We start from the raw sequence: 230686 nt of genomic DNA, 5'->3' as shown, positions 1-230686 counted from the left end.
GCTGAAGGACAGGCACGCAGGCTTGCGTACCGAATACTGTCTTCGTATTTTAATGCCTACGTTCATGAACATCAGGTCAATCAACCTGAAGATGGTCGGAAGTATCGCCAGCGCACGCTGGATTTACTGGAGCAATGGAAGCAACTCGGACATAACTAATTCGCAGGGGGAATGAAGGATGAAGGAGTATCATCAATACCCGATGTGGGATGCGTCACTTTCACTTGAGGAAAGGTTGGATGACCTGATTGCACGATTGACAACGGAGGAGAAGATCCGACTAATTCCTACACGCGAAGCAGCTGTGCCAAGACTGGGCATTCCAGCCTACAACGTTGGGGGCGAAGCTGCCCACGGGGTTGCATGGAAAGGTGAGGCAACGGTATTTCCGCAACCTCTCGGTCTATCAAGTACCTGGAATACAAGGCTCATGCGGGAGATTGGTTCCGTCATTGGCGATGAAGCGAGGGCATATCATCACCGTGATCCTGAGGTTCATGGGTTAACATTGTGGGCACCAACGGTTGACCTGGAACGTGACCCACGCTGGGGCAGAACGGAAGAGGGGTATGGCGAGGACCCAGTCCTCACGGGAGAAATGTCGGCAGCTCTCGTCAAAGGAATGCAGGGAAGTGATCCTTTTTATCTGAAAATGGTCGCTACATTGAAACACTTTTTTGCCAATAATAATGAGAAAGATCGGCTGAATTGTTCATCCAGCATCGATCCGCGCAATCTGCGGGAATATTATTTAAAAGCATTTGAGACACCATTTGTGGAAGGCGGAGCATTGTCCATGATGACAGCTTACAATTCCATCAATGGTACACCTGCCATTGAAAGTCCATATGTGAATGATGTGGTTAAGGGTGAGTGGGCGATGCCAGGTTTCATTGTATGTGATGGTGGAGACCTGTCACAGACTGTGAATTATCATGGTTATCATACCAGCCATGCCGAGTCAGCAGCAGGCGCGTTGAAGGCAGGAGTGGATTGTCTTACAGATGAAGTTGATCTTGTAATATCTGCTCTGGAGGATGCTCTTGATCAGGATCTGTTGGAGATCGCTGATTTGGACCGAGCGATTCGTAACATCTTTGGTGTGCGGATGCGACTTGGACAACTAGATCAGTCTGGGCTCAATCCATATGCGTCTATACCTGAATCTGTATTATGTGCACCAGAGCACGCTAAACTCAGTTATCGTGCAGCTGCCGAATCCATTGTTTTACTCCAAAATGATGGATTGCTTCCTTTGAAGCCAGAAGCGTTGCAAAAAATCAGTGTGATTGGGCCCCTTGCGGATGTTGTCTATACCGATTGGTACAGTGGCACACTGCCTTATCGTGTATCCGTCCTCGATGGATTGCGTAATCGACTCCCTCAATCAGACATAACGTATTCAGATGGGAATGACCGTATTCAGCTGAAGACAGCAGACGGTCAGGTTATAACCTTGGGTGCGGAAGGTACACTCGTCGCTGTGCCGGAAGCCAGTGCACCTACAGCCGCCGAATTTGTACATCAGGATTGGGGTTGGGGAAGTCATACGCTAAGAAGTGTGAACAATAATCGATACGTTAGTTTAACCGAGCAAGGCATCTATCAGGCAAACGCCCCAGAGATTGGTGGCTGGTTTGTGAAGGAAGTTGTTCGAATAGATCCTCTAACGGACGGAAGTAACACCTTGCGGACGTGGAACGGTATTCCTGTTGGACTGAGCGAATATCAGGGACATTCTGCTGTATCACCACTCCGGCCACAAGGAGAACAAACTACAGCTACAGGTACAAATCCGAATGATGTTGGTGACTCTGGACACGCAAGTCAATCACCAGGCAATACACAGATAACTTCTGCATTCAATATTGATATTGTGACAAGCGGAATAAAACAAGCCGTAGAAGCTGCACGTGGCAGTCAGGTATCTGTCGTTGTTGTTGGCAACAGCCCTTATATCAACGGCAAAGAAGAAATTGACCGCCCAAGTCTGCTGCTTCCGCCGAGTCAGGTCGAGCTTGTCAAAGCTGTATGTGAAGCCAATCCCAATACGGTGGTTGTGATTATGGGCAGTTATCCATTTGCTTTGCAGGAGTTGAAAGGTATTGCCCGCGCAATCGTTTATATGACACATGCAGGTCAGGAATTGGGGAATGCGCTTGCAGATGTGCTGTTAGGTTATTATGCCCCGGCAGGCAGATTGAATATGACATGGTATGAAGACGAATCACAGCTGCCTGACATAATGGATTATGACATCATTCAGAATGGCATGACCTATATGTATCATGAAGGACCGGTTCAATATGCTTTTGGTCATGGCCTGACGTATTCCGAATTCGAATACGAAGCAATTCGTGTAAGTCGAAGTGCTTCGCCGGAATCCACTACCACAGATCAATTGAAGATTGAGGTGGAGGTACACAATACAGGTGAACGTGACAGTAATGAAGTCGTTCAGATCTATGGATCTTCATATACCTCCCGAGTGAAACGTGCTCAGAAGCAGCTGCTTGCTTTCCGTCGTGTTCATGTCAAAGCAGGGACGCGTGTTACGATAAGTTTCGAGGTTCCTGTTCAGAAGCTGGCGCTATGGGATGTTACCCGAGATCAATACTGCCTGGAGACAGCGACCTGGGCCATCCTGGCAGGGCGTTCTTCCGCAGATATACGTCAGTCGGCTGATATTGAAATTGAAGGTGAGACGATTCCGGATCGTCCACTGCACTTGCTTACCTTTGCCGAGAATTACGATGCTTGTGCAGGTGTTCTTCTGGATGAATGTCTGGAAGGGCGTTCGGCAGTTCGGGCAATCACTCCGGAAGAACCCTTATATCGAGAGGAGCAATCGTCCTGGATCGCTTTCAACCATAATGCTGTTCAGGAAGTACAAGGATTTGAAGCCAGAGTGGCAGCTTTTGGGGAAGAGGGCAGACTGGAGATTCGTTCCGGAGGACTGGAGGGCGAACTGCTCGGTGTGTGTGAAGTTTCTGGACCCGGTGGCAGTGTGAACGGAAAAGATATCAAGTGGACAACAGTCCAATGTTCGCTTGAGGCGCCACGTAAGGTGAATGAGCTGTATATTATTTTTAAAGGTGGAGCAGCGTTACGGCACTTTAGATTGTTGTAGTTGTAGCATGTCCTGAATAATCAACCTCCGAAACAAGCACAATAATGCTGTTGTGTGTAGAATCTGTAAAGGTGGTTGTGGTATGAACGATAAAAAGTGGGACCTCGTCGCACTTGCTTCCATCCCTTTAATTATGACCTTGGGTAATTCCATGCTAATACCGATCCTGCCACAGATTGAACGTGAGTTGAAGGTATCTGCATTTAAGGTCAGTATGCTCATTACAGTCTACGCTGTAGTTGCGATCCTGCTTATTCCTCTTGCAGGGTACTTGTCGGATCGTTTTGGCAGAAAAGCAGTTATCATTCCCAGCCTCGTTATTGCAGCCGTCGGAGGTGCTGTCGCTGGTGTGGCAGCATGGATGCTGAACGGAAACATAGCCTACTGGACCATTCTGGGTGGCAGGTTATTGCAGGGAATAGGTGCTGCCGGCGCATTTCCTATTGTTATCCCTTTGGTTGGGGACATGTTTAATGATGAGAACGAAGTAAGCAAAAGCCTGGGTATCATTGAGACCTCGAATACGTTTGGTAAAGTCATAAGTCCGATTCTGGGTGCAGCGCTGGCGGTCTGGTTGTGGTATGCGCCATTCATGGCTATTCCTATCCTTTGTGTACTTTCGCTGGTTCTTGTTATTTTCCTGGTGAAGACTCCACGGAAAAAAGAAAAGCCTCCCACCTTTGTAGAATTTGTGGCATCCATTCGTGACGTATTAAAAGAAAAGGGACGCTGGTTGTATGCGTTGTTTGCAATCGGTGGTATTTGCATGTTTGTCATCTTTGGTGTGTTATATTATCTATCCGAGACGCTGGAGAGCGAATTTGCCCTGAAAGGTGTACTTAAAGGACTTGTCCTTGCGATCCCGCTGGCAGCGTTATGTCTGTCTTCTTTCCTGGCAGGGAAGTGGATTGGAAAGAACAAAACGCGAATGAAGTGGCTTGGCTTCACAGGACTTGCGCTTCTGACGGTATCCCTTGGCGTTATAGGTTTATTCGATAATATCTATGTTGTAGTAGGTCTTTTCACATTGGGAAGTGCCGGAATAGGTGCAACGTTACCATGTCTGGATGCCTTGATTACAGAAGGCGTGGACAAAAAACAGCGGGGCACAATCACGGCTCTGTTCAGCAGCATGCGATTCATTGGAGTATCTCTCGGTCCACCTGTCGTTTCTTTGCTGATCGGTTCTCATCATTTCCTGCTTTTTGGTGTGCTCGCTGCGTCTGGCGCAGTGGGCGGATTGCTCACCTTATTCGCAGTTAAACCGGATAAGGGAGACCAACCTACTTCAGGAAGCAAGCAGAAACAGGATGAAACATCTAATGATGTGATCCAGACAAGTAGAGGGTATGCTCCCATAGGTCGCAAGAAAAGTCCATTTTAGATAGACGGTTCTGTATGCTGTGTTCATTTCCATGCTGTCTTAAGTTTAACATTCAGATCTGTTCTAATAAAAAACGCGTTTACGCCTAAGAAAGCGGATGAATTTGCTTTCTCGGTGTAAACGCGTTTTTATGTTCAGAATGACCTTAATCAATCATTCGTGTTTACTTTTATTCGACTGGCTAGTTTCGGTGTTGCCGGCTCCAGATTCTGAATTCTTGGTTTGATCTGGAGGTGGTTCCGTTGCAGTGATATGAGTATGAGCGAGCAGAGCATGAGGTTCAATGGAGAAGCTGCCGCTTCGTTTTCCCTGAATCAGATATATAAGCAAGAACAGAATCATAAACATCACGGAATATCGATACATATCAGTATAACTGGTTATGGCCGCAATGGCGCCAAGTAGAAGGGCACCGGTCGCAATACCCAGATCCAGCGAGTTCAAAAACATACCGTTAGCCATACCCCGTTGAGTAGGAGATACAACTTGAATCATCCAGGTCTGCAGAGACGACTGCATGGAACCATAACCGATTCCGTAGATAAAGGCAGCGATGAACAGTACGGACATGGAGGTGGCATACGAGAGCAGAATGAGGCCGACAGCAACGAATATTGCCCCTGGAATGAGCAGTGCTTTTGGACCTTTATTGTCATAGATCCGCCCTGCAAATGGTCTAACCAATAACACGGCGAGTGCATTAAACAAAAAGAACAGCGCAGGATTGGCCAGATTGGCTTCCTTGCCATACAAAACGATGAATCCGACAAGCCCACCATAGGTGATGGATAATAGGCAATTCAGCACACTGGGCAGAATCAGCTTCCGGTTGAAAGGTGTCTTCTGTTTTGGGTTGGACCCTGAAGCACTTGTTGTGGCTTGTGGCATGATGGTTGTACTGTTATCGGTTCTGACTGCTTTTTTGCGTGTCAGTGAATAACTCAGTGGATAGATCACAGCGAGGACACCCGCAGTACATAACATCAGAGTTACAAATCCAGCACCCTGGAGCAGAGTAACCCCAATGATTGGCCCCATAGACATAGCCAAGCTAGTCGATAGACCAAAGTAACCCATACCTTCACCCATTCGTTTGACGGGCACAATGTCCGAGGCCATCGTTGGAAAAGCGGTACTGCTCATACCAAACCCGATACCAAACAACATTCTCAGCAACAAGAGCACAGCTATACCAGCAGCAAAATAATAGCCGAGCGTTGCCAGCAGGGCAACGGACAGGCCTATATAGATCATGGCGTTACGAAGGCCCTTCTCCAGCGCTTTCGCGGAATAGAGACGGGCTGCAATGGCACTTAGTGCAAACAGACAGGTGAATAAACTTACTTCAAATGCGTTGGCGTGAAATCGCTCCTGAACGTAGGACGGAAGCGGAGAGACGATCATGTGCAGTTGCAAGAACAACAAGAAGTTGCACAGCATCAGCAGTATAAAATCGGTGGTCCATAGTCTAACTTGTTGTGTAGATTGTTCTTTCATGATGTTGTATTCCCCCTGAGTTGTGATTCATTACAAGTTGCGGTTAATGAGGGAAAGAGTATGTTTAAATGCTTCCATCTGGTCTTCGGATATACCTTCAGCAAGTTCTTTATTCATTTCTCTTTCAATCGGAACGAGGATATCAATTAACGCTTTGCCTTCCGTGGTGAGATATAACAGATAGGCTCTGCGATCCTGTTCGCTGGTCCGGCGTTCTACCCAGCCTTTTTTCTCAAGCAGATCAATAATCCGCGCAGTGGTGGGTTGGTCTTTGAAGACACGTGCAGCGAGCTCCTTCTGATTAACACCTTCACCGCGGTCAACATTAAAGAGAACAGAAAATTGCTCTGTCGTAATATCATAAGGTTTGAATCGTGTCGCAAGTAAAGCTACAGCTTTACGATGTGTGAAACCCAGCATGAATCCAACAGATTGTTCCAGTGTATAGTCCATGTGATTGCTAGACCTCGCTTCCATAATAAAATGTCCCAATTAATTAGTTGTTATAACAACTATATGTCAAACAAGTATTTTTGTCAAAATGAAATATTCTCTTATCGAACGTACGTGTGCGCTGTGCAATCATCCAAAAATACTGTTAGAATAGTGATGAAACCGCTTTTATGGAATCGATATCAAGGTGCTTGAAGAATGGAGAAAACCAATTTGCTCTAACTAATGTTGGAGATGACCAAGGAGAGCTGTATATGCTAAAGAATATACCCGCAATAATACCTCCAGAGTTACTCAAAATCATGTCCGAAATGGGCCATGGAGACGAGTTGGTTCTGGCGGATGGCAATTTCCCCGCAGCCAGTCATGCCAAGCGACTGGTACGCTGTGACGCACTGGGAGTCGTTGAACTGCTGGATGCCATCCTGCAATTATATCCACTGGATACCTATGCTGAGCGTCCCGCTGCTGTCATGCAGGTTGTGAAAGGGGATCAGGTGATCCCGATCATATGGGAAGACTATCGCCGGTTGATTGAAGAATACGAAGGCATTACGGATGCTTTTGATCATGAAGAGCGATTTGATTTTTATAAACGCGCTTCGAATGCCTATGTGATTGTTGCAACTGGTGAGCGCGCCCAATATGCCAATCTGATTTTGAAGAAAGGCGTCATTTTCCCCGATGCTGATCCTGGTCAGGAACAGCAGAATGCTGAATCGAACTGAATAATTACGGCGACGGAGCAGTGGATGCTTTGGTCGCCTTTTTATTTTTGCCAATACGAAGTAAATATAACAAAACGTACAGAATTGGTATGGACTAGATAAGCAAGATGCAATCTGGAAGCGCGCATGAACGAATGTCAGCTCACTGCTCAAGATACTACAAACTTTGATGCAGATGATGAATGGGGAAAAGGAAAGGAATGTTTTACAATTGAGAAATACAAACGATGAGACGATGGTCTCCATCCCAGAGGAGTTGAGTGAAATGCAGCACCGAATCAGACAAGCGGGTCTTCCTGATAGTAACGAAGTGGGTCGATTGTTCAATGAGTACAGGATGTTCTACAACCAAAATGCTGACATTGAGGCAGCACGTCAGTATATTAGAGAACGAATGGAAGGCCATGAATCGGTGATTTTGGTAGCAGAAACAGATGCGGAAAGTGAACATGGGACAGATGAAAGTAACGGTATGTCACTCTCGAATGGCTTAATCTGTACTGGATTCGTTCAGCTATATCCCAGTTTCAGTTCGGTATCAATGGGGCCTGTCTGGGTGCTTAATGATCTATATGTGTACCCGGATTATCGTCAGCAAGGCATTGCCAGGAAGCTCTTGCAAGCAGCCAAGCAATTGGCATCTGAGCGAGGAGTTCTTCGTATATCACTCTCAACTGAGTTAAGTAACAAACAAGCACAAGCTTTATATGAATCCGAAGGATATGCACAGGATACCAAATTCATGTATTATGAACTTAATGTATAAGAGGTTGATCAAAAAGACGCATTATATAAATGAATGGCAGACTCGTGTCGTCGGGAAAGAGGGAGGGGAGTCGCAACCATGATGCAGTGGATTGCCATGATCACGATGTTAATTGATCATATAGGAGCTGTCTTTTTTCCACATATTATAGAGTTGAGGATCATAGGTCGTATCGCTTTTCCAATCTATGCTTTTGCAGTGTATATCGGTTATAAACATACACGAGACGTACAAAAATACATATGGCGGCTGTTCTGGATCGCGATCATATCACAGGTGCCGTTCATGGCTGCGTTTAATCATTACTCTCTGAACGTGGTATGGACATTGTGGTCAGCCCTGTTGGTATTATTCGTTATCGATAAATTGCCATCCAAACTACTGGGGATTCCGATTGTAATTGGAGCAGGTTGGTTCATGGAAATTAGCCATATGGATTACGGGATGTACGGGTTGTTATTGGTTCTGTTATTCCGTTATTTCCGGGGTCCTGTACTTGTCGTGGCACATGTCGTGTTAAATGCACTATATCTTCTCCTGCATAACAGCTCTGTGCAAATGTATAGTGTGCTCGCAACCGCCGGCATTGCTATTGCTCAGTATTACCAAGCGGGATTCCGCATGAAGGGGCCACGTTGGGTCTGGCGTTATTTCTATCCAGCGCATCTTGCCATCATTGCAATTATCCGATGGGTCTAAAAAAATGATCCAAAAAGCTAAAACGTCTGAAAAATGCGAAGTAAAGAAGCCACCTTCTCGTCAGTGAATGACGATGAGGTGGCTTCTGCGTATTCATATTAGTTAAAGTTGAACTTCACGGAACTTACTCCATTGCTGTAGAAGTGCCGTTATGGCGCCGGATTGCAGACGGGAAATATCCAATCTGAACGGCGTAGTCTAACATGGCGGAGATGAATCGATCATCTGTTTTTGCACATGAGATTCCGGCAGGTTCCACATAAGCCGTTGTGACAGGGCAAGCATAGACATAAGCTGAATCCTTCGCACCGTCGCCTTCAAGCTGTGCAATAGCCAACTGAAGAGCTTCCGGCTCCTTGCTGATGCTGGCATCGAACAACCAACGGGTGTAATCCGCGAAAGGAAGTGTCTCGACATTGTAACCAGCCCGATTTACAGAACGGATCAGCTCATCATAGCGGATTGGCTCCGGATTACAGATGTGGAATACACGACCGGCGGTATCCTGACGTAAGGCCAGGTGAACGATAGCCTCACTTGCATAGTTGATCGGTGTAAAATCAACCATCCAGTCAGCCGCAGGAGCCTTGCCAAGCAATAACATCGCTTTGATCATGCGATAGAAGGCATTGCTATCAATATTGGACTGGAAGCGTCCAGTTTCGGAGTGGCAAGTCAGATTACCTGCACGATAGATGCTGACAGGTACACCTTGCTCGGCGGCAATCATGAGCACTTTCTCGGCTTCAAGTTTGCTGTCCGAATACAGGTTGTCCACATGCAGGTCAGCCGGGAACCGATCATATTGCAGGGAAGATTCCCATTGTCCGCTGAGTGCCAGATCTTCCGGAATACCCATCGTGGATACATGGTGGAAGGAAGCACCTGGTTTGCTGCGAATCAAGTCAAGCAATGCGACCGTTCCTTCCACGTTTGTTTTGGCGAACTGATCGGCATCGCCAAAATGACGTACGTCTGCAGCGCAGTGGATGACACGGTCAATTCGATCCTGAACATAAGCCGTTTGTTCAGCCGACAGACCGAGATTAGGTTGTTCGAGATCCCCTTCAATAATCTCCACACGAGTGGAGAGATGGTCAGTCAGTTGTTTGCCGAAATAACCTTCCAACACGTTAGTCAAACGTTCCATTGCAGTTATTCCATTGGATGGTCGACGAACAAGGGTGTAGATTCGTGTGCTGGAATTCAGAATTAACTGTTGCAGCACATGAGAGCCCAGATAACCAGTTGCTCCAGTCAGCAACACATGCTCAGGTTCACGAATGAGCGGGTACCCCAACTGGGATGTTAGCTCCACAGGGTGTTCGGATAATTGTGTAATCATACCATCGGTCACCACTGAATCCGTAACTTCTGCAGCACTGAGAGACAATACTTCCACACGACGAGCGAGAGCACGGACTGTTTTCTCGGCAAAGAAATCGGCAATTTTCAGCTGTGGATAATGTGGCTTCAGAATAACAAGTACATGAATGACCCGGAGTGAATCACCACCGATATTGAAGAAGCTGTCTTCGACACCGAAGTCATCGTGCTGAAGGATTTCTTTCCATGCGTCCAGGATAATGGATTCCGTCTCCGTCTCAGGCATGACCCGGTCAGGGCGATCTTCATGTCGTTCCACATGAGGCAGGAATACCATCGCTTTGCGATTGATTTTTCCAGTCGGTGCAATCGGCATTTCATCCAGCTGACAGATCCACTTCGGTACAAAATAAGAAGGAAGTTTCTCCGTCAGTTCTGCCTTGATGTCCGAAACGGAGAGGGTACTGCCATCTTTCGATGTAAAGTAACCAACCAGCATATTTTGTCCATCGGATTCTTTCTTCGGAATGACGGCAACGTTCTGGATCTGATCAAGCCGTGCAAAGTGATCTTCAATCTCACCAATCTCAATCCGGTGACCACGAATTTTTAGCTGAGAGTCACTGCGACCAACATATTCGAGCAACCCGGTATCCAGTAATTTGGCAATATCGCCAGACTTGTAGATTTTCTCACCTATCGCAAACGGGTTCTCAATGAATGCTTGCTCAGTACGTTCTGGCTGATTGAGATAACCTTTGGCCAGTGCAGGGGTAGCAATATATACCTCACCAGGTACACCTGCCGGACAGAGCTGTTGTTCTTCATTTACAATGTATACTTTGTAGTTATGAATTGGTTTACCGATAGGGATGTTCACCACATGTTCGGGAACCTGCTCACTGATGCGGTGAGTAGTTGTGGCTACTGTACATTCGGTAGGTCCGTACACATTAACAATATCAATCTGGTTTCCAAATTTGCGCTGGAAGGCACGAACCTGTTCACCATAGAGCGCTTCTCCGGCTACAGTAATGATTCTGACTTTGGCCAGCTTGTGGAAACCTTCATCGGATAAGTAGGAAGCAAGCTGATTGAAGAAAATCGTGGGCAGTATCGTAATGATGTTTGTTCCTGTCCGTTCAATTGCACTTGCGAATTCTTCAACGGATACACGTTCTTCCGCAGACAACAGATATAATTCTGCTCCATAGAACAAGGCGCCAATGGTATCCCACACGGATGCATCAAAGCTGTATGTAGCAAACTGGGTTAATACATCACCTGGTTGAATGTCACAATCACGCTGAACCACACTGCCAAGATTGGTTACACCCCGGTGGGCAATCAGTGCACCTTTGGGTTTACCGGTCGACCCTGACGTGTAGATAATATACGCAAGATCATCTGGCTGAATATCCAGATTGGGGTTACTTGCTGCAAATCCAGCTAAACGACCATCCACAGCGAGAATCTGACGGACCGTAGCTATACTGGAGAACAAGCTGGAAGCTTGGGCATAAGAAGCCTCCGTTGTCAGCACGAATGAGGACGCCGTATCTTCCACAATATAACTGTTACGTTCTTGTGGATGCTCAGGGTCGATCGGAACATATGCACCACCTGCTTTCAGAATTCCAAGCAGGGAGATGATGGTCTCCAGACTTCGATCCATAAAGATACTGACGAATTCACCTTTCTGCAATCCATTGGATAACAGAACACGTGCAACCTGATTAGCTCGTTCATTCAATTCCCTGTACGTATAACTTTTGGATGGCGATGTTATCGCCGGTGAATCCGGATATGCCGCTGCCGTTGCTTCGAACCAGCCATGAACCGTCTGATTCTCTGGTTCGAGAACAGAAGTATCATTCATTTCACGGTAAAGCAATCGGTCTGAGGCAGAAAGAATATCTACCGTACCGATTGCTTTCTCACCGTCACGCACAAGGGCGAGTAGAAGAGTCTGATAATATTCTGCATATCTCAGCACGGTAGACTCTTTTAACAGTGAACTATCATAGAACAGATCGAGGATGAGCATGTTCTGATCATCTCGAACGTTCCAGTTTAATATTTGAGGAGCTTGAGGCAACTGTACACTATTCAGCATAAAAAACGATTCAGGGTATCCACCGTTTTGCAACGTGTATTCAATCTTGAGCTGCTCTGAAACCTGATGACATAGTTGGCTGAAGGTCAATTTCCCCTGAATCTGTAAAGAAAGATAGGAAGCTGCCTGATCGGGGGAAAGTATACCTATGGCAAGTTCCTGTTCAGCTGACAATCGGAATAACAAGGCTGCATAAGCTGAGAGGAGTACCGGGTACACCATCTGTTCTCCATACTTCTGTTTAAGTTCACGGCTCAGAGAAGCATGTAATGTGATTTGAGCAGACTGATAAGAGAATGATTGTTGACGTCGCCCAAAATCCAGTGGAATCTGCAGAACTGGCAAGCTAGATTCCATGGAATGGGAAGAAGATGGTTGGTTTTCAATCACTTCAGTTATTCCTCCTTGGTTCAAACCGAATGTTTGTGGATTTGAATTATTGTTTGCTTACATTGAAATGAGAGATCAATTCTTGGAGTTCCTCAGACATGCTGTTAAGACGTGTGGAGGAGTCTACCAGTGTAATCAAAGATGCTTTTTGCTCATCAACAGATGAGGAAATTTGTTCACTGCTGTTTGCTGTCTTACTTACGCTTGAAGACAAGTCGTCTGCTGTAGCGGTCATTTCCTCCGTACCCGCAGAGATTTCTTCCGTCGCGCTTGAGACTTCCTGAATCTGATTAGATACTTTTTTCGCTGCTTCTAAAATATCTTCGAACAGTTGTCCTGTTTGATCGGCTACGCTGAGCCCTGTATCTACTTCTGATGTACCTTGTTCCATAGCACGTACAGCTTGTTTAATTCCGGCTTGAATCTCTTGGATCAATACGCCAACCTGGCTGGTTGCTTGTTCAGACTGCTCAGCAAGTTTGCGTACTTCACCTGCAACAACTGCAAATCCTCTTCCTTCTTCACCAACACGAGCTGCTTCAATGGATGCATTAAGAGCAAGCAAGTTAGTCTGGCTGGAGATTCCCGAGATGATATTGAGAATATCGCCGATTTCCTGTGAACGACTCTCCAGAACCTCAATGGCAGAAGCGGTATTCTTAACCGATTCCGTAATCAGATTCATCTGTTCAGATACCTGACGGACAACACTGTTACCTTGTTGCGAACGACGTTCCATCTCATAGGCTTCATCCGCTACACTTGCCGAGCTGCTGGCAATCGTCTGGATTACGGTAGCCATCTCGGACATGGCACGTGCACTATCCCGGGTTGCCTGTTCCTGTGAACGAATGTTGGAAGTGATTTGAGTCACATTATTATTAATAGAATCTGCATTCTCACTGTTGCGCTCGGATACTTCATATAGTTCTTTGGCAGACTGATTTACTTCTTGTGATGTGATTTGCACTTTAACGATAGTATCGTTGATTTTGCGAACCATGGTGTTGAACTTCTCGTTAACGAGTCCCAGATCGTCTTTGCCTGTCGGAATGTTGACATTCAAATTACCCCGACTTACGTCATCAATTCCTTTGATCAAGTGACGGATAGGGGAAAGTGTGTTTTTAACTACAAGGTATTGGATAATCAGGAATAACAGCAAGAAGGCGACAAGGATGATAATTCCGTTTTTAAGCAAGGAGTTCAGTCCTGCGGGTACGGCTGATGCATCTGCATCAATGGCAAAATATGAGAAAATCTTTCCGTTGCTGTCTTTGATTGGATATGCAATGGTTGTCCATGTTCCGAAATCATCGGAATAAAATGTTGTGAATGTTGGGCGATCCGTATTAAGCATTTCTTTCAGTGCATTGGCTACAACGACCGGCTGCTCATACATGTCACCAATATTTACGTTCTCACTTTGAAAAGCCTCTCTTAGGTTGGTCGGCATCGCTACAAGGGAAGTTAATCTCTTGTTATCGCCACCGAGCTCGACACCGAAGATGTAGGCTTGTGCAATGTTAGGATAATATTCTTGCATTTCATCGAAATACGCTCGTAATTTCGTTTGTGTTGCTCCATCATAGCTACCTTCCGCAATAGCAGCTTGTACCTCGGCAGGATTGATATCTTCAGCCCACTTTTTGGTAATTTGTTCCACCTGTCCATGCAGTTGATCAACAAGAACTGTTTTTTGGAAATAGTAACTGCTTGCGATAAGTGCTACCCCGATGATAATGATATTGGTAAATGAGAGTAACAGATTTTTTGAGAAAAACGACATGCTTTTCCAACTTAATGATTTCACTTAATTCCACTCCTGATCTTCTTTAAATTAAGAAACTTTAGGGTTGCATTCGTACAGTGAACTAGATCATTCCGTGATCCCCTCCAAAGGAAATTTATGCGACCATGGTCTTGGTTTATCAGTCGCTTTCGTAGAGACTTATGTACCGTATGAACCATAGGTGTCTAATTATTAAAACACATCTATAATTAATATGTCGTATAAAATGTCGTTAAATTGAATAGTATCGTTAAATTTTTTTTAATATTTTACGTATTTATGGACATATCAGATGTATTATAGGTATTTAGAACTGTTTATTTTAAAATTTCCCATTTTTTAGCTTCATTCTGTATTCTATAACATGGTGGGTAAAAATACATCCTTCAACAAAACAAAAATATGATGGCAAAGATGCAACAGAAGGCACGGATATACATCGGAAGCGGTTTTATCTATAATAACTACATATGCATTTCTCAAATTATGAGCAGCGGGGGTTTATAGATGAATCTTAAACAGATAGCAGCAGAGCGTGCGGCAGAATATGTTGAGGATGGAATGAAGGTTGGTTTGGGTACAGGTTCAACAGCTTATTATGCCATCTGCCGGATCGGTGAGCGGGTACGTGATGGATTGAACATTCAAGCAGTTGCCACTTCAGAGGCTTCGGACAAGCTTGCCCGTGAATGGGGGATTCCCATCGTCCCATTTGACCAGATTGGACGTCTGGATCTGACCATTGATGGCGCTGATGAAGTAGATCCCGAATTTAACCTGATTAAAGGGGGGGGCGGGGCTCTTTTGCGTGAGAAAATCGTGGCAGCCAATAGTGACAAATTGATTATTGTAGCGGATGGCAGCAAAGCCGTGCAAAAGTTGGGGAAATTCCCGCTTCCAGTTGAGGTGGTTCCATTTGCTTCTGAGTGGACCTTACAGGCGCTCGAAAAATTGGGGTGTCAGCCACAGTGGCGGATGGATGGACAGCAACGTTATCTGACAGACAACGGAAACCTGATAGCAGATTGCCACTTGGAGGCGATTGATCACGCTGCGGACCTTAATGTTCAGTTGAACATGCTGCCAGGTGTTGTTGATAACGGACTATTTGTGGATATGGCTAGTACAGTCATTCTTGCCAATGCGGACGGAAGTATCGAAGAGCTTCATCGTTCTTAATATGGAAGAGGGTGCTTTTCATCGTATGAAAGAACTGCCTATCGTTGATGGTGAACTTGTACTCAGGTGTGTGGAGAAACAGGATCTGAAAGAGCTCTATGAATTGATCTACAGTGATGACGTACCTGAATGGAAGCAATGGGATGCACCCTATTACCCACTTAAACACGAAAGTTATGAAAGTTTTGAACAAGGTATGCTCAAACGTATGGACGTAGATCCAGGCGATTCCAAACCCGTGTCAATCCGTATTATTGAATCCGACAGACAAATTGTGGGTACAATCAGCTATTACATAGAAGATGAGTTATCCATGTGGCTGGAAATGGGGATTGTAATATACAGATCTGTCCAGTGGGGACGCGGGGTTGGCACACGTTCACTTACCATGTGGTCAAGTCATTTGTTCGAACAGATGCCTTTGGTTCGGGTTGGATTGACTACTTGGTCTGGTAATGAACGTATGATGCGTGCGGCTGTGAGAGCCGGATTACAGGTGGAGGGGCGAATGCGGAAGTGTCGTATGGTTCGCGGGCAGTACTATGATTCAATTCGTATGGGGATGCTCCGTGAGGAGTGGGAGCAGAAGCGGGCCTCTCATACGAGCCGAAATGTAAACAACTGATGGAGGATTATTGAAATGCTGAACACGGAGGACAACCGGGAACTGTCTTTACAATTATTCGTGGTTCTTGTTCGGGCCTACAATTCTGTGACCTCACGTTCCAATCGGGACATCCAGAGTCACGGACTGAATACGACAGAATTTGGTGTGCTTGATTTGTTATATCATAAGGGACCGCAGGCATTGCAAAAGATTGGTGAAAAGGTGTTAATGTCCAGTGGTAATATTACGTACGTTGTAGATAAGTTGCAAAATAAAAATCTGCTGTTTCGTCGACCATCCAAAGAAGATCGGCGTGTCATTTACGCTGAGTTAACCGAGGAAGGAAGAGAATTGTTCACACAGATATTTCCTCAACACCATCAGGTCATCATTGATGCTTTGGAAGGACTTGACCCTTCAGAGAAAGTGGATGCGATTAAGATGTTGAAGAAGCTGGGATTGGCGGCAGAAGGGAAAACTGACTTGCGTTCATAACGCAGGTCAGTTTTTTTGTGGATCTCGAAAAGTACAGGCATATACTGGCTGACTGGCTTGCAAGGCCCTCCATAATATAGGAAGATTGTTCTATACATTCATCGTGTGTAAAACATGATCATCGAAAGTTCATGTATAATGGAACAGAACGATTAAGAGCGGTATGGATGGATTGGATCAAGTAGAAGAACCTATCCCGATTGCAAGTTAGCTAACATCGATCTCATTCTGGATTAGTCACGAATGATGATGGAGATGTGATGCGGGTAGAGGAGAGGTGCATCTATGAGTCATCAAGAAGCAGGAGAACGTTTGCTCCAAGAATCTGCGAAATTAGCTGATAAAATAACGGAGAAACAGTATCTCAGACAGCCCGATTTACTTGAGCGATTTGGCGAGAATGGAAAAATGCGAACCAAACAGGATTCGGAGTATAGCTTGAACTATTTGGCAGAAAGTGCGCTCGTACAGAGTCCAGGTCTGTTTACTCATTATATTGCCTGGCTGAAAGTTCTACTTGAGGGTTATAAGGTATCACCAGAAGACCTGGCAATTAATCTCAATCTGATCAAAGAGACATTGGAAGAAGAATTTGACCATCCGTCAAAGGCATTTTTGCTCGAGTATCTGGAGATGGGAATATATAGAACAACACACATGGAGTCACAGGCGGGTTACATCAACGAATCCATGCCATATGGAGATGCCGCGCAATCGTACTTGCAGTGTTTGCTTGAGAATAAACGGAAAGAAGCCTTCGAGATCATTGAAGCCCAGTTAGAAGCTGGGGTGACGATTCGTGATATTTATCGATATATCTTTCAGCCCACCCAATATGAAATTGGACGATTGTGGCAATGCCATCGTATCAGTGTGGGACAAGAACACTTTTGTACGGCAGCGACTCAGTCATTCATATCACGTCTTTATTCTCGCTGGTTGATTCATACAGGTCAGGATAAAAAACTAGTGGCTACCTGTGTAGGTAGTGAACAACATGAGATCGGACTGCGTATGCTCACAGATGTGTTCGAGATGGAAGGTTGGGATACGCACTATCTGGGAGCCAATGTTCCCAATGGAAGTGTAATAGAGGCTATAGAGCGGCATCAGGGCGATGTTGTTGCGATATCGGTTACGATGACATATCACCTTCATCTGGCCAAAGATTTGATTCATCTGATCCGTCATCATCCGGCAACGGCACATGTGAAGATTATGGTTGGGGGATATCCCTTTAATATTGATCAGGAGTTGTGGAAAACGATAGGAGCTGACGGTTATGCTCCAGGAGCCGATGAAGCGGTAGCGGTTGCAGAACAATTACTGGCTCAGCCAGCTACATGTAATCAGCTTGATATGGTTAGGGATTAAGAGAGGGATGATGTGATGTCTAATGAGAGCGGAGAGATACAGAGGCTACGCAGAACGATTGAGCAGTTATCGGATCAGATGATTCGGAGTAAAGAGCAAGAGGAACGAACACTTGCAGAATTCTCGGATATGAATAATGAACTGGTGACACTCCAGCGTCTGCTTGCAAAGAACAATAACAGTCTTGAAGCTGCACGTCAGCAAGCAGTAGATGCAGGTGATTCAAAAATCGCATTTATTGCAGGTATCAGTCATGATTTTCGTACACCATTAAATGGCATATTGGGGATGGCTGAGATGCTTAAGTTATCTCCCTTGTCTGAAGAACAGGAGAATTCGGTTTCCGTTATACAGGATGCTGCCAAACTGCTGCTTAAGCTGATTCAGGATCTTCTGGATCTGTCCAAACTTGAGGCGGGTCAGATGCGACTAGAACTGGGAGAAGTGGATCTGCAAGAGACGATAAACTATATTGTTCGTTTGCTCGAACCCCAAGTCAGAAAGAACGGAAATCAGTTATCGATAGACTGTGACCCCAGAATCTCTACTCTTCTTGAAGGGGATCCAACGAGGATTACACAGATACTGATCAATCTAATTCAGAATGCGAACAAATTCACATCAGAAGGTACGGTGCGGATACGAGTTACCCTTATGGAAGATGATGAGATTACACAAATGATCCGATTTGAAGTCGAAGACACGGGGATTGGTATCTCGGAAGAAGATCAGAACCAGTTATTTCAACCCTACATGCAGACTGAACGAGGACGCTCAAGTGAGTATGGAGGAACGGGCCTTGGATTATCGATCTGCAGGTCGCTCGTTACACTGATGGAAGGTCGGATTGGAGTAGACAGTCAGGAGGGTGAAGGATCAACATTCTGGTTCGAACTTACACTTGGTAAGAAAGACGGTAACCAATCCGCTAATCAGTCTGTTGCTTCCGCTCAAGAGCATCAGGGGCAGGATATGGATGATGAAGCTCCTTCTGTATCTGTATTGCTGGCCGATGATAATGTCATCAACCGACAGCTTGTTATGTTACAGCTCAAGAAACTGGGAATAACCCAAGTGGACGCTGTAGTGAATGGGGAAGAGGCAATAGCTGCTTTTCTCAGCAAAAAATACAGTTTGATTCTCATGGACTATATGATGCCATTGATGGACGGTTTGGAGGCAACACGCAAAATCCGCTCGATAGAAATGGATGAAATGCGCCATTCCACACCCATTATTGCAATGACAGGTAATGTCATGCAGGGAGAGAAAGACAAGTGTATGGAAGCCGGGATGAATGACTTTATTGGCAAACCCTTCACGCTGGAAATTCTGAGTAAGATGATCGAGAAGTGGCAGCAATCCTCCGAACCGACAGAGGTACTAAATATGAGCATCGTACATGAGATTGCGGAATTAAACACCGATGGCGATCGTACACTCCTTGGTATGTTGTTGGACATGTATCGTACCGAAACACCTGGCAAGATTGAGGTGCTGCGCAGACATATTGTGTCCGGCGACCATGTTGCTGCAACCGAGGTAGCCCATGATCTGAAATCAGGGAGTCTGAGTCTGGGGATTCGTTATCTATCAACTTTGTTTGCCCGGATAGAGCAGTTCGCGAAGGAAGGTCAATCACGGAAAGCAGAACCTTTGCTGGATGCTTTGTTACCCGCCTATCAAGCAGCATGTGCGTCACTGCAACGAGTAAGTAAAGATTGAACATTCTAATAAGGAAAGAGGGTAGGACTCGTTCATGTTATTTTACGTACTTGCAGCACTGGTACTGATCGTTCTTGCTCTTCTGTGGACAGGTGGGCTTTATTTTTTCAAAACTGCCATTCGCCGTACGCCAAAAACATTTTTGGTGGATAATCCGAATCTGATGCCTGAACCGGACAATGAAATCATTAGCAGTGCTTCTGACCTGAAGTGGCTGGATGCTCAGCCTACAGAAGAGATATCTCTTCAATCACATGATGGATTAAAACTGTATGGTACATGGCTCGGTTCCAATAAAGGGGCGGATCAGACGGTTATTCTGGCACATGGTTATTCGGGGAGAGGCAGAGAAATGGCTGGTTTTGCCCGGTTTTATGCGGAAAAGCACGGTTATAACATACTCATGCCAGATGATCGAGGTCATGGACAGAGTGAAGGTGATATCATCGGTTTTGGCTGGTTAGATCGGAAGGATTATGTCCAGTGGACCAACTGGGTGCTTGAAAAAGTGGGTACACAAGGGGAAATCATATTGCACGGCATATCCATGGGAGGAGCAACCGTACTGATGACAGGTGGTGAAGCCCTGCCGACTCAGGTCAAAGCGATTGTGTCTGATTGTGCGTATACATCCGTGGAAGAAGAACTGACGTTCCAGTTAAAGCAATTATACAAGCTACCTGCATTTCCTTTTATACCTGTCACAAGTCTAATTTCCCGGTGGAAAGCAGGGTATTCCTTTAGAGAGGCTTCGGCACTCAAGCAGCTTGCCAAAGTTAACGTTCCCGTGCTGTTCATCCACGGTGAGGCTGATACATTTGTACCAACGGAAATGGTGTACAGGTTGTATGAAGCTTGCCCAACCGAAAAGGAATTGCTGACCGTCCCCCGTGCGGGTCATGGCACAGCGTTTCAAGTTGATCGCACCGGATATGAAGCGGCACTGGAATCCTTTATGAAGAAGAATCTGTCCCATCCAGAATTCGTAATCAATTGATTCCCATATTGTATTGTGGGTATTCATTGATAGGACAGATATGGAAGGAGGCGGAAGATGGCGCGCACGCAAAGGAAATGTTCTTATTGCCATGAAGGAATGGCAGAAGATGAGTTTAAGTGCAAATCTTGCGGGAATCTGGTTGCTACAAAAACGGCATTGCCTGAACAACCTTATATGAACGAATATGAAGAATCGGTATTGGATCGTTATTCCATCACTTTGCTTGTACTGATTACACTTTTTCTCGCTCCTGTGGCTATTTCCATTGGTGGAGTCATGTTATTTAACGATAGTTCATACAAGAGGGAAACGGGTAAATTGCTTGTAACGGCTGGATTTGTCATCATGATCATTTGTTCAATCATTCTATTCGCCGGTACTGGGACATTGACGTTTAACTTCTAAACTATGGGGGTGTCTTGATGGGAAACGAACAATTTGAGGCTGCGCGAAAAGCAGAGGCAGGTTATCATTCCAATTTCTATCAGAATAATGAATTATTCGCCTCCGGTACCTGGATGTCGAGGCCCATGCCTATGGTGATGGATATGCTGGAACGTCTCCTTGTTCACAAGGAGGAATTGCGTGTCCTCGATCTGGGATGCGGAGTGGGAAGGCATACGATACCGATTGCACAGCGCCTTGCAAAAACGAACAGTGAAGTCATCGGTGTGGATTTGCTGGATGAGGCAGTAGACGGACTACGCAAGTATGCAAAAGAATATCAGGTTGATCATATCGTACAGGCAGTGAAAGCAGATGTTGAACATTATGCTGTGGAGCCAAACTATTTTGATTATATCGCTGCTTGTTCTTGTCTGGAACATGTCTCAAATAAGCAAGCCTTCATGGAAGCGATATACCGATTACAGGCCGGAACTCGTACAGGGGGCATTCATTGTATTACGATGAGTACCAATGTGGAGGAAAAAGAAATCAATACAGGCAAGGAGATTAAACCATTAATTGAGCTGAACCTGCCCACAGCCGAGGCGATTGCTATACTGGAGGATGCCTACAAAGGCTGGAATATTCTGCTTCAGGAGCATGTTACACAGACGATTGAAGAGGAAAAGTATGATGAACCGACACAATTTCGTTGTGAACTGCTTCGTTTCGCTGTGCAAAAACAATAAATTCTCTGCCGGGACCTGATAAAGCCCCGGCACTCTTATTGTTCGCTTGGGAGGGGAGAGTCAAGGATGAATACATACGTGATTGGGATGGATGGAGGAGGTAGTCACACTCGTGTGGCTGTCGCCGATCAGAACGGAAAGCTTTTGTCATATGTGCAAAAGGGAGGTTGCAATCGTTATCACGATACCAATGCTGAGCAAAATGTGCTGGAGGGTGTTGCTGAAGCCATAACTCAGGCTGGAGTCCAATCAGATCAGATCGCTGCCATTCAGGCAGGAATGGCGGGTCTAAATCGGCCTGAAGATACAGTTTGGGCGGAGGCATTGCTCGCTCTTACGGGGATTACAGGCAGGATCAGTGCGGTAAACGATACGCACATCGCCCATACAGCGGCCTTCGACGGTGAGCCAGGTATTGTCGCTATTGGAGGAACAGGATCTCTGATCCTTGGCAGAACCGAACAGGGAGCTTGGCTCCGCAATGATCAGTTCGGTCATTATGCGCCGACAGCAGCACGTTTCTTGGCTTACGACACGGTGCATTCCATCCTCGCGGAACGTTATGAGTTGCAGGATGAAGAATGGATTGAGCAGGTGTTGAAATATTGGAATGTTGCCTCAATTCGAGAGCTCGCTGCGCTGGGGATAGCCGGTTTTGCCGAAAATAAACAGGTGACCAATCGGAAATTTGGTCAGATGGCGTCTATGGTGACTGAAGCTGCTGCCCGGAATATTCCCCTCGCGGTTAGGGTATGTGACTCGGCTGCCGATACGGCTGTTGTGGGAATCCTCATGCTGGCATCCTGTTTTGAACATCCAGCAGTGTCCATGACGCTTACCGGAAGTTGTCTGAGTTCACCATATATGGTGAAGGCTGTTCAGAAAGGGCTGGATGCTGCCTATATGCGCGAAGGGAAAAAAATTCAATACATAACCAGTAACTTGCCGGCAGTTGGGGGCGCACTGCTGGATGCCTATCATTTGGCGCAGATCAACGTATCGGATAACATCTCAACTGTGCTTCAATCGGAGCTGAATCGGCACACGACTTGAACTTTTAGAGGCTAACGACTACAATACGATAACGGAAACAAGCAAGGTATAGGAGGAATAAGGGTGTTAATTAATTTGAAATCACGCATAGAAGAGCCGGTAGTACAGGAGCTGTTATCTTACTCGGTCTTTCCTGATCCGGATCATCTGAAACGTGCGTTAAAACAATATGTAGAGAATGACGAACTGTATCTGGCCGGATACGAAGCAGAGGAGCAATTGATCGGTCTGATCGGTTATGAGCATACTGGCTCAAGCGAGATCACCATCCACCATATAGCCATTCTGCCGGAGAACCGCTTCAAAAATTATGGTCGGGGCATGATTTCACAATTGCTGGAGAAATACAATCCTGATACTTTGATTGCAGAGACGGATCTGGAGGCCGTGGAGTTTTATCGGAATACGGGATTCGTCGTATATAGTTTGGGCGAACTGTATCCAGGTGTGGAGCGATTCCGTTGTGTGCTTGAAAAAGAGGAAGATACGGACGAAGAGTAGCACAGAGGTATTTTATTACTTCAAGAAATATATGGATTATAATCATTACAGGATGTTGGATTTGGCAATGAGCTGAGTCGGACGTCCTGTTTTTTTGTCGTTTTCATCAAAAAAGCAGGAAAAAAGTATTGCTTTAAGAGATTGTTTCATTATAGAATGGTTTCACAGAAGAATAGTTCGTTAAGTGAACTATATAGATTCGGGAAAGGAGAATGAAGAATGAATACACCGGATGCTAAAAGTTTGGTGAACCGCTATTTGGATGCTTCCTTTCTGGTCAATAAGCGGTTTGATACGCGGATACGTGAACAAGTGGGGCAGACCATAACGACCGATCAGTTCTGCGCACTTCGTCTGATTGAAGAGAAACCTTCCTGCACGCCCTCTGATCTGGCAGAGCTTCTGTGCATAGGCAAGAGCAGCATTACCGCTTTGGTCAACAAGCTGGTAGATCGCGATCTGGTCCATCGTGCCGGAGATGAACGTGATCGCCGCGTTGTATATCTGACACTGACGGATACCGGACGACATGTATATAGGGAAACAGAACAGGAAATACAGCAGATTCTGGAGCCATATCTGGTTCATTTTAAACCGGAAGAAGTCCGAATTTTCATTGAATCTTTTGAGAAGCTTGCAGCTTTGTTAACGCATGAAGGAGGACAGGAGAACGAATGAGAGCGATACTAAAAGCAAGATGGTGGTTAATGGGGCTATGGGTTGTTGTAGCTGCCGTGTTGATGTTTACTGCCCCTAACATGAGTGAACTGATTCGGGAAAAGGGACAGTTTTCGGTTCCGGAAGGGTACTCTTCCACCCAGGCAGCAGCAATTTTGAATGAAGCTGCAGCACAAAAAGGAGAGCAGCAAGGCAGCCAGATCGCTCTCGTATTTTATAATCCGGAAGGTCTGGGTACCACGGGAAAACAAGAGGCAGAGAAGGCCGTTAAAAACTTGGAGGCCGACAAGGAGAAGTTGGGCATTCTGTCCATTCTGGAACCTTTCTCTCAGCCCGAATTGTCAGAGAAGATGATCTCGGCTGATGGCAAAACGATTCTAACATCGCTATCCATTGATCAGGGAGATCGTACGGTCAAGGAAATGCGGGAAGACCTGAATGAAGCATTGAAGTCCGTCAATGTGGAGCACTACATAACCGGTAAAGGTCTGATTGATGAGGACACCATTGAAAGTTCACAAGAGGGGCTTAAGAAATCGGAATATATTACCGTTGTCTTTATTTTACTTATTCTGTTCCTGGTCTTCCGTTCGTTTGTAGCTCCGTTTGTCCCGCTGCTGACGGTGGGGATCAGTTACATTGTATCGCAACAGATTGTTGCATTCCTGGTGGATGGGCTCGACTTCCCGATATCCACGTTTACACAGATCTTTATGGTCGCCGTCATGTTTGGGATTGGTACGGATTACTGCATCCTGCTGATCAGTCGGTTCAAGGAAGAACTGGCTCATCATGAAAATACGTGGGATGCCATCATTGCGACCTATCGTACTGCCGGTAAAACGGTACTCTTCTCAGCACTTGCCGTGCTGGTTGGATTCATTGCGATTGGCTTTGCCCAGTTTATGTTGTACCGCTCTGCGGTTGCTGTAGCTGTAGGTATTGCTGTGATGATGCTCGCCTTGGTGACCATCGTACCATTCTTCATGGCGGTGCTGGGCAAGAAGTTATTCTGGCCGTCGAAGGGTTCACTTGAACATGCGGAGAGCAAGATCTATGGTGCAGCTGGTCGCTTTTCACTTAAACGTCCATGGGCTGCGTTACTCATCGTTGCAGCTGTCTGTGTGCCTCTTCTGGCAACTTACGATGGCAAACTTTCGTTCAATAGTCTCGATGAGATTGGTGAGAAATATGATTCCGTAAAAGCATTCAACATTATCTCTGACAGCTTTGGTCCGGGTGAATCGCTGCCGGGTCAGATCGTCATCCAGAACGATGAAGCGATGGATAATGCGAAGTATATGGCCGTTGCCGAGAAAATTAGCCGGGAAGTAGAGAAAGTAGTCGGAGTCTCTGGTGTCCGCAGTATGACACGACCTACGGGTGATGAGATTAAAGATTTTGAAGTTACACAGCAAGTCGGAACATTATCGGATGGACTGGGTGAAGGCAAGACGGGTCTGGACAAAATCCGTGATGGCCTGAGTGAAGCCAGCAGTCAGCTAAGTAAAAATGAACCACAATTAAAAGAAGCTGCTGATGGAGCAGGTGAACTTACCAAAGGGACCGCCCAGCTGCAATCGGGTATCACGCAACTCAGTCAGGGACTTGGGCAGATTGAAAAAGGTATTCGAGATGGTTCCGCAGGTGCGGGTGATCTGAAAGCCGGACTTCAGCAAGCCAAAACGAGCGCAGATCAACTTGCGCAGGCGAACAATCAGTTGCTTGAAGCCTATCGTCAGGCGGGAGCAGGGGTCGCTGCATTGGGGGATGGAACCCGCGAACTGGAACAACAGCTGAACGGGGTTTCAACAGCTCTAACGAGTCTGTCCCAATCCTTCACAGCACTTGAAGAGCGTTATCCTGAATTACAGCAAGATGCTGATTACCAGCGTATCAAAGGTACAATTGGTGAAACAGGTTCTGGCACAGCGCAGCTTGCTCAAGGTTTGGGTCAGATTAAGACCAAACTTGGGGAAGCCGCTGCTGGAATTAATCAGGCCAATGAAGGGTTTGCCTCCGCAGCAGCCGGACAAAAGGCGCTTGCCGATGGCCTGGGTCAAATTGTAACAGGAATCGGTCAGTTGCAATCTGGTCTCAAACAGGCTGCGGATGGTCAGGGCAAAGTGATTAGCGAAATTCCTTCCATTCAGGATGGACTTGGCCAGCTTCAGGGTGGTCAGGAGAAAATTCAGCAAGGCTTCTCGGATCTGAGTGGTCAACTGACACAACTGACAGATGGCTTGAATCAAAGTGTCGATGGTATTAAACAGGTTTCCGGGGGACTGGATTCAGCGCAGGGCTACCTGACGCAATTGCAAAATTCACCAGATTCCGATTTGGCAGGCTGGTACGTTCCTGAAGAAGCACTGAACAGCAAAGACTTCACACAAGTATTTGATACGTATCTGTCTCAAGATCGGAAAACGATGACGATTGATGTTATTTTCGCCGAAAATCCATACGGAACAGAAGCCATTGATCGTGTTCCTGACATTGAGGCGGCTGTACATCGTGCGGTACAAGGCAGTACGCTTGAAAAAGCAGACATCGCCATAGGTGGCGTTACAAGTACATTTGCAGATCTGCAGGAGATCTCGAATAACGACTATACACGTACTGTAATGCTGATGCTGGCGGGTACATTCATTATTCTGGTCGTGCTGCTTCGCTCGGTCATTATGCCATTGTATCTGATCGTTTCCTTATTACTGGCTTATTTCACATCGATGGCGTTAACCGAAGTGATCTTTGTTAATATCCTCGGATTTGCAGGCATCAGCTGGGTTACTCCGTTCTTCGGATTTGTCATGCTGATTGCACTTGGTGTGGATTATAGCATCTTCCTGATGGACCGTTTCAATGAGAACAAAGGTATGAAAGTACAGGATGCCATGTTATACGCGATGAAGAACATGGGAACCGTCATTTTATCTGCAGCGGTCATTCTGAGCGGTACATTTGCTGCCATGTATCCATCCGGTGTTCTCTCGATGATGCAGATTGCCACAGTAGTCCTTAGCGGACTGATCTTGTACTCTCTGCTGTTCCTGCCATTCTTCGTCCCAGTGATGGTGAAGATGTTTGGCCGGGCCAACTGGTGGCCGTTCCCGAACAAGGAACAATCAGATTCCGTTGATTCGGATCGGACCATAGGCATGTAATGCATTGCAATGGAATAGGCTCTGCCGCGTTATGCGGCAGGGCTTTTTCTTTTTTTACCTCTACAGGAAAACTACAATCTTATGCAAAAGAAAGGTGCATGCCTAAGGACACCATCCCGCGCCTTGTCTCGCCACTCATCATAAGATATAGAGCAGTTCATTATGGTTCAGAGAAATCACAGCAGAGAGGGGCGACGGGATGGTATATCGATACGTGGCTATAGGCGATTCATTAACGGTAGGTACAGGAGCGTTGCTGGGCACCGGCTTTGTTCCTTTATATCGACGAATGGCAGAAATGAATGTTCGTACGTTTGTATCCATGGAAAATATGGGCGTAAATGGACTGACGTCGGGGGAAATGTTGCAGATGATCTCTTCGCATCCCCGAGTACGGCAATCGCTGCGTGAAGCGGATATCATTACCATATCCATTGGCGGGAATGATCTGATTCGTACGTTCAAAGCAAGTAATGGCATTCCAAATGCCAGTAAAATGACACAGGTACTCGGAGAAACCCGCAGTAATGTATCCCAGATCATGCGGCACATTCGGCAGTTAAAGCGCAACAATGAGTATATGGTCCGATCCATCGGATTGTACAACCCGTACCCACAAGCGACGGAAGCTGCGTACTGGGTTCGCCAATATAATTCGTTTCTGAATGGAGCCGGATCAGGAAACTATGCGTGTGCTCAGGTATATGACAGGTTTGAAGGTCGTGAACGTGAACTGTTGTTCTGGGACAGAGTACATCCCAATGCAAGAGGATATCGTGTCATTGCAGAGCAGCTTAATCGGACTGGATACTATCCATTCTCTTGATAGATCCGGAACTGAACTAGACCGAGCGATGGACTTCCTTTAAGATAAATAGAAGACAGTTCCATTTTGTGAGATAAAGGGGTTAATTTTTGGTGCAAAACATCGATTCCGGTTCCCTCCATCCTTCAGAGCAGCAGCGTATATCCGAAGTGTTGGCCTTATATGGTTTCACATCGGACTGGAAAGGAGAGCGTGGAAAGGGTGGGATGAATAATTCTACTTACATGCTCCATGTAGACGGGACTAATTACGTCATGAGACAATATGAAACACATAATGATCCGATGAAAATCGCCTTTGAACACGAGGTGCTGGCAGCCCTCCAACGTTCGAACTTTAAGCTTGATACACCTTCACCTGTAAGGCGGTTATCTGGTGAGGGAGGTACATTCCTTCCAGTAAAAGAACCCCTCACAGGTCATACCAAAATCGTGACTCTGTTTCATTATCGGGAAGGCGTCAATCCCATCTGGCTTACACCAGATCAATTGATAGGGCTCGGTAAAGCGGCGGGGGCCCTGTCTTCTGTTATGGCTACGTTGGATATACCACTTGAACCTGTATACCCACCGTACTATCGAATTCAGGATGCGTATCCGCTCTGTTCACCAGAACGATTATTACAGCTATGCACATCGCCGCCGGAGCAATTGGCCGCATGTGCGAATGAGCTGAAGCAACTGAGAGATGAGCTGCCAGATCTGTTTGAAGCCCTTCGGGGAATGGAACATCTGCCGCATCAATTGGTTCATGGGGACGTGAATGCCTCGAATGTATTGGTAGATCAGCAGGATGGTGAAATCTGTGCCATTTTGGATTTTGAATTTGCGACATGGGATTTGCGGGTAATGGAGCTGGCTGTTCCGATGTCTGACCTCCTTACCATGGACAAGAGTGAGGATTGGATGTGGCAGGCTCAGGAGGGACTGATCAAGGGATTTCGGGAACAGGTCAGCCTGGAACCAGAAGAGTTGCTGGCCATACCTCGATTGATTTTGCTGCGTAGTCTGGATGTGGTCATGCATTTCATCAATCGGATGTTCGAGGGTACAGATGAGCCGGAAGTGGCTGTGGATCAGATTGTGAAGCTCAAACAGCGGATTGACTGGATGCGTCTTCATGAAGAACGACTGCGTGAAATATTGGTATATTAATATCGCTGTTATGAATAAAGTGCACTGTTTCTGCTCATACGAGGGCAGAGATCAGTGCACTTTTATTGGTTATAAAAGTGATATATGAAGATTACAGTATATAGCGGATGACATTACGACATTACAAGCCACGTTTGCGGAACCAACTGCGGACAGCCCAGCGGCGCTCCTGACGTTTTTTGTATTTGGGTAACGAACGATAAACGTTCAACGATTGCTCGTATGCCTGCTTCGCGTCTGCATTACGTCCGAGGGAACGGTGAACCGAGCCGAGCAGATAATAAGCTTCACTGGAAGAGGAATGAATCTCCTGAAACTGATGCACATAATCCAGCGCTTTGTCCTCATGCTTATCTTTGAAGGCTCCAGCAAGGGTTAGGTACGGGCGTCCGTACTTGACTCTGGGGTTGATCTCGAGGGCTTGCAAAATATGACGTTCGCCTTTTTCGATGTTGCCCAAATGAAGCTCAGTCGTCCCTAATGCCTCCCAGTACTCAGCCGATTGTTCGTATGGGCGCTCCAGTTCAAGCAATAACGCATGTGCCTCATTGTAACGCTTGCGCTCAATTAACAGGCGAGCCAGTTCCAGCTTGGAAGAAACTTCATTGGGACTCATGGCAAGCAGCTGCCGAAGCCGGGAGATGTTACGCATACGCTTCAGAGGTTTCGTGAAGCTTGGGAATACGCCAACGTAACGACGATCCAGGAAATACAGTATAACGAGTAAAATAAGGATGGCAATGAACGGATTACCTACAATCCGCCATAGAAGCCCAAAGATAAGAAATTTTATAAGCACAGGTTCAACTCCATTTATGATGTAATCGCGTTTCGTACACTTAAAATATATTTCGACTGATCCAGCGGGTTAACTCCTCTGCGTTTGCGAGCATGATTCACATCCGCAGGACAATCTTGGTATCCGGCAAACGAAGTCGTAAGCACCCCGCGGCCGCTTGTCTCGGAACGCAGTTTCACCGGATAATCCATTGAGGTGGCAAGAGGCATAACTCCTTCAATAATACAACGTCCGCTACCAATGACGGGGGCTTCGAAGGTTGCCCGCATATGTACCAGATCGCTAAGGGCCTTACCGCCATATTCTTCCGGGACCGTCAGCCGGAACTGAAGAAGGGGTTCCAGCAAAGTGGTACCTGTTCTCGACAATCCATCCATGATTCCCATAGGCGTGGCTATGACAAAATCCATTGGATGCGTATGCCAGACATGATGTTCCCCTTCCACCAGCGTGATGCGCAGATCGGTTACTTCCCAACCGAGCATACCTTGAGACAAGGCTTCCGGAATTCGTCGTTCAACTTCATTCTGATAACGTAACAGCAGATCATCTGTCCTTACGGTTGAGGAATAGATCAGACCGCTTCCGCGAGGCAAAGGTTCAATCTTGAAGCGGAGGATGGCCCAGCAGGGCTTAGGCATCGTATAGGCGATGTAACCTTCTCCGGCTGTACGGGGTGTCTCCTTATAGATGACGGATGGCGGATCAAACACGACATCCAATCCGAAACGACTCAGCAACAGGCTGGATAAAATCTCAAGCTGAATGGTTCCCATGACCTTGAGATGCAGTTCTCGTTCCTCCGGCAACCATTGCAGGTCGAGTAAGGGGTCTTCATCCGTCAACTCTTGCAATGCTGCAACAAGATCGGGGTAACGTGCCGAGTCCTTACCGTGCACTTGTACGGTCAGCAAAGGTACAGCCATCTGTGGCAGAGGAGGCACACCCTCAGGATTGCCGATAATGTCACCCACATGTGTGTCACTCAGTCCGTACAGCATAGCAATCTGCCCCGCGTGAACGGCACCGGTATCCGCCCATTTCGACCCATCCATGCGGCGAATCTGCGTCACCTTCTCTTCAAGCTCCCGCGTCGAATTATGGATGGTATCCCGATTGTGTAAGCTGCCACCATACATACGGACGTAAGCCGTACGTCCCATCGTGCGATCACGTTCAATTTTGAACACAACACCGGATACGGGAGAGTCCACTGGTTGTGCAGGTGCAGGCAGCAATGCAAGGACTGTGTCCAGCAATGCCGTGACGCCAATTCCTTTACCGGAAGCACCATAACACACAGGGAACATCTCACCCTGATGCACATACCGCAGGAACGCTTCATTCAGATCCCTTTGCGATAACGGAGTTTCCTGAATGTAGGCTTCCATGACCTCTTCGTCCAGCTCGGCAAGTATCTCGACCAGACCTGGAATGGTAGGGGTGCCATCTGACAGAGAATCTTGATTTGGGTTCCATAGGGAGTCGATGCCATGAAATGAATCTTCATGGAGCTGATACGTTTGGATTTCGCATGCGAAAGGGGACAGGGTAGAACGAATCTGCTCCATTACCGCTGGGGCAGATGCGCCAATCCGATCCATTTTATTAATATAGATGATGGTTGGGATGCGAAGTGAACGAAGGGCATGCCAGATGGATTCACTCTGGGACTGAATGCCTTCCACTGCCGACAGAATGAGAATAGCGCCATCCATTACCCGTAGCGTTCGCTCTACTTCGGAGCTGAAATCAATATGACCAGGTGTATCAATGAGGTCAATGATGGTGTTCTTCCAGATCAGAGAGGTCATGGCTGCCTGTACGGATATGCCACGTTCTTTCTCAATGTCCAGGGAGTCTGTGGCTGTTGTTCCGTCATCTACACGTCCCGGACTGCGGACGACACCACTCTCAAATAACATATGCTCGGTGGTAGTTGTTTTCCCCGCATCCACATGGGCGAAGATGCCAATATTCCTGCGATTCAATTCGTTTAACATGGAATGCTAAGCTCCTCTGACAACGGAATGCAATGTTTCCGACAAGTAATAATCCAGATTATCATACCACATCTTCCATATGGAAGAATATGTGGATATATATGATTGGGGCGTTTCTATTTTAACGAGAACTGTTCATGGTTCTGCGGTAAGCTGCGGGCGTTGTGCCGGTTAATTTTTTGAATTGACGGTAAAAGTGGGGCAGGCTGTCGAACCCGCAAGCATCGGCAACGGCTGCCATTGTCTCCTCACCTTGTACCAGATGCTCTTTCGCCATAATGACCCTTCGCGCTAATGCGTAATCCGTTAGAGTCATTCCCGTGTATCGTTTGAAGGCACGACTGAAATGGGCAGGGGATACAGAGGCGTACTGCGCCAGTTCGGGGAGGGACAGGCCACTCCGAAGGTTATCGTCAATATGAGAGATCGTAGAAGAGAGCCATGAGGGACCCGGAGCGGATTTACCCGGATTCGCAGGTCCTGCAGCTTCCAGACGTTCCAGAAAAATGAGTAACAGTTGTAGCCTTAACAGGGCCGCATGTGCGCTTAGATGATGACCTAGCTGGAATTCGGCCTGAATATCATCAATAAGGGCGGCCACCTGTGATTGCTCCTCTGTGTTTAGATGCCTCTTATACACGCGTTGTTTACGACAACGTTCAAACAGGCTTAGCAAGGAAGAAGCAGCACCTCCGGCGGTGGATGCCAGCAATCCCGGGCTGAAGAACAATGCGGAAGATGTGACAGGATTGCCTGCATCCGGCAAGGCTCGGTGAACCGTGCTGCCTGGTATAATGAACAGATCTCCTTCTTGCATATTCTCAAGTCCCGTATCAATAAAGATGCTTCCCTGTCCACGATATACATAGATAATTTCATGCCAGTCGTGAAGGTGATCTGGCAATTCGTTCTGAGGGGATTTGGTGTCGCTGTACACCAGGCGGAACGGAATACCGGATTCTGCTTGAATAGTCGTACGAACAGGTGAACGTTCCATAAAGACTCCTTTCCAGACGATCGTCTTCAACGAGATGTTATACCTGGTCATGAGAGAGTATATTTACCGCAATATAAGCAATTTAATTTCCTTTTATTGATGATACAATGAATTTAAAGCGTTTACAATAAAAGGGTGCAGAGCCTTTGAACTGCATTCCCACAGTACAAATAATCGATGAGGTGAGTGTCCATGTCGGCAAGCACAAAACGGCCAAGATTGAAGCTGAATTTACTGGGGAGCGATGGTCAGCGCAAGTGCAAGGAGATTATGGAGCGTCCCGTGAAGGTTTTGCAGATTGGAGAAGGTAATTTCTTGCGGGGATTTGCAGACTGGATGCTTCATGAGAGTGCCAGACAAGGCAAATTCCATGGAAGTGTAGCTGTTACCCAACCACGACCGGGAGGCAAGGCCAAGCTGGAGCAGATTCGCGATCAGGATGGGTTATATACAATGATTACGCGTGGTCTGTCTCAAGGAAAGCCAGTTGAGCGGACAGAATTGATCTCCATTTTCTCACAGTGTATCAATCCGTATGAGGAATGGGATGCCTTTCTGAACTTGGCGGAACTGCCTTCACTTGAGTTCGTTATTTCCAATACAACCGAATCAGGATTGAAATATACGTATGCGGACTATATCGAGGGTGAACCCGTTCAATCATTTCCGGGGAAATTAACGGTTTTTCTGCATCAGCGATATTTGAAATTTGATGGTGATCCATCCAGAGGTTTGATTCATCTGCCATGTGAGCTGCTTGAAGGCAATGGGGATGTGCTGCGCAGTTGTGTCCTCCGTCATAGTGAGGATTATGGGTATTCGGATGGCTTCCGTTCATGGATCGAGAAACATAATCACTTCTTGAACAATCTGGTAGACCGAATTGTCACAGGTGCGCCGACCCAGGAGGAAGCCGATTCCCTGACGAATCGTTGGGGTTATGAGGACCAGTTGATTAATACGGCAGAGCCATATCATTTCTGGGCCATTCAGGGTGATGAATCATTGGACAAAAAACTTCCTCTCAAGCAGGCAGGTCTTAATGTACATTGGGTGAAAGATCTGAAGCCTTTTCAGGTACGCAAGGTTCGTATTTTGAATGGGGCGCATACCTTAATGTCATCCCTCGGCATTCTTCAAGGCAAGCAGCATGTGAGAGAAACAATGGAAGATCCACATTTTGGCTCATGGATCAGGGAAGCTGTGCATCAGGAGATCGTCCCTGCTCTGGATATGCCCGATCATCAGCTGGACCAGTATGCAGAAGAAGTGTTCGAACGGTTCCTTAACCCGTATATTAATCACAAATTGCAAGATATTGCTTTGAATACGATCGGGAAATTCAAGGTTCGTGTGCTGCCTACACTTTTGTCTTATGAGCAAAATCAGGGAAGTTGGCCAGAACGTTTAATTCAAGGGTTTGCTGGATTATTGTGTCTCTATCGTCCGGTAAATACGCCAGAAGGTTACAAGGCACAACGACTGAATGGAGAGGACATTTTGCTGCGGGATGACCCGGATGTCCTGGCTGCTTTGGCTGCACACTGGGACGGTTATGACACGCTTAACAGGGATCAGAACCAACTGGATAACCGGGTAGCGGCTGTGTTGTCAGATACCCTGATCTGGGGCGAAAATCTGGATGCAAGAGAAGGGCTGCGTACAGCACTTGTTCGTGAAATCGGTATGTTGGAAGGTGAAGGGAAATGAACACCACAAGTACAATCAATAACTGGATTGCCATTCAACCACAGGATGATGTCATTATAGCGCTTCGGGATTATGCCAAAGGAGAACGTATTACATTGCCAGACGGTGTTTCCTTTACATTGCTCGATGACGTGCCGAAGGGGCATAAGATTGCTGTGCATACGCTGGCACCAGGTGATGATGTAATGAAGTATGGTTTCTCCATCGGGATTGCCCAAGAGCAGATCGAGCAGGGAAGCTGGATTCATAGTCACAACCTGAAGACAGGGCTGCACGGATTGCTTGAATATGAGTACCAACCAGGAGCCAAGGTTCAGACAGACATGCCTCCGGAACATCTGCGCTCATTCGATGGATATTTGCGCCCCAATGGTGAAGCAGGAATTCGTAATGAGATCTGGATTGTGAATACGGTTGGATGTATCAATAAAGTGTGTGAAGCATTGGCACGTATGGGTCAGTCCCAATTTGGAAGCCGGGTAGATGGTGTATTTCACTTTCCGCATCCATTCGGGTGTTCACAGCTTGGCGATGATCTGAAGTATACACAACAGTTGCTGGCTTCCTTAGTGGAGCATCCGAACGCAGGAGGCGTGCTTGTCATCGGTCTGGGCTGTGAGAACAATCAGGTCGATGAATTCCGTGAGTGTATTGCTCCGGAATACCGCGGCAAAGTACGGTTTCTCAAAGCACAGGAAACGGATGACGAGCTTGAGGAAGGGCTTCGACTGATGGAAGAACTTGTGGAGATCGCTGAACATGAACAACGGCAGCCGCTTCCGCTCAGCAAACTCAAAATTGGTTTGAAGTGTGGCGGTTCCGATGGTTTATCTGGCATTACAGCCAATCCGCTGGTCGGTGCAGTTGCTGATATGCTGGTTGCTGCCGGGGGTACGGCTATTCTGACGGAAGTTCCGGAGATGTTTGGTGCGGAGACAATCTTAATGAACCGGGCTGCCAATGAGCAGGTATTTCATGATTTGGTGGACCTCGTGAACGGCTTCAAGCAATATTTTGTGAACCATGGCCAGAACATCTATGAGAATCCTTCACCTGGTAATAAGGCTGGTGGCATCACAACGCTGGAGGAAAAGTCACTTGGATGTACGCAAAAGGGAGGACGTTCTTCCGTAGTTGACGTTCTACGCTATGGCAAACGTGTAACTCAAACCGGTCTGAACATTGTAGAAGCACCGGGTAATGACCTGGTATCTGTAACGGCACTGTCTGCGGCGGGTGCACATATTGTGCTCTTCACAACAGGGCGGGGGACTCCCTTCGGAGGTCCGGTACCTACCGTCAAGATTGCGACCCAATCCGATCTGGCTAATCGCAAAAAACACTGGATTGATTTCAACGCAGGCCAGCTGTTGGAGGGGCAGACGATGGATGAGGTCAAAATACAGCTGTTCGGCCAGCTGATTGATATTGCTTCAGGACGGTCACATACACTCAGTGAGCAACATGGATTCCGGGAGATCGCCATATTCAAGGATGGCGTGATTCTCTAAATTCATTGTCGATGGGGGCTGTTAATCGTCTAGGTTGCATTATAGGGTGAACCACAGCCAATTCCGGTTGAAATTTGCACTACAACCGGGATTGGCTTTATTTAGATTGCACGGATGCCAAGTGCTTTGAAGATGCTTGATAATGCGGCGGGTGAAGCATGTTGCTGTAGTTGCGCAGTCAACAGTTCACGCGCCTCTTCTACGCTGCCTTCAAATTGCTTAATGCCATGACGCTGCATCCAGTGATCTGCGGTCTCATATGCGGAGCTGTTCCATGCGACTTTGCCTTCTGCGAGTCCCTCTTTTTCTTTGGTTCCACTGATCACAATGGCTGCACAGCCCTGAAGGTCCAGAAGTCCACGGTCAAATGTTTTTTTGTCCTCTTTTGCCCCGAAACCGGCTTGTGCTCGCAAGGCACGTCCATCTATGCCTTCCTGTTCTGCAACTAACGCATGGAGTTTGAACGCCTCACGGGAGAGTAGACCCGCTTCATACTGTTCCTTGATGGTTCTGGAATCGGCCAGCAGTCGGTGTACCCAAGGGAAGTATTCAGATGAGACAAGAAGCGCTTTCTTTTTGACAAATTTTCCATATGCAGCAATGCCCTCTTCAGCCAGGCGTGAACGCCATAACCAGGGATCGAGTTCATCATCCTTGTGCCAATGTTCTTTGGGGGTTAGCGATGACAGCGAAGGATAATCGGCAAATAGTGGTGCCAGAGGCAGCAGCCCTATAGACTGGATACGCTGTACTGCTTGTTCGTACGTTATAACGGCTTCATATGTCATGATATCAGTAGGCTCCTTTTTGTGTGTAGTCAGGCTACGACTTGGTTGAAGCGAGGTATCTTTGGCTCACTTCCTCGGCATGCTGACGAATCTCACTGCGAAGTTGGAGGGGTTCAATCACTTCAGCTTCACGTCCCAATCGGTAAAAGAATCGGACGGCCCAGTCCCATTCCCCTGGTGGACAAAGGAATGATAATTCCCAGAGATCCGGGGCAATTTCAATCATCTTTTCACCAATATGCTCGTCCTGTTCAGCTTCAATCATTCCCCGGTAACTCAGTCGTGCCTTAACTAGTGTTGGCGGCTGTTCTGGAGGGATCGGCTTGCTCTGCTGTTGCTCCGCCTGTTCGTTAAGCACCAGTGCATCCTGTGGTTCGATTGCCTTGACATCGATAATTCGGTCAACCCGGAACAGACGCTGTTCACCATGTTCGAGGGAATATGCCTCACAGTACCAGAAGCCGGAGGAAGCATATACCCGTGTGGGACAGATATGCAACCATCGCTGACGTGATACGGAGCGATACAGCACTCTAAGCCACTCTTGTTCGGGTATGCATGCCAGCAGTGCGTCCAGATGAGGAAGAATGTAATTGCGGTCTGGAATATGATGATGCAGCTGTTGGAGCATGGGATCAATTCGCGACATAATATCATCCGGAATGATGGCTTTAACTTTGTTCATCAGGGTCCAGCGTTTCTCATGAAAGGGTGTGTCGGCGTAGCGACTTAGACCTTCAAGAGCGAATATGAGCGTCGCTGCTTCTACCGGGTCCAGCTGTAATGGGGGTAATACGTAACCCTCCATAAGTCTGAAACCGCCTCCCGGACCGGAAATGGCAATAATGGGCACATTCATCTCGGAGAGGGACTGAATATCCCGAAGAATCGTGCGACGGGAAACTTCAAATTTCTCGCCTAATGAGTGTGCCGTTTCGTGACCATGCTGTAATGCCATTACGATGGCAGCAAGCCGATTTGTTCTGTTCATGTCAGCCACTCCGTTTCGATCTGCGCCGCCGGAAAGTGATGTCGTAGTTATATTCCTATTGTAACAACGAATAAGTGACATCATGAGTGTCACCAATATTTCAACTGTTCATTATTTTATAATGGATCAACATCAGGATTCACAAGCATGTTCCGGCAGGCTTTGTTAAAATGTGTTTCTCGTCCAATTCGCTTTGCATACTGATATTTCCTTCTATCAAAAAGACCACAGATCATGCCAAAAACCCGTATCCGGTGTAGACGGATACGGGAAGTAGCAGCTTTTGGCTTACAGAAGACGATAAAGGTCTGAAATCTATACCAATATCCTTGCTGAAGACAATAACAAGTATAAAAGGAATGAATATGTGACACTTTGTATCACGGGTATTTCTATCACATTTTTTCATTCCGAATAATTCCAATTAAGCGAAATCGCTTATTTCATTTCGAGCAATTGCACTCCACGGGCTTCAATCTCAACACTTCCCGAAAGCTCACGATTGGTGAGCAGATCATGTGCCTTAGCTGTTCCTAGATCATAGGATTGCGTGGTTGCGTTATGGTTCATGACAAACAGGTAGGGCTTGCCGTCTTTGGTTCGTGCGCTTACTTCAACACCTTCTGGTGTCTCAAGCAAGGACTCTACGTTCTTGGCTGCTGCAAGCTGTCCCAGCAAACCATCCAGGAAGCGCTCATCCGGGTCGGATGCAACGTACCATGCTTCACCTTGACCAAAGGTATTACGTGTCACAACAGGCATGCCTTTATAAAAGTCGTCTCCATACTCCGCGATGACCTCAGCTCCCTCACTGTGCAGCAGGTCACATAGCATACCGCAGCCATACTCTCCTTGAAGATCACCGTAGGTTTCTTTGAGGACAATGCGGTTCTTTTGCTCAGGCAGCAGGGCATCAATCTCTTCCACCCAGATTCCGAGCAGTTTACGAAGTTCTCCCGGATATCCACCTGTGGTCACGAGATCGTTCTCGTTGACAATGCCACTGAAGAAGGTTGTCAGGAATGTTCCACCTGCTTCAACAAACTTCTCCAGTTTGACGGCAAATCCTGGTTTAACCATGTAAAGGACAGGGGCAAGGACAATGTCGTATTTGCTCATATCCGTATCCACACTGATGATATCTACTTGTATGTTGCGGCGGAAGAAGGCTTCGTAGTATTTATGGATCTGATCCACATAGTTCAGGGCAACCGTAGGTCCGCTTGATTTTTCGATGGCCCACCAGTTATCCCAGTCGAACACAATCGCTACTTTGGATTCAACAGATGCATCTAGCGTGGTATCTCCAAGGATCTGCAATTCCTTACCCAGCTCAGCGACTTCGCGGAATACACGTGTATTCTCATGCCCAGCATGCTCAATAACTGCACCATGATACTTCTCACAAGCACCGATGGAGCGGCGAAGCTGGAAGAACATAATGGTATCGGCCCCGTGCGCAACAGATTGATAACTCCACAGACGCATGACACCTGGACGTTTCAGGGAGTTATATGGCTGCCAGTTCTGCTGACTTGGTGTTTGCTCCATCAGCATAAACGGTTGACCATCTTTCAGTCCGCGCATAAGGTCATGAGCCATTGCCGTGAAGCTGACGGGTGTTGCGAGACCGGGATAGCTGTCCCAGGAGACAATATCCATATATTTTGCCCATTTGAAATAGTCCAATTGTTTAAAGAATCCCATCAGATTGGTAGTCACAACGGAGTCCGGAATATGTTTTTTGATCGCATCGTATTCCAACAGATAACAATCCAGCATGCTGTCGGAGTTGAAGCGAGAATAGTCCAGCGAGATTCCCTGGAACGTTGAATTATTGTTACCCCAATGTTCGCTCAGGTTGCTTGGTAATACGATCTCGTCCCAATCGTAGAAGGTATGCCCCCAGAAATTCGTGTTCCATGCTTTGTTGACCTGTTCCAGAGTCTGATAGCGTTCTTTCAGATACACGCGGAACGCTTTCTCACAGTTGTCACAGTAGCACTCACCGCCATATTCGTTCGAGATGTGCCATACGAGAACCGCGGGGTGATCCTTGTATCGTTCGGCCAGTTTATCCGCAATCTTCTCAGCGTATTTGCGATAGGTCGGGCTGTTGGGACAGGAATTATGGCGCCCACCGAATTTGCGTTTGCGTCCATCGGCATCTACACGAAGCACGTCTGGATATTTCTTTGCCATCCAAGCCGGATGGGCAGCAGTGCTTGTTGCAAGGCATATATAGACACCATTTTCATATAAACGATTAATTAGTTGGTCGAGTTCTTCAAAACGGTAAGTAACTTCATCAGGCTGAATCAGTGCCCATGAAAATACGTTGATTGTGGCAATATCAATGCCTGCCAATTGGAACATGCGCAGGTCTTCAAGGTGGGTTTCGTGATCCCACTGTTCCGGGTTATAATCGCCCCCGTAGAACATTTTGGGCAGTTTGCTGCTAATCAATGTTTTCACCTCTTGTATAAGAATAATCCTATACTATATGATACATATGACTTTTAAAATATAATAAAAGTAATGACTCATATAAGAATACGGAAGTGTATTTCAGCTTATACCCAAGGAGGCATCCCATGTTTATCTCCCCCCGACATCAACGATATTTCATGACATCACGTGATCAGCCGCTACCCCTTTATATTGAGAGCCTGGGTTATAACGGCAATCAGGAGAAGGTGTCCAGACCTGTGGGGTATCCCTGTTACCACTGGCTTCAGACCGTGAAGGGAGCCGGAGAATTCAAGTTTGCCGGGTCCACGGTCATACTGGGGGAAGCATCAGGTATTTTGCTGCCGCCGAATGAACCGCATGAATATGTGCGCGCCCAAGGAGAGTGGGAGACTCTTTACATTACATTTGGCGGTTCCCAGTGTCCGGCAATCTTGGAGTCGCTTAGTCTGGGTGAAGCGGCGTTCCATCAGTGGGAGCAGAGCAGTCCGTTCAACGATTACGGCCAGGAAGTGCTGGATTCAATCAGAAGTGATCAGGATTTATCGGGACTCGAAGCGTCAGCGGATATATACCGATTTCTGATTTTGCTCAAAAAACATGGCATGACGGGCAATCGTTCTTCCATCTCACATGCCGTGGAGAGACTCGCTCCGCTCATTGCATTCATGGAACAGCATTATGCGAATCCCGAGATTGGGCTCGAACATATGGCTGACCTCACGGGGATCTCATCCAGACATCTGAATACCTTGTTCAAGCAGTCCTTTGGCATGACAGCCTACAGTTATTTTATTTTGCTGCGCATTCGCAAAGCCAAGGAAATCATGACCGCAGAACATAGACCCACGATTAGGGAAACTGCAGTTAGGGTAGGGTTTCGAGATGCAAGCCATTTTGTTGCAACCTTTCGCAGGATTGAGGGGGTGACTCCTGAACAGTTCCGTAATTTGTACTAACATGTACCCAAATGATCAAAAAGTGATGCCAGGAAGGTATTGATGCCTTAGGGGCATTACCGTTATGATGGTATCGATTCCTGAGATTCGAAAACGTTTAAACGGACCCATGGTTCCGTTCTATTTGGAGAGGATGATTGAAGATGACAACAACGATACCTTTATGGGATCATGCTGCACCTTATGCAGCCCAGGGCCATGAAGACGAAATGCCACATTTGATTCCATTTATTCAGCCCGGTTCCGAGAGCGCTGTCATTGTGTGTCCAGGGGGCGGCTATGGATTTTTGGCTGATCACGAAGGTGCTCCAATAGCCGAATTGTTGAACCGTGCAGGCATTAGTGCGTTTGTCCTGAAATATCGGGTGGCGCCTCACCAGCATCCTGCACCGATAACAGATGGTCAGCGTGCCATACGTTATGTTCGTGCTCATGCTGAGCGGTATGGCATCAACCCTGCCAAGATTGCAGTACTTGGTTTCTCCGCAGGCGGACATCTTACTGCAACACTGGGAACGCTGTATGACGAGGGACAACCGGATCATGAGGATCCGATTGAACGTCAAAGTTCACGCCCGGACCGAGTCATTCTCTGTTATCCGGTCATTACGATGGAGTCCTATGGACATGCCGGTTCCCGTGAGAATTTGCTTGGATCTGACGCGACTGCCGAGCAGATTAAGGCTTTTAGCGCGGAGCAGCAGGTGAGAGCGGATGCTCCCGAAGCGTTCATCTGGCACACCAGCGCTGACCAGGCAGTGCCCGTAGAGAATAGCTTGCGTTACGCACTTGCATTGGGCGAGCATGGCATTCCCTATGATTTGCACGTTTTTGAGAAAGGTTCACATGGTCTTGGATTGGCTGAGGACAACCATGCGATTCGGGTATGGTCGGATCTGTGTCTCACATGGCTCAAGAATCAAGGCTGGTAATCACTGAATGATAACAAGTTAACGGTCCTGACTAATCAATTATTCTTATATTAGCGCTTTAGAGCGAAGGAGAAAATGAAGATGAAATTGCAGAAAAATGACAAGCTTCTGTTTATCGGCGATTCGATTACGGATTGTGGTCGGCAGCATCCTGTAGGCGAAGGCAGTTCAGGTCTGGGCCATGGTTACGTAGCGCAAGTCTATGCGCTCTTGCGCTCCATCTATCCGGAATTGATGTTGCGTGTCCAGAATGTGGGTAATGGTGGAAATACGATTCGTGATCTGAAACAGCGCTGGGATCGTGATGTGCTGGACCTTAAACCGGACTGGCTGACGATCATGATCGGTATTAACGATGTATGGCGTCAGTTCGACAACCCATTATCAACAGAATCACATGTGTTTCTTGAAGAATACGAATCGACATTGCGTGAACTGGTGGCTTCGGTTCGTCCCAACCTGAAAGGTCTGGTACTGATGACTCCTTATTATCTTGAGGCCAATCCGGAAGACCCGATGCGGGCAACGATGGATATCTACGGAGAAGCGGTACGCAGGGTAGCCAGTGAGTATGATGCGGTGTATGTGGATACACAGGCTGCATTTGCTCCATTTTGGGATCATTTCTATACGTCTGTGTTGACTTATGACCGGGTACATCCGGATGCAACGGGCCATATGGTACTGTCCAAAGCATTCTTGGATGCCATCGGATTCGAATGGTCAGGCGGCGTCAAATCTGAATAAGGACGTGATGGCATGAGCGACGTAACTGTAGCAGTACAAACCCCGGCATTATTGGGGGAAGGTCCAAGCTGGGATGCGGAGAACAATCGATTATTGTGGGTAGATATTGAAAGTTTTAAGGTGCATGTGTATGATCCGGCTACAGGGCAGGATCAGGCTTATGATGTCGGTGAACATGTCGGGGCTGTTGTTCCCTATCGTGGTGACGAAGTTTTGGTTGCTTTACGCAGTGGATTCCATACGTATCACTTGCATACGGGTGAGCTGCAAGCCATTGAGAACCCCGAACAAGATAAGGATACCAATCGTTTTAATGATGGAAAATGTGATGCGAAGGGCCGCTTCTGGGCAGGCACGATGAGCATGAATAATGAAAGCAAAGCCGGATCGTTGTATTGTTTGGAGCAAGGGCAGCCCGTTCGCACAATGGTACAAGGTGTGTCTACATCCAATGGCCTGGGCTGGAGTCCGGATCGGCAGAACATGTATTACATTGATACCCCGACACGTTCTATTGACCGGTTTGATTTTGATCTGACGGCAGGTACGATACAGAATCGGACAAGTATCATTCACATACCGGAGGAATTCGGTTTTCCGGATGGGATGACGGTTGATGGTGAGGGCATGCTGTGGGTTGCGCACTGGGGCGGAGGAAGAGTCACTCGCTGGAATCCTGATACATCAGAACTGTTGCAACAGATCGAGGTGCCGGCAGATCAGGTAACATCCTGCTGTTTTGGGGGACCGGATCTCGAAGAGTTATACATTACAACAGCACGTATAGGGATTAAGGAAGAACGTCTGAAAGAGACACCGGATGCGGGCTCACTTTTTGTCATCAGACCGGGGGTTAAAGGGCAGGAGACTCACGCTTATGGTAGCCAGCAATAAACAGGTGCCAGTCATGCAGTGAACCTTAGTGAACCTCTGCCTGGTTTGCCAGGTAAGAAACGATTTCATTTTTTACTCTTATATAAAATGTCAAAAGGTGCTGTTCTAACAGCATCTTTTTTTGTTGATTTAGATTATCGTCTGTATAGAACAAAAATAAAACGACTTTTCATTGAAGTAACGGACCGAACACTTCCATTTTGTGGTATTATTTGGATTGAAGATAAAGCTCTACGGAGGACGCATTAAATATGTAGGAAAGGGTGTAATTATGAAATTAAATCATCTGAACCTAACAGTTACTGATGTTCCAGCTGCTCGCGAGTTTTTAGAGACTTATTTTGGTATGAAATGTGAAGGTACGAGAGGAAACGCATTTGCAGTTATGTTTGATGATGAAGGCTTTATTCTCACTCTAATGAAGGGTAAAAACGTACTCTATCCAGTGACTTTTCATATCGGATTTCCCCAACCGACCGAACAAGAGGTTGACAGAATATATAGTCTTTTGAAAGACAATGGCTTTGAAGTAGACGCACCTAAACATGCACACGGTTATACTTTTTATGTTGAAGCCCCTGGTGGATTTACTGTTGAAGTCTTGTGTTAATCTATATCCCATTGAAGTCGCTATTTTAGCGGCTTTTTTTGTTGTATAAACAAGTTTAAACACTGAAAATATTTTACAAAAATCGGAATTTCGACAGAGGGGTTTGGAGATTGCCAGCGAATGTTATTTATTGAAAGTATTATCCAGATAACCACGAATCAAGAACAATTATGTAAGCGCTTAACAATGTGGCTGAAAGGGGGTGAGGCTTCTTGTATCAAGGGATGCATTGATTCGTCTGGCACGCCATCATCAGCACGATGAGACAGCGGGGATAGACCGAAATGCAGTAACGAAGTAGAAGAGGAGGATAAGTTGATATGAGAACGTTTATGGGTAAATTGCGAATGATGAGCCTGACGGTTGCCGTAGTAACCGCTTCGCTGGGAGGACTTGCTGGAACGACACTGGCGGCACCAAGTGAAGCCTATGAGTGGAAAAATGTGGTGACGGGTGCAGGAGGCGGGTTTGTACCGGGCATTATTTTCAACGAGTCGGAAAAGGATCTGATCTATGCCCGTACGGATATCGGGGGAGCCTATCGCTGGAATGCGGCTGACGAGAGGTGGATACCCTTAACAGATTTTGTTGGCTGGGATGACTGGAACAAGAATGGTGTGGATGCACTGGCTACGGACCCGGTTGATCCCGATCGGGTGTATATGGCAGTTGGGACGTATACGAATTCGTGGGACCAAAATAATGGCTCCATCTTGCGCTCTACGGACCGGGGAGATACATGGCAAACCACAACACTTCCATTCAAAGTGGGTGGCAACATGCCGGGACGTTCAATGGGAGAACGCCTGACCGTGGACCCAAATGATAACAGTATCCTGTATTTCGGTGCACGAAGTGGTCATGGGTTATGGAAAAGTACAGATTACGGTGTGACCTGGACCGAAGTCACAAGCTTCCCGAATCCGGGAAATTATGTGCAAGATCCTTCGAATGAATATACCAGTGACATCGTAGGTCTGGCATGGATTACGTTTGACAAAACAACAGGTTCGGCAGGGCAAGCAACCCAGACAATCTATGTGGGTGTTGCGGATAAAGCTCAAAGCGTGTATCGCAGCACAAATGGCGGCCTGACCTGGTCAGCAGTTGCTGGTCAACCTACAGGTTATATTCCGCATCATGGTGTGTTTGATTCAGACGGAAGCCTCTATATTACGTACAGCGATGGTGTTGGACCGTATGATGGGGAAAAAGGTGACGTGTGGAAACTGAATACATCGACAGGTGTCTGGAGCAACATCAGCCCTGTTCCAAGCAGCAGCACGGATAATTATTTTGGATATGGCGGATTGGCTGTTGATGCACAGAATCCCGGTACATTGATGGTCGCTACATTGAATTCCTGGTGGCCGGATGCCACCTTGTTCCGCAGTACAGATGGCGGAGCAACGTGGACACGCATATGGGAATTTGAAGGATATCCGAACCGGAAGTTGCGTTATACACAGGATATTTCGGCAGCGCCATGGCTCACATTTGGCACCAATCCTGCCCCACCCGAAACAACCCCAAAATTGGGCTGGATGATCGGTGATCTGGAGATTGATCCGTTTGATTCGGATCGCATGATGTATGGAACAGGTGCTACGATCTATGGAACGAAGAACCTGACAGACTGGGATGATGACGAAAAAATCAATATTTCAGTGATGGCGAAAGGGGTTGAGGAGATTGCCGTACTGGATCTGATCAGCCCGCCAAGTGGTGCACATTTGATAAGCGGAGTGGGGGATGTCTCCGGATTCCGTCATAACAATCTGGACCAGGCGCCAGCTACCATATTTACGAGCCCGAACTATTCTTCCACAGAAAGTCTGGATTTTGCAGAGTTAAGTCCAAATACGATGGTTCGCGTAGGTAAAGCAGATTATGCTGCTGATCCAAATGCAAAATCCATTGGTTTGTCCAGTGACGGAGGTACTACGTGGTATAAGGCCAATGCAGAACCTGCTGGCACAACCGGAGGAGGGACCGTAGCCATCTCTGCGAATGGTAACCGACTCGTATGGAACACATCAGATAAAGGTGTACATTATTCGACTGGCGGCAATTCATGGACGGCAAGCACGGGGATACCTGCACAGGCAAAAGTGATTTCGGATCGTGTCAATCCAAACAAATTTTATGGATTTGCAGCCGGTAAAATCTATGTGAGTGTGAATGGTGGTGCTACTTTCACGGCCTCACCTGCGACCGGACTTCCGATGGAAGGAAATGCCGATCTGGATGCCGTTCCAGGCGTTGAAGGCGAACTCTGGTTTGCTGGTGGTAGTGAGGAAGAAGGTCCTTACGGATTATGGCATTCCACGGATTCAGGAGCGACATTCACGAAGCTTGCCAATGTAGAGGAAGCAGACAGTATCGGATTTGGTAAAGCGGCCCCTGGGCAAAACGTTGTTGCGTTATACACGGTTGCACAGATCGATGGAACACGTGGATTCTTCCGCTCCGATGACGGTGGGGCTAATTGGGTTCGTATCAATGATGATCAGCATCAGTATGCTCGTGTAACCACTATTACGGGTGATCCGCGTTTGTATGGAAGAGTATATCTCGGAACAAATGGCCGCGGAATTTTATATGCTGACCGTGTTGGAGGTAACAATGGCGGTGGAGACGGCGGGGGTACACCGGTGACCAACTCTGTGATTACACCGGTTACAGCCGAATTTGATCGCAAAGCAGGCAATCAGGTTAATATTCCAGTCACGTTAACGCTGAACGGCAATACACTTGTCTCCATTCGCAACGGGAATGCAACGCTGGTTTCAGGTACAGATTACACGTTGACAGGCAATGAGGTCGTATTAAGTAAAAACTACCTGGCTTCACTGCCAAATGGCGCAGCGGCGCTAACCTTTCAATTCAGCGCAGGCGCTCATGCGACCTTGAATCTGCTCATTAAAGACACGACAGCTGCACCTGTTGGAACCATACGCATTGAGATGTTTAACAGCAACACTTCAGCGACGGGCAGCTCGATTAGTCCCAAATTCAAACTGACAAATACGGGTATTACAGCTTTGAATCTGTCTGATGTGAAAATCAGATACTATTATACGATAAACGGTGAACAGCCTCAGAACTTCTTCGCTGACTGGGCGACTGCTGGCAGTTCGAATGTAACAGGCATGTTCAGTGCACTCAATCCAGTTCGGACAGGTGCTGACCACGTGCTTGAGATTGGATTCACAGCTTCCGCTGGAACTCTGAATGCAGGACAAAGCACGGAAATCCATACGCGCATCTCCAAGAACAATTGGACCAACTATACGCAAACAGATGATTATTCTTTTGCAGGTAGTCAGACTTCCTATACGGACTGGTCCAAAGTCACCGGTTATATCGCGGGAAGTCTCCAATGGGGAATTGAACCATAAGTGAGTGATTTAACGAAATAGGATTGAAATAGGGGTCCTGATTCGCCAAATGATCAAATGGCGAGTCGGGGCTTCTTATTTTGTCGAAATATAGTGTAAACTATAGATAGTTACCATTGCTTAAAGGATCATTTTAAGATATAAAAAGATGTACAATCAATTTAAAATTAATGTAACCGCTAACACTGGAAAGTGTTTATAACCGATATATAATAGTTGGTATAGCCTGTACAGATATAGAGGAAAGATTAGACAAGGGGGTCGCGATCATGAACCGGTTGTGCAAGGTGCTGATTGTTGACGATGAGTTTCTGGTAAGACAGGGCATAAAGCACCATATGAACTGGGAAGCGGAAGGATTTATCATTGTGGGTGAAGCTTCCAACGGTGAAGAAGGATTACAGCAGGTGAACCTGTTAAAACCGGATATTGTGATCACCGATATTGTCATGCCTGTCATGGATGGCGAAACGTTTGTCCGTACACTAAAAGCCAGTAATCCGCAGATTGAAGTTATTGTACTTAGCAGCTTCAGTGAATTCGAGTATGTACGTTCAACGCTTCAGCACGGGGCAGCCGATTATATACTGAAACCCAAGCTGGATACAAATGAATTATTGCAAGTCCTTCAACGCACAGCGGGTAAAATTCCGGAGCTACAGTTCGAGCCGTCGCACGATGGCTGGAGACTTGGGCAACTGATGGAGAAGATGCTGTCCGGATTTACACTGGATGAAGATAGCGAAATGCCGATGATTCGAGATACCTTTCCGTATGAATCCTTTCGCTTGCTTGTGTATAAACCCGTGGGTGCTGTGGGAAATCCACTGAAGATGGATCAGGAACAGATTGAATCCAAGCTCAGGAGCGATCTGCCTGAAGTAGAATGTGCAATGGTTCCCGCAGAGGGTACATTACCTGTAATGCTTCTTAATGTCGATCCTGCGAGAGATGAATGGATGCTTGAACGGATCAGACAGTTGGCCAGTGAAAATGCAGCAGGAGAAGGCAGTCCTGGTTGGGTGCTTAGTGAAAGCTTTACTTCATTTGAACAGATGGGTGTTGTTTACCGGGAACATCTGATTAAGCTGATTGAATATCGCTTCTATTATAAGGATCGACCAATCCTGGTGTATGGTGAACTGCCTCCAATGCATCCCGCAGGTTACCAGTTTAATGTGAATATGTTTTTGCAGCATGTGAAGCGTAACCGGGTCGAAGCGGCAAGGGAGTATTTACAGGATCATGCAAAAACACTTGGACGGGATTATATTGCCGATGTGTTTGAGATCAAATCATTTCTCGGTAACTTGATCTTCAACGTGACCATTACCCTCGCGGATATGGATGTCCAGTCCGCCGGGCTGGAAGAGAGCAAATATACGTATTTTAAAAATGTGGACGGGGCTTCAAGTCTGGACGAAGTCATGACTGTGCTTGACCAATTCATGACCGAAGTTCAGGAGTGCACCGTTGGTGCGGGTGGAAAACGAAGTGATCCCAACATGAAGATGCTGCTGGATTACATGCATGAGCACTTTGATCAGCCTCTAGGGCTTGCTGAAGTAGCCAAGCATTTTCATTTTAATCCATCGTATTTATCCAGTTATTTCTCATCTCACAAAAAAGAAGGATTTAATGAATACTTAAATAAAATTCGGATAGAAAAAGCCGAGGAACTGCTCCGATCCGATGATGTAACGATCTCTGAGATTAGCAGTATGGTAGGCTATTCCGATCATAGTTACTTTTGCAAAGTGTTCAAAAAATTCACTGGATTATCACCAAGCCGATACCGGCGCAAATTCTGGGCATAAAGTCAGAAGGATAAGATCATGAAGAAATGGATGAACCAATTATCTCGTCTCGGATTGTTTCCCAAGTTGTTTTTGGTTATGGTGGTCAGTATTGTCCTCGTTTCTGTACTCATCTTATGGACGACCATTCACATGTCAACCAATCTGTTTACTGAGACGTTCAGTATCACAAACTCTAAGGTGCTTAATCAGATCAAGACAAATTTTGAATCCTTTAATGAGGCCATTGCTGCCGTATCGAATAATGTGACGCAGAGTGGATCGATCCGAGGATTCCTGTCCGAAGGAGATGCCGATTCCCTCACGATGGCCAAATCCTTCTATAATATGAGGGAAACGATGGATCGAATTCAATCCATAACCGAATCCTACGAAGTAGGGATAACAATTATCGGGATTAATGGACGGAGCTATTCCACGAATCGTGCTCACCTTCAGTTGTCCGTGGATGAATTGAAGCAAGAGCCAATTACGATGGAAGCAGCTGAGACGCCCAGTCGTCTTATCTTTGATGATTACCAAAACGAGGCAACGATCGGGAGTCAGCAGATGATCTCTGCGACGAAAGCGTTGACGGACCGAACACGCAGCCGAATATACGGTACGCTCTATGTCACGATGAGAGAAGACATATTCCGGCAATTTTACAGCAGCTTTACAAGTCGTGGCAATGATGTGGTCATTATGAATGAAAAAGGTGAGATTGTATCATCGAATCGTGAAGACTGGATCGGAACAACTCAGCTGGATTTGCTATCGTATGCCCGGGATATGAACAACAACTCTCCGAGAAGTATTAATGCTCGTGTGATGGATCAGGATAGCGTTGTGCTATCCGAGTATCTACCGTTCTATCGGTTTTATATTGTCAATGTAGTGGATAAGGACCTGGCGATGGGTCAACTTATCGACATGAAGACGGTTGCCCTGATCTGTGCAGCTATCGTTGTGGGGGCACTCATCCTTGTGTTTCTCATCACCAGCCAGATTACCAAGTCACTGCGCAGACTTGTGAAGCAGATGTCCAACATTACAAAAAGTGATCTGGACAACTACATTCCGGTGAGTGGAAGCTACGAGAGCAGGCAGCTTGGTCATGCTTACAATTACATGCTTGATGAACTGCATGATTATGTGGATCAATTAGTACAGACACAGCATGAACAACGCAACGCAGAGCTTGCGGCATTACAGAGTCAGATTAATCCTCACTTCTTGTACAATACACTTGCATCTGTCAAAGTTCTGGTGCAACAAGGCAACAAAGACAGGGCTGCGGAGACCATTAACGCATTAATTGGATTGCTGCAAAATACGATCAGTGATGTGAGTCAGACGGTTACAGTGGAGCAAGAAGTCGAGAACTTGAAAAATTATGTCTTCATTAATCACGTCAGATATGGTGGCCGGATTAAAGCAGCTTTCTACGTTGCTCCGGATTGTACACACTATCATGTACCCAAACTGGTGATCCAGCCGTTTATCGAGAATGCATTTTTCCATGGATTTATCAAGAAAGAAACGGGTACGATTCATGTCATGGTTTCCAGAGCGGGAGAATCACTCATCTGTGAGATTATGGACAATGGTGATGGAATTGAAGGGCTTGTCATGGGAGAAACATTGCCCAATCCAAAGAACAATCGTCAACTATTCAGTGGTATCGGTATTCGCAACGTACATGACCGTATTGAGTTATTATATGGTTCACCTTACGGTGTCACGATTATGAGCAATGTCGGTGAAGGGACGAGAGTAACGGTTACATTGCCTTTAATCACGAGTTGAATTGAAACCCGATTCGATTGAATACACTAAAATCGAGATCCCTCGCTTCTGTTTTCTACAGAGCGGGGGATTTTCACGTGTCAGAGGTAAAGCGGGTGAAATCATTTTTGTACTATTTCAAGATCAAGAAATTACAAAATCAAAAGAAATTACAAAATACTAAATTTAATGCAAACGGTTTCTGTAAAGGTTTTCATTGTGGCAATAAGATGACAAATCCGTACAAAATTATTACTAACGAATGGAGATATGGGAATGATAAGATGAATACATCGAAAGCAACCGCTTTCAGAAAACGTAAACAAATTACACACAAAGAGGTCGAAGGGGAGTTGAATGTTTTGAAAAAAATGTGGGTATTGATGCTCGTTACAGTACTGCTGTTGTCCGCATGTTCATCCGGTGGCGGAGGTAATTCCGCTAGTGGTGGTGGCGAAAAAACAAACGAAATTACGGTCTGGGCTTGGGACAAAGCTTTTAACGTAGCTGCAATGGAAACAGCAAAAGAAGCATATCAAAAAGCAAATCCTGATGTGAAAATTAACATCATTGAATACGCTCAAGCTGATATCATTCAGAAACTGAACACAGGTCTTAACTCCGGAACTGCCAGCGGTCTTCCAAACGTAGTTCTGATTGAAGACTATCGTTCACAAAGCTTCCTGAATGCATATCCTGATGCGTTCAAAGATCTGTCTTCCAGTATCACGGCTTCCGATTTTGCAGATTACAAACTCGGACCAACAGCGTTTGATGGCAAACAATACGGAGTACCATTTGACTCCGGCGTTGCTGGTTTGTACTACAGAACAGACCTGCTGGAGCAAGCTGGCTACAAAGCAGCTGACCTGCAAGACATCACTTGGGATGACTACATCCAAATTGGTAAAGACGTAAAAGCTAAAACAGGTAAAGAGCTTCTTTCTCTTGACCCGAATGACCTTGGTTTGATTCGTATGATGATCCAAACTGCAGGTAAATGGTATTCCGCAGAAGATGGTAAAACACCTGACATTGCTAATAATGCTGCTCTGAAAGAAGCGTTTATTACTTACAAAGCAATGATGGATGCCAACATTGTTAAATTGCACTCTGACTGGAGTCAATTCGTTGCCAACGCCAATAACGGTAGCGTAGCAACAATTCCTACAGGTAACTGGTTCTCACCATCTGTACGTCAAGAAGCTTCCCAATCCGGTAAATGGGCTGTAGCTCCAATGCCGAAAATGGCTGGTCAACCAAACTCTGTTCACGCATCCAACTTGGGTGGTAGCTCTTGGTATGTTATGAACAACGTTCCTGGTGCAGATCAAGCAGCTGATTTTGTAGCAAAAACATTTGGTTCTGACAAACAATTGTATCAAGATCTGTTGAACAACATCGGCGCAATTGGTACGTACAAACCAGCAGTTGATGGTGACGCGTATGCCAAAGCAGACGAGTACTTCGGCGGACAAAAAATCTTCACAGACTTTGCGAATTGGACGAAAGAAATTCCAAGCGTAAACTATGGTATCAACACATATGCCATTGAAGATATTCTGGTAGTAGAAATGCAAGCATTCCTGAACGGTAAATCAATCGATGACGTTCTGGCTGATGCACAAAAACAAGCTGAAGCACAATTAAACTAAGATACCCAAGGTAACTTATAGAACCCTAGGAAACATCGGAGCCGTCTCCCATGTCCGGCGCAAGTCGAACCGGATATGGCGAGAGGCTCCGTGGGTTCTACCCATGTTCCATGGAGAGAGAGGAGCCATACTGTGAAAGCCATGAATACAGGAGACAGTCTCCAAAAGAAAAATAATTTGACTGGATGGGCTTTTGTTTTGCTGGCTGTTGTCGGGATTGTTGCATTTTACTTCTACCCGATGATCCAAGCGCTGCTCTTATCGTTCAAGTCTGGTGTAGGAGCCAATCTTGAATTTTCGGGCCTTTCTAACTACAAAAGATTGTTAGTTGATACAACGTTCCGTACAGCATTATCGAATACATTTATCTACTTGATCATTCAAGTGCCTGTAATGATTATTCTCGGTTTGTTTATTTCCGTATTGCTGAATGACAGCACACTACGCTTCCGGAGCTTCTTCCGTACAGCGATTTTCTTGCCTTGTGTAACTTCATTGGTAGCGTACTCTGTTGTATTCAAATATTTGTTTGCACCAGATGGAATGGTGAATCAATTCCTTATGGGCTTGCACATTATTGGCGATCCAATTCAATGGATCACAGACCCGTTCTGGGCTAAAATTACGATCATAATCGCCGTTACTTGGCGTTGGACCGGATATAACATGATTTTCTATCTGTCATCCCTGCAAAACATCGATCAATCGATCTATGAAGCTGCAAGAATTGACGGAGCGAATGCTTTTACACAATTCTTCAAAATCACAGTACCTTTGCTTAAACCGATTATCCTCTTCACATCGATCACATCAACGATTGGTACATTACAAATCTTCGATGAGATCATGAATATTACCAAAGGTGGTCCAGGTAATGCGACCATGTCGATTTCACAATACATCTACAACCTTTCGTTCAAATATTCACCGGACTTCGGTTATGCAGCAACAGTGTCGTATTCCATCGTAATCTTGATTATTGTATTGTCCATCATCCAGTTTAAAGTGGCAGGTGATAATAAAAATGGCTAAAGCTAAAGCAAAACGGATTTTCACGTATGTGTTTCTATCCATCGTCGCCTTTGTATCCATTTTCCCTTTCTTCTGGATGCTGGTCAGTTCAACAAATGCATCAGTCGATGTCACCAAGGGTAGACTGCTGCCAGGTTCAGCTTTCATTGATAACTTCAACAAACTGATTGATTCGACAAATCTGGTACAGGCTCTCGGAAACTCGGCGATTATCTCTGTAATCTCCACTGTCTTGGCACTGTTTATTGGTTCCATGGCAGGTTATGGCTTCGAGGTATATCGCACGAAGTCCCGTGATGTCGTGTTTAATATCCTGTTGTTGTCCATGATGATCCCGTTTGCAGCGATTATGGTACCATTGTATCGTATGTTCGCAACAATCTCGGGAGTTGCACCGGTTATCGGAATCAACACGATGGCAGCAGTGATCCTGCCAACCATCGCAACAGCGTTCCTGATCTTTTTCTTCCGTCAGAACACCAAAATGTTCCCGAAAGACTTGCTGGAAGCTGGACGTATTGATGGTTTGAGTGAACTCGGCATCTTCTTGAAGATCTATATGCCAACCATGAAAACAACATATGCAGCGGCAGCAATCATTACATTCATGAGTAGCTGGAACAACTATCTGTGGCCACTCATTGTATTGCAAACACCTGACCAACAAACGATTCCGCTATTGATCTCAAATCTGGGTGCTGGTTATTCTCCAGATTACGGAGTAATCATGACAGCAATCGTTATTGCAACACTGCCTACAGCAATCGTTTTCTTCATCATGCAGAAACATTTTGTTGCAGGTATGGTAGGTTCCGTGAAGTAGTGAAAACAGCATAATCCGTGCAAATGACGGGTGCAGGAAAGAAGAGAGGGCGCTGTTATGGCGTACCTCTGTCTTTTTTGTGTATGTAAAGCAAAAGGAAATCCAGAGTAAACCTTGAATAAGTCAAACTATAACGTTTTAAAGGGAGAGAGAGCCGATGAAAGCAACAAAGGCAGATATCAACTGGTTGGGGGACGTAAGTGTATTTGAGGTGAACCGTCTGCATGCTTATTCTGATCACCGTTATTACCAAACAATGGAAGAGGCAGTGGGTTCAGGCGCGATGTCCATGCGTTATGATCTGAATGGTACGTGGAAATTTAACTATGCAATTCGTCCAGACAGCCGTTCTGAGTTTTTCTATACATCCGATTTTTCCAGTGAAGGCTGGGATGATATTGAAGTTCCGGGGCACATCCAGCTACAAGGATACGGACAGATTCAATATGTAAATACACAATATCCTTGGGATGGCCTGAACGAAATTCGTCCGCCGGCATTGCCGCAGGATAAAAATCCGGTTGGAAGTTACATTCGCACATTCCACCTCCCTACAGGTTGGGAGTCGAATCCGGTATATATTTCTTTCCAAGGTGTAGAGTCTGCATTCTATGTATGGCTTAACGGACAATTCGTAGGATACGGGGAAGACAGCTTTACGCCATCTGATTTTGACCTGACGCCATTCCTACAGGATGGAGAGAACAAGCTCGCAGTTGAGGTGTATCAACGCAGCACAGGCAGCTGGCTGGAAGACCAGGATTTCTGGCGTTTCTCCGGTATTTTCAGAGATGTGTATCTGTATACGGTCCCGGCTGCACACGTACGTGATGTTCATGTGCGCACAGATCTGGACAAGTCCTATACGAACGGTACATTGCAACTAGATTTGAAACTGGAAGGAAAAGCGGTTGCTGGAGCACGTATAGAGGCTGAACTTCGTGATCGTGAAGGTAATACCGTTAAAACGTTTGAATCCAAGGTTAACGATGGACAAGTAAGTCTTCGTGAAGATATTGGTACAGTGAATCTGTGGAGCGCAGAGATTCCATACTTGTATCGCCTTTATATTCGAGTATATGATGCTGCGGGTACACTGGTTGAGGTTGTTCCTCAAGCCGTTGGTTTCCGTACATTTGAAATGATTGATAAAGTGATGCACATCAACGGTAAACGTATCGTATTCAAAGGTGTGAATCGCCATGAGTTCAACCCGCGTCGTGGACGTGCAGTTACGAAGGAAGATATGCTGTGGGATGTTCGTACGATCAAACAGAATAATATGAATGCTGTACGTACGTCACACTATCCAAACCAAAGTCTCTGGTATGAGCTGTGTGATGAATATGGATTGTATGTTATTGACGAGATGAACCTGGAGACACACGGATCTTGGCAGAAACTTGGTGCCGTTGAGCCTTCATGGGTTATTCCAGGTGACAAACCGGAATGGCATGATATCGTTATGGACCGCGCTGTATCCATGGTGGAGCGTGACAAAAACCATCCGTCCATTCTGATCTGGTCTTGTGGTAATGAATCACACGGTGGTGAAGTCATCTACAAAGTATCCCAATACTTCAAATCGGCTGATCCAACACGTCTAGTACATTACGAAGGTGTATTCCATGATCGCCGTTTCGATGAAACAAGTGATATGGAGACTCGCATGTATGCCAAACCGGCGGACATTGAGGAATTCCTGAATGCAAACCCGACGAAACCTTATATTAGCTGTGAGTACATGCATGCCATGGGTAACTCTATTGGCGGTATGCACAAATATACGGAGTTGGAAGACAAATATCCGATGTATCAAGGTGGATTCATCTGGGATTACATCGACCAATCCATTTATAAAAAAGATCGTTACGGCAAAGAGTTCCTCGCTTATGGCGGAGATTTTGGTGATCGTCCATCAGACTATTCGTTCTGTGGCAACGGTATCGTCCATGCTGACCGTAAAGTAACTGCGAAAATGCAGGAGGTTAAATTCCTGTATCAAAACATCAAGCTATTCCCGGATCGTGAAGGCGTTAAAATCGTGAACGGTAATCTGTTCGCAGATACATCTGCGCTGGAACTGGTATACAGCCTGGAGCGCGAGGGGCATGAAGTACTGCGTGGAACATTGGAAGTGAACGTGGATGCACAAAGCGAGACGGTTGTGAAACTTCCGCTGGGTGCAGATGCTCTGACGGGTGGCGAGTATGCTGTGAACACTGCACTTGTGTTGAAAGCTGCTACACTGTGGGCTGACAAAGGCGAAGAAGTGGCATTTGGACAGTTTATTTTCACACAGGACCAGGTAAATGATGCAGTTGAAGTCGACTTGAACCTTGTAAGTGATGTACAGGTGGTTGAAGGTGACGTTAACATTGGTGTTCGTGCTGGCAAGACACATGCGCTGTTCTCCAAACAGTTTGGGACACTGGTTTCCCTGAAATTGTCCGGTCGTGAGACGATTGCTGTACCACCTGCACCTCTCTTCTGGCGTGCAATGACGGATAATGACAAAGGTATGGCGATGGGCTTCGAACTGGGTGCCTGGTATGCAGCGAGCCTGATGCCACGTTCTGTAGAGTGGAAAGCGGAACAGAAACCGGATCAATACCGGATCGAGTTCACGTACAAGCTCAACATTTCGGAGGATGTACAAGTGAAAGTGGTATATACCGTTCATGCAGATGGAAGCGTACGTGTGCATAATACGTACAAAGGTACAGCTGGATTGCCAAACCTGCCAATTCATGCATTGTCCTTCAGAACATCACCTGACTTCGAAAACGTGGAATGGCTCGCGATGGGACCCGAAGAAAATTATGCAGACCGCGCATTTGGCGCACGTCTGGGTATCCATGGCAGCAAGGTAGTTGATACCATGGCTCCATATCTGGTACCACAGGAATCAGGCAACCGTACGGGCGTACGTTGGGCCAAATTGACAGACAACGCGGGACGTGGCTTCAAAATTGAAGCATCCGGAACTCCAGTCGAGCTGAATGTCTCACCATATACAGCATTTGAGCTGGAGAACGCACAGCATGCGTACGAATTACCTCCTGTGCACTATACGGTCGTGACTGTAGCAGGTAAACAAATGGGTGTTGGCGGTGATGATAGCTGGGGTGCTCCAGTTCATCCGGAATACCTGATCCCTTCAGACGGCGAACTGACATTTGAATTTGTCATTCGAGCACTGTAAGTAAAAGAATCGTACAGAATAAAGAATGTATACTATAAAGAACAGAGGTCTTCGCTCATCGGAGGCCTCTGTTTTGTTATGTCAACGAACAGCTTGAGAGGCATTGTATGAAACCGTTCTCTCTCCAACCTCGTAATGTACGAGACAGGAAACATAAGAGGGGGTTCAAGATGAGTAAAAAAGCAAAGACAGGTATATGGGTGACGGTGTTGGTCTTCTTGGGTATCATTGTTGGATGTTTCATATGGTATTTCAATACCGCTTCAGGTGAACGTGCACTCAAAACGATGAGGTCCAATAACTCGGGTGGGCTGGAGAGGGTTGTTAAAGTGTACAGCAATAATGGTGAATTGATTCAGACCTATGATGGCAAAATTGACGTGGAAGATACGGAATACGGCAATAAAGTATTATTTGATCTCAATGGGAAACGTGTTGTGATCTATAATGCAACGATTGTTGTTGAAGAGAAGTAAAGCGTAAATTGCCAGTCTTGACCAAGCGCTGGTTTGGAATTTGGAATGACACCTTATCTCTTATATGGTAAAATTAAGGGGAATATATAAGGGTCGGGTGAGATTTTTATGGTGGATATGTACCTCATAATCCTAGTTGCTATCTTGGGAATGACTCTGTTTTATAGCTTGATCGCTTATTTCTTGATTCGTTTCATTTCCAAAAAAGCTTTCAAGCTGACGTTAACCAAATATGAAATGATGGAGATTATAACCTGGCTCGCAGTGTTGTTTATTACCTTCATGATGATTAAGACGGGTTCGATAAATCTTCTCTTGCCGGTTGTTTTACTTATCATTCCATTGATCAATTTGCGGATTTCCAATCGGAAACATAGAGAGATGAATTAGTATAGCTTGCTAAGTTGGGTAATGCACAAGAAGGTTGAAGATAGAAAAGGTTGACGGAGATAACAATCACTAGTCAACCTTTTTTATTTTGTATTAATTTCAATTATATACGGTGATAACGAACAAGGGGGGAGTTTAATGATGATCCTGGGCAAATCAACGGATACTTCAGGATTAACGCAGGTTGCCAATCTATCGGATGAGTTGCAGCCTGTTTTTGATCAAGCAGAAAGCAAATATCAAATAGTTGATATTGAACTATTCTTTGTTTTCAGGTGTCTCCCTGAGGAATACGAGAGAAGATCCACGGTCAGGCATGTGAAGAAGGAGAATGTTATATATTTCGATCTGGTGGTTAGCGAGGATCGGTATAAGACATTAAGCAAAAGCAAACAACGGTATGCGTTAAGCCATGAGTTTTATGCTTTTTTGAGTGAAAAGATCCAGAAATACAAGATTGAACATTTAAAAGTGAATGAGTTTATCGCAGATATGGGCATGTGGCTGAGGGAGATCGGATGGTTGCAGACCAAAGATGAAGCCGAAATAAGTGAATTTGAAGAAAAGTATAACTAACAAAATAAAGTGATATAAACAACAAAAATAGGCCCTCTTTCGAGGGCCTACTTTTCATGGGAGAGGAGAAACCGGACGAAGAGCTTATGGGGAAACGTAAGTCTTCTCCGCGGTTGTCTACGACACTTGTGATGTCGATAATTATAGAATCGCCCGATTGTTTCCTTTTTATACATATGCGTCAACAATTCGTCAACAATTTTCCAAGGGAAATGAAGACCGCACATTTTTCAAACTGAACCCGAGTGTGGTACGATAGTCGTATCAATAAACTTACATAGAGAAAAGGTGACTCGTCAAGTGAGAGTGGTATCTGGGAGTGCAAAAGGCAGGCCGCTGAAGGCTGTTCCTGGCACGGGTACGCGGCCGACCACCGACAAGGTGAAGGAAGCGTTATTTAGCATGGTTGGTCCTTATTTTGAGGGCGGCACAGCATTGGATCTGTTTGCAGGCAGTGGAGGTCTCGGTATTGAGGCGCTGAGCCGCGGCATGGACAAGGCTGTTTTTGTTGATTTGGAATCAAAAAGTATTGAAGTTATCCGCATGAATTTGAAGGCGACCAAGCTGGAAGACCAGGCGGCCGTATATCGTAATGATGCAGGTCGGGCATTGAAGGCACTCGCCAAGCGAGGCACAACGTTTGATCTGGTATTTCTCGACCCGCCATATCGCATGAAGAACGGGCACGAGTTGATGTTAACCATGCACGAACTGGAACTTCTGGAACCCGAAGCAACCATCGTGCTTGAATATGAATCCAAACATGATTACCCTGAGCAATTCGGCCCGTTTGAACAAACGCGCAAGGCTTTGTATGGGGAGACGGCAGTATCCATCTATTATTATGCGCCAGAAGTAGTTGAAGATGGAGAATCCATTACACCGGAAGAGGAGGCTCCTCATGACTGAAATGATACACCGACAGGAACGGATCGCCGTATATCCTGGAAGTTTTGATCCCGTAACGATGGGGCATCTGGATATTATCGCCAGAGCGTCAAAGCAATTTGATCGCGTCATTGTGGCTGTGTTGAACAATATGAGCAAAAATCCACTGTTTACGGTGGAGGAACGCAAAGAACTGATTACGGAAGTAACCCGCCATCTACCAAATGTGGAGGTAGACAGTTTCCGCGATCTGACGGCCAATTACGTCCGGCAAAAGGAAGCTCAGGTCATCGTTCGTGGTATACGCTCGGTAACTGATTTTGAATACGAGTTGCAATTGGCATCGACCAACAGCAAGTTGAATCCGGATGCGGAAACGATATTTATGATGACGAATCCGAAGTATTCCTATTTAAGTTCCAGCATCGTCAAAGAAATCGCTCATTATCATGGAGATGTTACAGATCTTGTCTCACCTGAAGTGGAAGCTGCGCTCCGTCAGAAAATCAGCGAGAAAACCGGCGGTTAAACCAGAAGGTAAGACCCGATAGACTAACCATGACTGCAAGAAGTAACGCAAGACCCATGCATGCAGCAGGGAAGACGCTCCAAACGGTGTTGATCGTGTATGTGTTACCAGGACTATGTATGAGTAGCCAACCAAATGGTGTTGAGAGGTCCTGCTCTGCATTCGTCTGTAATGTGGTCCAGACTTCTGTGCTATAACGGCTGAACGGCATCCATAGGAACAGACTGATGAAAAAGGCAATTAATCCATGAGTCAGACGAACTCCGGCAAAGTACAACATCGATTTGCTGCTTGGACCAGTTGTTCTCAGGACAGCAGAGACTTGCAGATGGGAGCATAATCCACCCCATCCCAGAACGGCTGCAAGTAGAGACATGAGCAGCGCGGGTGTAAGTGAAGTCTGGCTCAAATGATAGGTGCCCAGATGAAGCTCAAAGAAGGCTGGCCACAGCGCAGCAGAGGACCCGGGAGTCAGATAAAGGGAGACCAACCGGATAAATACGGCAAAACCGATCATGTATCCTCCAGTCATCATCAAGGTCTGTACAGCTTGGGATACGGTGTCACCGAGCAGTTTGCCAAATCCTCTTCCATCACGACTATGGGCTTCTCTGGCTGCAATCATCATATCAGACCATATACTGCGTCGTTTGAACGTTGCGTCGTGGGATGCAGATGAGCGACTTGTGGAACTTGCAGGCTGAGAATCAAGAGAGCTCTTATCTGCTTGTACGGCTGTCGAGCCAACCCTGTCTTTCTGGTTACCCGGTGCAGGCAGGAGACGTGTGGCAAGAATGGCAGCAATCCAGCCGCTGATCCAGTGGACCATGAGTAGAAAATATCCGGCTGCTGGCTGGTGGAGAAAAGCAGCACCAACGACCAGTATGATCATCATTGGATTGGCAAAATGAGATGCCGCCGCAAGGACAACCGCCTGCTTGGCGGTAATTTGTCTATCCTGAAATAAACGGGATACTGCATCTGCTCCTGCGGGGAATCCGCCGCACATGCCAACGGCAATTGCCAGACCTGCGTTGCCTGGAAGCCTAAACCAGCGTTGCATTAACGGTCCGAGCAAGGCGCCGATCGCGTGGGTGAATCCAAACGCAGTGAGCATTTGGGATAACATGAGGAACGGGAGCATGGCAGGGAAGATGATTTTCCACCATATATCCAGACCTTGAATAGAGGCGTCAAACGCTTCTTTGGGGGACGCAACTACCGCAATGACCAACATTAAAGCGCCGGTACTTAGGATTATCGTTCGTAACGGGCCAGAATCTCTAACCTCGCTCTGTAATGTCATCGTTTCACCTCATATCAGATAACGCCGATTTGGCATCTGAATCGTTATGGACGGCCGAATGACGCCCGAAGGGCGGTTCGGCCTTGACCGGACAGGCTATTGTATACAGCGGCCTATCCGGCCTGTACCATTGTATGCACAAGGACCAGAGTGTTAGACTTGAAAAAAATGATTAAACAAGATGAGCTGAGTATCTGCATTATAAGGAGCGTGAATCTAACCGACGAATGGAAGTATTCACAAGGTGGAATTACGATCGCTGATTAGTGTAGAGTTCAGCTTATATAGAGATACAAAGAACGGAGGCTCATGCGATGAATCGGATTCGGAAATCTGGCGGATTCAGAGCTTCGATCTTTGTGATCGTGGTGGCTCTGGTCGTCTATGTTGCCGTGTACATGCCAACGCCGTATATCATATATATGCCTGGCAGTGCAGACGAAGTAAAACCAATGGTAACCGTTAAGGGTGGAGACCAGGAAGAACGCGGTGTGTTCATGATGACGACCGTGTCGGCAACATATGCCAATGTGTTTTTGCTAGGAACCTCTCTGTTCAATAAAAATGCTCAAGTGGATAAAAAGGAAGACCGACTGCGCGGCAAAAGCGAAGCGGAATATTCTGCCGAACAGGTGTGGTTCATGAGTGACTCACAATCCTCCGCAATGGAGGCTGCATATGAGCAGGCTGGTGTGACTTATTCTATTGTACCTGAACATATCTTTGTATTTGGACTGTCCGAAGATCCAAAACCGGAAGGAGATATTGCTCCGGGAGATATCATTCTGGGAGTGAATGGAACAGCTACGCCGGATAATACGGTGCTTTCTGCCCAGTTAAAAGATAAAAAGGTCGGAGATACAGTCGAAATGCAACTGGAACGTGGTGGAGAGACCATTAGCCGGGACGTGAAACTGATTCAGGTAAAAGACAGTAAAACGGGTGAAACCCGCCCGGGACTCGGCGTTATGATCGGTGCGGTTCAGAAGGTGAAAGCTGAAGATCCGGACAAACAGATCTCCTTTACCGATACTCAGGTTGGTGGTCCGTCTGCCGGTTTGATGTTTACGTTGGAGATCTATAACCAGTTAACACCTGGAGATCTGACCAAGGGGCATCGAATTGCGGGTACAGGTACCATTACTAAAGACGGTGTGGTGGGTGCCATTGGTGGTGTAGTGCACAAGATTGTAGCCGCTGACCGGAAAGAAGCGGAGATCTTCTTTGTACCTAAGGATAACTATAAGGAAGCAGCAGCCAAGGCTGAACAGATCGGCACCAAAATGAAACTTGTGCCTGTAAGCACGGTAGATGATGCGCTGGCTTATTTGAAAACCCTGTCCGTGAAATCATAGATTATAATCGGGCGGGAAGAGATGGAGCCAACGTTGAACCGGATGGATAAAGAACGGATGAAATCGGAATAACTGATTACAGTGGAATGAAGTGTGATCAAGAGATTTGAGAAGATCAACAGACTCACTAGACTAAAAGGGATTAAAATAACCAAAAGAATTAAGAGGACAAGAGAAGTGAATAAGGAAATCCCCTTGTTGCGAGGTGCCTGAGCGGCGCGCAGCAAGGGGATTTTTTAATTGTATAGTTGAGTAACGAATAGTGGACATCAATGATCTGTTTGATGATGGAATAAAAAGCTCCATAGAGATGAAGCCTTATGGTCAAAAGCGGATTACAGTCTCACCGGAGACTCATAATAATCACTGAACATCTTGCGTGTGTCCCTATGCTCGCAAGCGAGCCCATACGCAACCTGAGCTTGTATATCCAATTCCAGCTGGTTGTGTGTGAACGTCGACGGTTTCAGCACAACAGGAAGCGATGCGGTTTTCTTCATTTGTTTAAGCAGGCTCTGCCCTTGAGCATTAAATCCAAGGACTCGGAGATATCCGGGTCCGGCAGCCAATTGCTCTGGTGAACACTCGGCTTTGGTGTGATTCAGGAGCAGGTGGGCGAGCATACGCTGGAGTTTGGTGCGTGTGTATCGTTTGGTCTTCAGTGCATTCAGGAGTGCTTCGACTGAAGGCTCCGGGAGCTGAGCGAGTGCGCGGCTCAGCCGGTGTTCCAGGCCTTCCGTGACTTCGGCGATGCGTTCCAGCTCGGAGGCACGGCGGGTAGCCGCTAGGTGCAACAGCGGCTGCGCAAAGCGCTCCCAGTGTATGGGAGCGCGCCCTTCCTGCCATTCGCGATGCAGAATGGCAAGGGTTGCCGCCGGCACGTATGGCGCGGCGGCGTTGGGACCGTCCGCCATCAGCAGGCGGCGGACGGCTGTTGCACTGGCGATCGCCCCCGGCCCGGGCGTCGCCTCATGATACGCGGCACCGGTACGCGCCGCCGTAAAGGGCTGGATCGCGCTGCCAAGTCGTTGCAGCGCGATCAGGTAGTGCAGCCCAAGCGAATTGTTGGGCTGCTCCAGCAGTGCAGCGGCGTCGTGAGCATCGACGCCGCCGGGCGCCAGCGCCGCCGCCGCGCCTGCGTACGCGGCGGGGTAGCTGGCGCCTTCCCGCAGGCGGCGCGCGATGTCCTCGCGCATCCCTGCGGGCTCCACAGCCAGCACGCGCGCAATGCGCTGCAGGCTGTCCAGGTCGCCGGACTCGCTGCCAAAGCAGAGCGAGTCCACAATGCCGGTGCGGTGCAGTAGCGATACCGCACCGAAGGCGAACCACTCTGCCGGTTGGACCGCGTACGCAACCGGCAGTTCAAGCACCAGATCGGCGCCTGCGTGCAGCGCCATCTCGGTGCGTGCCCTTTTACCCACGATGGCGGGCTCGCCACGCTGGAGAAAAGGGCCGCTCATGACTGCAACAACGGCGTCTGCGCCGCTTAGCCGCCGAGCTTCTTGCAAATGATAGACATGCCCATTGTGCAAGGGGTTATATTCAACAATGACGCCTACGGCTTTCATGATTAGACGTACTCCTTTCGATTGGATAACCGAGTATGTATAACATCCATTCCATCATAGGGGATGTCATGTATTAGATCAAATCATGCACCAATTCAGACAAGAAAAAGGCACAAATCCAACATCAACGGATGTCAGAATGTGCCTGTAAATCTATTGTATATTACACATTTTCGATATATGGAGAATGACCTCTTCATAACTTCATCTTAATAATTCAGCATGATAGGACACTTACCTATAAACTTATACATTAGGAATTTAGGACAATCACATCTCACAATCTCAGAACACCTAGACACTCTCCGGCGCGGGAGAAAGACTAGCTTTCGGCCCAAAAAATTCATAATGAATGTTGTCTGCTGCAACTCCAAGCGCCAGAAGCTCCGTATACACTGCCCGCATGAACGAAACGGGTCCGCACAGATAATAGGTGGCATCCAGTTCCTCAATCACTTGGCGAAGCCAGACCGCATCCATATAACCTTCCTTATGAAAATGACTGCTCATATGATCAGAATTCTCAGGTTGTGTATAACAATAATATGCTTTAACGCTCTCATTAAGTTCGGCCAGACTGTTCACGTGATCACGGAACGCGTGAGATTGACCATTGGGACTTGCATGTAAAAAAGTAATTGCACGGTTTTCGTTCAAATGAACCAGCGTATTTAACATACTGATCATTGGCGTTAAGCCAACACCCCCACTAAGTAACACAACAGGACGTTTATCCTCTGCATCCAGCGTGAAGTCGCCAGCAGGAGCGGATAGTTCCACTTGACTACCTTCTTCAATGTGATCGTGGAGATACGTGGATATGACTCCATCAGGACGCTCTAATCCACCTAGCTCACGCTTAACGGAAATGCGATAGTAGGGTTTACCCGGGGTATCTGAAAGGCTATACTGACGAATCTGGGTAAATGACTGTGCCTCTGGCTGGATTTTGATACTGATGTATTGTCCCGGTTCATAGGTGGCGATAGGCTGACCATCGTCTGGAACGAGGTAAAAGGACGTGATGATTTCACTTTCCTGCACTTTCTTGGCAACCTTGAAGGTACGAAATCCTTCCCAGCCACCCGTCTGGTTTACCGCTTCCGTGTACATGTCCTGCTCGATCCCGATAAAGGCGTCTGCAATGACATTATAGGCTTCGCCCCACGCGGTGATAATCTCATCCGTTGCCGCGTCTCCGAGTACATCTTTGATGGCTCGAAGCAGATAGGTGCCGACAATCGCATATTGCTCGGGAACGATACCCAGGCTGCGATGTTTATGTGCAACTTGCCGGACGGCAGGCAGGATGGAGGACAGATTATCGATATGCAGGGCAGCGGTGTATACCATATTGGCGAGGGCAGCTTGCTGTCGTCCCTGTTTCTGATTTGCGTGATTAAAAATATTTAGCAGTTCCGGATGAGCTGCGAACATCGTTTCATAGAAATGGCGTGTGATCGCTTCACCGTGAACTTCAAGTACGGGGACTGTAGATTTAATGACTCTAATAGTGTTCTCACTTAACATACATTTTCCCTCCCGATATGATATGAAATAGTTGGATAATAAATCGGTCATGGAGCTGATCGTGCTTTGGTTTATAGCAAGTATAGATAGGGGGCAAGCGGGTCTGTGTGATATAGATCACACTAAACGTTAACGAAATGTGACCGCTGTTTGCAAGGAACTACAACTAAAATGACGACTTGTGATTTATCTTGAAGTGAGTCTATAATAGACCAGATGGAGTAAACGGTTCTGAGCCATTGGTTTTAAAAAGGGTGTAAAGTTAAAAGTGTTGACAAACGTCTTGAAAAATCGGTATAATGATTTTTGTTTGTTAAGTCAATTTCATAATACTTTTAACGATGAATCGTCAGAATACATACAGTCAGGATATATTGCTTTACAAAAGCAGGCTTGACCTGTATAACTGTCGTGATACGTTTGACATGAATTATGAAATTGGTTTCGTTTGGAGTGATGGAAATGTTAATGCCATTTCGCAAAGTGGCTACCAGTGATGGCCCCCTGAAGTTTAACGAACAGTGGGATATCAAGGAACTGGTTTCTAACCGACAAGATATCACAGCCGTTACCCCGCTGACTGCGGACTTATCTGCAGAATTCAGAGAAGGTGACGTTGTGGATGTTCATGGCAAGCTGACCATAGGAGTGGACATGTTGTGCTCCCGTTGTCTTAAGCCGATCAATGAACATTTTCATATTGATTTTCATGAGCAATTCAAGCAGGGAAAACAGCCAGAGGAATTACACGAAGACGATGATACGCTCTATGTGGATGGAGATAGCGTTGATCTGAAGGGTTATGCCGAGGAAGCTTTTCTGCTGGATCTTCCGTTTATACCGCTATGTAGCGATACATGCAAAGGGTTATGCCCCAAGTGTGGCCATGAGCTGAACGAAGGTGACTGCGGTTGTGATAACCAGGTTATCGATCCGCGGCTTGCAGGGCTCAAGGATTTTTTTAAATGAGCATGATTGAAAATCGAACATTTTAAGACTACCTGCAAAGGTTGATTTTGATAAGGAGGTGGGAATAATGGCAGTACCTCAACGGAGAACGTCCAAGACGCGTCGCGACAAACGTCGCACTCACTTTAAATTGGCTGTACCGGGCATGGTGAAATGTGAACAATGTGGCGAACTTAAACTTAGTCACCACGTGTGCAAAGTGTGCGGAACGTACAAAGCAAGAGAGATCATCTCTCAATAATAGTTGGACATTAAGTAGCACTTCATTTCGATGAGGTGCTACTTTTTTTGGATTAGAGATTGTAGGTAGAGTGAGCTAACTAGCATGAAATCCTTGCTCCACAAGGGTGAATTGTTTTTGTTAGGCCAGTCTTTCTTTTTGACACGGGATGAGATATACTATAGTTTAGTACCAGGTTCTAAGATTTGACGTTACATATAGATGAACCATAATCCGTTTGAGAACGACCCTGGTGACCAGGGATGCAACTATAGAAGCAACACGAAAGAATGGTTGAACTGGCCGGACGGGACGGTTCCGTAAACGATACAGCGGGGGGTGTCAGGCATCGAACGTGTACCGAAGAGACAGAGGCAACAGCAGTTAACCAAAATGATAGAAGAGAACCCGTTTGTGACGGATCAGGAACTTACACGCCAATTGAAGGTAAGTATTCAGACGATTCGTCTTGACAGGCTGGAACTTGGAATACCCGAACTTCGGGAGCGGATGAAACTGATGGCAGAGCTCTCGTATGATCAGGTACGCTCGTTGCCCTTGCATGAGATTATCGGTGATATTGTGGATCTACAACTGGACAAAAGCGGGATTTCCCTGTTTGAGATTAAGGAAGAACACGTGTTTTCCAGAACAGGCATTGCACGTGGACACTATGTCTTTGCACAGGCTAACTCCTTGGCTGTAGCGATTATTAATGACGAGATCGCGTTGACTGCATCAGCAGACATTCGCTTTGTCCGTTCGGTTCATTTGGGAGAGAAATGTATTGCAAAGGCTTATGTGAGATCGATTCCGGGTCAAAAGGGCAAAGCCAAAGTGGAAGTATTCACTTATGTAGGTGAAGAAATGGTGTTTCAAGGCAACTTTGTAATCTACCATTCAGGTGGAGAAGACAGCGGAGAAGGAGGTCATTTGGAATGAAAATCGTCATTGATGCCATGGGAGGCGACAATGCACCTGCATCAACGGTAGAAGGTGCAATTGCCGCAGCCACGGAATGGGCGGATACACAGATCGTCCTGATCGGCGATGAAGCCAAGCTGGAGCCTCTTTTGAGTCAGTCAGGTGTGAGACCTGCCAATCTTACGGTCCGGCATGCTTCCGAAGTTATTGGTTCGGATGATGAACCTGTCAAAGCAGTGCGTCGCAAGAAGGATGCCTCCATGGTGGTCGCAGGCCGCATGCTGAAAGAGGGCGAAGCGGACGCGATGATCTCGGCGGGCAATACCGGAGCGCTGATGACAGCGGGTTTGCTTGTTGTAGGTCGCATGGAAGGCATTGAACGTCCGGCGCTTGCGCCTATGATTCCAACGATTGATGATGTAGGTGTGCTTGCGCTGGATCTGGGAGCGAATATGGATGCCAAACCGGAGCACCTTGCACAATATGGCCTGATGGGCAGTTTGTATCGGCAAAAAGTACAGGGCATTGAGTCCCCACGAGTGGGCTTGCTCAATGTAGGAACAGAGCCAGGCAAGGGAAATGAGTTAACCAAACATGCATATCCTTTACTGGAACAACTCCCAATTCGGTTTGTCGGTAATGTTGAGGCACGTGATGTGCTGACTGGTGCTTGTGATGTGCTTGTATGTGACGGTTTTGCAGGGAATATACTGCTGAAGTCGCTGGAAGGCACAGCAGGTGCCATTTTCGCCTTGCTTAAGGAACAATTTTCATCTTCTCTCAAAAGTAAACTGGCTGCAGCTGTACTAATGCCTGAGCTGCGTGGGTTGAAACGAAAGCTGGATTATACGGAGCATGGCGGAGCGCCGCTCCTTGGTTTGAGCAGACTGGTTGTGAAAAGTCATGGATCTGCTGATGGCAATGCCATCAAAAATGCTGTGCGCCAAGCTCGGATTGCAGTGCAGAATCAGCTGGTAGAGAGTATATCTAAGGAAATTAGCGGGAAGTGAGTGACGATATGAATAATTTGCGCCCAGTAGGGGTTATTGGTACAGGGAAATATGTGCCTGAGAAAATTTTGACAAATAGCGATCTGGAGAAAATGGTCGATACCAATGACGAGTGGATCGTCAGTCGTACTGGAATCAAAGAGCGTCACATCGCTGCACCCGATCAGGCAACTTCTGATCTGGCATATGAAGCGGCTATTAAAGCCCTTGAATCTGCAGGCATGACAGGCAGTGATCTTGATCTGATTATTGTTGCAACCATTACTCCGGATTCTTCGTTCCCATCGACAGCCTGCATCTTGCAGGACAAATTGGGTGCAAAAGGTGCCGCGGCATTTGATCTGTCGGCTGCTTGTTCCGGATTTGTATACGGTTTGGCAAGTGCTACGAGCTTCATCCAAAGCGGTATGTACAACAATGCACTTGTTATTGGTGCGGACTGTTTGTCTCGTATTACGGATTATACAGACCGTAACACATGTGTCCTCTTTGGTGATGGAGCAGGCGCGGTAGTTGTTGGTGAAGTTCCCGAAGGTCGCGGCTTCAAAGCATTCGATCTCGGTGCCGAAGGTGCTGGCGGTAGTCTTCTTCAGATGGAAGGCGGCGGTTCCCGTCTGCCTGCTTCCGCAGAGACCGTTGAAAATAAAAAACATTACATCTACATGAACGGTCGTGAAGTGTTCAAGTTTGCGGTACGTGTCATGGGGACGGCTACCATTGAGGTATTACGCAAGGCTGGTATGGAGCGTACGGATGTGGATCTGTTTGTTCCTCACCAAGCGAATATTCGGATTATCCAATCTGCGATGCAACGACTTGAACTTCCTGAAGAAAAGGTTGTAGTCAACGTGGATAAGTATGCAAACACATCTGCTGCTTCCATCCCGCTTGCTCTGGTAGAAGCTGCGGAGGAAGGTCGCATGAAAGCAGGAGATACCGTTCTGATGGTTGGATTCGGTGGCGGTTTGACATGGGGAGCATCGGTACTCGTTTGGTAAAATAGACATCTGGGAGATGAATGAGATGGGTAAAATAGCATTTGTATTTCCCGGACAGGGATCACAGGCTGTAGGCATGGCCAAGGACGCGTATGAGTCCGTGCCTGCGGCAACCGAGATTTTTCGCACAGCAGATGAAACATTGGGTTTCTCGCTGAGCAACCTTGTATTTGAAGGACCGGAGACCGAGTTGAAACAGACATCAAATACACAACCGGCTCTGTTGACAGCAAGTATTGCCTTGCTTGAAGCTTTCAAAGAAAAAGGAATTCAGCCTGATTATACGGCTGGACACAGTCTGGGAGAATACAGTGCACTGGTGGCAGCGGGCGTTCTATCGTTTGCTGACGCAGTGAGCACTGTGCGGGCACGTGGTCAGTATATGGAACAGGCAGTACCGGGTGGACAAGGAGCGATGGCTGCTGTGTTGGGTGCGGATCGGGAAGCGCTGGGGGTGCTTTGCCGTGACGTATCTGAAAGTGGTCATGCGGTTGAACTTGCCAACATGAATTGTCCGGGACAAATCGTCATTTCTGGTGTGAAGGAAGGCGTAGCTGCTGTCGCAGAACGAGTGAAAGAAGCGGGTGGTAAACGCGCTATTACACTTGAAGTAAGCGGTCCGTTCCACTCTTCCTTGATGAAGGGTGCAGCTGAGAAGCTGGCAGAGAAACTGAAAACCGTTACGTTATCACCGGCAGCGGTCCCTGTAGTCGCTAATGTGACTGCAAGACCTGCAGAAGATGGACAGGTTCAGGATTTGTTGACAGCTCAGGTCTATTCTCCTGTATTATGGGAAGACAGTGTGACATGGCTTATTGAGCAAGGCGTGGATACGTTCATCGAGATTGGATCTGGCAGTGTATTGACCGGTTTGATTAAAAAAACAGATAAAACCGTAAAACTGTACAATGTGAACAGTCTTGAAACGCTCGAAGCAACGGCAAGTGAATTAGAAGGAATTATATGAGTTAAACTAAACTTTTTACACGAGAACGGAGAGGACAGAAAAAACCTGAAGAAGCGGAGTGTTCGCCTTTATCACCGGATTTTCCCTTTAGAAAAGGGAATCAAAAAAATCTGGGGATAACAGCGATCGGAAGGTTATTCTGTCATCGGAGTGGCAAGTGTAAACATTCTTTGGTTGAACTGATATAGATTTGGGGAAAGGAGGAATGATTATGTCTAAACCATTAGAAGGTAAAAATGCACTCGTTACCGGGGCATCCCGGGGCATTGGGCGCAGTATTGCACTGGCACTTGCAGAAGCTGGAGCGAACGTAGCCGTGAATTATGCGGGTAGCCAAGCGGCAGCTGAGGAAGTGGCGGAAGCGATTCGTGCCAAAGGAGTCAAGGCGATTACACTTCAAGCCAATGTTGGTCTGATGGATGAAGCTGAACAAATGGTCAAAGCTACTCTCGAAGCATGGGGAAACGTTGATATTCTGGTGAACAATGCTGGCATTACCCGTGATAATCTGATCATGCGTATGAAAGAGGAAGAATTCGATCAGGTTATTGAAACCAATCTCAAAGGTGTGTTTAACTGCCTTAAGGCGGTTACACGTCCAATGATGAAACAACGGTCGGGAAGAATTATCAATATCTCCTCGGTTGTAGGTGTGCTTGGTAATGCTGGACAAGCGAACTATGTTGCTGCCAAAGCAGGAGTCATTGGCCTGACAAAGGCATCTGCTCGTGAACTGGCTTCTCGTGGAATCACAGTTAACTGTGTTGCACCAGGTTTCATTGAGACAGATATGACAAAAGAGTTGTCCCAGGAGCTGGTGGACGGTATGCTAAGTGGTATTCCGTTGTCTCGTTTGGGTCAGCCGGATGAAATCGCCGGTGTAGTCACTTTCCTGGCTTCACAGGCTTCATCTTATATGACAGGGCAGACGCTGCATGTTGATGGTGGCATGTACATGTAATTCTTCCCAGACTTGAACAATAGTCGGGGAACAGGCGCTGGACGATCCGAAATGCCGGAAAAAGGCCGGGTTCCCCGGCCGGGAGCCGCATATGTCTTCTATGGCATTTTGCCTGCGATTCTCGTATAATACCAAAGAAGGAGGTGAACCGGATGTCCGATGTATTGGAGCGTGTAAAACGCATCGTCGTCGACCGCTTGGGCGCAGACGAAGCTGAAGTTACACTTGAAGCATCTTTCAAAGAAGATTTGGGTGCTGATTCTTTGGATGTAGTGGAATTGGTCATGGAATTGGAAGATGAATTTGATTTGGAAATCTCTGATGAAGATGCAGAAAAAATCACGACCGTAGGTGAAGTTGTAAACTACATACAATCTCATACCTAAAGTCATTTTTAGTCCCGCACATGTTTTCGAACAGGCGGGACTTCTCATCATTCATTGGTTTTTCTCATTCCGCAAGCAGCTCTACTCAAACAGGCCTATCTTGGTTGAATAGATGTCTGTTTGCGGATATTCCCACAAAATACTTGCGTAATGCAGTCGATATAGAGGTGACTCGGTTTGAAACAAAGAGTAGTAATTACCGGAATGGGCGTAATGACATCGCTCGGAAAAGATTTGGAAACGTTCTGGGGCAGTTTAATGGCAGGAAAGTCCGGAATTTCTCAGATTGAGGCGTTTGATGTTAGTGAATACACGACACAGATTGCAGCCGAGATCAAGGATTTCAACCCGGAAGAATATATGGATCGTAAGGATGCTCGCAAAATGGACCGTTTTGTACAGTTCGCTGTGGCAGCAGGTTTCAAAGCCGTTGAAGACAGTGGTCTGAAAATTAACGAGAATATTGATGCAGAGCGTTTCGGTGTATCCATCGGATCAGGTATTGGTGGATTGGGTACGTGGGAGGACCAACATAATGCATTGTTGCAAAAAGGTCCAAAACGGGTAAGCCCATTCTTCATTCCCATGATGATCTCCAACATGGCTTCAGGCCAAATGTCCATCTCTCTTGGTGCCAAAGGTCCTAACATTAACGTTGTTACCGCTTGTGCAACAGGTACACACTCTATCGGAGATTCCTTTAAGCTGATTGCCAATGGTGATGCAGATGCCATGATCTGTGGTGGTGCGGAAGCAACAATCAGACCAACGGGTCTTGCAGGGTTCTGTGCGATGCGCGCAATGTCTACACGTAATGATGATCCTGCGAAGTCAAGCCGTCCTTTTGATACAGAACGTGATGGTTTTGTTATGGGCGAAGGCGCTGGTGTTCTGATTCTGGAATCCCTGGAGCATGCTCAAAAACGTGGTGCACGCATTTATGGTGAAGTGATCGGTTACGGTCTGACAGGTGATGCACATCACATGACAGAACCAGATCCGGACGGAGCAGCACGTTGCATGAAGATGGCACTTCGTAATGCGGGTATTGAGCCTGAAGAAGTGGACTACATTAATGCACACGGAACTTCGACGCCTGTAGGCGACAGATCCGAAACGCTTGCGATCAAAAAGGCGTTTGGTGATCATGCGTACAAGCTCGCCGTGAGTTCCACTAAATCCATGACGGGTCACATGCTTGGCGCTGCTGGTGGTGTAGAAGCGGTCATCTGCGGATTGTCCCTGACACATCAGACACTGGCTCCAACGATTAACCTGGAAAATCAGGACCCGGAATGTGATCTGGATTATGTACCAAATGTTCCACGTCAAACCAAAGTTAATATTGCCATGTCCAATTCATTTGGATTCGGCGGTCACAATGCCACCATTATTCTCAAAAAATTTGAAGCATAAGGGGCTAGTTCGTTTGAGTGAAGATCTGAAGCAGTTACAACATAAACTTCAAATCAAATTTGACAACAGGCAGCTTTTAAAACAAGCGTTTACCCATGCTTCCTATGTAAACGAACACCGGTTCAGTCAGCATCAGGACAACGAGCGCCTGGAGTTTCTGGGCGATGCCGTGCTGGAACTGACTGTATCGGAGTACTTGTATCATTTGTATCCTAACCGTCCGGAAGGTGAATTAACTAAGCTGCGGGCATCCATTGTCTGTGAGCCTTCCCTCGTCAAATTTGCTGAAGCGTTGGGTTTTGGGCAGTATGTACTTCTTGGTAAAGGTGAGGAACTAACTGGAGGACGGACACGGCCGGCTCTGCTGGCAGATGTGTTTGAATCTTTCATTGGTGCATTGTATCTGGATCAGGGGCTTGCGCCTGTCCGGGCATTTCTCGACCAGCATGTCTTCCCATTAATCGTATTGGGCAGCAAGCTGCAAATGAGTGATTACAAAACGGAACTGCAGGAACTTACTCAGCATCACAATATGGGAGCTTTGGAGTACCGTATCGTTGAGGAACGGGGACCTGCCCATGAACGTGAGTTTGTCTCGGAGGTCCATATGGGTCAAGAACGGCTTGGCAGAGGTACAGGACGTTCCAAAAAGGAAGCGGAACAACAGGCTGCATCTGCAGCACTTGATCGACTGAAGCTTCCGGAAGCCGGAGCTTAACCGATAGCGCATAGACAAACGAAGAGCAAAGAGCAGCCCGCGGGTCCGCCCCGGCGGAAGTAATCGGCCGGACTGCTTTTTGCTCTTTTTTTTGTAAAGAGGTTCAGGGGGAGTATGCCTGATCGTTAACTAATAAGTTGAACCTTTTTTACACAAAACGAAGAGTGCAGAACCAATCGCAATTGGAGGATGGTACTGCAATTGGAGTGATCATGTGTAATGCAATGGTTCAATTTATTTCGGCGCTGGAATGCAATACTTGAAATTTGCAAGAGGAGGTGACGAGAAACCCTATGTTTTTAAAACGGATTGAATTGGGTGGATTCAAGTCATTCGCCGACAAAACGGAGATGGAGTTCGTTCGTGGCATTACGGCTGTTGTAGGTCCGAACGGAAGTGGCAAGAGTAATATATCCGACGGAATTCGCTGGGTTCTGGGGGAACAAAGTGCCAAGTCGCTGCGTGGTGGCAAGATGGAAGATATCATCTTTGCAGGCAGTGACGCACGGAAAGCCGTTAATTTCGGTGAGGTGTCGCTAACACTTGATAACGAGGATCATGCACTTGCATTGGATTTCGGTGAGGTGACGGTGACTCGTCGTGTACATCGCAGCGGAGATAGTGAATATTTTATTAACAAGCAATCTTGTCGTTTGAAGGATATCACGGAGTTGTTTATGGATACCGGCATTGGTAAGGAAGCCTACTCGATTATTGGACAGGGGCGAATCGAAGAGATTCTGAGTACCCGTTCAGAGGATCGCAGAGGCATCTTTGAAGAAGCTTCAGGTATCGTTAAATATAAATCCCGCAAGCGGGATGCGACGCGCAAACTGGATGAGACAGAGCAGAATTTGCTGCGTATTCATGATCTGGTGACTGAACTGGAAGATCAGATTGGACCGCTAAAGGAACAATCAGAGAAAGCGATCCACTATAAGGAACTTCGTTCACAGCTCAAATCGCAAGAGATCTCCATGTATGTGTACCAGATCGAACAGATTCATGCTTCCTGGAGTAAGGCTAATGAGCGCCTGCAATTGCTAAAACAGGAAGAGGTTGGACTGGCGGCGATTGTCTCTACGCATGATGCCAAGCTGGAAAATGATCGAAATGCGCTGCGTATCCTGGAAACAGAGACAGAGCAACTGCAAGCCGCTTTATTGCAATTCAGTGAAGCGACAGAGAAAAGTGAAGGGCTTGGAGAATTGCTCAAGGAGCGTTCCCATCATCTGCAAACAAATCAGGAGCAGCTTAAAGTAACGCTTGCCGCCAGTGAAGAGAGACATCGCGAACGGGAAACCGAGCTGCTTGCACTGCGTGAGAAGTTTGGCAAACTTGAGCATGAACTGAATGATGTGAGAAATCAGTTGTCCCAGGAAGAAGCCAAACTCATCGGTGTTACAGGTGGCATTAGTCAACAGCAAGAGGAAAGCCTCAAAGGCAACTTGCTGGAACTGATGAATCAGATGGCTCAGACACGCAATGAAATTCGTTATGTGGATCAGCAGAAAGAAACGCTGGAGCGCAGAATGAATCGCGCGGCTGAAGAATCAGGTAAATGGGAAGAGCAGAAAGAGACACTGGAAAGTCGCAAAGCGGACATTGAGAAAAAAGTTGTTCGCTTGGGCAAAGAAATCAGTGATCTACGTGGTGGTTACATTACGGAAAGTGAACGACTCCAGTCGCTGCAGAAGCTGCTTGAAGAAAGTCGGGGCACAGTTCGTAAATGGGAACAGAAGCGTGAAGCTCAAGTTTCCCGCCGCGATACGATGAAAGAGATGCAGGATGATTTTGACGGATTCATGCTGGGTGTCAAGGAGGTTCTCAAGGCTTCGCGTAAAGGCACGCTTACCGGTGTTCATGGAGCTGTGGCTGAACTCGTCAAAGTTCCCGAAAAGATCGAGCTTGCGGTAGAGACAGCAATGGGAGCATCCTTGCAACATGTGGTCATGGAAAATGAATCAGTTTCCAGACAGGCAATCGCTTTCCTGAAGCAACGCCAGTTGGGGCGTGCAACGTTCCTGCCTCTGGATGTCATTCGTCCTCGTGCCATTGGAGCGGCTGAACGTTCCATGATCGAAGGCATGGAGGGTTTTGTGGGGATTGGTGCTGATCTTGTACAATTCGAATCCAAGTACGCTTCGATCATTGGCAGTCTGTTAGGTAATGTTATTATTGCTGAAACTCTGGAGGTCGCCAATAAAATTGCGGCTCGCTGCCAGTATCGTTTCCGGGTTGTGACGCTTGAAGGTGACGTGGTCAATGCGGGTGGTTCCATGACAGGTGGTAGCCAGCACAAGAAAAATGTGAGTCTGCTCAGCCGGAAACGGCAGCTGGACCAGCTCGACCAGGATATTTTGGATACCGAAAATCAGATCGTGAAACTGCATCGCAGTGTGGATGATGTAAAAGTTCAACTGGAACAGTGTCAGGACAAACTGGATGAACTTCGTCAGTCCGGTGACGACACCCGAAATGCAGAACAGCAGGCTTCGATGGAAATGAAGCAGGTAGAGCACGAGCTTCGCCATGTGCTAGAACAGGTTGCCGTTGCCGGGCAGGAGAAGAGCGGATTCACCGAAGAGATCAAAGAGCTGGATACGGCTCGCATCGTTGCTGTGAAGAAGCTGGAGCAGCTTGAAGAGGAAGAAAAAGCGACTCATCGTGCCATTCATGCAGCTGAGTTTGCCCGGAAAGCCAATGAATCCGCGAAGGAAGAATTGCAGAGCCAACTCACCGAATTGAAAGTGCGCGAAGGCAAGCTTGATCAGGAGCGATTCTCCAATGGAGAACAATTGCGGCGTCTGGAGCGTGAAGTGGAGTCGCTGGTCAAAGATCTGCGTCAGAATCGCACGTTGCTGGCTTCGATGGAAGCAGATCTCAAGAAAACACAAACCGAGAGTGTCAAGCAGATTGAAGATCTGAACCAGTACAAGCTGAAAAAAGCGGAAGCTTCCCAGGAGCTGGACTTCAAACGTGCTGCCCGAAGTGAGTTGTCGAAAAAGCTTGAGCTTGCCGAGAGCGAAACGAAGGAACAGCGTACGCAGTTAAAAGCTGTGGAAGAGCAGATGCGACAGACGGAAATTTCCGTGAACCGGTTGGATGTTGAGCTGGAAAATATACTGCGAAAGCTGACGGATGAATACGAACTGGGTTATGAACTGGCCAAAGAGCGTTATCCTGTGCCGGAAGACGTGGAGCATACACAGGCAGAGGTACAAAAGCTGAAGCGTAGTATATCCGCCCTGGGTGATGTGAACCTGGGAGCGATTGAGGAGTTCCAGCGGGTCAATGAGCGATACGAGTTCCTGAGTGAACAGAAGAATGACCTGGTGGAAGCTAAAACAACGTTGTATCAGGTTATTCGGGAAATGGAAGACGAGATGGCGAAGCGATTCAAGATCACGTTTGATGCAATCCGCCGTGAGTTCGGTACCGTGTTTACCAAGCTGTTTGGCGGAGGACGTGCTGACCTTGTTCTGATGGACCCGGAGCGTTTGCTTGAAACGGGAATAGATATTGTGGCTCAGCCACCAGGCAAGAAACTGCAAAACCTGCAACTGTTATCCGGTGGGGAGCGGGCTTTGACGGCGATGGCTTTGTTATTTGCTATTCTGCATGTCAAACCTGTACCATTCTGCGTGCTGGATGAAGTAGAGGCAGCGCTGGACGAAGCTAACGTGGTACGTTTTGCCCAGTACTTGCGTGAATTCTCTGAACAGACACAGTTCATCGTTGTTACCCATCGTAAAGGTACGATGGAAGAGGCTGATGTGCTGTACGGTGTTACGATGGAAGAGGGCGGAGTATCCAAGCTTGTTTCGGTTAAACTGGAAGATGAGGAAGCAGTAATTGCCTGATCTGATCCAAACCTGCGAGATAAATGAACTCATTGTAATTATTGAAAATCATTCAGATTGAGCATTTTTGCAAAAGCGCTTAGATTATGTACACGATGGAGGGGCTTTATGAGTTTTTTTAAAAAGCTGAGAGACAGCATTGCAAGCAAAACGGAGTCGGTCACCAAACAGTTCAAGGATGGATTGGAAAAGACACGTAAAGGGTTAGTGGAAAAAGTGTCGGATCTCGTTATCCGCCGCAAAAAAATCGATGAAGAGTTCTATGAAGAACTGGAAGAGATTTTGATCGGAGCAGACGTTGGCGTGAATACAGTCATGAATCTGATCGAAGACCTGCGCGTTGAGGTGAAAAAACGCAAAATCGAGGACGCGGCTGAGCTGCAGCCTGTACTGTCTGAGAAACTGACGGATCTTCTTCGCGGCGAACAGAATAATGAATTGAAAATGAATCCGGATGGCATTACCGTTATTTTGTTTGTTGGTGTTAACGGTGTTGGTAAAACAACAACGATTGGCAAGCTGGCACATCGATTTAAACAGCAAGGTAAAAAAGTCATCATGGCAGCTGGAGATACGTTCCGTGCCGGAGCCATTGAACAACTGGAAGTATGGGGACAACGTGCCGGCGTCGATGTGATCAAACAGCAATCTGGTTCTGATCCAGCAGCGGTTATGTATGATGCGGTGCAGGCAGCGAAACAACGGGGTGCGGATGTTCTCCTCTGTGATACAGCAGGTCGTCTGCAAAACAAATCGAACCTGATGGACGAGCTTAACAAGATCTATCGTGTCATTCAGCGTGAAATTCCGGATGCTCCGCATGAAGTACTGATGGTACTGGATGCAACAACAGGTCAAAATGCTTTAAATCAGGCTAAACTTTTCGGTGAGAAAAGCGGTGTAACTGGTCTCGTACTGACGAAACTGGATGGAACAGCCAAAGGGGGGATCGTTGTTGCGATCCGTCAGGAGCTGGACTTGCCTGTGAAGCTCGTAGGACTGGGTGAGAAGATTGATGATCTGCAGCCGTTTGATTCTGAGCAATTTGTGCATGCTTTGTTCGCCGGATTAATCCAGGAACAGCCAGCGGAAAGTGCTGAAGAAGAGGAAGCTAATTCCTAGAATCATTAATAATAGCATGAATTAATAATGTTAACCGTATTGCCAGTGATATACGTGATAAGTGTCACGTGTAATGTCACTGGCAATACGTGTATAATGGGAATAAAGAAGGCAATGTTAAAGGGTTAGAAAGGACGGTTGAAAATGGCCAATACGTATACCTATTCTCGCCGTGAAGAAGTCGCCAATGCGGTGACACATGGAATCGGCGCTGCACTCAGTGTAGCTGCACTGGTGATATTGATTGTATTTTCAAGTATGAAAGGCACGGCTTGGCATGTGGTCAGTTTCACGATCTACGGGATCACCATGCTGCTGCTCTATACAAGCTCTACACTCGTTCATGCATGGAAAGATGGAAAAGTGAAAGATTTATTTGAGATTTTCGACCATTCTTCCATTTATTTGTTTATTGCGGGATCGTACACTCCGCTTTTGTTTATTGCTGTTCGCGGTACACTTGGATGGACTCTGTTCGGTATAATCTGGGGTATCGCATTATTCGGCGTGATCTTTAAGGCGTTTTTTACGAAAAAGTTTCTATTCATGTCCACGATTTTCTATATTGCGATGGGCTGGCTCATCGTTATTGCCTGGCAACCTCTTATGGCTGCCATTCCTACAGGCGGCATTGTGTTGCTGGTTGCTGGAGGCTTGATGTATACACTGGGTACGCTCTTTTATGTATGGCGTGGATTTCCGTACCACCATGCGATTTGGCATCTCTTTGTGTTAGCAGGCAGTATTCTTCATTTCTTTATGGTACTGCTGTATCTGACACCACTTCGCTAGAACACCATAAACGGATGCATCTCCACGGACTGAGACGCATTCGTTTTTTCTTCTACATAGAGGTGGATCGCAGAGATACAGACAGGATTTGCTTGTAGCGAAAAGGGTATAAACCACCCGTTAAACATCGAAATAACATATCATCAGAGCTGTTTTTATTGTGACAAGTATTTTTGCTTGACAACCTGATTTGTTTTAGGTATTATTAGGAACGTTGCAAGAGTGTAAAGTGTTTTTCCTTGACGAAGGGAGTGCCCCGATGTGAGTCAAGAAAATCGGCTTGAGAAGACAAACCGAATTAACTTGCTGTTTGCTTTTTATGAATTGTTACTTACCGAGAAACAGCAGACTTTTCTAAAGTATTACTTTCATGACGATTTCTCACTTGGTGAAATTGCAGCCGAGTTTGAGATCAGCCGCCAGGCGGTATACGAGCATATCAAGCGTGCCGAACAAGTGCTGGAAAATTACGAAAGCAAGCTGGGCTTGCTGGAAAAGCATGAACGGCGTAATCGCAATCTTGAAGATTTGCAAAATGCATTGGAACGCGCAGGCGTCTCCATTGATAACAACAAACAAATACACGATATCGTTGCTCAGCTTAGCGAATGAAATATTGGCTGAGCGGAACGTATCGGTCTTGAAAACAGTATTAAAGCTTAAGGAGGTGGGATCATGGCATTTGAAGGATTAACGACCCGATTACAGAATGTGTTCAGCAAGCTGCGCGGCAAAGGCAAGGTGTCTGATGAAGATGTTGCCGAGGCTATGCGCGAGGTACGTCTGGCATTGCTCGAAGCGGATGTAAACTTCAAAGTGGTCAAGGAATTCATCGCCAAGGTGAAAGAGAAGGCTGTTGGCAAAGAAGTGATGGAGAGCTTCACGCCAGGAATGGTCATCATCGACATCGTTAACAAGGAACTGACGGATTTGATGGGTGGAAGCCAAGCAAAACTGGCTAAAGCGAACAAACCGCCTACGGTGCTGATGATGGTTGGTTTGCAGGGTGCTGGTAAAACAACCACATCGGGTAAACTGGCTAAAATGCTGCAAAAGCAAAACAGCAGACCATTGCTTGTTGCAGGAGATATTTATCGTCCGGCAGCGATCAAACAGTTGCAAGTACTTGGCGAGCAGATCAAAGCGCCGGTATTCACACTGGGGGATCAGACAAGCCCTGTTGAGATCGCACGTCAAGGTCTTCAACATGCCAAAGATAACGGTAATGACTATGTTATTATCGATACAGCTGGACGTCTGCATGTTGATGAAGAACTGATGGAAGAACTTCGCCAGATTCACAGCGTAGTGAATCCGGATGAAGTACTGCTTGTCGTAGACAGTATGACAGGTCAAGATGCGGTTAACGTAGCAGAACACTTTAACCAGCAGCTTAATCTGACCGGGGTTGTCCTGACGAAGCTGGATGGAGATACTCGTGGTGGTGCTGCGCTTTCTGTCAAAGCAGTTACGGGTTGTCCAATCAAGTTTGCTTCCCTTGGAGAGAAACTTGACGCTTTGGAGCCGTTCCACCCGGAACGTATGGCTTCACGGATCCTCGGTATGGGTGATATGTTATCTCTGATTGAGAAAGCACAATTAAACATTGATACCGATAAAGCCAAGGAAATGGAACGGAAGATGCGTAATGCAGAATTCACGTTTGAAGATTTCCTGGAGCAGATGGATCAAGTGAAAAAGCTGGGACCAATCGACCAGATCATGGATATGATTCCAGGCATGGGCAAGATGAAACAAGCCAAGGATCTGAAGGTTGATGATAAACAGATGGGCCGGATCGAAGCGATCGTTTACTCAATGACGACCGAAGAGAAACGCAACCCGGACATGATCAACCATAGCCGCCGGAAGCGTATTGCTACCGGAAGCGGAACATCTCTGGCTGAAGTAAATCGTCTGATCAAACAATTTGATGAGATGCGCCGCATGATGAAACAATTCTCGGATATGATGGGACCTAAAGGCGGCAAAAATAAAGCGATGAAGCAGCTTAAAGGTATGGGCAAAGGAATGAAGTTTCCTTTCCGTTGATTTAAGCGAAGCTGGATCATATACAGATTTCATTGAAGGAGGTGAATTTTCAAATGGCAGTTCGTATTCGTCTGAAACGTATGGGTGCTCACAAAGCTCCTTTCTACCGCGTAGTGGTATCGGATTCCCGTTCCCCACGTGACGGTCGTTTTATCGAGGAGATCGGTTACTACAACCCGGTTGAACAACCGGCTGTTGTTAAGATCGATGAAGATAAAGCATTGGCATGGCTTCAAAACGGTGCACAAGCATCTGACACTGTCCGCAACTTGCTTAGCAAAGCGGGCGTGATGAAGAAGTTCCACGAGTCTAAATTATCTAAATAAAGTGCTGATTCGGAGGGTCATCTATGGAAGAATTAGTAAGCATAATTGCTAAGGCTTTAGTCGATCATCCGGAAGATGTGGCGGTTCGGACGGTTGAGAAAGACCGGCTTGTCGTTTATGAGTTAACCGTTCATCCTGACGATGTCGGGAAGGTGATTGGTAAACAGGGACGAATCGCGAAGTCACTTCGTACGGTCGTCACATCAGCAGCAGTTAAGATGGATAAACGGGTTACCGTTGATATCATATCTTAAAGATATACGAAAGGGGGTTAGGATGCATGTCCTAGCCCCTTTTCGTGCATGCTGAACTTAATAAGTTGGATTAGATATTGAATTAAAATATTTTTGGGTATGAGTGACTTCGGAGCAGTGCAGGGGACGAGATCGATTCTGGAGAAGCGTTAGCGTTCGCCTTTATCACCTCATTTTCACCTTTTAAATTAAGTTCGAAAAATGAGGGGGTAACAGCCAGCGAAAGAACGAACTGTCGCCGGAACGACCGTACGAGAGTCGAAGTAGCTGTTTAGTTTGATTTAATTTCGTAGGAGGAATTATGGCAGAGTTTATGAATGTAGGTAAAATCGTTAATACGCATGGAATTCGCGGTGAGGTGAGAATCATGCCTTTAACTGATTTCCCGGAAGTGCGTTTTGCGAAAAATGCAGAGTTGTTTTTCTTTACACCAGATAATCATCCAGTCATGGTTAACGTGGAATCTTCACGTTTGCATAAAAATATGTATATTCTTCGTCTGAAAGAGTACGGCAACATTAATGAAGTAGAAAAGTTTAAAGGCGGCATGGCCAAAGTGTTAAAAGAGAACCTGGCTGAGCTGGACGAAGGTGAATACTACTTCCATCAAATCGTTGGGTGTTCGGTCATCACCGAAGAGGGTGAAACGCTCGGAACGATCTCTGAAATACTGACTCCTGGTGCCAATGATGTATGGGTTGTCAAAACGCCAGCTGGTAAAGAAGTGCTGATTCCCGTTATTGATGATGTAGTACTTGATGTGGACATCGAACAGAAGCAAGTGAAGATTCACCTGATGGAAGGGCTGCTGTAACATGAAAGTGGATGTATTAACGCTATTCCCGGAGATGTTTGATGGTGTGTTCGGAGCAAGCATTCTGGGCAAAGCTCAAACGAAGGGGCTCGTATCCCTTAGTGCAACCAACTTCCGAAATTATGCGACCAATAAACATAATACAGTAGATGATGCCCCTTACGGCGGAGGTGGGGGCATGGTGCTGAAACCAGATCCAATCTTTGCTGCTGTAGAAGATGTTCTGGAGCAACGCGGAGAAGCCTCGGCAACGATGAAAGCTCCACGTATCATTCTAATGTGTCCGCAAGGTGAGACGTTTACACAGAAAAAAGCAGAAGAACTTGTGCAGGAAGATCATCTGATTTTTATATGTGGACATTATGAAGGTTACGATGAGCGTATTCGCGAATTTCTCGTGACGGATGAACTATCCATTGGTGATTACGTACTCACGGGTGGGGAGTTGCCTGCTATGGTTGCCATTGATAGTATCGTACGTCTTATCCCTGGTGTGCTTGGCAATGAGACAAGTGCCGTAACGGATTCATTCAGTACTGGACTCCTCGAATATCCACACTACACACGTCCACCCGAGTTTAGGGGCATGAAAGTACCGGATATGTTGTTGTCGGGACATCACCTTAACATTGAGGCGTGGCGCAGGGAACAGTCGTTGCTTCGTACGCTGGAGCGCAGACCGGAGATGTTGGAAACGGCCGATTTGACGGATAAAGAACGTATTTGGTTGAAAAAGATACGCTCAAACCGTAAACATAGCACAGAGTAAGTATATGTATCGTATAAACATATAAATATTATTTTCCAGAGTTTGAAAAGGCCGACCTTGATACCAAAGGTTGGCTTTTTTTGTTTACACTGAAAAGAATACTGGATTTTCATTAGTTTATTCTATAAAGTACAAGTATAATTAATGAAACTTAGTTTTATCAAGTGAAACAAAAGGTGGTGTATGAATGACTTTCAATATTATTGGTCTTGATCATATTCAGCTAGCAGCACCTGAAGGTTGTGAAGCGGAGGCGCGTCATTTTTTCAATAAAGTACTGGGCTGGACGGAGATTCCCAAACCTGAAATTCTGAGAAAACGGGGTGGTGTATGGTTCGAGTGTGGCAGACAACAAGTGCATATTGGGGTACAAAAAGATTTTATTCCCGCCACAAAAGCTCATCCGGCATTTCATGTACAACATTTGGATCAGTTGCGTGATCATCTTATTCATAACCAAATTCATATCGTAGATGACGAAGCAAGAGCAGATGAAGGTGTAAGACGTTTCTATACAAATGATCCTTTTGGCAATCGTCTTGAGTTTTTAGAGTGGGTTTAAAATCATTCATTTAAGTCGTTTAATTACGTAGGCACTTTTTTGCAGCTTTGAACTTTTTTGCATGATTCTAAATAGGGTTGTAAAAGAAAGGGATTTTCTTTATGGTGAACTCAGCTGGAATTGAATAATAACGATATGCTGAGGAGGAAGGTTATGAATCATCAGCCTTATGAAATCGCGAGAGTAGGTATTAGCCAAGCTGGAGAACGCTGCAAAATGCTTTTGGGAGATCTGAATGGGGATGGCAGACTTGAAATGTTGCTGGTACAGGCAGATGGGGGTATAGACGATCGTTATGTCCCGCATCAGGTATGTTGTTTGACTGCGTTTGATCTGGAAGGAACATTACTATGGCAGGTTGGAACTCCTGATCCCGATGCAGGTGGTCCGGGTTCAGACTATCCCGCTCAGATCGCAGATTGGGATGGAGATGGAAATAATGAAGTATTGTGTGTCATGGACAAACAATTTCTCGTGTTGGATGGCCGGACCGGAGAGATCAAAGAAACACGTGATCTGCCAGATGATGAAGCACATGACTGCATTATTCTCGCCAACCTGACGGGTAACCAGCAGAGAATGGACATTATACTGAAAGACCGCTATAAGACGTTATGGGCACTTGACCATGATTTCAATTTGTTATGGAAGCATGAGGGGAATCCAGGACATTTTCCATGGGTATATGATATCGATGGAGATGGGAAAGATGAAGTGATGGCCGGATATGACATGCTGGATCATGATGGGACTTTATTATGGTCTTGTCATAATCTCGAGGATCATGCTGACTGTATATGGTTTGGAGACGTTGACGGTGATGGGGAAGTTGAGGTTGTTATCGGTGGCAGTGTCACGGTCATGATGGACCGCTATGGTAATGAGAAGTGGCGTTATGAAGATTCGATTGAATCACAGCATATTGCATTGGGTCATTTTTGTACTGGAATGGAAGGTTTACAGATTGCAGGCCTGGACCGGATTGTCCGAGGGGATGAGCATGGTAAGGATGGAATGTTCATGCTGGATAGTACAGGGCAAGAAATTTGGAAAGAAAATCGCACGACTCGTGGCTGGTTAACCATTATAGAGCCTGTATGTAACTGGGATGAGGGTGGACTCGATTATATTTTGGCATATCGCCGAGGTGGAGATGTGTTGCCTTCTTTGATAGATGGAGATATGAAAACGGTTACTGAATTCCCGAAAGAGGGATATGCGGTACATGCAGACCTGGTTCAGACGGGGAAAGAACAGATCATTATCTATGACGCAGAGGAAGCAGTGATTTATTCCAGCTCTCCGATGACATTATCACTTACCGATGCAAAAAGAGCCAAGCCACAGCTCAAAAGGCTGTATAACTCGACTCTGTATCCGGGCGGTGAAGTTAAAGTCTAGATTTTATTGGTCATTCTCCGATGCAGATGATTCGTTCTGCGGACTGGATTCGGGTTGAAGCAAGGTCGCCAAATCAGTACCTGTGGTGACCGTCAAGCGAGGCAGCTTCATTGGATGATCTCCTGGATGCACAAATCCGGACTTTACGGTAAAGGCCATGCGATATCCATGTTGTTGTAACTTGTAGATCATCTGTGTACTGGTATAACCAAAAGGATATGCCAGATAAGGTGTGTCTATTCCGGTTTGCTTCATACGCTGGATATCATCATCCAGAAGACTGGTGTCCAGACCGACAGGCACACTGTTACCACAGCGCATAAATCCCTTGTGATGCAGGTTATAGGTATGGCTGTTGAATTCAAATACGTCGGTTGCTGCCTGCATCTCTGGCTTGGAGATGAAACTGTTGATGGCGGGCTCAAATACCGAAGGTTTATCCTGAATTTTACTGCCTATGACAAACAGCGAGGCATGAAAATTATATTTCTGAAGCACAGGGTAAGCTAATGTATAATTGTTCTGGTATCCGTCATCAAAGGTAATTACAATGGATTTTTGTGGTAGGGAAATCTTCCCGCTAACATATTGTTCAAGCTGATTCAATGTAATCGTTGTGTAACCTGCATCATGCAGGTATTTCATATTTTGTTCAAAATCCTCCAGATTAATGATGGATTTATTATCTGTCTCGTGATTATTCAATTTGGGCTCTATGTAATGATACATCAGTACAGGAACTTCTGTAGCAGTACCTTGTTCAATCTTGAAGGTAGAACGATCCAGCGCAGATTGGTTAGAGAAGTCAGTGTGTGACAGCTCGAATGCTTTGCGTTTGACTATGTCCCAGGATGTGCAGGCTTTGTGTGACAGTGCATTCGTTGGATGAGTTACGGCATATGCATACAGTGTAATGGAGCATATGAGCATGGCGAGTAGGGCAAGTGTGATCTTTTTCCAATATTTCATGAGTCTTGGGGTTCTCCTTTTAAAGTGGTCATTAAGTTATATCATAGACGATATTTCTACACGGGAAGTTACAGTATTTTTTCCTGTATCAGCTTGACTTGCAGATGAGAGCGTTGATTCACGGTCCATATGAGAGAATGTATTTTAGAATGAAGTCAACATGTGATGTATGAGTTTCAGAGCGGCAGATTGAACAATAGGCATTTGTTTAATTTCTCTTGTGTTTTGATATGCTGCGTGATACAATAAGTCTGTTATGTGGAATACGGCGGTCCTCTATGGATAATGAAGGAGACAAGGTGATCTCTGGAAGAAGTATGAACGCCTGTACGGAAGGAGGGAGTCATAGATGAATATCGTTCAAGCGATTACACAAGAACAACTTCGTAAGGATATTCCGAGTTTTCGTCCTGGTGACACTTTGAAAGTGCACGTTAAGGTAATCGAGGGAACTCGTGAGCGTATCCAATTGTTCGAAGGTGTTGTGATTAAACGCCGTGGTGGTGGAATCAGTGAGACTTTTACAGTTCGTAAAATTTCTTACGGTGTAGGTGTGGAAAGAGCTTTCCCGCTTCATTCCCCAAAAATCGATAGAATCGAAGTGGCTCGCCGTGGTAAAGTGCGTCGTGCGAAGCTTTATTATCTTCGTGAACTACGCGGTAAAGCAGCGAGAATTAAAGAAATTCGTTAATATAACGGATACCGGGAAGGGCTTGGAGACAAGCCCTTTTCGTTTTTGTCCGGGAAAAGTTGAACCGGAGGTACACTTCCGAGTAAAATGGTATGGCAACACATGCGGTGAATAGTCCGGGAGGCTTGTAAAATCAGTTATTGAAGTGCGTGTTCAAAAGACCGGTTTTAGTACCGACTTTTTGAACAACCTCTTGAAGGCATTTGAATTGTGGATTAAATGTACTGTAATGCTTGGTGAAAGATTACATAACTGATGTGAATGTTTTGTATCCATCCATGGAGTTATTGGAACGATACAGAATGCTGGATGTGTGTACTGCTATAAACATGTACTGTGAAGAGAGGAAGATCTTGAATGGAACAAGAAGTTCAACATGACCGGGGCAATCCTGCCGAAGAGAAAAACAGTCGATCCAAAAAAGCCAAAAATGAAATTGTTGAATGGCTTAAAGCCATTGTTATCGCATTAGTTCTCGTCATTCTGATTCGGTGGTTGCTCTTCAAACCGTTTGTTGTGGACGGTCCGTCCATGCAGCCGAACTTTGAAACGGGTGAACGTGTGATCGTCAACGAGATCTTATATGATATCAGAGAACCGAAGCGTGGTGAAGTTATCGTCTTCCACGTACCATCCGAAGGTCGAGATTTCATTAAACGTGTTATTGCTGTAGAAGGTGATACAGTTGAGGTTCAGGACGATACCGTGATGGTTAACGGTAAAAAGGTTGATGAAACGTATATTCAAGGAGCCATTGATGCAGCTGAAGCAAATGGTGGAACCTATAACGTGAAGGATTTCCCGAATGAGCAGTTCCCTGATGGCAAAGTGCCGGCAGGTCATGTGTTTGTCATGGGAGACAATCGTCCAAATAGTACAGACAGCCGTATGATCGGTTATGTTTCGTTAAAAGATATTATTGGTCGTGCAGATGTGATTTTCTGGCCGATCGGTGAGATTAAGTGGATCAACCACTGAAATTGAAGTAAATAATGAGGTGAAGACAAGGTGACGATACAATGGTTTCCAGGTCATATGACTCGAGCCAGACGCCAGATTCAGGATAAGTTAAAGCTCATCGACGTGGTCATCGAACTATTGGATGCCCGTCTGCCTGTCTCCAGCCGTAATCCGATGATTGACGAAATATTGCTGGATAAACCCCGGATGATTTTGTTGAACAAATCGGATTTGGCAGATGCCAAAGTGACGCAAGAATGGATTGAATATTTCAAAAAAGAAGGAATTACCGCTTTTCCTGTAGATGCTTCGACGGGAACCAATGTTAAAGATATTCCCGTGCAGGCCAAGCTTCTTCTTAAAGAAAAAATTGACCGTCAAATTGCTAAAGGGATTAATCCTCGTGCGGTTCGCGGGTTGATCGTAGGGATTCCCAATGTAGGTAAATCCACACTGATTAACCGACTGGCTGGACGGAGTATTGCGTTAACAGGAGATCGTCCTGGTGTGACGAAGGGGCAACAGTGGATCAAGGTAGGCAAAGAAATGGAGTTATTGGATACTCCGGGTATTCTGTGGCCTAAGTTCGAAGATCAAAATGTAGGTTATCGTCTTGCCGTAACAGGTGCAATCAAAGAGGAAATTCTGAATGCAGAGGATATTGCCTTTTTTGGAATCAGTTACCTGATGCGTTATTACTGGGACGCTTTGGAAGAGAGATACGGACTTCAGGAGTTCTCCAAGGATGCAGATGATTCAGACAGTGTTATTGCGATTATGGAACAAGTCGGCCGTGTCCGTGGATGTGTTGTAAGCGGTGGACGCATTGATCTGGAAAAGGCATCACGAGCATTTCTGCGTGAATTGCGCGCGGGTAAAATGGGACGTTTTTCTATGGAAGCTCCCTATTAAAAAAATGGACTCTACACGATGAAGATCATTATCTTTATCTGTTCATTTCATATATACAAGTGCCGAAAGAAGCGGCCGTTACCGGATTACCCGGAGCGGTCGTTTTTTTGTGTATACAAACGCGGAAGTAGCGCTGGAACATATGTCGAAACGATAAAATGGAAGAGGATTGAAGAACAGTACGCTTTATGGAATTGGCTGGCCTATATATCAGGTGCGTCTAAATCGTGCTATGATGAATGGTGGTGCAATTTAGATTAGTCGAGGTCTGATATATTCAATTTAAACCATCAAATACCGATAAATGAAGACATCACTATCTTTATATTGTAAATCTCAAGGAAAAGTTTTGGTGAGAGTGACAGGTTGTACAGAACAAAAGACAGAGGATCTACGTCTATATTATAAAAAAAGTTGTAAGTGATACGCATGCTGAAAAAGCATGGGTAGAGGAGATGAGCGTTATGGTTGAAAATAATGAAGAGATCGGGTTGAATCTACTGGATACCCCGGTTGGACCGAAGAAGAAAAAAGAAGCCAGTGAACCTCGAGACCTGCTGATCTACGAGCGGGAGTATTGGGACAGTGGATTTGAACGTATTGCTGGTATTGATGAGGTAGGACGGGGATGCTTGTTTGGGGATGTTGTCGCAGCGGCGGTTATTTTACCGAAGGATCTCATTCTGGAAGGTGTGAATGACTCCAAGAAATTAACGGAGAAAAAACGTGATGCATTATATGACATCATTATGGAAAAAGCGCTGGCGGTAGGTATCGGGTACGCGGATGCAGAGACAATTGATCGGCTTAACATCAAGCAGGCTGCGAGACTTGCGATGAAACGAGCTGTTGAAGCATTGGGAGAAACTCCTGATTATATGCTGGTGGATGCCGAGAAGGTGGATGTCAATGTACCTCAACTGTCCATCATTAAAGGTGATGCTAATAGTCAATCGATCGCAGCGGCATCTATTATTGCCAAGGTAACGCGAGATCGGCTGTGTAAGGAAGAATGGGATACGTTATATCCGGAATATGGTTTGTCGATACATAAAGGATATGCAACAAAAGTTCATCGGGAGCAAATTATGGCATTGGGGGCAACCCCGATGCATCGACGCAGTTTTCTCGGCAACCTGCTTGGAGAGCAGCAATCTTTGTTTTAACACAGGTTTGAAGAAAGGAGGGGGAGAGATTTGAATATCGGTTCCATGATAAAGGGGTTAATGGGAGATAGTAAGCCCGGCAATGCCAAACCGCTTGAATTAAAGGAAGGTCAGGTGGTTCGTGGCTCCGTCGTTAGTGTATCCGATGATGGGGGAGAAGCAGTTCTGCAGATTCAAGGTGTGCAGGTACGCGCCAAGTTGGAGACTCCACTCCGTCCGGGTGAGACCACGTTGCTTCAAGTGCAGCCTCCAGGTGAAAATGGCATAACGGTAATGAAACCTATGTCCGGAACACTTGCTGAGCTGCCACAAGCTTCGCTGAACAACCTGCTTAAAGATGTAGGACTGCCGGATACAAAAGGGAACCGGGAACTTTTACTTGCCATGCAGCGTAGCGGAGTGCCGCTAACGAAGGATAATGTGGCTATGGTCCAGAATATGATGACTGCCAAACCTGCACAGGTCCCTGTGGAAGAATGGGTGCAGGCGACAGGGATTGCTTTTCAGCGTGGCCTTCCGGTTACGGCGGAAACAGTAAAAGGATTACACCAGACGGTGTTTGGCCCCCCTTTGCATCAGTTGTTAAGCGGGTTGGCTGACCAGTTGGAAACGATGCTGACACAAAAAACAGGTAAACCGGTATTGCCTGGAGAACAATCTGCTACGTTGAAACCAGCAGTCTTGGCTGGTGCACCTGCTGTACCAAATGCATCACAGACGGAAGAAGGATTGGCTGTATCAGGTAATGGTCGTCAGGTGACTGTAACCGGAACACCTGCTTTGTCAACGCAACAAGGACAAGCGGCATTGGCAGGATCTATATCCATGACGGATGGCGGGGCAGAGGATGCAGGTACTGTGATGAAAGGAAACCAGCAGACCGTCGCAGGCGCAGGAAATGCTGAAGCCGGGGCCAAGGCAGTTGCCAGCAACGTTGAAACGGCTGGCAAAGGAGGTGCGGGTATTCCGCCTGGAACCGGAATACCCGGAGAGAGCCCGCGCGGTGCTGACGCGGGCCAAGTCGGGAGCCGCCCGGGTACACCAGGGGCGGCAGCTGAATCTGTGGCTGGCCGTGCAAGTGCAGGCCAGCCTGAAGCAGGCGCGGCCGGGCGAACTGACGGCCGCGCTGAAACGCCTGCTGCTGCGGGGACTCCGTCCGCAGCAGGCCAGGCGGCGCCAGCAGCGCCTACGGCAGCGCAGCTGGCGCCCAAGCTGCTGGCGCTGCTGGACGCCCTGCGCAGCGCGTCCACTGCCGCACCGGCACAGCCTGGTGCGGCAGTACAGGCCGCCCCTGCATCGCAGGGCGGCCAGGCGGCTGCGGCTGCCGGAGGCGTGCCGCAGCCGTTGCCAGCCGGCGCTGATGCGCCGCCGGCTGGCGGTAGTGCCGCAGCACCTGCGGGAGCTGCGGCAGTGCACGCGCCTGTCACCCACGAGGGGGACCCGTGGGTGGGGCGCGTGCTGAAGCTGCTCGGTGCGGAGCACGAGCAGCAGGCCGTTCACGGCGCGGCTGCGCAGCCGCGCGTGGGGGATGCGGCGAGTCCGGCGAATGCGGACACGCTGAAGGGTTTGCTGCTGCAGCTTGCCAGCAGCGAAGGTGCACCGGCGGCGCTTAAGGATGCCGCCGGACAAGCGGTGCAATATCTGACAGGTCAGCAGTTATTGCTGACGACAGATCGCAGTGCTACATTTGCACAGATGCACTGGTTTATTCCGATCACTGGACCGGACGGGGAAGAAACGGCGTCTGTTCAGATTCAATCACGTCGTGGACCTCGTGGTGAGCTGGATGCGTCCAACTGCCGTCTATGGTTTGATCTGGATATGAAAAGTCTTGGGCCTACTCTGGTAGATGTCCATGTGGTTAATAACATTGTCAGTCTGCGTGTATTAAATGATCGCGAAGGAATGGGACCGCTCCTGGAGAGCGGACGAGAGGTAATCCATCAGGCATTGGACAAGCTGGGCTATCAACTGCTGACCTTCAAGGCGGAACCGTGGCCTGTGGGGCAGGAACCGGGCGCGGAACGAAAAACGCGGGCCTCGGACTATAGTCCTGAACGATACAAAGGGGTGGACTTGAAGGTATGAAAGACGAGTCGTCACAACCGGACCTGCTTTCCAAAAAGGCGGTTGCCCTAAAGTATGTCCCTGGAGAGAGTGAAGCACCTGTTGTTGTAGCCAAGGGGCGCGGCAAAGTGGCAGAAGCCATTCTGGATAAAGCCAGAGAAAACGGCGTGGCTGTTCAGGAGGATGCAGCACTTGTGGAGGTGCTCTCCAAATTGGATCTGGATGAACAGATTCCGGCAGAACTGTATCAACTGGTCGCAGAGGTGCTAACGTATGTCTACCGTGCAGATCGAATGGCCTCAGGACGTGAGGAAAATGAGTCATGGTAGAACGTAGATTGGGTCAGGAGCCAGGATTTAAGCTCACACGACAGCAGAAAGGCCGATTAGGTGAAGAGGCTGCCTGTCAATGGTTGCGAGAGCACGATTATCGGATCATTAGACAGAACTGGCGTTGCCGTAGCGGTGAGATTGACATCATTGCTTCCTGCGAGGGCCTGATTGTCTTTGTGGAAGTAAGAAGCAGAAGTGGAGCCGCTCAGTACGGTACACCTCAGGAATCGGTTGATATGCGTAAAATGCAGCAGGTACGTTCAACCGCATCTGTGTATTTGCAAATGACGGGAGAGACGGAACTTCAGATCCGTTTTGATGTAATTGCCGTAATGCTTGATCAAGCAGGGGAGACTGTCTCTGTGAATCATATTGTTAATGCTTTTTAAGAATTACACTCGAAGTTATTGCTGTATTGATTGATACTAAATGTATCTTTGTTTAATGTGAGTCGATTAGTTATTTCGAAGTACAAGTTTAATTATGTCTTATCTTTGCATTCGTTTTAGTTTTGAATTAGTTAATATACTAAGGTCGTAGTTCCTCTTCATACAGGAACTGCGGCTTTTTTTGATTTAAGTATAGAATCATAAAAAAGAGGAAAGAGCAATGATGATAAAATCATTATATTTCAGAATTTTTAGATACAAATCGTATCATTTATAATAAAATAAGAACGTTGAAAAATTTAAAAAGAGGTTGGTGGGATGTATGGAAGAGCTTCAGAACGCTTCGAGCAACACGGTAAAAAGAGTATGGGAGTGTCCTCGGATGGAAGTGCTGGATATCAGCGAGACCATGAACGGTGGACAGGGGATTTGGCAATATGTTTGGGACGGAGAATTCTGGAAACTTGAGCTTATGGTCAGTTAATTAAAGAGGCTAAAGAGGAATGTTTGATCCATAAAAATAAATGGTGAGGTGTAGTGAGAAGATGCAGACAAGTATCAAATGGATAATTCGACTAAGTACACTATCTTTATGTTTCGTTTTGTTTGGAATCATGTATTCTGGAGTTTCTTATGCAGCAGATCCGTCTACACAGGCAAAAATATCAGGTAAAGTTACTGATCTTGAAGGGTTTCCTATCCAGGATGCAACAATCAAGTATTCCCTTAGATATCAAGGGGAAGAAACTGAAAAAAGCGTAAAGACAGATAGTACTGGAAGTTATTCTATACTTGAGTCTGTCCAGGATTATACGGAAATTAGTTTTATAATTGAAGCAGAAGGCTATGTGACTGACAGGCACCGTAATACCTACTATTTGTCAGAAGGGGAACAGATTCTGGTTAATTTCGAGCTATATGAACCTTCTACGATTGTAGGGTCTGTAACCGATCAAACAGGCAAACCGATTCCAGATGCCCTGGTCAAAGTAACAGGGGCCTTGGATCGCCCGGTTAAAACAGATCAGAAAGGTCGGTATGCCGTTACTGGGCTTGATTTCGACTACAATCCGAACATTGCGATCTGGGTAGATTCTGCGGATTATATGCTTTATGAACAGGATCGTTTGAATGTTCAGGCTGGAAAAACCTTAATCGTAGATGTTGTTTTGACAGAAGCCGCACATGTACGGGGGAAAGTAGTAGATGAGGCGGGCAATCCAGTGAGTGGAGCTAAAGTGAATGCCGGAGGCTTGGCAACAACAACAACGGATGCTCAAGGGAATTATTTCATAAAGCGCGTGCCAACAGGCACCATAACTATAACGGGAGAAGCAGCAGGGTACTTAAAATCGACTCAGAACATTCCCCTCGTACAAGGAGATCATAATACGTTTAATATCGTACTTAAGAAAGATGCAGATATTACACCTCCAGTAACCAAGTACAGATTAGTTCCTATTACAGATACTGTGAACGGGAAGGTGTACATTAAAGGATTTACATTCAGACTTCAGGCAACGGACGAAGTCAAAGGTTCGGGCGTTAAAACAACGCAATATCGAATCAATGGGGGAGCATGGAACACGTATGAAGGACCCGTCAAGTTTTATGCTCCCGATGTCAAGGTGGTAGAATACTATAGTACAGATGTTGCAGGTAACCAGGAGAAGTACAACAAAATGGATTTTGTTAATGGCACATTTGAAGGCGCTGGTTCATATTGATTCATCATTGATATGATAGTGTGATTTGTATAAGATGCTAATTTAATTAGACGGCTCCGACATGATGATCGCCCTCGGTAGATCAGGATTCGGAGCCGTCTTTACCGTTTTTAATACCTGTAGCCCTAGTAGTCGAGGCCTTCCCTTTGAATCTCGTGAACAGAAGGGTGTATAATCAAGGATGTAATCTGGCGTTTTAATCTTTTGATTTGTCATAAACGAATTGTTCCAGACCGTAACCTATCGTTACGGTTACAAATCATATTATAAACAGGAGGTACGGCCGATGAGTGAAGCTACGAAAACAACAAATGAAGTTAGAAATGCGATTCAAAACCGTCGTACGGTGAAAAAATTCAAAAAAGAAGCTGTTCCTACACAGCAGATTATAGAATTGCTGGACACCGCAGTCTGGGCTCCTAACCATAAACTGCGTGAACCTTGGAGATTTTTGTTGTTTACCGGAAATGGACGGAAGAAACTGGCTGAGGCTATTGACGCAGAAATGGGAGAAGACAACAAATTCTCAGCCAATATTATGCAAGTTCCATCCGTTATGCTTGTCGTGCTGGAAGAAGATCCAAGACAGAATATCTGGGACGAAGACTTCGCTGCGGTCAGTGCATTGGTTCAGAACTTTATGCTTGCAGCCTGGAGTGAAGACATTGGAACGTTCTGGGTGACCAAGCCATTCTTGTACGCCCCCAAATTCCGCAAACCGCTTGGAATAGAGGCGGGAGAGAAGATTGTAGGCATGATTTATATGGGATACCCTGATGTTATTCCTTCCGCCAAAGAACGCACACCAGCTAAGGACAAACTCACTCTTTTTGAATAATAAATTATTTGTAGACCTTAGCTATATACGATCCCCTTATGTTACAGGGAAATTTACGTACAAGTTCCTTTCTTCACAGAAGAGAAGGGCTTGTACGTTTTTTGTCATGTTGGCATATCCGCATTGTAGAATCTCTATAAGGAATCCTTCTCGATCTTCCTCTGCTGTCTGCAGTTTCATGCCCATATCACTGCCTTTGGGTAAATCGGGCTGTTCTTTCCTCCATATGCTTCTAAAATAGCTTCAAAATAAATTAAGATCCAGTTGACGATACTGGATGGCTTCAGCCACATGAGCTGTCACAATTTCACCTTCATGGTCCAGATCGGCAATTGTCTGTGCCATCTTGATAATCCGATCATGTGCCCGCATGCTCAGGTTTAACGTTTGCAAGGTTTGCTCTAACAGTTGCTCTGCCTCTTGGGGGAGATGGATCGTCCGTCGCAAAAGCGTGCCCGAAAGCTGGCTATTCCAACGAACCAGACTTTTGGCATAACGTGTAGCCTGAATTTGATGAGCATGGATCACTTTTGTCTGCATTTCTTCAGAGGAAGGGGAAGCAGCAGACTTGCGCCACTCGCCTGGTGGAGGAACCTCAACCTGAAGATCAATGCGGTCCAGAAGTGGTCCTGAAATTTTGGCTCGGTACGCGGCAACACGGGCTGGACTACATATGCAGCGTTGCTCCTCCGAATGAGCGGACAAATATCCGCAGGGACAGGGATTCATGGAACATGCAAGCATGAACTGGGCCGGAAAGGTGAATGCAGCGCGTGCCCGACTAATTGTCACTGTGCGATCCTCTAACGGCTGCCTTAATACCTCCAGCACTTGACGCTGGAATTCAGGTAATTCATCCAGAAACAATATGCCCCGGTGGGCAAGGCTCACTTCACCCGGTTTTGGGATACCACCGCCTCCAATCAGACCAGAGGTGGATATTGTATGGTGAGGGGAGCGAAAAGGTCTATCTGCAATCAGGCCTTGAGGCGCTTCTTTCAATTTGCCTGCGGCACTTAATACTTTGGTTACTTCTAACGCTTCATCTTCTGACAAAGGTGGAAGGATGGTAGGCAACCGTTTGATTAACATCGTTTTGCCCGTGCCTGGCGGTCCAACGAGCAGTATATTATGCATGCCAGCTGCAGCGATCATAAGCGCACGTTTTACATGGTGCTGCCCCAGAACATCGCTATAGTCATCTACCAGTAATGGAGTCTGTCTCGTCTTTTTATCCATTTTCTTCTGTGGCCTATCTGTTATAGGAGAAGCGAGGTGTGCATAATTTTTCAATACGACTGGTCCTGCATTCGAATTATTTGGTATTCCCACTGAACTAGCGCGTTCATCTGGGTTTTCCGGAGCAATATCCTGTAAATGACGAATGCCAAACACCTGGATACCTCGAATCAGTGACGCTTCCTCTACGTTATCGAAAGGCAGAAGCACGGAAGTAAAGCCTTGTCGTTTGGCCAGATCCACCATGGACAAAATGCCGGGCACGGACCTGATCGAACCGTCCAACGCCAGTTCGCCAACCACTAGTGTCCGTTCCTGGGGAGGAAGTACAAGCTGGCCGCTTGTCATAAGTAAACCAATAGCAATGGCTAGATCAAAGGAAGATCCTTCCTTGCGCAGATCAGCGGGAGCCAGATTAATTGTGATCCGCTGTAAAGGATACTGATATCCGCAGTTTTTAATCGCTGCACGAACACGTTCAACGGCCTCTCGAATGGCTGAATCCGGTAAACCGATGATGGATGTCTGTGGCAGACCATTGGATAAATCGGTTTCCACCTCGATCAGAACGCCATCGATTCCGTACAAACACGCACTGTGTAATTTTCCGTACATGACAAAGAAACACCTCACTCGATTCTTGACTCCGCATAATACGGGCCAGTCTACGAATTAAGGTGCTTCCTCAGCTTCTATTAAGCATTTTATATAAAAGGAATCATGGAGTCAACCAGTCATTATCATTGCTGTAGTCATCTCTCCGGATCCCTGAATTTTATTTCTGGAAGGAAATCATTAAATAGCTTTGGCGAAAATAGTTAAGTATAAACTTTCATTATGATTATTAAATTTGACCCGAGAAAGCGTGAATCTGTTCGCTGGACTTAGCTATTATTGTTGTTAAATCATGGGGATGTACTGCTGATTTTCTATCTATATTTATATTTTACACAATCTAATTTATCATAATTAAATTGAATAGTAAAATCATTTGTGCTCAATTATTCTGTTTTTTTTCTAATTTGTGATAAGATAGATTTATAGTTCCTTTTTTATAAGGAATAGAATGCACAATAGGCAGGTGAGAAAGATATGCAGACTGACAGTTTGAAGCTGGATAACCAATTATGCTTTGCCATATATGCTTGTTCACGTGAGATTACGAAGATGTACCAGCCTTATCTGGAGGTGCTCGGCGTAACGTATTCACAGTATCTGGTTCTGATGGTATTGTGGGAACGTGAAGAATGTACGGTTAAGGAGATCGGGGAGGCACTCTATCTCGATTCGGGAACATTGACACCACTTCTCAAACGGTTGCAGTCAGCAGGACTTATTAATCGTGAACGCTCTGCTCAGGATGAACGAAAAGTATTAATTACATTAACCGACTCCGGCCGTGAGCTGCGGAACAAGGCATTGTCCATCCCTGAATCCATTCAGGGAGATGCGTGTTTGAACAGTACAGAGTTTGAAGCTTTGCTGGGTCAGTTCAAAGGGTTGCTGGAGAAAGTTCACCAAACCAACACTAACGCAGCCAAAAAATAAAATGTAGTTTTACATCAAGGAAACCTTAGCTTTTAGCTGAGGTTTTTTCCATATATACCCAAGCATTCACAATATGGGATCATACTCATATCAAAATACTGTCTATTAACCATTAATTTTTTAAGGAAAGCGTTTTAAAAACGTGTTACAATGAATTGGGTTTAAGTGAAAATAGTCAACATTTGTCTTTTGTTAGTCTACCAACCCGCCTTGTTGCAGTCATGTTGATAGGAGGATTCGAGAATGAATATCCATGAATATCAAGGAAAAGAAGTACTGAAACAGTATGGAGTTACCGTTCCAAATGGAAAGGTTGCTTATACAGTCGATGAAGCGGTTGCGGCCGCAGAGGCACTGGGCAGTCCGGTGACTGTTGTTAAAGCGCAAATTCACGCAGGTGGCCGGGGTAAAGCCGGCGGCGTAAAAGTGGCGAAGAGTACGGATGAAGTTCGTGCCTATGCTTCCGAAATTCTGGGCAAAGTATTGGTAACACACCAGACTGGACCAGAAGGCAAAGAAGTGAAACGTCTTCTGATTGAAGAAGGATGCGATATCCGCAAAGAGTATTATGTGGGTGTTGTTGTGGACCGTGCCACAGGCCGTGTAGTTATGATGGCTTCCGAAGAAGGCGGTACTGAGATTGAAGAAGTAGCTGAAGCTACACCTGAGAAAATTTTCAAAGAAATTATTGACCCTGCCATTGGATTGCAAGTGTTCCAGGCCCGTAAACTGGCTTACAGCATTAAGATTCCGAATGAACTGGTGAACAAAGCTGTTAAGTTCATGCTCGCGCTGTACACTGCATTTGTCGAAAAAGATTGCTCTATTGCCGAGATCAATCCTCTCGTTGTTACCGGAGATGGAAACGTTATCGCGCTAGATGCGAAATTAAACTTTGACTCCAACGCCCTGTTCCGTCACAAAGACATTTTGGAACTGCGTGACCTGGATGAAGAGGATGAAAAAGAAATCGAAGCTTCCAAATACGACCTCAGCTACATAGCACTTGATGGCAACATCGGCTGTATGGTCAATGGTGCGGGACTTGCGATGGCAACGATGGACATTATCAAATACTACGGTGGAGACCCGGCCAACTTCCTTGACGTTGGGGGCGGTGCAACAACGGAGAAGGTGACTGAAGCATTTAAGATCATCTTGTCCGATGCCAAAGTAGCTGGGATCTTTGTTAACATTTTCGGTGGCATCATGCGCTGTGATGTTATCGCCAATGGTGTTGTTGAAGCCGCGAAGCAGCTTGGCCTGACCAAACCGCTGGTTGTTCGTCTTGAAGGAACTAACGTGGAGCTTGGCAAACATATTCTGGGTGAATCTGGCCTGAATATCGTTCCTGCTGATTCCATGGCCGATGGTGCACAGAAAATTGTTGCCCTCGTAAAATAAGTTCATTCCTTAGTACCGGAGCTGTCCGGGAATTGAAAAATAACCGTAAGGATGTGAAGCAACGTGAGTATTTTGATCGATAAAAATACAAAAGTCATTACGCAAGGCATTACGGGTTCAACGGGAATGTTCCACACGAAGGGCGCATTGGACTATGGAACCCAGATGGTAGGCGGAGTTACACCGGGTAAAGGCGGAACTAATGTGGATATCACGTTGGAAGACGGTACAGTAGCTAGTCTGCCGGTGTTTAACACTGTACAGGAAGCGAAGGAAGCTACAGGCGCAACAGCGAGCGTCATTTATGTTCCTCCTGCATTTGCAGCAGATTCCATTATGGAAGCTGTTGATGCTGAGCTGGACCTCGTAATCTGTATTACAGAAGGTATTCCGGTTCTTGACATGATCAAGGTTGACCGCTTCATGGAAGGTAAAAATACCGTCCTGATCGGACCAAACTGTCCAGGTGTCATTACACCAGGCGAATGTAAAATCGGTATCATGCCTGGTTATATCCATATGGCAGGGCACGTAGGCGTTGTTTCCCGTAGTGGAACACTTACCTATGAAGCCGTTCATCAACTGACGACACGTGGCATTGGACAATCTTCTGCTGTAGGAATCGGGGGAGACCCTGTAAAAGGCTCCGAGTTCATTGATATCCTCAAACGGTTCAATGAAGATCCACAGACTCATGCGGTCATCATGATTGGTGAGATTGGTGGTACAGCTGAAGAGGATGCTGCAGATTGGGTACGTGAAAACATGACTAAACCGGTTGTTGGCTTTATCGGTGGCGTAACAGCGCCTCCAGGCAAACGGATGGGCCATGCTGGCGCTATTATCTCTGGCGGTAAAGGTACAGCCAAAGAGAAAATTGCGAAGCTGGAATCATGTGGAATCAAAGTAGCACCAACTCCTGCTGAGATGGGTTCGACTTTGGTGAGTGTACTTGAGGAACGCGGTATTTTGAATTTGTGCACGACACATTAATTCTTTTTCGTTATAATAGAAGAAACGGCTCGGAAATGATCTATTTCTGGTAGACCGACTATTATGATTACGGAAAAGGTAAGCAACCTTTTGTCCTTGAACAGGGCGAAGGGTTGCTTTTTTGCGTTTTTTTACGGGAAAAGGGTGAGGAATTGTCTCTCATCTGCGTAAACGCTTGCATTCCGTGGTCACTTAACACACAATATGAGGGAAGATACTCTTCCCGCTCTGGGAGGTTTATGGTATGGAAGAACGATGGATCTTGTTTGGGTTACATGAGATGGAGGGTATTGGTAAAAAAACAATCTCGAAACTGATTCTGGGACAACATGAATTACCCGAACTATTGAATTATGGGGAAAGCGACTGGGTCGCAGCAGGTTTGCGCAAAGATCAGGCTGCACGTTTGACTAGCCAATTTACTATCGACTGGATTGAGAGTAAAAGAGAACACGTTTACAATCAGGGGATAGAGGTTATTACTTATCTGGATCAGAATTATCCCATATTAATGAAGGAAACCGTTCAGCCTCCCTGGGTAATGTATGCTCGAGGGGATGTTAGTTTGCTACACAATTCGTCTATTGCCATGGTGGGAACTCGTATGCCGACTGTGTATGGCCGCAAAGTTGGAGAAAAGCTGGCAGAGCAATTATGCAATGCAGGACTGACGATTGTAAGCGGGCTTGCCCGCGGTATTGATAGCGTGTGTCATGAGGCAGTATTACGAGCTAAAGGAAAAACGATTGCAGTATTCGGAACCGGGATTGATAATATTTACCCACCCGAAAATACAAGCCTCGCCGAGCGAATCGCGGATACGGGTCTGCTTTTGTCGGAATATCCACCAGGTACGAGAGCGCGCCAGGGATTATTTCCGGAACGGAATCGAATCATTGCCGGTCTGACACTGGGAACATTGGTTGTTGAGGCTGACATTCGCAGTGGTTCACTCATTACAGCAGATGCTGCGCTTGAAGCAGGCAGGGATGTATTTGCAGTCCCTGGACCTATTACATCGCCGAAAAGTCGGGGAGCACACAATCTTATCCGTCAAGGGGCCAAATTGGTCACTTGTGCAGCAGATGTATTGGAAGAGTATCGATTGGGCTTGCCAAATGCAGAACAACTTCCTTACAATAGAGGACGTTCGACCGAAACAACCGAGCCTTCCGGGCGAGGGATATTCGCTGAGGTTAAGCTCTCTCCAGATGAACAACGCGTGATTTATCTGTTGGAACAGGGAGAACAATCATTGGATCAACTGGTTGAGCTGCTTGGTTGGGATTTTGGACATTTGCATTCAGTTCTGTTATCTTTAATCATAAAAAAGCAGATTAGCCAATTACCAGGCACTAAATACGCGAGGGTATGACGAAGCTACAACCTACGTAGTGCGTGGAAATATATAATTAGCAGAAGTTATTAACTATGCATAAGCTTACAGAAACAGTTTCATGACAGTTTCATGACTGAGAGGAGGATGAACCTATGGCGGATGCACTCGTAATCGTGGAGTCGCCCTCAAAGGCGAAGACGATAGGCAAATATTTAGGCAGCAAGTTCATCGTAAAAGCTTCGATGGGACATGTTCGCGATTTGCCAAAGAGTCAGATCGGCGTTGAGGTAGAGAATGATTTTAATCCGAAATATATTACGATCCGCGGCAAAGGTTCAATTTTGAAAGAACTGAAGGATGCACGGAAGAAAGTGAAAAAAGTGTATCTCGCAGCTGACCCGGATCGCGAAGGTGAGGCTATTGCATGGCATTTGGCCCATGCCCTTGAACTGGACGATACGGCAGATTGCCGGGTTGTATTTAATGAAATTACAAAACAGGCGGTCAAAGATGCGTTCAAAACGCCGCGGAAAATCAATATGGATTTGGTTAACGCGCAGCAGGCAAGACGTATTCTGGATCGGCTCGTTGGATATAAAATTAGTCCGTTATTATGGAAGAAAGTGAAAAAAGGTTTGTCTGCAGGCCGGGTTCAGTCCGTGGCTGTTAAAATCATTTTAGATCGTGAAAATGAAATTGATGATTTTGAGCCGGAAGAATACTGGAGCATTACGGCCAAACTTACAGCAGACGGCAATCCGTTTGAAGCCAAGTTTCATAAACTGAACGGGGCCAAAACAGAGCTGGGCAGTGAAGCGGAAGTGCAAGCGATCCTGAAACAGATCGAAGGTGCAGACTTTACGATCAAGGAAGTTAAAGAGAAAGAACGGAGCCGTAACCCTTCCGCCCCGTTTACGACGAGTTCTCTGCAACAGGAAGCGGCGCGTAAATTGAATTTCAGAGCTTCCAAGACGATGTCGGTTGCCCAACAACTATATGAAGGTGTAGACCTTGGAAAAGAAGGCACAGTAGGTCTCATCACGTATATGCGTACGGACTCCACACGAATTGCGGCATCTGCACAAGAAGAAGCCAAAGAATATATCGTTGGTAAGTATGGTGAGCCATTTGCACCTGAGACTCCACGAAACTATTCCAAAAAAGCAGCTAATGCTCAGGATGCGCATGAAGCAATTCGTCCAACTTCAATTCTGCGTGACCCTGACTCAATCAAGTCATTCATGAGTCGCGATCAGTTCCGGTTGTATAAACTGGTATGGGAACGTTTTGTAGCGAGCCAGATGTCTTCGGCTATCCTGGATACACTCTCTGTAGATATTGCTGCGGGGGACACCATTTTCCGTGCAGCAGGTTCGAAGGTACGGTTCCAAGGTTTCATGAAGGTATATGTTGAAGGAAACGACGATGGTACAACCGATGAAGATCGTCTGCTGCCTCCGTTGAAAAGTGGAGATGTGCTTGAGAAGCAGGAGATTGAGCCAAAACAGCATTTTACACAACCGCCACCCCGGTATACGGAGGCAAGGTTGGTTAAGACGCTTGAGGAATTGGGGATAGGGCGTCCGAGTACATATGCGCCAACACTGGAGACCATTCAGAAGCGCGGATATGTTGCGATAGAGGAAAAGAAATTCATGCCAACGGAGCTTGGTGAACTGGTCATTGAACAGATGGAAGAGTTTTTCCCGGAAATCCTGAATGTAGAGTTCACCGCAAACATGGAAGGTGATCTTGACCATGTGGAGGAAGGTTCCGAGGATTGGGTCAAAGTACTCGCAGAATTCTATGAATCTTTTGAGAAACGGCTTGAGTTTGCGGAAGAAGAAATGAAAGAAATCGAGATTGAAGACGAAGTTTCGGATGAGATCTGTGAGAAGTGCGGCAAACCGCTGGTTTATAAACTCGGACGTTTTGGCAAGTTTCTTGCGTGCTCTGGCTTCCCTGATTGCCGGAATACCAAACCGATTATCAAGGATATCGGCGTGACTTGTCCGAAGTGTAAGGAAGGTCATGTTGTTGAGCGCCGTAGCAAAAAAGGACGTATTTTCTACGGTTGTGACAAATATCCTGAATGTGATTTTGTCTCATGGGACAGACCTTCAGCCAAACCATGTCCAAGTTGCGGATCGCTAATGATTGAAAAGCGGAACAAAAAGGGAGCACGATTGCAGTGTACTTCATGTGATCATCAGGAGCCGGTGGATGAACCGGATGACGAATCAACAGATTAGTATATATGTGAATCAATTCAATTATAGTGAAATATGAAATTGCTTTATGGGGGTAAATGATTTTGACAAATGAACAACAAGTAACCGTTATTGGTGCCGGGCTGGCAGGAACAGAAGCGGCCTGGCAGATTGCAAGTCGCGGCGTACGCGTAAAATTATACGAGATGAGACCTGTTGTGAAAACGCCAGCTCATCATACGGATAAATTTGCAGAACTGGTATGTAGCAACTCGCTACGTGCGAATGGATTGACGAATGCAGTAGGTGTGTTAAAAGAAGAAATGAGAATGCTCAATTCTCTTGTATTGTCAGCAGCAGACAAACATGCAGTTCCCGCAGGTGGGGCGCTTGCTGTGGACCGGGATGGATTTTCAGGTGAGATTACATCCACGTTGCACCAGCATCCGCTCATCGAAGTGGTGAATGAGGAACTAACTGCTCTGCCGGAAGATGGCATCGTTGTTGTTGCAACGGGGCCGCTGACTTCACCAGCATTGTCTGAGCAAATCAAGGCACTAATGGGGGAAGAGTATTTCTACTTCTATGATGCAGCTGCACCGATCATCGAAAAAGATTCAATTGATATGAACAAAGTGTATCTGGCTTCCCGTTATGATAAGGGTGAAGCGGCATATCTGAACTGTCCGATGACAGAAGAAGAGTTTGATGTCTTCTATGAAGCTCTCATTACTGCTGAAGTCGCTCAATTGAAAGAGTTCGAGAAAGAAATCTACTTTGAAGGCTGTATGCCAATCGAAGTGATGATGAAACGCGGAAAACAGACGGCTCTGTTTGGACCTATGAAACCGGTAGGTCTGGTTAACCCTCATACAGGAGAGTTGCCACATGCGGTTGTTCAGCTTAGACAGGACAATGCAGCTGGAACCCTGTATAACTTGGTGGGCTTCCAGACGCATCTGAAATGGGGAGAACAGAAACGTGTCTTTTCCCTTATTCCTGGACTTGAAAATGCAGAGTTCGTTCGTTATGGCGTAATGCACCGTAATACATTTATTAACTCTCCTAAACTGCTTCTTCCGACGTATCAGTTTAAAGAGCGTCCAAACCTGTTCTTTGCAGGTCAGATGACGGGTGTAGAAGGATATGTGGAATCTGCTGCATCAGGGCTGATTGCCGGCATGAACGCAGCCAAAGCAGCACTTGGGCAGGAACTGGTGGTATTGCCGGTAGAAACAACACTTGGCAGTATGGCTCAGTATATTACAACGGCTGACTTCAAGCACTTCCAACCAATGAACGCAAACTTTGGTTTGTTGCCGAAGCTTGAAACGAAGATTCGTAACAAAAAGGAAAAAAATGAAGCTCTTGCACAGCGTGCACTGGATGGCATTACCAGTTTTGCTGCGGCAGAAGGTCTAACTGTTCCAGAACGCGTATAAATTATTCGTGGGAGGATGCTGATATCATGGATATGTCATTTCATGCTACAACGATCTGTGCTGTTCGTCATAATGGTAAGGCTGCAATCGCAGGAGATGGTCAGGTGACCATGGGCCAAAGTGTTGTGATGAAGAATACAGCCAAGAAGGTAAGACGTTTGTACCGCGGACAGGTTGTTGCTGGCTTTGCTGGTTCTGTGGCGGATGCGATCACCCTGTTTGAGAAATTCGAAGGTAAGCTGGAGGAGCACCATGGTAACTTGCAGCGTGCTGCTGTAGAGCTTGCCAAGGACTGGCGTCAGGATCGGATCTTGCGTAAGCTTGAGGCACTGTTGATTGTGATGGACAAATCAGGTATGCTGCTCATTTCAGGCGGCGGGGAAATTATCGAACCGGATGATGACGTTATTGCTATCGGATCAGGTGGAAACTTTGCCTTATCTGCTGCACGTGCGTTGAAACGTCATGCAGTAAACCTGGAAGCGAAAGATATTGCGCGTGAATCACTTCAGATTGCCTCGGAGTTATGTGTATATACCAATAGTAATATTATTGTAGAAGAGTTATAAGCCAAAGAAATCTCCCGTAGTGGAGCATGATTCTGTAATCTGCTCCAGGACGTCTAGGGGATTCTTTGTCCTTGTTAGGTAAAATAATTCAACATACTGGTAGGAGGGAAGCAATATGAATACTCAAGCGTTAACACCGAGACAGATTGTTGCAGAGCTTGACAAGTATATTGTAGGTCAAAAGAAAGCTAAAAAATCGGTAGCCGTGGCCCTTCGTAATCGTTATCGGCGTAGCCTTTTACCTGAACACACTCAGGACGACATTGTGCCTAAAAATATCTTGATGATTGGACCTACCGGTGTGGGTAAAACGGAGATCGCCCGTCGCCTCGCTAAACTGGTAGGTGCGCCATTTGTGAAAGTGGAAGCTACCAAGTTCACTGAAGTAGGTTACGTTGGCCGTGACGTTGAATCGATGGTGCGGGATCTGATTGAGACATCACTGCGGATGGTGAAGCTGGAGCGGACTGAAAAAGTGAAAGACAAAGCTGAAGAAGCTGCCAACGAACGAATTGTACATATTTTGGCTCCTTCACAGTCTAAGTCCAAGAGTCAGCGCAATCCCTTTGAGATGATCTTTGGCAATAATGGTAACAACGTTCAGGAGCAGGATGAGCCAGAACCGGATACAGGAGTTGCGGAGCGTCGACGCAAGATCAAGTTTGATCTGTTGTCCGGCAAGTTGGAGGATGACATCATTGAGATTGATGTAGAAGACACTGCTCCTAACATGATGGACATGTTTGCTGGTCAAGGTAATGATCAGATGGGCATGAACATGCAGGAGATGTTTGGTAGCTTGTTGCCTCGTCGTACGAAAAAACGTAAACTCGCTATTAAAGAAGCGCGTAAAGTGTTGATCCAGGAAGAAGCAGGGAAATTGATCGACATGGATGATGTTACCCAGGAGTCCATTCGCCGGGCGGAGCAGACAGGTATCATATTCATAGATGAAATCGACAAGGTGGCCAGTCAAGGGCGCGGTAGTGGTCCTGATGTGTCCCGCGAGGGTGTGCAACGTGACATACTGCCTATCGTCGAAGGTTCAACGGTAATGACGAAGTATGGCCCTGTCAAAACCGATTATATTCTGTTTATGGCAGCTGGAGCATTCCACGTCGCCAAACCTTCTGATCTGATTCCTGAGCTTCAGGGGCGCTTCCCAATTCGTGTGGAACTAAGTAGTCTTACACTGGAGGAGTTTGTATCCATTCTGACTGAACCGCAAAATGCATTGACCAAGCAGTATGTTGATCTACTGCGCACCGAGAATATTGAGATTGAGTTCTCGGATGAGGCCATTCGCGAGATTGCCAAATTGGCCGAATCCGTCAATCAAAATACAGAAAATATAGGTGCACGTCGACTGCATACGATTCTTGAGAAGCTTTTGGAGGATCTATCCTTTGAGGCACCTGAGCTTACACTGGAACGTATGGTGATCACTCCGGAGTATGTCCGGGAGAAATTAAATGATATTGCGCTTGATCGTGATTTGAGTCAGTATATCCTGTAACATGGAACTAGCAATGTAGTTGTTAAAATGATGTTATAAATGAACGGTATGCAAGAAAGTAGAGAACATTTGTGTGATCCACAAAGGCTCTCTTACTTGACGCATATCGTTTATTTTTGTTTCTAGCTAAAGGATTTCGATGTTACAACCGATAAAAGATGTGGGGTTGTTATACGGATCGACAAAACCTAGGACTTGTGCCGCATGTATACGAAGTTAAAACCTATCGGAGTGGTAGTTATTCTTCGTTTACATACCCAATGATTCCCATTAAAAGAATTTTTCTTATTCCAAGTCTGGTCATCGGTTTAGTCGATAGATTGGTAAATGTTGCGTAAATGCGCAAAATGATGAATTGTTGAAAAGTGTGAAGCCACTAATTGTTTTCTTAAAATTAAAATATATAGACGCCGCTTAATTGTTAAGAAAGTGTTGTGTAGGAAGGTCGAGTTTTCTTCATCATTGAAAGATAACTTGTCAATTGATTAATATATAGCTTTGTATGTATACCTATCATATTGTCCATAAACCCTTACTACAACGGCAAAAAATTCTAACATTATCAACTATGAAATATTCGGAAATATACATAATTACGGGCGTTGTAAGCTCATGTTGAGACTTGAAAGTTTTTTTTTATTTTAAGAATGTTTAAGAACAATAAGGGAGAGTATTAACATACTTTTGTTTTGGGCCCGAACATTTACGAAAAAATTCATAATTTGCAGAAAATACACAAAAAGCCCCGTCTTTCAGAAAAGATAGGGCTTTTTTCTTATTGTAATAAATCCCAAACTCGAAGAAACTTATGTTATACGACAACATCAGAGTTAATTCTACTTAAGTCCTAGAAAACCGTGTAAAGACGAATGTTTTTGTCGAAAAAAACATAAGAATTTTCAAGGGAAAAGATTCAATCTTTTTCCATTACTTCTAAAGAGAGGAGGGGGATTGTGAATCTTTTAAACGATATCAGCTTTAAAAGATTGCAAGGTGCACTCGATGCGTCCAATATCAGACAACGAACGATTGCTGACAACATCGCGAACGCCGATACCCCGTATTTCAAGCGCTCGAACGTTTCTTTTGAAGAAATGTTGCAAGGGCAAATGAATGGAGATATGCCTGTTCTTAAGGGTAAAGTAACTGATGCAAGGCATTTTGTCATAGGTCCTTCCTCTTCCGTACCAACGCCAGTAGTTAATATGGACCAGTCAACCTCCATGAATAACAACGAAAACAATGTCGATATAGACAGAGAAATGAGTCTTCTGGCGGAGAATCAGTTGCGTTATAACGCTTATATTCAGCAAGTGAACGAACAAATTAAAATTATGCGTGTTGGCGTGGAAGGGAGATAACCTAAATTGAACATTAGTAATAGTTTTAGTATCAGTAGCTCAGCTCTGACAGCCCAACGGTTGCGGATGGACGTCATATCTTCCAACATTGCCAACGCAGAGACGACGCGCGCGAGCGTATCCAATGGTGAAGCGGTCCCTTACAAACGTAAAATGGTTGTGCTTGAGCCGAATAAAACGTCATTTGGTACGATGCTGCAAAATCAGATGAGAGGTAGCGGTTCAGGAGATGGCGTTAGAGTAACGGAGATTCGCGAGGATCAGTCACCTTTGAAGCCTGTATATGACCCTTCTCATCCGGATGCCAATGCAGAAGGATATGTATTTATGCCTAATGTGGATATTGCGAAAGAAATGGTCGACATGATCTCTGCTTCGCGTTCTTATGAAGCAAACGTAACAGCACTGAATTCAACCAAAGCGATGATCTCCAAAGCTTTGGAGATTGGAAGATAATCTGCTTTGAAATGAAAATAAGAAAAATACAAACCAGGGATGAAGGGGAGGGACATTAATGATTCAGAACAACATGTTTAGCACACAGGGGATACAACCGCTACAGATGAAGAGTGCAACCGAAAGTAAGCCTTCTACACCAGCCGAAACCATTCAGAGCTTCGGTACATACTTACAGAATGCATTAGGGTCCGTCGCAGCACAGGAGGCTCAATCGCATGAAATGTCGAATCAATTTTTGGTCGGCAAAGCGAATGTGGATCAGGTGATGATTGCTTCAGAACAGGCCTTGTTAAGCCTACAACTCACAACTCAAGTCCGAAACAAAGTGGTCGAAGCATACCAGGAAGTTATGCGAACGCAGTTATAAAATAACCTACTTGCGCTTCGATAATAGCGCTGATCATTACAACAAAGCAGCTGCGATGCTGCTCCTGATCGTCAACCTATGAAACGGCGAGGGTTGAGTAAGGACAGACTAAGCAAAGTTTCGGATGGGGTGACAGAGTGAATGAGAGAATCGCCCAGTACAGGGATAAGGCATCCCAGTATTGGAATAGTTTTAGCAAAAAGCAAAAAGTATTATTTATATCCACCTTCCTGTTCCTGATTTTGGCTGCTGTTGTACTCACGATGCAATTGTCCAAGACGGAATATGAAGTAGCTTTTACAGATTTGAATGCAAGTGATTCAGCGGGCGTGATCAGTTATCTCGATTCATCTAGCATTCCATACAAATTAAGTTCAGATGGCAAGACCATATCCGTACCGAGTACAAGTGTTGCAATTGCAAAGGTGAATGTTGGATCTCAAGGGATTATTCAGAATGGTTCATTAGGGTATAAGTCATTCGAGGAGTCATCATCGCCGATCGGGATGACGGATAAAGAGTTTGATGTAAAGTACAACAACGCTATAAACGGAGAAGTTGAACAGTTACTTCAGCGGATGCAAGGGATACAGGATGCTAAAGTACTCGTTAATATGCCGAAAGATAACATCTTTGCTGGTTTAGAAGAACAAGACAAAGCATCAGCATCGGTAGCTCTTCAATTCAAACCGGGTTATCACCCCAATCAGGCAGCGGTAGATGGCTACTTTAACTTGGTTAAAACTGCAATTCCTAATCTGCCTGTTGAGAACATCACGATTACGAACACAGATGAAGCAGAATTGATTCCAACTGCTCGAGGTGGCAGTGGCGGGTTGTCTTCCGAAGTTCAAGAAAACATGGCATTACAGAAAAAGTTTGAAAACGATGTCCGTAATAACGTAAAGCAATTCCTTTCCCAGATTGTAGGCGAAGACAAAGTTAATGTTTTGGTAGCCTCCAAGCTTAATTTTGACAAAGAAACACGTAAGGAAAATCTGGTCACACCTGTTGATGTAGATAATATGAAAGGCATCGAGATCAGTGTGCAGGAGATTCAAAAGAGCTACACTGGCGCAAGCAACCCAACAGGTGGTGTTGCTGGCACAGGACAAGAGGAAGTTCCGGGTTATCCATCATCTGATGCAACCGGTAACTCTACCTCCGAAGAATCATCAAGCACTATAAACTACGATGTTAATCGAATTGCCAAGGATATCATTTCCAGTCCGTATACTGTAAAAGACTTAACCATTAACGTTGCAGTTGAACCACCGAATGGAGAAACAGAATTACAGGGACCGGTTCAGGACGCAATTGAGAACATTTTGGTTAACATTGTTCGTGCTTCACTGGCAGACTCAGGCACTGTAATAAGTGACGCCGATCTGACAAAGAAAGTTTCAGTCATGTCACAAGGATTCCAGACTGCCTCTGCAGACAATACAGGTTTCCAGCTTTCCTCAACGATGATGTGGGGTGGAGGCGCACTCATAGCGGCATTGATCGCAGCGGTAGTTATTTTGTTAGTACGCCGTCGCCGCAAACAAAACGAAGTCGAAGAAGAAGAGATTCCTCTTCCAATAGCAACAGAGTTCCCGTCCATTACGCTGGACAGTGTAACGAACGAAAGTCAGGTGCGCAAACAATTGGAGAGTTTGGCCAAGAAAAAGCCAGACGAATTCGTCAATCTGCTGCGTACATGGCTGGCTGACGAATAGAGGTGAGCGCATTGGCAAAGGCAAGCAGTCAAGGTTTGACTGGCAGACAAAAAGCAGCAATATTGTTGATTACATTAGGTCCGGAAGTATCGGCTCAGATCTTCAAACATCTGCGTGATGAGGAGATTGAGCAACTTACGTTGGAGATTGCCAACGTGCGCAAGGTTGATTCTTCCGAAAAGGACATGATCATGGCCGAGTTTCATCAGATCTGTCTGGCGCAGGAATATATCTCTCAGGGCGGTATCAATTATGCGAGAGAAATCCTGGAGAAAGCTCTGGGTTCTTCAAAAGCACTTGAAGTCATTAACCGTTTGACAGCTACGCTGCAAGTCAGACCGTTTGACTTTGCACGCAAAGCTGATCCAAATCAAATTTTGAACTTTATTCAGAATGAAAGTCCGCAAACGATCGCGCTGGTTCTTTCTTATCTTCAGTTCGAACAAGCTGCGGCGATTCTGTCATCCTTGCCACAAGAGAAACAGGCAGATGTCGCTCGCCGGGTGGCTGTTATGGATAGTACTTCGCCTGAAGTTATCTCTCAAGTGGAGCGGGTTCTGGAACAGAAACTATCTTCTACCGTAACGCAGGATTACACGAATGCGGGTGGTATCGAATCGATCGTTCAGATTCTGAACGGAGTCGATCGGGGTACAGAGCGTACCATTTTGGACTCACTTGAAATTCAGGATCCAGAGCTTGCAGAGGAAATCAAAAAACGCATGTTTGTATTCGAAGATATCGTCAATGTGGATGATCGTTCGATCCAGCGTATTATCCGGGATATCGACAACGCAGATCTGCAACTTGCACTCAAGGTGGCAAGCGAAGAGGTTCGGGATGCTGTGTTCCGGAACATGTCGAAGCGTATGTCCGAAACCTTCAAAGAAGAGATGGAGTTCATGGGGCCTGTGCGATTACGTGATGTTGAGGAAGCTCAGACACGTATCGTAGGAACGATACGCAGATTGGAAGAAGCCGGTGAGATCATTATCGCACGCGGTGGAGGAGATGATATCATTGTCTAATTTGATTAAATCTTTCCAGTATGTACCCGTTGATGACCGCAAAAAACTTGAAAATCATCATCATTATGGTGGTACTGAGGAGTCTGAAACGGAATTATACGGTGACAGTGCTGAAGGTTCTGAAGCAGAAACGCTTCAAGCACGCGTGGACGAAGAAACACAACGTCTTACCGCAGAAATGCTGGAAGATGCCAAGGAGTTTGCAGAAAAGCAAGTACGTGAAGCTTCAGAAGAGGCAGAGCGCATGCTTCAAGAGGCCCGTGAACAGATCGACAGCTGGTGGCAGGAACAACGACAACAGGATGAACATCTGACTGAAGCGCTTCGTTCACAAGGTTTCCAACAGGGTTTTGAAGAAGGCAAAGTACAAGCTGAACTGGATCTCCAGGTGCAGATCGAAAAGATGATGATTGAAGCCCAGGAAGTGCTCAAGGAAGCTTATGTAGCTAAAGATCAGATCATTCAGGAAGCCGAACCGTTCCTCGTGGAGCTCGCTTGCGGGATCGCTGAGAAAGTCATTGATAAGCAACTTACCATTGAACCCGATCATACATTGGAACTGATTCGTCAGAGTTTGTCACGTAAACGGGAGCAGGGTTTGATCACACTCTGTGTGGCACCTGATCAGTTTACATTTGTACAGGCAGCTCGTGAAGAATTGTCTCTGTCCATTGACTCTCAAGCAGAATTGCAGATTTTGCCTGATTCAACTGTCAAAGATAAGGGATGTGTCATTCGTTCTTCGTTCGGAAGTGTAGATGCGAGAATTGATACACAGCTTGCTGAGATTAAAAAAGAACTGGTCCGCATAGCACTTGAGGATGAGGAGCGAAGAAATCAACATGAAGGTTCTTAGTTCACAGCGATATATGGAACATTTGCGCCAATTCGATCCTGTTCGTATTAACGGCAAAGTTACTCAGGTCATTGGTCTTATGGTGGAGTCAGAAGGGCCAGATGCAAGTATCGGTGACGTATGTTATATCTATCCTGGTAAATCGGCCAAGCCTCTTCAAGCCGAAGTTGTTGGGTTTCGAGATAACAAAGTGCTGCTTATGCCACTGGGTGAACTTCAATCCATCGGTCCTGGTTGCGATGTAGTAGGTACGGGGAAACCACTCGGCGTTCAGGTAGGCTCCGAATTGCTCGGTAAAGTATTGGACGGACTTGGACAACCGCTGGACGGTTCCCTCCTTCCGTCAAGAATGCCAATGTACTCTACCTCCAATACGCCGGTCAATCCAATGGATCGTCCACGTGTACTTGAAACGATGGGTGTTGGTGTAAGAGCTATCGACGGATTGTTGACCGTAGGTAAGGGACAGCGTGTAGGTATTTTTGCCGGTTCTGGTGTTGGTAAGAGTACATTGATGGGTATGATTGCTCGTAATACAGCAGCAGATGTCAATGTCATCGCGCTTGTGGGTGAGCGTGGACGTGAGGTGCGCGACTTTATTGAACGGGATCTGGGTCCGGAAGGACTGGAACGCTCCGTAGTGATTGTTGCAACTTCAGATCAGCCTGCCCTGATTCGGATTAAGGGAGCAGTTATTGCGACCACTATTGCAGAGTATTTCCGAGATCGTGGAATGAACGTGATGCTCATGATGGATTCGGTAACCCGATATGCTATGGCACAAAGGGAAGTGGGTCTTGCCGTAGGTGAACCTCCGGCAATGAGAGGATATACGCCATCGGTTTTTGCAAGTTTGCCCAAACTGCTTGAACGGGCGGGTACAGGACCTACCGGTTCGATTACAGCCTTTTACACCGTTCTGGTCGATGGGGATGACATGAATGAACCAATCGCGGATGCGGTAAGGGGTATTCTGGATGGACACATTGTGTTAAATCGATCCATTGCAAATAAAGGTCATTTTCCGGCGATTGATGTGCTAGCCAGCATAAGTCGTGTTATGAAGGATATTGCTCCGGAAGAGCAGTTGGAAGCCGTTAATAATATGAAACGTTTGATGGCTGTGTACAAAGAATCGGAAGATTTGATCAATATTGGGGCTTACCAGCGGGGATCAAATGCAGCCATAGATGAATCGATAGATCAGATTGATAGTATATGGAACTTTACCAAGCAGAAAGTCGACGAGAAAGTCACCTTAAGTGAAGTACAGGAACGTTTGATTCTTGAATTTGCAAGGAGATGAATGGGTAAACGATGAAATTTCGATATCATTTCCAGAAAGTTGTTGACCTGAAGAGTAATGAAAAAACACAGGCAGAGTGGATGTTATCCACAGCGATCGGTAAACTTCAGACGGAGGAAGAACATCTGATACAACTTCTTAATGATAGAAGTAATCTGATCGGCATTATCCAATCTGCTACGGAAAATACAGCGTCTGTAAACAGTCTGCAGGAGATGCAGCGTTATGTACATCACCTTGACGAGTGCATTTCACGCAAAAACAGTGATGTTAAACATGCTCAGGTCAATGTGCAGCGGAATCAGACGTTTCTAAACGGTAAGATGATTGACGAAAAAGTATGGCTTGGAGCGAGAGACAAGGCCAAAATCAAATTTCAGCAGGAGATGCTCCTCCGGGAACAGAACGATCTGGACGAGATGGCTACTGTACGCTTCGCTGCCAAAGCCGGACGCGCGAATTGATGTGAGCCGGACGCGAAGTTGTCTCGTGAAGGAGGAATGAACGATGGCTGTTAAAGATGATAGCGACATGGAAAAAGAGTCGGGAGGCGGTTGGGAAAAATTTCTCATGATTTCAATCCCGATTGTATTCACCGTAGTTTTGCTAGGTGTATTACTTACGCTATTTAATGTAGATATTCGTAATAATTTGTTTGAATTCGCCAACAAGATACCGGTAGTCAAGGAATGGGTACCTGATCCTGTTCTGGATCCTGAGAAGGAGAAGCTGGATAAGAGTGAACAGCAGGTTGAAAGTGCTGAAGCCACAATCGAAAAGCTGAAATCCCAGGTAACTGCCAAAGAAACAGAACTCAAGGCAGCACAGGAAGCAACAACAACCGAAGCGAAGAAGGCCACTGACCTTCAGAAGAAGTTGGATGATGCGGAAAAAGCGGCTGAAACGGCTACGGCAACAACGCCGGAAACGGAATCCGATTATCAAAAACAAATCAAAGATTTGGCTAAAATGTATGCTGACATGAGTCCAAGTAAAGCTGCACCTATTTTGCAAAATATGACGAATGAGGAAATGGTATTGTTGTTGAATGCCATGCAGTCATCCGCTCGGACCAAGGTGCTTGAAAAGATGGACCCGAAAACAGCAGCCGATGTCACCATGATGATGAAGGATGCCAAACCGTCCGGGGATCTGGCACTGGATGCACTGCAATCCAGATTGAAGAAAGAAACCGCAGCAACTTCAACTGCATCCACAACGACAAGCAAAAACCTGGATAAAAACCAGCTTAGTCAAACATTTGCTTCGATGTCTGCTTCAAGTGGTGCCAAACTATTATTGGAAACATACAAGTTAAGTCCTGACAAAACATTGACCATCCTGAATTCAGTAGATGATGCAACACGCTCTCAATTGCTTGAGAACATGTCTTCAGAGGACTCGGTTGAAACTGCAAAAATTTTGAACAGATTAATGGGCAATAAGTAGAAATGATTACACTGTATAACCGAGAGGAGGTGAAAAAAATGTCGATTGTATATCAAATGGCATCCACAGCATCTGCAAAAGCAACCGGAGCAGGTCAGACAACCGGAGCACAATCGAAAGGTTCAGCTGAAGGGGCTAGCGGTGAATTTCTCCAAACTCTTGCACAGTCATTATCCGGAGGAAACACAGAAGGTGATAGTTCAAGCGCTACTGGAAGTTTAACAGCCAATCCGTTGGTGTTTTCCTTTGCTACAAGTGAAGAAGGAGAAGCGACATCAATCACGGATATACTGAATTCGTTGTTCACGGACTTGGATTCGCTTGACGAAGCTTTGGAAAATGACCCAGCTCTACTTGCAGGTTTGCAAACGCTGATTCAACAGATGTATACACAATTAAGTAATCCTTCAGGTACTAATGCAGAAGGTTCCGACGAGTCTTCGAACGGAGCGGAAAGCGTAAAAACAGTACCCGCAATTGAACTGTCGCAGCATCCGGCAGCAGTACGTTTTGTTCTGCAAGATATGCTTACACAATTAGTAGCTGGAATGAATGATCCTGAGAGTAACGTTGCGAAGAACGCTCCTGAATTCAAACATTTGTTACAATCTCTGCAGAGTCAGCTTCAAGAGGCTGGAGTGGATACCACTAATAACAAAGGATGGACTGAACTGAAATCCATACTGGATACATTGACTGTAATTAAAGATCAGACTGTACAAGTCGCTCCAAGTACTTCGCTTCAAGCATCCAAACAGGATTCGGTCGTACCACAAGTTCTTGTTGCCGCAGTGGCGAATTCTGGAACCCAGGTGAAAGATGAGGCTGAGACAACATCTGTTTCAAATGCAGGTGGAGAAGTGGAACACTCAACCATCATTACTGCAGGAGAGCTCTCCTTGCGTTCATCAGGTACAACAGCAGGCAAACCGGCTGAACCTGTAATGCAAACATCACAGTTTGCCAAAGAAATGACACAGTTTGTTGTTAACAAGCTGGATATTGTCCAGCAAAAAGGATTTTCCGAGGCGACCATCTCACTTCGGCCTGAGCATCTAGGGAAGTTGGATGTTCAAATTACCTTGCAGAACGGGCAGTTGGTTGCACGGTTTATGACTGAGCATACGATGGCTAAAGACATGCTTGAACAACAAATGACGCAGCTGCGTTCTTCACTTCAAGCCCAGGGAATTCAAGTGGAACGACTTGAGGTTACACAGAACAGTTCAATCGGATCACAGATGTATCAGGACGGAGGCCGTCAGCCGGGAAGTAACTCTCAGCAACAACGCCGTTCGCGCGAGCGTGAGGAACAATCGGATGATGTTATAGCTACAGCAGGGATTCAAGAAGAATTGCGTAACTGGCGCAGCGAGCAAGTCGAAGGAACTGAATTACAGAGAGATACGTTTAGTGCTAAGGCTTAAACAGAAATGAGGTGAGCAATATGGCTAATGAAATTGTTTCAATGAATAATACCTGGCCGAACTATTCGGCAGCTAATAAAGCAACCACAAGTGCTGCAACAAAAGAATTGGGTAAAGATCAGTTTCTAAAAATTCTGATTACCCAGCTGCAAAATCAAGACCCGATGCAGCCGATGGAGGATAAGGAATTTATCGCTCAAATGGCACAGTTCAGCTCAGTGGAACAACTGGTCAATATTTCTACCCAGCTTAAAACATTGAACCAGTCCCTTGGTGCTGTATCCGGTATGATTGGCATGGAGGTAAGTTGGCTTTCTTCTAATAAAGATGATAACGGAACTCTTCGTCAGGGTATTGTAGATTCCATCATTGTAAGAGATAGCGTTCAATACGCAAAAGTGGGCAACGACGAGATTAAGCTGGATGAGATCATTCAGGTGAATTATCCAAAACAGGCAGAAGAGAGTCAAACTCCGGTACAGAACGTTCAGGATGTAACCCCTGAAACGAACGAGAGCCAGGAAGTTGAATCATCCGCTGAAACAGGTGATACGGAAGATAGCGGGAAAACGATATGAGTGATCGCATAACGGTTGGACAATTATACGCAGGCCCGATTACACCGAATATGCTTCAAAGACCTAAAACGGGAGAAGCTTCGGCTATACCCGAAAAACCTTTTGCAAAAGTGCTGGAAGATAATCTTCTGAAATTGAGCAATCATGCTGCCAAACGTTTGGAACAACGTGGCATTGAACTCAAGACCGAGCAAATGGAACAGATTGGTTCTGCTTTGGACAAAGCTGCTGCTAAAGGAGCCAAAGAGTCATTGATTTTAATGCAGGATATGGCTTTTATCGTCAATGTCAAAAATCGTACTGTGGTTACAGCTATGGATAGTGAGAGCATGAAGGATAATGTGTTTACTCAGATTGATAGTGCCGTAATCATTTCTTGACCGGCTGGCCCTTCTCGGGAGCCGGAATGCCGCTGACCGACTGATGCGGTAACCAAATGAAGACTGGGAGGATTTTTAAAAATGTTGAAATCAATGTACTCAGGCGTTTCCGGGATGCGGGGTTTTCAAACCAAACTCGACGTAATTGGTAACAATATTGCGAACGTAAACACGGTTGGCTTCAAAGGCAGTCGGGTTATGTTCAAAGATATTATGAGCCAAACCACTTCAGGTGTGACTGCGCCTGGTGATGCAACCGGTGGTGTGAATGCAAAACAAATTGGTCTAGGTGTATCTGTAGGCTCTATTGATACATTACATTTGGCGGGAAGTCCAATGACAACAAACAACCCAACAGATATGCGGATTAATGGAGATGGATTCTTCTTGGTACGTTTGAGTGAAGATCAGGAAGTACCTTACCTGACTCGTGCGGGGGATTTCCATGTGGATGCTGCACGTAACCTTTTGACATCCGATGGATTGTTTGTTCTGGATAATGGTGGTGGAAATATTACGATACCTGATGATGTTGTTTCCTTCACGATTGGTCAGGATGGTACGATCAATCAAACTATGGCGGATGGAACAGTTGAAGCGGGAGCACAACTTGGAATCGGAAAAGTGGTCAATCCGGAAGGTTTAGAGAAGATCGGCGGTAATCTATACCGTATGACAGCAAATGCCAATCCCGATGGTGAGCTTGAAATTTTGACAGCGAATGATGCCGAAAATGGAACTGGCTCTATTATCACAGGACAGCTCGAAATGTCTAATGTGGATCTGACAGGAGAGTTTACTGAGATGATCGTAGCTCAGCGTGGATTCCAGGCAAACTCCCGGATTATTACAACGTCGGATGAAATACTTCAGGAAGTTGTTAACCTGAAACGTTAATAGCTGATTAATGAATTTTAAACGTGGGGGAGCTTGCTCCTCCCACTCTGATCAAGGGGGCTTAGCATGATTTCGGTTACGCGGTTAAATGGTTCTCCCATGTGGTTAAATGCGCTGATGGTTGAAATTGTGGAAGAGACGCCGGATACGTATATTACTCTGGTAACTGGAAAGAGACTGATTGTGCTTGAAAAAGCCGATGACGTTATTTCCAAGATTAAAGATTACAACCGTGAAATCGGGGTTCAGGCAGCCACAATTAAAGTGCAGCAAACGGAGGAGTCCTGATGAAAAAAATGATGCCCTGGCTTGCAACAATGTTGCTGGCGATAACACTCATTGTGGTGGTTGTGTTTGTATTTATGCAAGGACAGAGCGGGAATAAGGACGACACACATACGGCGGCAGCTTCAGAAGCCAAGAAGATGACTGCGGATGAGATTGTAGAGGTTTCCTCTGAGCTTGGAGAAATTAAAACCAATTTGGCTGATACGGATCATGTTGTAATTGTCAGCTTCTCTTTCAAGTTGACTGACAAAACTGCAAAAGAAGATTTTGAGAAAATCAAAGAAATTGTGGTAAAACCAATCATCATTCAGACGCTTGCAGATACGAAGTCTGAGGAACTGGCTACAGCGAAGGGCCGGATATTATTTAACGAGAAATTGACCGGTCTTATTAATGAAGCTTTACCAGAAGGTAATCTAAGTAGTACGAGCTTTTCATCTATTGTGATAGCAACGATGTAAATGAACAGAACATGCTGTAGACCTGTAAGGGGGTGAGAACATGGTGGATGTATTATCACAAAATGAGATTGACGCCCTATTAGCAGCCCTTTCTTCTGGTGAAATGGATGCAGAAGAATTGAAGAAGGAAGAAACTCAGAAGAAAATCAGATCGTACGATTTTAAGCGGGCAGTGCGTTTTTCCAAAGACCATATCAGAAGCTTGACTCGTATTCACGAAAACTTTGCACGCTTTCTCACCACTTATTTTTCAGCCCAACTGCGGACGTTCGTTCAAATCAATGTCGTTCAGGTCGAACAGTTGCCTTATGATGAGTTTATCCGTTCTATTCCTAAGATGACGATATTGAACATTTTTGAAGCGGAGCCACTACAGGGACGAATGGTGATGGAAGTCCATCCGAACGTGGGATATGCGATGTTGGATCGCCTGCTTGGTGGAACCGGGAGTGCTCCAACAAAGATTGCATCGATGACGGAGATTGAAACGACCATCATGGAACGAATATTCAGTCGTGCATTTGAAAGTTTGCAGGAAGCATGGAAGACCGTGTTGGATATTACCCCGAGGATGGAAGCACTCGAGACCAATCCGCAATTTATGCAGATTGTATCTCCCAATGAGACCATTGCTCTGATCTCGCTCAGTACCAAAATTGGTGACACGACAGGCATGATCAATCTATGTATACCGCATGTCGTTCTTGAACCTATTATGTCACGGTTGTCAACTCATCAGTGGTTTGTTTCGGAGAAGAAAACGAGAGCTCCGGAGGAGTATGATGCTCTAAAAGAGCGTGTGAACAAAGCCAAGTTACCAATCGTTGCGGAATTGGGAGAATCGAGAATTTCAATTGCAGAATTTCTGGGTCTGTCCGTTGGTGATGTCATTACGTTGAACAAACCAGTTGATGAGGGACTTTCCATTAAAGTGGGTGACAAACTGAAATACATGGGCAGTCCGGGGACAATCAAAGACCGTGTGGCTGTGCAAATAGACAAGATTGTCACCGAAGGAGTTGAAGAATTTGACGAGTAAGGATTATTTATCCCAAGAAGAAATCGATGCTTTGCTCAGGCAATCGGAATCGATAAACAGCTCGGAACCCGCTGAAAAGACGGTTGATGATTTTTTGACCGAGCTGGAGCAGGATGCCTTGGGGGAGATTGGTAACATTACATTTGGTAGCGCGGCAACAGCATTATCCACGCTATTAGGCCTCAAAGTAGATATTACAACACCTAAAGTTTCTATCATTAGTCGAACGCAGTTTGAAGAAGCTTTTCCTAAGCCGCATGTTGCCGTTCATGTCAATTACGTGGATGGATTCGAAGGCATTAACTCACTTGTTATCAAGAAGAGAGATGCTCAAGTCATCGCTGATTTGATGCTGGGTGGCGAAGGAAATCCGGTCGATGAAGAACTGAATGAAATCCATATTAGTGCGGTACAGGAAGCGATGAACCAGATGATGGGTTCCTCTGCAACCTCAATGTCCACGATTTTTAATCGTTTTGTGAATATTTCCCCTCCGGGAATCGATATTCTCAATCTGGAGAGTGGAGAGGGTGTAAGTAATCTTCCAGCAGATGAGACCCTCATTCAAGTTTCATTTCGTTTGTTGATCGGGGATCTGATCGATTCCAATCTGATGCAGTTGCTTCCAGTGCATTTTGCCAAAAACATGGTAGATATGCTGATTGGAGGCGCTCAGGAGTCAACTGCCAGCGCACCAGTGGCATCAACACCTGAACCTGCACCAGCAGCTGTACCAGCAACGCCACCACCGGTTGCGGAGCAGCCGCCCGTTCAACACCAGCAGCCCCCACAGGCTCCTCAGCAGCCTGTTCAGGACTATAACGGATATGGACAGGCACCTATGGGGATGCCGCAAGGAATGCCGCCACAGCAGCCTTATGGCATGCCCCCGCAGCAACCTTATGGTGCACCTCAACATTACGGTGGAATGCCAAATAGGAATGTTAACGTACAACCAGTTCAATTTGCCAATTTGCAAAATGGGGCGTATGGGCAGGTAGACGAAAACAATTTGAATTTATTGATGGACATTCCCCTTAAAGTCACCGTAGAATTAGGAAGGACCCAGAAGCAAATTAAAGATATTTTGGAACTGTCACAGGGTTCGATTGTCGAACTGGATAAGTTAGCCGGGGAACCTGTCGATATTTTGGTGAATAACAAACTGATCGCCAAGGGAGAAGTTGTTGTTATTGACGAAAACTTTGGTGTTCGTGTTATAGATATCGTTAGCCAATGGGACCGAATTCAGAAATTACAATAAGCACAATTTAGGGAGGACTTGAATCAAGATGGCAAACCGAATTTTAGTCGTAGACGACGCTGCATTTATGAGAATGATGATCCGGGACATTTTGTCCAAAAATGGATATGAGGTTGTTGGTGAGGCACAGGATGGCTCACAAGCAATTGAGAAATTTAAAGAGCTTCGTCCGGATCTGATCACAATGGATATTACGATGCCTGAGATGGATGGCATTGCAGCTTTGAAAGAAATCAAGAAGATTGATGCTAACGCTAAAGTAATTATGTGCTCCGCGATGGGTCAACAAGCGATGGTAATCGACGCTATTCAAGCAGGTGCCAAAGACTTTATCGTTAAACCTTTCCAATCTGACCGGGTTATTGAAGCGATCAGCAAGACACTGGGCGTTTAAGAGACATGATGATGGCTCAGGGTGATATTCCAGGAGGAGCTGGCGTGGGAAGTAATTATTATTTACAGCTTGTATGGGTGATTGTTGTCCTGGCCGTCATCCTGGCCCTTATTGTTTATCTGATCCGTTTTTTAAACAAACGGAATCAGCAAATGTTCCGGCACGGCACAATTCGTACCCTGGGCGGGGTCGGACTGGGGCAAAACAAGTCGCTGCAAATTATTGAAATTGGTGGAAGTGTATATCTGCTTGGTGTAGGTGAAGACATTCAGTTGGTAGATAAGGTTTCAGATCTGGAAGAGGCGCAAAGAATCATTGATTCCTTCGAACGAGATGCTGCTGCACAACAAGGAAATCTCTCACCTCTCATTGCCAAGCTCACAAAACGTTTCCGTAGAGAAGAACCGCCGCGGGAAATGGAACTAGAGGACACAACTTCTTTTCACGAAATGTTTGAATCCAAACTTCGGCAGATGCCTAACCGTAAAGAGAAGATGGAAAAGCTCCTGGATAAAGACAATACTACAGATCGGTCGAGGGATTCATGAAGAAAAAGATTTGGTTAGCGTGTTGTTTATTAGGACTTATCAGTCTGGCATCTGTAACGGTTGCCTTTGCCGAACCCATTCCGAATATTGATATTCAGATTGGAAACGGTGATGGAGGGACACCAAGCACGAGTTCACTGTCCATCATTCTGTTAATTACGGTGCTTAGTATTGCTCCAGCAATGCTTGTACTGATGACCAGTTTTACTCGGATTGTGATTGTGCTCGGTTTTATACGTACATCTCTGGGTACACAACAAATGCCACCCAATCAGGTGCTGGTCGGTTTGGCGCTATTTCTGACACTTTTCATTATGTCGCCGACGTTGTCTTCCATAAATCAGGTAGCGCTTCAGCCCTATCTTCAGGGAGACCTTACGCAAACCGAGGCACTTGAAAAAGCAGCGGATCCCATGAAGAAATTTATGTTTAGTCACACCAGAGAAAAAGATCTGTTGCTGTTTATGAAGTACAATCAGACTGAACAACCAAAGACCTATCAGGATATCCCAATTACTGTTATGGTGCCGGCATATGTAATCAGTGAGTTGAAGACAGCATTCCAGATGGGGTTTATGATTTTTATTCCGTTTCTGGTTATAGACATTGTTGTCGCGAGTACACTCATGGCAATGGGGATGATGATGCTTCCGCCGGTCATGATCTCATTACCTTTCAAAATACTTCTCTTTGTCCTTGTGGACGGGTGGTATCTGGTAGTCAAGTCACTGTTGCTGAGTTTTAACACTTGATCCGGAAAGTTAAAGGAGGACGGTCATGACTTCGGAATTTATTATCGGTCTGGCCGGGAAAGCGGTATACACGTCATTGCTGGCCAGTGCACCCATGCTTATACTAGCTCTGGTTGTAGGACTTGCAATCAGTATTTTTCAAGCGACAACTCAAATTCAGGAACAAACATTAGCTTTTGTGCCCAAGATTGTTGCCGTACTTCTGGCGGTGCTTTTGTTTGGACCTTGGATCTTAAATATCTTGGTCGATTTTACGTTTAACATTCTCGATAATCTATACAGATACATAGGGTAGGCTTTAGCAGATGGAGACATTGTTGCAAAGTTTCCCTGTCGCTCTGCTTATGTTTTGTCGAATCACATCATTTTTTGTAACTGCGCCGGTCTTTTCTGCTCGAAATGTGCCGACTTCAGTTAAAATTGGTATCTCTGCATTTGTCACATTGTCTGTCTATCTGATCTACGGAATAGACCAGACCGTACCCACAGACCTGAGTTATGTCTTATTGATCATCAGAGAGATTCTAATTGGCTTGCTTTTAGGTTTTGTGGCTTATCTGTTGATGACGGCTGTTCAGACTGCGGGGACCTTTATCGATCTACAGATCGGTTTTGGTATGGCCAATGTATACGATCCAATGACAGGTGCTTCAGCTCCACTTACGGGTAACTTGAAGTATGCATTTGCTATGCTTCTGTTTCTGACGATGAATGGTCACCATTATTTGCTGGATGCGATAGTTTACAGTTACCGGTGGGTACCATTATCTAATGTGTTTTTCCTACGGTTGGCAGATGGAAGTATTGCTGAATTTTTGATTCAGACCTTAGGTCAATCATTCATGCTGGCTTTTCAGATGTCGGCTCCGATTGTAGTTGCGTTGTTTTTGACGGATGTTGGATTGGGTTTTTTGGCCAAAACTGCTCCTCAATTTAATGTATTTGCAGTTGGGTTGCCGCTTAAGTTACTCGTTGGTCTTGCTATTTTGCTTTTGCTGGTTCCCAGTTTCTCCTTTGTATTTAGTCAATTGTTCGAAGCGATATTCAGATCGATGGAAAAATTGCTTGGAACCATTGGACAAAGGCCCGGCTGAGTGAAACGGAGGAAAAGACACGGATGAAACTTCAACTCGACCTCCAGTTGTTTTCAGGGGAGAAGACGGAGAAAGCTACCCCGAAAAAGAGACAGGATACACGAAAAAAAGGACAGGTTGTAAAAAGCGCTGAACTATCTGGCGCATCCATTCTCCTAATCGTGTTTTTAATCATGATGGTATTCAGCAATTTCTATAAAGAACGTATAGTTCGTCTGTTTACAGATATCTTCATCAATCGATTGAGTATGGATATCACCGGAGAGAATGTGATGGCGCTTATGATGCGCTATGGCATTGAAGTTTTGTTATTGATCGCTCCCGTTTTGCTGGGTGCGTTACTGGTTGCTTTGATCGTTAACTACATGCAAGTTGGTTTTCTTCTTGTAGGGGAAGGTTTGAAGCCAAAACTTGAGAAACTGGACCCGATTAAAGGTTTCAAAAATATATTCTCTCTCCGCTCATTAGTGGAGTTTGCTAAATCCATTTTGAAAATGTCGATTATCGGTTATCTCGTTTACAGTACAATTAAAGGCTACCAGTCAGATATTGCTTCACTTTCTCATTTTTCATTGGATGCCATTTTACATTTCGCTGCGTCGATCACTTTAAGTCTTGGTATCAAGATTGCAGTGGCATTAATGATACTTGCGATATTTGATTACATGTATCAGAAGTATGACCATGAGAAGAAGATTCGTATGTCCAAGCAAGACATTAAGGATGAGTACAAGAAAATGGAAGGTGATCCGCTGATCAAAGGTAAAATCCGGGAACGCCAGCGTCGTATGGCTATGCAGCGTATGATGCAGGAAGTGCCGAATGCGGATGTGATCATCACGAACCCGACCCACTTTGCGGTTGCGCTAAAGTATGAAGGTTCCGAGATGGAGGCACCACAGATTATTGCCAAAGGTCAGGATTATGTCGCCTTGCGTATTAAGGAAATTGCCAAAGAAAACGGTGTTATTACGATGGAAAACAAGCCGTTAGCACGGGCATTGTTCCAGAGAGCCGAGATTGGTGACGCCATACCGGCCGATTTGTTTCAAGCGGTAGCCGAAGTGCTGGCTTATGTATATAAACTAAAGGGCAGAACGAAATAAAAGGGGATCGGAGGCCGTACATTCATTGAAGATTAAAGATATAGCTGTCCTTGCGGGTATCATTGGCATTGTGTTGATGATGATTCTTCCGATCCCGACCTGGCTGTTGGACTTGTTGCTGGTCGTCAATATTTCAATTGCACTGATGATACTCCTTGTTGCAATGAACAGCAAAGAAGCGTTGCAGTTTTCTATCTTTCCAGCTTTGCTGTTGATCACTACACTATTCCGACTGGCTCTGAACATTTCGACTACCAAGCTAATTCTTGGTGAAGGGGATGCTGGAGCTGTAGTTGCTACCTTTGGTAGCTGGATTGCTGGAGGACAAATTGCAATTGGATTTATCGTGTTTTTGATCCTCGTTGTTGTTCAGTTTATCGTTATTACAAAGGGGTCTGAGCGCGTAGCTGAAGTTGCTGCCAGATTCACCCTCGATGCGATGCCTGGTAAACAAATGAGTATTGATGCGGATCTGAATGCGGGTCTGATCAACGAGCAACAAGCTCGTGAGCGTCGTTCCAAAATTGAACGTGAAGCCGATTTCTATGGAGCGATGGATGGAGCAAGTAAATTCGTAAAAGGTGACGCAATTGCAAGTATTATCATCCTCCTGATCAATCTCATTGGTGGATTTATAATCGGTATGACTGTGCATGGGATGGCTTTTGCAGATGCAATGTCAACGTACTCTGTACTGACTATCGGAGATGGATTGGTAAGCCAAATCCCTGCTCTGCTTATTTCCACAGCAGCAGGACTTATCGTCACCAGAGCGTCTTCAGAAGGAAACCTGGCAGATGATATTACGGGGCAACTGTTTACATATCCAATACTAATTTATATCGTAGCTTTCGTAATTGCCATGCTCGGTTTCTTCACACCAATTCATGTTATTACTACGCTTCCGCTGGCAGGTGTGTTGGCATATGCCGCGTGGCGTATGCAGAATAATCTGAATTTGAAACAAGTAGCGGAAGAACAGTTGGAAGAAGAACAGCAGATTGAAGAGGTTAGAAGTCCTGAAAGTGTAATTAACCTGCTTCAGGTGGACCCTATTGAGTTTGAATTTGGTTATGGTTTAATACCACTTGCTGATAATCAGCAGGGTGGTGACTTATTGGATCGGATCATTATGATTCGGAGGCAGTGTGCTCTTGAACTGGGGTTGGTCGTTCCGGTCATACGGATTCGAGATAATATCCAGCTCAGACCCAATGAGTATGTTATCAAAATCAAGGGTAATGTGGTAGGCGGAGGAGAGCTGTTGTTGAATCATTACCTTGCCATGAGTCCTGGCTATGATGAGGAGTCCGTGACAGGTATTGAAACGACAGAGCCGGCTTTTGGACTTCCAGCACTTTGGATTGATGAAGTAACCAAGGACAGAGCGGAACTTGCAGGATATACAGTCGTAGACCCGCCTTCCGTTGTAGCTACACATCTGACGGAACTGATTAAGAAACATGCGCATGAGTTACTTGGAAGACAAGAAACAAAAGCACTTGTGGATAATCTCAGAGAGAACTATTCTGCCCTTGTGGATGAACTGATCCCTTCTCTACTTTCCATTGGTGATGTACAGAAAGTGCTTGCCAAGTTATTGCGTGAGAAAATATCTATTCGGGATATGGTGACCATCTTCGAGACACTGGCTGACTATGGTACGTATACGAAGGATCCTGATGTGCTGACTGAATACGTCAGACAATCCCTCTCACGTCAGATTACTCAGCAGTTCTCACAGAAAGGTGAGACACTTCGCGTGATCACGGTTGGACCTGGTCTTGAGAAGAAAATTGCTGAAAGTGTGCAACAATCGGATCAAGGCAGTTATCTTGCGCTAGACCCTGTATCTACACAAAGTGTGTATCAGAAGCTGAGTGAACAAGTGAACCGTTTGATTCAATCAGGTCAACAACCTGTTGTATTAACTTCTCCAACCATTCGGATGTATCTGCGTCAGGTTATTGAACGTACAATGCAGGACATTCCTGTGCTTTCCTACAGCGAGTTGGAGCCGAATGTTGAAATTCAAAGTATCGGGGTGGTGAACTTATGAGAGTAAAACAATACGTTGTTGAGACCATGCCCGAAGCTATGCTTCAAATTCGCAAAGACCTGGGAAGTGATGCCGTTATTCTGTCCACCAAAGAGATTAAGGTGGGCGGTGTGATGGGAATGTTTCGCAAAAAACGGATCGAAGTTGTAGCTGCAGTGGATAAGGAAGAAAACAAGCAAACAACAAAGCCAGTACAAAATCAATTCACACCTGTACCTCGTGCATTTGTACCTGAGGCTTATCGGCAAACAGCTCGTTCGTTTGTTGCGGCTTCTGATGAGTCGGCGACAACGAATACAGCTGATCAAAGTGTACAGGACCAATCTGCGGCTGCGCCGTCTGTGTTTGAATCGCGTAATATCGGTTCAGACATAGACAGCGGCTCAGGTTCTTCGAGCATGGATCATAAACCGCGACCGCAAGGGGCGGATTTTTCGGGTTCAACAACTGGTCCAATGCCAACAGGTTCAGACCTGCAGCAGGACAAGTTGATGACTGAATTGCAGGATCTTAAACAGATGGTGACCAGGCTTTCGAAGCAAGGTACTTCTGCGGACCCTGTGCCAGAGGAACTGCATATGATCCGAGAACGTTTGACAGAACAAGATGTCTGGCCGGAAGTATGGGAATCCTGGTTTGATTCAATTCAAGCAAAATGGTCTGAGGGTGGATTGAAAGAACAGGATGTAGAACAAGTAGTGAAGCTTGAGGTCATGCACTTTTTGGAGCAACGTATTGAAGAAGGCATTCTTCCTACCACGCGAATCGTCTATGTAGCTGGACCAACCGGTGTAGGGAAAACCACGACAATTGCAAAATTGGCTGCTGAACAAATGTTCAAAAAACAGCGTAAAGTTGGATTCATTACATCAGATACGTATCGGATCTCGGCGGTAGAACAGCTTAGAACATATGCTTCTATACTGAATGTTCCACTTGAGGTGGTACAATCGCCCGGTGATACACAACGTGCCATTTCTCGATTAGAGAATTGTGACTTGATCTTTATGGATACAGCGGGTAGAAACTACAGAAATGAATTACTTGTTTCGGAACTGCAAAGTTTGCTTGCTCCTGTAGAGAATAGCGAAACTTTTCTGGTCATGAGTATGACTTCCAAAAGTGCTGATATGGTTCAGATCACGGAACATTTCAGTAAATATGGTCTGGATAAGGTGATTTTCACCAAAATGGATGAGACTGGGAGCTGCGGTCCGCTATTTAACTTGTTACACCGTTTTCCACTCAAGCTCGCATATGTGGCAAATGGACAAAATGTTCCGGACGATTTGTTGAAACCAGATGCAGATTCGTTATCTAAACAGTTGCTGGGAGAATGGTCACAATGAAGGATCAGGCAGCTGCACTTCGAAGTATGGTCTCCGCGCCATTGGAATTGGAAGGCATTGAGCGAGATATTCGATCCTCAAAAATCATTACTGTGGCCAGTGGTAAGGGAGGTGTTGGTAAATCCAATTTTACACTGAACTTTGCCTTGGCATTGCAGGCTTTGGGGCAAAAGGTACTTGTATTTGATGCTGATATTGGAATGGCTAATATTGATGTTCTTATGGGTACGTCTTCTTCCTATAATCTTTACCACCTGTTGTACCGACAAAAATCCATAAGGGAAATCATACAATTGGGTGCCAGTGGCTTGCCTTACATTGCTGGAGGATCGGGCATGAAAGAGTTGTTCTCATTGTCTGATCGTGATCTGGAGTTCTTCGCCAGTCAAGTCGAGGATATTGCCCAGGAAATGGATTATGTCATCTTTGACACTGGGGCAGGACTCTCCAGAGAGAATATGAAGTTCATCGGTGCTGCCGATGAATGCCTGATTATAACCACACCTGAACCGACTTCAATAACCGATGCTTATGCTTTAGTCAAAGTTATGCACGGCCAGGAAAATGCTACACCCTTTCGGATGATCGTTAACCGGGTGGAAGACGAACGAGAAGCGGAACGAGTGGCAGAAAAAATAGCTGGAGTGGCAAGGCGGTTTTTGCAGACGGATATTCCGCTGCTTGGGTATATTTCAGAAGACGCCCAGGTAGTCAAGGCTGTCAAAAGGCAAATGCCCTATAGTCTGGCTTATCCCAATGCCAAAGCCTCCAAAGATATAGAGAAACTTGCTCTTCGTTATCTGGCTGTACCTGCAACTCCGGGATCCGGAACCTTGACAGGAATCAGGGGATTTATGAATAAGTGGCTTAAACGGACAACATGATTTCTGAATAAAGGAAACAGGGGTGACACAACATGGCGGCGTATCAAGTATTGGTTGTCGATGATTCCGCTTTTATGCGTAAGATTGTTACGGATTTGATCCAAGCGGATCCGGAATTCAAGGTAACGGCAACGGCATCAAACGGTAGAGAAGCGATTCAAAAATCACTAGAATTGAAACCCGATATTATTACAATGGACGTTGAGATGCCCGAAATGAATGGGTTGGATGCATTAAAATCAATTATGAAGGAATCCTTCGTTCCTGTGATTATGCTCTCTGGTATCAATGAACAAGGCATGAAAGAAACCATTATGGCGCTTGAAGCTGGGGCATTTGACTTCATTCGCAAACCATCTATTTCACATGACCAGGATATTGCTCAAGTCGGTAAAGCCTTGGTTGAGCGCATGCGTGCTGCGATGAATGAGATCAAAAGAAAAGCTGATCGTGAGTTATCCATGAAAAATAGAGACATGCTGCGAGGAGTAGTTGCTCCCCCAACTCAGCCAGTGCAGAAAGAAATGCCGGTCAGGGATCCAGCGGAGCCTGTGAAAAAAACAATCGAACCTGTCCAAACGAGTCAACGCTCTCTTCGGGAGCGGACTGAAGCCTTTCAGGCCAAATCAAAGAAAGCAATTGAACCATTGTCAACTTCAAAACCAGGTCGCGTAGAGAACAAACCAGAGCCTTTGCCAAAGGCTGAGCGTAATTTGGGGACGAAGGCAGAAAAAGCAGTGAGGTCAGCTAATCCAGTACAGACTCCAAAGGAAGTTCGACTACCTAATGCAGCTAGAGTGGCAGCTGATCAAATAGCGGCAACCTCTGCCTCTGCAAAAGCCAAGGATGTAATCAAGCCTAATCCTGTTCCCAAAGGTGGAGGGGGGCTGGAAGGACCATTCAACAAACTTGTGGCAATAGGTTGTTCTACGGGTGGACCGAGGGCTCTCAAGACATTGCTTGAGCAGTTGCCTGCTGATTTGCCTGCACCGGTCATTATTGTGCAGCATATGCCGCCCAATTTTACCCGTTCTCTGGCTCAACGATTGAATACATTCAGTCCACTGCATGTGGTTGAAGCTGAAGATGGCATGGTTCTGAAAAAAGGAACCGCCTATATAGCACCCGGCGGATTCCATGTGAAAGTTAACAAAACAGCAGACGGGAAGTTTATCGTGAAGCTGACTGAAGATCAACCAGTGAATGGACATAGACCTTCAGTGGATACGATGTTTGAGTCACTTCTGCCGTTTACATCTTTACAAAGGCATCTTGTTTTGCTGACAGGAATGGGAAGTGATGGAGCACGTATGATGAAGAGGTTATACGAAGCTGGAGTTACATCAACCTTTGCCGAGAATGAAGAAACATGTGTTGTATATGGTATGCCGCGTTCTGCTGTAGAGCTGCAATGCGTTCGTCATCTTCTGCCATTGCAGGAGATTGCTTCTAAACTTGTTCAAGCAGTGAAATAACGGAGTGTAACTCACGGAGGAGGTGCCTCACAATGGACATGAACCAATATTTATCCATGTTTATTGATGAGTCTAATGATCATCTGCAATCGCTTAACGAAAACATGCTTCAACTTGAAGGCAATCCGGAAGACCTGGGCATAGTTCAGGTTATATTCCGCTCTGCTCATACCTTGAAGGGTATGGCAGCAACTATGGGCTTTGAAGATTTGGCATCACTGACACATAAAATGGAAAATGTGTTGGATCTGGTTCGTAATGAGAAGTTGAAAATGCAGGATTACATTTTTGATACCATGTTCAAGAGTCTGGACGCTTTGGAAACCATGGTTCAGGATATTACCGAAGGTGGACAAGGTAAAGCAGATGTGTCGTCAATTGTAGCTTCACTTCAGGCCATTGAAAATGGTGAAATGACAAAAGGAGATGGACCTGCTACAGATACAAACAAGTCGGCTAACACTTCAATCTCTTCGGCTGTTGAGCTGGATGAATTCCAATATTCAGTGCTGGATCAGTCGATCGCCGAAGGTCATCGTGTGTTCTACGTGGATGTGCTTGTTAGTGAGCATAGCCAGTTAAAAGGTGTACGGGCTTATATGGTCTTTGATATGCTGGAACGTTCAGGTGAAGTCGTTAAGGCTTACCCATCCGTTCAGGATATTGAGCAGGAGAAGTTTGAGCGCAGTTTCTCGTTGTATTACATAACAACTAAAGAGGCGCACGAACTGGAAGAAGGCATCATGAGTATCTCTGAAATTGAAAGTGCGAAGCTCATTCAACTGGATCAGGAGACTCTTCAGCAGATGGCCAATCAGGTAGCAGCTACAGTTGAAGCGCCACCCGCACCAACAGCTGTAGCTGAGGTTGCTTCGCCGGATAAGAATTCTGTAACCAAAGAAGAAGCGACAACGGCACCAGCTAAAACAGCTGCACCGAAGCAAGCTGCTGCACCTTCACGTACCATTCGTGTGGATATTGAACGTCTCGACGTATTGATGAACCTGTTCAGTGAATTGTTGATTGACCGTTCACGTCTGGAGCAACTGGCCAGTGAAACAGGCAACAATGATTTATCCGATACAGTAGCTCATTTAAGTCGAGTTAGCACAGATTTGCAAAATATTGTACTGAAATTGCGGATGGTTCCGGTAGATACCGTATTTAATCGATTCCCGCGCATGATCCGTGATCTAGCTAAGACACTCGATAAAAAAATCGATCTGGTGATTACAGGTGCTGAGACGGAACTGGATCGTACGGTAATTGATGAAATTGGTGATCCGCTTGTGCATTTACTGCGTAACGCGGTTGACCATGGTGTTGAATCCATTGCAGAGCGTGTAGCTGCAGGTAAACCAGAGATGGGTACAGTAAACCTGCGTGCCTTCCACAGTGGAAATCACGTATTTATCGAGATTGAAGATGATGGTAAAGGTATCTATCGCGACAAGCTTTTGAAAACCGCGATCAAACGTGGTGTTGTAACCGAAGAACAAGGTGCCAAGATGAGTGACGATGAAGTGAATCAACTGTTGTTCGCACCTGGTTTTAGTACTGCCGATATTATCTCGGATATCTCTGGCCGGGGCGTTGGCTTGGATGTAGTAAAATCGAAGATCACTTCGCTTGGCGGTAATGTAACGATTCATTCAACTCCAGGCAAAGGCACAAACTTCTCTGTTCAGCTTCCGTTGACTCTATCCATTATTGCTGCAATGCTTGTACGACTTGGTTCAGAGAAATACGCTGTTCCGTTGTCCTCCATTGTAGAGACGGCCATTGTACAACGTGAGCAAGTTCGTAATATTCACGGCAATAAAATGATCACGTTCCGTGAGTCACTGATTCCGTATTTGTCCTTGAGCGAAGTATTTTCGGTACCGGATTTCAATGACGCTGATGAGCAAGAAACAGAAATAGTCGTGATTCGCAAAGGCGACCGTCTTGCAGCCGTAGCTGTTGAAGAATTTATTGGACAAAGTGAGATTGTTCTCAAATCAATGGGAACCTATCTTCCTGCTATTGAAGGAATCTCTGGAGCAACCATTCTCGGAGATGGACAAGTAGCCCTGATTCTTGATCCTAATGCATTTATTAAATAAGCATTGAGCTAAGTCTTACATTTAATAGGGAGGTTTTTTACATGGAAGAAGAGTTGAAAGTCATCGTCTTTAAATTGGGTACCGAAGAGTATGGTATTGAGGTAGATAAGGTTCAGACGATTGAGCGTATGATGCCAATTACACGTGTTCCCAAGACACTTTCCTTTGTAAAAGGAGTTATTAATCTACGTGGTGTTGTAATTCCGGTCATTGATCTACGCGGTCGTTTCTCCCTTCCGGAAACGGAATACACGGATCAGACTCGTATTGTTATCGTAGGTGTAGACGACATGCAAGTTGGTTTTATCGTTGATTCAGCCAATGATGTTATTGATATCAAGAGCAGTGCAATCGATAGCCCACCAGAAGTGGTTGGTGGCGTCAAAGCAAGATACCTGCGAGGTGTTGCTAAATTGGAGGATTCACGCTTGTTGATTATGCTCAACCTAAACGAAGTATTAAATAAAAGCGAGATTGTACAGCTGGAAAGTGTTGAGGGCTAGTACCGTGGAGATGTTCAACCGATTTGAGGTATTCCAGATGGATGTGCTCAAAGAGGTCGGTAACATTGGAGCAGGCAACGCCGCAACGGCGTTGTCTCAACTCCTCAACAGACCGATTGACATGGGTGTACCTACAGTACAAATGCTCCCTTTTGAAGAAGTTGCCGAAAAAGTGGGCGGAGATGAACGCATCGTGGTTACCGTGTTTCTTCGTGTAGAAGGCGAAGCACCGGGAAATCTTTTCTTTATGATGACACCAGAGGCTGCTAAAATGTTGTTGAATAGACTTGCCGGGTTTGATCTGAAAGAAGGACTCGCTTTTACAGATATGGAACAATCAGCGCTTTCCGAGATTGGAAATATTTTGGCTGGATCCTATCTTTCTTCTTTGGCAGATTTCACGAAGTTGTCTATGTATCCAACTGTTCCTGGACTTGCCATCGACATGGCGGGTGCCATTCTAAGTTATGGCTTGCTGCAATTTGGCGAGATGGGTGACGCTGCATTGTTAATTGACACATCTTTCTTTGAAGGTGAAGATCAAGTTGAGGGTCAGTTTTTCCTCATTCCGGATCCACCATCCTTTGCAAAGATATTTGAATCGCTAGGGGTGCCACTGAGCCATGATTGAGGACAAAAGCGTCGTTAAAGTCGGTATGGCGGATTTAAACATCGCTCATCTTCCTGGTGTAATCCGTACGACTGGCTTGGGTTCGTGTGTGGGATTAACAATGTATGACCCACATTTGAAGCTGGCTGGAATGGCGCATGTCATGCTTCCTACTTCAGAGATCGCCCGTGAAGGGAAACTGAACACTGCGAAATATGCGGATACGGCGTTGCCTGAGCTTTTGGAAAAGATGATTAAACTAGGCGCTTCTCGCTCACGTATTGTGTCTAAAATGGCCGGAGGCTCTCAGATGTTTGCCTTTGCTGGCGCTGGAGATACAATGCGCATTGGACCAAGGAATGCAGATTCTTGTCGAGAGTGGCTTCAAAAACTCAATATCCCTCTTCTAGCAGAAGATACGGGTGGGAATTATGGACGAACGATTGAGATGGACTGTGAAACTGGACTTTTGACTATTCGAAGTGTACAAATGGGTGTAAAGGAACTATAAGACTATGATAGGAAACTACCGCATTAATCTTGGAGCAGGCATCGTTGGGTTTATTCTTACTTTTTTTGTAGCATACAGCAGCAATGTGTTGATGACCAGTTTAATTCGCGGATTGATCGGATTCGTAGCCTGGTTTGTCCTTGCATATGGTTTACGCTGGGGATTGGGATTGCTGCTGAACCCTCAGATCGAGGGAAATGGGTATGGTTATGATTCACCAAATGCTCAAGATCAAAGAGGTTCACAGGTGGACATTAAAATCGAAGACGATGGACAAGAGCTGAATGATTTGCTCAAGAGTGGACAGAACGCTTCATCTGGGGACGATCTTCCGCCATCTGAGACGAAAGCTCCAACGGGATTCGCCCCTTTGGATCCGCCTAAACTTGTCCGGACCAAGGATCCGGAGGAATTGGCGCAGGCCGTTCGTCACCTGACAGACAAATAAGGAGGGTGAAAGCAATTGAACGAGCGTAAAGCTTCACATTTGAACCATTCTGATCTGTGGGAAAAGTGGAAAGAACATGGAGATCTTGAAGCCAAGAAAACTTTGATTGAAAAGTATCTTCATATTGTAAATTATGTATCCGGTCGACTGGCTGTTGGTTTGCCCAAAAATGTTCCCAAGGATGACTTGGAGAGCAATGGTGTTATGGGGTTAATTGATGCATTGGAGAAGTTCGACTATGAACGTGGTCTGCAATTTGAAACTTATGCATCATGGAGGGTTCGCGGAGCCATTCTTGACGGTCTGCGTCAAGGTGATTGGGTTCCGCGTTCTGTCAGGGAGAAGGCCAAGCGAATTGAAGACGCCTACCAACAGTTGGAACAAAGTTATCTCAGGTCTGTTAGTGATGAGGAAATGAGCGAGTACTTGGACGTATCCACTAAAGATTTTCAACATATGCTTCAGGAAGTGGCAGTCATGTCACTTTGCTCGCTGGAGGACCCAATTCGTGAGGAAGAGTCTGAGACTCGTCTGTCTTTGATGGTGGATGAGAAAGCCAAAAATCCAGATTATAAAGTGAATGAGTTTTATTTGAAGGAAGCTTTGGTGCAAGGGCTTGACAAGTTGACGGTAAAAGAGAGAACGGTTGTTTCACTCTTGTATTACGAAGATCTTTCTCTTAGTGAAATTGCTGAGGTTATGTCTCTTTCTCCGTCTCGTATATCCCAATTACATTCCAAGGCAATATTACGATTACGCGGCACGTTGGACAAACAGAAAGATTTGTTGATGCGTAAAGATTAATAAAGAGAAGTAATATCATTGGAGTTTGGGGAGTGGAAAGTCTAAAAGGGGGAAGAATTGCAGTGACACAGCGGACTGCTTTGGAACAATGTTTAAACATTGTTTTATCGGACGACAAATGCACAGCCTACCTTGAATTTTCCAAAGAGGAAGAAGGCTTTGCCTGCACGATCGATGAACTTGAACAATTTGTGGCGGACAAGGGCATCAAACAAGGTGTATCGCGAGAGGCATTATTACTTTTTGTGAGCAACCCTGAAACCTATTTGAAAGATAAATACAAGATTGCAGAAGGTGTCGCTCCCATTCAAGGAACAGATGGCTTCATCAAGGTCCTGGTTGGGATGGACGATACGAATGAACGACGACCATTGGAATCGGAAGATGGAACCGTCGATTACAAAGAAGTGACCCGGTTAAACAATGTTCGTAGTGGTCAGATCATTGCAGAGCGGATCGCTCCTAGCGATGGCATACCAGGCAGGGCAGTAACGGGTGAGGAAATTCCTTATCGTCCGGGAAAAGAAGCTCGGTTTAAAGTTGGGAAAAACGTTGTGATTAACCCGGATGGTTCTGCGATGTATGCTGCACTGGATGGGCTGGTTACCAAAACGGACGGTAACAAACTGAATGTGTTTCCGGTTTATGAAGTCAATGGTGACGTTGATTACAATAACGGTAATATCGACTTTGTAGGCACCGTTGTCATACGAGGCAATGTACTTACCGGATTTAAAGTAAAAGCAGCAGGTGACATTCGTGTCGTCGGAGGTGTCGAAGGAGCTGAACTGGAAGCAGGCGGCTCAATCGAAATTACCGGTGGTATTATTGGTTATAACAAAGGACTGGTACAAGCAGGCCATAATGTCAAGTGTACTTTCATTCAAGAAGGCAACGTGGATGCCGGTGAAGATGTTCTGGTTTCCCAAAGTATTATGCATTCCAATATTCGTGCTGGCCATGGTGTCATCTGTGCGGGCACCAAAGGTCTTATCGTTGGTGGCTCGATCCAGGCTGGTCAGAACGTCTCAGCGCGTGTTGTGGGCAACAGCATGTCCACGGTCACTTCCATTGAAGTTGGTGTGCTGCCAAAGCTGCGTAACGAACTTAATGATCTGCGCAAGGAAGTCAGAGAGCAGATGGATTCCTTGGATAAAACGAAGAAAGCTTTGACATTGCTGGATCAATTAGCTGCCGCTGGACAACTAACTCCAGATAAGATGTCGATGCGAATCAAACTGAATGCTACGCAGAAATCCGCTCTTCGTATAAGTGAAGAAACGAAAATGCGTATCTTTGAAATTGAGAAGGCACTTGAAGATACAAGTAAAGCTCGTGTTGATATTCTGAGGATGATTTATGGGGGCTCTAAAATAGTTATCGGCAGATACACGAAATTTATTAAAGATCCAGTGAGTCGAATTTCATTTTATTATCACGATGGTGATATTACGATGGTTCCATACGTTTAAGTACAGCATTCAGGCACAGGAAGAAATCCATTCGAAACCGTGAGGTGAGCGTATGAGTTTCAAAGCAGTGGAGTTGCAGATTGCGGTACCACGAACAAGTGAAGCGGGACGTTATCAAAGTGAAGCCCAGCAGCGACCGATTACGGATCAGAATCTTTTGGCAGAGCAAACGTCGAAAGAAGCAAATGAAGCAAGGCAACGAAGTGAAGCAATGGACGAAACTTCACAGACTTCGGTGCGTGATGGTCATAAACATGATGGGGATCAGCAGAGTGGTTCCGATGGACAGGAGACTGCTCAGGCTCAAGAAACTGTTAAACCTGCAGAGCACCCGTACAAAGGAAAACACATAGATCTGTCTTTATAATAAATGGTTGTTATGGACATGGAGTCTTGCGCACCGATGGTTGAATCAGAAGGAGAGAACCCAATTTGTCACCATGGATCATTATTGTCATATTAGGGGCCTGCGCCATCGCCTACGCTTATATAATGCCTCGGAAAAACAAGGCGCAAGAGCCCGGGCATCAACTGGTGCAGGAGATGGAATCTACGCTTGAACACTACATGACCGAGATCGAAAATGATAATGATGCTCTTATTCAACGTGTGGCTGAAATGAAGGGAGAAGCGACAGCAGCCGATCAACGTATGCAATTGCAACTTCAGGAATTACAGCAGCGGTTGGATCAGCTCGAACAGAGCAAAAAGAACGAACCTGTCGCATCACCTGTTCCACACTCCGGGAATGTATCCGTACAATCTTCCGAAGGTTTGCAAGCACAAGCCCTCGTGAAAAGTGTACAAGCTGAGGCGGCCCAGCAGGCTTTAGAAGAAGAGGTACAGACCAGTGAAGTCGAATCTTTGCCTGGGCGTGAATCTATTAAAGATCGATATGCAGAACTCTTTAATCTACACGCTGAGGGTAAGTCGATGGATGCCATATCCAAGCAGACAGGTATTCAGCGTGGTGAGGTACAGTTAATACTGCAACTGGCAGAACGGGAGGAAAGCTAAGTCATGGACAAGCGATCCTTATGGATTGGTCTGGGGAGCGGCATGATTATTGGTGCGGTTTTGCTTCAACTGGCCACAGTTGGACAAAATGCTTTGTCGGATAGTAATCTGGACCCCGAGCAGACCGCCAATATGACCAAAGAACAGCTTGAAACAGTCGCAAAAAGCCTGGATATGAAGGTGGTCGGTTCTGAAGAGGAATTATACACAGAAACTGAGTGGGTAGAGAAGAAAAAGCAGGAAAGCAGTGAGTTGCAGGGGAATACAGCAACGCCGCCTGAGACAGTAACCTCTACGCAGACACCTGCAGAGCCTGAGAACCCACAAGAGCCTGCTGCAAGTGAAGTTGAAGGGCAGAAAGAGATAACTGAGCCGAAGACAACAGAACCTGTAACGCCGAGTAATCCGAAAGGCGCAACAGTATCATTCAAAGTACGTTCAGGCAATAGTCTGGCGATCGTTGCAGCAAATCTCAAAACCGCGGGAATCGTAGATGATGCTCAAGCATTCATAAAGGCTGGCAAAGCTGAGCGAATCAATACCAAAATCCAAGTGGGTACTTATGCGCTTGAAAAAGGTGAAAGTTTCAAATCCATTATCGCAAAAATTACGAAAGAACCGTCAAACTGAGCATGCTCGGACAGGGCGGTTTTTGCGTATTAAACGGTGCATTTTCAAAGCTTGATAATAATTAGTGTTGATTTACATATCAGATTTAAAATGATTCGATACTAGCAAAAAGTAAAAAGTAGATTTTAGCTTCAAAGACTGTTGCATCAGACAGTCAGTTGTGATATATTAGATAACGGTGTTAAAACACACGCATGTGCTAATTTTGTTGAGGGTGCTTTCCTTATGGAGAGTCTTGGCGAAAAATGATGCCGGCGGAGGACACAATAAAAACCATATTAGGAGGTGTGTGAAGATGGCAGTAATCTCCATGAAGCAGCTTCTCGAAGCTGGGGTACACTTCGGTCACCAAACTCGTCGTTGGAACCCAAAAATGGATCGTTATATCTTCACTGAAAGAAACGGAATTTACATCATCGATTTGCAAAAAACGGTGAAAAAAGTCGAAGAGGCTTACAACTTCGTTAAAGGAATCGCAGGAGAGAATGGTAAAATTCTTTTCGTGGGTACTAAGAAACAAGCTCAAGATTCCGTTAAAGAAGAAGCTGAACGTGCTGGTCAATTCTACATTAACCAACGCTGGCTCGGCGGTACCCTGACTAACTTCCAAACTATTCAAAAACGTATTGATCGTTTGAAACAGTTGGAAGCTTGGGAAGAAGACGGTACATTCGCTGTATTGCCTAAAAAAGAAGTTATCTTGCTTCGCAAAGAAAAAGATCGTCTGGAGAAATTCTTGGGCGGTATTAAAAATATGAAAGGCCTGCCAAGCGCCCTGTTCATCATCGATCCACGCAAAGAGCGTATCGCTGTTGCGGAAGCTCGCAAATTGGGTATCCCAATTGTAGGTATCGTTGATACTAACTGCGATCCGGATGAGATCGATTATGTTATCCCAGGTAATGACGACGCGATCCGCGCTGTTAAATTGCTGACAGGTAAAATGGCTGATGCTGTAATCGAAGCTAACCAAGGCGAAGAAACTTCCGCTTAATAGATTCGAACATATGTTATAAACTAAATGAAAAGGGTGGTTGGCAGGTGGATAACCTCTCACTGCCCTTTTTTTAGAGTGTACGTACAATACTTAATTTTGGAGGGAATTTATAATGGCAGTTAATGCGAGTGCAGTAAAAGAACTTCGCGAAAGAACGGGCGCTGGTATGCTCGATTGCAAAAAAGCACTGGAAGAAGCAAACGGTGATGTAACAAAAGCAGCTGAATTGTTGCGTGAGAAAGGTCTTTCTGCAGCAGCAAGCAAAGCAGGCCGTGCAGCAACTGAAGGCGTTGTAGAATCTTACATCCACGCTGGTGGACGTATTGGTGTCTTGGTTGAAGTTAACTGTGAAACAGACTTCGTTGGTAAAACGGATCAATTTAAGGATTTTGTTAAAGATGTAGCTATGCAAATCGCTGCAGCTAATCCTAAATTCGTTACACGCGAAGAAGTTCCTACAGAAGAGCTGGAAAAAGAAAAAGAAATTTTGAAAGCTCAAGCTCTTAACGAAGGTAAACCAGAGAAAATCATTGAAAAAATGGTTGAAGGCCGTATCGGTAAATACTACGAAGAGTACTGCCTAATGGAACAAACTTTCGTTAAAGATCCAGACAAAACGATCTCTCAATTGCTGAACGAAAAAATCAGCCAAATTGGTGAAAACATCTCCATCCGTCGTTTCGTTCGTTACGAACTGGGTGAAGGTCTTGAGAAAAAAGTAGACAACTTCGTAGAAGAAGTAATGTCCCAAGTAAACAAATAAGACGGTTTCTATAAACCGGCGAGCAGAATTGATTTTCGAAGATATAAGAATGATGAAACTTCGAAGCGTAAACTCCCTTATATCTCAGGAAAACAGTGCCTTACCGGTTAAACGTTTTTCCTAAAAGAGCGGAACACAACTGTGTTCCTTTCTTTTTAAGCAGGAGGCCATGCGCGAGAAGTTTTGTTGGTTGGACACCAAGCGTGTTCGATTCAAAGTGGAGGGTGAATAATTGGAACAGCCAGTATTTAAACGTGTTGTCTTAAAGGTCAGCGGAGAGTCTCTTTCCGGTCAAAACGGCTACGGTATTGATGCAGATACGATCTCGTCGATTGCCCAACAGGTAAAAGAGGTTGTTGCACTTGGTGTACAGGTTGCTATTGTATGTGGCGGCGGAAACATCTGGCGTGGTATTGCCGGTAGCGAAAACGGCATCGATCGTGCAACTGCCGATTATATGGGTATGCTGGCGACAGTAATGAACTCGCTGGCACTGCAGGATGCTTTGGAACAGATTGAAGTGCCTACGCGTGTACAGACATCTATTGCAATGCAACAGATTGCAGAGCCTTATATTCGTCGTAGAGCTATTCGCCATCTGGAGAAAGGCCGGGTCGTTATTTTTGCAGCAGGTACAGGTAACCCGTTCTTTTCCACGGATACAACAGCAGCACTGCGCGCAGCGGAGATTGAAGCAGAAGTTATCTTGATGGCCAAAAATAAAGTTGATGGTGTATACTCAGCAGATCCGTTTAAGGACAGTACAGCTGTGAAATTTGATCAGTTGACTTACATGGATATTCTTAACAAAGACCTTGGTGTAATGGATTCAACGGCATCCTCGCTTTGTAAGGACAACAACATCCCGTTGATCGTATTTGCCATTACGGAACAAGGTAACATCAAACGTGTTGTTCTGGGCGAACGTATCGGAACAATCGTTAAAGGGAGTGTAGATTAATGCCACAAGCGGTTAAACAACATGCCGAAGAGCGTATGGAAAAAGCAATTCAAGCATTGCGTCGTGACCTGGCTACTTTGCGTGCAGGCCGCGCAACTCCAGCTCTTCTGGATCGAATTCAGGTAGAGTATTATGGGGCAATGACGCCATTGAATCAACTCGCTAATATCAGTACTCCGGATTCCCGTACACTGATGATTCAGCCTTGGGACAAATCCTCCATGGGTGACATCGAGCGTGCCATCATGAAATCGGATCTGGGTCTTACTCCAGCCAATGATGGTAGCATGATCCGTTTGTCTATTCCGGCATTGACGGAAGAACGCAGAGCGGAACTTGTTAAGCTGACGAAGAAGTTCGGTGAAGAAGGTAAAGTAGCGATTCGTAACATTCGCCGTGACGCGAATGATGACATCAAGAAAATGGAAAAGTCAGATATTTCCGAGGATGAATCGCGGAGACATCAGGACGACATCCAAAAATCGACCGACAAGTTTATTGCTGAAGTCGATAAGGTACTCGCTGCCAAAGAAAAAGAAATCATGGAAGTGTAAGACAAGCGCAGCCCCTCCAATACGGTGGGGTTTTGTCTCTTTTTCCAAGCTTCAGATAAAGAAACTTCAGGGATTTTGGAGGAACAGGAATGATCAAACGGGTTCGGTCGTGGTGGAATGGGGCTGACAAGCAGGAAACGCTGACTATATCCGAGGACAATATCCCGCAGCACGTCGCCATCATCATGGACGGCAATGGACGATGGGCCAAACGTTTGGGACTCCCGCGTATAGCCGGGCACCAAAATGGCATGAAGGCGGTCAAACGTGCGACCATCGCGGCGGATGAACTGGGCATCAAATATCTGACGATGTACGCTTTTTCGACAGAAAACTGGACGCGTCCAAAAGAAGAAGTGGATTTTCTGATGCGACTTCCGCAAGAATTTCTAGCCATAGAGCTGGATGAACTTATAGAAAAAAATGTGCGCATTCGCATGATGGGTCAAGAGGAACATTTACCTTCTCATACCATTAATGCCTTGCGGGAAGCCATTCGTCTTACGGAACATAATACAGGTCTCGTTTTGAACTTTGCAATGAACTATGGAAGTCGTCGTGAAATGACGGACTGTGTTAAACAGATCGCTCTGCAGGTGAAATCGGGGGAACTATCGGCAGAGGACATAACACCTGAACTCATTGATAGACATATGCTGACGGTTGACATGCCCGATCCGGATCTGCTGATCCGGACGAGTGGAGAGTTGAGATTAAGCAACTTTATGCTCTGGCAGCTTGCATATAGTGAATTATGGTTTACGGATATATACTGGCCCGAATTTGGCAAAAAGCATTTGCTTGAAGCAGTAGCCGAATATCAGCGCAGAACAAGGCGTTACGGCGGTTTGAAATAGATGGAGGATGAAGCCGTTGAAACAGCGATTAACGACAGGAATCATAGCAGGTGTGTTGTTTTTAGGTTTTTGCATGCTGGGCGGACCCTGGTACCATGGTTTGGTATTGCTTATGGCTCTCATCGGTTATTATGAATTTGTTAAAATGACCGGGGTGATGCCTTTTTCAGGTGTGGCCCTGATTGGATATGCTGGTGTTTTTGCCATTGTGTTTCCTTGGGAAATGCTTTGGGAGGCAAGACCGCTATCCTTATTTCAGGTCATCTGGATAGTAATGCTTGTACTGATGACAGCTTCGGTTGTCACCAAAAATAAGGTTCCCGTGAATACAGTGGCCATGCTTTTCCTTGGCGTGTTGTATATAGGGATCGGTTTCTATTACATTGCAGAATCCAGACATCTGCATCATGGATTGTTCTGGACGTTCCTTTTGCTGGGCTCCATATGGGCCAGTGATGCAGGAGCTTATTTTGTAGGGAAACTAATTGGTAAAAACAAACTGTGGCCTTCCATTAGTCCAAACAAAACCGTGGAGGGTGCACTGGGTGGCATCGTGATTGCAATTGTTACTTCTGTTATTTTTGCATTAGTATCAGATGGTTTACTTTCCTGGCAGAGAGCGATTGTGATCGGAATTGCCTGTGCAGTTGTAGGTCAGATGGGTGACTTGATCCAGTCTGCATACAAACGTGTATATAATATCAAGGATTCAGGCAGTCTTCTCCCAGGGCATGGAGGCATTCTTGATCGGTGCGACAGCTGGATTGTTGTTTTTCCATTCGTACATATACTAATGCTACTGCCCTACTAAAGAAGAACATGAGTCTGAGATACCAGCATTGTTCGCCGTAGGCATTGGATAATTTAAGATGAGGTGCAGCATGAAAAAAATTGCGATTCTTGGGTCAACCGGTTCTATTGGAACCCAGACACTGGATGTAGTTGACATGCATCCAGAACTCTTTCAAGTAGAGGGACTGGCTGCCGGAGGCAATACAGACCTGCTGATCGAACAAACCAAACGTTATCGGCCGAAGAAAGTATCGGTGGGGTCCAAAGAATTGGCGGAGAAGGTAGCTCCACATTTGCCTGCAGGAACGCAACTATTTTATGGCACAGAAGGACTCGTAGAAGTTGCGGCAGGAACTGATGCGCATACGGTTGTAACAGCGGTGGTGGGGAGTGTTGGATTGGAGTCAACGCTTGCTGCCATAGACGCAGGCAAACAGATTGGGCTGGCCAACAAGGAGACATTGGTTACGGCGGGACATATTGTTACTACAAGAGCGGCTGCCAAAGGAGTCTCTTTGCTGCCCATCGATAGTGAGCACTCTGCGATATACCAATGCTTGAATGGTGAAAACAGAGAACGCTTGGCAGGCATTACGCTCACCGCTTCAGGTGGATCATTCCGTGATCTTACCCGTGAACAGTTGAAGAGCGTGACTATAGAGGATGCGCTTAAACATCCGAATTGGTCAATGGGGTCCAAAATTACGATAGACTCGGCAACGATGGTTAACAAGGGTCTCGAGGTCATTGAAGCACATTGGTTATTTGGTCTTCGATATGATCAGATTAATGTATTACTTCACCCAGAGAGTGTTATTCATTCCTATGTGGAATTTGATGACACCAGCATCATCGCACAACTGGGGAATCCGGATATGCGAGTTCCAATTCAATATGCACTGACTTACCCTGACCGCTTGCCATCACCAGCAAAGCGTCTGTCTCTTGCTCAAGCTGGGAAATTACATTTCCGTGAGATGGATATGGTACGGTTCCCGTGTTTAAGAATGGCGTATGAGTGTGGTAAAATGGGAGGAACCGCAACAACGGCGTTTAATGCAGCCAACGAGGTTGCTGTTGCCCGTTTCTTGCGTAAAGAGATTTCATTCCTTAAAATAGAAGATATTATTGCTTCTGTGCTGGAAGCACACCACAATGTGGACGAGCCTGATCTGCAGGAGATCGCGCGTTGTGATCAGGAGAGCCGTAAGCTTGCGGCCAGTCTGTAATCTCTTTTTTCATAACAAATTGGAAGAAGTGATTCTCTTGTGCGGCATCAGAGAATAATGATAATCTAGAGGGACAGACTGCGGTATGTGCCGTGAAGGAGGATGGATAGGGATTGGAAACCATACAAGTGGTATTTCTAACGGTGCTCATGTTCTTTGTCATCGTGACGGTTCATGAATGGGGGCATTATTATTTTGCCAAACGCGCCGGTATTCTTGTACGGGAGTTTGCGATCGGTTTTGGTCCCAAATTGTTCTCATATAAAAGAAACGAGACCCAGTTTACATTGCGTTTGTTGCCTTTTGGTGGATATGCACGGATGGCAGGGGAAGATCCGGAACTGGTAGAGATCCAGGAAGGACAGACCATTGCGGTAAGATCAGCGGATGACCAGGTGAAGATGATCTATCTGGATCAGTTGGATAACCGTAAAAATGTAATACGTGGTGAAGTTATCTCCATTGATATGGAGAACGCCCTGAAGCTTCAACTGGATGTAGATGGTGAGATTCAGGAGTATCGTATTCATCCTCAAGCAATGTTGGTAAGTCGTGGTAAACAAACGCAGATTGCACCGAAAGATCGTCAATTCGGCAGCAAAACCGTTGGACAGCGTGCATTGGCTATTTTTGCAGGCCCACTCATGAACTTTATCTTGGCCTTTGTGCTGTTTGCTGTATATGCGCAGATGGCAGGAGTTCCTGTGGAAAATCCAAAAAATCTTGAAATTGGTGAAGTGCTTGAAGGTGGGGCAGCCGATCAGGCGAACCTGCAAAAAGGTGATATTATTGAGACGATCAATGGTACAGTGATTGGTACAGATTCACAAAAAATGGTGTCGATGATTGCCGATTCCAAAGACAAGCCGATGGAATGGACGCTGCGCCGGGGTTCGGATACGTTTAATATAACGATTACTCCACGTGCTGTAGAAGGACAAGAGGGCGGTAAAGTGGGAATCGTACCTACGTTACCAACCCGATCTGTTGGATTTGTAGAGACATTTAAAGTCTCAGGCGTGGCCATGGTTGATACAACCAAAGTAATATTTGAAGGTTTTAAACATCTGATCAATCAATTCAACATGGATGATATTGGTGGTCCAGTTCGTACATTCGAAGTGACAGGGCAAATTGCTAAACAAGGGATTGAGCAGTTAACGAGATGGGCAGCGATTTTGAGTCTGTATCTTGGGATTTTCAACCTGCTACCAATACCTGCACTGGACGGCAGTCGTCTGGTATTTTTGGGAATTGAAGCGCTGCGCGGCAGACCTGTTGATCCCAATCGCGAAGGCATGGTGCATTTCATCGGATTTGCGATGTTGTTTGTGTTGATGCTGGCAGTAACTTACAATGATATATTACGTTTAATTAACGGATAATTACGGTTGGACTACGCTCTGGACATTCAGAGATAGTCGTTATGGGAGGACGCTGGAGTCTTATGTCAAAGGAAAATGATAAACAGTTCGTGACTGAAATCACACCACAGGGTGAGGACTTCTCACGCTGGTACATCGATGTTATCAAAAAAGCTGATCTCATGGACTATGCACCCGTACGCGGTTGTATTGTGTTTAAACCAGACGGCTTTGAAATCTGGGAACACATTAAGGATGAGTTGGATCGTCGTTTCCGGGAAACGGGTCATCGCAATGCGTACTTCCCGATGTTCATTCCTGAGAGCTTCTTTCAAAAGGAAAAAGAGCACGTGGAAGGTTTTAACCCTGAATTACCATGGGTTACGGAAGCTGGCGGAGAGAAGCTGGAAGAACGTCTGGCAATCCGTCCTACATCCGAAACGATTATTGGTCACATGTATTCCAAGTGGATTCAGTCTTATCGGGATCTTCCGGTACTGATTAACCAGTGGGCTAACGTAGTTCGTTGGGAAAAAAGAACGTTGCCTTTCCTTCGCACAAGTGAGTTCCTGTGGCAGGAAGGTCATACAGCGCATGAGACGGAAGAAGAAGCACGTGAAGAAACGATGAAAATGCTGGAGATTTATCGTGAAGTGGTTGAGGAATACTTGGCTATTCCTGTAATTGTGGGTCAGAAAACCAAATCCGAGAAGTTTGCGGGTGCGGTGGATACGTACTCGATCGAAGCCATGATGAAGGATGGACGTGCTGTACAAGCAGGTACATCTCACTACATGGGGACGAACTTTGCAAAAGCATTTGAAATCCAGTATCTTAGCCGAAATAATGTGCTGGAGCTGGCTTACACTACTTCATGGGGAGTAAGCACACGTTTGATCGGTGCATTAATTATGGTTCACGGAGATGATCGTGGTCTCGTACTTCCTCCTAAAGTGGCACCAACACAAGTGGTCATGATCCCAATTGGACCTCCGAAAACGCGTGATGCTGTTGTTGGGCGTGCAGATGAGTTGTTCACTGAGTTGAAAAAAGCTGGAGTCCGTGTGAAAATGGATGATCGCAGCGATGTTCGCCCAGGTTGGAAATTCAATGAATACGAGATGCGCGGTGTTCCGATTCGTCTGGAGATTGGTCCACGTGATATGGAAAATGGTGTTTGTGTACTCGTATCACGCATCACAGGTGAGAAGAAAGTGGTAGAACAAGCAAACCTGGTAGAAGAGATCCAGGCTATGCTGACACAGATTCAGGTAGATATGTTAGAGCGTGCTCGCACATTTATGTCGGATAACTTCTACTCCGTGGATACACTCGATGAGATGAAAGAACTGATGGAAAATAAACGCGGGTTTACACTGGCTGGATGGTGCGGTTCAGAAGCTTGCGAAGATAAAGTAAGAGAAGTCACAGGTGCAACAAGCCGGAACATTCCGTTCCAGCCTGCGGAAGAAAAGCATACGTGCCTGGCTTGTGGTGAACAGGCAGAACACACGGTTGTGTTTGCAAGAGCATACTAAGTCAGGATCACTTGACGAAAAGCACTTATTCACCAGTTGAGTAATGAATGGAGAGCTTCTGTCGGATAAAATGAGTCGGTGCGAGTTCGGATCGGTGACATTTTTGAATGCAGGGGCTTTTCATGCTTTAAGGGGGTACAAGGAGGAACACGATGAGCGGATTCGAGGAGAAGAGAAAACGGTTTGAGTTGTTGATGAAACAGGCAGAGCTTCCGGCTGGTCTGTTAGAGCCCTATTTTTTGGATGGATGGATTGAACAAGTAGAGACCAATCGAAGTAATCGGGAATGGAATATTCTGATTGCGAAGGATACGTTGGTACCCGCTCCAATCTATCGCACATTTTGCCTGCATATTCAAGAGAAGATGAATCATATCGCCAAAATTTCATTTGGCTTCAAATACACGGACAAGGTACAAAATGGTGATATCGTCAGTGAATATTGGAATCTGTTTCTGGAGTGGGTTACCCGTGAGATTCCATCTGTAAATGGCTGGATGAACCGGACAACCTTTGAATGTGAAGAGGATCTCCTACAACTGACAATGAGTGATGCAACGTCGATGGAATTGGCTCGTAAGAAACAGATTGATCAGGCTATTACAAAATTCTATGAAAAATACTTTCATCTACCTCTTCGCATCAAGATGCAAGTGGGCGAAGTGGGAAGTAATAAAGAGGCCATGGAACAGTTCCAGGCCCAAAAACGTGTAGAGGAACTTGAGGTCATCGAGAAGATGATGAGTGAAGTGGACACAGAAATCCCGGTGGATGAGGAGCAGGGTGATCTGCGTTTGCAGATGGGTTACGACATCAAGGAGCCAGCAGTACCCATGCAGGAAATCCAGGATGAAGAGAAAAAGGTCACGCTTCAAGGTTCGGTGTTTGGTCTGGATCGTAAAGAACTGCGAAACGGAAATACGTTGTTTACCTTCTACCTGACCGACTTCACGGATTCCATGCAAATGAAGATGTTTGCCAAAACAAAAGAGGATGTAAAAATTCTCAGTTTGCTGGCTAACGGTAAATGGGTAAAAGTGCGTGGTCGTGTAGAATATGACCGGTTTATGCAAATTCCTGAACTCGCCATGATTCCTTCGGATTTGATTGAAGTTAAAGCACCGCCGTCTCGCAAAGATAATGCACCAGAGAAACGGGTGGAGTTCCATTTGCACTCTACAATGAGTACGATGGATGCTGTAACTTCAATTGACAAATACGTAAAAATGGCAGCCGAGTGGGGGCATAAGGCGATTGCTGTCACTGATCATGGTGGTGTGCAGGTATATCCCGAGGCTTCCAAGGCTGCTAAGAAAAACGGGATTAAGATGATCTACGGCCTTGAGGCCAATGTTGTGAATGACTCTGTTGCCGTTGTAATGGCTCCTCAGCCATTGGATCTCCAAACAGCAACATACATCGTATTTGATATCGAGACCACAGGTTTGTCGGTAACACAGAACAAAATCATTGAGATTGCAGCAGTGAAGATGCAAGATGGTAAAGAAATCGATAGGTTTGCAACATTTGTGAATCCGCATGAACGCATTCCCTACAACATTCAGCAGTTGACCAATATTAATGATGACATGGTAAAAGACGCACCTGAGCTGGAGCCTGTTATCCGTGATTTTGTGCAGTTTGCTGGTGATGGTGTGCTTGTTGCGCATAATGCACGTTTTGACATGGGCTTTATCCAGGCTTCCCTAAAGCAAATTGGATTGCCAGAGCTTCCTAACCCGGTCCTTGACACATTGGAACTGGCGAGATTGTTATTTCCAAAAAATAAGAACCACCGTCTGAATACGATGGCGGATAAATATAAGGTTGGACTCGAAAGTCATCACCGTGCCATTGATGATACGGTTGCACTAGCGGGTATCCTGATCGGATTATTAAATGATGCTGCTCAGATGAAAGGGTTAACGAGGCTTGATCGCTTGAACGATTATGTAGGTGTCGACTTGTCGAATACAAGACCTTTCCATTGTGGAATCTATGCATTAAATGATGTCGGTAAGAAAAATCTATATAAGCTGGTATCTCTCTCTCATACGGAACATTTCAAGCGGGTACCGTGCATTCCCAAATCAAAACTGATTAATTTGCGTGAAGGTCTTGTAGTTATATCGGGCTGTGAAAAAGGGGAATTTTTCGAAGCGGTGCTTAACAAATCGCTTGAAGAAGCGGAAGAGATCGCTGAGTTCTATGACATACTGGAGATCCAACCACTTACAATGTATATGCATTTGGTGGATAAAGGGTTGGTGGCCACACCCGAAGAAATCAAAACAGCGATCCGTAAAGTCATTGATATAGGTGCAAAACTTAATAAACCGGTCATAGCCACAGGTAACGTGCACTATTTGGAACCGCGTGACAAGTTATATCGGGATATCACCATTCACGGAATTACAGGTTTTAGTCCACTCAAAGATCAACGTAAACCGGATGCACATTTTAGAACGACGGAGGAAATGCTGGAAGAGTTCCAGTTCCTGGGCCAAGATAAAGCTTACGAAGTCGTTGTTACAAATACGGTGGAGTTGTCTGATCGATTTGAGGAAATTAAGTTATTCCCGGACAAACTGTTTACTCCGATTCTGGAAGGTGCAGACGAAGAAATCCGTAATACCTGTTATAACACTGCCAAGTCCATCTATGGCGAGGAATTACCAGAAGTAATCGTGGCACGACTAGAGAAAGAGCTCATTCCAATTATTAAATACGGTTTTTCTGCCAACTATCTGATCTCGGAACGCTTGGTTAAAAAATCGAATCAGGATGGTTATCTCGTAGGTTCACGGGGATCGGTAGGCTCCTCTGTTGTTGCTACATTCCTGGGTATATCCGAGGTTAATCCACTACCTGCTCATTATATTTGTGTGAATTCGGAATGCAAACACAGCGAGTGGTTCCTGGATGGCAGTGTTCGGAGTGGATTTGACCTTCCAGAGAAAGAGTGTCCGGATTGTGGTGGCACACTTAAAGGAGAAGGCCAGGATATTCCGTTTGAGACCTTCCTTGGATTTAAAGGAGATAAAGTTCCCGATATTGACTTGAACTTCTCTGGTGATTATCAGCCTCATGCTCACAACTATACGAAAGTACTATTTAGTGAGAAGAGTGTTTTCCGTGCGGGAACCATTGGTACGGTGGCTGAGAAAACAGCATTTGGTTTTGCCAAGAAGTATGAGGAAGAACATCACAAGAAATGGCGCGGAGCTGAATTGAATCGTTTGGCCTCTGGCTGTACTGGGGTGAAACGGAGTACTGGACAGCATCCCGGCGGTATTGTCGTTGTACCTGATTATATTGAGGTCGAAGACGTTACACCTGTTCAGTTCCCAGCTGATGACGTTAATGCGGAGTGGAAAACTACACACTTTGATTATCATGCTTTTGAAGAAAACTTGCTGAAACTTGATATTCTGGGGCACGATGATCCAACTATGATGCGGATGCTGCAGGATTTGACAGGGGTCGATCCAACGACCATTCCGATGAATGATCCCAAAGTCATGAGCATGTTTAACTCAACCGACGCTCTGGGTGTTACACCGGAACAGATTAGGTCGCCAGTCGCGACGTTTGGCGTGCCAGAGATGGGAACGAAGTTTGTACGTCAGATGCTTGTCGAATCCCAGCCGACGTCTTTTGCCGATTTACTGCAGATTTCCGGATTGTCCCATGGTACAGGCGTATGGCTTGGAAACGCTCAGGATCTGATTAAGAACGGAACGTGTAACATTAAGACGGTAATTGGTTGTCGGGATGATATCATGTTGTTCCTGATCTATAAAACGGGCATGGACGCAAGTCTTGCCTTTAAAATTACGGAGAGTGTTCGTAAGGGACGGGGTCTGCCACAGGAATGGATTGACGAGATGAAGAATTGTAAAGTGCCTCAATGGTACATTGATTCGTGTCTCAAAATCCAGTACATGTTCCCGAAGGCTCACGCGGCCGCTTATGTTATTTCGGCAGTACGTACGGCGTTCTTCAAGCTGTATCATCCGATTGAATATTACGCAACTTACTTTACCGTTCGGGCGGATGAGATTGATATCGAACTGATGTGTCAGGGATATGACGCGATCTATCGAAAAATTACGGAGATTGAGCAATTAGGTTTCCAGGCACCTCCCAAAGAGAAAAACATGTTACCTGTCCTGGAAATGGGTCTGGAAATGGCAGCACGCGGATTCTCGCTGAAGTCCATTGACTTATACCGTTCGGAAGCGACAAAGTTCATCGTTGACGGAAAATCACTAATCCCTCCATTTTCGGCGTTGGCAGGAATCGGGGATAATGCTGCTCGCAATATTGCTGCAGCAAGAGATCATGGTGAGTTTCTATCGGTTGAGGACTTCCAGCAGAAGTCGAAAGCAAGTAAGACCATTGTTGAACTCCTGTCGAATATGGGATGTTTCCGTGGCTTGCCAGAGAGCAATCAGCTTTCCCTTTTCTAGGATTGAATTTGGATTTAAACATAGCGATTGTTGGGGGAACGTAATTTTTCCTTCATTAGTAAGTAAACTGCCTGAACCATCGCTTACTTGTCACTATTACCAGACTATGTTATAATTTTTGAAGTGAACGAGATAGTACGAATTTCTAAAGAGTGGGGAAACCCACTCTTTAGTCTTTGGTATACAAGAATCTTGGGTATTGAATAATCTGCCAGTGCTTTTTTGCTGGTGTAACCTAAGTTGGAGGTTATTGGTTTTGAGCACAACGAACATTAAATCTACCGTGGAAGAAATGATCCAACCCTACTTGAACGAACAAGGCTTCGAGCTGGTTGACATCGAATACGTCAAAGAAGGCAGCAACTGGTTTTTACGGGTGTATGTCGACAAAGAGGGTGGCATCGACATCGACGATTGCGTCTTGATCAGCGAAAAGCTGAGCGCCAAGCTGGATGAGAACGATCCGATTCCAACCATCTATTTCCTTGAAGTGTCTTCTCCCGGTGCGGAGCGTCCACTGAAAAAACCTGAGGACGTTACCAAATCTGTAGGCAAAAATGTTTTTGTTACAACCTACGAGCCGGTGAACGGATTGAAGGAATTTGAAGGCAAGCTGCTTTCCTTTGATGACGGGGAACTCGTGATCGAAGCAGGCAAAAAACAGCATGCCATTTCTTATGATAAGGTTGCCAGTGCGCGCCTAGCTATTTTGTTTTAAGTGCCTTGTTCACTTTATTAATGAAAAAGACACATCTCACGATAACGGCAAGGTGCTCATGAGTTCAGAGCCTTTCGCCGTTTTACGTATGAGATGCCATGTTTGAAAGGGGGATCAACATTCATGAGTATGGATTTTATTGAAGCAATGAATGAATTGGAACGGGAAAAAGGGATCAGCAAGGATGTGCTGTTTGAAGCGATCGAGGCTGCACTAATTTCCAGCTACAAGCGGAATTTCAACACGGCCCAGAATGTGCGTGTTGACATGAACCGTAATACGGGAGTTATTCGGGTGTATGCCCGTAAATTGATCGTGGAAGAAGTCCTGGATTCACGTACCGAAATTTCATTGCCTGCTGCACGAGAAATCAACCCACACTTCCAGCTGGAAGATATTGCGGAGATTGAAGTTACGCCGCGTGATTTCGGACGTATCGCGGCACAAACTGCCAAACAGGTAGTGACCCAGCGGATTCGTGAAGCCGAACGCGGCCTGATCTACAACGCTTTCGTAGATAAGGAAGAAGATATCGTTACGGGAGTGGTGCAGCGTCAGGATTTGCGCAATATCTACATCGATCTGGGCAAAATCGAAGCGGCTTTACCGCTGACCGAATTGATGCCGAACGAGAAGTTTGTTCATGGTGACCGTATTAAGGCGTATATCACCAAGGTCGAGAATACGACCAAAGGGCCGCAAATCATTTTGTCCCGTACCCATCCGGGCCTCTTGAAACGTCTCTTTGAACTGGAAGTGCCAGAGATCTTTGACGGTGTAGTTGAGATTCGCTCCGTCGCTCGCGAAGCAGGGTTCCGCTCCAAGATTGCCGTTCATTCCCGCAACGAAGAAGTTGATCCAGTTGGATCATGTGTAGGTCCTAAGGGAATGCGCGTGCAGACCATTGTGGGTGAGCTGCGCGGTGAAAAAATCGACATCGTTCGTTTCTCCGATCAGGTAGACGAATATGTTGCTAATGCACTGAGTCCTTCCAAAGTATTGGAAGTTCATGTATTTGAGGAAGAAAAGATGGCTCGGGTTATCGTTCCGGACTATCAACTGTCGCTCGCAATTGGTATCAAAGGCCAAAATGCCAGATTGGCAGCCAAATTAACCGGCTGGAAAATCGACATTAAGAGCGAGAGCCAGGCGGAACAGGAATTCGGCAGAGAAAAAGATTCTTCTTCTGAAATGCATCAGGATTCCGTCTCCGTCGACTAAAGTAAAGTACGGGGGGCGCTGACGTATGAAACCAAAAAAAGTGCCGCTGCGCAAATGTGTGGCATGCCAAGAAATGATGCCCAAAAAGCAGCTGATTCGCATTGTTAAAACGCCAGAGGATGAAGTGCTGATCGATTTGACTGGCAAAAAATCCGGACGTGGTGCCTATTTATGCGGCAAAGAGTCCTGTTTTAAGCTCGCACTCAAAAACCGGGCTTTGGATCGGGCGTTAAAAGGCAAAGTCTCACCTGAAATTTACGAGCAATTAGCAGCTGACTTCATCGCGGTTGAGGATGAATTCAAAGCAGCACAGGAGCGTGAACATGACTAATATTAAAACGCTGTCTTATCTGGGACTCTCTATGCGTGCAGGCAAACTTGTAACAGGTGAAGAAATTGTACTTAAAGCGATCCGTTCTTCCGAAGCTAAAATGGTTATTGTTGCGGGTGACGCCTCAGCCAATACACAAAAGAAATTTCGCGATAAATGCGGAACTTATAAGGTTCCTCTGTTGATCGGATTTGACCGGGATAGTCTGGGTTCAAGTATCGGTAAAGACACGCGTGTTGTTCTTGCAGTAACGGATCGAGGGTTTGCAAAAATGATCTCCAAGCAAGTCGGTATAATGTCGGAGGTGGAGTATATTGAGTAAACAGGAAAACAAGGATAAATTGCGAGTTTATGAATATGCGAAGTCCCTTAATATGAGTAGTAAAGAAATTATAACCATTCTTAAAAAGCTGGAAATTCCCGTAAACAATCATATGAGTGTCATGGAGAATGGTTCAGTCGGTAAGGTGGAACAATTTTTTAAAGATATAAAATCCACTGCTGCTTCGAAACAAGGCAACGATGCAAAACCAGTTGCTACTTCGGCAGTGCGCAGTGACAAACCAGTGGACAGCAACAAGCCGGCCGGCGGAGTGAACACGCCGAAGAGCAGTAACCCATCCGGTAGTCCCGTACAAACAAAAATACAACAGGAAAAGCAGGTAGGTATGAACAATAGACCAAATTCCAACAATAACAATGGCACCCAAAGACCCAGCGGCCAAGACAGCCGCAACAGAACGAACTCTTCCCAAGGCTCAAGCCAAGGAGGACAATCAACTAACCGTCCAAGACCAGCTCAAGGTGGACAAAGCAGTACTGCATCCCGTCCGCAAGGATCGGGTCAACGTCCAAATAACAGCGGTGGCGGTCAAGTAAGAACTTCAGGACCTAACAGCGGTGGCAATACGGGTACTGCTGGCAACCGTAGCGGTGGCCAAGGTCAGAGCCAAGGACAAGGCCAACGCAGAAGCGGCCCAGGTGGTACTACTGGCAGCAACAACAATAGTGGTAACCGTTCGAACAGCGGTGGCGGTGGACGTCGTTATGATGACAACCGTGGTGGCAACTTCCGTGGTAACCGTGGTGGCAAGAACAACCGCAACAGAAATCAACAACAGTACCAACAACGTGAGAAAATTGATAACACACCTAAGAAAATCATCGTTCGTGGTGATATGACTGTAGGTGAAACAGCGAAGTTGCTCCATAAGGATGCTTCCGAAGTTATCAAAAAGCTCATCGCTATGGGCGTTATGGCAACAATCAACCAAGAGCTTGATATCGAAACGATCCTTCTGCTTTCAGGTGAATTCGGTGTTGAGGTTGAAGTGAAGATTGTGCTTGAAGATGACCGTTTCGAAACACTGGAAGAGAATGATGATGCTGCTGACTTGCAAGCTCGTCCTCCAGTAGTTACAATCATGGGTCACGTTGACCATGGTAAAACAACTTTGCTGGATGCCATTCGTTCCACGAATGTAACAGGCGGCGAAGCAGGCGGAATCACGCAACATATTGGTGCATACCAAGTCGAAATCAACAACAAAAAAATTACGTTCTTGGATACTCCGGGTCATGAAGCGTTTACAGCAATGCGTGCACGTGGAGCACAGGTTACGGATATTACAATTATTGTCGTAGCTGCCGATGACGGTGTTATGCCACAAACAGTTGAGGCAATTAACCATGCCAAAGCTGCGGGGCTTCCAATTATCGTGGCTGTCAACAAAATTGACAAACCGGGCGCTGATCCAGATAAAGTAAAACAAGAATTGACTAACTATGAACTCGTTCCAGAAGAGTGGGGCGGAGATACCATCTTTGTTAACGTATCAGCAAAACAAAGAATGGGTCTGGAAGGTCTGCTTGAAATGATTCTGCTCGTTGCAGAAGTGAACGAATACAAAGCGAACCCGGACAAACGTGCCCGTGGTACGGTGATTGAAGCCGAGCTGGATAAAGGACGTGGCCCAGTTGCACGTATCCTCGTACAGCACGGTACATTGAAAGTCGGCGATGCTTTCGTAGCAGGTAACTGTTTCGGTCGTGTCCGTGCGATGGTCAATGACAAAGGTCGTCGTCTGAAAGAGGCTGGACCTTCAACACCTGTAGAAATCACAGGTTTGACTGAAGTTCCAGGTGCGGGAGATCCATTCATGGTGTTTGAAGATGAGCGCAAAGCGCGTTCCATCGCTGACAAACGTGCGATTACGCAACGTGAATCCGATCTGGGTACACATACTCGCGTAACGTTGGATGATCTGTTCCAGCACATCAAAGATGGTGAGATCAAAGATCTGAACGTAATCATCAAAGGTGACGTACAAGGTTCGGTTGAAGCATTGAAAGGTTCCCTTGCGAAGATCGAAGTTGAAGGTGTACGCGTGAAAATCATTCATAGCGGCGCTGGTGCAATCACTGAGTCCGACATCATTTTGGCCGCAGCATCCAATGCCATCGTGATTGGTTTCAACGTTCGTCCTGATAACCAGGCGAAAGCAACTGCAGATCAAGAGCAAGTAGACATTCGTCTGCATCGCGTAATCTACAGTGTTATCGAAGAAATTGAACAAGCGATGAAAGGTATGCTTGATCCGATCTACAAAGAAAAAGTTATCGGTCATGCTGAAGTTCGGAGCACGTTCTCCATCAGTAAAGTGGGTACCATCGCTGGTTGTATGGTTACCTCGGGTAAAATTACGCGTTCTGCGGAAGCACGCCTGATTCGTGATGGCATTGTCCTTTACGAAGGTAAGCTGGATTCCCTGAAACGTTATAAAGATGATGCCAAAGAAGTAGCACAAGGTTACGAGTGCGGTATCACACTGGATAAATATAATGATCTCAAAGAAGGCGACGTTATCGAAGCTTTCATTATGGAGACAGTACAACGATAAGCAAGGAAGCATGAGGTGAACAACGATGGCTAAGATTCGTACAGGTAGAGTGGGCGAGCAGATCAAGAAAGAAATCAGTCTGCTCATCCAGTCTGAACTGAAAGATCCACGTATCGGCTTTATTACGGTAACGGGAGTCGAAGTGACAGGAGACTTGTCGCAAGCCAAAGTTTATCTGAGTGTCTTCGGTGAACAGGAACAAAAAGATAACACGCTCAAAGCTCTGGCAAAAGCAAATGGATTTTTGCGTTCCGAGCTGGGTAAACGTATCCGGTTCCGGCATGTTCCCGAATTGATATTTAAGATTGATGAATCCATCGCTTATGGCAGCCGAATTGAGAAGCTGCTTGGCGATATTGGTTCCGACAAGAACGAATCCCAGTAACAGAATAGAGGAGACGGCAATGCACACTTATGAACAGGCGCTCCAGGCGGGAAAGCAATTTCTGCTGGAGCATGATGATTACCTGGTCGTGTCGCATGTACAGCCGGACGGTGACGCAGTCAGCTCGACGGTAACGGTGGGCTGGCTGCTGTCATGTCTGGGTAAGACATTCACGATGATTAATGAAGGTGAAATCCCCGGGCGCATGCAATTTTTGTGGGAAGCAGGCAACATTGTGAACATGACCGAACAACCACCGCAGCGAAAATACAAAGCTGTTATCTGTGTGGATTGTGCAGACTTTGCCAGAGTAGGTTTGACACGTCATTATTTCGAAGACGATGCTGTTATTTTGAATATTGATCATCACCCTACAAATGACGGTTATGGTACAGTCAACATCATTAAGTCAGATGCTGCTGCAACGGCTGAAATTTTGTTCGATTTTCTTAACCTGTTCCAAGTAACATGGGATAAAGATGTTGCGACGGCAGTTTATACAGGATTGCTTACGGATACAGGTGGGTTCCGCTATGCCAACACCAGTCCAAATGTAATGACAACGGCCTCCAGACTGCTTGAACATGGCGTGGATGGACCCTATCTCGCCCAGACATTGTTGGAGCAGGTGACTCTTCCGCAAGTTCGGATTTTGAATCAGGCACTATCAAGCCTGCAGATGACAGATGATGGAAAGATAGCCTGGGTTGTTATTACACCAGATGATATGGTGGCTTGTGGAGCAGCTAATGAAGATCTTGAAGGGGTAGTGAACTATCCGCGCAACATTCAGGGCGTGGAAGTTGGTATCTTTTTCAAAGTCATCAACGAGAATGCAGTCAAGGTTTCTTTGCGTTCAGCTGGGAAGATTGATGTTGCTGCACTAGCACAGACCTTTGGCGGAGGCGGGCATGTGCTCGCAGCCGGATGTCGTCTGGAAGGAAAACTTGATGATATTGTCGCAAAAGTACTGAAGCAGGTGAATTCACAATGGTAAAGCCATTTGAAGGTGTACTTCCGGTATATAAACCGGCGGGATTTACTTCTCATGATGTTGTAGCCAAAATGCGTCGCATTCTCAAAATGAAGCGCATTGGGCATACGGGCACACTTGACCCACAAGTTACAGGCGTTCTGCCGCTCTGTCTTGGACGGGCGACACGTGTGGTGGAGTACATGCAGGAGCTTCCGAAGGAATATCTTGCTACGCTCAGATTGGGACTCTCTACTGACACAGAGGATATGACAGGGGAAGTCATTGAGCGGGCTGAAACGACTGTGGAAGTAACACAGGAACAGGTTCAACAGGTGCTTGAACAGTTTCTGGGCACGATCTCTCAGGTACCACCCATGTATTCTGCGGTAAAGGTAGACGGTAAACGTCTTTATGAACTTGCTCGTGAAGGTAAGACGGTAGAGCGTAAGAGCCGAGAGGTCACAATCTATGAGCTCGAACTTACAGGGATTGAGACTCAGGGTGAGACCACCGATATATCCTTCCGGGCTTTGTGTTCAAAAGGTACCTATATTCGTACATTGTGTGTAGACATTGGCCGGCAACTCGGATATCCATCGACCATGGTTCAACTGGAGCGTACGATATCGGCAGGTATCTCTGCAGATCGTTGTCTTCGTATTGAAGAAGTGGAACAACTTATGGCTGAAGGGACTTTGGCGGAGGCGCTGATTCCTGTTGACGAGGCTATTGCTTCAATTCCGGCCCACAAGGTTGGAGAAGAACAGGCCAAAGGAGCACTTCAAGGTCAGAAACTGTCTGCACGTCTTCTGGAACCGCCTGTAGAGCAACCTGGTTTATTGCGGTTGTATGCTCAGGATGGTACGTTTCTGGGGATATTTGAACGGGATGAACTAAAACCAACGGTGAGGGCAGTTAAAGTCTTTTTGCCGGAATAAAGAGGTTTCGGGCTTGGAGTTGTGGTGATGCTCAAGCTTGGCCTATCTAGTGAAATGCAGGTGAATGATTGTGAAAACCGTAATGCTAACCTATCCGCAGACGTTACATTCGACTGAGCTGAGCACACTGCCCCAAGTGCTTGCGATTGGTCAATTCGACGGACTGCATCTCGGACATGCAAGTGTCATTTTATCAGCTGTCCGCATTGCGCGGGAAACGGGCATGCAGGCAGCGGTCATGACCTTTCATCCACATCCGAAGGAAGTTATGCGCAAAGGGGATTACGAGGGTTATTTAACTCCCTTGAGAGATAAAGAAGACATCTTGGCAGGAATGGGCGTTGATGTACTGTATGTGGTGGAGTTCAATGAAGATTTCTCACGGTTGACACCGCAACAATTCGTACACGACTTGTTGATTCCTCTTCAGACACGAACAGCGGTGGTGGGTTTTGACTTCCGTTTTGGACACAAGGGTGCAGGGGATGAACAACTTCTTCGTACTTTGGGAGAAGGAGAGATGACGGTGGAAACCGTTCCTCCTTTCTTGTTAAATGGTGAAAAAGTGAGCAGTTCTCTCATTCGTGGCTTGTTGAAGCGTGGGGAGATGGATGAGGCCAGTCACTGGCTTGGCCGACCTTACAGCATCAGAGGAACCGTCATTCACGGGGAGAAGCGTGGACGAACGATTGGATTTCCTACAGCCAACCTTGAACTCACGGATCATTACGTTACCCCGTCGAAGGGTGTTTACGCTGTTCGTGTGCAGTATGGCGAACAGGAACTGCATGGCGTAATGAATCTCGGTGTGAAACCTACGTTTCACGAAAGTGGGATGAAACCTACGTTTGAAGTGCACCTGCTTGATTTTGATGGACACCTATATGACCAGGAACTAAAGGTTGAGCTCGTTCACTATATTCGTGCAGAACGAAAGTTTGACTCCATTGATGCCTTGATCAGCCAGATTCGTGAAGATGCATTAACTGCCGGCCGCCTGTTATCTTAAAGGTTCAGGATTAAATGTATGTTTACATTTACTTTAACTAGGCAATTATGATATACTGTACTACGTTGTCGATTGAGACAACATTAACCTTGGCTTGGTTGCTTGCTCTCACCGGCGGTGACGAGGCTAATGGCGATTATATTGAAGGAGGTGAACAGGATGGCATTGACTCAAGAACGTAAACAACAACTGATCGACGAGCACAAAACTCACGAGTCCGATACAGGATCTCCAGAGGTGCAAGTTGCTATCCTTACGGAAAACATCAGAAGTTTGACAGATCACTTGCGTACGCATAAGAAAGACCACCACTCACGTCGTGGACTTTTGAAAATGGTAGGTCAACGTCGTAAGCTTTTGGCTTACGTGAAAAACAAAGATGTTAAACGTTACAGCGCACTGATCGAAAAACTCGGATTGCGTCGTTAATTATCGTACATGTTTTCAAAACCAACCTGGCTGTTATCCGTCATTCTTTTGTCTAAAAGGACAAGCGGAACCTACAGCCGGGTTGTTTTGTAGATGAACATGTTGCCATATATTTGTAGATGGGGCTCCGTGAGGAGCTTTTGTTGTGCAGATTAGCATGTTGCAAGATCTTACATAGCTAATGAATGCAGGACAAGCAGGAAATACTGTGAATATGCAGAATCCATTGAGTTAGGACGAATAAAAGGAGGAATTTCATGGAACAGCGTGTTGAAATGCAGCTTGGCGGAAGAAAGCTTACGTTTGAAACCGGGCGTTTGGCCAAGCAGGCTAATGCTGCCGTTAAGGTAACATACGGGGATACCGTGGTATTGTGTACCGTGACAGCATCAAGTGAGCCGAAAGATTTGGACTTTTTCCCATTAACGGTGAACTATGAAGAAAGATTGTACGCCGTAGGTAAAATCCCGGGTGGATTTATTAAACGTGAAGGCAGACCGAGTGAGAAAGCTATTCTTTCAAGCCGTCTGACAGACCGTCCAATTCGTCCATTGTTCCCTGAAGGCTTCCGGAATGATGTACAAGTTCTGAATATCGTTATGAGTGTGGACCAGGATTGTGAACCGCAAATCGCTGCAATGATTGGTACATCAGCAGCATTGAGCATTTCGGATGTTCCATTCAGCGGACCGATTGGTGGCGTGAAAGTTGGACGTATTGATGGTGAGTTCATCATTAACCCAACGATTGCACAGCTTGAAGTCAGTGAACTTGAGCTGGTGGTAGCAGGAACCAAGGATGCCATCATGATGGTTGAGGCTGAAGCAAACGAATTACCGGAAGAAGTAATGCTTGAAGCAATCATGTTTGGACATGACGAGATCAAAAATATTGTTGCGGTAATCGAACAACTCGTGCAAGTTGCTGGTAAAGAAAAAATGGCTGTTAAGTTGCATGCCGTTAATGCGGAAGTCAACAGCAGTGTGCGTGATTTCGCAAGTGCTCGTCTGGTTGAAGCGGTTAAAATTGCCGAGAAGCATGCTCGTCAAGATGCAATCGATCTAGTGAATGACGAAACTGTTGCTCACTTCGAAGAGAAATATATTGAAAGTCCTGAATTGCTTAAAGACGTGAAGGAAGTCCTGCACGATATCGTTAAAGAAGAAGTGCGCCGTCTGATCACGCATGATAAAGTTCGTCCGGATGGACGTGGACTTGCTGAGATTCGTCCAATTGAATGTGATACTTCCCTGCTGCCACGTACGCACGGTTCAGGTTTGTTCACACGTGGACAAACACAAGCACTTAGCATCTGTACCCTTGGTGCACTGGGCGACGTTCAGATTTTGGACGGAATCAGTCTTGAAGAAACGAAACGTTTCATGCATCACTATAATTTCCCACCATTCAGCGTAGGTGAAGCTCGTCCATTACGTGCTCCAGGCCGTCGCGAAATCGGACATGGTGCTCTGGGTGAGCGTGCGCTTTCCAAAGTCATCCCTTCCGAAACAGACTTCCCATACACGATTCGTCTCGTATCTGAAGTTCTGGAATCCAACGGTTCAACTTCCCAGGCAAGTATCTGTGCCAGCACACTAGCTATGATGGATGCAGGTGTACCAATCAAAGCTCCAGTTGCGGGTGTAGCTATGGGTCTGATCAAAGATGGAGATCATGTATCCATTCTGAGTGATATTCAAGGTATGGAAGATCACCTCGGTGATATGGACTTCAAAGTAGCCGGAACACCTGAAGGTGTAACTGCGATTCAAATGGACATCAAAATTGATGGTATTGATCGTCAAATTTTGTCTGAAGCATTGGCTCAAGCCAAAGAAGGTCGTTTGCATATCTTGAGCAAAATGACTGAAGTGATGAATACGCCACGTGAGCAGTTATCACAATATGCACCTAAAATTACAACGATGCATATCAATCCGGACAAAATCCGTGATGTGATCGGTGCAGGTGGTAAAATTATCAATAAAATCATCGAAGAAACCGGTGTTAAAATTGATATTGAACAGGATGGACGTGTCTTTATCGCTTCTTCCAACCAGGAGATGAATGATAAAGCCAAAGCGATCATCGAAGGTATTGTGCGCGAAGTATTGGTCGGCGAGATTTATGTCGGCAAAGTAAAACGCGTAGAGAAATTCGGTGCATTCGTTGAAGTACTTCCGAACAAAGAAGGTCTGGTGCACATCTCGCAACTGTCAACTGAACGTGTTGCCAAAGTGGAAGATGTTGTAGCTATCGGTGATTCCATTACGGTAAAAGTAACGGAAATTGACCCACAAGGTCGAATCAACTTGTCCCGTAAAGCAGTTTTGACTGCTGAAGCTCCGGCTCAATCCTAGGATACCGAAGCGACATGTTATAAATGGATAGATTGAATGAAGAGACAGAATGTGAATTTCTGGCTCTTTTTTTAACGTTTAAATATGTAAAGCAAGGATGAAACCATGGCTTAGCATTCATATTTTTGCCCTTGTCCTCATATGATGGGGACAAAGACGGCGGGAGGATGGAGCTGTGGGAAACCAATCCAAAAAGCTGGCGGCTGTTCTGGCGGGTGTGACTGCGGTCATATTGATCGGACAAGTTGGCAGTGTACGTACATACATTACGGAGATCCGTGATGGGCCAGGTACGCAAAATGCTTTTGACATGTTTAAGGAGGCAACTGGAGAAGATGCGCTGTTGTCTGCGATTCGGGATAAAGCGGCTGAAACGAAAATTGCTCCGGTGAATGCCAGAGTGGATCGGGTATGGAAAGCGATTCCTGGTTATAATGGCATGGAGATTGATGTGGAAGCGACATACCGTAAGGCGCTGAGTGGAACGTTGAATACCAAAATAGCGTATGTCTACCGTCAGATTGAGCCGGAGATTCAGCTTAAAGATTTGGGTGCACATCCGATCTATCGGGGCAATGCAAACAAACCGATGGTTTCTTTTATGATTAATGTGGCCTGGGGGAACGAATACATTAAACCGATGCTGGATACGCTTGATGCCGAGAAAGTGAAGGCTACTTTTTTTCTGGATGGAAGTTGGTTAAGCAAAAACGTTGAACTGGCCAAAGAAATTCAGAAGCGTGGGCATGAGATGTCCAACCATGCATATTCTCATCCTAACATGAGTCGATTGAGCGCAGAACGGGCCAAGCTGGAAATTAGCAAAACCCAGGATCTGCTCCATAAAACACTGGGCGTAGAGAATCGTTGGTTTGCTCCGCCTTCCGGTGACTTTAATCAAAAGACCGTTGACATTGCTTCATCCATGGGACTGCAAACCGTGTTATGGACAGTAGATACTGTGGATTGGCGTAAACCAAGCCCGGATGCTGTTGTTGCCAAAATTGCTAAAAATACCGAGGCAGGCACTTTAATTCTAATGCACCCTACAGCTGCTTCTTCGGGAGCTTTAAAGGGTATGATTCAATCCATACGGGCCAAAGGTTTGGTGCTCGGAACAGTAAGTGAGACGCTGTCCTCGGAACGTGTAAATACCTCTGCGGTTGAGTGAACGTTGTTTTTTTGTTAATATCAAACAGTTGGAACCAAATGTCGATTTCAATTTCAAGGTTGAGATCAAGGCAATTATAGAGATGTAGGAGGGCCAACCATGAAAAAAATTCAGCTGGGCAATGGCCTCAGAGTTGTCATGGAACAGATACCGACCTGCCGTTCTGTGTCTTTCGGAATATGGGTCAAGACAGGTTCGCGCAATGAGCAACCTGCAAGTAACGGAGTATCACATTTTATTGAACACATGCTGTTCAAAGGAACAGATCGTTATGATGCCAAGGCGATTGCGGAGCAGTTCGATGCGATTGGCGGTAACGTGAACGCGTTCACTTCCAAAGAATACACGTGTTATTATGCTAAGGTGTTGGATGAACATTTGCCGATTGCGGTTGATGTATTGTCTGATATGTTTTTCCGCTCCAAAATGGATGATGGTGAATTGATCAAGGAGAAAAACGTCATTCTGGAAGAAATCTCGATGTATGAAGATACGCCTGATGATATGGTTCATGATCTGATGGCCTTGGCCGCCTATGGTGAGCATCCACTCGCATACCCAATCCTGGGTACGGAAGAACGTCTCAAAGCGATGGATTCCAGTCATCTGCGTGCATATATGAAGGAGCACTACACGATTGAGAACACGGTCATTAGTATCGCGGGTAATATTGATGACAGTGTAATCGATCTGATGGAGAAGCATTTTGGTGCTTTTGATGTAAATGGAGTAACGGAAGCAGTCACGATGCCAGCCTTCCAAAGCGGACAGCTCTTTCACAAAAAGAAAACGGAACAGAATCATATCTGTATTTCGTTCCCGGGCTGTAAAATCGGAGATCCGCTGCAATTCGCTATGGTTGTTCTGAATAACGCCATTGGTGGAGGCATGAGCTCCAGACTGTTCCAGGAAATTCGTGAGAAACGGGGTCTTGCGTACTCCGTGTATTCCTATCATAGCTCTCATGCGGACAGCGGACTTTTCACGATATATGCGGGTACAGCACCAAAACAGACCAAAGAAGTGCTCGATCTGACCAAAGAGGTTCTGCGCGATCTGGCTGTTAACGGCTTGTCCGAAGATGAACTTCGTAAAGGAAAAGAACAGCTCAAAGGCAGCTTGATTCTGAGCTTGGAAAGCACAGGCAGTCGCATGAATCGTCTGGGTAAAAACGAACTCATGCTGGGCAGACACCATACGCTGGATGAGATGATCACCAAAATTGAGCAAGTTACCATGGACGATATTAATGCGGTACTTGATCTGATGTTTGCTGAACCTTTTGCACTTGCTATGGTTGGCGCTTCAGATAAAACGATCGCTGGATTGAGAAGGGATGATTTTGTTGCATTACGTTCAAATACAGAAACTGCCGGGCAATGAAGATATTAAACTGCCTCAAAAAATGTCGGAGCTGGCATCCGGCTTTGATGTAGTAGCTGCACTTCAGGAAGACGTTGTATTGCAGCCGGGTCAGCGTACGCTGATTCCTACCGGACTTGCGATGGCAATGCCAGCTGGATTGGAAGCACAGATTCGTCCTCGGAGCGGACTGGCTTTCAAACATGGAATTACCTGCCTCAACACACCGGGGACCATTGATGCGGATTATCGCGGAGAAGTTAAAGTTCTGTTGATTAATCTGGGTCAGGAACCGTTCACGATTGTACGGGGAGAGCGCATCGCACAGATCGTTTTCCAGACCGTGCCTGCGGTTGAATTGACGGAAGTGAATGAACTTTCGGAAACGGTACGTGGCGAAGGCGGATTCGGTCATACCGGGAAATAAGCAGCGTAAATATACCCATTCTTTAGAGTCGTCCCTGACAGGGGCGGCTCTTTTTTACATTCGAGAAACGGACGGTGGAATGCAATTATTGTTTTCACCCCCCTGTGGGCCCCTGCATACGATAAGGCATACATGTGGTGAAAGGAGTGACGTCCCGATGCTGACCGGAGTCCGGATTGTAGTCCTGGGCGGAGATGCGCGGCAGCTTGAAGTCATTCAAAAGTGCGCTGAGCTGGATGCAACGGTAAGTGTGGTGGGTTTCGATAAAATAGAGCGTTCCATTCCAGGGATCGAGCACCAGGAACTGGAGGATGAAGTGTTTGCTTCCGCAGATGTACTGGTACTGCCTGTTGTCGGATGCGATGACCAGGGAAAAGTAAGTACTTCATTCAGTGACACACCGATCTATTTGAAAAAGGAACATATTGCAGCATTACCAGAGCATTGTATTGTGTTCACAGGTATGGCAAAGCCGTTCTTGCGCGAACTTTGTCTTGAAAATGGGCTGCGACTTGTTGAAGTACTTGATCGTGATGATATTGCACTTTATAACTCTATTCCAACAGCTGAGGGAGCCATCGCCATAGCTATTCGGGAGACGGACTTCACAATCCATGGTTCGGAATGCATTGTGCTTGGCATTGGTCGAACAGGATTCACAATGGCCAAAACATTGCAGGGACTTGGAGCAAATGTACGGGTGGGAATCAGGCGGGAAGAGGATGCTGCCCGCGCTGCAATAATGGGCTGGAAGCCTTTCATGACAACGGATTTGGCCGCTCAAACCGGGGAAGTTGACTTGCTTTTTAATACGATACCGACTATGATAATCACAGCACAAATCCTGTCCAGAATGCCGCAAAAGGCTGTCATTATCGACCTCGCATCCGCTCCTGGCGGCTGTGATTTCAGGTATGCCGACAAACGCGGTATCAAAGCGCTACTTGCGCCTGGCCTCCCCGGCATTGTTGCTCCCAAAACGGCTGGCGGCATTATTGCCGACGCGTTGATCCGTTTGCTTTTGGAAGAACAGAACGCACGGGAGGTTAAATCATGAACTGGCAGGGAAAAACGGTAGGTTATGCAATTACGGGTTCTCATTGTACGTTTGAAGAGGTTATGCCGGTAATTAGCCGCTTCGTAGCTGAAGGTGCCAACGTCATTCCGATTATTTCGAATTCGGTTCTGACGACGGATACACGCTTTGGTACGGCGCAAAATTGGCAAAAACAGTTGAAAGATATAACAGGTAATGATATCATTTCTACAATTGTTGAAGCGGAGCCATTAGGGCCTTCCAAGCTGCTTGATGTGCTGGTGATTGCTCCATGCACAGGGAATACAACAAGCAAGCTGGCTAATGCGATGACCGACAGTCCAGTGCTTATGGCAGCCAAAGCGCAGATGCGCAATCAGCGTCCGCTTGTGCTCGCGATTTCCACGAATGACGGTCTGGGATTGAATGCTGCGAATATCGCCAAATTGCTCGTGGCTAAATACTTGTATTTTGTGCCATTTGGGCAAGACGATCCAGTGAAAAAACCAAACTCGTTAGTCGCCAAAATGGAATTGATTCCAGAGGCTTGCTGGAGTGCTCTTGAGGGCAAACAGTTGCAGCCGATGATTGTGGAGCGTTCTTCACAGGCTTGATGGAACAATGATTCGGTGACAACGTTTATGCGCTTGGAGAAATGAAGGGGTTCGAGAGACAAAGAAAATCATGGGGGACGATATGCTGGATTGAACAGCTACTATGTCCACGTTCCTGTATATAAGGCATTCCTGCTTGCGGGCAGTACAGGTTAAGCAAGCGGGAGAGGTCTATTGTGAATGTATGCGTCATGACCTCGATAACAACCGCGACCTTAAATTTGCGATTGTCCTAGACAATTACAAAAAAAGGAGCGGGATGGAATGCCGTATAAAATGCTGAAATTATCGCATCAGAACGCTCCCTAGAGTGATCCATTTGTTGATTTGACCCGTGTCCAGTCTTCTTGCGTACACAAATGGAGGAATAAAGATGCGTATCATGGTACAGAAATTCGGAGGCACGTCTCTCTCCACTGTTCAGGCGAGAGAGCATGTGCTCCGTCACGTTAAACGTGAACTTGAAGCAGGATTGAGTCTGGTCATCGTTGTGTCTGCGATGGGGCGCCGCGGCGAGCCATATGCGACTGATACGTTGCTAGACTGGGCTGCACAGAACGGAAACGCACTATCCGCACGCGAAAAGGATTTACTGCTGTGCTGTGGTGAAATCATATCTGCGACAACGTTGAGCAGTTTACTCGAACATGAAGGCATTCCAACTACAGTGCTGACCGGTGCACAAGCAGGTTTTGTGACGGACGACAATTTCGGGAATGCCCGGATATTGGATGTCCGTCCTGTTCGTGTGTTGGAGCAGCTTCAGCTTGGCCGTGTCGTTGTTGTAACCGGATTCCAGGGGCAGACAGAGAACGGAGACTTCACGACACTGGGTCGTGGGGGAAGCGATACGTCTGCTACAGCTCTCGGTGCAGCATTACGTGCTGAAATGGTGGATATCTACACAGATGTGAACGGGATACTAACCGCTGATCCGCGAATTGTTGAGGATGCACGTCCACTGACTGTTGTGAGTTATGCAGAGATCTGTAACATGGCCCACCACGGGGCCAAGGTTATCCATCCACGTGCGGTTGAGATTGCGATGCAATCCCAGATTCCAGTACGGGTAAGATCTACTTTTGCAGACACGGAAGGAACGCTGGTTACGCATCCGGAAGGATTCCAGGATGTGCAGACAGGCATTGTTGACCGTTATGTAACAGGCATCGCCTACGTGAGCAATGTAACGCAAATTACGGTGGATGTGCCTGGTGGTGCAGATCGATTGCAACTAAAAGTGTTCAAAACCATGGCTGAGAATTCAATCAGCGTTGATTTTATTAATGTTACCCCCTCGGGAGTTGTCTATACGGTTTTTGACAGTGATTCCGAGAATGCAATACAGGTATTGCAGGAGATAGGTCTCAAGCCACAAAGCCTGTCCGGTTGTGCCAAAGTGTCCGTCATTGGCGGAGGCATTAATGGTGTACCTGGAATCATGGCTCGAATCGTGGAGTCCTTGACACTGGCAGACATTCAGATCCTGCAATCGGCAGATTCGAACACAACGATCTGGGTACTCGTAAAAAAAGAAGATATGGTTCAGGCCCTGAGGGCACTTCACGCCTCATTCGAACTTCATTTGTAAATAACTGAAGTTAGAGGAGCCAAACCTGTTTTGAAGGAGGAATCGAATTGGACTTTGGAAGATTGATTACAGCAATGGTCACTCCGTTCAATGAACAAGGAGAGATTCATTGGGAGGAAACGGCACGTCTAATCGACTATCTGATTGTAGATCAAAAGTCGGAGACGCTTGTGGTTTCTGGAACAACAGGGGAGTCTCCAACACTTAGTGATACTGAGAAAGTTCAATTATTCGAATTTGCAGTGAAACATGCGGCCGGTCGGTGCAAAATTATAGCCGGAACGGGAAGCAATAACACGGCACATTCCATCCATTTGACACAGGAAGCTGAACGTGCCGGAGTGGATGGCATATTGCTGGTTGTTCCGTATTACAACAAACCAAGTCAAGAAGGTTTGTTCAAACATTTTGAAGCAATTGCAAACTCAACCAAACTACCTGTTATGCTCTACAATGTGCCTGGGCGTACAGTAACCAGCCTGTCAGCAGCCACAACGCTTCGTCTTGCACAGATTCCTAACATCGTCGCTACGAAGGAATGTGCGTCCATGGAGCAGGTTACACTGATTGCAGCAAGTGCTCCAGAAAATTTCAGAGTTTATTCCGGTGATGATGCTTCAGGCTTACCAGCGATTGCGGTTGGAGCACATGGAATTGTCAGCGTGGCCAGTCATGTCGTAGGGGCAGAAATGAAAAAAATGATTGACGCCTTCTATGGCGGAGCACCTCTTCAGGCTGCTCAGATTCATCAGCAGTTGTTCCCAGTGTTCAAAGGCCTGTTTGAGTGTCCACAGCCTCTACCGAACCCGGTAGCGGTAAAATATGCGCTGACATTGCGTGGTCTAGACGTTGGCTCCGTACGGTTGCCCCTTATTCCGCCAACGGAAGAGGAGAAGGTTTATATCAAAGGTTTGCTTAATTTGTAATCATTTTGGTTGTATATGGACTATTTTATTAATCATGGTAATATCCTTCAGATTAGCAAAAGAACCGCTCCTCTTCGTAGAGGCTGCGGTTCTTTTTTTTACGAGTAATGTGAGGTTTCTTTTCCACTGCTAAGGGGAAACCTACAGGTTAACGAGAGAGTGACTTGTTTTTTTTGTTTTTAATCATGTATAATGATGTCAAGTGACTGGGTGCGGTATTTTTTTGAAATTGAAAGCGACATCGTTTCGTGGTGTAGCTTTGCGGTGAAAAAGGAAGGAACGGCTAAGAGGGAATTTCAAATCCAACTTGTTGGTCAAAGGGAATAACTTCGAAGAACTTCTTCCAAATATCGTGAATAAAGGTGTTCTTTTGCATTCATCCCGATAGGTGGGTATGTGATGTATGGACTACTTTTCTTAACTTACAATAAATAATAAGGTACGACGTCCAACTACCATAGGAGGTTTAGATTCATTTGTCTAAGAAAAATAATAACGATAAACTGATGATTTTTGCTTTGGGCGGCGTAGGCGAGATTGGTAAAAATATGTACGTCATCCAATACGCCAACGACATTGTAGTCGTAGATGCTGGTCTTAAATTCCCGGAAGAAGATATGCTTGGTATTGATATTGTCATCCCTGACATTTCTTACCTGACTGAGAACCGTGACAAAGTAAGAGGAATCATCCTTACTCACGGACATGAAGATCACATTGGTGGTCTGCCATATGTTCTCAAACATCTGAATGTTCCTGTATACGGAACAAGACTTACGCTTGGACTTGTAGAAAACAAGTTGAAAGAAGCGAATTTGCTGGGTGAAACAAAACGTATTCTGATTGATGCTGATTCCGAGATCCAACTTGGATCTGTTCTGAAAGCATCGTTCTTCGCTACTAACCATAGTATTCCGGATTCAGTTGGTGTATGTGTCGAAACACCGGAAGGTGCAGTTGTTCACACAGGTGACTTCAAATTCGACCATACTCCAGTCAATGGTCAATATGCAGATCTTCAGCGTATGGCACAGATCGGAACAAATGGCGTGTTAGCGCTGTTGTCCGACAGTACAAACGCTGAGAAACCTGGATTCACACCATCGGAGAAAAATGTGGGTATCGTTCTGGAAGATATCTTCCGTAAAGCTAGTCAACGTGTTGTTGTAGCGACATTTGCTTCCAACGTACACCGTATCCAACAGGTGATCAATGCAGCAGAAGTGACTGGACGTAAAGTTGCAGTTATCGGACGCAGCATGGTGAACGTGGTTGGTATTGCTTCAGAACTGGGTTATCTTGAGATTCCGGATGGCATGATCATTGAACCTGAAGAAGTAGGCAAGATGGCAGCTGATCGTGTCGTGATTCTCTGCACAGGAAGTCAAGGAGAGCCAATGTCAGCATTGACACGTATGGCTCGTTCCACACACCGTAAAGTGGACATCCTGCCAGGTGATACCGTCATTATCGCAGCAACACCGGTTCCAGGTAATGAAAAATATGTAGGCCGTACGATTGATGAACTGTTCCGTCTGGGTGCTAACGTGCATTACAGCGGTGCTAACAGTGGCGTCCACGTATCTGGTCACGGTAGCCAGGAAGAGCTGAAACTGATGCTCAACCTGATGAAACCGAAATTCTTCTTGCCAATTCACGGTGAATTCCGTATGCAGCGTCGCCACGCGGTTCTTGCTGAGTCTGTAGGGGTAGAACCTGAGAACATTTTCATCACGGATATCGGTGAAGTGATTGAAATTCAAGGTGGAGCAGCACGTAGAGCAGGTAAAGTTACTGCAGGTAATGTGTTGATCGACGGCTTGGGTGTAGGCGATGTGGGTAACATTGTACTTCGTGACCGCAAATTGTTGTCACAAGATGGTATCCTTGTTGTTGTGGTAACACTGAGCAAACAGGATGGAAAAATTGTTTCCGGTCCTGACATCATCTCTCGTGGATTTGTGTATGTACGTGAATCGGAAGGACTACTGGATGAGGCCAACCGGATCGTTAGCAGCACATTGCAGAAGTTGATGAGTGAGAACGTTAACGAGTGGGCTTCACTCAAAACAAATGTTAAAGATGCACTGGGACGCTTCCTGTATGAGCAAACTCGTCGTAGACCGATGATTTTGCCAATCATTATGGAAGTTTAAAATAGGCTAAACAAAAACATATATTCAGGCACACAGTCGCCCCTTCTCTACGAGTAATATTGGACGGTTCCTCGTAGAGAAGGGGCTTTTTTTGCGTTTTCAGGAAGATCTGCAATAGGATCAATATGTGAAGCAATTTGCTGTACCGGGTATAAGGCGGTTGGAAAAATCCCCATACTAAGGAAATACATTAAATGTTTATGGAGAAGGGGATTATTGAAATGAATGAACGTATGAATGGCAAGCAGGCATCAAGATCCAATCAACCGGAAGTTGAAGCACCGGAGATTCCGATTCAGGAGGACAAGGCCATCTCTCCCGTGACAGAGACTATTCAGCAATTTGGGCAGACACAGTCGCCTGCAGGTGAATCGAATATTTTCTGTATGACTATTATTGGACAGGTCGAAGGGCATTTGATTTTGCCACCACAAAATAAAACAACAAAGTATGAGCATATCATTCCACAGCTGGTGGCTGCAGAACAGAATCAGCGTATTGAAGGTATTCTGATCATTTTGAACACGGTAGGTGGAGATGTAGAAGCGGGTCTGGCCATTGCAGAGATGATTGCTTCTCTGAGCAAACCTACGGTTACTGTGGTCATTGGAGGCGGGCATAGCATTGGAGTACCGATTGCTGTAGCTTCAACGTATTCCCTGATTGCCGGAAGTGCAACGATGACGATCCATCCGATTCGGATGAACGGCCTTGTCATTGGTGTACCTCAAACGTTTGAGTATATGGAGAAAATGCAGGAAAGGGTTGTTCGATTTGTGACTTCGCATTCGAATATCTCTGAAGAGATGTTTAAAGAATTGATGTTTAAGACCGGTGAGTTGAATCGGGACATCGGCACAGCTGTAGGAAGCGCAGATGCAGTGAAATATGGATTGATGGATGCAGTAGGCGGAATTGGACAAGCCATTGCTCAGTTAAATCAGCTCATAGGAGACAAGAGACAGACCCTGCAGGCGGGAGGTTATACCCAATGACATTATATACAGTGATGCCCCCGGAACAACTCTGGTCGGGAATGTGGAAAGAGGGCGAAGATACAAAGGAGATCAAGATGAATGGTTTATTGATGCAGGTGAGACCTGTTAATGACAATGAAGCCGTCATTGTACGTTTGCTGGATTGTCCACTTGAAGCCTATCTCAATCCTGCTAATATGCCCGGTTCGACCATTCCGCTTTCGGGTAACTTGGGATCAGCATAACGCGACGAATTCAGACAAATTGAGCAGAAAAAGAACATATGTACGGATTATATTTGTATGGTATAATATTCTTCTGGGGGTGACCTGATTTTGGCCAGAAGAAAAAAGAGGAAAAAAAAGGGCGCTGGTTTTAGCGGCGTTTTAAAATATGAAATTTACGGGATTGTGCTTATTACCCTTGCTGTCATAGCATTATCGGGTGAAGCCACCGTTGGACGTTCGCTTTCCAAGATGTTCGGACTGATGCTTGGTAAGTTTTATTTTGCGATTCCACTTGTAGGTATTTATTATGGTCTTATGGTGATGATTCACCGGAAATGGCCGAGTGGCTGGACTACACGCAAAACAGGACTGGTATTGCTGGTCTTTGCTTTAACCTTGATGAGTACTGTCTCTGCAATGCACCAGAAGCTCATTCCGGTTGGTGCGCTTGAGCCTGGTGCTGTAATTACACAGGTACATAATGATATGCAAACCGAGTTACTAACTCCTGCTGCGCCAGGTGAGAGGGACTCCATGCTTAATAAGGACATCAGTGGTGGTTATCTCGGAGCTGGGCAATTTGCTCTTTTCCTGTGGCTGTTCGGCAGCCTTGGGGCGAGACTCATCATGATTGTCATGTTTATCATCAGTTTTATGCTGATTACAAGTCTATCTTATGTGGATCTGATTCGAATATTCCGTACAAAGATTTGGGATGCCGGGAGTTCGATGTACAAGAAGCTGGAGTCGAGGCCCTCTGCACGTTCTGCTTCAGCATCTGATGGAAGGAAGAAAGGTAACGCTCGTAAAGTGGTGCCTGTTCCTGTTGAAGATGACGAAGACGAGTATGAGGATGAATTAGAGGAACAGCATCTGCCAAAACGAAAATCGCCAATATTCTTCCAACTTTTTGGGAAATGGGGAGCTAATCGGGAACAGGCGACATCAGGACGTGAAATGGATGAGGTCGATTCGGCAGAAACAGAACAGATTGTGTATCGCGCCGAACAAGATCACAATGTAGAGGCGTGGCAGGATGCGACCGAAGACGTAGTTAACAAATCAGCTTCATCACGTGTTCCTGTTCAGGCTAAACCTAACTCAGCGCCGATCATTCGAGACTTTTTCGAGCACGTCAGAGCAGAAGAGGCAAGCATTGAAGATGATCTGGACGATGCTTATCCTTTCCCGGATGATCTGGCCGATCCAAACGTAGTACAACAGGGCGAGCATGCCATTAAAATAACGGATGAACTGGTAGAGACAGAGTGGTCTGCATCCGATGCGGGTACGAACGGGTTGAATGCTGTGGATGAGATTCAGAGTGGAGAAGAAGTACCTAATGATGCAATGCAGGGAACAGATACTCCTACTCCTGAAGGGCAGGAAACACAACCGGTGAAACCACCACCGCCACCTCCTAAGCCGTACAAGCTGCCGTCATTCCGTCTCCTTGCCAAGCCAAACAATGGGGGCAAGGCGGGTGACCAGAAGGATTATATGCAGACAGCACGCAAGCTGGAAGCTACACTGGAGAGTTTCGGTGTTCGCGCCAAGGTGCTTGAAGTGGTCCGGGGCCCTGCCGTTACAAGGTATGAAATTCAGCCTGATATTGGTGTTAAGGTCAGCAGGATTGTCAGCCTAACTGATGATATCGCGTTGGCTCTGGCGGCAAAGGATATTCGGATGGAAGCACCGATTCCCGGAAAGTCTGCTATTGGTATCGAAGTACCTAATGGCGAGGTATCGGTTGTAACGATGCGTGAAGTAATGGAGACAGCAACGTTCCAGGATGCAGAATCCAAAGTGACCATTGCATTTGGCCGAGATATCTCGGGTCAGACGATTATTGGTAACTTGGCTCGTATGCCCCATTTGCTGGTCGCGGGTGCTACAGGTTCCGGTAAGTCGGTGTGTATTAACGGAATTATTACCAGCATATTGTACAAAGCCAAGCCGGATGAAGTGAAGTTCCTGATGGTCGATCCCAAGATGGTTGAGTTGAACGTATATAACGGAATTCCACATCTGATGGCACCAGTAGTAACTGATCCTAAACGAGCGTCACTTGCTCTCAAAAAGATTGTAGTTGAGATGGAGAAACGATATGAACTGTTCTCCAAATCAGGCACGCGTAACGTCGAGGGTTACAATAACCTGATGAAAGATAATCCTGCGGCTGTTCTGCCTTATATCGTTGTCATTGTGGATGAGCTTGCAGATCTGATGATGGTTGCAGCCGGAGATGTGGAGGATGCCATTGCACGACTTGCTCAGATGGCTCGTGCAGCCGGAATCCATCTAATTATTGCCACACAACGTCCATCTGTTGACGTTATTACCGGGGTAATCAAGGCTAACATTCCATCGCGGATTGCCTTCGGCGTATCCTCCCAAGTCGATTCCCGAACGATTCTGGATATGGGTGGGGCTGAGAAGCTGTTGGGTCGTGGAGACATGTTGTTCATGCCAATGGGCGCATCAAAACCGGTTCGTGTACAAGGTGCGTTTATGAGCGATGAAGAAGTCGAGAATATTGTAAACTACGTACGTGGTCAAGGTGAAGCGCAGTATGATGAATCCATTGTACCTGAAGTGGATGATTCCATTCAGGCAGCAGATGAAGTACAGGATGAGTTATATGAGCAAGCTGTACAGATTATTTTGGAGGCAAAACAAGCTTCAGTCTCCCTGTTGCAACGTCGTATGCGGGTTGGTTACACACGTGCAGCGCGTTTAATTGACTCCATGGAAGCCCGGGGTGTAATCGGTCCTTACGAGGGCAGCAAACCAAGGGAAGTACTGGTTTCACTTGAACAGTATCAGCAGAATAAAATAAGCTCGTAGTGTAACATGTAACATGCTTACAACGAATCGTTTAAGTCCTCAACCATATTGGTTGAGGGCTTTTTGCTTGCTCAGGAGACTGAAGTTTTGCCATCTACTCCAAAGATCGGATGATTTGGTGCATAGGAAATAAGCAGGCTTGTCATAATAAGCTTAGCGATTCTGTTAATCCCACAAGAGAAAGGTAGAGCACAGTCGATGCGAAAAATGAACCTATGGCTTTTCACTGCTATTTTGCTGATATCCGCATTGGGGATTCGTTATTTGCTTCCTGCGAATACAGCAACTGAAAGTTCAGCCGAGCGTACACCGCAGGTAGAAGAAAAGGCCTTGCCTACGTTTAGCAGCAATACAGTGAAATATGGAAGTTACGGTCAGGATGTATATGAGCTTCAGGGGCGTCTGAAGTACCTGGGATTTTACAATGGTAAAATCGACAGTAATTTTGGCAGCAGTACGCTGAAATCCGTCAAATGGTTTCAATCCGAGTTTGGCATGAAGGCAGATGGTGTGGTTGGAGCTGAGACCAAGCTCAAGCTGTACAATGCGTCAACCAAATGGTCGCCAACAGAGCCGCCGCTACACAAGGAATCCTCAGGTGGGGGTGGAGGCGGCAACAATACGGCAGATAAAGAGCAAGATAATATGGGATCTGCCAATGCGCTTGGTCTCTCAGAGAATGAACTCAAGATTATGGCTAACGCTGTATATGGTGAAGCCCGGGGTGAACCGTTTGAAGGTCAAGTCGCAGTAGCAGCAGTAATTCTGAATCGCGTAAATTCACCAAGTTTTCCAAGTACGCCTTCTGGTGTAATTTTTCAACCAGGTGCATTTACGGCTGTAGCGGACGGACAGATCTATCTGGAACCGAACGCACAAGCCAAAAAGGCAGTTGAGCAAGCCCTGAATGGATGGGATCCGTCCGGTGGATGTCTCTATTATTTTAACCCGAAGACAGCAACATCCAAATGGATCTGGACCCGCCCACAAGTGAAAACAATCGGACAGCATATCTTTTGTATGTGATGATGTTGGAAGCAACCAGAAGGCGTGACTTCGGTTGCTTCTTGCCTTTTGAATGGGTTAAAATGGTTGTTACGTTTAGCTTAATACGATTGCATGATAAATGACGCCGTAAAGGGGTTTTGACATTTGAATACATCAGGATTCGAACGAGGTAACAAGAGAGAGTTTCGTATACATGTGCTTCCGACTAAACGTTTCAAAACGTTTGCTATATCGCTATATGCAGGAGTTCCCTTACGGGAAGATACAGTAACCAAAGTAGCGCTGACCCCTTTTGTTCTGCGACGCGGCACGGAGTCCTATCCGGAAACAACGCAATTTCGTGAGCAACTGGAGCATCTGTATGGAGCAGGTTTTGGTTTTGACGTTTATAAACGCGGGGATTACCAGATTGTACAGTTCCGAATGGATACCATTAATGATTCCTTTGTTGGAGGGGATGAGCAGCTACTGGATCGTTCATTTGCCTTCCTTGGAGAGGTTCTTACACGACCTGCACAGGAGAATGGACATTTCAGGACGTCTTATGTACAAGCAGAGCGAGAGACGGTTCGTAAAAAGCTGGAGTCCATCGTGAATGATAAAATGCGCTATGCCGCTGAACGCAGTATTGAGGAAATGTGCAAGAACGAGCCGTACCGTCTTCACCCACTGGGTGAGCGAAAGGATCTGCCCGGAATTGAGCCCGACACACTGACTGCATCTTATCAGGAGTGGCTGCAAAAGGCGAGTATGGATCTGTATGTGGTGGGTGATACGACATTGGAGGAGGTTGAGAACCTCGTTCAACGTCATTTCAATGTAGATCGAACGTCCTCCTCTGATTACCAGACACAGGCAGCGGTTCGAGGAGATAAGGAAGTGGAGACCGTTGTTGAGCGACTGAATGTGAGTCAGGGAAAACTCAATATGGGACTCCGTACATCTATCACTTATGGAGATCCTCAGTATGCTGCAGCACTAATGTACAACGGGATTCTCGGTGGTTATCCTCATTCCAAACTGTTTGTCAATGTTCGTGAAAAAGAAAGCCTGGCGTATTACGCGTCTTCGCGATATGACGGACATAAGGGCATTGCAACGATTCAATCCGGAATTGAAATCCCTAATTATGAGAAGGCCGTCACGATCATCAAGCAGCAGCTGGAAGAAATGAAAAGCGGTACAATCAGTGATCTGGAAATGTCCCAGACCAAAGCAATGATCCGTAACCTGCTTAAGGAAATGCAGGATTCTGCCTTTGAGATGATCGCTTATGACTTCAATCGACAGTTGTCTGGCAAAGAAAGAACGGCTGAAGAACTGTTGGCTCAAGTAGAACATATTAGCAAGGAAGATGTGCGTGAGGCGGCAGAACAATTCCGTCTGGATACGATTTATTTCTTGCGGGACGAGAAGGAGGAATAATCGGTGGAGAGCATTCGGTATGAGCATTTGCAGGAGACACTATATTACGAAGTAATGGATAACGGACTGCATATCTATATTTTGCCTAAACCGGGATTCCAGAAAACGTATGCTACGTTTGCAACCAAGTATGGATCGGTAGATAATCATTTTCAGGTTGAAGGGCAGGAAGAAGTGAAGGTCCCGGATGGGATTGCTCATTTCCTGGAGCATAAAATGTTTGAAGAACCGACAGGTGATATTTTTGCAACATTTGCGTCTCATGGTGCTTCAGCTAATGCGTTTACGAGCTTTGATCAGACGGTTTATTTGTTTTCAGCGACCGAATATGTGAATGAAAATATACAAACATTAGTCAACTTTGTGCAAAATCCTTACTTCACGGATCAAAATGTGGAAAAGGAAAAAGGCATCATCGGACAGGAAATTGACATGTATGCTGATAATCCGGATTGGCGTGTTTATTTTGGATTGATCGAAGCCATGTATCAGAAACATCCGGTGCATATCGATATTGCAGGAACGGAGGAATCCATCCGTACGATTACCAAAGAGATGTTATATGAGTGTTATAACACCTTCTATCATCCGAGTAACATGCTCTTGTTTGTGGTGGGTGGTGTAGATCCACAGGAAGTCATTGATATGGTTCGATCGAACCAGGAGCAGAAGGATTATAAGCCACAGGGGAGCATTCAACGTTTCTTCGAACCGGAGCCTGAGCAGGTAGGAGAAGCCAGACGGGAAGCAAAACTGGCTGTTTCACTGCCCAAATGTCTGTTTGGATTCAAGGAGACAGACATTGGACTTACCGGAGAACAATTGTTACGGCGAGATATGACAACACAGCTGATGATGGATCTTTTGTTTGGCTCAAGCACACGATTATTTCAGAAGCTCTACGATGAAGATCTGATCTCGGACAGCTTTGGCCATGAGTATAACAGTTCGCCGCAATATGCGTTTTCAGCCATTGGTGGTGATACAAAAGACCCGGATCAACTGCTCGCGCGTATACGTGAAGAAGTGGATGCCATTGTAGAAAAAGGGTTCGAATCCACGGATTTTGAACGTGCACGCAAAAAGAAAATAGGCGGATATTTGCGTATGCTCAATTCTCCGGAGAACATTGCGCATGAATTTACACGTCAGCAATTCCGTGGCGGTGATTTTTTCAATATGCTCCCGCTCTATGAATCGATTACACTGGAAGATGTAAATCTCAGACTGAGAGAGCATATTCGCTGGGATCAACTGGCTGTATCGCTAGTCGTGAGTCCTTGATATGGAGAGGGGAACAGGACAATTGAAGGCAATCGGGGAAATGACTGTACTGGTAACTGGCGCAAGCGGTGGCATTGGAGCGGCTATCGCAGAACGCTTCGCCAGAGTGGGAATGAATGTTGTTATACACTATATGAAATCGCATGAGGCAGCCAATGAAGCCGCCAGACGGTGTATGGAACAGGGCAGTGGAAAAATCATGACCGTGTCTGCGGATCTTCGCAGCCGGGAACAGATTGAGCGCATGCGTGAGAAGCTCGAGTCACATAATCTCATGCCAGATATTCTTGTGAATAATGCAGGAATCTCGCACTACGGGATGTTGTCTGATGTTACAGAGGAGATCTGGGATGAAGTGATGGCGATTAACCTCAAAGGCACGTTTATGTGCACACAGGAAATGATGCCTCACATGATCTCCCAAAGGTATGGCCGAATCATTAACGTATCGTCGATCTGGGGACTGTCTGGTGCTTCTTGTGAGGTGCTGTATTCCACAACCAAGGGTGGGGTGAATGCATTCACCAAAGCGCTTGCGAAAGAACTCGCACCTTCCGGAGTAACCGTAAATGCCGTTGCTCCTGGCGCCGTTCAGACATCCATGCTGAACCATCTGGATCAGAGTGAACTGAAGATGCTGGAAGAGGAAATTCCGGCAGGAAGACTTGCTCAACCTGATGAAATCTCATCACTGGTTTATTTTCTGGCACTCCCTGAATCTGGTTATATCAATGGGCAGATTATCAGTCCAAATGGCGGTTGGTTAACGTAAAAAAGCAAGAAAACTTGACTGGCTGTAGATGAAACAGGTGAAGATTGCCTGGAAGCAACCGTCTTCCGGATTATTTTCAAAATGCTCGTATATAAAATGCCTCGAAAGCACATATTACAACTGTTGATTTTAAATCTCATGCGTCATCTAAGGAGGATTTATCATGTCAACAGAAAAAACAGTGCTCTCCAGTTTTGACACATGGAAGAAGTTCCTGGGTGACCGCGTACTGCAAGCAGAGAAGATGGGGATGAGTGAAGAAACCATCAACAAACTTGCGTATGAAATCGGCGACTTCCTTGATGAGAAAGTCGATCCGGCGAACCATTCCAACCGGGCATTGAAAGAGTTATGGGATGTCGGCGATGCAGATGAGCGTCGTACGATTGCGTGCCTGATGGTCAAATTGGCCAAACAAAACGCATAAGATTACAGATGAAGAGCTCCCGCAAGGGGGCTTTTCTCTAATGATTACAAACGGATTACAGAGCTGTTCTTGTAATTCATTTTCATTTTATATATCATTAACGTGACCCATTTTTAGAAGATGTCTCAGATTGTTGTCCAGTGGACACGTTCTGTTGCTGTCGAATAATGTGGAATAATGCATTACGGGGTGTTGAAATGGAATCTAAACAATGGTACATGGAATATAAAATACATAAGAACAGACCCGGTTTGTTAGGCGATATTGCCTCTATGCTGGGGATGCTTGAAGTGAATATATTGACCATTAACGGTGTTGAAGGCAAAACTCGAGGCATGCTGCTTGAATCGGATGATGATGAAAAAATCCGTTTGCTTGGTGAAATGCTTGGCAAAGTAAACAGCATCACCGTATCGGCTTTGCGTCAACCTAAATTGGTGGATATTTTGGCCGTGCGTCATGGCAGATACATTGACCGTGACTCGGATGATCGCAAGACATTTCGTTTCACACGAGATGAACTTGGGTTACTTGTGGACTTTTTGGGTGAAGTATTTAAGAGGGAAGGCAATCAGGTCATTGGTTTGCGCGGAATGCCTCGTGTTGGTAAAACGGAGTCCATTATTGCGGGTAGCGTATGTGCAATGAAGCGATGGACGTTTGTTTCCTCCACACTTCTTCGTCAGACGATAAGGAGTCAAATGTCCGAAGACGAATTGAACCCGAACAATGTGTTCATTATTGACGGTATTGTTAGCACGATACGCTCCAGTGAGCGGCATTACAACCTGTTGCAGGATATTATGACCATGCCTAGCACCAAAGTTATTGAACATCCGGATATTTTTGTACAGGAATCCGAATATGATTTTAATGATTTTGATATTATTATTGAACTTCGCAACAATCCGAATGAAGAAATTATTTATGATACGTTTACGGCTAGCTACACCGACGAATTGTAAGGAACCGTACGGAATCATGAAATAGATTAGCAACAACTCAAGAGATAAACATAAGGAGGAGATGGCATGTCTGAACTGGGTCAGCAGTTAAGGGAGGCCCGGCTGCAAAAAGGGATGAGTCTTGACGATGTACAGGAAATGACAAAAATTCGCAAGAGGTATCTGGAGGCCATAGAAGCAGGAGACTATAAAGTGCTGCCGGGTAGCTTCTATGTGCGTGCTTTCATCAAAACCTATGCGGAGACCGTGGGACTGAACCCTGATGAGCTGCTGGAGGGACACAAAAAAGACGTACCCGCAGAAGAGGCGGAAGCAACGATGGAACCGGTTATACAGAAGCGTTCCAGCCGTCCGGTTGAGCGTAGTAATCGGTGGATGTCTGTCGCGCTGATGTGGACATTCCCTGTTTTGATCGTAGTACTGTTGTATGTATACGTGGTGTATAACAATGGTGATGAATCAGATAATCCGGGGCTTGATCAGGTCAAAATTACGGACAGTCAACAACAGCCTGAGGATAAACCGGATCAACCTGCCGACAACGGACAGGCATCTAATCCGCCTGCGACAGATTCAGGTACTGACGGTACTGGTGAGGGCGAAGCTGGCGGTAACGGCGGCGGTACAGACACGGAAGGACAGACGGATGGTCAAACTGATGGCCAAACGGACGGACAGACGGATGAAACTGAGGAAGAACCAACTGACAATTCACCGTCTAATGTGACTGTTGCGGAAGATGGGAAATCAGGAAATATTACGAACTTTAAAGTTAACGGTAGTGCAGGGCAACCTGTAACGGTTACGATCAAAGCAACAGGTCATAGCTGGCTGGAAGTGTACAAAGGCGAAAACTCCAGTGGAGAGAAGTTGGAGTATGGTAACACAGCCGAAGGTGACAGCTATACCTTTGAGTTGGATAGTGCAGGCATGTATATTAAGTCCGGTTACGCTGCAGCGACCACGATTGAGGTTGGCGGGCAAGTTGTAACGGATGGCAAGGCGACCAATCGGATCCGTTTGAAGCTTGGTGAAGACAGTAGTAGTAGTACTACTTCTTCTACAGGTGTTGAAAATGGATCAACGGACGGTACAGGGGGTACCACGGGGAGCGAATAACCGGGTCAACTGCAGGAGACAATAACCGTGTCTTAACTTGCAGTTAACTTTTGGTGAAGTGAGGTGGATGGCTGTGACAGTCAGCTGGATCGTAACAGGTTTAGGGATCATTGTCAGCCTCCTGGGTTATTACCTGACTCCAAGTGCTTGGGGTTACGGAATATTGGGTTTTGGACTTGCACATGTGCTTTTGGGTGTGCTCGATATGTTCAGACAGCCCAACCGCAGCCGCTATTAGGTTGGAAGCTGGACCAGCAAGCATTTTTGGCAGCCACTTCAAGTGGAAGCCAAAAATGCTTTTTTCTTTGTCTAAAACAGCTTGAAATTAGACTTTTGCTTAAGGTATCCTCTATAATGTTACAGAACATACGATTAACTGAAAGGGTGACTGGTTTGAGTTCAGAAAATTCATTTGATATCGTGTCCAAAATGGACTTGCAAGAACTGACAAATGCCGTTACACAAACCGAGAAGGAAATTGGCACTCGTTATGACTTCAAGGGCAGCAAGAGCAGCCTGAAACTGGATAAGGATGCGTTAACGATCGTATCTGATGATGAGACCAAACTCAAGGCTGTCATTGACGTGCTGCAATCCAAAATGGCGAAGCGTGGTCTACCATTGAAAAACATTGATTACGCAAAGGTAGAGCCAGCGTCTTCTGGTACAGTCCGACAGCGTTTGAATTTTAAACAGGGGATTGATCAGGACATCGCCAAGAAAATCAATATTCTAATTCGCGATTCCAAGATGAAGGTGAAGAGTCAGATTCAGGGAGACCAACTCCGGGTAACTGGTAAGAGTAAAAATGATTTGCAAGCTGTCATGCAGCTGCTAAATGGTGCTAACCTACCTCTGGATTTGCAATATACAAATTTCAAGTAATATGGCCTTTTTGTAGCAAAAGTGTTTTTTGACACTGTATTGGGCGTATATTATACTAAGTGTGCATTGCTGGCAGTCATGCATCAAGTCCAGTCCTCATCGTTTGCTGACTTTGTGAAAAGCAGTACATCTTCTGGAAGTCACCGGAACGTTTAAAGCGGTTTTGCTTTTGAGCGGTTGACTTTATTTTTTGCGTTTCTACATAGTGGGATCATGTTAATATGGATTGACATTGAAACTGTACATTTCATGTTCCGGATGATGATAACGGGATTATGATGATTGTTTGGAGTAATGGAGGATATGAGGGAGGGCGTCTTGTGAATTTACCCAACCGGATTACGCTTGCACGAATTTGCTTAATCCCTTTTTTGATGGTGTTCCTGCTCGTGGATTTTCCATTTTATCCAGAGCCGTTGCAGCTTGGAAGCTTTTCGCTTCCGTATAATCAACTGATTGCTGCTGTTATTTTTATCATCGCCGCAAGCACAGATGGAATTGACGGATACCTTGCGCGGAAAAATAACATGGTTACCAATCTGGGGAAACTGCTCGATCCACTCGCAGACAAGCTGCTGGTTACTGCAGTTTTGATCTCGCTTGTGGAGATGGGCAAGCTGGATTCCTGGATTGCAGTTGTTATTATTAGTCGTGAATTCGCAGTTACCGGCTTGCGTCAAATTGCATTGCTGGATGGTTCGGTTGTTGCCGCTAGTGCTTGGGGCAAGCTGAAGACTGTAGTGCAGATTGTGGCGATTGTGCTGTTGCTGTTGAACAATTTCCCGTTTTCATACACGGGTATTCACGTCGATATTATTGCGGTATGGGCAGCAGCGCTTATTACCATCTGGTCGGGTATCGATTACTTTATCAAAAACAAAAATTTGCTTCATTTAACAAAAGCATAATGGTTTGTTCTTAAATGGGTAATCATGAAGGAAGCATTGGGTCAGGGGCAATAGGAAATTATCCTATTGCCCTTTGATCACTCACCACGTGTACAGGAGGATGCTCAATGAAGGCAGAAATCATTGCAGTTGGCACAGAGCTACTGCTTGGACAAATCGTCAATACCAATGCCAGATACCTATCCCGTGAATTGGCTGCGATGGGGATCGATGTATATTTCCAAACGGTGGTTGGGGATAACCTGAACCGTCTTAGTGAAGCTATACGCATTGCGCAGGGCCGTGCAGACGTTATTTTGTTTTCCGGTGGCATCGGACCTACCCAAGATGATCTGACCAAGGATGCGCTCGCAGCTGTTCTTAACCGGAAACTGCATACAGATCGAATGGCAATGGACAAAATTGAGAGCTTTTTCAGAGATCGTAATGTGGACATGACAGAGAATAACCGACGTCAGGCGATCGTTATTGATGGCGGCACACCTCTTGCCAACGAAACAGGACTTGCGGCGGGAAATGCGATTTCTGACAATGACAAATATTATGTTGTAATGCCTGGACCACCTAAAGAGTTGATTCCAATGTTTGAACAGGAAGTCAAGCCTTGGCTGTTCCAGCATGTGCTCACAGAAGAGATGCCAATCTATTCCCGAATGCTCAAATTCGCAGGTATTGGTGAATCTGCTTTGGAAGATCGACTATTGGATCTGATTGACGCGCAGACAGACCCCACGATTGCTCCTTACGCGAGCGAAGGCGAAGTTACGGTACGTGTCTCCACGAAGGCTGCGAGTGAGGGAGAGGCGAAGCTGAAGCTGGATGCGATGGAGGTTCAGATTCGGGAGCGTTTGACAGAACATCTCTACGCGAACGAGGATGTGCCTATAGAGTACACGATTGTAACCATGATGTCTGACATGGGGTTGACGCTCAGCGCTGCTGAGAGCTGTACAGGAGGGCTTGTCATGCAAAGTCTGACCTCTGTACCCGGAAGTGCGTCAATGCTCAAAGGTGGAATTGTTTGTTACTCCAATGAAATTAAAGAAAAGTTGCTAAATGTGCCTCATGATTATCTGGAAGGTGAAGATGCACCAGGGGCGGTAAGTCCTGAGGTTGCAAAAGTGCTTGCTGAACAGATCCGTATGATTGGCGATGCTGATTTTGGCCTGGCTGTTACCGGTGTAGCTGGACCGGGATATTCGGAACGTAAACCACCCGGACTTGTCTTCATCGCTCTTGCTGAACGGGGAAAAGAGACGGAAATTCATGAGCTGCGTATTAATGGTAATCGTGAGACTGTTCGCATTCGTTCAGCCAAAGCGATTCTCTATCGCTTATGGCAAAAACTTGTGGCGATGGATTGATTAGTTAATAGCTTCGATTGCATTTACAGTTCCAAGCAAGTATAATTAAGGAAGACGGAAGAACCGTAGAATTAGGCTTTACAGCCTTGTTTACGGTTCTTTTTTCTGTTTAATGGAAAGTTTCCTTGAGGAAGAGGCGCCTCGGCCTTTACAAAAAAAACGAATGTATGTTCGAAAAAAAGCTTGGCAAACGTGTTAAAACAAGGTATCATTATCTTATAAACAGTAAAGGGTGTGAGCTTATTGTCAGACCGTCGTGCCGCGCTTGATATGGCGCTCCGTCAAATAGAGAAGCAATTTGGTAAAGGATCCATCATGAAACTGGGTGAGTCCACTCATATGAATGTGGAAATTATTCCCAGTGGTTCCTTGGCTTTGGATATTGCATTAGGAACAGGCGGCTTGCCTAAAGGCCGTATTGTTGAAATATATGGACCTGAATCCTCAGGTAAAACAACTGTCGCATTACATGCGATTGCTGAAGTACAACGTGTTGGTGGACAAGCAGCATTTATCGATGCCGAGCATGCTCTTGATCCTCAATATGCAAGCAAATTGGGTGTTAACATTGACGAATTGCTTCTATCTCAGCCAGATACGGGTGAGCAAGGGCTGGAAATTGCAGAAGCTCTTGTACGCAGTGGTGCAGTAGATATCGTTGTTATTGACTCCGTAGCTGCCTTGGTTCCAAAAGCAGAGATTGAAGGCGAAATGGGTGATTCACACGTTGGTTTGCAAGCGCGTTTGATGTCTCAGGCGTTGCGTAAATTGTCTGGTGCAATCAGCAAATCCAAAACAATCGCAATCTTCATTAACCAGCTTCGTGAGAAAGTCGGCGTTATGTTTGGTAACCCGGAAACAACACCTGGTGGTCGTGCTCTGAAGTTTTATTCCACAGTACGTCTGGATGTGCGTCGTATTGAGAGTATCAAATCAGGCAATGACATGATTGGTAACCGTACTCGTATTAAAGTTGTGAAAAACAAAGTGGCACCTCCGTTTAAACAAGCGGAAGTGGATATCATGTATGGCGAGGGTATTTCGAGAGAAGGCAGTATCATTGACATTGGTACAGAGCTGGATATCGTTAATAAAAGTGGTGCATGGTACTCCTACGAAGGCGAGCGTTTAGGACAAGGCCGTGAGAACGCAAAGCAGTTCATGAAAGAGCATAAAGACATTGCTGAAATCATTGAACAAAAAATTCGGGTAGCTAGTAACTTGACTACCGCAGTTCCTGCGCCAACTAGTGAAGAGCAACAAAAAGAAGCAGAAGAAGAACAAGAATTGTTTGAAATCAACGAGTAATCTCTCAAATCCTCCCTTGTAGGGAGGACCCTGAGGGTGTTTCCCACTGGACTCCGTAAACTTATCTGATTGAGCTTGGATCAATCTGGATAATGGATTGTAGTGGGAGTGCTCATGCTGTCCAACAGCCCCTGTCCCAATGGACAGGGGCTGTTAGCACGCTAACTGTGGAGTAAAGGCCGGGCAGAGTTCCCGGTCTTTTGTATTATTAGTGTTCTTTGTCTTATGTGTGGAGATGTGCTTGGCGTAGTCAGAATGAAAATGTTATGAAAGGGGAGACCTGAATGGATCAACATGACGAGGATTTATATGAAGAAGCAGAACAGGATGGCCTATCCCAATTTCCGGACAACGAAGAACTTATTATTACACGTGTAGAACGAACGAAGAGCAGGCAAGCTCGTTATCGAATCACTTTTGGTATCCACTCCATTACGGTTCTTGAAGATGTGATGATTAAATACAGGATGACTCAAGGCAATACGTTTATGAAGAAGGATCTGGAGGAAATCATTGTAGCTGATGAGCGACAGCGGACGTATGCACAGTCTCTGCGTTTTTTGGAGCATAAGCCACGTACGCGCCATGAATTAAGTCAGAAACTTCGTCAGAAGGAGTTTGCTGCACCATTAATTGAAGAGACGCTGGATCGCCTTGAGCGGGAGAAGTTAGTGGATGATGATCTATTTGCGAAGGAATGGACAAGACAGCGTATGGAGGGCAAGCGGAAGGGAAAACTGTGGATAAGGCAAGAGCTGCGTCAAAAGGGCATTGCCAATGATCTCATTGTTGAGGCACTAGAAGGTATTAGTACAGATGCGGAATTTGAGACTGCCTTGAGTGCCGGACGCAAAAAATGGAATCAGGTCAAAGGGGACGTCAAAGAGAAGAAAAATAAAACGCTTCCCTTCCTAATGAGACGTGGTTTTTCAATGGATATGGTGCGCCGGGTCGTGAATTGTTTAATTGAAGAAGATGAGGCTGGGGACCCTGAAGATGACGAAGCGTTGTTATGGGATTAGCAGACTAGAGTCTCTATACTGCATTCTCTTGACAATTTCTTTCGTCAAATACTAAAATGGACATGAGTCTGTAAGAAATGGACAACCCTTTTTCCTTCCAAAAAAGCGGTTTCGGTTTCTTAAGATTTATACCATTCTTAATTATGGGTTCGCTGGAAACAGTGAATAGTACGTGGAAACATGTACATGTGAAATGAAAATCGGCGGGGGATCGCCGTGAGTATTCGTTATTCCCAAACATATGTAAGGTTTGAAAACTGCAAATTGACCCAAGGAATGCCTTGGAGGAACCAACGAGGAGGTGAACAGTATGGAAATTGCAATCACGATCGCTCTCGTTGCAGCCGCGCTATTCATTGGGTTCGGAGTAGGATATTTTATTCGCAAATCTCTTGCAGAGGCTAAAATCTCTAGTGCGGAACAAGCTGCCGTACAAATCGTGGAGAACGCGAAGAAAGAGGCAGAAGCACTGAAGAAAGAAACAGTGCTGGAGGCGAAGGATGAAATCCATCGCATTCGCGCTGAAGCTGAAAAAGACACTCGTGAACGTCGGAATGAAATTCAACGACAAGAAAGACGATTGTTGCAAAAAGAAGAGTCGCTGGATAAAAAATTGGAATCACTCGAACGTAAAGAAGAGCAAGTGGCTAACAAAGAGAAACGAATTGATGAGACTCAGCAGCAGATCGAAATGATCTACAAAAACCAGGTGACAGAGTTGGAACGTATATCCAACCTCACCATGGAAGACGCACGCAGTATCATACTGTCCAACGTAGAACAGGAAGTTCGTCATGAGACGGCTCAAATGATCAAGGACATTGAACAACAAGCGAAGGAAGAAGCGGACAAAAAGTCCCGCGAGATTATTACACTCGCCATCCAACGTTGTGCGGCTGACCACGTAGCGGAAACAACGGTATCTGTTGTTACTCTGCCAAATGAAGAAATGAAAGGCCGGATTATCGGTCGTGAAGGACGTAACATCCGTGCGCTTGAAACCCTTACAGGGATTGACCTCATTATCGATGATACGCCAGAAGCTGTTATTCTGTCGGGCTTTGACCCGATTCGCCGTGAGATCGCCCGTACTGCCCTGGAGAAACTGGTGGCTGATGGACGTATTCACCCGGCACGGATTGAAGAGATGGTTGAGAAATCCCGCAAAGAAGTGGATGAGCGCATCCGTGAATACGGTGAGCAAGCTACCTTTGAAGTGGGCGTGCATGGTCTGCATCCGGATCTGATCAAAATTTTGGGCCGGTTGAAGTTCCGTACAAGTTACGGTCAAAACGTCTTGAAACATTCCATGGAAGTCGCTTATCTGGCTGGACTGATGGCTGGCGAACTCGGAGAAGACGTAACTCTGGCAAGACGTGCAGGTCTATTGCATGACATCGGTAAAGCGCTGGATCACGAAGTGGAAGGATCACACGTCGAAATTGGCGTGGAACTGGCGAAGAAATACAAAGAACATCCGGTTGTAATCAACAGTATCGCGTCCCATCACGGAGATTGCGAAGCGACTTCGGTCATTGCCATGTTGGTTGGCGCAGCAGATGCGCTATCCGCAGCAAGACCAGGCGCACGCCGCGAAACGCTGGAAACGTATATCAAACGACTGGAGAAGCTGGAAGAAATCTCAGAATCCTTCGAAGGTGTCGAGAAATCGTACGCCATTCAGGCCGGACGCGAAGTTCGCGTTATGGTACAGCCTGAGAAGATCGATGATGCTGAAGCCTTCCGCTTAGCCCGTGACATCACGAAGATGATTGAGAATGAACTCGACTATCCGGGTCACATCAAAGTCACCGTCATCCGGGAAACCCGTGCGGTTGAATACGCAAAATAGAGCATTACGGAAAAGTGGCCGCAGTAGTGGGCCACTTTTCCTGTTGATAGCCTGTTAAAAGGCAACTACACATTATGGAGCATGAGATAGAGTCCTGCAAAGGTTCAACATTTGAAGTAAGAGGACTTTGCAGGAATTGAGGAGGCAGTAATCAATGAAAGTTTTGTTTATTGGTGACATTGTAGGTAACGTGGGACGTAAGGCATTAAAGGAAAATTTACCGTATCTGAAATCGAAGTATAAGCCACATGTAGTGATTGTGAATGGTGAAAATGCGGCAGCAGGTCGCGGCATTACCGGTGCAATCGCAAATGAGTTTTTCAACTGGGGTGTACATGGTATTACACTTGGTAATCATACTTGGGACAATAAAGATATTTTTGATTTTATAGATGATGAGCCGCGCATGATTCGTCCAGCGAACTTTCCACCAGGCACACCAGGACGAGGATACACGGTTGTCAAAGGCGAAGGGAAAGAGCTAGCGATTGTCAATCTGCAAGGAAGAACATTCCTGCCTGCTCTGGATTGTCCATTCCGTGTAGCTGATGAAATTGTAGATGAGCTACGCCAAGACTATAAATGTATTTTAGTTGATATGCATGCTGAAGCGACGTCAGAAAAGATTGCCATGGGATGGCATCTGGATGGACGTGCGTCTCTCGTTGTAGGTACACATACGCATGTACAGAGTAATGATGATCGGATTTTGCCTGGAGGAACAGCTTACTTGACGGATGCAGGCATGGTAGGACCTCGTGACGGCATATTGGGTATGGAGCGTGAGGCCGTGCTGCGTAAGTTCTACACCCAACTACCTGTACGTTTTGTTGTGGATGATGGCAAATGGCACTTCCATGGTGTTTTTGTTGAAATTGATGAAACCACAGGTGCGGCAACACGCATCGAAAAAATTCGTCTGACGGAGGACGAGTGGCGCATGGAATAGGGGTATTGTCCCATTTTGCAGGGAAACCCGTCTAAAAAGAAGGAATTTTTTTGCCTCCCGCGAATAACATCTAGTAAGTGGAAACAAACTTTCAACATTCCCAGGGAGGTACTTACCATGGATGTATTAAAAGTTTCAGCAAAGTCCAATCCTAATTCTGTAGCCGGCGCTCTTGCAGGGGTTCTTCGTGAACGTGGAAATGCTGAACTGCAGGCAATTGGAGCGGGAGCACTGAACCAAGCCATTAAAGCGGTAGCGATAGCCCGGGGATTTGTAGCACCAAGCGGAGTTGACCTGATTTGTATTCCAGCTTTTACAGACATTGTGATCGACGGCGAGGACCGAACGGCCATTAAGCTGATTGTGGAGCCCAGATAATACATGCAGTATGCATTGAACCTGTTTACGATGTAGACAGGTTTTTTTGCGTTTTTTTTGCAATAAAATATGGAGGAGGGTTTAAGATGTCCGTGTCTGATTGGCGTGTAGCTGATTTTCACTGTGATGCACTGAGCAAAATTTTGATGCAGCCTGCTCTTTCATTTGAAGATGCTCCACAACTGGATGTGAACTTGAAACGTTTGAAAGAGGGGAATGTAGGATTGCAGGCGTTCGCCATCTATTTACCCGAAGTACTTGGCAGAGGCAAGTTTGAACATGTGATGGGGCAGTTGGAGATTTATCGTAGACGTGTGGAGAGAAGTCAGGAGCGGCCTGGCGGCACACAGACGTTGTTATGGCGTGAACAGGTGGCTCAGGTGGGGCAGACAGAGGGTCCGTGGGGATTAATCACACTGGAGGGTGTAGATGGCCTGGAGGGCAACCTGTTCTATCTGGAGTTATGTTATCAGATGGGTGTTCGAATTATTGGACTAACGTGGAATTATGCCAATTGGGCGGCTGACGGAGTAATGGAGAAGCGAGGAGCAGGTCTGACCGAGAAGGGGAAAGAACTGGTGCGCCAGTGTAATGAAATGGGAATGCTGTTAGATGTGTCACATTTGACGGAGAAAGGTTTCTGGGAACTGGCTGACTTGAGCAAACGTCCATTTATCGCCTCCCACTCCAACAGCTATAGCGTATGTCCCCATGTGCGTAATCTGAAAGATGATCAGATTCAGGCCATCATTGCCCGGGAAGGGCGGATCGGACTGACGTTTGTGCCCTGGTTTGTAAAACAGGAGGGTGAGGTACGTATAGAAGATCTGCTTCCTCATATTGAGGAGATCTGTTCTCTGGGCGGGCAGCATCATCTGATGATGGGGTCTGATTTTGATGGGATCTCCACGTATATTCAGAGACTTGAACACTCAGGGCATTATCCGAGACTGACGGAAATCCTGCTCAAGCATTATGATGAACATCTGGTTCGCGGCTGGTTGTGGGGGAATGCGATGAGTTATCTGGGGGAACACTTGCCAGAGAGCAATCCAAAGATAAAGGGGAATTCCATGAAATAGTGAACTGGTGTGTGCGCTGAATGTGTTGAAATGAAACTAGTTTTCCAAATAAAGGACGGGAATGATGGTGAAATAAGTGTATTTCATGAATTTTCACCAGTTCGTTTTCATTTCACTCCAAAAAGGGGTATAATACCATTGGATTGTTAAGAGCCTGAGTACAGGCCATAGATAAACAAGGAGTGAAATTTACAATGAGTAAAACAGTACCTGTGGGCGTATCTGCCCGTCACATTCATGTATCCCAAGAGCACGTTGAAATTTTGTTTGGCAAAGGTTATGAACTGACTGAATTTAAACCTCTGTCCCAGCCTGGCCAATACGCTGCTAACGAAACTGTAGCGGTAATTGGTTCGAAAGGACAGTTTGATAAAGTGCGTATCCTTGGACCTGTTCGCCCTGAAACGCAACTGGAGATCTCCATGACAGATTCATTTGCCATTGGTGTTAAAGCACCTGTACGTGAATCTGGAAGTATTGAAGGTACACCAGGAATCACAATTAAAGGTCCTGCTGGCGAAGTTACGATTGATAAAGGTGTTATCGTTGCTGCTCGTCACATTCACTTCCATACTTCGGATGCTGCCAAATGGGGTATCGAGGACAAACAAATGCTGAAAGTTCGCCTCGGCGGAGATCGCGGTCTTGTACTGGAAAATGTACTGGCTCGTGTATCCGATTCTTTTGCACTGGACATGCATATTGATACTGATGAAGCTAACGCTGCTGGCGCTCGTAATGGCGACACTGCTGAAATCATCGATTAATTACATGTAATAGCTTCAGCCGCCAATTGGGGCGGTCTGAATAACATATAAACCTGAGCACAGCCAACAGGGGACGGTTAATTCCAGCCCTGATGGCAAGGCTCAGGTTTTTGTATTTTCTGAGTATTCTTCTGAACATGGCATGTTACGGATTAGACGAAGGGACATGTGCTTTGGATGTGGAACTACAGCCCAATTCATGCTATAATTTGCTGTAATGCTCTTTTGGTGTTCCAAGCAAGAAATTCACCTGGAACAGGGATGAATGAACGATTTTTTATTAATAGAGGCTGTAAGGAGTGACCGAAGGAAATGGCTAAAGACTCAAAAAAGGATTACTCCCAATATTTTGATTTCTCCGATGCCAAAGTAATTTCGCAAGATGAATTCAGCAAAAAGATAAGAATCCGGGGCCGTGAGATTAACATCAAATCGGAACCCAATCATCGTCAGGAGAAACAGCGGGGCAAGGAAGACGTCCAGGTGCTTTACGAAAATGCCGTTCCCGATGAACTGAAAAACATAGGGAAAGGCAAACATTATATTGTATATACGTATGGATGTCAGATGAACGAGCATGACTCAGAAACCATCAAAGGACTGCTTGAGTCTATGGGATATCAGGCTACAGAGAATCGCAAAGAAGCTGATATTATTCTGCTCAATACGTGTGCCATACGGGAAAATGCGGAAGATAAAGTATTTGGTGAGCTTGGTCACCTGAAAACGCTAAAACTCGAACGTCCGGGATTGTTACTTGGCGTATGCGGGTGTATGTCCCAAGAAGAAGGCGTCGTTAACCGAATCATGCAGAAGCATGGATTTGTGGATATGATCTTTGGTACACATAATGTGCATCGATTGCCACATCTAATCCAGGAAGCGCTGTTCAGCAAAGAAATGGTTATTGAGGTATGGTCCAAGGAAGGCGACATTATTGAGAACCTGCCGAAGAAACGTGAGGGTATGCGCGGCTGGGTGAACATTATGTATGGCTGCGACAAGTTCTGTACATATTGCATTGTTCCGTTTACGCGGGGCAAAGAACGCAGCCGTCGTCCGGAAGATGTCATTGCCGAAGTTCGGGATTTGGCACGACAAGGCTTTAAGGAGATCACGCTGCTTGGTCAAAATGTTAATGCGTACGGCAAGGATTTCACCGACCTGAACTACAGCTTTGGTGACTTAATGGATGCCATTCGCCAAATTGATATTCCGCGAGTACGATTCACAACCAGTCACCCACGTGACTTCGATGACCGCTTGATTGAAGTGCTGGCCAAGGGCGGAAACCTGGTGGAGCACATTCATCTTCCGGTGCAATCTGGCAGTTCGGAAGTGCTCAAACGTATGAGCCGCAAGTATAGCCGGGAACACTATCTGAAACTGGCTGACAAAATTAAAAAGGCCATCCCGAATGTGGTGTTAACAACGGATATTATTGTTGGTTTTCCGGGTGAAACGGAAGAACAGTTTGAAGATACACTTTCCCTTGTCCGTGAAGTAGGGTATGATTTTGCCTATACCTTTATTTATTCCCCACGGGAAGGTACACCGGCTGCGGTGATGGAAGACAACGTACCGATGGAAGTGAAGAAGGAACGTTTGAAACGCTTGAACGAAACGATCAACGAATACAGCCACCGAAGCAATGAAGAGCAACGCGGCAAAATCGTTGAAGTACTCGTTGAAGGCGAGAGCAAGCGGAATTCCGAAGTTCTGGCAGGACGTACGCGCAGCAACAAGCTGGTGCATTTTGAAGGACCCAAAGAATTGATCGGTACTTTCGTACAAGTGGAAATCACCGATCCGATGACTTTTTATATTCGGGGCAACCTGCTCTCTGAGCCGGTAGCTGCCAATCAGTAATACACACACCAATAAGTTGAATGATTTTTTGCACTTAGCGGGGTTACGCCGAGCGTAGCGAAGGTGACGGAATCGATTCTGTAGAAGCGAAGCGTTCGCCTTTGTCTCCGAATTTTCACCTTGAATATGTTCAATCGAAAAAAATTTGGAGACAACAGCGATCAAAAGAACGATCCGACACCGTAGCGGTCACTGAGCAGTCAACTGAGCTAGGGCAACATGAATATTCATCTTATATCATCTCATAGAATGGAGCGATTTCAGTGGCGCAGGAAGAAGTGCAGTACAACCATTATGGAATGCCAACCTACGATACGCGCAATCTGGTCATACGCGACGACATTATGGGAAAAGCCAAAGAATTGGCTGATATGCTCGGAACGAGTGAGGAAGTTAGACAGTTTCAACAGGCTGAAACCAAAATTCGGGATCATGAGCGCATCCAGCAGTTGATTGCAACGATCAAGAAAAAACAAAAAGAGATTGTTGCTTTTGAAAGCTTCAAAAATGTGGAGATGGTCAGCAAAATTGAACAGGAAATTGACGATCTGCAAAGCGAACTGGACAGTATTCCATTGGTTACCGAATTCCAGCAGAGCCAGAGCGACATCAACTACTTGCTTCAACTAGTGATCTCTGTAATCCGGGATACGGTATCTGAAAAAGTAAACGTGGAGGCTGGAACGGATTCACCTCCGACCAGTTGCGGTTAAATGACGGAAGGGTGCGGACGCTGTCCGCGCCTTTTTTGACATTACATAACCGTTAACGTGGAGTGGCTATCGCCAAGTACTCGGAATATAATTCCAAGCAAAGCTCCACGCTGTGGGGTTATTTTGTGTGGCGCAGCTGATTTTTAATGATAAAGGCACATGACATCAAGAGAGCTTGATACGTACAGTGAATAAAGGAGAAATGAATAATGAGTATTTTGGACAAAATGGTGGAAGACGGAGACGGACGATTCTGGGGATTTCTCGGATGTCGTTATATTAAAGGAGACGGCAAAGAAGTACAGATCGCGTTGACAGCAGGCGAACATCATACCAACTCCATGGGGATTATTCATGGGGGTGTATTAACTTCACTGATGGACCAGGCGATGGGTATGGTTGCAACAGCAGCAATGGAAGTGGAAGGCTGTGTGACAACGAATCTGAACGTACATTTTCTCGCACCAATGAAACAAGGGGAATTAACGGTGACAGCTACGGTACTGCATCAAGCAGGACGCAGTGTTACGACTCAATCGGAGGTTCGTGATGCATCGGGCACGTTGGGATGTATGGCAACGGCGACATTCCGCATAGCACGCCCTAGAACGTAACGCAAGAATCCTGCGGTTGACAAAAGATATTATTATGTCATAATGAAATTATCAAAATGAAAATAGTCGGTGGTGCCCATGAGCGAAAACTACGAACACTTTAATGCAGAGAGCGACGAACAAGCAGCACGTGCTTATAGTTCCAAAAAATATCGTACCCCCGATGGTGTTCCTGCGGATATCGTTATGTTCACCTTGACCAAGCGGGAGCGCAAGACGGTGACAAAGACACTTCCCATTCGGGAACTGAAAGTGATGCTAATCAAGCGCAAAGGCTGGCCTTTTGCAGGCAGATGGGCATTACCCGGTGGATTTTGTCAGGAGAATGAATCCATCTACGGTGCAGCTAAGCGTGAGCTGATGGAAGAGACAGGTGTAGATGGTGGACATCTGGAGTACTTGAATGTATACAGTCAGCCGGGTCGTGACCCAAGGGGCTGGATTATCTCTCACGCATTTTTTGCACTTGTGGAAGAATGGATGTTGGATCAACGCCAAGCAGCAGATGATGCTGAGGATGTTGGATTGTTCACGATTCAGGAGGCGCTGCAAGAACTGGAACTGGCCTTTGATCACAGAACAATCATCGAAGATGCTTATCGACGTATTCAACAGCAGATGCTGGAAACGACGATTGCTCGTCAATTCCTGCCACGTGAGTTTACATTAAGTGAATTATATCAGGTTATTCAAAGTGTTGTACCGGATTTTGAAGAACCAAACTTCATTCGCAAGATTACGTCTACCCGCAGCCGTAAAGGCATTGTGGAAGAAGTAAGAGATGAAGAGGGGAACCTGGTGAGTTCCAACCAGTACTCGCAGCGACCGGCGCAGTTATATCGTTTTACAGAACTTGTACCACGCCTGTCCATCTATACGTAATAAGGTGTAGATGTGTCAATCTGATTGAATCAGGATCAACCATTTCTGGGCTAAGGGAGTGTTGACGATGAAAGCACTGATTGTCATTGATTTCACGAAGGATTTTGTGACAGGTTCTTTGCCTGTAGGTCAGCCGGCAGTAGAGATCGACGAGACGATTGCAGCTGTAACCGAGGCCTATTGTAAGAACAAACATGAGGTAATCATGGCTGTGGATCTGCACGAAGAGAATGATCCGTATCACCCGGAGACTGCACTTTTTCCACCTCATAACATCAGAAATACGGAGGGAAGACAGTTATATGGTCGTCTTGCCCAAGTGATGGAAGAACGTAAAAGAGATATACAGTGGATGGATAAGACGAGATATAGTGCATTCTGTGGGACCGATCTGGAACTCAGACTGCGTGCACGTGGTATTACGGATATTGCACTGATTGGGGTATGCACGGATATTTGCATATTGCATACCGCAGTGGACGCTTACAATAAAGGTTTTCATATTACGGTATATGAAGATGCCGTTGCCAGCTTCAATGCGGCAGGGCATGAGTGGGCACTTGGACATTTTCGTTCCAGCCTTGGTGCTTCGGTGGTTAAGGCGAGCGAGACAGTCTTGGCTTAATTTACTCCATAGTCATGTTTGGTTGGCCTCATGTTAGGAACCGGATGAATGTGGTGAATGGTGTATAGAGTTTTTTACGGGAGACTTGTTTGTTTAATATGGATGAACAGAATCATGAAGAATAAGTCTCCATATGTTAACCCGTGTTCACAGATTAAATCTGGGGACACGAGCGGAAGTCAGAGAGGATGAGACAAATGCAGACAACTAGCCTGGCTTTACATACGGATAAATATCAGATCAATATGATGTACGCCCATTGGGTGAATGGTACTCACAAGCGGAAGGCGGTATTTGAAGCCTATTTCCGTAAGCTTCCTTTTGGCAACGGATATGCGGTATTTGCCGGATTGGAACGGATTGTGAACTATATCAGCCAGCTTCGATTTACGATGGACGACATCAAATTTTTATCCAAACAAGAGGAAAATTACGATCCGGTCTTTCTGGAAGAATTGCTCCAGTTTTCATTTCAGGGGACGATTCATTCCATGAAGGAGGGTGCAATTGTTTTCCCTGACGAACCGCTCATTCGGGTAGAAGGCTCCATTATGGAGACACAATTGGTGGAGACGGCGATACTTAACTTCATGAATTATCAGACGTTGATTGCAACCAAGGCTTCGCGGATCAAACAGGTAGCGCAGCAGGATACGTTGCTCGAATTCGGCACACGGCGTGCACAGGAAGCGGATGCTGCCATCTGGGGCGCACGTGCATCGTATGTAGCAGGGTTCCATGCAACGTCCAACATGCTGGCTGGAGAGCGCTTCGGAATCCCAACAGCAGGTACACATGCCCATTCCTGGGTACAGAGCTTTATGAGCGAACAGGAGGCGTTTGACGTGTATGCCAAAGTGTTGCCTGATCAGGTTACACTGCTGGTTGATACCTTTGACACGTTGAACAGTGGAGTACCTCACGCCATCAAGACAGCCAAGAAGTTGGAGAGCCAAGGCAAAAAGATGAATGCCATTCGTCTCGACAGTGGTGACCTAGCGTACTTGTCGATTCAGGCACGTCAGATGTTGGATGAGGCTGGCTTGGATTATGTGAAAATTGTTGCATCCAATGATTTGGATGAAAATACGATTTTCAACCTGAAGGCTCAAGGAGCACGGATTGATACATGGGGTGTTGGTACACAGTTGATTACCGCTTCTGACCAGCCATCTTTGGGTGGAGTGTACAAATTGGTGGAGCGTGAAGTGGACGGTGCCATGCTGCCTACGATCAAAATATCTGCCAATCCTGAAAAGGTGTCCACTCCAGGTAAAAAGGAAGTGTTCCGGATCATTGATCCGAAACATGGCAAAGCGATTGCAGATTATATCTGCTATCCAGATGAAGAGCAGCCGCTACAGGGCGGACCGCTCAAGCTGTTCAACCCGCTACACCCTTACTTGAAAAAGACCGTTACCCGCTACGAAGCGGTAAATATGCTGGAGCCGATCTTTGTGAACGGACGCAAAGTATATGAGCTGCCTAATCTGGATGAGATTCGTGCGTACCACCAGGAACAGATGAACCTCTTCTGGCCTGAATACCAACGGAAGCTCAACCCGGAGATCTACCGTGTGAACATCAGCCCTGCGGCATGGAATATGAAGCAGAAGCTCATTGCGGAACATGTGAAATTCACAGAGGAATGATCTACACATCAGAATTACAGAGAGGCATAACCAGGGAAAATGACTGGCTTATGCCTTTTTGATGCTCATAAAGGGTATACATTTTTCTTGTATGATCCAGTGATGTAAGAAATCTCATGGACAGACCGCCGAGGTAGCAGGCATACTGGAATTTGGCTTGTTCAGTTCGAGAGGTTGTTCAAGAATGGACTTTTTGAACGCGCATTTAGAGGTGCAAGGCAGTCATTATTTCTCGGGAAAGCGCAGGAGACGCCAAATTCTGCAACGATTGATTCAATCGCACGGCTGTAGGGGATGAAAGTAAGAGGAGGTGCAGACATGAGATGCATATTGGGCCTGGTCTGGATCGCTTTTATTGCCTATGCATTGTTGTTGGCACCGGGGCAGTCACCTGGAAGTGACCCGATATTCAAAGAACTGATCACAATGCAAAGCAAAGAGCCGTGGTTACTTACTGTGTTTTCGTGGTTAGGTATTTTCCCGGCAGTTTATGCCTGTATACTGTTAAGAACATCTGTGAAAGAACGAGGTGCACGTGTACCGGCTTGGCCTTTTGTGTTGTTTTCTTTTGGACTAGGCGCTTTTGCGCTGCTTCCCTATTATGCATGGTCATCATCCGCCAATAGAGCTTCGGGTTACGCAAGCTTGCATTTTGGCCGTCAGCGGGAGTCGGGAATTGCACGGGTAGTGGCCCATAAGCTGACGCATGTAGTCCTTCTGCTGTTAACGCTGGGGACAGCATTCTATGCCGTGACGCAAGGTGATCCGGATGTATATATGGACGCGTTCAGACAATCTTCCTTTGTACATATCATGACCATTGATTTTGTACTGCTGACCTTACTCTCCATGCTTGCGATATACAGGGATACTATAGTGAGTCGACGTTCACCAGCTTGGGCAGTGGCAGGCATTATTCCCATTGTGGGTCCACTAATCTATCTGTTGACATTAAGGAGAGACAGAGCCTGATCATTACGTTAAGCCTGAATGCGAACATTTCATGTGCTTAATGGAAAAATATATAAAACTCAGAAGAAGGAGTGCATATCGATGAAAAACCAGTTTAACGCATATGTTGTCCGTAAAGAAGAACAGGGCGGAGTGAAAGCTGCCATAGAGCAACTGAAGCAGGAAGATCTGCCAAATGGAGATGTAACGGTACAGGTACAATATTCCAGTGTCAACTATAAAGACGGGCTCGCGACGCTTGAAAAGGGTGGTGTCGTTCGTGAATACCCGATTGTACCCGGAATCGATCTCGCCGGAACGGTAGAGGAGTCGGTAAGTGGACGTTTTGCACCGGGAGATCGGGTGATCAGTACTGGGTTCGAACCGGGTGTATCTCATTACGGAGGATACAGCGAGTATGCGCGTCTGCGCAGTGAATGGCTGGTGCCGCTACCACCGGGTCTTAGTGAGAAAGAAGCTATGGCGATTGGAACCGCAGGATTTACGGCTGCACTTTCGGTAGATGCGCTTCTGCAAGCTGGAGTTACACCGGAGATGGGCAAGGTTCTGGTTACGGGTGCAACAGGTGGCGTTGGGAGTATGGCCGTTGCGATTTTAGCGAAACTCGGCTTTGAAGTAACAGCCAGCACAGGCAAGAAGGAGCAGGAGGAGTCATTGCTCCGAAACTTGGGAGCCTCAGAGGTGATTAGTCGTGAACAAGCTGATGCTCCAGCCAAAGGAGCCATGGGGAAACAGCTATGGGCAGGCGTTGTTGATCCAACAGGAGGACCAGCTCTCGCGGAGCGATTGAAACAGATTCAATACGGAGGTGCGTTAGCGGTATCCGGGTTAACAGGCGGCACAGCTTTTGAATCTACGGTGCTTCCGTTTATTTTGCGTGGTATCCAGCTTATTGGTATAGACTCTGTATATTGCCCGATGGAACGTCGGGAACGAGTGTGGAAACTTCTCGGTGGAGAATGGAAACCGGAGCGCGCGCTGGAACTGGGAATCCGGGAGATTTCTCTAGATCAATTGCCTCATACGCTGGAGACGATACTCCAAGGTGGTGCAGTAGGTCGTACGGTGGTCAATACGATATCAGATCTGCCATCCGCATAAGATTCTAAGTCCTTAGACATGCTAATTCTACCTGATTGGGTCACAGTACACGTGGCTGGAAAGGAAGGATTGGCATGTGGTTTGCTAGAAAAGGCCGAAGTCTGGCTGGAAGAACAATGAAGTTGGTACTTGTAAGTGGCGTGTTGATCACGAGTATCTGTCACTGGTGGCTTGTTCGGCATCATCCATTGAACAGGAGCGGAAGGTCTACACCCGCGAAGCGACAGATGAAGGAAATATGAGGGCACAGAGTCAAGGACACGGATTAAACGGTGAATTGGTGAGTGAGATCAGTAAGAGTTTTGAAGCAAAAGGCATTCAGCTGATGAATAATATGTCTGCCGATGACGGCCATGGTGGGATCTCTTATATGTATTTGTTGAATGGAAGTGGCAGACATATCGTGAAAGTCCATATTTTCAGTGATGCGACAACCCGGGCTGCCAGCATGAAACAAATGTACAGTGAGAATCGTGATGAAGCTGTCTTGGAGAATGCGCTTGGCCGAACAACGATTCGCAGCAAAGGAAACGTCTCACTCGTATATACAGCTTCTGGTGGGGAAAAGGACAAGTATGAACAGGATGTGTTGCAGGTGTTCCGACATGTGCTGGGGCAACTAAGATAAGTAGAGCGAGATACCCTTCGTACTTTACCATACAGTTGAAAATAAACCCGAAAAACCCGTCTGATCTTTCAGACGGGTTTATATATTTCACGCATCACATGCCGCAGCTCGGGCAAAATGAGTTTTTCCATAGCCAATTTGACGGCTCCTTTGGAACCCGGCATGGAGAATACGGCTGTGCGTCCGATCGTTCCAGCGACGGCTCTGCTCAGGATGGCAGCGGAACCGATATCTTCGGTGTAACTGAGAAAACGGAAGATCTCACCAAAGCCCGGGAGTTCCTTGTCGAGTAGTGAGGATACAGCTTCGTAGGTTGTATCTCGGGGTGCAATCCCTGTTCCGCCGCTAAGCAGCACGGCTTCGATATCATCACGAACGGCTGCATCTTGCAGGATGCTACGAATGTTCTCCGTTTCATCTGGTGTGATGATGTATTCAACAATCTGATAACCCGCTTCATTCAGAAGCTGGTGCATGAGCTGGCCACTGGTGTCAGTGTCTTTAGTGCGTGTGTCCGATACTGTAACAATCATGCACGATACCGTGGTCGGAGCTTCCTGGCGATGTTGTTCCACTGAATTAGTCATGAAACTTCCTCCTTCAATCAACATGTCCTCATAGCATAGACCATCCGGTAGAATCAGGCAATGTACTGGGGAAGAGTTGAACATTATTGCACAACGAATGCGGGATGGTGTACACTCGCTAGATATATATAGTCAGGTTACAAGAAGGACAATCAGAGAGGTGTTTAAGGATGAACGAAACGATTTTAAAAGAACAATCCATACCTGTATATATACTGTCAGGTTTTTTGGGGAGTGGCAAAACAACATTGCTTGTTCAGTTGATCGAACATTGGCAACAGCAGGGTTTGCGTCCCGCAGTGGTTATGAATGAGTTAGGCGAAGTCAATCTGGATGGTCAGATTGTGGATTCCACCGTTCCGATGACAGAGATGTTAGGCGGCTGCATCTGTTGTACTGTACGTGGTGACTTGGGATTGCAACTTGCTGATCTCGTTCAAGAGGAATCACCGGATGTGATCATCATTGAAGCAACTGGTGCCGCGAACCCAATGGAGATTTTGGATGCGGTAACGGAGACCTCACTCTACATGCGACTGGAACTGAAAAGTCTCATTACTGTTGTGGATGCAGCGCATCTATCTGGCCTATATCAGGAGCAGAAGGGGCAGACGTTCAAACTGATGCAGGAGCAGATTCGTTGTGCGTCTGTGCTTCTCTTAAACAAAACGGATCGGGTGAGTGCACAGGAACTGAAGGACTTGGAACAGCTTTTGGCAAAATGGAATGGCTTCGCACCTGTAATTCCTACGGTCAAGTGTGAGGTGGAGATGGATATGTTGCTTCGCAGTGGGGCAGACGTGCATGTACGTGATTCAGCTTCTGAAGCAGGTAAGCCGGCTCACCAAGAACATCATGTTCATACGGAAACCTGTGGCACAGATGGATGCAGTCATGGACATGAACATACACATCATACAGTCCAAGGCGATGCTACGAATACTGACGCATCTCATAACCATAGTCATGACCACGGTCACGAGCATTCTGCTCCACATGCCTCACACGAACATGTTATGGTGTATACGCATTATTTCAGTCATCCGGTGAACAGTGAGGCGTTTGAACAATTTGTATCTGCTTTGCCACGGGATGTGTATCGAGCAAAAGGCATTTTATCGTTTAGTGACACAGCGAGTCGCTTCTGGTTCCAGTATGCCTACCGTGAATCGGACTACATGAAGATCACACCTCAGGGAGAGGTCCCTAATGTTGCAGTGTTTATAGGTGAACATTTTGACCAAACTGTCATTCGTGACCAATTACTGGAATTGGAAGCGATAAAGTAGGTTAGATGATTCAATATTCCTCCGAACTGGGTATTAAGATGCATAGCAAACTTTGCCTGGGAGGTAACTTTAAATGACACAACAACAATATCAACAATGTATCGATGCTTGCCTGGAGTGCATGAATGCTTGCAACGTATGTTACATATCGAGTCTGAAAGAATATGATCTGGCGATGCTGCGTGATTGCATTCGTTTGAATCGGGAATGTGCGGAGATTTGCAGTTTTGCTGCACAAGCGATGACACGTGGAAGTGATTTTATTGCTGAGATATGCGAATTGTGTGTGAAAGCTTGTGAAGCTTGCGCCGCAGAGTGTGGCAAACATCACCATGATCACTGCCAAGCATGTGCAGAGGCTTGCCGCAGATGTGCAGAAGCTTGCCGATTGATGGCAGCAGTAGCGTAATTATTTTTTCTCTGGAATATATATAATTAAAACCGATAATGACCGTTGTCCCCTAAGGGAAGGCAGTGAACACAGGCATCTGAGACGATGTGCCTATGTGTTGCCTTTCAGTAGGGGATTTTTAATGCGGGTTGCCAAGTCTGATCGTGGTATGTATAATGATGGCAATGAATTGAAACGAAGAATATCAATGATCGGGAGAGTAACCAGATCCATACATGACAGCGAGCCGGGAGAGGTGGAAGCCGGTATGATATGACCTGAGTGAACCGCACCCGTGAGATGGTTATCCGAAAAGATGTTTGCATCCTGAGTGTGGGTGTACTATATCTGTCTGAGGGTAATTCGGCTTGCGACCGTTATACGCATCGAGCGGAACAGGTTCTACTGGTATGCATGTTGATGCATATTAAGAGTAGCTGTTCACCTAGAGTGGTACCGCGGGAACTGTTAAGTCAGCTCTCGTCTCTTATGTAGAGGCGAGAGCTTTTTTGTGTTTATTTTAACCCAATAATGAATGGATAAGGAGTGTTCGACATGTTGATGAAGCAGGCTGCGGCCGATATTGCCCCTTTAACGGGATTGAATGAAGAAGAGGTTCTAAGATTACTCGAAGTCCCACCGCAGGCGGAGATGGGTGATGCAGCCTTCCCTTGTTTTGTATTAACGAAGTCATTAAAAAAAGCACCGGCAGTCATTGCGACCGAGCTCGCAACGGGATTGCAGGCAGCAGGACTTGAAGCGACTCCCGCCGGGCCGTATGTAAATATCCGTTTCAACCGGGAGAAGCTCGCGCCGAATCTGCTGAAAGAACTGGGGAATGCCACATTTGGTAAGCTTCAGCTTGGTCAAGGTTCACGTGTTGTGATTGATATGTCTTCCCCTAACATCGCAAAACCCTTCGGAATTGGACATTTGCGTTCTACTGTAATCGGTGCAGCACTGTATAGGTTGTATAACGAAGCGGGTTATACCTCCGTAAGTGTGAATCATCTGGGAGACTGGGGAACCCAGTTTGGCAAGCAGATCGCAGCGTACAAGCGGTGGGGCAATGATGAAGCCTTGCAGGCAGACCCGATCCGTACTTCTCTGGAGCTGTATGTGCGTTTCCACGATGAGGCGGAGAACGATCCTTCTCTGGAGATTGAGGCACGGGAGTGGTTCCGCAAGCTGGAGCAAGGGGATGATGAAGCACAGCGGTTATGGGCGTTCTTTGTGGAAGTGAGCATGAAGGAATTCAACCGGATGTATGAACGTCTGAATGTACAGTTCGACCATACGCTGGGGGAGAGCTTTTACAATGACAAGATGGGCGCGGTGGTTGAAGAACTCAAGGAGAAAGGTTTACTTGAAGAGAGTGATGGAGCACTCGTGGTACGTCTGGAGGACGAGAACATGCCCCCGTGCCTGATTATCAAAAAAGATGGAACAACAATCTATCCTACACGGGATTTGGCTACGGCGGTTTATCGTCATGAGGTGATGAAGGCAGATCGGTTGTTATATGTGGTCGGAGGCGAGCAGAAGTTACATTTCCGGCAGGTATTTGCGGTCCTATCCCGGATGGGTCATGAATGGTCTGCGAAGTGTGAACATATCCCGTTTGGCTTAATGCGTTTTGAGGGACGGAAAATGTCTACACGTCGTGGTAAAGTCGTCTTTTTGCAGGAAGTGTTGGATGAGGCAGTTGCTCGTGCACTACAGATTATTCAGGAGAAAAACCCGAATCTGGAGAACCCTCAGAAAGTGGCCGAGGCTGTTGGTGTAGGTGCAATTGTCTTCGGTGATCTACGTAATAATCGGTTAAACGATGTGGACTTCTCACTGGAAGATGCGGTGAGTTTTGAAGGGGAGACCGGACCCTATGTGCAATACACCCATGCTCGGATTCAAAGTGTGCTTGCCAAGGCAGAAGAGGCGATCCGCGTGGAAAATGAAAACCCTCTGCCTAACCCCAGCCTTGCGGATGGTGAGAATGACACAGTGACCACTCCATCCTGTGTCGGAGATACCTCATGGGCATTGCTGAAACTGCTTGGTGAATATCCCGAGTATTTGGAAAAAGCAATTCATCGGAATGAGCCTTCGGTCATTGCCAAATATACAATAGATGTCGCTCAAGCATTCAACCGCTTCTATCACGCCGAACGGATTGCGGATGCGTCATCTGATGTAAGATCCTTCCGGGTGGCATTGGCCAAACGGACTGCCGAACGCCTCGCGTACAGTTTACATTTGCTAGGTGTGCAAGCTCCAGAGCGGATGTGATCCCAGGTGATATGGAGTACACGTGGACTTTTCAAGAAAGCCGATCAAGATGTAGCAGACTCATCAGGTCGAGGTATGTTGCTTCAACAAGTGAGCAAGCGATTAGGCAGTACTCAGGTACTGAATCAAATTAATCTGGAAGTAAAACAGGGCGAATGTTCTGTGCTTGTTGGCAGAAACGGCTCGGGCAAAAGCACGTTGCTACGTATGTTGGCAGGTATTTTGTTACCCGATACAGGATCGATCCAGCGCACAATGAAGGGTTCTGATGGGTATGCAGTAGATGGTCTGCCACGTTTACCCTTTACCTCTGGAGAGTACTTGTGGGACATGGGTCGGATTCGGGGCATTCGCCCCGAAGTACTGCGTGGGCGGATTAGAGAACTTAGTGAACTTTTATATCTCGATACCGCGATTGATCAGAAGTTACCCTTATTATCGAAGGGCACACTGCAAAAAGTAAATTTGATTCAGGCCCTGTTACCTGAACCGGGTGGTCTTTTGTTGCTGGATGAACCTTTATCAGGCTTGGATATTCCAGCTCAAGAGGCAGTTGTATCCTTATTGGGGCAATGGAAGGATGAAGGGACATCCATCGTTACAGCGTGCCATGAACCGTTGCTTATTGAACGTTTGGCAGACCAGGTGATTGTGTTGAAGCAAGGCCGCGTCCTCCGTTACTGGAGTCGTGAAGATATACTACAAGCTGGCGAACCCGTTGTATGTATTCAAAGTCTGACGGAAGCTGGAGAGGATCTGGCCAAAAATCCATCCGTTGTACAACAACCGGGAGTACTGTCTTTAGTTCGTAATACGAGCTCGGAGAAATCCAAGTCTTGGTTGTGGGATTGGAAAGTAGTTCAACAATCAACTGATGATGTACTCAGAATGATTCTGGCTTCCGGAGGTTCGGTTGTGTCCGTACAACAGGAAGAAAGTCAATTACATATGGAAAGTCTGCTGGAAGGACAACATCCAGCTGTACATGCGAGTCGTGGAGATGTCACAGAATCTGTGGACTTAAGCTCTTCCATGGATGATGCGGGGGGAGAAGCCAAATGATCTATCTGACCCGATATTTGTTAAGGCATCACATTCGCTCACAGAAATATTTTGCACCGGTTATCTTTTATATCATCGCCATGCTGCTAATCTATTCCTACAAACCCAACCCTATTGCGGACAGTTACAGTGTTACGGCTATGCTGTTATTTCTGGCAGCTGCTTGGCTCGGAGTAATGGTGATGAATACGGAACCTGCAAAGCAGTATCAATTGCTCGTCCTTCATACAGGAAGCAGGCGTAAGGTTGTAACAAGTCAACTCATTTGTGCCTGGATAATGCAATTCATGCTCACCGTAATCACTGTGCTGTATCCCGTGTTCGCTGGAATGTTCGAGAGACAACCCACAGGTGAGGAGTGGATGATGACTTGGTTAGGACATTTGGGGTTATCACTGCTGGGATTAGGCATCAGTGTATTTTTTCAAAAATCGTACATTCCCTTGCTTAGTCGAAGTATGCCTGCCCTCATTATTGTATTATTACTATCGTTTATCCAAGGTTCCTTAAGTGAACGTTTGCCTGAATCATTAGAATGGCTTGGCCGCATTCTTCCGCCAGCTTTTTATCTGGTTCGTGAGATGATGTTATTTGATGAATCAAAGATGGACTCTTTTGTTTCGGTTACGCTGTGGACTGTGCTCTACGCAATGGGGTTACTAATCATCCATGTGTGGCTGTCCGGTAGAAGAGATCTGCGGAGTTAGAAGACGCGCTTCCCGATAACTTGAATGTTGCTCTTGGTTTGGTTAGGATAGAGGGACATGGAATGGTTAACATTGTACGGTTGAAGGGGGCGCTCGCATATGCAAAATACAGATATCCAGAATGGTGACATGCTGGACAGCGAACACTCCAGGGAATTGTTTGCCTATTACGGATTGGCCGTGTACTACGGGCAGGCGCTTGAACAGCAGCTGGTCAATCTGATTTTATTAATGAAAATGTCTCAGGGCAAAGCCGTGTCTGAAGAGGATCTGGAAGATCTGTACGAACGAAAGATGAGCAGTTCACTGGGGCAGCTCATTCACGAAGTGCGCCATCATTTTACATTCTCTGAGGAAGAGACTCGCCAGTTGAATGAATTATGGCAGCAACGTAACCGTATCGTACATCATTATTTCAAGGAACGAATTCACGAGACATTCAGTCCGGAAGGACGATCACGCATGATTAAGGAATTGGAGGATTTCAAAGACCGTGCACAGGAGTTGGAGATCCGTCTTCAGCAATATACGGGTGCCTGGATTGCAGAGCTTGGTCTGGATGCCGAATCCGCAGCAGCTCTACAAACGCTGGAGCGGATTCATACCGAGAGTATGCAAGCAAGGGCTTTGGAAGAGGATGAATGACAAGCAAACGGATAACGAAACGCTGGATATTAATGACGGTTCTGGCTGTAGTATTGGGTGGAATCCTGTGGACCGTGGTTACCGCAATCCGTATATCTGCATATACGGATGAGGATTCATCCAGGATATCGGATGCAGCAATCATTCTGGGCGCAGCCGTGGCGGGGGATAACCCTTCACCTGTATTTCGCGAACGTATTGAACACGGGATTGAATTATACCGTCAGGGTACCGTTCGTAATCTGCTTTTCACAGGCGGGTCAGGTGATGAGGGAGAACATACGGAAGCTGAAGTGGGTCAGAAGTATGCCATCGCACATGGAGTAGATCCTGCGGACATTCGCATAGAGACCAAATCCAGAATTACCGAGGAGAATCTAGTCAATTCAATTCCAATTGGTGAACAGGCCGGTTATCAAACCTATACGATTGTGAGTGATCCATTACATATGAAACGGGCCATGAAGCTGGCTGCCGGTCTGGGTATGGATGCCGTACCCTCTCCGACACGAACAACGGCGTATCGAACCTGGCGCAGCAAGTTTCCTTTTCTCGCAAGAGAGACCGTGATGTACATGGGATATACGATCAAAGGATGGATAGACAATCCGCAGCAGCCATGAGGTTGCACGCGGATTGTTTTTTTGTCTGGAGGAAATAAACAGTATCGGAATTTGAATCCCGATGAAAATATAAAAAACCGATCTACACAGCTACCTCAGGGTTTGCGGTGTAGATCGGTTTTTGTGTTGCCGTCGAGTACATCATTTTTGATTGGTTACTTAAAGAACTTTCAGCTTTACTCTGTTATGCATTGCCTCCGGCAAAGGAGGTTGAGGTTGGAACGGAATTACCTGACGGATTCTCGAGAGTTGCGACCGCTGCTGCTTGCGCACCTTGTTGAAGCTGATACATCTTATAATAGCGGCCTTTAAGCTCCATCAGTTCATCATGTGCACCTTGCTCAACGATACGCCCGCGATGCAGAACCAGAATCTGATCTGCTGAACGAATGGTGGAGAGACGGTGAGCAATGATGAAGGTGGTACGTCCTTTTTTGAGGACTTCGAGTGCGTTCTGAATTAATGCTTCCGTTTCCGTATCAATATTGGCTGTCGCTTCATCCAAAATGAGGATGGCCGGATCAAACGCCAGTGCACGAGCAAAGGAGATCAACTGACGCTGTCCAGCAGACAATGTGCTTCCTTTTTCGATGACAGGTTCGTCAAAGCCTTGAGGCAAATGAGCCAGTATACGTTCAGCGCCTACATCACGCAGCGCCTGTTCAATCCGTTCACGGGAGATCTTCTCATCGCCAAGACTGACGTTGGAAGCAATGGTGCCTGTGAACAGATACGGGTCCTGCAATACAATCCCCATATGCTCGCGAATCCACTGTTTAGGCAGATCCTTGACGTTCTGACCGTCAATTGTGATCTTGCCTTTTTGCGGATCATAGAACCGGAATAGCAGGTTGATGATTGAGCTTTTACCCGAACCGGTGTGGCCGACCAGAGCGACCGTCTGACCTTGGGATGCTTTAAACGAGATATTGTTAAGCACGTAATCTTTTTTATAGGCAAAGGATACATCATCGAAGACAACATTCCCTTTGTATCTTGGCATGGAGCCATCGGTTACAGCTTCTCCCTTTTCATCCATCAGCTCAAAGACGCGACCAGCAGATACGAGGGAGGAGTCCAGGTTGGCGAGCTGATTCACCATGCCGGTAATTGGCTGGAACAAGCGGCCCAGAACATCAACGAAGGCATATAGAACACCCAGTGAGATAATACTTGTGCCATCCAGCACACTGGAACCGAAGTACCACAGGACCACCGCAAATGCGATATTCCGTAATACGTTAACCAGGTTGTGTGAGGTGAAGGCATTCAGGTTAAGCATTTTGTTCTGGTGTTTCATATAATCATCATTCAGATCTTCGAATTCCTGTTTGGTTTGTTTCTGATGGCGGAATACGCGGATAATGGACATCCCCTGAATGGACTCGTTAATGATTGCATTGATCTCACTAAGTCGTGATCGAATGATCGTGTTGTAACGAGTGGCGAATTTGCGATAGAGCACAATCCATGTAATGAGCATTGGTACGACGAATAATGAGATCAGGCCCAGGCGGACATCAAGCAGGAAGAGTGCGACATACACACCTGTAATCGTGATGATTCCTGAGAAAAAGTTCGAAAGAACGGCAACGAACAGATCCTTGACAGCTTCTGTATCGTTCGTGACCCGAGATACAACTTTACCTGCGGGCAGATTATCAAAAAAGTGCACCGGCAGTCGCTGAATGTGGGCATACACATCGTTACGCAGTCTTTGAATGACCTTATTGGCCGAGGACTGCAGCCAGAATGTTTTACCAAACTCCATAATGACCGAGATCACGAGGAAGATCATGTAATACACAATTAATTGATAGATGCTGGGCATCTCCGGTTTGTAAAAAGCAAACAGTTCACCAGCGGACAGGGGTGCTGCCGCATATTGGCCTGTCACTTCACCTGCGCGTGTAACCGTGAGGGTTCCATCCGCATATGTGCGGTCCCCGTCAGGTGCATTGACCGGTTCATTTACAAAATAAAAACTTCTGCCGGCTTGTAATACCCGCACTTCCGAACCTTTGTTTTCATCCGGTTCGAACAAGCCTTCGCGTTTGTAGTTCTTACCGTTGTAGACTGCGGCTTCATCTGAAGCTGTCGTCTCATAAAAAGGCTGCTCAATCGCGAGCAAGTGATTGTCGATCATGGATTTGGCGATGAACGGCCCGGCAAGCTCGGCCGCAACACCAATGGTAAGCATAATTAATGCAGCGATAAATGTTCCTTTGGCTTTCAAGGCGTAATCAAGCAGCCTTTTGCCTGTATTAGACTTCAATGAATTGACCTCCTACGTGGACAGATTGGACTCGACCTGTTGCCGTTCATACTGTTCACGGTACCAGCCGTTCATGGCTAACAGTTCCTGGTGAGTGCCTTCTTCCGTAATTTTCCCGTGCTCCAGTACGATGATTCGGTCAGCATGTTCAATAGCAGACAGGCGATGAGTCGAGATCAGCGTGGTTTTGCCCGAGCGTTTGTTGCGTATATTTTCAATGATTTTGGCTTCAGTACGTGCATCGACAGCAGATAAGGCATCATCGAGGATCAGGATATCAGGATTAGCAATAAAGGCACGCGCCAGCGATACCCGCTGTTTCTGTCCTCCGGACAGAGAGATTCCTTTTTCACCAACGAGTGTATCGAGTCCATCGGACAAGGTTCCCAGATCCCCGTCAAAAGCGGCTGTACGAATGGCTTCCATGATGACTTCATCACTGGCCCCAGGTTTACCGAATTGAATGTTCTGACGAACTGATTTGGAGAACAGAACTTGTTCCTGTGGTACGTACCCGATCCAGCTGTGCAAGTCATCTTTGGCGATATCCTGAATTGGGTGACCCGAGATGCTTAATGTGCCCGAACCGGCAGGGTATTCATGAAGCAGTTGTTTGAGCAAAGTAGACTTACCGCTACCCGTACGACCCACAACACCCAATGTTTGACCCCGTCGCAGCGAAAAGCTGATATGACTGAGATTGTCGACAGTGGAGCTGGGGTAACGGAATGTAACATCCTGCATCGCAATTTCTTCCGGATTCGTAACGTGAGCAGGTTGCTCCACATCTTGTACGGCAGGTTCTACCGATAAAGTCTCGTTGACCCGATCAAGCGAAGCGCTACCACGTTGCATCAGGTTAATTAATTCGCCGATGGCAAACATGGGCCAGATCATCATCCCCAGATACATGTTGAACGATACGAGATCCCCCAGGGTAATTTCATTATGAAATACAAGATATATGCCGTAGGCAAGTGCAATCACATAACTGAGTCCTACGAAGAGCCGGATGGTGGGTTCGAATAGCGCATCCATTCTGGCAACAGCCAGATTTTTGCGATACACATCTTCGGTCACGTCGGCGAACCGTTTCTCGTCCAGACGTTCCTGCACATAGGCACGCACAACACGGATCCCGGCAATGGATTCCAGCACCTGGTCATTCATATCTCCGAATGCATCCTGTGCCAGGGTGTAACGTTGATGTACAGCTTTACCATAGATCATCATGGCAATGGCGATAAAAGGTAATGGCAGGATTGCCGCCAAGGTCAGTTTCCAACTAACCAGGAAACCCATGGCGAACAATACGGTGGCCAGAAAGGCTGTAGAGTCTGTTAAGGTCAGCATGCCGAAGCCTGCTGTAGTGGCAATGGAACGAAGATCATTGGTGGCCCGTGCCATCAGATCTCCTGTTCTGTTTTTCTCAAAAAAGGGAGGAGTCATCCGTAACAAGTGGTCCATAAAGCGTGAACGAAGCAGCCGCTCCACCAGATTGGCACCACCAAACAGTTTGTGCATCCAAACGTATGTAACCAGATAGATAATGATGACCGTTCCCAGAATAAGCAAGATATAACGGGTAAGTGAGGTGCCGGTAATGGAACCGCGCACAATCTCGTCGATGGCATTACCAAGAAGACGAGGAGGCAGCAGTTCGGCAATGCCCACCAGAATAAGCAAGATGACACCGGTTAGGTATCGTTTGCGTTCCAGCCGGAAGAACCAGGCCAGGTTTTTAAGTACAGAGAACAAGTGTTATCCCTTCCTTTCGATGTCCGAGAAATGCAGATTCCGTTCATGTATGCCGAAAAGTACCCACAAAAAAAGACATACCGCACGCAGGCGGTATGTCTTCATATAATCATACGGCAGCATGGCTCAGAGAACAGAGCCGCCACCATATATAAGTTCGATTGTGAGTAAACATCACAGAGGTTCTAATGAAAGAACGCCTTGTCATGCCGACTTATGAACGGAATAATGATTTCGGGTGTGCTCCGGTATTTAGTTGTGTGCTGAATTGACCTATCATATGTTTGTTAAACACCGTAATCACCCTTTCTTTTTTTGGAAATAAATACAATGTAGACCTCGTATGTTTGCATCTTAACACCGGCTTTTACAATCTGTCAAACATTTTTCACAACTTAATTTGTATTCATGTGGTCACTTGGGTTTGTATTCAAGTCCCTGTCGAGATATGATGGAACATATATATACAGAAGGAGCTGACACCAAATGAGTACCATACATGTATCCGATCAAGCTGCTCGCTGGTACAAGGAAGAACTGAATTTAAACGAGGGAGACAGCATTCGATTTTTTGCCCGTTATAGCTCTGGCGGAGGTCTTCACCCTGGATTTTCGCTAGGTATTGCTGTGGAGAAACCAAGACATCCTGCGGATCAAACCGAAGTGTCGGGGATTCAATTCTTTATGGAAGATCACGATTATTGGTATCTGAAAGGGCACCAACTGCATGTGGATATCGTTGATGAAGGTCAGGATATCGAATACCGTTATACCGAAGTCTAATCCTTGAAGTATTCTGCTAAGCAATAGATGGATTACAGGTCGCCACCGGCTTCCGAGTAGGAGGAGGGGATAAGCAGTGAATCTGCCAGCACGAGATTTGGCCCAGTATATCGCGAAACGCTCTCATATTGTTGTAAAGGCGGCTGTGCGGGCTGAGAACGAACAAGGTGAATTACTGCTGATTCAGCATGCTGAACACGGTCACTGGCGGTTGCCAGCAGGTGAGATGCGCCCGGGTGAGGCCATTGAAGATGCTGCACATCGGGAGTTATGGGAAGAGACAGGTTGGACTGCTGATACCATGACACTGGAAGGTCTCTATTCGGGGCCTGACCTTCGGTATCTGCATTCAAGCGGAGATGAAGAGTATTATGTCATTGCTCTGTTTCGGACAGTGATCATTCAGGATGACCTTGTGGAGTCGCGTGTAAATAGTGATGCAGGTCTGAAGTTTTTTTCGCTGGAGTCGTTACCACCTCTGAATCAGATTAGCCGAATTCTGTTAGCGCGGGATATTGCAGAATAAAATAAGTGTTGACGCAAAAAAATGACCTTGGCATGCACGATAAAGTGGATGCCAAGGTCATTTTTTTTAAAATCCGATTCACGTGCTCAGAGCATGAATTACACCTGATCCAGTGGTTCATCATCCATCGCAAAATCAAAATCATCAATATCAAATACCTGTACAGGTGATTCGGACTCAATTATGCGTGCGATCAGTTCAACCTGATCGGTGAGAATTGGGATACTCAGTCGCTGAGATGTCAGCAGCAGTTCTGTCTCAATGGGATCGAAATACTCCCCGTACTGTGCCGTATCTATTGCGTTGATAATGGCAATGGATACTTGGTCACCAAATAAAATGGAGGGGCTTTTGGCCCATGGAACAAGTAACGCACGCTCTATTTTTTTCTTATTCAGCGGTTCCTCGAAATAAGAAATCATTTCATTGATTTTGGATTTCACATGCTGATCATCTGCCGGGTTATCCATCATGGGATCAGGACTGGTCTGGAATTCATATAGCTCAAGGATGGTGGTATAAGGAACAATATATTCAACAGGCGCGGGCGGCGCTAGCAATTGACCGTAAATGGCCACCATCACGGCTTCTGTAATAAACTGACGTGACATGGTTCCTTAATCCTCCTGCGCCATTAATAGTTGCAAAGTGAATCTATATTTCATGCAACAGCATAACCATAATATGCATTATACTGTTGTAGACTCGTGTACATGATTTACATGAATAGAAGTATATCACACAACGGTGGGAAATACAGCCAATCTGCATAGCATGTCAGGTCACAACCTTCACAACTTGAATCAGGATTTGCCCAGTAGCAATGATAAAATTCCCGCCGCAATCAATGGACCCACAGGTACACCCTTGAACAGGGCAACCCCAAGTACCGTTCCGATTAACAGCCCTGCAACGACAGTTGGCTGTGTACCCATCAGCGTAGCGCCACGTCCTCCGAGATATGCCACCAGTAATCCTACGCCAATGGCGAGTAATGATTTCCAGTGCAGGAAAGACTCGCCGATCGTCTGCAGACTCATCTTGCCACTGGCAAGAGGTGCCATCACGCCAATGGTTAGAATGATAATGCCCAGTGTAAGTCCGTATTTTTCAAGCCATGGAAATGCCTGATTCAGGTTCAGGACTCGTAGCAACAACAGAAATACCATCGCTACGGTCACAGGTGTGTTGCTGCTGATAATCCCGAGAGCCGCAAATACGAGCAACAGCAGGGAGGTCATATCCATTGTTTTCATTTCCCTTCGGTCTGTCCACGTTGTTTGTTAACGATATGTTCCGCAATGTAACGTCCATGCCAGCGTCCGGATTCAATAAAGACTTCATTGGCATTACGACCCGAAGCGATGACTCCGCCCACATATACACCAGGTACGCTGCTTTCCATCGTTTGTGCATCATATAGAGGTTTATCCATATCATCAGACATCTCCACACCTACCGACGTGAGTAGTTGACGATCTGGACGGAAACCGGTCATTGCCAGTACGAAGTCATTATCCAGTTCCCGAGTGGAACCATCCGTGTGTATCAGACGAATCGAATCATCCAGTATTTCATTCACGCGTGATTCCAGGTGGAGTGTAATACGGCCTTTTGTCACCATGCTCTCGAATAGCGGACGTACCCATGGTTTAATATGCTGGGACAGACCACTGCCGCGATAAACCATATCAATATGTGCTCCGACCCGAACCAGTTCCATGGCCGCATCCACGGCTGAGTTGCTTCCGCCAATAATGGCGACACGTGTACGGGTATAAGGGTGAGCTTCCCGGAAGTAGTGGGTTACTTTATCTTTATCTTCTCCAGGAATGCCCAGATAGTTAGGATGGTCAAAATAACCGGTAGCTACAACTACATTACGTCCAACATGTACGATGGCCTCCCCGCGGCGATTGAGCGTATGTACCTCAAACGTACCATCATCCTTGCGTTTAATTTCACGGGCTTCCTCATAGTTATGAACACGCAGACCAAAATGTTCGGCTACCCTGCGATAATAGGCAAGTGCTTCATAACGAAACGGTTTATCATTAGGTGTGCTGAACGGAACGTTCCCGATCTCAAGCAGCTCGGCTGTGCTGAAAAACTGCATATGGGTTGGATACAGATAAATAGATTGAACGATATTGTATTTCTCAACGATCACAGCGGACAGTCCCAGCCGCTCACATTCAATGGCAGCAGACAGACCGCATGGGCCTCCGCCGATAATAATGACATCTTCCATGTTCTTAATCCTCCTTATTTCAAGCAATATAATCCTACCGTAAATAACGAGCCAATGCCAGTTCAAGCGTGAGTTTAAATTAGACAAGCTTACTTGAATCCAAAGGAGTTGACGTGGAGAGGAGAAAAGACTAATATCAAATTAGATATATATCTAAACGAAAGCGAGATGAACGATGATGCAGCTGGAGAAAATTGTGGCTTATCATAAAGCGTTGGCTGACCCGACCCGGCTTCGCATGCTGCTGTTGCTGGCACAGGGTGAACTGCACGGACAGGCACTTGCCGAGCGGTTGAATCTGTCACAGCCAACCGTGACACATCATGCATCCAAGCTGAGAGAGGCGGCGCTGATCAAGGAACGACGGGAGAAAAATACAGTGTATTTCACACTAAATCCTTCGTTTATCCGCGAGAATGCACAGGCTTCGGTTGATTTTATCTTTAAGCGAGAGGAGGTTACGGATATGAGTGATGTGAACGAAACATTGAAAGCGTCGGTCATGAGAAATTTTTTCTCCAAAGATGGACGACTGCGTCAGATTCCGGCTCAATACAAGAAAAAACTGATTGTACTTGGTCATCTGGTCGAGCAGCTTGAATTTGGTCGGAAGTATACGGAGAAAGAAATCAATACATTTATAAAGCAATACCATGAAGACTTTGCCACGATTCGGCGGGAATTTATCATGCATCAGTTCATGTATCGGGAAGAGGAGATATATGAATTGAATCCGAAGGAAATGTGGACGCGCTGGGATCAGGTCAAATAAAGTAGACAGGTAAAATAGTTTGGGCTTGACAACTGCAAAGCTCAGTGTGTAACATAATGGATAATTCTACAAGGGAGGCGATTGTTTATGACAAACTTAAATGCAGTATACGTTAATTTGAATATGAACAGCGTCTCCGGAACGGATCAAAGCATGTAATTTTGCGTTAGCTGGATAGCAGTATCCATTGTAACGTGAAGTATCACATGCTCAGATGAAGCCACGGGTGACGCACCCGTGGCTTTTTTGTTTGCCGATAAAAGGGTGTTCCTGAATTGTTTATATCGGAGGGTTAAGTACTCTATCCGGTAGATCTACAAGAAGGGATGGTCTTTGATTCAGCTAACTACTTATTGCCGCGGGTGTATTTCTACTCGTGGTTTTTTGTTTTGATCTGAACTGGAGATGATTGTTCAATCGGCTTGAACGAAGTAAACAAACTTATTTTGGGAGGAATTTTTATTTTAGATAACCATATTGAGAAGTACGGCTGGTCTGCAAAGTGGCAGGAACTGTGGCAAGAGACAGGGATGGAAGAGCAGGAGAAAAAGCCAGCCAGAATTATCGCAGACCATGGACATCTGCAACGTTTGGTTACAGAAGAGGGCGAATGCTGGGGAAGAATATCGGGTAGAATGCGTCATGATAGTCTGGAGACCAGCTTGGTACCAGCGGTTGGAGATTGGGTGGCGATTACAGGTCAGGCAGGTGAAGAAGCAATTATTCACAATCTGGTGCCACGTCAGAGCAGGGTATCAAGACAGGCAGCAGGTCCGGTGACCAAGGAACAATTAATCGCCGCAAACGTAGATACACTGTTAATCGTGGCTGCACTTAATCATGATTTTAACCTTAGACGACTCGAAAGATACGTGATGATGGCTTGGAATGGTGGCGTAAGGCCAGTCATTGTCTTGAGCAAAAGTGATCTGTGCAACAATGTGGAAGAACAGATCCGAAGTGTAGAAGGGATTGCTCCAGGCGTTGAAGTGCTTGCGATATCTGCAGTGGAGGGTCAAGGGAAATCCTTATTGGAACGATACTTGCAGCCAGGGCTGACTGTTGCGCTCACAGGATCTTCTGGCAGTGGCAAGTCTACGCTGGTGAACTGGATGATGGGTGAGGATGTGCAGCTTACACAATCCGTCCGCGAGGGAGACAGTCGTGGGAGACATACGACAACACACCGGGAGATGTTTGTACTTCCACAGGGTGCCGTATTGATTGATACTCCGGGAATGCGTGAGCTTAATCTTTGGGATGAGGGCAATGATGGGCTGTCGCAGGCGTTTGGAGAAATTGAAGAACTTGCGGCCACGTGCAGATTTCTGGATTGCAGTCATACACGGGAAGCTGGATGTGCAGTGAAAGAGGCCATACAGGATGGTTCATTGGATGAAAAAAGACTGAATAATTATCTGAAAATGCAGAAGGAATTGCAATATCAGCAACGCAAGGAAGAAGTGGCATCCAGAAGGCGTACCGCCTCCAGCAAACCGGCCAATAGTCGCAAACCCAAGCACTCCCGTAGTGTGAAAGAGTGGGAGGAAGCCTGAAATCAGGCGGGCATCATCCGGCATCTTGCATAAGATAGGTCAGGAGGGATGTCATTATGCCAGATTACAGGATTATTGTAGATCTGTCTGACCACATGTTATATCTTCTGGATGGCAATCAGGTGATTAAGGGTTATCCCGTAGCCACCGGAAAGATGCTCACGCAGACTCCAAACGGGGAGTTCACTATTATTAACAAACAATCGAATCCAGGTGGGCCATTTGGCGTGTTCTGGATGGGACTGTCTGCTCCCCATTATGGTATACACGGAACCAATGAGCCTTGGTCTATTGGCAAATCCGTCTCCCATGGTTGTATACGCATGTACAACTCGGATGTACTGGACCTGTCTTCCAAGGTATCTGTAGGCACTAGGGTAACGATCCGGCCGTAGGGCCGGATTTTACTTTATAAGAGGTAGTTCAATGGATCAATTTGGAATTATAGAAAGAAGAACATATAATATGGTAAATCTACGGCAGTTACGAGAGAAAGTGAGTGATAGCTATGCTGATCAGGCTGGCGCGTGAAGGAGATGCGCAAGGTATAGCCTATGTACATACAGAGAGTTGGAAAACAACATATCGGGGAATTGTGCCCGACGATTTTTTGGATCATTTGACTATAGAATCAAGATTGTCCCAGTGGGAGAAGACCATTCGTTCTGGCGAAAAGGATCAGATTCTGGTGGTAGCTGAACAAGATGATGGGAACATTGTCGGATTTGCGTGTGGGGGTAAGGAGCGTGAAGGCAAATTACCTTATGATGGAGAGTTGTACGCTATATATTTGCTGAAGGAAGTGCAACAAACGGGGATAGGTCAGCAACTGGCGACACATGTCGTTCATCATCTGCAGACCCACAATATGAAACGTTTGATCATATGGGCTTTGGAGCGTAATTCAGCTTGTCGCTTCTATGAAAAGATGGGAGGCACTCCAGTCCAGACACAGTCCCTCCGCATTGGTGGTCAAGATCTGATCGAAGTTGGCTACGGATGGGAAGACTTGAGCCTCTTTGGAGAGAAGAGCCTGCCCGACTGATGAAAGACGTCCAGATGGCGACAGAATAGTGTGGGTTGTATTGTTTCCTTAAGCTTAAAGAATGGAATAGCTAATTCAGGTCTTCACGTTTGCGTAATTCTGAACAAGGTTAATGATGTATTACACCGTTGTGCAGGTGTGACATTTAATCTTGATCAGGAGGCGTATTCACATGACTTTAATGGACACTGAACATACAACATGGACGAAACAATATATTAATGGCCAATGGGTAGATGGTTCCGGTGAGAAAACAATGGAGAATATCAATCCTTATACGGGAGAAGTTATTGCCACATGGCGCTCTTCCAATAAGAAAGACATAGATAAGGCTTATCAGTCAGCTCAGAAAAATTCGATTGAATGGGCGAATTCATTACCTGCTGTGAAAGAAGAGGTATTGCGTAAAGTTTCATCCCAGATGGCAGAGCGAAAAGAGGAGATCATTCAACTGTTGATCACGGAATCCGGGAGTACCCGAATCAAATCGGAGGCGGAGTTTGCAGCGGCTAAACGCATTGTGGACGAAGCAGCATCTTTTCCTTATCGCATGAAGGGTGAGATTATTCCGTCCAATACTCCTGGCAAAGAGAACCGTGTGGTTCGTGAGCCGAAGGGAGTGATTGGTGTTATCGGGCCATGGAACTTCCCTTTGCATCTATGCCTGCGATCTGTAGCTCCAGCGATTGCTCTTGGTAATGGTGTAGTGATTAAACCAGCATCGGACACTCCGATTACGGCAGGTTGGCTCATTGCCGATTTGTTTGAACAAGCCGGTCTGCCTGAGGGCGTGCTGAATGTCGTCGCGGGAAGTGGCAGCGAGATCGGTGATTACTTTGTCACTCATCCGGTTCCCAAGGTGATTTCATTTACGGGTTCCACAGAAGTTGGGCAAGGGATCGGTAAACTGGCGGGTGAACATTTAAAAGAAACTGCACTGGAACTAGGTGGCAACAACGCCATGGTTGTGCTGGAAGATGCCGACATTGAACGTGCTGCCGAAGCGGCAGTCTTTGGCAAGTTTCTGCATCAGGGACAGATCTGCATGGCTCTGAATCGTATCATTGTGCATGCCGATATTTACGACCAATTCGTCGATTCATTTGTTGCCAAAACGAAGAATGTCCAGGCAGGTGATCCGGCGGATGCCAAAACACTCGTGGGTCCACTCATTCGGGAAAAAGAGGTAGAACGATTGCTGGAACTTGTGAACAAAGCTGAAAATGAAGGAGCACAGTTATTGCTCGGGGGGACCAGTAAAGGCAGTGTGCTGTCTCCTACTGTACTTGCCGATGTTCAACCTGAACAAGATATCGTGCAGCAGGAATTGTTTGGCCCGGTGGCAGTGATCATGAAGGCTCATGATGAACAGGAAGCTGTTCGTTTGGCAAATGATACGCCTTATGGACTTAGTGGTTCCGTATTCACCAAAGATCTGAATCGAGGATATCAGGTTGCCCAGCGCATTGAATCGGGTATGGTGCATGTAAATGATCAGTCTGTGAACGATGAAGCGCATGTGATGTTTGGCGGTGAAAAAGCTTCAGGGATTGGACGTTTCGGTGGGGATTGGGCCATTGAGAAGTTTACACGTACGCGTTGGATCAGCATTCAGCACCAATATCGGGAATATCCGGGAGTGAAATAAGTCGAAAAAGAGTGAACTAGCAGGGGCATTTATGAATGTTTAGAGTGGGTTATAAAAAGATCGACAAATCATGCGAAAGTCCGTCTCCAGCTTGGTGGGACGGGCTTTTTGCACAATTTTACACCTCAGCAAAATACGGCTTAATATAAGAGCGGAAAAGCTGTTTGGGGCTGACGCTATCTGGTTATTTATGGATACACGGAAGAATCGATCCGTAAATCCAATGGCAAAGGGGCTTAAATTCATGTCCATTGACCGCTTTATTCTGAGGAAACTGAATACCTGTCAGGAAGAACATACACGTGCCAATTTGGTTCGGCTGTTTGTCATTCGTATTCGTAAAGCCGAGATTGCGGAAGAACATGATGCCGCCTATGTCCTGAGCAAACTGCACTGAGTGATGGCTGCTAATAATTGCGATCCGCTGTTAACGTGTATACAACTCAAAAAAGGAAGCTTGTCTATAACGACAGCTTCCTTTTTCATGTCTTGTAATGAATGTGTCTTGGTTGACTCCTTTTAATATAAAGATAAAGCAAGGGAGTCGTTTTCACTTCGACTGTGGAGAATGGCTTCTCCATTAACAATCTCAATACTAATTAAAGAATGCAGACATTTTTGAATGGCGCGTTTACCGTTGCTAATTTTATGCTCAAGAGCACTGCTAAGCAATCTTAATGTCTTCTGCATAGGTTGTTTGTTTTCTTGATTAAAATATACAGGGATTGATTTGTTTTGAAAGGTTATTAGGGTTCTCACTTGAAATCACCTCACGGTTGTTATTTCATACAGGTAATATTAAATTCCAATGCTTAAAATTACCTTAAAATCAGCTTATGAAAACATAAAGGTGGGTAATGTTTGAAAAGTGTTCACAATTCAATTGTGAGCGAAGGAATAAAAGTCCTGAAAAACGTAACTTAATTACCATTTAAATGGAACAAAAAACGAAGAGTTTCGTATCCTCGCAATATTTAAATGCATAACTGCCACGAAAGTTCTGAGTCGAATGTACGATATTTTAATATATACGTGGGTCATATGTAACAAAATTACAGGTGGTACATTGCAAACAGGGTGTTTATGTAAGAAAATAGGGTTGATATAACGATTCATTCTCTTTTTTTTGATTTAATCTGACATTAGGACAATTTACATATGAGACCATGGGAGGGATTCGGATGATTCTAACCGTGTATTCCGGCCGCGAGGAAGGAGAATGGTTCGACATTGATGTTCCGGACGAATGTACCATTGAACATTTGAAGACATTACTCGGTGTTCGCATTTTTGGACAGGCACCGGGAGACGGCATTCAGTACATCCTTGAAGCCAAGTTTCCGGAAGGTCTGTGGTTCTCTCCGCAGAACGCACAGCAGTTAATGGAAACAGGGCTGCGACAAGGCAGTTGCGTACGTGTCCAGCGGGCTTTTTCAACGACTTCGGAAGAAGCGCCTGTATATGGAAGACGTTCATTGTTTCAACAGGACAGCAACGAATAGTGCTTTTGAACGTATACATTCATTATTGAACGAACTAAAGGAGGTCTTCTCTTCGTGAATGTGTTATATCAGCGTTCTCCAAGAATGACACCGGTTCTCAAGGAAGAAGGACTCGAAATACTCAGGCCTCCAACAGAACCGAGCAAACCCACATTTTCCATGATATCCATTATTGTGCCGATCATGATGACCATGGTCAGCATTGGTTTCTACGTATATATCAATATGACCGGCAAAATGAACAACAGCAGTTATATGATGTTTCAGATGATGACGGTCATGATGATGCTTACTTCTTACACCATTCCATTCTTCGTGTATCTGAGCAACAAGAAATCATATCGCAAAAAATTGGAAGAACGAAAAACAATGTATCTTGCCCAACTGGACAAACACCGGGAAGAACTGAAGGAAGCTCAGGCGGAGCAAGTGAAAAGCCTGTACGAAATTCATGGTGATCCGGGTGTGTGTCTTCAAGTGGTGAAGAACCGGAACAGTTCCTTGTGGGAGCGTTCACCAGAGGATGATGATTTCCTTCAGGTGCGCATTGGTACGGGAGAGATTCCATTCCGTATCAAACTTCAGGTTCCGAGGATTGATGGATACGAGAAGGATGAGCTAATTGAAGCGGCCCATGAACTTGCGGCTGAATTCCAGACGGTACCGGATGCTTCCATTACATTGCCTTTGTTCCAATCGAAGGTTATGGGACTTGTCGGTGATCGGGAGGAAGTGCTTGCTTCCCTGCGAGTCATCATCTCACAGCTGACGGTACGCCATTCTCCGGATGAATTGAAGCTTGCTGCTTTCTATGAAGAAAAGGACAGCAAGGAATGGGACTGGCTTCGCTGGATGCCCCATATCTGGGATGAAGACCAAGGACAACGCTATATGGCCGACAGGCACAGCGGTGCGCATCAATTAGCGGACAGCTTGTTTTCCGTGTTGAACCGGCGTCGTAACAATAAGGAAGACCGTTACAAGAAAAGCGTACAAACGCCATGTTACGTTGTAATTCTCTCCGATACGCAATTGATTGAAGAAGAACCGTTACTCCCCTTGCTGCTGGAATCGGCTCAGGAAATTGATGTATGCACCATCATACTGGCTAATCGCAAGGAGTCTCTGCCGATGCATTGTCAGTTGATTATGGATGCCTCTAAAGGCAAAGGGGTGTATATCAAAAAAACGGAAGATGCAGATGTTATTCAACAAACGTACAAGCCTGATGTGATCTCGAAGGAGATGGCAGAGGCACTTTCCCGTTATATGTCACCGATCCGGTTAAAGCGGTCATCTGCTTCAGATATCCCACAAGTGCTTCCGTTATTCGATATGCTGAGCACATCTCGCGTGGAAGATCTGGATGTGGTGTCCAGGTGGGGACAGACGAGATATCCTGACACACTGCCCGTACCAATGGGTGTACGAGCTGGCGGCAAAAAAATAGCGATAAACCTGCATGACAAAATTGAACGTCAGGGTCATGGTCCCCATGGTCTGATTGCAGGTACAACCGGTTCAGGTAAAAGTGAAGTCATCCAGTCCATCGTAGCTTCACTCGCTGCTGAATTCCATCCACACGATCTGGCCTTCATGCTGATTGACTATAAAGGTGGTGGGATGTCCAATACATTTGTTGATCTGCCTCATGTGGTAGGGACGATCACCAATCTGGATGGGAATCTGATCGAGCGGGCGAATATCTCACTTCGTGCCGAACTGGTCAGAAGGCAAAAAATATTAAATGATGCGGGAAACCTCCAGCATATTGATGAATATTACAAAATTCTGCGCTCCAGACATGAACAGCCACTTCCGCATCTGGTTATTATCATTGACGAGTTTGCTCAATTGAAGCGGGACCAGCCGGAGTTCATGGATGAATTGATCAGTATCGCGG

213 protein-coding genes (2 of these 213 cut by a window edge) are annotated in these 230686 nt (G+C 46.0%); 191 read left to right on the top strand and 22 right to left on the bottom strand.

Annotated elements, in window-relative coordinates:
* The 3 genes from BLS69_RS12995 to BLS69_RS12985 form a co-directional block, all read left to right on the top strand.
* Positions 1-159 carry the 3' portion of a phosphotransferase family protein gene (locus BLS69_RS12995; RefSeq protein WP_091032052.1) on the top strand. The gene continues 852 nt to the left of window position 1, outside the view, so 159 of the gene's 1011 nt are visible here — the last part of the coding sequence; the start codon falls outside the window, past its left edge; the stop codon is at positions 157-159.
* 19 nt (positions 160-178) lie between these two features.
* Positions 179-3130, top strand: a complete 2952-nt coding sequence (locus BLS69_RS12990) for a glycoside hydrolase family 3 C-terminal domain-containing protein (RefSeq protein ID WP_091032049.1) — start codon at positions 179-181, stop codon at positions 3128-3130.
* A gap of 82 nt (positions 3131-3212) precedes the next feature.
* Positions 3213-4514, top strand: coding sequence for a bacillibactin exporter BcbE (locus tag BLS69_RS12985; protein ID WP_091032046.1), 1302 nt, complete (start codon positions 3213-3215; stop codon positions 4512-4514).
* Between the two features lie 153 nt (positions 4515-4667).
* Here the strand turns inward: BLS69_RS12985 and BLS69_RS12980 are convergent, their stop codons facing one another.
* Both BLS69_RS12980 and BLS69_RS12975 read right to left on the bottom strand, forming a co-directional pair.
* The gene (locus BLS69_RS12980) at positions 4668-6011 is read right to left on the bottom strand and encodes an MFS transporter (RefSeq protein ID WP_091032044.1); all 1344 of its coding nucleotides are present in this window, start codon (positions 6009-6011) and stop codon (positions 4668-4670) included.
* A 30-nt stretch (positions 6012-6041) separates the two neighbouring features.
* Positions 6042-6488 carry a MarR family winged helix-turn-helix transcriptional regulator gene (locus tag BLS69_RS12975; RefSeq protein ID WP_235200756.1) on the bottom strand — a complete coding sequence of 149 codons (447 nt, stop codon included), beginning with the start codon at positions 6486-6488 and terminating at the stop codon, positions 6042-6044.
* 230 nt (positions 6489-6718) lie between these two features.
* Between BLS69_RS12975 and BLS69_RS12970 the strand changes: the two genes are divergently transcribed.
* The 3 genes from BLS69_RS12970 (at position 6719) to BLS69_RS12960 (ending at position 8657) form a co-directional block, all read left to right on the top strand.
* Positions 6719-7192, top strand: a complete 474-nt coding sequence (locus BLS69_RS12970; protein WP_036609525.1) for an RbsD/FucU family protein — start codon at positions 6719-6721, stop codon at positions 7190-7192.
* A 211-nt stretch (positions 7193-7403) separates the two neighbouring features.
* The gene (locus BLS69_RS12965) at positions 7404-7958 is read left to right on the top strand and encodes a GNAT family N-acetyltransferase (RefSeq protein WP_256332288.1); all 555 of its coding nucleotides are present in this window, start codon (positions 7404-7406) and stop codon (positions 7956-7958) included.
* A 78-nt stretch (positions 7959-8036) separates the two neighbouring features.
* Positions 8037-8657 carry a TraX family protein gene (locus BLS69_RS12960; protein ID WP_240767976.1) on the top strand — a complete coding sequence of 207 codons (621 nt, stop codon included), beginning with the start codon at positions 8037-8039 and terminating at the stop codon, positions 8655-8657.
* Positions 8658-8781: 124 nt separating this feature from the next.
* On the opposite strand, the gene BLS69_RS12955 is transcribed toward BLS69_RS12960, so the two are convergent.
* Positions 8782-12456 carry a non-ribosomal peptide synthetase family protein gene (locus tag BLS69_RS12955; protein WP_371129076.1) on the bottom strand — a complete coding sequence of 1225 codons (3675 nt, stop codon included), beginning with the start codon at positions 12454-12456 and terminating at the stop codon, positions 8782-8784.
* Positions 12457-12535: 79 nt separating this feature from the next.
* Positions 12536-14278 (bottom strand): methyl-accepting chemotaxis protein, encoded by a 1743-nt coding sequence (locus BLS69_RS12950; RefSeq protein WP_091034997.1) that lies wholly within the window; start codon positions 14276-14278, stop codon positions 12536-12538.
* Positions 14279-14788: 510 nt separating this feature from the next.
* Here BLS69_RS12950 and rpiA point away from each other — a divergent pair.
* The 14 genes from rpiA to BLS69_RS12880 all read left to right on the top strand — a co-directional run bounded on the left by rpiA (position 14789) and on the right by BLS69_RS12880 (position 29173).
* Positions 14789-15460, top strand: a complete 672-nt coding sequence (gene rpiA / locus BLS69_RS12945; protein ID WP_091032039.1) for a ribose-5-phosphate isomerase RpiA — start codon at positions 14789-14791, stop codon at positions 15458-15460.
* Between the two features lie 25 nt (positions 15461-15485).
* The gene (locus BLS69_RS12940) at positions 15486-16085 is read left to right on the top strand and encodes a GNAT family N-acetyltransferase (protein WP_256332287.1); all 600 of its coding nucleotides are present in this window, start codon (positions 15486-15488) and stop codon (positions 16083-16085) included.
* 15 nt (positions 16086-16100) lie between these two features.
* Positions 16101-16562, top strand: a complete 462-nt coding sequence (locus BLS69_RS12935; protein WP_017689273.1) for a MarR family winged helix-turn-helix transcriptional regulator — start codon at positions 16101-16103, stop codon at positions 16560-16562.
* A gap of 285 nt (positions 16563-16847) precedes the next feature.
* Positions 16848-17936, top strand: coding sequence for a cobalamin B12-binding domain-containing protein (locus tag BLS69_RS12930; RefSeq protein ID WP_091032032.1), 1089 nt, complete (start codon positions 16848-16850; stop codon positions 17934-17936).
* Between the two features lie 15 nt (positions 17937-17951).
* The gene (locus BLS69_RS12925) at positions 17952-19661 is read left to right on the top strand and encodes an ATP-binding protein (protein WP_091032029.1); all 1710 of its coding nucleotides are present in this window, start codon (positions 17952-17954) and stop codon (positions 19659-19661) included.
* Positions 19662-19695: 34 nt separating this feature from the next.
* Positions 19696-20658 (top strand): alpha/beta hydrolase, encoded by a 963-nt coding sequence (locus BLS69_RS12920; RefSeq protein WP_091032027.1) that lies wholly within the window; start codon positions 19696-19698, stop codon positions 20656-20658.
* Between the two features lie 57 nt (positions 20659-20715).
* On the top strand, positions 20716-21066 hold the full coding sequence (locus BLS69_RS12915; RefSeq protein ID WP_091032024.1) for a hypothetical protein: 351 nt from the start codon (positions 20716-20718) through the stop codon (positions 21064-21066).
* Positions 21067-21083: 17 nt separating this feature from the next.
* Positions 21084-21797 carry a class I SAM-dependent methyltransferase gene (locus tag BLS69_RS12910; protein ID WP_091032022.1) on the top strand — a complete coding sequence of 238 codons (714 nt, stop codon included), beginning with the start codon at positions 21084-21086 and terminating at the stop codon, positions 21795-21797.
* A gap of 66 nt (positions 21798-21863) precedes the next feature.
* Complete coding sequence (locus BLS69_RS12905) at positions 21864-22850, top strand: BadF/BadG/BcrA/BcrD ATPase family protein (RefSeq protein ID WP_091032019.1); 987 nt, start codon at positions 21864-21866, stop codon at positions 22848-22850.
* A gap of 63 nt (positions 22851-22913) precedes the next feature.
* On the top strand, positions 22914-23351 hold the full coding sequence (locus BLS69_RS12900; RefSeq protein WP_062833732.1) for a GNAT family N-acetyltransferase: 438 nt from the start codon (positions 22914-22916) through the stop codon (positions 23349-23351).
* 219 nt (positions 23352-23570) lie between these two features.
* A complete protein-coding gene (locus BLS69_RS12895; RefSeq protein ID WP_091032016.1) occupies positions 23571-24029 on the top strand; it encodes a MarR family winged helix-turn-helix transcriptional regulator in 459 nt (152 codons plus the stop codon).
* Complete coding sequence (locus BLS69_RS12890; RefSeq protein ID WP_091032014.1) at positions 24026-27193, top strand: MMPL/RND family transporter; 3168 nt, start codon at positions 24026-24028, stop codon at positions 27191-27193. Before BLS69_RS12895 ends, BLS69_RS12890 begins: the two co-directional genes overlap by 4 nt.
* A 199-nt stretch (positions 27194-27392) precedes the next feature.
* Entirely contained in the window at positions 27393-28019 is a 627-nt protein-coding gene (locus BLS69_RS12885; protein WP_091032011.1) for an SGNH/GDSL hydrolase family protein, read from the top strand.
* A gap of 92 nt (positions 28020-28111) precedes the next feature.
* Positions 28112-29173, top strand: a complete 1062-nt coding sequence (locus tag BLS69_RS12880) for a phosphotransferase (protein WP_133384289.1) — start codon at positions 28112-28114, stop codon at positions 29171-29173.
* A 121-nt stretch (positions 29174-29294) separates the two neighbouring features.
* Here the strand turns inward: BLS69_RS12880 and BLS69_RS12875 are convergent, their stop codons facing one another.
* The 3 genes from BLS69_RS12875 to BLS69_RS12865 all read right to left on the bottom strand — a co-directional run bounded on the left by BLS69_RS12875 (position 29295) and on the right by BLS69_RS12865 (position 32972).
* Positions 29295-29972: a tetratricopeptide repeat protein gene (locus BLS69_RS12875; protein ID WP_091032005.1), complete on the bottom strand. Its 678-nt coding sequence runs from the start codon at positions 29970-29972 to the stop codon at positions 29295-29297.
* 14 nt (positions 29973-29986) lie between these two features.
* On the bottom strand, positions 29987-31975 hold the full coding sequence (locus BLS69_RS12870; protein WP_091032003.1) for an elongation factor G: 1989 nt from the start codon (positions 31973-31975) through the stop codon (positions 29987-29989).
* Between the two features lie 121 nt (positions 31976-32096).
* The gene (locus BLS69_RS12865) at positions 32097-32972 is read right to left on the bottom strand and encodes an AraC family transcriptional regulator (protein ID WP_176872698.1); all 876 of its coding nucleotides are present in this window, start codon (positions 32970-32972) and stop codon (positions 32097-32099) included.
* Positions 32973-33164: 192 nt separating this feature from the next.
* Here BLS69_RS12865 and BLS69_RS12860 point away from each other — a divergent pair, with 192 nt between their 5' ends.
* Together BLS69_RS12860 and BLS69_RS12855 are read left to right on the top strand one after the other, a co-directional pair.
* Positions 33165-34682, top strand: coding sequence for a tagaturonate reductase (locus BLS69_RS12860; RefSeq protein ID WP_091031998.1), 1518 nt, complete (start codon positions 33165-33167; stop codon positions 34680-34682).
* A complete protein-coding gene (locus BLS69_RS12855; protein WP_176872697.1) occupies positions 34679-36193 on the top strand; it encodes a UxaA family hydrolase in 1515 nt (504 codons plus the stop codon). Before BLS69_RS12860 ends, BLS69_RS12855 begins: the two co-directional genes overlap by 4 nt.
* A 101-nt stretch (positions 36194-36294) precedes the next feature.
* Here BLS69_RS12855 and BLS69_RS12850 read toward each other — a convergent pair whose 3' ends face one another.
* The 3 genes from BLS69_RS12850 to BLS69_RS12840 form a co-directional block, all read right to left on the bottom strand.
* Positions 36295-36981: an AlkZ-related protein gene (locus tag BLS69_RS12850; protein WP_091031995.1), complete on the bottom strand. Its 687-nt coding sequence runs from the start codon at positions 36979-36981 to the stop codon at positions 36295-36297.
* A 34-nt stretch (positions 36982-37015) separates the two neighbouring features.
* Complete coding sequence (locus BLS69_RS12845; protein ID WP_091031993.1) at positions 37016-37972, bottom strand: helix-turn-helix transcriptional regulator; 957 nt, start codon at positions 37970-37972, stop codon at positions 37016-37018.
* Between the two features lie 438 nt (positions 37973-38410).
* The gene (locus tag BLS69_RS12840) at positions 38411-40438 is read right to left on the bottom strand and encodes a beta-galactosidase (RefSeq protein WP_091031990.1); all 2028 of its coding nucleotides are present in this window, start codon (positions 40436-40438) and stop codon (positions 38411-38413) included.
* 128 nt (positions 40439-40566) lie between these two features.
* Between BLS69_RS12840 and BLS69_RS12835 the strand changes: the two genes are divergently transcribed.
* From BLS69_RS12835 to coaD, 16 genes are all read left to right on the top strand, one after another.
* Positions 40567-41400 carry an AraC family transcriptional regulator gene (locus BLS69_RS12835; protein WP_091031988.1) on the top strand — a complete coding sequence of 278 codons (834 nt, stop codon included), beginning with the start codon at positions 40567-40569 and terminating at the stop codon, positions 41398-41400.
* 143 nt (positions 41401-41543) lie between these two features.
* On the top strand, positions 41544-42332 hold the full coding sequence (locus BLS69_RS12830; RefSeq protein ID WP_091031985.1) for an alpha/beta hydrolase: 789 nt from the start codon (positions 41544-41546) through the stop codon (positions 42330-42332).
* 81 nt (positions 42333-42413) lie between these two features.
* A complete protein-coding gene (locus tag BLS69_RS12825; RefSeq protein WP_091031983.1) occupies positions 42414-43079 on the top strand; it encodes an SGNH/GDSL hydrolase family protein in 666 nt (221 codons plus the stop codon).
* Positions 43080-43091: 12 nt separating this feature from the next.
* On the top strand, positions 43092-43973 hold the full coding sequence (locus BLS69_RS12820) for an SMP-30/gluconolactonase/LRE family protein (RefSeq protein ID WP_091031981.1): 882 nt from the start codon (positions 43092-43094) through the stop codon (positions 43971-43973).
* Positions 43974-44244: 271 nt separating this feature from the next.
* On the top strand, positions 44245-44583 hold the full coding sequence (locus BLS69_RS12815; RefSeq protein WP_062323243.1) for a VOC family protein: 339 nt from the start codon (positions 44245-44247) through the stop codon (positions 44581-44583).
* Positions 44584-44903: 320 nt separating this feature from the next.
* Positions 44904-47984: a X2-like carbohydrate binding domain-containing protein gene (locus BLS69_RS12810; protein ID WP_091031978.1), complete on the top strand. Its 3081-nt coding sequence runs from the start codon at positions 44904-44906 to the stop codon at positions 47982-47984.
* Between the two features lie 269 nt (positions 47985-48253).
* The gene (locus tag BLS69_RS12805; RefSeq protein WP_091031977.1) at positions 48254-49801 is read left to right on the top strand and encodes a response regulator transcription factor; all 1548 of its coding nucleotides are present in this window, start codon (positions 48254-48256) and stop codon (positions 49799-49801) included.
* Between the two features lie 18 nt (positions 49802-49819).
* Entirely contained in the window at positions 49820-51589 is a 1770-nt protein-coding gene (locus BLS69_RS12800; protein ID WP_091031974.1) for a cache domain-containing sensor histidine kinase, read from the top strand.
* A 350-nt stretch (positions 51590-51939) separates the two neighbouring features.
* The gene (locus BLS69_RS12795) at positions 51940-53223 is read left to right on the top strand and encodes an extracellular solute-binding protein (RefSeq protein ID WP_249911817.1); all 1284 of its coding nucleotides are present in this window, start codon (positions 51940-51942) and stop codon (positions 53221-53223) included.
* Positions 53224-53364: 141 nt separating this feature from the next.
* Entirely contained in the window at positions 53365-54255 is an 891-nt protein-coding gene (locus tag BLS69_RS12790) for a carbohydrate ABC transporter permease (protein WP_036610887.1), read from the top strand.
* A complete protein-coding gene (locus tag BLS69_RS12785) occupies positions 54248-55078 on the top strand; it encodes a carbohydrate ABC transporter permease (RefSeq protein WP_062833750.1) in 831 nt (276 codons plus the stop codon). Before BLS69_RS12790 ends, BLS69_RS12785 begins: the two co-directional genes overlap by 8 nt.
* A gap of 157 nt (positions 55079-55235) precedes the next feature.
* Positions 55236-58283 carry a beta-galactosidase, LacZ type gene (locus BLS69_RS12780; RefSeq protein WP_091031972.1) on the top strand — a complete coding sequence of 1016 codons (3048 nt, stop codon included), beginning with the start codon at positions 55236-55238 and terminating at the stop codon, positions 58281-58283.
* A 170-nt stretch (positions 58284-58453) separates the two neighbouring features.
* The gene (locus tag BLS69_RS12775; RefSeq protein ID WP_017689244.1) at positions 58454-58759 is read left to right on the top strand and encodes a hypothetical protein; all 306 of its coding nucleotides are present in this window, start codon (positions 58454-58456) and stop codon (positions 58757-58759) included.
* Positions 58760-59287: 528 nt separating this feature from the next.
* Entirely contained in the window at positions 59288-59725 is a 438-nt protein-coding gene (locus BLS69_RS12765; protein ID WP_091031969.1) for a hypothetical protein, read from the top strand.
* A gap of 300 nt (positions 59726-60025) precedes the next feature.
* A complete protein-coding gene (rsmD, locus tag BLS69_RS12760; protein WP_091031966.1) occupies positions 60026-60634 on the top strand; it encodes a 16S rRNA (guanine(966)-N(2))-methyltransferase RsmD in 609 nt (202 codons plus the stop codon).
* 1 nt (position 60635) lies between these two features.
* A complete protein-coding gene (gene coaD, locus BLS69_RS12755; protein ID WP_085981453.1) occupies positions 60636-61142 on the top strand; it encodes a pantetheine-phosphate adenylyltransferase in 507 nt (168 codons plus the stop codon).
* Here coaD and BLS69_RS12750 read toward each other — a convergent pair.
* On the bottom strand, positions 61120-62448 hold the full coding sequence (locus tag BLS69_RS12750; protein ID WP_091031963.1) for a nucleoside recognition domain-containing protein: 1329 nt from the start codon (positions 62446-62448) through the stop codon (positions 61120-61122). The two genes, coaD and BLS69_RS12750, sit on opposite strands and share 23 nt — an antisense overlap.
* Positions 62449-62762: 314 nt before the next feature.
* Here BLS69_RS12750 and BLS69_RS12745 point away from each other — a divergent pair, with 314 nt between their 5' ends.
* The gene (locus BLS69_RS12745) at positions 62763-63803 is read left to right on the top strand and encodes a SepM family pheromone-processing serine protease (RefSeq protein WP_091031961.1); all 1041 of its coding nucleotides are present in this window, start codon (positions 62763-62765) and stop codon (positions 63801-63803) included.
* A 335-nt stretch (positions 63804-64138) separates the two neighbouring features.
* On the opposite strand, the gene BLS69_RS12740 is transcribed toward BLS69_RS12745, so the two are convergent.
* Positions 64139-65371 carry a nucleotidyltransferase gene (locus BLS69_RS12740; protein ID WP_091031958.1) on the bottom strand — a complete coding sequence of 411 codons (1233 nt, stop codon included), beginning with the start codon at positions 65369-65371 and terminating at the stop codon, positions 64139-64141.
* Between the two features lie 294 nt (positions 65372-65665).
* Positions 65666-66901, bottom strand: coding sequence for an NO-inducible flavohemoprotein (gene hmpA, locus BLS69_RS12735; protein ID WP_091031955.1), 1236 nt, complete (start codon positions 66899-66901; stop codon positions 65666-65668).
* 462 nt (positions 66902-67363) lie between these two features.
* Here hmpA and BLS69_RS12730 point away from each other — a divergent pair, with 462 nt between their 5' ends.
* From BLS69_RS12730 to BLS69_RS12630, 21 genes are all read left to right on the top strand, one after another.
* Positions 67364-67870 carry a YceD family protein gene (locus tag BLS69_RS12730; RefSeq protein WP_091031953.1) on the top strand — a complete coding sequence of 169 codons (507 nt, stop codon included), beginning with the start codon at positions 67364-67366 and terminating at the stop codon, positions 67868-67870.
* A gap of 67 nt (positions 67871-67937) precedes the next feature.
* Complete coding sequence (gene rpmF, locus BLS69_RS12725; RefSeq protein ID WP_017689233.1) at positions 67938-68111, top strand: 50S ribosomal protein L32; 174 nt, start codon at positions 67938-67940, stop codon at positions 68109-68111.
* A gap of 372 nt (positions 68112-68483) precedes the next feature.
* Complete coding sequence (gene fapR / locus BLS69_RS12720; RefSeq protein ID WP_047842457.1) at positions 68484-69032, top strand: transcription factor FapR; 549 nt, start codon at positions 68484-68486, stop codon at positions 69030-69032.
* Entirely contained in the window at positions 69029-70024 is a 996-nt protein-coding gene (plsX, locus tag BLS69_RS12715; protein ID WP_017689231.1) for a phosphate acyltransferase PlsX, read from the top strand. Before fapR ends, plsX begins: the two co-directional genes overlap by 4 nt.
* Positions 70025-70032: 8 nt before the next feature.
* Positions 70033-71022, top strand: a complete 990-nt coding sequence (locus BLS69_RS12710; RefSeq protein WP_091034990.1) for a beta-ketoacyl-ACP synthase III — start codon at positions 70033-70035, stop codon at positions 71020-71022.
* A gap of 25 nt (positions 71023-71047) precedes the next feature.
* Positions 71048-71989, top strand: a complete 942-nt coding sequence (gene fabD, locus BLS69_RS12705) for an ACP S-malonyltransferase (RefSeq protein WP_091031951.1) — start codon at positions 71048-71050, stop codon at positions 71987-71989.
* Between the two features lie 211 nt (positions 71990-72200).
* Positions 72201-72950, top strand: a complete 750-nt coding sequence (fabG, locus tag BLS69_RS12700) for a 3-oxoacyl-[acyl-carrier-protein] reductase (protein ID WP_017689228.1) — start codon at positions 72201-72203, stop codon at positions 72948-72950.
* A gap of 152 nt (positions 72951-73102) precedes the next feature.
* A complete protein-coding gene (acpP, locus tag BLS69_RS12695) occupies positions 73103-73336 on the top strand; it encodes an acyl carrier protein (RefSeq protein ID WP_024630176.1) in 234 nt (77 codons plus the stop codon).
* Between the two features lie 177 nt (positions 73337-73513).
* Entirely contained in the window at positions 73514-74752 is a 1239-nt protein-coding gene (gene fabF, locus BLS69_RS12690) for a beta-ketoacyl-ACP synthase II (RefSeq protein ID WP_062833763.1), read from the top strand.
* A gap of 13 nt (positions 74753-74765) precedes the next feature.
* Entirely contained in the window at positions 74766-75470 is a 705-nt protein-coding gene (gene rnc / locus BLS69_RS12685) for a ribonuclease III (protein ID WP_091031948.1), read from the top strand.
* Between the two features lie 293 nt (positions 75471-75763).
* Positions 75764-79333, top strand: a complete 3570-nt coding sequence (smc, locus tag BLS69_RS12680) for a chromosome segregation protein SMC (protein WP_091031945.1) — start codon at positions 75764-75766, stop codon at positions 79331-79333.
* Positions 79334-79441: 108 nt separating this feature from the next.
* Entirely contained in the window at positions 79442-80455 is a 1014-nt protein-coding gene (ftsY, locus tag BLS69_RS12675; protein WP_091031943.1) for a signal recognition particle-docking protein FtsY, read from the top strand.
* A 144-nt stretch (positions 80456-80599) separates the two neighbouring features.
* The gene (locus BLS69_RS12670) at positions 80600-81247 is read left to right on the top strand and encodes a PAQR family membrane homeostasis protein TrhA (RefSeq protein ID WP_017689222.1); all 648 of its coding nucleotides are present in this window, start codon (positions 80600-80602) and stop codon (positions 81245-81247) included.
* Positions 81248-81508: 261 nt separating this feature from the next.
* Positions 81509-81859: a YlxM family DNA-binding protein gene (gene ylxM, locus BLS69_RS12665; protein WP_017689221.1), complete on the top strand. Its 351-nt coding sequence runs from the start codon at positions 81509-81511 to the stop codon at positions 81857-81859.
* Positions 81860-81922: 63 nt separating this feature from the next.
* On the top strand, positions 81923-83299 hold the full coding sequence (ffh, locus tag BLS69_RS12660; RefSeq protein WP_062833767.1) for a signal recognition particle protein: 1377 nt from the start codon (positions 81923-81925) through the stop codon (positions 83297-83299).
* Between the two features lie 53 nt (positions 83300-83352).
* Entirely contained in the window at positions 83353-83625 is a 273-nt protein-coding gene (gene rpsP, locus BLS69_RS12655; protein ID WP_017689219.1) for a 30S ribosomal protein S16, read from the top strand.
* A gap of 23 nt (positions 83626-83648) precedes the next feature.
* Positions 83649-83879, top strand: coding sequence for a KH domain-containing protein (locus BLS69_RS12650; RefSeq protein WP_024630185.1), 231 nt, complete (start codon positions 83649-83651; stop codon positions 83877-83879).
* A gap of 301 nt (positions 83880-84180) precedes the next feature.
* A complete protein-coding gene (gene rimM / locus BLS69_RS12645) occupies positions 84181-84693 on the top strand; it encodes a ribosome maturation factor RimM (RefSeq protein ID WP_091031941.1) in 513 nt (170 codons plus the stop codon).
* 1 nt (position 84694) lies between these two features.
* Positions 84695-85462 (top strand): tRNA (guanosine(37)-N1)-methyltransferase TrmD, encoded by a 768-nt coding sequence (gene trmD, locus BLS69_RS12640; RefSeq protein ID WP_091031938.1) that lies wholly within the window; start codon positions 84695-84697, stop codon positions 85460-85462.
* Positions 85463-85649: 187 nt separating this feature from the next.
* On the top strand, positions 85650-86024 hold the full coding sequence (locus BLS69_RS12635; RefSeq protein ID WP_091031937.1) for a VOC family protein: 375 nt from the start codon (positions 85650-85652) through the stop codon (positions 86022-86024).
* Between the two features lie 153 nt (positions 86025-86177).
* Complete coding sequence (locus tag BLS69_RS12630) at positions 86178-87425, top strand: hypothetical protein (RefSeq protein ID WP_091031934.1); 1248 nt, start codon at positions 86178-86180, stop codon at positions 87423-87425.
* A gap of 3 nt (positions 87426-87428) precedes the next feature.
* Here BLS69_RS12630 and BLS69_RS12625 read toward each other — a convergent pair whose 3' ends face one another.
* Entirely contained in the window at positions 87429-88394 is a 966-nt protein-coding gene (locus BLS69_RS12625; protein ID WP_091031932.1) for a polysaccharide deacetylase family protein, read from the bottom strand.
* 349 nt (positions 88395-88743) lie between these two features.
* Between BLS69_RS12625 and rplS the strand changes: the two genes are divergently transcribed.
* The 10 genes from rplS to BLS69_RS12580 all read left to right on the top strand — a co-directional run bounded on the left by rplS (position 88744) and on the right by BLS69_RS12580 (position 97476).
* A complete protein-coding gene (gene rplS, locus BLS69_RS12620; protein WP_024630190.1) occupies positions 88744-89085 on the top strand; it encodes a 50S ribosomal protein L19 in 342 nt (113 codons plus the stop codon).
* Positions 89086-89442: 357 nt separating this feature from the next.
* Entirely contained in the window at positions 89443-90063 is a 621-nt protein-coding gene (gene lepB, locus BLS69_RS12615; protein WP_017689211.1) for a signal peptidase I, read from the top strand.
* Between the two features lie 30 nt (positions 90064-90093).
* Positions 90094-90957 (top strand): ribosome biogenesis GTPase YlqF, encoded by an 864-nt coding sequence (gene ylqF, locus BLS69_RS12610; RefSeq protein WP_062833774.1) that lies wholly within the window; start codon positions 90094-90096, stop codon positions 90955-90957.
* Between the two features lie 464 nt (positions 90958-91421).
* The gene (locus tag BLS69_RS12605) at positions 91422-92123 is read left to right on the top strand and encodes a ribonuclease HII (protein ID WP_091031930.1); all 702 of its coding nucleotides are present in this window, start codon (positions 91422-91424) and stop codon (positions 92121-92123) included.
* 30 nt (positions 92124-92153) lie between these two features.
* Complete coding sequence (locus BLS69_RS12600) at positions 92154-94211, top strand: hypothetical protein (protein WP_091031927.1); 2058 nt, start codon at positions 92154-92156, stop codon at positions 94209-94211.
* Positions 94208-94519: an EscU/YscU/HrcU family type III secretion system export apparatus switch protein gene (locus BLS69_RS12595; RefSeq protein ID WP_036609395.1), complete on the top strand. Its 312-nt coding sequence runs from the start codon at positions 94208-94210 to the stop codon at positions 94517-94519. Before BLS69_RS12600 ends, BLS69_RS12595 begins: the two co-directional genes overlap by 4 nt.
* Positions 94513-94911 carry a YraN family protein gene (locus BLS69_RS12590; RefSeq protein WP_091031924.1) on the top strand — a complete coding sequence of 133 codons (399 nt, stop codon included), beginning with the start codon at positions 94513-94515 and terminating at the stop codon, positions 94909-94911. Before BLS69_RS12595 ends, BLS69_RS12590 begins: the two co-directional genes overlap by 7 nt.
* Before the next feature lie 322 nt (positions 94912-95233).
* The gene (locus tag BLS69_RS31880) at positions 95234-95395 is read left to right on the top strand and encodes a paeninodin family lasso peptide (protein ID WP_143023572.1); all 162 of its coding nucleotides are present in this window, start codon (positions 95234-95236) and stop codon (positions 95393-95395) included.
* 364 nt (positions 95396-95759) lie between these two features.
* The gene (locus BLS69_RS12585) at positions 95760-96638 is read left to right on the top strand and encodes a carboxypeptidase-like regulatory domain-containing protein (RefSeq protein ID WP_371129044.1); all 879 of its coding nucleotides are present in this window, start codon (positions 95760-95762) and stop codon (positions 96636-96638) included.
* Positions 96639-96924: 286 nt separating this feature from the next.
* Positions 96925-97476, top strand: a complete 552-nt coding sequence (locus BLS69_RS12580; RefSeq protein ID WP_091031919.1) for a nitroreductase family protein — start codon at positions 96925-96927, stop codon at positions 97474-97476.
* 243 nt (positions 97477-97719) lie between these two features.
* On the opposite strand, the gene BLS69_RS12575 is transcribed toward BLS69_RS12580, so the two are convergent.
* Positions 97720-99330, bottom strand: a complete 1611-nt coding sequence (locus tag BLS69_RS12575) for a YifB family Mg chelatase-like AAA ATPase (protein ID WP_091031917.1) — start codon at positions 99328-99330, stop codon at positions 97720-97722.
* Between the two features lie 477 nt (positions 99331-99807).
* Between BLS69_RS12575 and BLS69_RS12570 the strand changes: the two genes are divergently transcribed.
* From BLS69_RS12570 to BLS69_RS12060, 104 genes are all read left to right on the top strand, one after another.
* Positions 99808-100263, top strand: coding sequence for a MarR family winged helix-turn-helix transcriptional regulator (locus BLS69_RS12570; protein ID WP_076208912.1), 456 nt, complete (start codon positions 99808-99810; stop codon positions 100261-100263).
* A gap of 243 nt (positions 100264-100506) precedes the next feature.
* Positions 100507-101667 (top strand): ADP-forming succinate--CoA ligase subunit beta, encoded by a 1161-nt coding sequence (sucC, locus tag BLS69_RS12565; RefSeq protein ID WP_091031915.1) that lies wholly within the window; start codon positions 100507-100509, stop codon positions 101665-101667.
* Between the two features lie 63 nt (positions 101668-101730).
* Positions 101731-102660: a succinate--CoA ligase subunit alpha gene (sucD, locus tag BLS69_RS12560; protein ID WP_036609382.1), complete on the top strand. Its 930-nt coding sequence runs from the start codon at positions 101731-101733 to the stop codon at positions 102658-102660.
* A gap of 244 nt (positions 102661-102904) precedes the next feature.
* Positions 102905-104035, top strand: a complete 1131-nt coding sequence (gene dprA / locus BLS69_RS12555) for a DNA-processing protein DprA (protein ID WP_091031913.1) — start codon at positions 102905-102907, stop codon at positions 104033-104035.
* Between the two features lie 116 nt (positions 104036-104151).
* Positions 104152-106251 carry a type I DNA topoisomerase gene (gene topA / locus BLS69_RS12550; protein ID WP_091031911.1) on the top strand — a complete coding sequence of 700 codons (2100 nt, stop codon included), beginning with the start codon at positions 104152-104154 and terminating at the stop codon, positions 106249-106251.
* Positions 106252-106307: 56 nt separating this feature from the next.
* Positions 106308-107651, top strand: a complete 1344-nt coding sequence (gene trmFO / locus BLS69_RS12545; protein WP_371129043.1) for an FADH(2)-oxidizing methylenetetrahydrofolate--tRNA-(uracil(54)-C(5))-methyltransferase TrmFO — start codon at positions 106308-106310, stop codon at positions 107649-107651.
* Between the two features lie 26 nt (positions 107652-107677).
* Positions 107678-108220, top strand: a complete 543-nt coding sequence (gene hslV / locus BLS69_RS12540) for an ATP-dependent protease subunit HslV (RefSeq protein ID WP_076208907.1) — start codon at positions 107678-107680, stop codon at positions 108218-108220.
* A 115-nt stretch (positions 108221-108335) separates the two neighbouring features.
* The gene (gene hslU / locus BLS69_RS12535; protein ID WP_047842474.1) at positions 108336-109736 is read left to right on the top strand and encodes an ATP-dependent protease ATPase subunit HslU; all 1401 of its coding nucleotides are present in this window, start codon (positions 108336-108338) and stop codon (positions 109734-109736) included.
* Between the two features lie 953 nt (positions 109737-110689).
* The gene (flgB, locus tag BLS69_RS12530) at positions 110690-111097 is read left to right on the top strand and encodes a flagellar basal body rod protein FlgB (RefSeq protein WP_076208905.1); all 408 of its coding nucleotides are present in this window, start codon (positions 110690-110692) and stop codon (positions 111095-111097) included.
* A 6-nt stretch (positions 111098-111103) separates the two neighbouring features.
* Positions 111104-111553 carry a flagellar basal body rod protein FlgC gene (flgC, locus tag BLS69_RS12525; RefSeq protein ID WP_017689191.1) on the top strand — a complete coding sequence of 150 codons (450 nt, stop codon included), beginning with the start codon at positions 111104-111106 and terminating at the stop codon, positions 111551-111553.
* 58 nt (positions 111554-111611) lie between these two features.
* A complete protein-coding gene (fliE, locus tag BLS69_RS12520; RefSeq protein WP_017689190.1) occupies positions 111612-111923 on the top strand; it encodes a flagellar hook-basal body complex protein FliE in 312 nt (103 codons plus the stop codon).
* 137 nt (positions 111924-112060) lie between these two features.
* Complete coding sequence (gene fliF / locus BLS69_RS12515) at positions 112061-113644, top strand: flagellar basal-body MS-ring/collar protein FliF (RefSeq protein ID WP_036609370.1); 1584 nt, start codon at positions 112061-112063, stop codon at positions 113642-113644.
* 11 nt (positions 113645-113655) lie between these two features.
* Entirely contained in the window at positions 113656-114672 is a 1017-nt protein-coding gene (fliG, locus tag BLS69_RS12510) for a flagellar motor switch protein FliG (RefSeq protein WP_047842476.1), read from the top strand.
* On the top strand, positions 114665-115528 hold the full coding sequence (locus tag BLS69_RS12505) for a FliH/SctL family protein (protein ID WP_091031907.1): 864 nt from the start codon (positions 114665-114667) through the stop codon (positions 115526-115528). Before fliG ends, BLS69_RS12505 begins: the two co-directional genes overlap by 8 nt.
* Positions 115515-116834, top strand: coding sequence for a flagellar protein export ATPase FliI (gene fliI / locus BLS69_RS12500; protein ID WP_036609365.1), 1320 nt, complete (start codon positions 115515-115517; stop codon positions 116832-116834). Before BLS69_RS12505 ends, fliI begins: the two co-directional genes overlap by 14 nt.
* A gap of 11 nt (positions 116835-116845) precedes the next feature.
* A complete protein-coding gene (gene fliJ / locus BLS69_RS12495; RefSeq protein WP_091031905.1) occupies positions 116846-117298 on the top strand; it encodes a flagellar export protein FliJ in 453 nt (150 codons plus the stop codon).
* A gap of 43 nt (positions 117299-117341) precedes the next feature.
* Positions 117342-118283 (top strand): MotE family protein, encoded by a 942-nt coding sequence (locus tag BLS69_RS12490; protein ID WP_091031903.1) that lies wholly within the window; start codon positions 117342-117344, stop codon positions 118281-118283.
* A gap of 38 nt (positions 118284-118321) precedes the next feature.
* Positions 118322-119710: a flagellar hook-length control protein FliK gene (locus tag BLS69_RS12485; RefSeq protein WP_176872694.1), complete on the top strand. Its 1389-nt coding sequence runs from the start codon at positions 118322-118324 to the stop codon at positions 119708-119710.
* Between the two features lie 20 nt (positions 119711-119730).
* On the top strand, positions 119731-120288 hold the full coding sequence (locus BLS69_RS12480) for a flagellar hook capping FlgD N-terminal domain-containing protein (protein ID WP_091031900.1): 558 nt from the start codon (positions 119731-119733) through the stop codon (positions 120286-120288).
* Positions 120285-120668 carry a TIGR02530 family flagellar biosynthesis protein gene (locus BLS69_RS12475; RefSeq protein WP_047842481.1) on the top strand — a complete coding sequence of 128 codons (384 nt, stop codon included), beginning with the start codon at positions 120285-120287 and terminating at the stop codon, positions 120666-120668. The genes BLS69_RS12480 and BLS69_RS12475 overlap by 4 nt, the downstream gene beginning before the upstream one ends.
* Before the next feature lie 81 nt (positions 120669-120749).
* The gene (gene flgG, locus BLS69_RS12470) at positions 120750-121565 is read left to right on the top strand and encodes a flagellar basal body rod protein FlgG (RefSeq protein ID WP_074094563.1); all 816 of its coding nucleotides are present in this window, start codon (positions 120750-120752) and stop codon (positions 121563-121565) included.
* Positions 121566-121631: 66 nt separating this feature from the next.
* Positions 121632-121853 carry a flagellar FlbD family protein gene (locus BLS69_RS12465; protein ID WP_076208897.1) on the top strand — a complete coding sequence of 74 codons (222 nt, stop codon included), beginning with the start codon at positions 121632-121634 and terminating at the stop codon, positions 121851-121853.
* Positions 121853-122314 carry a flagellar basal body-associated FliL family protein gene (locus BLS69_RS12460; protein ID WP_091031897.1) on the top strand — a complete coding sequence of 154 codons (462 nt, stop codon included), beginning with the start codon at positions 121853-121855 and terminating at the stop codon, positions 122312-122314. The genes BLS69_RS12465 and BLS69_RS12460 overlap by 1 nt, the downstream gene beginning before the upstream one ends.
* 40 nt (positions 122315-122354) lie before the next feature.
* Positions 122355-123353 carry a flagellar motor switch protein FliM gene (gene fliM, locus BLS69_RS12455; protein ID WP_017689177.1) on the top strand — a complete coding sequence of 333 codons (999 nt, stop codon included), beginning with the start codon at positions 122355-122357 and terminating at the stop codon, positions 123351-123353.
* Entirely contained in the window at positions 123343-124617 is a 1275-nt protein-coding gene (gene fliY / locus BLS69_RS12450; RefSeq protein ID WP_091031895.1) for a flagellar motor switch phosphatase FliY, read from the top strand. The genes fliM and fliY overlap by 11 nt, the downstream gene beginning before the upstream one ends.
* Positions 124618-124645: 28 nt before the next feature.
* On the top strand, positions 124646-125011 hold the full coding sequence (locus BLS69_RS12445; protein WP_017689175.1) for a response regulator: 366 nt from the start codon (positions 124646-124648) through the stop codon (positions 125009-125011).
* 11 nt (positions 125012-125022) lie between these two features.
* The gene (locus BLS69_RS12440) at positions 125023-125559 is read left to right on the top strand and encodes a flagellar biosynthetic protein FliO (RefSeq protein ID WP_091031892.1); all 537 of its coding nucleotides are present in this window, start codon (positions 125023-125025) and stop codon (positions 125557-125559) included.
* Positions 125556-126311, top strand: coding sequence for a flagellar type III secretion system pore protein FliP (fliP, locus tag BLS69_RS12435; RefSeq protein WP_091031890.1), 756 nt, complete (start codon positions 125556-125558; stop codon positions 126309-126311). Before BLS69_RS12440 ends, fliP begins: the two co-directional genes overlap by 4 nt.
* 25 nt (positions 126312-126336) lie before the next feature.
* Positions 126337-126606: a flagellar biosynthesis protein FliQ gene (fliQ, locus tag BLS69_RS12430; protein WP_047842485.1), complete on the top strand. Its 270-nt coding sequence runs from the start codon at positions 126337-126339 to the stop codon at positions 126604-126606.
* 10 nt (positions 126607-126616) lie between these two features.
* Positions 126617-127405 (top strand): flagellar biosynthetic protein FliR, encoded by a 789-nt coding sequence (gene fliR / locus BLS69_RS12425; RefSeq protein WP_017689171.1) that lies wholly within the window; start codon positions 126617-126619, stop codon positions 127403-127405.
* Between the two features lie 23 nt (positions 127406-127428).
* Positions 127429-128511, top strand: a complete 1083-nt coding sequence (gene flhB / locus BLS69_RS12420; protein ID WP_176872693.1) for a flagellar biosynthesis protein FlhB — start codon at positions 127429-127431, stop codon at positions 128509-128511.
* A 25-nt stretch (positions 128512-128536) separates the two neighbouring features.
* On the top strand, positions 128537-130570 hold the full coding sequence (flhA, locus tag BLS69_RS12415; RefSeq protein ID WP_036670372.1) for a flagellar biosynthesis protein FlhA: 2034 nt from the start codon (positions 128537-128539) through the stop codon (positions 130568-130570).
* Entirely contained in the window at positions 130567-131919 is a 1353-nt protein-coding gene (gene flhF / locus BLS69_RS12410) for a flagellar biosynthesis GTPase FlhF (RefSeq protein WP_091031887.1), read from the top strand. The genes flhA and flhF overlap by 4 nt, the downstream gene beginning before the upstream one ends.
* Entirely contained in the window at positions 131916-132803 is an 888-nt protein-coding gene (locus tag BLS69_RS12405) for a MinD/ParA family protein (protein WP_017689167.1), read from the top strand. Before flhF ends, BLS69_RS12405 begins: the two co-directional genes overlap by 4 nt.
* Before the next feature lie 32 nt (positions 132804-132835).
* Positions 132836-134278 (top strand): protein-glutamate methylesterase/protein-glutamine glutaminase, encoded by a 1443-nt coding sequence (locus tag BLS69_RS12400; RefSeq protein WP_091031885.1) that lies wholly within the window; start codon positions 132836-132838, stop codon positions 134276-134278.
* Positions 134279-134310: 32 nt separating this feature from the next.
* On the top strand, positions 134311-136383 hold the full coding sequence (locus BLS69_RS12395) for a chemotaxis protein CheA (RefSeq protein WP_091031882.1): 2073 nt from the start codon (positions 134311-134313) through the stop codon (positions 136381-136383).
* A 41-nt stretch (positions 136384-136424) separates the two neighbouring features.
* Positions 136425-136886, top strand: coding sequence for a chemotaxis protein CheW (locus BLS69_RS12390; protein ID WP_091031877.1), 462 nt, complete (start codon positions 136425-136427; stop codon positions 136884-136886).
* A gap of 10 nt (positions 136887-136896) precedes the next feature.
* Entirely contained in the window at positions 136897-137517 is a 621-nt protein-coding gene (locus tag BLS69_RS12385; protein WP_091034987.1) for a chemotaxis protein CheC, read from the top strand.
* The gene (locus BLS69_RS12380) at positions 137510-138007 is read left to right on the top strand and encodes a chemotaxis protein CheD (protein WP_091031874.1); all 498 of its coding nucleotides are present in this window, start codon (positions 137510-137512) and stop codon (positions 138005-138007) included. The genes BLS69_RS12385 and BLS69_RS12380 overlap by 8 nt, the downstream gene beginning before the upstream one ends.
* A gap of 4 nt (positions 138008-138011) precedes the next feature.
* The gene (locus BLS69_RS12375; protein WP_076208888.1) at positions 138012-138455 is read left to right on the top strand and encodes a hypothetical protein; all 444 of its coding nucleotides are present in this window, start codon (positions 138012-138014) and stop codon (positions 138453-138455) included.
* 15 nt (positions 138456-138470) lie between these two features.
* Positions 138471-139259: a FliA/WhiG family RNA polymerase sigma factor gene (locus tag BLS69_RS12370; RefSeq protein ID WP_017689160.1), complete on the top strand. Its 789-nt coding sequence runs from the start codon at positions 138471-138473 to the stop codon at positions 139257-139259.
* Between the two features lie 62 nt (positions 139260-139321).
* Positions 139322-140731 carry a DUF342 domain-containing protein gene (locus BLS69_RS12365; RefSeq protein WP_091031871.1) on the top strand — a complete coding sequence of 470 codons (1410 nt, stop codon included), beginning with the start codon at positions 139322-139324 and terminating at the stop codon, positions 140729-140731.
* Positions 140732-140783: 52 nt separating this feature from the next.
* Entirely contained in the window at positions 140784-141098 is a 315-nt protein-coding gene (locus BLS69_RS12360) for a hypothetical protein (protein ID WP_091031869.1), read from the top strand.
* Between the two features lie 65 nt (positions 141099-141163).
* Positions 141164-141748 (top strand): hypothetical protein, encoded by a 585-nt coding sequence (locus BLS69_RS12355; protein ID WP_091031867.1) that lies wholly within the window; start codon positions 141164-141166, stop codon positions 141746-141748.
* A 3-nt stretch (positions 141749-141751) separates the two neighbouring features.
* Positions 141752-142378, top strand: coding sequence for an endolytic transglycosylase MltG (locus tag BLS69_RS12350; protein WP_091031864.1), 627 nt, complete (start codon positions 141752-141754; stop codon positions 142376-142378).
* 295 nt (positions 142379-142673) lie between these two features.
* The gene (rpsB, locus tag BLS69_RS12345; RefSeq protein ID WP_017689155.1) at positions 142674-143372 is read left to right on the top strand and encodes a 30S ribosomal protein S2; all 699 of its coding nucleotides are present in this window, start codon (positions 142674-142676) and stop codon (positions 143370-143372) included.
* A gap of 115 nt (positions 143373-143487) precedes the next feature.
* Positions 143488-144138: a translation elongation factor Ts gene (tsf, locus tag BLS69_RS12340; RefSeq protein ID WP_062833819.1), complete on the top strand. Its 651-nt coding sequence runs from the start codon at positions 143488-143490 to the stop codon at positions 144136-144138.
* A gap of 232 nt (positions 144139-144370) precedes the next feature.
* Positions 144371-145099 (top strand): UMP kinase, encoded by a 729-nt coding sequence (gene pyrH, locus BLS69_RS12335; protein WP_017689153.1) that lies wholly within the window; start codon positions 144371-144373, stop codon positions 145097-145099.
* Positions 145099-145653: a ribosome recycling factor gene (gene frr / locus BLS69_RS12330; protein ID WP_017689152.1), complete on the top strand. Its 555-nt coding sequence runs from the start codon at positions 145099-145101 to the stop codon at positions 145651-145653. Before pyrH ends, frr begins: the two co-directional genes overlap by 1 nt.
* A gap of 89 nt (positions 145654-145742) precedes the next feature.
* Positions 145743-146510: an isoprenyl transferase gene (locus BLS69_RS12325; protein WP_017689151.1), complete on the top strand. Its 768-nt coding sequence runs from the start codon at positions 145743-145745 to the stop codon at positions 146508-146510.
* Positions 146511-146526: 16 nt separating this feature from the next.
* Positions 146527-147321 carry a phosphatidate cytidylyltransferase gene (locus BLS69_RS12320; protein WP_091031861.1) on the top strand — a complete coding sequence of 265 codons (795 nt, stop codon included), beginning with the start codon at positions 146527-146529 and terminating at the stop codon, positions 147319-147321.
* A 70-nt stretch (positions 147322-147391) separates the two neighbouring features.
* Positions 147392-148531 (top strand): 1-deoxy-D-xylulose-5-phosphate reductoisomerase, encoded by a 1140-nt coding sequence (locus BLS69_RS12315; protein WP_091031860.1) that lies wholly within the window; start codon positions 147392-147394, stop codon positions 148529-148531.
* Between the two features lie 113 nt (positions 148532-148644).
* On the top strand, positions 148645-149916 hold the full coding sequence (gene rseP, locus BLS69_RS12310) for an RIP metalloprotease RseP (RefSeq protein ID WP_091031857.1): 1272 nt from the start codon (positions 148645-148647) through the stop codon (positions 149914-149916).
* Between the two features lie 62 nt (positions 149917-149978).
* Complete coding sequence (proS, locus tag BLS69_RS12305; RefSeq protein WP_091031854.1) at positions 149979-151433, top strand: proline--tRNA ligase; 1455 nt, start codon at positions 149979-149981, stop codon at positions 151431-151433.
* Positions 151434-151585: 152 nt separating this feature from the next.
* Positions 151586-155905: a PolC-type DNA polymerase III gene (locus BLS69_RS12300; RefSeq protein WP_091031852.1), complete on the top strand. Its 4320-nt coding sequence runs from the start codon at positions 151586-151588 to the stop codon at positions 155903-155905.
* 256 nt (positions 155906-156161) lie between these two features.
* A complete protein-coding gene (gene rimP / locus BLS69_RS12295; RefSeq protein ID WP_091017262.1) occupies positions 156162-156623 on the top strand; it encodes a ribosome maturation factor RimP in 462 nt (153 codons plus the stop codon).
* 123 nt (positions 156624-156746) lie between these two features.
* Positions 156747-157844 (top strand): transcription termination factor NusA, encoded by a 1098-nt coding sequence (gene nusA, locus BLS69_RS12290; RefSeq protein WP_062833827.1) that lies wholly within the window; start codon positions 156747-156749, stop codon positions 157842-157844.
* 25 nt (positions 157845-157869) lie between these two features.
* Positions 157870-158175 carry an RNase P modulator RnpM gene (rnpM, locus tag BLS69_RS12285; RefSeq protein WP_017689143.1) on the top strand — a complete coding sequence of 102 codons (306 nt, stop codon included), beginning with the start codon at positions 157870-157872 and terminating at the stop codon, positions 158173-158175.
* Entirely contained in the window at positions 158168-158497 is a 330-nt protein-coding gene (locus BLS69_RS12280; RefSeq protein ID WP_017689142.1) for a L7Ae/L30e/S12e/Gadd45 family ribosomal protein, read from the top strand. The genes rnpM and BLS69_RS12280 overlap by 8 nt, the downstream gene beginning before the upstream one ends.
* The gene (gene infB / locus BLS69_RS12275) at positions 158490-161075 is read left to right on the top strand and encodes a translation initiation factor IF-2 (RefSeq protein ID WP_091031850.1); all 2586 of its coding nucleotides are present in this window, start codon (positions 158490-158492) and stop codon (positions 161073-161075) included. Before BLS69_RS12280 ends, infB begins: the two co-directional genes overlap by 8 nt.
* Positions 161076-161100: 25 nt before the next feature.
* Positions 161101-161460 (top strand): 30S ribosome-binding factor RbfA, encoded by a 360-nt coding sequence (gene rbfA / locus BLS69_RS12270; RefSeq protein WP_017689140.1) that lies wholly within the window; start codon positions 161101-161103, stop codon positions 161458-161460.
* Positions 161461-161479: 19 nt separating this feature from the next.
* Positions 161480-162457 (top strand): DHH family phosphoesterase, encoded by a 978-nt coding sequence (locus BLS69_RS12265; protein WP_091031847.1) that lies wholly within the window; start codon positions 161480-161482, stop codon positions 162455-162457.
* Positions 162451-163374 (top strand): tRNA pseudouridine(55) synthase TruB, encoded by a 924-nt coding sequence (gene truB / locus BLS69_RS12260; RefSeq protein WP_091031845.1) that lies wholly within the window; start codon positions 162451-162453, stop codon positions 163372-163374. The genes BLS69_RS12265 and truB overlap by 7 nt, the downstream gene beginning before the upstream one ends.
* Positions 163375-163444: 70 nt before the next feature.
* Entirely contained in the window at positions 163445-164383 is a 939-nt protein-coding gene (locus BLS69_RS12255; protein WP_371129042.1) for a bifunctional riboflavin kinase/FAD synthetase, read from the top strand.
* A gap of 159 nt (positions 164384-164542) precedes the next feature.
* Positions 164543-164812, top strand: coding sequence for a 30S ribosomal protein S15 (gene rpsO, locus BLS69_RS12250; RefSeq protein WP_056700672.1), 270 nt, complete (start codon positions 164543-164545; stop codon positions 164810-164812).
* Positions 164813-165069: 257 nt separating this feature from the next.
* Entirely contained in the window at positions 165070-167172 is a 2103-nt protein-coding gene (gene pnp / locus BLS69_RS12245) for a polyribonucleotide nucleotidyltransferase (protein ID WP_091031843.1), read from the top strand.
* 175 nt (positions 167173-167347) lie between these two features.
* Positions 167348-168343: a polysaccharide deacetylase family protein gene (locus BLS69_RS12240; RefSeq protein ID WP_047842504.1), complete on the top strand. Its 996-nt coding sequence runs from the start codon at positions 167348-167350 to the stop codon at positions 168341-168343.
* 99 nt (positions 168344-168442) lie between these two features.
* Positions 168443-169726 (top strand): M16 family metallopeptidase, encoded by a 1284-nt coding sequence (locus BLS69_RS12235; RefSeq protein WP_062833834.1) that lies wholly within the window; start codon positions 168443-168445, stop codon positions 169724-169726.
* On the top strand, positions 169686-170132 hold the full coding sequence (gene dut, locus BLS69_RS12230) for a dUTP diphosphatase (protein ID WP_017689132.1): 447 nt from the start codon (positions 169686-169688) through the stop codon (positions 170130-170132). Before BLS69_RS12235 ends, dut begins: the two co-directional genes overlap by 41 nt.
* A gap of 157 nt (positions 170133-170289) precedes the next feature.
* Positions 170290-171189 (top strand): dipicolinate synthase subunit DpsA, encoded by a 900-nt coding sequence (gene dpsA / locus BLS69_RS12225; RefSeq protein ID WP_091031840.1) that lies wholly within the window; start codon positions 170290-170292, stop codon positions 171187-171189.
* Entirely contained in the window at positions 171186-171782 is a 597-nt protein-coding gene (locus tag BLS69_RS12220) for a dipicolinate synthase subunit B (RefSeq protein ID WP_062833836.1), read from the top strand. The genes dpsA and BLS69_RS12220 overlap by 4 nt, the downstream gene beginning before the upstream one ends.
* A gap of 373 nt (positions 171783-172155) precedes the next feature.
* Positions 172156-173373: an aspartate kinase gene (gene dapG, locus BLS69_RS12215; RefSeq protein ID WP_091031838.1), complete on the top strand. Its 1218-nt coding sequence runs from the start codon at positions 172156-172158 to the stop codon at positions 173371-173373.
* A 47-nt stretch (positions 173374-173420) separates the two neighbouring features.
* The gene (gene dapA, locus BLS69_RS12210; RefSeq protein ID WP_091031836.1) at positions 173421-174299 is read left to right on the top strand and encodes a 4-hydroxy-tetrahydrodipicolinate synthase; all 879 of its coding nucleotides are present in this window, start codon (positions 173421-173423) and stop codon (positions 174297-174299) included.
* A 476-nt stretch (positions 174300-174775) separates the two neighbouring features.
* The gene (locus tag BLS69_RS12205; protein WP_076208870.1) at positions 174776-176455 is read left to right on the top strand and encodes a ribonuclease J; all 1680 of its coding nucleotides are present in this window, start codon (positions 174776-174778) and stop codon (positions 176453-176455) included.
* Positions 176456-176676: 221 nt separating this feature from the next.
* Positions 176677-177450: a ClpP family protease gene (locus BLS69_RS12200; RefSeq protein ID WP_223869123.1), complete on the top strand. Its 774-nt coding sequence runs from the start codon at positions 176677-176679 to the stop codon at positions 177448-177450.
* A complete protein-coding gene (locus BLS69_RS12195; protein WP_036670404.1) occupies positions 177447-177677 on the top strand; it encodes a YlzJ-like family protein in 231 nt (76 codons plus the stop codon). The genes BLS69_RS12200 and BLS69_RS12195 overlap by 4 nt, the downstream gene beginning before the upstream one ends.
* Positions 177678-177767: 90 nt before the next feature.
* A complete protein-coding gene (locus BLS69_RS12190) occupies positions 177768-180506 on the top strand; it encodes an FtsK/SpoIIIE family DNA translocase (RefSeq protein ID WP_091031832.1) in 2739 nt (912 codons plus the stop codon).
* A gap of 198 nt (positions 180507-180704) precedes the next feature.
* Positions 180705-181532, top strand: coding sequence for a spore cortex-lytic enzyme (gene sleB / locus BLS69_RS12185; RefSeq protein WP_091031830.1), 828 nt, complete (start codon positions 180705-180707; stop codon positions 181530-181532).
* 126 nt (positions 181533-181658) lie between these two features.
* Complete coding sequence (gene yfmF / locus BLS69_RS12180; RefSeq protein ID WP_091031828.1) at positions 181659-182939, top strand: EF-P 5-aminopentanol modification-associated protein YfmF; 1281 nt, start codon at positions 181659-181661, stop codon at positions 182937-182939.
* Positions 182940-182942: 3 nt separating this feature from the next.
* Positions 182943-184223, top strand: coding sequence for an EF-P 5-aminopentanol modification-associated protein YfmH (gene yfmH, locus BLS69_RS12175; protein ID WP_091031825.1), 1281 nt, complete (start codon positions 182943-182945; stop codon positions 184221-184223).
* Between the two features lies 1 nt (position 184224).
* Positions 184225-184995 carry an elongation factor P 5-aminopentanone reductase gene (ymfI, locus tag BLS69_RS12170; RefSeq protein ID WP_026081137.1) on the top strand — a complete coding sequence of 257 codons (771 nt, stop codon included), beginning with the start codon at positions 184225-184227 and terminating at the stop codon, positions 184993-184995.
* Positions 184996-185158: 163 nt separating this feature from the next.
* A complete protein-coding gene (locus tag BLS69_RS12165; RefSeq protein ID WP_017689119.1) occupies positions 185159-185422 on the top strand; it encodes a DUF3243 domain-containing protein in 264 nt (87 codons plus the stop codon).
* A gap of 197 nt (positions 185423-185619) precedes the next feature.
* Positions 185620-186387, top strand: a complete 768-nt coding sequence (locus tag BLS69_RS12160; protein ID WP_024630282.1) for a DUF3388 domain-containing protein — start codon at positions 185620-185622, stop codon at positions 186385-186387.
* A gap of 66 nt (positions 186388-186453) precedes the next feature.
* Positions 186454-187506, top strand: coding sequence for a helix-turn-helix domain-containing protein (locus tag BLS69_RS12155; RefSeq protein ID WP_091031823.1), 1053 nt, complete (start codon positions 186454-186456; stop codon positions 187504-187506).
* A gap of 67 nt (positions 187507-187573) precedes the next feature.
* Positions 187574-187744, top strand: a complete 171-nt coding sequence (locus BLS69_RS32130) for a hypothetical protein (protein WP_017689116.1) — start codon at positions 187574-187576, stop codon at positions 187742-187744.
* A gap of 155 nt (positions 187745-187899) precedes the next feature.
* Positions 187900-188391, top strand: a complete 492-nt coding sequence (locus BLS69_RS12150) for a YajQ family cyclic di-GMP-binding protein (RefSeq protein ID WP_017689115.1) — start codon at positions 187900-187902, stop codon at positions 188389-188391.
* Between the two features lie 320 nt (positions 188392-188711).
* On the top strand, positions 188712-189299 hold the full coding sequence (gene pgsA, locus BLS69_RS12145; protein WP_062833849.1) for a CDP-diacylglycerol--glycerol-3-phosphate 3-phosphatidyltransferase: 588 nt from the start codon (positions 188712-188714) through the stop codon (positions 189297-189299).
* A 107-nt stretch (positions 189300-189406) separates the two neighbouring features.
* A complete protein-coding gene (locus BLS69_RS12140; RefSeq protein WP_091017238.1) occupies positions 189407-190663 on the top strand; it encodes a competence/damage-inducible protein A in 1257 nt (418 codons plus the stop codon).
* A 243-nt stretch (positions 190664-190906) separates the two neighbouring features.
* On the top strand, positions 190907-191971 hold the full coding sequence (gene recA, locus BLS69_RS12135; protein WP_062833851.1) for a recombinase RecA: 1065 nt from the start codon (positions 190907-190909) through the stop codon (positions 191969-191971).
* A gap of 284 nt (positions 191972-192255) precedes the next feature.
* Positions 192256-192993, top strand: coding sequence for a regulatory protein RecX (locus tag BLS69_RS12130; RefSeq protein ID WP_091031821.1), 738 nt, complete (start codon positions 192256-192258; stop codon positions 192991-192993).
* Between the two features lie 310 nt (positions 192994-193303).
* Positions 193304-194845 (top strand): ribonuclease Y, encoded by a 1542-nt coding sequence (rny, locus tag BLS69_RS12125; protein WP_036670418.1) that lies wholly within the window; start codon positions 193304-193306, stop codon positions 194843-194845.
* A gap of 154 nt (positions 194846-194999) precedes the next feature.
* Positions 195000-195794 carry a TIGR00282 family metallophosphoesterase gene (locus BLS69_RS12120; RefSeq protein WP_076330701.1) on the top strand — a complete coding sequence of 265 codons (795 nt, stop codon included), beginning with the start codon at positions 195000-195002 and terminating at the stop codon, positions 195792-195794.
* Positions 195795-195911: 117 nt separating this feature from the next.
* Positions 195912-196172, top strand: coding sequence for a stage V sporulation protein S (locus BLS69_RS12115; protein ID WP_007430104.1), 261 nt, complete (start codon positions 195912-195914; stop codon positions 196170-196172).
* 86 nt (positions 196173-196258) lie between these two features.
* On the top strand, positions 196259-197254 hold the full coding sequence (locus BLS69_RS12110) for a dipeptidase (protein ID WP_091031819.1): 996 nt from the start codon (positions 196259-196261) through the stop codon (positions 197252-197254).
* Between the two features lie 194 nt (positions 197255-197448).
* On the top strand, positions 197449-198021 hold the full coding sequence (pduL, locus tag BLS69_RS12105) for a phosphate propanoyltransferase (protein WP_017689107.1): 573 nt from the start codon (positions 197449-197451) through the stop codon (positions 198019-198021).
* A gap of 312 nt (positions 198022-198333) precedes the next feature.
* The gene (miaB, locus tag BLS69_RS12100) at positions 198334-199890 is read left to right on the top strand and encodes a tRNA (N6-isopentenyl adenosine(37)-C2)-methylthiotransferase MiaB (protein ID WP_091031817.1); all 1557 of its coding nucleotides are present in this window, start codon (positions 198334-198336) and stop codon (positions 199888-199890) included.
* A gap of 299 nt (positions 199891-200189) precedes the next feature.
* A complete protein-coding gene (locus tag BLS69_RS12095) occupies positions 200190-200603 on the top strand; it encodes a YlbF/YmcA family competence regulator (protein WP_272907590.1) in 414 nt (137 codons plus the stop codon).
* Between the two features lie 209 nt (positions 200604-200812).
* Complete coding sequence (locus BLS69_RS12090) at positions 200813-201217, top strand: PaaI family thioesterase (protein ID WP_091031811.1); 405 nt, start codon at positions 200813-200815, stop codon at positions 201215-201217.
* A 78-nt stretch (positions 201218-201295) separates the two neighbouring features.
* A complete protein-coding gene (locus BLS69_RS12085; protein WP_091031809.1) occupies positions 201296-202099 on the top strand; it encodes an NUDIX hydrolase in 804 nt (267 codons plus the stop codon).
* A 67-nt stretch (positions 202100-202166) separates the two neighbouring features.
* A complete protein-coding gene (locus BLS69_RS12080; RefSeq protein ID WP_091031807.1) occupies positions 202167-202724 on the top strand; it encodes a cysteine hydrolase family protein in 558 nt (185 codons plus the stop codon).
* A gap of 197 nt (positions 202725-202921) precedes the next feature.
* Positions 202922-204376 carry a nicotinate phosphoribosyltransferase gene (locus tag BLS69_RS12075; protein WP_091031805.1) on the top strand — a complete coding sequence of 485 codons (1455 nt, stop codon included), beginning with the start codon at positions 202922-202924 and terminating at the stop codon, positions 204374-204376.
* 318 nt (positions 204377-204694) lie between these two features.
* A complete protein-coding gene (locus BLS69_RS12070; protein WP_091031803.1) occupies positions 204695-205348 on the top strand; it encodes a hypothetical protein in 654 nt (217 codons plus the stop codon).
* 81 nt (positions 205349-205429) lie between these two features.
* On the top strand, positions 205430-206449 hold the full coding sequence (locus BLS69_RS12065) for an oxidoreductase (RefSeq protein ID WP_091031801.1): 1020 nt from the start codon (positions 205430-205432) through the stop codon (positions 206447-206449).
* Between the two features lie 166 nt (positions 206450-206615).
* Complete coding sequence (locus BLS69_RS12060; protein WP_091031799.1) at positions 206616-207077, top strand: hypothetical protein; 462 nt, start codon at positions 206616-206618, stop codon at positions 207075-207077.
* Between the two features lie 68 nt (positions 207078-207145).
* Here BLS69_RS12060 and BLS69_RS12055 read toward each other — a convergent pair whose 3' ends face one another.
* Positions 207146-207664, bottom strand: a complete 519-nt coding sequence (locus BLS69_RS12055; protein ID WP_047842524.1) for a MogA/MoaB family molybdenum cofactor biosynthesis protein — start codon at positions 207662-207664, stop codon at positions 207146-207148.
* 170 nt (positions 207665-207834) lie between these two features.
* Here BLS69_RS12055 and BLS69_RS12050 point away from each other — a divergent pair, with 170 nt between their 5' ends.
* The 7 genes from BLS69_RS12050 (at position 207835) to BLS69_RS12020 (ending at position 214667) form a co-directional block, all read left to right on the top strand.
* The gene (locus BLS69_RS12050) at positions 207835-208953 is read left to right on the top strand and encodes a CobW family GTP-binding protein (protein WP_091031797.1); all 1119 of its coding nucleotides are present in this window, start codon (positions 207835-207837) and stop codon (positions 208951-208953) included.
* Positions 208954-209026: 73 nt separating this feature from the next.
* Positions 209027-209362, top strand: coding sequence for a four-helix bundle copper-binding protein (locus BLS69_RS12045; RefSeq protein ID WP_036609230.1), 336 nt, complete (start codon positions 209027-209029; stop codon positions 209360-209362).
* Between the two features lie 537 nt (positions 209363-209899).
* Positions 209900-211630 (top strand): arginine--tRNA ligase, encoded by a 1731-nt coding sequence (gene argS / locus BLS69_RS12040; protein WP_091031795.1) that lies wholly within the window; start codon positions 209900-209902, stop codon positions 211628-211630.
* A 6-nt stretch (positions 211631-211636) separates the two neighbouring features.
* A complete protein-coding gene (locus BLS69_RS12035) occupies positions 211637-212692 on the top strand; it encodes an ATP-binding cassette domain-containing protein (RefSeq protein WP_091031792.1) in 1056 nt (351 codons plus the stop codon).
* On the top strand, positions 212689-213399 hold the full coding sequence (locus BLS69_RS12030) for a hypothetical protein (protein ID WP_091031789.1): 711 nt from the start codon (positions 212689-212691) through the stop codon (positions 213397-213399). The genes BLS69_RS12035 and BLS69_RS12030 overlap by 4 nt, the downstream gene beginning before the upstream one ends.
* A 99-nt stretch (positions 213400-213498) precedes the next feature.
* Positions 213499-214044: a hypothetical protein gene (locus BLS69_RS12025; RefSeq protein ID WP_091031787.1), complete on the top strand. Its 546-nt coding sequence runs from the start codon at positions 213499-213501 to the stop codon at positions 214042-214044.
* Entirely contained in the window at positions 214041-214667 is a 627-nt protein-coding gene (locus tag BLS69_RS12020) for a YdcF family protein (protein WP_091031784.1), read from the top strand. Before BLS69_RS12025 ends, BLS69_RS12020 begins: the two co-directional genes overlap by 4 nt.
* A gap of 184 nt (positions 214668-214851) precedes the next feature.
* On the opposite strand, the gene BLS69_RS12015 is transcribed toward BLS69_RS12020, so the two are convergent.
* Both BLS69_RS12015 and BLS69_RS12010 read right to left on the bottom strand, forming a co-directional pair.
* Positions 214852-216942, bottom strand: a complete 2091-nt coding sequence (locus BLS69_RS12015) for an ABC transporter ATP-binding protein (RefSeq protein WP_091031781.1) — start codon at positions 216940-216942, stop codon at positions 214852-214854.
* A gap of 12 nt (positions 216943-216954) precedes the next feature.
* A complete protein-coding gene (locus BLS69_RS12010) occupies positions 216955-218700 on the bottom strand; it encodes an ABC transporter ATP-binding protein (protein ID WP_091031779.1) in 1746 nt (581 codons plus the stop codon).
* Between the two features lie 486 nt (positions 218701-219186).
* Between BLS69_RS12010 and BLS69_RS12005 the strand changes: the two genes are divergently transcribed.
* Entirely contained in the window at positions 219187-219483 is a 297-nt protein-coding gene (locus BLS69_RS12005) for a HesB/YadR/YfhF family protein (RefSeq protein ID WP_036609218.1), read from the top strand.
* 76 nt (positions 219484-219559) lie between these two features.
* Complete coding sequence (locus BLS69_RS12000; protein ID WP_091031778.1) at positions 219560-220009, top strand: NUDIX domain-containing protein; 450 nt, start codon at positions 219560-219562, stop codon at positions 220007-220009.
* Between the two features lie 98 nt (positions 220010-220107).
* Here BLS69_RS12000 and BLS69_RS11995 read toward each other — a convergent pair whose 3' ends face one another.
* From BLS69_RS11995 to BLS69_RS11985, 3 genes are all read right to left on the bottom strand, one after another.
* A complete protein-coding gene (locus tag BLS69_RS11995; RefSeq protein WP_036609214.1) occupies positions 220108-220620 on the bottom strand; it encodes a hypothetical protein in 513 nt (170 codons plus the stop codon).
* A 192-nt stretch (positions 220621-220812) separates the two neighbouring features.
* On the bottom strand, positions 220813-221256 hold the full coding sequence (locus tag BLS69_RS11990; RefSeq protein WP_036609212.1) for a DUF441 domain-containing protein: 444 nt from the start codon (positions 221254-221256) through the stop codon (positions 220813-220815).
* 5 nt (positions 221257-221261) lie between these two features.
* On the bottom strand, positions 221262-222260 hold the full coding sequence (locus BLS69_RS11985; RefSeq protein ID WP_091031775.1) for a YpdA family putative bacillithiol disulfide reductase: 999 nt from the start codon (positions 222258-222260) through the stop codon (positions 221262-221264).
* Positions 222261-222438: 178 nt separating this feature from the next.
* Here BLS69_RS11985 and BLS69_RS11980 point away from each other — a divergent pair, with 178 nt between their 5' ends.
* The 6 genes from BLS69_RS11980 to BLS69_RS32125 all read left to right on the top strand — a co-directional run bounded on the left by BLS69_RS11980 (position 222439) and on the right by BLS69_RS32125 (position 227678).
* On the top strand, positions 222439-223032 hold the full coding sequence (locus BLS69_RS11980) for a DUF2087 domain-containing protein (RefSeq protein ID WP_091034982.1): 594 nt from the start codon (positions 222439-222441) through the stop codon (positions 223030-223032).
* Between the two features lie 530 nt (positions 223033-223562).
* Entirely contained in the window at positions 223563-224588 is a 1026-nt protein-coding gene (gene rsgA, locus BLS69_RS11975) for a ribosome small subunit-dependent GTPase A (protein ID WP_371129075.1), read from the top strand.
* Between the two features lie 56 nt (positions 224589-224644).
* A complete protein-coding gene (locus BLS69_RS11970) occupies positions 224645-224983 on the top strand; it encodes a L,D-transpeptidase (RefSeq protein WP_076249779.1) in 339 nt (112 codons plus the stop codon).
* 113 nt (positions 224984-225096) lie between these two features.
* The gene (locus BLS69_RS11965; RefSeq protein WP_091031773.1) at positions 225097-225633 is read left to right on the top strand and encodes a GNAT family N-acetyltransferase; all 537 of its coding nucleotides are present in this window, start codon (positions 225097-225099) and stop codon (positions 225631-225633) included.
* A 172-nt stretch (positions 225634-225805) separates the two neighbouring features.
* A complete protein-coding gene (locus BLS69_RS11960; RefSeq protein WP_091031771.1) occupies positions 225806-227281 on the top strand; it encodes an aldehyde dehydrogenase family protein in 1476 nt (491 codons plus the stop codon).
* 244 nt (positions 227282-227525) lie between these two features.
* Complete coding sequence (locus tag BLS69_RS32125) at positions 227526-227678, top strand: hypothetical protein (RefSeq protein ID WP_164783094.1); 153 nt, start codon at positions 227526-227528, stop codon at positions 227676-227678.
* A gap of 122 nt (positions 227679-227800) precedes the next feature.
* Here the strand turns inward: BLS69_RS32125 and BLS69_RS32550 are convergent, their stop codons facing one another.
* On the bottom strand, positions 227801-228040 hold the full coding sequence (locus tag BLS69_RS32550) for a hypothetical protein (RefSeq protein WP_074094612.1): 240 nt from the start codon (positions 228038-228040) through the stop codon (positions 227801-227803).
* A gap of 422 nt (positions 228041-228462) precedes the next feature.
* On the opposite strand from BLS69_RS32550, the gene BLS69_RS11950 reads away from it, so the two are divergent.
* On the top strand, positions 228463-228783 hold the full coding sequence (locus BLS69_RS11950) for a hypothetical protein (protein ID WP_074094613.1): 321 nt from the start codon (positions 228463-228465) through the stop codon (positions 228781-228783).
* Positions 228784-228837: 54 nt separating this feature from the next.
* A protein-coding gene (essC, locus tag BLS69_RS11945; RefSeq protein ID WP_091031769.1) for a type VII secretion protein EssC crosses the window boundary here: on the top strand, positions 228838-230686 show its 5' portion. 2156 nt of this gene lie beyond the right edge of the window; the window shows 1849 of its 4005 coding nt (coding positions 1-1849); it begins with the start codon at positions 228838-228840; the stop codon falls past the right edge of the window.

This window comes from Paenibacillus sp. CF095 (assembly GCF_900101225.1).
Lineage (GTDB): Bacteria > Bacillota > Bacilli > Paenibacillales > Paenibacillaceae > Paenibacillus.
The sequence above is the reverse complement of the archived record's forward strand: the minus strand, read 5'-3'. Positions and strand labels throughout refer to the sequence as shown.

Excerpts from the sequence above, each read along its gene's own strand:
- BLS69_RS12990 (WP_091032049.1), top strand. The coding sequence starts at position 179 with ATGAAGGAGTATCATCAATACCCGATGTGGGATGCGTCACTTTCACTT.
- BLS69_RS12985 (WP_091032046.1), top strand. The coding sequence starts at position 3,213 with ATGAACGATAAAAAGTGGGACCTCGTCGCACTTGCTTCCATCCCTTTA.
- BLS69_RS12980 (WP_091032044.1), bottom strand. The coding sequence starts at position 6,011 with ATGAAAGAACAATCTACACAACAAGTTAGACTATGGACCACCGATTTT.
- BLS69_RS12975 (WP_235200756.1), bottom strand. The coding sequence starts at position 6,488 with ATGGAAGCGAGGTCTAGCAATCACATGGACTATACACTGGAACAATCT.
- BLS69_RS12970 (WP_036609525.1), top strand. The coding sequence starts at position 6,719 with ATGCTAAAGAATATACCCGCAATAATACCTCCAGAGTTACTCAAAATC.
- BLS69_RS12960 (WP_240767976.1), top strand. The coding sequence starts at position 8,037 with ATGATGCAGTGGATTGCCATGATCACGATGTTAATTGATCATATAGGA.
- BLS69_RS12955 (WP_371129076.1), bottom strand. The coding sequence starts at position 12,456 with ATGGAATCTAGCTTGCCAGTTCTGCAGATTCCACTGGATTTTGGGCGA.
- BLS69_RS12950 (WP_091034997.1), bottom strand. The coding sequence starts at position 14,278 with ATGTCGTTTTTCTCAAAAAATCTGTTACTCTCATTTACCAATATCATT.
- rpiA (WP_091032039.1), top strand. The coding sequence starts at position 14,789 with ATGAATCTTAAACAGATAGCAGCAGAGCGTGCGGCAGAATATGTTGAG.
- BLS69_RS12940 (WP_256332287.1), top strand. The coding sequence starts at position 15,486 with ATGAAAGAACTGCCTATCGTTGATGGTGAACTTGTACTCAGGTGTGTG.
- BLS69_RS12935 (WP_017689273.1), top strand. The coding sequence starts at position 16,101 with ATGCTGAACACGGAGGACAACCGGGAACTGTCTTTACAATTATTCGTG.
- BLS69_RS12930 (WP_091032032.1), top strand. The coding sequence starts at position 16,848 with ATGAGTCATCAAGAAGCAGGAGAACGTTTGCTCCAAGAATCTGCGAAA.
- BLS69_RS12925 (WP_091032029.1), top strand. The coding sequence starts at position 17,952 with ATGTCTAATGAGAGCGGAGAGATACAGAGGCTACGCAGAACGATTGAG.
- BLS69_RS12920 (WP_091032027.1), top strand. The coding sequence starts at position 19,696 with ATGTTATTTTACGTACTTGCAGCACTGGTACTGATCGTTCTTGCTCTT.
- BLS69_RS12915 (WP_091032024.1), top strand. The coding sequence starts at position 20,716 with ATGGCGCGCACGCAAAGGAAATGTTCTTATTGCCATGAAGGAATGGCA.
- BLS69_RS12910 (WP_091032022.1), top strand. The coding sequence starts at position 21,084 with ATGGGAAACGAACAATTTGAGGCTGCGCGAAAAGCAGAGGCAGGTTAT.
- BLS69_RS12905 (WP_091032019.1), top strand. The coding sequence starts at position 21,864 with ATGAATACATACGTGATTGGGATGGATGGAGGAGGTAGTCACACTCGT.
- BLS69_RS12895 (WP_091032016.1), top strand. The coding sequence starts at position 23,571 with ATGAATACACCGGATGCTAAAAGTTTGGTGAACCGCTATTTGGATGCT.
- BLS69_RS12890 (WP_091032014.1), top strand. The coding sequence starts at position 24,026 with ATGAGAGCGATACTAAAAGCAAGATGGTGGTTAATGGGGCTATGGGTT.
- BLS69_RS12885 (WP_091032011.1), top strand. The coding sequence starts at position 27,393 with ATGGTATATCGATACGTGGCTATAGGCGATTCATTAACGGTAGGTACA.
- BLS69_RS12870 (WP_091032003.1), bottom strand. The coding sequence starts at position 31,975 with ATGTTAAACGAATTGAATCGCAGGAATATTGGCATCTTCGCCCATGTG.
- BLS69_RS12865 (WP_176872698.1), bottom strand. The coding sequence starts at position 32,972 with ATGGAACGTTCACCTGTTCGTACGACTATTCAAGCAGAATCCGGTATT.
- BLS69_RS12860 (WP_091031998.1), top strand. The coding sequence starts at position 33,165 with ATGTCGGCAAGCACAAAACGGCCAAGATTGAAGCTGAATTTACTGGGG.
- BLS69_RS12855 (WP_176872697.1), top strand. The coding sequence starts at position 34,679 with ATGAACACCACAAGTACAATCAATAACTGGATTGCCATTCAACCACAG.
- BLS69_RS12850 (WP_091031995.1), bottom strand. The coding sequence starts at position 36,981 with ATGACATATGAAGCCGTTATAACGTACGAACAAGCAGTACAGCGTATC.
- BLS69_RS12845 (WP_091031993.1), bottom strand. The coding sequence starts at position 37,972 with ATGAACAGAACAAATCGGCTTGCTGCCATCGTAATGGCATTACAGCAT.
- BLS69_RS12835 (WP_091031988.1), top strand. The coding sequence starts at position 40,567 with ATGTTTATCTCCCCCCGACATCAACGATATTTCATGACATCACGTGAT.
- BLS69_RS12830 (WP_091031985.1), top strand. The coding sequence starts at position 41,544 with ATGACAACAACGATACCTTTATGGGATCATGCTGCACCTTATGCAGCC.
- BLS69_RS12825 (WP_091031983.1), top strand. The coding sequence starts at position 42,414 with ATGAAATTGCAGAAAAATGACAAGCTTCTGTTTATCGGCGATTCGATT.
- BLS69_RS12820 (WP_091031981.1), top strand. The coding sequence starts at position 43,092 with ATGAGCGACGTAACTGTAGCAGTACAAACCCCGGCATTATTGGGGGAA.
- BLS69_RS12815 (WP_062323243.1), top strand. The coding sequence starts at position 44,245 with ATGAAATTAAATCATCTGAACCTAACAGTTACTGATGTTCCAGCTGCT.
- BLS69_RS12810 (WP_091031978.1), top strand. The coding sequence starts at position 44,904 with ATGAGAACGTTTATGGGTAAATTGCGAATGATGAGCCTGACGGTTGCC.
- BLS69_RS12805 (WP_091031977.1), top strand. The coding sequence starts at position 48,254 with ATGAACCGGTTGTGCAAGGTGCTGATTGTTGACGATGAGTTTCTGGTA.
- BLS69_RS12800 (WP_091031974.1), top strand. The coding sequence starts at position 49,820 with ATGAAGAAATGGATGAACCAATTATCTCGTCTCGGATTGTTTCCCAAG.
- BLS69_RS12795 (WP_249911817.1), top strand. The coding sequence starts at position 51,940 with ATGTGGGTATTGATGCTCGTTACAGTACTGCTGTTGTCCGCATGTTCA.
- BLS69_RS12790 (WP_036610887.1), top strand. The coding sequence starts at position 53,365 with ATGAATACAGGAGACAGTCTCCAAAAGAAAAATAATTTGACTGGATGG.
- BLS69_RS12785 (WP_062833750.1), top strand. The coding sequence starts at position 54,248 with ATGGCTAAAGCTAAAGCAAAACGGATTTTCACGTATGTGTTTCTATCC.
- BLS69_RS12780 (WP_091031972.1), top strand. The coding sequence starts at position 55,236 with ATGAAAGCAACAAAGGCAGATATCAACTGGTTGGGGGACGTAAGTGTA.
- BLS69_RS12775 (WP_017689244.1), top strand. The coding sequence starts at position 58,454 with ATGAGTAAAAAAGCAAAGACAGGTATATGGGTGACGGTGTTGGTCTTC.
- BLS69_RS12765 (WP_091031969.1), top strand. The coding sequence starts at position 59,288 with ATGATGATCCTGGGCAAATCAACGGATACTTCAGGATTAACGCAGGTT.
- coaD (WP_085981453.1), top strand. The coding sequence starts at position 60,636 with ATGATACACCGACAGGAACGGATCGCCGTATATCCTGGAAGTTTTGAT.
- BLS69_RS12750 (WP_091031963.1), bottom strand. The coding sequence starts at position 62,448 with ATGACATTACAGAGCGAGGTTAGAGATTCTGGCCCGTTACGAACGATA.
- BLS69_RS12745 (WP_091031961.1), top strand. The coding sequence starts at position 62,763 with ATGAATCGGATTCGGAAATCTGGCGGATTCAGAGCTTCGATCTTTGTG.
- BLS69_RS12740 (WP_091031958.1), bottom strand. The coding sequence starts at position 65,371 with ATGAAAGCCGTAGGCGTCATTGTTGAATATAACCCCTTGCACAATGGG.
- hmpA (WP_091031955.1), bottom strand. The coding sequence starts at position 66,901 with ATGTTAAGTGAGAACACTATTAGAGTCATTAAATCTACAGTCCCCGTA.
- BLS69_RS12730 (WP_091031953.1), top strand. The coding sequence starts at position 67,364 with ATGTTAATGCCATTTCGCAAAGTGGCTACCAGTGATGGCCCCCTGAAG.
- rpmF (WP_017689233.1), top strand. The coding sequence starts at position 67,938 with ATGGCAGTACCTCAACGGAGAACGTCCAAGACGCGTCGCGACAAACGT.
- fapR (WP_047842457.1), top strand. The coding sequence starts at position 68,484 with ATGATAGAAGAGAACCCGTTTGTGACGGATCAGGAACTTACACGCCAA.
- plsX (WP_017689231.1), top strand. The coding sequence starts at position 69,029 with ATGAAAATCGTCATTGATGCCATGGGAGGCGACAATGCACCTGCATCA.
- BLS69_RS12710 (WP_091034990.1), top strand. The coding sequence starts at position 70,033 with ATGAATAATTTGCGCCCAGTAGGGGTTATTGGTACAGGGAAATATGTG.
- fabD (WP_091031951.1), top strand. The coding sequence starts at position 71,048 with ATGGGTAAAATAGCATTTGTATTTCCCGGACAGGGATCACAGGCTGTA.
- fabG (WP_017689228.1), top strand. The coding sequence starts at position 72,201 with ATGTCTAAACCATTAGAAGGTAAAAATGCACTCGTTACCGGGGCATCC.
- acpP (WP_024630176.1), top strand. The coding sequence starts at position 73,103 with ATGTCCGATGTATTGGAGCGTGTAAAACGCATCGTCGTCGACCGCTTG.
- smc (WP_091031945.1), top strand. The coding sequence starts at position 75,764 with ATGTTTTTAAAACGGATTGAATTGGGTGGATTCAAGTCATTCGCCGAC.
- ftsY (WP_091031943.1), top strand. The coding sequence starts at position 79,442 with ATGAGTTTTTTTAAAAAGCTGAGAGACAGCATTGCAAGCAAAACGGAG.
- BLS69_RS12670 (WP_017689222.1), top strand. The coding sequence starts at position 80,600 with ATGGCCAATACGTATACCTATTCTCGCCGTGAAGAAGTCGCCAATGCG.
- ffh (WP_062833767.1), top strand. The coding sequence starts at position 81,923 with ATGGCATTTGAAGGATTAACGACCCGATTACAGAATGTGTTCAGCAAG.
- rpsP (WP_017689219.1), top strand. The coding sequence starts at position 83,353 with ATGGCAGTTCGTATTCGTCTGAAACGTATGGGTGCTCACAAAGCTCCT.
- BLS69_RS12650 (WP_024630185.1), top strand. The coding sequence starts at position 83,649 with ATGGAAGAATTAGTAAGCATAATTGCTAAGGCTTTAGTCGATCATCCG.
- rimM (WP_091031941.1), top strand. The coding sequence starts at position 84,181 with ATGGCAGAGTTTATGAATGTAGGTAAAATCGTTAATACGCATGGAATT.
- trmD (WP_091031938.1), top strand. The coding sequence starts at position 84,695 with ATGAAAGTGGATGTATTAACGCTATTCCCGGAGATGTTTGATGGTGTG.
- BLS69_RS12635 (WP_091031937.1), top strand. The coding sequence starts at position 85,650 with ATGACTTTCAATATTATTGGTCTTGATCATATTCAGCTAGCAGCACCT.
- BLS69_RS12630 (WP_091031934.1), top strand. The coding sequence starts at position 86,178 with ATGAATCATCAGCCTTATGAAATCGCGAGAGTAGGTATTAGCCAAGCT.
- BLS69_RS12625 (WP_091031932.1), bottom strand. The coding sequence starts at position 88,394 with ATGAAATATTGGAAAAAGATCACACTTGCCCTACTCGCCATGCTCATA.
- rplS (WP_024630190.1), top strand. The coding sequence starts at position 88,744 with ATGAATATCGTTCAAGCGATTACACAAGAACAACTTCGTAAGGATATT.
- lepB (WP_017689211.1), top strand. The coding sequence starts at position 89,443 with ATGGAACAAGAAGTTCAACATGACCGGGGCAATCCTGCCGAAGAGAAA.
- BLS69_RS12605 (WP_091031930.1), top strand. The coding sequence starts at position 91,422 with ATGGTTGAAAATAATGAAGAGATCGGGTTGAATCTACTGGATACCCCG.
- BLS69_RS12595 (WP_036609395.1), top strand. The coding sequence starts at position 94,208 with ATGAAAGACGAGTCGTCACAACCGGACCTGCTTTCCAAAAAGGCGGTT.
- BLS69_RS12590 (WP_091031924.1), top strand. The coding sequence starts at position 94,513 with ATGGTAGAACGTAGATTGGGTCAGGAGCCAGGATTTAAGCTCACACGA.
- BLS69_RS31880 (WP_143023572.1), top strand. The coding sequence starts at position 95,234 with ATGGAAGAGCTTCAGAACGCTTCGAGCAACACGGTAAAAAGAGTATGG.
- BLS69_RS12580 (WP_091031919.1), top strand. The coding sequence starts at position 96,925 with ATGAGTGAAGCTACGAAAACAACAAATGAAGTTAGAAATGCGATTCAA.
- BLS69_RS12575 (WP_091031917.1), bottom strand. The coding sequence starts at position 99,330 with ATGTACGGAAAATTACACAGTGCGTGTTTGTACGGAATCGATGGCGTT.
- BLS69_RS12570 (WP_076208912.1), top strand. The coding sequence starts at position 99,808 with ATGCAGACTGACAGTTTGAAGCTGGATAACCAATTATGCTTTGCCATA.
- sucC (WP_091031915.1), top strand. The coding sequence starts at position 100,507 with ATGAATATCCATGAATATCAAGGAAAAGAAGTACTGAAACAGTATGGA.
- dprA (WP_091031913.1), top strand. The coding sequence starts at position 102,905 with ATGGAAGAACGATGGATCTTGTTTGGGTTACATGAGATGGAGGGTATT.
- topA (WP_091031911.1), top strand. The coding sequence starts at position 104,152 with ATGGCGGATGCACTCGTAATCGTGGAGTCGCCCTCAAAGGCGAAGACG.
- trmFO (WP_371129043.1), top strand. The coding sequence starts at position 106,308 with ATGATTTTGACAAATGAACAACAAGTAACCGTTATTGGTGCCGGGCTG.
- hslV (WP_076208907.1), top strand. The coding sequence starts at position 107,678 with ATGGATATGTCATTTCATGCTACAACGATCTGTGCTGTTCGTCATAAT.
- hslU (WP_047842474.1), top strand. The coding sequence starts at position 108,336 with ATGAATACTCAAGCGTTAACACCGAGACAGATTGTTGCAGAGCTTGAC.
- fliE (WP_017689190.1), top strand. The coding sequence starts at position 111,612 with ATGATTCAGAACAACATGTTTAGCACACAGGGGATACAACCGCTACAG.
- fliI (WP_036609365.1), top strand. The coding sequence starts at position 115,515 with ATGAAGGTTCTTAGTTCACAGCGATATATGGAACATTTGCGCCAATTC.
- fliJ (WP_091031905.1), top strand. The coding sequence starts at position 116,846 with ATGAAATTTCGATATCATTTCCAGAAAGTTGTTGACCTGAAGAGTAAT.
- BLS69_RS12490 (WP_091031903.1), top strand. The coding sequence starts at position 117,342 with ATGGCTGTTAAAGATGATAGCGACATGGAAAAAGAGTCGGGAGGCGGT.
- BLS69_RS12485 (WP_176872694.1), top strand. The coding sequence starts at position 118,322 with ATGTCGATTGTATATCAAATGGCATCCACAGCATCTGCAAAAGCAACC.
- BLS69_RS12480 (WP_091031900.1), top strand. The coding sequence starts at position 119,731 with ATGGCTAATGAAATTGTTTCAATGAATAATACCTGGCCGAACTATTCG.
- BLS69_RS12475 (WP_047842481.1), top strand. The coding sequence starts at position 120,285 with ATGAGTGATCGCATAACGGTTGGACAATTATACGCAGGCCCGATTACA.
- flgG (WP_074094563.1), top strand. The coding sequence starts at position 120,750 with ATGTTGAAATCAATGTACTCAGGCGTTTCCGGGATGCGGGGTTTTCAA.
- BLS69_RS12465 (WP_076208897.1), top strand. The coding sequence starts at position 121,632 with ATGATTTCGGTTACGCGGTTAAATGGTTCTCCCATGTGGTTAAATGCG.
- BLS69_RS12460 (WP_091031897.1), top strand. The coding sequence starts at position 121,853 with ATGAAAAAAATGATGCCCTGGCTTGCAACAATGTTGCTGGCGATAACA.
- fliM (WP_017689177.1), top strand. The coding sequence starts at position 122,355 with ATGGTGGATGTATTATCACAAAATGAGATTGACGCCCTATTAGCAGCC.
- BLS69_RS12445 (WP_017689175.1), top strand. The coding sequence starts at position 124,646 with ATGGCAAACCGAATTTTAGTCGTAGACGACGCTGCATTTATGAGAATG.
- BLS69_RS12440 (WP_091031892.1), top strand. The coding sequence starts at position 125,023 with ATGGCTCAGGGTGATATTCCAGGAGGAGCTGGCGTGGGAAGTAATTAT.
- fliP (WP_091031890.1), top strand. The coding sequence starts at position 125,556 with ATGAAGAAAAAGATTTGGTTAGCGTGTTGTTTATTAGGACTTATCAGT.
- fliQ (WP_047842485.1), top strand. The coding sequence starts at position 126,337 with ATGACTTCGGAATTTATTATCGGTCTGGCCGGGAAAGCGGTATACACG.
- fliR (WP_017689171.1), top strand. The coding sequence starts at position 126,617 with ATGGAGACATTGTTGCAAAGTTTCCCTGTCGCTCTGCTTATGTTTTGT.
- flhB (WP_176872693.1), top strand. The coding sequence starts at position 127,429 with ATGAAACTTCAACTCGACCTCCAGTTGTTTTCAGGGGAGAAGACGGAG.
- flhF (WP_091031887.1), top strand. The coding sequence starts at position 130,567 with ATGAGAGTAAAACAATACGTTGTTGAGACCATGCCCGAAGCTATGCTT.
- BLS69_RS12405 (WP_017689167.1), top strand. The coding sequence starts at position 131,916 with ATGAAGGATCAGGCAGCTGCACTTCGAAGTATGGTCTCCGCGCCATTG.
- BLS69_RS12400 (WP_091031885.1), top strand. The coding sequence starts at position 132,836 with ATGGCGGCGTATCAAGTATTGGTTGTCGATGATTCCGCTTTTATGCGT.
- BLS69_RS12395 (WP_091031882.1), top strand. The coding sequence starts at position 134,311 with ATGGACATGAACCAATATTTATCCATGTTTATTGATGAGTCTAATGAT.
- BLS69_RS12390 (WP_091031877.1), top strand. The coding sequence starts at position 136,425 with ATGGAAGAAGAGTTGAAAGTCATCGTCTTTAAATTGGGTACCGAAGAG.
- BLS69_RS12385 (WP_091034987.1), top strand. The coding sequence starts at position 136,897 with ATGTTCAACCGATTTGAGGTATTCCAGATGGATGTGCTCAAAGAGGTC.
- BLS69_RS12380 (WP_091031874.1), top strand. The coding sequence starts at position 137,510 with ATGATTGAGGACAAAAGCGTCGTTAAAGTCGGTATGGCGGATTTAAAC.
- BLS69_RS12375 (WP_076208888.1), top strand. The coding sequence starts at position 138,012 with ATGATAGGAAACTACCGCATTAATCTTGGAGCAGGCATCGTTGGGTTT.
- BLS69_RS12360 (WP_091031869.1), top strand. The coding sequence starts at position 140,784 with ATGAGTTTCAAAGCAGTGGAGTTGCAGATTGCGGTACCACGAACAAGT.
- BLS69_RS12350 (WP_091031864.1), top strand. The coding sequence starts at position 141,752 with ATGGACAAGCGATCCTTATGGATTGGTCTGGGGAGCGGCATGATTATT.
- rpsB (WP_017689155.1), top strand. The coding sequence starts at position 142,674 with ATGGCAGTAATCTCCATGAAGCAGCTTCTCGAAGCTGGGGTACACTTC.
- tsf (WP_062833819.1), top strand. The coding sequence starts at position 143,488 with ATGGCAGTTAATGCGAGTGCAGTAAAAGAACTTCGCGAAAGAACGGGC.
- frr (WP_017689152.1), top strand. The coding sequence starts at position 145,099 with ATGCCACAAGCGGTTAAACAACATGCCGAAGAGCGTATGGAAAAAGCA.
- BLS69_RS12325 (WP_017689151.1), top strand. The coding sequence starts at position 145,743 with ATGATCAAACGGGTTCGGTCGTGGTGGAATGGGGCTGACAAGCAGGAA.
- BLS69_RS12315 (WP_091031860.1), top strand. The coding sequence starts at position 147,392 with ATGAAAAAAATTGCGATTCTTGGGTCAACCGGTTCTATTGGAACCCAG.
- proS (WP_091031854.1), top strand. The coding sequence starts at position 149,979 with ATGTCAAAGGAAAATGATAAACAGTTCGTGACTGAAATCACACCACAG.
- BLS69_RS12300 (WP_091031852.1), top strand. The coding sequence starts at position 151,586 with ATGAGCGGATTCGAGGAGAAGAGAAAACGGTTTGAGTTGTTGATGAAA.
- nusA (WP_062833827.1), top strand. The coding sequence starts at position 156,747 with ATGAGTATGGATTTTATTGAAGCAATGAATGAATTGGAACGGGAAAAA.
- rnpM (WP_017689143.1), top strand. The coding sequence starts at position 157,870 with ATGAAACCAAAAAAAGTGCCGCTGCGCAAATGTGTGGCATGCCAAGAA.
- BLS69_RS12280 (WP_017689142.1), top strand. The coding sequence starts at position 158,168 with ATGACTAATATTAAAACGCTGTCTTATCTGGGACTCTCTATGCGTGCA.
- rbfA (WP_017689140.1), top strand. The coding sequence starts at position 161,101 with ATGGCTAAGATTCGTACAGGTAGAGTGGGCGAGCAGATCAAGAAAGAA.
- BLS69_RS12265 (WP_091031847.1), top strand. The coding sequence starts at position 161,480 with ATGCACACTTATGAACAGGCGCTCCAGGCGGGAAAGCAATTTCTGCTG.
- truB (WP_091031845.1), top strand. The coding sequence starts at position 162,451 with ATGGTAAAGCCATTTGAAGGTGTACTTCCGGTATATAAACCGGCGGGA.
- rpsO (WP_056700672.1), top strand. The coding sequence starts at position 164,543 with ATGGCATTGACTCAAGAACGTAAACAACAACTGATCGACGAGCACAAA.
- pnp (WP_091031843.1), top strand. The coding sequence starts at position 165,070 with ATGGAACAGCGTGTTGAAATGCAGCTTGGCGGAAGAAAGCTTACGTTT.
- BLS69_RS12235 (WP_062833834.1), top strand. The coding sequence starts at position 168,443 with ATGAAAAAAATTCAGCTGGGCAATGGCCTCAGAGTTGTCATGGAACAG.
- dpsA (WP_091031840.1), top strand. The coding sequence starts at position 170,290 with ATGCTGACCGGAGTCCGGATTGTAGTCCTGGGCGGAGATGCGCGGCAG.
- BLS69_RS12220 (WP_062833836.1), top strand. The coding sequence starts at position 171,186 with ATGAACTGGCAGGGAAAAACGGTAGGTTATGCAATTACGGGTTCTCAT.
- dapG (WP_091031838.1), top strand. The coding sequence starts at position 172,156 with ATGCGTATCATGGTACAGAAATTCGGAGGCACGTCTCTCTCCACTGTT.
- BLS69_RS12200 (WP_223869123.1), top strand. The coding sequence starts at position 176,677 with ATGAATGAACGTATGAATGGCAAGCAGGCATCAAGATCCAATCAACCG.
- BLS69_RS12195 (WP_036670404.1), top strand. The coding sequence starts at position 177,447 with ATGACATTATATACAGTGATGCCCCCGGAACAACTCTGGTCGGGAATG.
- sleB (WP_091031830.1), top strand. The coding sequence starts at position 180,705 with ATGCGAAAAATGAACCTATGGCTTTTCACTGCTATTTTGCTGATATCC.
- ymfI (WP_026081137.1), top strand. The coding sequence starts at position 184,225 with ATGGAGAGGGGAACAGGACAATTGAAGGCAATCGGGGAAATGACTGTA.
- BLS69_RS12165 (WP_017689119.1), top strand. The coding sequence starts at position 185,159 with ATGTCAACAGAAAAAACAGTGCTCTCCAGTTTTGACACATGGAAGAAG.
- BLS69_RS12160 (WP_024630282.1), top strand. The coding sequence starts at position 185,620 with ATGGAATCTAAACAATGGTACATGGAATATAAAATACATAAGAACAGA.
- BLS69_RS12155 (WP_091031823.1), top strand. The coding sequence starts at position 186,454 with ATGTCTGAACTGGGTCAGCAGTTAAGGGAGGCCCGGCTGCAAAAAGGG.
- BLS69_RS32130 (WP_017689116.1), top strand. The coding sequence starts at position 187,574 with ATGGCTGTGACAGTCAGCTGGATCGTAACAGGTTTAGGGATCATTGTC.
- BLS69_RS12140 (WP_091017238.1), top strand. The coding sequence starts at position 189,407 with ATGAAGGCAGAAATCATTGCAGTTGGCACAGAGCTACTGCTTGGACAA.
- BLS69_RS12130 (WP_091031821.1), top strand. The coding sequence starts at position 192,256 with ATGGATCAACATGACGAGGATTTATATGAAGAAGCAGAACAGGATGGC.
- rny (WP_036670418.1), top strand. The coding sequence starts at position 193,304 with ATGGAAATTGCAATCACGATCGCTCTCGTTGCAGCCGCGCTATTCATT.
- BLS69_RS12120 (WP_076330701.1), top strand. The coding sequence starts at position 195,000 with ATGAAAGTTTTGTTTATTGGTGACATTGTAGGTAACGTGGGACGTAAG.
- BLS69_RS12115 (WP_007430104.1), top strand. The coding sequence starts at position 195,912 with ATGGATGTATTAAAAGTTTCAGCAAAGTCCAATCCTAATTCTGTAGCC.
- BLS69_RS12110 (WP_091031819.1), top strand. The coding sequence starts at position 196,259 with ATGTCCGTGTCTGATTGGCGTGTAGCTGATTTTCACTGTGATGCACTG.
- pduL (WP_017689107.1), top strand. The coding sequence starts at position 197,449 with ATGAGTAAAACAGTACCTGTGGGCGTATCTGCCCGTCACATTCATGTA.
- miaB (WP_091031817.1), top strand. The coding sequence starts at position 198,334 with ATGGCTAAAGACTCAAAAAAGGATTACTCCCAATATTTTGATTTCTCC.
- BLS69_RS12095 (WP_272907590.1), top strand. The coding sequence starts at position 200,190 with ATGCCAACCTACGATACGCGCAATCTGGTCATACGCGACGACATTATG.
- BLS69_RS12090 (WP_091031811.1), top strand. The coding sequence starts at position 200,813 with ATGAGTATTTTGGACAAAATGGTGGAAGACGGAGACGGACGATTCTGG.
- BLS69_RS12085 (WP_091031809.1), top strand. The coding sequence starts at position 201,296 with ATGAGCGAAAACTACGAACACTTTAATGCAGAGAGCGACGAACAAGCA.
- BLS69_RS12080 (WP_091031807.1), top strand. The coding sequence starts at position 202,167 with ATGAAAGCACTGATTGTCATTGATTTCACGAAGGATTTTGTGACAGGT.
- BLS69_RS12075 (WP_091031805.1), top strand. The coding sequence starts at position 202,922 with ATGCAGACAACTAGCCTGGCTTTACATACGGATAAATATCAGATCAAT.
- BLS69_RS12070 (WP_091031803.1), top strand. The coding sequence starts at position 204,695 with ATGAGATGCATATTGGGCCTGGTCTGGATCGCTTTTATTGCCTATGCA.
- BLS69_RS12065 (WP_091031801.1), top strand. The coding sequence starts at position 205,430 with ATGAAAAACCAGTTTAACGCATATGTTGTCCGTAAAGAAGAACAGGGC.
- BLS69_RS12055 (WP_047842524.1), bottom strand. The coding sequence starts at position 207,664 with ATGACTAATTCAGTGGAACAACATCGCCAGGAAGCTCCGACCACGGTA.
- BLS69_RS12050 (WP_091031797.1), top strand. The coding sequence starts at position 207,835 with ATGAACGAAACGATTTTAAAAGAACAATCCATACCTGTATATATACTG.
- BLS69_RS12045 (WP_036609230.1), top strand. The coding sequence starts at position 209,027 with ATGACACAACAACAATATCAACAATGTATCGATGCTTGCCTGGAGTGC.
- argS (WP_091031795.1), top strand. The coding sequence starts at position 209,900 with ATGTTGATGAAGCAGGCTGCGGCCGATATTGCCCCTTTAACGGGATTG.
- BLS69_RS12030 (WP_091031789.1), top strand. The coding sequence starts at position 212,689 with ATGATCTATCTGACCCGATATTTGTTAAGGCATCACATTCGCTCACAG.
- BLS69_RS12025 (WP_091031787.1), top strand. The coding sequence starts at position 213,499 with ATGCAAAATACAGATATCCAGAATGGTGACATGCTGGACAGCGAACAC.
- BLS69_RS12020 (WP_091031784.1), top strand. The coding sequence starts at position 214,041 with ATGACAAGCAAACGGATAACGAAACGCTGGATATTAATGACGGTTCTG.
- BLS69_RS12005 (WP_036609218.1), top strand. The coding sequence starts at position 219,187 with ATGAGTACCATACATGTATCCGATCAAGCTGCTCGCTGGTACAAGGAA.
- BLS69_RS11995 (WP_036609214.1), bottom strand. The coding sequence starts at position 220,620 with ATGTCACGTCAGTTTATTACAGAAGCCGTGATGGTGGCCATTTACGGT.
- BLS69_RS11990 (WP_036609212.1), bottom strand. The coding sequence starts at position 221,256 with ATGGATATGACCTCCCTGCTGTTGCTCGTATTTGCGGCTCTCGGGATT.
- BLS69_RS11985 (WP_091031775.1), bottom strand. The coding sequence starts at position 222,260 with ATGGAAGATGTCATTATTATCGGCGGAGGCCCATGCGGTCTGTCTGCT.
- BLS69_RS11980 (WP_091034982.1), top strand. The coding sequence starts at position 222,439 with ATGCAGCTGGAGAAAATTGTGGCTTATCATAAAGCGTTGGCTGACCCG.
- rsgA (WP_371129075.1), top strand. The coding sequence starts at position 223,563 with ATGGAAGAGCAGGAGAAAAAGCCAGCCAGAATTATCGCAGACCATGGA.
- BLS69_RS11970 (WP_076249779.1), top strand. The coding sequence starts at position 224,645 with ATGCCAGATTACAGGATTATTGTAGATCTGTCTGACCACATGTTATAT.
- BLS69_RS11965 (WP_091031773.1), top strand. The coding sequence starts at position 225,097 with ATGCTGATCAGGCTGGCGCGTGAAGGAGATGCGCAAGGTATAGCCTAT.
- BLS69_RS11960 (WP_091031771.1), top strand. The coding sequence starts at position 225,806 with ATGACTTTAATGGACACTGAACATACAACATGGACGAAACAATATATT.
- BLS69_RS32125 (WP_164783094.1), top strand. The coding sequence starts at position 227,526 with ATGTCCATTGACCGCTTTATTCTGAGGAAACTGAATACCTGTCAGGAA.
- BLS69_RS11950 (WP_074094613.1), top strand. The coding sequence starts at position 228,463 with ATGATTCTAACCGTGTATTCCGGCCGCGAGGAAGGAGAATGGTTCGAC.